Source organism: Leifsonia aquatica H1aii (assembly GCF_000633535.1).
Taxonomy (GTDB): Bacteria; Actinomycetota; Actinomycetes; order Actinomycetales; family Microbacteriaceae; genus Leifsonia; species Leifsonia aquatica_A.
Window position 1 is genome coordinate 1 of the sequence record NZ_AYMR01000001.1, and the last position, 230686, is coordinate 230686.

Consider the following 230686-nt stretch of genomic DNA (forward strand, 5'->3'; position numbering starts at 1 on the left):
CCCCCTACACCGAGACGCTCCCTCCTCGTCAACACGGTCTCCCCCTCGCTCGAAGCAACACCTCCAACGACGCGTGGAATGTCCTGGCATCATCTCATACCAGGCACGTGGACCGGATGCATGTCCCACCCGGCACGTTCACGTTCACCGACTCACCCCCGCGGCACCGAAGCGGGTCCGGTGGAGGACGCAGTTGAAGGCGAGGTCGGCCGACCTCCCCCGCCCGCGGGGCGTCTCACGACGGCTGCCAGCAGGCCGCCGTCGACGATGGCGACGGCCACGACTCTCATGCCGGCGGCCAGGCTGCCCGAGTTGCCGGTGATGGTGGTGTACGCCCACATAGCAATGTCGGGCCAGCCCGCTTTCTTCTCCTGGGCCGCCACCGCGGTGCGCAGGGCGGACAGGCGGACCTTGCTCGGGTTGTACACGACGGCCGCACGCGGCTCGACGAGGTCACGGCTCGCGGGCCTCGTCGCCACCGCGGCGGGACGGGGATGTCGCCCCATCCCGCCGCAGCGGTGTCGTCCCAGCGGGCCTCAGCCGCGGCGCGGGCGGCGGCGCAGGCGCGTCGCCACGAGTCCGGCGGCGCCGGCGACCAGGAGCCCGATGCCCCACAGGACTCCGGCACCCTGGGTCGAGCCGGTGCTGGCGAGGCCGCCCGCTGCATGCGAGTCGCGCACGACGGCGCAGGCCTCCCCCGCGTCACCGCATCTGCCCTCGCCGGTCGACGGGGTCCACGGTCCGGGCGGGGTGGTGACCGTCGCGCGGTTGGTGGTGTCGATCGGCTCGTCGAGAACGGTGGTCACCGTGAACGAGGTGGAGGCTCCGACGGCGAGGGCCGGGATCTTCCAGGTGAGCTTGCCGGCGGTCAGTGTCGCCGCCGGGCTCGTGCTGATGACCCGGAGGCCACGCGGCAGGAGGTCGCTCACGGTGGCGTCCACCGCGTCGATCTGCCCGTCGTTGGTGACGACGATCGTGTAGACGATCGTGTCGCCCACGGAGGCCGTCGGCCGGTCGGCGGACTTCGCGACCGCGAGGTGGCCGATGTCGAAGCGGTTGGTCACCGTGACCGTGGCGGCCGAGCCGCTCGGGATGGCGACCACGCCGTCCGCGGGGTCGAGGGTCGTGGACGTCGCGAGGCCGGCGTCCGTCTCCTCGACGGCGCAGGAGGCGCCGGCGATCAGGTCGTCGACGGTGGCCGTGTAGCCGTTCTCCTTGGAGAGCTCCAGGGTGCCCTTCGCTCCGAGGTCGATGAGCGTGGTCACGCCGTCGACGTCGTAGGTGCAGGTGACCTGGACGGTGAACGGTCCGGCGCCGAAGAGGGCGACGCCCGAGCCGACGCGCTTCTTGTCGATCGTCAGCGAGCCGGTGTCGAAGGTGTTGGTGATCGTCACCGTCGCCGGGGTTCCCGCGGGCACGGTGACGCCGGAGGCCGGGGCGATCGCGACGGAGGTCGCGCCTCCCGTCGCCGTCTCGGCCGTGTCGCAGTGCGCACCCTGGATCAGACCGGTGACAGTCGCCGTGTAGCCGTTCGACTTGTCGAGGACGACCAGGCCCGCGTCGGGCAGCGGGATGGTGAGGGTCACGCCGTCCGTGACCCAGGTGCAGGTCAGCTGCGCGGTGAACGGACCGGCGCCGTAGGTGGCCGCGCCGTCGCCGTCGCGCACCTTCTCGAGGGTGACCGACCCGGCCGAGAACGTGTTGGTCACGTCGACCGTCACGTTCTGCACGGTGCCGTCGAGAGCGCCCGGGATGGTGACGGAGGGCTGGTCGACGGTGCTGTCCGTCGCCCCTCCGGTCGCCGTCTCGGTCACGGCGCAGACGGTGCCGGCCGGGTAGACGCCCGGGACGGTGACCGTCTCGCCGCCGCGGATCGTCACGTCGCCGTCGAACAGGGTCTGGTCGCCCGCGTAGACGCAGGTGGCATGGACCGTGAACGGACCGTCGCCGTAGTCGCCCGCGGCGTCGCCGTCGACGGTCTTGGTGATCGTGAGGGTGCCGGCCGCGTAGTGGTTGTTCACCACGGCGGTGTCGCCGCCGTCCGCACCGGTGAGGGTCACGGTCGTCGAGTCCCCGGCCGTCTCGGCCGCCCCGTCGAACGCGATGCCGACGTGGTTCGGGGCGGTCGCGGCGCCGTCGGCGTCGGTCTCGCTGATCACGCACTTCGCGCCGACCGGCAGGCCGGTGATGGTGCGGGAAGCGCCGTCGGCGAGCGTGAAGGCCGCGTCCGCCGCCGCGAGCGGGATGGAGGCGCCGAGCGCGCTGGTGCAGACCAGGGTCAGGTCGAACGGCCCGAAGGATCCGGCCGTCGCCGCGGTCTCGACGTGCTTCGTGACGGTGAGCTGCGTCATCGCGTAGTCGTTGGCGATGGCGACCGTCTGGGCGGCCGGGACCGGCGCCGAGACGTCGGCCGCGGTCGCGATGACCACGCTGGACGGCGTCACGGTGCGGCTCGACTCGCCGTAGGACCCGTCATCGCCGTGCTCGGTGACGGCGCACGAGGCGCCGACCGGGATGCCGTCGATGCGCGCGGTGTAGCCGCCGGCCTTGCTCAGCGTGACCGAGGAGGCGCTGCCGAGGTCGACCTTCACGCCCTCGACGGTGCAGGCCACGTCGGCGACGAAGCTGGTCGGCGCGTACTCCGCGGCGTCTCCGGTGATCGTCTTGGTGATCTGCAGCGGACCGCCGGTGAGGATGACGCCGGCCTTGATCGGCTCCTGCGGTCCCGCCGGCTGCGAGCCCGACACGTACGTCGGGTAGAAGCCGAACGAGTTCCAGGCGCGCACGCCGGTCACGGGGGCGGTGACCGGGGCCCGGTCGTCGCCCGCCGCGGTGGTCGGGACGTTGGTGGTCGAGTACGTGACCTTGAGCGCGCCGCCGGCCGGCAGCACCGCACCGGGCGCGCCGCTGAAGTCGAAGACCAGCTTGATCGCGGTGACCGCGCCGGCGTCGACGGTGGTGCCGACCGCGCTGGAGGGCAACCACGAACCGGCGGGGCAGGATCCCGCACCGGGGGTGATCTCCTTGGTGCACGGGGTCTTGGAGGTGGTGACGTACCAGTCCATACGGGTGCCGTCCACGCCGCCCGAGCTCTGGAACGCGACGTCGCCGTTGAAGCGCGGCGTGTAGACCGAGCCGCGCTGCGACGGGTCGACCACGCCGACATCCCCGGGGTACGGGAAGACGTCGACCGCCGTGAGGTTCTTGGCGGCGACGTTCCCGCCGTTCACCATCTCCAGCTTCCAGTGGTCGGTGTCGCCGATGGCGCTGACCGCCGCGCAGGGGTAGCGGTAGTAGCCGTCGGCGTCCGAGGTGCAGGGCAGCGACGGGTTGTTGATGTTCTGCGCGTCTCCGCTGTCGGAGCGGACGCCCTTCGAGGCGGTGAACGAGCCCTGCGAGAGGGTGGTCACGACGTTGCTCGTCGAGCAGGTGTTGTTCGCGAAGCTCACGCCGCGTCCGTTGCCCGGGTTGAGCGCGGTGCAGACGCCGGCGGTGAGCGCGCGGTCGGTGCTCACGCCGAAGCGGTTGGTCGCGACCGTCGCCGGCGCGAGTCCCGGCTTGATCTGCAGGGAGATCGTGATGCTGTAGGTCTCACCGGGGGCGAGCTGGGAACCGGCAGGCCAGGAGAAGCGGATCGCTCCGGTCGCCTGGTCGTAGGTGCGGGTCACCTTCGCCGCGTCGGTCGGCAGGGTGCCGCCCGTCGATGTGCTGTAGATCGGCACGTTGGTCGGCACGTAGAGCAGCGAGCCGTCGGCCGGGAGGGTGTCCGTCACGACCGGGTTGGGCAGGTATCCCGTTCCGGTGTTCTTGAACCGCAGGGTCCAGTTGACCTCCTTGCCGGAGGCCGCCTGACCGGGGCTCGTCTTCTCGACGGCGATGGCCGCAGTGCCCGGGTTGACGGTGAAGGTCGCCGTCGCGGTCGCCCGCGTGGCCTTCACCTCGTTGTAGGAGGCGTCGGCGAACACCGTGTCGGTGATGGTGCCCGCCGCGGTCTCGCCGGGCATCGGGGTGCTGACCGCCGTGGAGGCGACCGGGCCGGACCCGTCCCGCAGCTGCGAGCGCAGGCTCACGCTGAGGCGCACGTTGTCCGCGTTGTTGGAGGCGGCGAAGCTCGAGCCGTCCGCCTTCGTGAACGTGAAGCGCAGGCCTGTCACATCGGCGGCGGCGGTGCCGGAGGGCAGCGAGGCCGTCGCGATCGTGGTCGCGGTGCCGGGGTGCCAGATCGCGCCGGCGCCCTGGCCGGTCTGGGCGTCGATCGTCACCCGGTCGGCGCCGGTGGGCACGTTCGGGATGGCGAAGCCGGTGAGCGTGAACGCGTTCCAGAAGGTGGGGGTCGAGTCCTCGATGACGAGAGCCTTCGGGGCGAGCGTGCCGGTCGAACGGGCGCGCAGGTTCACCTGGATGGGGTTCGTCGGGTTGGCCTGCAGCGTGCTCGTCGGAGTGAAGGCCTTCGACGTGGCCACCGCGAGATTGCCGTTCGCGAGGGTCACGGACGCGCTCTGCGTGTCCGCGGCCTGCACGGTCGGGTAGACGTCGTCGTGCAGGGCGCCGTAGACGGTGTTGACGAAGGCGCCGGCGGTGGGCGCCGTGCCGGCGGCCCGGCTGGTCGGGCGCAGCTGCGTCGTCAGGGTGACGGCGGCCTTCTGCCCCGGCGCGATGGTGGCGCCGGTGCCGTCGGCCCCCTGCGCGTTGGTGCCGCGCAGCAGCACGCTGACACCGACCACGTCGGAGAGCTGGGCCGCCGTGAGGGCCGTCGCCTGCGCGATCGTGTGCGTCGTCGTCGTGAGGGTCCCGTCGTCGGCGCGGTGCAGGAGCGAGACGACGCTGAGCGAGGTCTGCACCCCGGCCGCCGAGCTCAGGTCCACGGCGATCTTGGTGAGGTTCAGCTTGTCCAGCGGGTTCGCGGCCGGGTCGTAGGCGCCGAAGACGCACGGGGCCGTCGAGGTTGCGTTGGTGCAGTCGATCGGGTCGCTGAGCCGGAGCTGCCAGGTGCTGCTGGTGGAGGTGTTCGCGATCGTCGTCGTGTAGACGGTGGTCGGGTACGAGGCGGCCGGCACATCCGGCTGCGGGATGACGAGCGTCGTCGGGTTCGCGGTCTTCGTCGTCTTCGTGGTGAAGGTCGGGTCGATGATCGTGACGTGGTCCGACGCGGTCCGCTCGAACGGGGCGCCGGTGGCCGGGATGCCGCGCACGAGGACGGTGTTGTCGACCGCGCCCGCCGATCCGGCGATGTTGTACTCCCGGGTTCCGGTCACCCAGTCGGTGGCGGCGCCGCCGCGCACGGAGTTGCGCAGCTTGAGGTCGAGGTGCAGGGTGCGCGCGTTCGCGTCGGCGCCCGGGAACGCCCCGGCGGAGGCGCTCGCCACACCGCTGCCCACGGTCGGGGCCATCGGGTCGCCCGTTGCGGCGATGGCCGCGGCGCGGTTCGGGCTCTCGATGAACGTCAGGCGCACGCCCTGGGTCGAGGCGCGCTCGGCGGTGCTCAGGGTGTAGCCGGGGAAGGTGCCGTCACAGGCGTTCGCGCTGGTGCAGGCCTTCGACGTGACGTCGTTCCACGTGGTGCCGTCGAACAGCTCGACCTTGGAGACCTTGTCCCAGCGGATCAGCGGGTCGTAGGTCGCGCCCGCCGTGGAGGTCGGGGTGATCGCGTCGATGCGCACCAGGTCGAACGCCTGGAACACGCTGGCCGACACGGGCGACGGGCTCGCCGGGTCCTGCACGGCCATCGAGGTGACGCCGGTGGTCTGGGTGCCCCAGCCGAGCGTGACGCCGGTGGTCGTGCCGGACTGGGCCTGCAGCACCTTGGTGCCGTCCCAGGCCTTGCTCGCGATCAGCGGCCCGGGGCCGCCGTCGGTGGCCTGGACGTTCGCGGTGGCGCAGTCCACGGCCGGGCGGCTCGTGATGGTCGCGCCGCCGTTGACGGTGCCGCTCGCGCTGCTGACCGCGCAGTTCTCGTAGGCGGTGAGCGCCGGGTAGGTGCCCGGGTTGGTCGGCCCGGTGCCGTCGCGGAGCGTGCCGCGCGCGACGAACACGATGCCCGGCTTCACGTTGGTCGCCTGGCCGAAGCCCGCCGTGTCGGTGAAGGTGAAGCGCAGACCGCGCACGTCGGAGCGGCCGGTGCCGCTCGGCAGCGCGTCGTCCAACACGGCCGAGTAGGTCTTCGCCCCGGAGGTCGCGTCGACGGTGGTCAGCGTCTTCCAGGTCGTGCCGTCGGTCGTGTACTCGATGGTGAGCTTCGATCCGGCCGGCACCGAGGTCGGCGCGATGGCGGTGGCGTCGAACGCGTTCCAGTACGGCGCGGCGGTGGGGTCCTGGGGCTCGCTCACGACGATAGTGTTCGGGCGCACGGAGCTCGTGCCGGACGGCGTCTGGGCCGACAGCTGCACGAGGCTCGCGCCGCCCGGGATCACGGTCTGGGGCGTGATGGTCTTGTCGAGCGCCAGGAGCACCTCGGGGAAGTACACCTCGAGGTTCGCGGTCGCCGTGTCCTCGGCCGTCCCGGCCGCGTTGGTGCCGGTGACGGTCGCCGCGTTCGGGTAGGTGACGAAGCCGGAGCCGGCGGGGCCCGCGTCCGTCGTCGTGCCGACGCGGAACGGCAGCTTCGCCGTCGCGCCGGTGGCGATCGTGCCGGTGTAGGTCACCTGGAAGGCGGTGATGTACTGCCCGGGTGCGAGCGTCGGCGTGGTGGGCAGACCCGACGAGGTGAAGGCCGAGTCGGCGGGGGCCGCTCCGGTGTTCACCGACCAGGAGACGGTGGCGCCGGTCGCGCCGTCCGGCCAGGCCGCGCCGGAGGAGAACCCGCCGAAGGAGATCTTGTCGGAGAAGAACGTGCCACTGCCCGGCTCCCGCACCGACAGGCTGGTCAGCGGGCCGGTGGAGGTGTTGGTCGCGGTGAGGGTGGCCGTGGTGGACTGCCCGGCCGGGAGCTGCTGAACGCTGAAGCTCTTGTCGGCGGAGACGGTCACGGTGAGCGGGGCGATCTCCTGCGAGGCCGTGGCGGGAGCCGAGGTGGCGTCGCCCTTCGGCGTGCTGACGATGGAGGCGATCGTGTTGACGCGGGTTCCCCCGGCGACGAGCGAGGCGCCCGTCCGACGGTTCGTCGCGCGCTGCGCGAAGACGACGTCGACGGATCCGTTGGCGCTCGGGGTGATGGTCGCCCCGCCCTGCGACGAGCTGAAGACGATCTTCAGGCCGAGAACGTCACCCGCGGCGACCGTGGACGGCAGCGCCGGGGTCGCACCGACCGGACCCGGGACGTCGCCGCCCGCGGTCACGGCCACGACCTGCACCTGGTCGGCGCCGGCCGGCATGGTCACGGCGCCGAAGCCCGCGAAGTCGTAGAAGTCGTACACGCCGCCCGCAGCCGACGGATCGGAGGGCTCGGCGATGGTCAGGCTGGTCGCGTCGATGTTCGACGTGCTCGACGCCTTGAGCGTGGCGGTCGAGTGCTCGCCGGCGGCGAACTGCGTCGACGCGGGCGTCCAGGTCTTCGAGGCCGTCGCGCCGAGCACGTCCGGGACGTGAACGGTCACCGGCGCGGACGCCTGCACGGTGGCCGCGTTGCTCGCCGTGAAGGTCGCCGTGTTCGTGAGCGTCTTGGTGTCGTACGACTTCGCGACGTCGTCCGGCACCTTGACGATGACCTGGACGGTGCCGGTCGCGCCCGCGGCGAGGCCCGTGCTCGCCGGGGTGGTGTTGGGGACGGGGTCGCCGAACACGACCTTCACCGTGCTGCCGTCGACCGTGACGGCGCCACTGCCGCCGACGACCGTGGGCGTGCCGACGATCATCAGCGGCGCCGGGACGGGATCGGTGATCGTCGCGTCCACGCACCCGGTCGTCGTCGACGAGCAGCCGAAGTTGAGGGTGTACACGAACTGCTGCCCGGGCTGCACATCGGTGACCGTCGTCGTCTTCGACAGGTTCAGGACGCCGGATCCGAGGTCGTCGGCGTTGGCCGCCTGGACGCCGATCGCGGACGAGCCGAGCAGCACCAGCGCGAGCGCCGCGGCGACGCTGACCGGAGTCCGGAGAGTGAGTCGGGCGGCCGAGTGACGGCCGCGCGGGCGCACGAAGAGAGCGCGGATACGGGTAAGCAAGACGATCCCCCATGCGGGACGAGGCATCCGGGTCCGCTCGGCGGGCGTCGTGACGGGTGTTCGACGAGCGTCGGTTCGGGTAGCGGCTCGCGGGTCGGGTCCGGCGAGAGATGCTTCCCCTCTTTCCTATCGAAATTCTCATCACGCCTGTAGAGGTTCTGCCACCCCAAAATAGGGGTGGCGATGGGCTGGCAAGAAAGGAATTCCAGGCTGTGGATCTTCCGTTGGAAATGCGGCTTAGGGGGCCCGGCTGGCTTGCTCGCGTAGAAGGCTGTTGAGCGGCTGCCGTGACGTTGCTGGTAATCGTGCCAGGTCATCGACCTTGGGGACGCTTTCGATCTCAGGACATGCGGCTCGAAGATTCGAATGTCGGACGTCCTTATACCCGCCAGTCCCAGACCAACCAGTCTCATTAGAACCCTTTTTTGCCGTCCGGCGGAGAGATCGAGAGCAAGTGGGAGGGGCGCAGTGCCGAACCCGTGAAATACCGGACCGAGCTTGCGAGCGAACATGTGCTGCTGTGAGTCTGGACTCGGCTGGTCTGGGACTGGCTGGCAGGGTTGGTGTTGTCGTCTTCGCCCGGTCGTGGGCCGATATGCCGGTGGCCTCGTGCGGGCCTTGCTTTCGACGTGTCCTCCGGGCGAGCGCGGCCGACGCTACCCGGCCCACCTCGATGACCTGCTTAGAAGCCTGCCCGACCCCTCTCGAGACCGTGGCCCGTCACAGTGCTGCCTCGAAGTGTCTTCCTCCCGGGGCGGCGCCGGCCGCGGGGCGGCCGATCCCGTGTTGCATCGAAGGAAGGATCTGATCCGCTATGACTATCGTCGAAAGCCCGGAACGGAGAACCGGGAATGAGCTAGGACCGGCAGTCGGAAGGACAAGTAGGGCGCTATCCACTGTCGACAATTCCCTCAGTGCCGTCGCAAGGCGCTACCGGGTCTCGATCGCCTCCACATCTGGCGCATCGACCGAATCTTCACGCGACGCACGGTTCAGAAATCGTCGATACCGGGAGGTGGACCGGCGCAGGTTGCGCGAGACGTTCACGACGCTGACTAGTAGCCACGGGATCACAGATCCATTCATCAATGTGACCGAATGGCGTTTGTGCCAGAGCTCGAAGAAGACCGTCGCGGTGACATCCTCAGCCGCGTGTCGGTGCTCGACTAGCCCGAGTGCCCGCTGGTAGACGCGAACGCGGTGAAGGTCGAACAGCTGTCCGAACGCTTCGCCATCATTCTGACGTGCGCGCTCCCATAGCTGGGGCTCGACCGAATCATTCATCAGATCCAGCAATGTCCGGAAACGCGCGGTTCGTAACATCTGACGCACCATCCCAGCGGGGAGAGGGGCCGTTGGTCTCCGACATCACCAGTCAATCTGGGAACATGACGGTCCTAATGACCGATTGCCGCGTTGTCGACGTGACGGACATAGAAGTATCGGCTGGGCCGATGAAGACACAACCGTCATCCGTGACACCGCATCCCGGGTCTTGCGCACCACTCACGGCCTCGCCGAAATAACTCCCTCTGGGAAGGAGTCTACTCTGGAGGAGCCCCGGCTCAGCATCGACTGGACCCGGGGGCCGCTGAGGCGATGCAGAACTGGTCGAACCGCAACTATGTCGCGTCGCTGCCGTCCTATACCGGCCGCAATCTGGGGACGATCGCAGAGATCGGCGGATACACGATCAACACCCGCGCCCAGTACAGCATCCTCTGGCCGTAGATCGTCGCCGAAGTCTCGGAAGCGCCTGCCGCGGCAATCGCTGTCGCCGTGAATCCTTCATCAAGGGAATGGCTGGCATGGTCATCCGACTGGAGAACCTCGCTAACTCGCCCCCGCGCATGCTACGACGTCTGGTAGTCCGTCATCATCTTCTCTCCGGCTCCGGCGTCTCTTCCGCCTCGCCTCTGTTGATGCCGGGCTAGGTGCTTTGCGCAGCACGAGCCTTTTGTGTGGGACCGGATTTCGGCGGCCTTCGTCGTGCTGGCCATGAGGTCTCCGCCTTCATCGGCTACCCTCGCCGTTGACCGTCAAGAGAGACCGCTGTCCACGACACAGGCGGCAAGGTGATCGTCACGACACCGTCCGAGAGCAGGACGTTCGCGTTGGTTGATGGTGTAACGCGGGTGGGGTGGTCTTGCGTGTTGGTGGCGTAGACGTCGTCGTCGGCGAGCGTGAGTGCCTCGACGATTTTCGCTGCCGCGAGCTCGTGAACATCGATCGTGACGGTGAGTGCGTCGGTGAGGTGACGGTTGACCAGGAAGATGGCGGCGCGGGCGGTCTCCTCGTTAAAGGTTGCGACAGCGTCCACGAGCGGAACGGAGCCGTAGGCCGCGGTGTCGTAGGTTCCCACGGTGATCTCCGGGGACACGACCTTCCCGTCAGCGAGGCGGGCTGTCGTTGAGAAGGGGTGGAACGTTGTCTGTTTCCATGCCGGACCGTCTGGGGCGGTCATGATCGGGGCGATGACGTTGACCAGCTGAGCGAGCGATGCGGAACCGACCCGGTCGATGTTCTTGAGCAGAGTGATGAGCAAGCTTCCGAGCACGACGGCGTCGGCGACCGTGTAAACGTCTTCCAGAAGCCGGGGGGCGTAGGGCCAGGGGCCATCGGTGCGGGCTCGATCGGCGCTCGCTTCCGCCTCGGCATCGAGGTACCAGATGTTCCATTCGTCGAAGGAGAGGTTGATCGTTTTCGTCTTGCGGAGTTTGTGCTTCACATGGTCAGCAGTTGTCACTACCGTCGTGATGAAGTGTTGCATGTCGAGCGAGGAGGCCAGGAACGTTGCAAGATCTCCACCGCGTTCCTGGTAGTAGGCGTGGCAGGAGATGTAGTCGACGTAGTCGTAGGCCTGCTCGAGACTCACGCGTTCCCATTCGCCGAACGTGGGCATGCTCGAGGCTGAGGAGCCACACAGCACCAGCTCGAGGTCAGGGTCCGCCATCTTCATCGCCGCTGCAGTGCGAGAAGCCAGAGATCCGTAGTCTTCGGCGCTCATGTGTCCGACTTGCCACGGTCCGTCCATCTCGTTTCCTAGACACCACATCCTGATGTTGTGTGGCTGGGTGGAGCCGTTTGCTGCCCGTTGGTCGGAGAGGCTCGTACCTCCTGCGTCGTTGCAGTATTCGAGTAGGTCGAGCGCTGCTTCGATTCCGCGCGTCCCAAGGTTCACGGCCATCATGACTTCACTGTTGCTGAGAGCGGCCCAGCGGACGAACTCATCGACTCCGACCTGGTTAGTCTCCAGCGAATGCCAGGCAAGGTCTCGGCGGCGCGGCCGGGATTCCCGTGGTCCGACGCCGTCTTCCCACCGGTAGCCGGAGACGAAGTTTCCACCCGGGTAGCGGAACGTGCTCGCGCCTAGTTCTTTGACGAGGTCGACGACGTCCATCCTGAAGCCGTCTTCGTTGGCGGTGGGATGAGTGGGTTCGTAGATGCCGCCGTATACGCATCGCCCGAGGTGTTCGACGAAGGATCCGAACAGGCGGCGATTGACGGGCGCGATCACATTGTTCGGACTGACAACGATGTTGGCGTCGGGCATGTGTTCTCTTTCTGAGGTCGGGTGCGCGCACCTATGAAAACCTCGACACCGTCAGCGGCGCACGTGACGGGGAGGCGGCGAGACGGGCTGGATGTTACCGCGGGGAGCCGGTCGACTCCCGGACGATCACTTTGTAAGGAGCGGTGATCTCTTCGTGGACCTGCGTGGGGTCGTTCGCCTCGATCCTTCGCACGAGTAATTCGACGGCCTTTCGGGCCATCAAGGTGTGGTCGGGATCGACGGTGGAAAGCCGCGGGACGGTGAACTCGCCTTCTCGGATGTTGTCGAATCCGATGACCTTGACGTGCGTGGGAACCGGGATGTCCTCGTCTCGAAGGCCGCGGAGCACGCCGATGGCGACGGTGTCGGTGACGCAGAACACGCCGTCGACCTGCTGCCCGGAACGCACCAGTTCTCGGATGGCATCGCGTCCGGCTTCCATGGTGAAGCTGTCGAGGGTCATGACGAGCTGTGGGATGAACGGCAGGCCGGCGTCCTGGAGGGCCTGCCGGTATCCGAGCATCCGAAGCCCTGACATAGAGACTTCATCTTCACTGCTGCCGTCGACCAATGCGATCCTTCGGCACCCCGAGTCGATGAGGTGGGCCACCGCTGCTCTCGCGCCGTCTACGTTGGGCATGCCGATATGCGACACCGGCCCCCCGAAGATCCGCTCCCCCAGGATGACGACGGGGTAGTCCGCGGGCAGCAGTTCCACGTCGGAGGCGCCGAGCCCGACGGTGCTCAGGATAAGGCCGTCGTACTGTCGGTTGCGGGAGAGGGTCAGTGACTCCAGCTCCTGCTGTCGGGACGCTCCGGTCTGCTCGATAGCGACCTGCAGGTGATGCTCCGACGCGGCGACGATGATCGCGGCCGCGAGCTGACCGAAGTAGGGTCGGTCGACCTCGGGGATCGCGAGCCCGACAGTTCCCGTGCGACCGGTACGGAGGTTACGCGCAGCGACGTTGACGCGATAGTCCAGGTCCCGCACAGCTGCCATTACTCGTTCCCGTGTCGCGGGTTTGACGTGCGGATATCCGTTCAGCACGTTCGACACGGTCATCGGCGACACACGGGCAGCCCGGGCAACATCGTGAACGGTGACCATCATCGACCTCCTCGTGGCGAGCCGGTGGACGAGGCGATCGCCTCGCGCCTGTTCGCCTCGATCAGTCTTGCCTTCTCCATGAGGGTGATGGGAAGCAGCGATCCGTGACGCGCGCCGGCTGGAAGAACGGCGGTGGACAGGTGATCCCACTTTCCGGTGGCCAAGTCTGTGGTTTCGAAGAGCTGATATCCGCGATGCCCGAACTCATCGATGAGGAGATACCACCTGTCGCCATTGACGCTGCGGACGACGGCAGGCCCCTCTCCGCGAACCAAGACTCCCTTGCCGACGTCGACGGCAAGTGGGCGGAAGTCGGCCGACAGCATCGAGGGTCCCTGCTCAATGAAGATGTGGTTGCCGAGGTCCGGGCTGTATTCGCCGTGTGCGGTCGCCGAGAAGCGGTACCAAGTGCCCTCGTTCTCCAGGAACGTCACGTCGATGACGTTGAATCCGAGGTCGAGGTAGACGACGGGGGCGGTAAACTCGCGAAAGTCCGCCGTCGTCGCCATCAGGATCCGCTGGTAGGTCGCGCTAGTGCGGTCATCGTTGTCATAGAGTGCCGACGCCCACAGCACGACCCAGTGCTGTTCGCTGGCTGACCAGAATGCTTTCGGCGCCCACGTGTTTGCCGCAGTTGGCGGCGAGACCTCGCACAGCCACGGTTCGGACCATGTCACTAGGTCTTCAGACTCCCACACGACGATACTTCGACTGCCAGCGCGCGTGGCGCGGTCCCAGTCTTGATCGGGGAACACGCGAAGGTCGGTCGCGATGATGTTGAACACACCACGCCGCGTGTCGCGGATGAGGAACGGGTCCCGCGCACCTCTCTCACCAACCGTCGATCGCAGCATCGGCCGACCGTCGTCGAGGGGAACCCACGTCGTCGGTTCGGGCCCGGCCGTCACAGCCAGGCGGATCTGTTCACCGTCCGTGAGAAGCTCGCTCTCGAAGTACGCCATCAGGAGCGCGTCGAATGAGTTATTCATCAGGGAACCTCCTGCCTGTTCCTCGAGCTCTGCAGCGACCCTGGACGGTCTGTGAAGACCTGAACAAGGGGCAATCTATAACGATACACGAATGCGATTGCGCTCACTCGGTGTCCAACGGATGCGATGATTCGGCAGTGGCGGGGAGGTCCTTGTTGTTGCCGGTGTGAAAGGAGGCTTGAGATAGGCGTTGCCACTCGCTGCGCATGAGGGGCAGGACGGCCCCGTGTTTGGTGTTGAAGGGGATGTTGCTACGGGTAGGTTCGACCACCCGCCAATCGTCGGTGTCGAGGGTGTGGGCCTCGAAGGGGACGTAGCCTTGGAAGTCGAGCCCGAAGTGGTCCGCGAAGAGGTACCACTGGTCAGGGCCAGCGGGGAAGACCAGCGGTCCCTCGTAGGGTTCGTGGCCTGTTGCGCGGTGGGTGATACCGTTCGCGACGGTTCTCCACTCCTTGGATGGAGTGTCTATCGAAGGAGCACGCTGGGCGAAGATGTCGGCTACTTGAGTACCGTCGGAGGCGAGAACTGCGTGAGCGGTGCCTTTGATGAACCGGTAGTAGTGCGCATGATCGCGCACCAGCGTCGAGTCGAGGAGGTCGCCGGAGAATCCTTCGAGGTCGGCAGCATCGACCCATACCTGGGGGGGCGTGAAGTGCGTGAAGTCCCTGGTCCATGCGCTCATGATCTTGGAGCGTTGGTCGTCTGAATGGTCTGCGGTCTCGTAGAGCGTCGACGTCCAGTGCACGAAGTAGGCGCGGTGTTCCGGGCTGTAGACGGCCTCTGGCGCCCAGGTCATCCCTGCGGCGGCCTCGGAGATCTGCACGTGGCGTTGTGGGCCCCAGTGAACGAGGTCGTCGCTGCGCCATATCTCGATGCTGCGACTTCCGTGGCGAGGCGAGTCTTGCCATCCCATGACGTGTGCGTTCAGATCGGTTGCGACTATCCAGAACCGATCTCCTGCTGGTGCACGCACTATGTGGGGGTCACGGACCGCGTGGGTCCCGTGACCGCTCGTGAGGACAGGGCGTCCTCCGTTCAAACGGTTCCAGCGTAGCGGGTCGTCTCCCTCGCTGAGGGAGAAGTAGATCTGTTCCCCTCCGTCGTCGTGCTCGCTCTCGACGAAATGCACGAGCAGGTAGCCGTACGACGGCTCGTCTTCAGGCAAGGGTGGGACCAGCACCGATACCGACTCGGTCGTCCCAGCCTGGCGTGCCGCTGTCAGGGTCACGGCGATATCTGCTGCTCCTGGGTCGGGTCGAGAAACCTCGCCCGTCGCGGTGATCACTGCAGGATTGCTCGATGTCCAGCGCACCGCATTGCCATTGACTTCTGTCGGCAGAAAGAGGTCTCCCATCACCATCATGCCTGGGGACAGCTGTTCAGACACCAGCGCGGTCGCCGAGTGGGTGCGGTCGCTGAGGCCGCTGACGTTGGTCTTGTCGGTCACCCCTTCACACTCCCGCTGACCAAGCCACTAACGATGTACTTCTGAGCGAAGATGAAAAAGACCAGCATTGGGATGAGGACGATCACGGCGACGGCCATGAAGCTGGGCCAGTCGGTGGTGAATTGGGAGACCGCCTGCGAGGCCAGAAGGACCAGAGTGTTGTTCTCTGGGGAGCTAAGGAAGATGGTCGGGGAGATGTAGTCGTTCCACACAGCCATTACCTGGAACGTCCCGACCGTGATCAGCACAGGCCGGATCAGCGGGAGCACGATCTGCCAGTAGATGCGGAACGGTCCCGCCCCATCGATCCGTGCCGCCTCGAGGATTTCCATCGGCACGGTGCGCATGTATCCGATGATCAGGAAGTAGCAGAACACGGCGCCGGCGAGATAGATCGCGATGAGGCCGGTGAGGTTGTCGACCAGCCCGACTCCGACGATCATCTGGTAGAGCGGGATGATCGTGGTCTGATACGGGACCAGGAACGACACCAGCAGGATCGCGCCGATGACCGTGTTCAGCTTGCTGCGGCGGTAGATCATCGCGAAAGCGGCCATCGATCCGATCAACAGCATGAGTGCGACAGATGCCGCCGTGACGTAAAGGGTATTGAAGAACGCCTGAGGTACCGAAGATGTCTCGAACACTTTGATGTAGTTCTCTAGCGTGAACGAATGTGGGAGGCCGAGCGGATTGGTGGACATCTCAGCCTGCGACTTGAAGGTGTTGACCACTATGTAGTAAAACGGTGCGCCCACCAGGCAGGCGAGGATGATCATCACCACGCTCAGGAGGACTTTGTTGCGTTTCAGGGTGCGGTTCATGATGTCCTCTTCTCAAATCCGCGGGTGAGTCGGAGTTGCACGATCACCACGATCCCGACGGCGATCATGAACACGACACCGAGCGCTGAGGCTTGCCCGTACTTCGCTTGTCCGATTCCGCTGGTGATGATCGTCTTGGTGATCGTGTACGTCGCGTCTCCGGGGCCACCACCGGTGAGGGTTTCTGGGAGGGCGTACACGTTGAGTCCCCCGATCATGAGCAAGACGGTGCTGATGGTGATCGCAGGGGTCAGCAGTGGAAGAGTGATGTTCATGAAGCTCTGCCGGGCGTTGGCGCCGTCGATGCGGGCAACCTCGTAGTAGTCGGTGGGGATCGACTGGAGGTAAGCGAGGTAAAGGATCGCATGCCATCCGGTGCTGGTCCACACGCCCACTAGGATCACCGAGATCTGCGCAAGTGTCGCGTTTGCCAGCCACGGTATGGGTGCCACACCAAAAAGGCTGTTCAGGACCGCATTGAGCGCCCCGGATCCGAGGGGGTTGAGAATGAAGTTCCAGACCAGCCCCAGGATTGCGACGCTGGGGATGGCCGGAAAAAAGTACATGGCGCGAACAAACCGCTTGCCAAAGAAGCTCTGGTTCAAAACCACGGCGAGCGGGATGGCGAGAGCAGTGATCAGGATTGTCGTCGCCAGAGCGAACACGATGGTGAAGCTCAGGCCGGACAGGAGGCTCGGGTCGGTGAAGACCCGCACGTAGTTATCGAAGCCGACGAACTTGATGATCGGATTCAGACCGGACCAGTCCGTGAAGCTGTAGTACACGGATCTCGCGAAAGGCACCCCGATCAGGATGACGAATACCAGAACAATGGGGATGAGGAATGCCTGCGACGCGAGCGCCTCTCGTAGTCTCCCCGTGGGTCGCCGTCCCATGCGGAGCAGACGAGGGCGGTCGATCGTGCTTTCCAGATTGGTCGCGGTTCCTGAAGTCATCGGATTCTCGCCTTCGAGGTGGTGTGCGGTGCCGGCCCGGTGATGAGCCGGCACCGCGCACATCTTGGGTGGTTCAAGGTTGCCTGGTTGTCAGCAGGCGGAAGTGAGCGCTAGGGGAAAGCCAATCACTTCAGCGTCGCCCACTGCTCGTCGAGCGCCTTCGTCGTGCCCTCGGGGGTCTGCTGGCCGAGAATGATCTTCTGGAGGTTGGACAGCAGAGTGGCATCCAGGGCGGAGCTTGAGGTTCCCGGCCAGGGTGTCCACGTGAGCCACACCTTGCCGGCAATGACATCGGGGTACATCGTCTTGATCGCGGGATCGAGCTTCGGGGTGAAACCCTTCGTAGTAGTGATCGCACCAGACGATTCGTTGAACAGCTTCGCTCCGGTAGGGCTGGCCAGGAAATCGACCCACTTCTGCGCAGCGACCAGGTTCTTCGCCTTCGCGTTGATTGCGTACGGCGGTGAGGGAGCCCCGGTCCAGCTGTACACGCCCGCCTTGTCGCCTGGCATCGGCCAGAACTCGAGGTTCGTGTTCGGCATCGCCTTGCGGATGTTGGCGATGGCGTAGGAACCATCCGCGATCATCGCGACGCGCCCGGAAGTGAACTCACTCTCCACCTGCGGGCCCTTCAGCGCCGCCGTGTCCTTGGACACCAGTCCCTCGTCGTACATCTTCGCCCACGTCGAGATCGGTCCCGTGAATGCCTTCGCGAATGTGGTCGCCCCGCTCGCCAGCCGCTCGTTCAGGGTGTGGTCGGGGTCGGTGATGCCGATCAGGCCGTGCAGGGGGGCTGGGACGCCGTCTGTGCCTTCGAGGTACGGATTGATGCCTGCGGCCTTTAGGGTGCGCATGTCACCGAGGAGCTCGTCCCACGTCTGCGGGGTCTTGCTGATCCCCACTTTGGCGAGGATGTCCTTGTTAACCAAGATCCCGGCACCGAACGCCGCGGTGGAGATACCGTAGACCTTGCCCTTGTAGCTGTTCAGCCTGGTGCCGAGGGCGGACTGTGCCTTGGCAGCCGCTGTGCCAGAGAGATCCTTCACGTACCCGTTGCCGGCTTGTTCGACGATGTTGCCGAGGATGAACACGTCGGCGGCGTTGCCTGCAAGCAGGCGCTTCGTCAGGGTGTCGGTGTACTGCTGAACCGGCGGCGCGTACGAGAACTTGATGGTGATCTTTGGGTTCTCCTTTTCGAACTCGTTGATCAGTGGCGTCATCACCTCCTTCGTGTCCCAGGAGAAGAAGGTGAGCTCTCCAGCTCCGTCGCCACCTCCTCCGCCTCCGTTGGAGGATCCCGGGCTGCAGCCAGCGAGGGAAACTGCCACCACCGCCGCCGAGGCAAGGGTGACGATCACGCGCATTCGGCGCGTCGACCGCGCGGAGCGGGCGGCGGGCGCGAGTTGATTTCGAGGCATCATTGCTTCCTTTTCTGTGATGTGATGCGGTCCTGCAGGGTGAGTCGAAGAGGTTCGATTCCCGCGACGACTGGTCCCAGCAGTCCGTCGGGGGTATGGCGTAGACGGTCAAAGACGATCTCGCGATGGGTTCCGTCCCCATCCGGCACCGCGAAGCGGTGATAGGCGATCACCCAGTCGTCTGAAACGGGAATGCGAAGGATCGAGTGATGACCTGTCGCAAGAACGCCGCGTGTCGGGTCACCCTCAAGGAGCACGCCCCGGTCCTCCCAGGGACCCATCGGTGAGGGCCCGGTTGCATACCGGACGTGGTATTCCGCGTGGCGAGTATCATTTACCGACCAAGACAGATAGTAGACACCATTCCTGACGTGCACCCACCCTGCTTCTCGGAACTGCTCAGGCACCCACGACTTCACCTGGTGCGGGTCGAAGGAGACCATATCCTCGTTCAGCGGGACCCCGTGCAGCACACCGTTTCCCCAATACAGGTAAGCCGTTCCGCAACTGTCTACGAAGACGGACGGATCAATGGCACGGCCACTGAAGTCCCCCACGTCGACCAACGGGCGCCCGGAGTCGATAAACGGCCCGCACGGGTCATCGGCCACCGCGACACCGATCTGACCCTCGTTCGCCGTGAAGTAGAGGAAATGTTCGCCCTCGCGGTGCACAACAGCCGGCGCCCAGGCAAACCCCGACGCCCAACTCACGTCCTCCATGCGAAGCACCGTCCCGTGATCCACCCAGTCGACCAAATCGCTCGACGAAAACACGCGAAAGCCGTTGGATGCCCATCCGGCGAAGCCATCAGTCGTGGGATAGAGGAAGTAGCGGTCCCCCACCACCGTAAGATCTGGATCCGCGAAGAATCCAGCAAGCGGTGAAGCCGCCGCGCCCGACAGACCGGCAGGTCCCGGCGTTGCTGGGGAAGTCTCCACCGAAATCACTCCGCTCCGAGTTCGTTGACGGTTCGTGGCCGCGCTGCGACCAAGAGTTCACAATAGGTTTATCGTTACAGAGTTATCGTTACAGAGTTATCGTTACAGATTTTCGGGGACTTCGCAATACCAGAATTGGACTCGTGCACGTCGGTCCTGCTACTAGCCCTTCAGGCCTCGATCGCCGACCAGGTGCAGCAGCTCACCGAGAGCGACCAGTGCGGAAGCTCTTGGGCTTGTCCAGGTCCTTCCCCACGTACTGCCTGAACAACCTCCTCCTGATTTTCTCCCCGCGTCCCGAAGTATCCACATCCGTGGGATTCCGCCAGTGGTGGGCGAGGGGTGCCGAGTCCGAAGTGGCGAGAAGGCGATTCAAGATTTCTGGGTAGCCGGTCAAGAAGATCACTGAGGACTCCCGAGACCGGCGACGGGGCGGGGAAGCGTCTCGCCAGGTTCGCTGTCTGTCCATGTTTGACATCGGCCAGACCGACCCGATCGACGGCGTCGATATCGCAAACCCCATGGTGCAGCTGACCGGCACCGACGACGACGCCGTGTTCTTCCCATTCACCGCCCTTCCGGAGTCGATCGGCTGGACGGTCACGACCCAGTACCTCCATGGGTCGAACGGGTAGAGCGACCCGGAACCTAACGCCATCGTCCTGCATGACGAGCTCGCGCCCAGGCAGGCTGCCCAACCCTCGTCCGCGAGGGCGCGCACGTCACCCTCGGCCACGTCGATTGGAAGCTCGATCGTTTAGCTGTATGTGCGAGGAGCCGCTGCGTTATCGGTCATGGTGTTGATCCGGACATGCCCGCCATCGCCAGTCACCGGGCATGGAGGATCCGTTTCGGCTGTCATGGACGACGAGGCCGTCCATGTGCGATGTCGTCGCGGTGCTGGCCTGCTCCGAATACGGGAGCCCAATTCGTCCTGGCGCTTCCAATCGTCACACTATCGCTGGCATTGCCAGGAACGGCAGTAGCCGCTCTGTCTGCGCGGGGCCTCGTTGCTACGCCTTGCGCCGTCGAGGCTAGGGGCTCCTCTGTTTGCGCAAGAGCCTGAGGTGCGACTTCGTGAATAGCCTCGACCGCAGCGCGGTGAAATGCTGTCAAGCATCCTCGATAACACACGGCTGTCAGGTTCGGATACTCATCAGGTGACCAAGACCATCAGCGTCGCCCGCTGCTTGGTCTCCTCCCGAATCTTCTTCGGCATGTTCTCTTTCTTGCTTCCGCGCTCGAAAGGAAACGGCACCAAACCGGAGATGGTTCACCTTACGCATTGGCGGGGAGTCGGGCCCGCTGCGGCAAGCGCGCCACCACCTACCGAGCCGCCGTCGTTCTGAGCGCCGTCATGGCTTGGACGCGGCACTTACAAGACATGCTCTAGGCGGTTTCTGATGGCACCGAGGTGTGCGATGTCGTCCGAGAGCGCATCATCAGGGGATCTCGCTCCTATCTGGTGGGAGAAAACGTCATGGCTGTTTCAATCAGTAGTCGCGCTCCGTAGCCGGTGGCACCCTTGGACCGCCAGCCGTCATCCGCTTCGGACTGCATGGTTCCTGCGATATCGAGGTGCGCCCAGGGCAGACCGTCGACGAACTCGCTGAGGAACAGTGCCGCGGTGGTGGCCCCTGCATAGGGGCCACCAAGGTTGGCGATGTCGGCGATGTCGGAGTCCAGTGTTTTGCGGTACTTCTTCTCGAGTGGGAGCTGCCAGAGCTGCTCGTCCGTGGGGCTGGAGGCGCTCCGGACTTGATCGACCAGGGCCTGGTCGTTGCCGAACAGGGCGGCCGTCGCCGGGCCGAGCGCCATGAGGGCTGCGCCAGTCAGGGTCGCGATATCGATGATGGCGTCCGGCTTCTGTTCGGCCGCGAGCACGAGGCCGTCCATCATGACGAGGCGGCCCTCGGCGTCCGTGTTCTTGACCTCGACGGTCGTCCCTCCGCGTGCGGTGAGCACGTCGCCGAGCTTGTAGGCCGAACCCGACGGCATATTGTCCGTGCACATCAGGAATGCCGACACCGTCGTGGTGCAGCCCAGGTCGCGCAGCGCCGTCATCGCGCCGAATACGGCTGCGGCCCCGCCCATGTCCATCTTCATCAGCAGGTGCATTGGGTCGGACGGCTTCAAGCTGATGCCGCCGGAGTCGTACATGATGCCCTTGCCGACGAGGGCGAGGTGACCCGTCGACGGGTCGTTCGGCGTGTAGCGGATTGTGATCATCCGCGGCTCCTCGGCGCTGCCTGCGTTGACGCCGAGCAGACCGCCGCAGCCCAGCTCGATCAGTTTCGCCTTGTCCGCGATCTCTACCTCGAGACCGAAGCTCTCTGCGAGGGAGACCGCCACGTTGCCGAAGTCGGTGGCGGTGAGGTGTCCGGGCGGGGTGTTCGCAAGATCTCGCGCGACGGCGGCGGCGCGTGCGGCCACCACACCATGCGCGATCCCGGCCGTCGCACCGGCTACGTCGGCGGCGTCGACCAGCAGCTCGACGGCCTCGAGCGTGACTGTCTTCGGCTCGGTCTTGAGTTCGCTGTACCTGTAGCGGCCCAGGAGAATACCCTCGGCCGCTACCCGGCCGATCGTCTCTGCGTCGACTCGATCGGTATCCGGGAGCCGCATGCCGATCCTGGCCGAGGACGTTGCGGCACGGGCGAAGGTCGCCGCGAGGTCGCGGACGGTCGCGGCGGTGACGTCGGCGGCTGCTCCTGCGCCGACCAGGATGGTCGTCGGCGCGGGCCCCGGGACCACTAGAGTCTGCCCCAGCTTGCCGTCGAAGCCGACGCGCGCGAGAGCCTCGCGGTCGAGACCGACGCCGTCCGGCACGTCGGCGTCGCTGGTCACCGCGACCCCGACCGCACCGACTTCTCCCGAGAATGCGGTCACGGGGCGGAGGTTGACGACCCGCTCGGGGGCGAGCGAGGGTATGGGCGTGAAATCGCCCGGGATGAGTTTGTACGCGCTGGATGCCATGGTTCAGTCCTTCTCTGCTGCCGCAATTGTCGTGATGGTGTCCCCGGCGGCGACGGCCGGGTCCTCCGGGTCGTATACGTCCTCGGGGTCCGACGGTTCAAGCCGTTCCGGCAGACCGCCGGTGCGTCGGCCCGGCATCCGACCGGCGGGCACTATAGCCAGCAAGGAGATGCCGGCTAGTGAGAGCAGCGAGATTTTGAGGGCTGTGAGCCGGGCATCGGCGTTGACCGCGACGGCGGCGGCGATCTGCGCGTCCGTCGCGTCCGTCTGCTGTGACAGTACGTCGGTGAGCTGACCGTTGGTGATGAAGTTGGTGTTGTCTAGGTTCACCTGCGAGACCAGGGAGGCCGGGAGGCCCGGATGATCGGTAACGGCCGCCGAGACGAGGCCGCCCAGCACGCCGACGGCAAAGACGCTCGCCACGGCGATGCCGACGCTGCCCGACAAGTTGTGCACGAGACCGCGCCAGGCTCCGACGTCGCCCGCCAGTTTCTTCGGGGCGGCCGAAAGCAGTGTGTTGAACACTAGGGCGACGATCGATCCCTGACCGAGGCCGAGCACGATCAGGCCGATGATCACGACGAACTGCTCCCACTCGTTGTGCACCGCGAACGCGAGGATGGTCAGCCCGAGCGCTACCACTACGAAGCCGAAGCGGGCGAGCAGGCGCGGCGTGAAGCGCTGGTACAGGCCCGCAACGAACGTGCTCGCCAGGAAGATCGACAGCGTGTAGGGGATGACCGCGATCGACGTCTCGAAGCTCGTTCGGCCCTGGACCACCTGGATGTAGAGCGGGATCAGGAAGTTGGCCGCCGTGCCGACGAACAGCATCGTTGCCATGCAGATCGTCACGGCGCGCTCGCTGCCGGTGGCGAGCACCCGAAGGTCGAAGATCCGCGGCTTCTTCTCGGCCTGGCGTCGACGGATCCAGACGAAGAACAGCTGGCCGGCGATGAGGCCTAGCACTACGAGCACTGGCGCCGGTGACAGCCCGAGGATGCTGAAGGGGGCACCGTCGGTTGCGAGCACCAAGCCCCACGGCTCGAGCCCGGAGAAGCCGAAGCTGAGCAGGATGATCGCGACGGCGGCGATGGCCGCGCCTGTCCAGTCGATCTTTAGGTCTCGCTGCTGGGCGATGGGCTTGAACCGGAAGCTCAGCAGCAGGTTGGTCGCGGCCAGTGCCACGATAAGCCAGAACGACCAGCGCCACCCGATAGTCGACGCGAACGTGCCGGCGATGAGCAGCGCGAGGACCCCGGCTGCGGGAATGGCGGCGGCCAGGAGGCCGATCGCCTGCGCCTGCTGCTTACCGTGGTAGTTGGTGGCGATGAAGACGGTAAGGGCGGGTGCGATCAGTGCGATCACGGCGCCGGAGGCTGCCTGAGCGATGAACAGCATCGCGGGCGAGACGCTGAGCGCGACGCCCGCCATCGCCACGCCATGGATGACGACTGCGATTTGGAACACCCGGCGCGTGCCGAATCGGGCGCCGAGCTTGGCGCCGAGGAGGATGAACGCGGCCATGGCGAACGTCCCCGCCGTGATCGCCGTTCCGACCGAGGTCGCCGGCGTGCGAAGGTCAGTAGTTATCCCGGCCATCGAGACGGTAAGGGCGTTCACGGCGAATGACGCCTGGATCTGTGTGAGCACGACTACGATCAGGGGCAGCCAGGAGGCCTTTGCTGCGGCTTGCTGCGGGACGGAAGCGGTTGGTGAACTCACTGGCGGGTCTCCCTCTGCGCGGCGGCTGCTCAGTAGCGTCGTCCGCTGTTCTGTTTTCGTCCGGATGGACCTGGGTCTCATTCTGGCCTCACCGGAACCGGTTTGTCACAACCGGTAGGGCCGCGCGGGCTCCGCGACGGGCCGCTGGGCCGCCGCCGGTCTCGTCACAGCCACTAGATTCAGGGTATGAGCGACATCTCGGTGACCATGGTGACCCTCGGCCTCGCCGTCGTCGCGTTTGTCAGCGGCAGGGTTCCGACCGGGCTGGTCGCCGTCGGAGCCTCACTCGCGCTGCTGGCCACTGGGGTGCTCGATCTCCAGCAGGCGTTCGCGGGTTTCGCCGATCCCGCGGTCGTGCTGATCGCATCCCTTTTCGTGGTCGCGGAGGGGCTCGACGCGTCCGGGCTCACCGGGTGGGCGGGTCAGCAGCTTATACGACGCGGCGGCACGAAGGCGGTGATCCTCACGGTCCTGGTGATGCTGCTCGTAGCAGTGCTGTCCGCCCTGATCAGCGTGAACGGCGCCGTCGCAGCGCTCCTGCCCGTGGTCGTCGTCGTTGCCTCCCGCATCTCGGTCGCGCCGGCGCGGCTGCTGCTGCCGCTCGCGTTCGGCGCGCACGCCGGCTCTCTGCTTACACTCACGGGCAGCCCGGTCAACGTGATCATCTCCGAGCTGGCGGCCGAGACTGGTGCGGGCGCGTTCGGCTTCTTCGAGTTCACTACCGTTGGCGCCGTGCTCGTGGTCGGCACGGTGCTGATCACCGTGCTCTGCGGCCGTTGGCTGATCCCCGAGCGCACGCCCGCGGCTATGCCGCGTGACCTCAGCGATCACGCGCGCACGCTGCTCGCCGCCTATGGGACGCCGCAGCCGTTCGCCCGCGTCCGAGTGCGCGCGAACTCGCCGCTGGTCGGCCGCACGCCCGCGGAGGCGCGGCTGGAGGAAGTCGCGCCTGTGCAGCTCATCGCCGTGCAGGGCAGTGTGCGACGGCCCGCCAGCGAGACCATCCGGCCCGGCGACTGGCTACTCGTGCGTGGTGCGACATCGAGCATCAAGGTCCTGGAAAAGGAGGCCAAGCTCACCGGTCTAGGGCACAACACTGGCTCCCGCCGGACGGACGCGCTGATCGACGCGACGTACGGTGTCGCCGAGATCGTGGTGGCGCCGCGTTCAAGCATGATCGGGGAGACGGTCTTCCCCGGCATGGTCACCGACAGCGGAGACCTCGTAGTACTCGCGGTGCAGCGCGCCGGCGAGGCAATCGAAGCCCAGACGATCATGCTCGAGTCGGGCGATGTCCTGCTGGTGCAGGGGCGTTGGGAGGCCTTGGACCTCAACCTCGCTGATCCGTCGGTGCTGGTCGTGGACAAACCCGATCAGCTCCGACGCCAGGCGGCTCCGCTGAGTGCACGGTCGTGGATCGCGCTAGGGATCCTCGTCGCGATGGTCGTCCTGCTAGCGACTGGCGTGATGCAGGCCGCCGTCACTGGCCTGCTGGCAGCCGCGGCAATGGTCCTCACCCGCGTGGTGACGGTGGAGCGCGCGCACCGGTCGATCTCGTGGACGACGCTGCTCCTGGTGGGCGGGATGATCCCCATGTCGACCGCGATCACCCAGACTGGGGCGGCCGCCCTCATCGCCGACGGTCTGGTAGGCGCTGTCGGTCACGCGGGCCCGCTCGTCGTGCTGCTCGCCCTCTGCGTTGTCGCGTTGGTCTTCGGGCAGCTGATCAGCAACACGGCGACGGCCCTCATCATCTCCCCGATCGCAGTATCCGTCGCGGCCGAGCTGCAGGTCTCGCCCCTGCCGTTCCTTATGGCCGTCGCCGTCGTTTCCGCCGCTGCCTTCCTCACGCCGGTTGCCACCCCGGCGAACTTCATGATCATGGGACCAGCCGGTCTGCGCTTTGGCGACTACTGGCGTCTCGGCATCGTGTTGATCGCGCTCTTCCTGTCCGTCGCGGTGCTGCTTGTGCCGATGCTCTGGCCTTTCTAGACCGAATGAGTCGGGGGTTCTCATAGCCGATCGAGGCGCTGGCCCAGCGGGCAGGACGGCCGTTCTCCGCTATCCTGAAACTCAGAACCCGTGTGAAAGGACACTACCGGTGAGCACCTCTTCCCTCCCCACCCCCGACCTCACGGCGCGCGCCTCGGCCGCCGCAGCCTCCAGCCCCGCGAAGGGCGCCAGGATCGCCCTGGTGGTCGGCGGCGTCGTCGCGGTTCTCTTCGGCATCGTGATCCTCGCCTGGCCGACCAAAGCTGCCGTTGCGGTCACGGCGATCATCGCCGTGTACGCCGTGATCGCTGGGCTCATCTACGCGCTGATCGGCGTGTTCTCGAAGAGCCTCGGCGCGGGCGGGCGGATCGGGCACATTCTGCTGGGCGTCCTTTACGTCGTCGCCGGCAGCTTCGCGTTCGCCGAGCTGCAGGCCTCCGCCGCGTTCCTGGCGATCTTCCTCACGGTTCTCGTCGGTTTCCTCTGGATCATCGAGGGCTTTGTGTCCCTCTTCTCCCTCGGCGATAGTGGCTCAAAGGTCATCACGATTGTCTTCGCGATCGTCTCGATCCTCGCTGGCTTCACCCTGGTGAGTAGCCCGCTCTGGGGCGCCGTTTTCCTCTGGTGGTTCCTGGCCATCTCGCTCATCGTCCTCGGCACTCTCAACACGATCCGAGCGCTCTTCGGTCACAAGCGCTAACCCTGGCGACCGACGAATCGGCCGGATCTGTCCACGTCATCGTCTTACGGCTCCCGCGGGCACGCGATCGGCGGCAGTCTCGCCGCTGTACTCGACCATTTAGAAAGGGCAAGCACGATAAGGCGCAGTTGTCCTGCGGCATTGACATCGCCGGCCACGAACACTCGCTGGAGACCGGAGGGGACCGACCGATGGGGCTCCTGCACCTGGCTGCCTACCGCTCTGTTAGGGCCTATCTAAGGTCACCTACAGCCCAATGTTGGCGCGGGCGCTGATTCTGGTAATCCCCTGCGGGCCGCAAGATAATCCCCTAGCGGGGATGATCGCCTTTCGGCAGCTCCAGGTTCGCATTCTCCATCGTGATTCGGATCCCAGATCGCCGCAGCGCGAACACAAGCACTGCCGTTACGAACACCGCGAACACAGCGGCTGCACCCCAGCTCGCTGCGCCGGCGGGGTTGTCACGGATCGTCGCAAGATACCAGCCGGCAAGCCAGGGCGTCGCTGCGAGTGCGAACACCGCCACCGCGGCAGGCCGACGCAGCAGGAGGAGGACGACCGCGACGACGATCACCAGCGCGACCATGACCGAGGGCGGGACTCGCGCCGCGAAGATGTACCGGAACTGGCGATCCGACGGCAGGTCGGGTACCAGCATCGCGTTCCACGCGTAGACGCCGACGAAGAGCGCGATCCAGAGCGGGAGCCCGATGATGAGTTCGCGCCGTTTCGGCGACGCAGAGGCGGCCAGGAAAGCAGCGAGCGCGAAGAACACCAGGTTCGTCGCGCTGGGGCCGTCCCATCCGGGCACGAGCGCATTCACGGACGGCAGCAGGATGGCCACGATTCCGCTCGCGGCGATGACGACCCGGGAGGCGCGGCCCGCGCCGACGAGGACAAGGACGAACGCCGCCACCCAGAGCGCAGTTACCGGCACGCCAGGGCTGAGGAAGGGCCCGAAGGTGCTCACGTCAGGCGCAGCCAGCCGAAGCGACGACCGATAGCGCGAGAGCGGCGCCCACCAACTGCTCCAGAACGAGACGAGCGAGAACACGAGGCCGTACCCGAAGGCCAGAGTTGCAGCGCCCGAGCGTAACCCCGCGGGGAGCACCACGGCGATCCGCGCAGTCAGGCCCCGAAACGCCAAGTCGATCAGCTCGCCGGCCGCGGGCTCACTGCGACCGTCGTGATCCGCTCCCTCCAACAGCATCCCAACGACGACGTCTGCGTTGCGCATCCGCCACGACTGCGGATACCAACGCAGCACCGCCCTGTACCGCGCTTCCAGATCCCGCGTCATCGCGTCGCCCCCGCGATCGTCGTCCCCGTCGGTCGCCGCAACCGCTCCCGCGCACGTTTCGCGTTCTCCTCGAGCCGTGACACTTCCTCGGCGAGCCGCTCCCTCCCCGAGGTCGACAGGGCGAAGTAGCGCCGCAGCCTCCCACTGACGACCTCGTCGCGCACATGCTGGACGAGCCCTGCCCCTTCAGCGCGCTCGATGATCGCGTAGAGCGATCCCACCTTCAGCGTCACCCGCCCGTCGGAGAGGTCAGCCACTTCGGACAGCAGGGCATAGCCATGCTTCGGGCCGTCGGCGAGTGCCGCGAGGAGCAGGTTTGTCCGATGAACGGTGTTTCTGGGCCGGCGGTCATTAGTTGATTCGGCCTTCGAAGGCGATTGCGAACGCGTTCAGCGCTGGCTTCCACCTTGTGGCCCAGCGTGCCCTGCCCCGACCCGTCGGGTCAAGCGAGCGGGTCACGAGATAGAGACACTTCAGCGCTGCAGCATCGTTGGGGAAGTGCCCACGAGCTCTGACCGCGCGGCGGTAGCGGGCGTTGAGGGACTCGATTGCGTTCGTGGAGCAGATGATCCGGCGGATCTCGACGTCCCAGTCCAGGAACGGCACGAACTCGGACCAGGCGTTCTGCCAGAGCTTCGAGATCGCTGGATACTGCCCACCCCACTTCGCGTCGAACTCCTCGAACCGCTCCCGAGCGGCCGCTTCAGTCGGAGCCGTATAGACCGGTCGGAGGTCCTTGCCCATCTCTTCCCAGTAGTGCCGCGACGCGAACCGGAACGTGTTGCGGATCAGATGAATGATGCAGGTCTGCACCGTCGCCAGCGGCCACGCGGTGTTGATCGACTCCGGCAGCCCTTTGAGCCCGTCGCAGACGACGATGCAGACATCCTCGGCGCCACGGTTCTTGATCTCGGTGAGTACACCGAGCCAGAATTTCGCGCCCTCGCCGCCGTCGCCGGCCCAGATTCCGAGGATGTCCCTCTCCCCGTTCACCGTGACACCCACGGCGATATAGAACGGCTTGTCCCGCACTTGGCCGTCGCGGACTTTCACCACCAGGGCATCGATGAACACGACCGGATAGACGCGATCCAATGGTCGGTTCTGCCATTCGGTCATCTCCTCGATGACCTTGTCGGTGATCCGGCTGATCGTGTCCTTCGACACGGACGCGCCATAGACGTCGTCGAAGTGCGCGGCGACCTCTCCGGTCGTCAACCCACGCGCGGTGAGGGAGAGCACGATCTCGTCAACCCCGGTGAGCCGTCGTTGCCGTTTCTTGACGATCTTCGGCTCGAACGACCCCGCCCGGTCCCGCGGCACCTCGATCTCGACGGGACCGACCTCGGTCAGCACGGTCTTCGAGCGGCTGCCGTTGCGGATGTTGCCGCTCTCGGCCGGCGCGTGCTTCTCGTGACCGAGGTGCTCGGTCATCTCCGCCTCAAGCGCTGTCTCCAAGACTCGCTTGGTGAGTCCGTTCAGCAACCCGTCGGGGCCGACGAGGTCGACGCCCTGCCCCTTCGCTTGCCTCAGCAGCTGCTCCGCGAGCTGCTGCTCATCGATGATCTCTCCCATCACAGGATCGATCATCTCGGTCGTGTCCATCACGGCCTGTTCCTCTCCGTCAGGCCGACCCAGAAACACCGAAAATCAGACAGTCCCTTTTCTTTTGACGGCCAACCTTAGATCGATTTTCGGCGAACTTTAGATAGGCACTCTGTTATTGCGCGAGTCGTCGGCCGATCGCACCGCCGCCAGTTTGGGATCCTAATGGAGATCGCTTGTGTCGCCCAGGCTCATCGCAAGGACAGCAACTCGCTGGATCTGCGTACGATCTAGGACTGTTGTGACGGCTCGATTTAGGACCACTCCTGGTTGTGACAGTCGGATTCAGGATCACCTCTATCGGGTGCAGGGCGCTCTGATTCGCCCCGGGTTAGTGGAGGGCTGGTTCTCCCAGCGGCGGCTAGTGCTGGAGATCGATCTCGCGGTAGTTCTCGTTCTCCTTGTCGATTGGTGTGAGGTGTGCGATCGATGGGTGCAGCCGGTTCTCGTTGACCAGTGCGCCCAGGAGAGTCTCGCGGGTTCGAGCTCGTCGACGGTGCGGAACGGGCCATCGATCTTCATGCGCTCAAGGCCCGAGTTGAGCTCGGATAGGCTGAGCAAAACCGAGAGACGTTGCAACGACCGTCAGAATTCGCCATGGAATCGTTCTGGTCGACCATATACCGCGAGCTCCTGGACCGCCTTACCTGGGACGCTCCGGCGGAGCTCGGGCTGCGATCTTCGAATGGATCGAAGCGTTCTACACGCCCGCCGCCGGCAGACCGTCCTCGGCTACCTCTGCCCGATCAAGTTCGAAGCCCTTCACACCAGCACCGAGATCGCGGCATGATCAACGCAACAACCGTGTCCGGAAAACCGGGTCAGGCTCCGCCTGATCCTCGTTCGAATCCTGTTCTACGAAGTTCATACTGGTTGGGTTGGCGCTCGATTCGCGAAATGGCGGATCGGCCGCATGGGGATAGAGCGGTGCGCGCCAGATGCGGGAAACCCTCGAGCCGAACCCGAACAGCCTTTGACGGGCGACAGCGCGCCAGCCGCCTCGGTTGGGTTCGGTGTCCATGCTTCAAAGCTCGCCCGGGAGGAATTGCAGGGCTTTCCTCGTGTCTAGGCCCAGCTTCTTCAGAATGTTGTGCAGGTGGCTCTCGACAGTGCGCACACTGATAACGAGAGAGTTCGAGATCTCCCCATTCGAATAACCAGCGGCTGCGAGGCGAGCGACTTCGCGTTCCCGTTCACTCAATCGACGCTTCGGCGAAACGAAACGAGAGGTCGAGATCTTGCGAGGAGAATGACCGCTGATCAGGCGATTGGTTAGATCACGAGCCCGTTTTAGGGACTCATCGTCTCGCCTGTCTGTGGCGAGCAAAGCTGCATATCTGACCGAATCGAGTGCGAGACCGTATCTGCCGTTGTCGTGGAGCACCTGCGCGGCTCTCAGGAGAGCGTCTATGTTCCGATCGTAACTCGCGCGCAGGTAAGCAGCCCATGATGCAAAGAAGTTACCCTCCATTGTGTCGACTACGGCTTCCGCGAGCTCCAGCCGTGCGGGATCCATCCAGATTTCCAAGGAGGTCAAGTACTCGTAGCAGGCAGCGTATCTATTCCCGCGCTCCCGAGACCTCTCCGCTGCATCCCACAAGCTGTCAGCCGTCTTCTGCGGGTCCGAGAGGTTTTCGATGTCGGCAAGAGCGAGAGCCTGGGCCTGGATGGGAAGTGCTCCCCCGGAGCTACCGGCTTCCCGGAGTTCGTGAATGTAGCGCTGCGCAGTCGTCATTTTCCCGAGGTGGAAAGCGACGACGGCAGCGCAACTGAGCAGTATGGTCTTGATGCTCGGAGGTATTGGAGCGGGATCGCCTGCTGCAAAGACTGAGTCCAGGATTTCCTCGGTTGCCTCGTATTCCCCCGTCCCGACCAGGATGTAGGCGATCCCGGCGCTGTAGGCGCGCACGGCTTCGATTTCGAGGAGTCCGCGGGCTTCGTCGAGACCGCGATGGAGCAGCCGCAAGCCACGATCCGCGTTTCCGGAAGACGCGTGCGCGAATGCGCCCCATACGCGGGAGTAGATCGAGGTCCAGGTCGGATCGATTCGTTCGACTTCGTTGAGGTCGGTGAGCGCCAATTGGAAGTCTCCCCGAGCGAGCGAAACCAGAATGCGGACTTCGTACACTCCGAGCGAAACCGCTGTCGGTGCTGGAGCGCGCGGGAGCTCCAATTCGAGGCACCGAAGGCCCTCATTCGACACGTCCAATGTGTCGTCATTGAGGAGGATAGAGACTTTCTCTGCTCTCAGCGCAGGCGCGTATTCCCCAGCACTGGGGATCTGTTCATCGAGGTCGGCAATGGCAGCAGCGGGTTCACCACGTGTATAGGCCTGCCAGCGGGCCCGTGTGATCGCAAAGTCCGCGCGGTCGCCCATTTCGCCGATCTGGATATCAGTGTTGAGAACGATGTGTCCTAGCCGGTCCGGCTCCGAATTGTCGTTGATCAACACATTCATGTAACGGACGGCCGACGCCGGAGATGGAATGGCATCCCATTCCGCACCGGAGATGATGTGGCGCGCTCGAGCCCTTTCCCGCAGCAGGCGGACGAAGACGGCGTCGTTTTCGTGGCTACTTCTTGGGACGGTTGCTTCTACGCCCAACAGGGTTCCCATCGGGCTTTCGGAGCCCAATTTCCGTGCGATGGCGTCGATGAGTCTGACTCGCCGAGCTGCAATCGGCAAGTGGCGAATGTACTCGACCAGCAATGGAGGCGTCACCGTGACCAGTTGGCGGCTCCCGGAAGAAACGAGCGAGATGAGCGATCGTTCCTCCAGCGATTCAAGCGATTCCCAATCGACAAGCAAGCGAACTGTGTCGAGATCTGCTACTCCGACAAGAGCGATAGTCTCCAAGGTGTCCCGTTCGATTGGGTCGACCCCACCGAGATATGCCTCCATCTGACCGGAGAGCGCGGGGCTCCAAAACTCACCGACCGATGTCCACAAACCGTCGTCACCTCGCTCGATCCGAGCTTCACGGAGAGCGGTCTCCACCAGGCTGACGACGAGACCGATGTTTCCGCCAGACTTAGCGTAGATTCTGCTCGTCATCCCTGCTTCAGCGGGCCCCTCTAGCTTGTTTGAGACAACCGTGAAGATTTCTTCGAAGCGCATGGGTGAGATCTCGACGACGAGGGCCGAGTCGAGTGTTGAAGTGGCGGGCCCGCTTGGGGTGTGACGAGCGGAGAGCCCCCTCAGCCGCGAACGAACCACGGGGAGGCCGGTGCCAAGCTGTACCGCCTGAACGACTCCCCATGACATTTTGTCGAGGTCCTCCCAGTCATCAATCAGGAGCACTGACTTCTCACGCTCCACGAGTGCCTGGAGCGCAGCAACCGCGTTTTGCAGCGGCGAGTGGCCGCGTGTCTGGTCGACCCCTTCGACACCTGCGATATATAAAGCGGCCAATGGTTGTTCCTTGAGCGAAGCCACCCCCCGGAGGAACACCACGAACCATCCCGCGGTTTTCAGTCGCTGTTCGAGCGCAACGAGAAATGCCGATCGGCCGCTGGTGCGCTCACCGATTACGTCGACACTGTTTCCCGATTGTATGAAGGAAACCGCGATGTCCAACTCTTCGATTCGCCCAACGAAAACGGATGCTTGCTTCCGCATCAGAACTCATTTCGTGTGGTTGGTGATAGGCGCAACAACCGCGCAGTCCATCCCCCTCAATCAGGTGAGTCGGTCCTCTAGTTGGCAAGTTATTCAAAGCGTGAATCAAGAGGGGCGATAAGGGAAGTTGAGTTAACCTTCGGTATCTCGCGCTGGCGCTTGGGGAGCGCATAGCATCCGCGTCGAGGAAGTCTCGTCAGGAGTGCTGAGGTCGTGGTCCTTCGGGCAAGTTCTCAAGAGCTGCCTCTTCCGAAGGGTCCGTCAAGGATCCAAGAAGAAGACGAAACGCACGGATTGAGAATTCCTCGCAAAGCATTTGGAAAACCAGGTCATCAAGCCTGCTGTTTGTAGGATCTTCGCAGGCGGGGCTTCCGTTCGCCTTTTGGGATTCGAAGGAGCGTACGGCATCGATGGCACGCTCAAAGCTCTCAGCAAGTGAACGACTTTGGCTCGCAGTCAGCATGACACTCCCATCCTCGGCCGAATAGACGGCGGCACACGATTTCTGATCAGCTCTACCCTGAATGAGGAGAGGTGCCTCGGAACCCGAATTGCGAGGCACCTCTCTTCGTCCGCTGTCTGCGATACCCGTTCGCGCAGGCGGAACTTGCGTCGTTAGCAGGAATCGCGTCGCGATTCTCACTGCCTTTGTGCAAGTAATCCAATTCTCTAAGGTCGTGGGGGCGAGGGGCGCAATCGATCAGGTTTAAGTAGCCCATACGCGACAAGATCAGTGCTTACTGATCCGTCATGTGCGCTGTCGCCCCTCTTTCTTTGCGTACTATTGGGGTTTTTCTTTGCTATCTCAGTACCTATCTGCTGGGTGATCCGTGTCCGGAGACCGCTGCGGCTCCCCGGCGCCGCCCGGCCGCCGAGCGTCGAGGAAGCGTGCATCGTCGTCTACGGGGACCCAAAGCGGCTGCCGGACTCGGTGACCACCAAGGTGGGAGGTCGCGACCGTGAAGACACACTTCATCCGACTGATGCGAATCGCCCTGGGTTTGGTTCGCTTCTTTTGGGAGGATGAACCATGCCCCGTCGGTTCCCGCCGGTGTTGTGGCAGCGAGCGTTCCGCGTGCTCGAGGAGGCGTTGCTTGACCACGAGACCGAGTACGCGGCGATCACTCATGTCAGCAGCAAGCTCGGCTTCGCGACCGGGACACTGCGGAAGTGGAAGCGCCGCTCCGAGGTCGATTTGGGCGCCCGTCTGGGCACGACCAGTAACGAGCTCGCGGAGATCAAACGCCTCAAGCGGGAGTACGTCGAGTTGAGGTGTGCTGACGAGATATTGAAGGCCGCACCGGCGTTTTTCGCGGCGGAACTCGACCGCCGCGCGACGAGATGATCTGGTTCGTCGACGTGTTCCGGGATCGTTTCGGGGTCGAGGCCATCTGCCGCACGATCGGTGGGACAGCGTGTGGGTTCCTCACCGCTCGCGGTTGTCGGGCCGCGAAGACCAGAGCAGCCTCCCGCCCGGGCGGCTCTGCACGACGAACTCCTGATCCCCGAGGTGGTGCGGGTGCACGCGGACAGCTACGGCGTCTACGGGATCCGGACGATGGACGCCCTGGTGTGCCGGCAAGGGTGGGAGATCGGCCGCGATCAGACTGGCAGGCTCATGCGTGCCGTCGGGATCTGCGGCGTGAATCGGTCGAAGAAGGTGTTCACCAGGAAACACGACCTGGCCTTGCAACGCCCGGCGGACGGGGTGAAGCGTCGGTTCATCGCGGACGCGCCCCGCAGGCTCTGGGTCGCCGACATCACCTTTGTCGCGTTCGTGATCGACGTGTACTCGCGACGCTTCGTGGGCTGGAACTATGAAGGCCGACATCCTGCCCCTCCAAGCCCTCGATATGGCTGCCTGGGGCGACGGGGGAGCCTGGAGGGGCTGGTCCATCACGCCGATCACTGGTCGAACTACATGTCCCTGGTATTCACGGACCGAATCGTCGAACTCGGCGCGACACCGTCGACCGGCGCCGTCGGCGACTCCTACGACAACGCCCCGCCGAGGCCGTGAACGGGCTCTACAAGACCGAGCTGATCCGCCGCCAAGGCCCGTGGCGCACCGTCGAGCAGGTTGAGCTCGCGACCCTGGAATACGTATGGTGGTGGAACAACCGCCGGCTGGACGGTGACCTCGACCTCCGCGCCCCGCCGAAGTCGAGGCCGGGTACTACGCTGACCGCGAATCACCGGTGCCGGCCACCGCCAGCCACGGAGAACCCCAGGAACGAAACTCAGGGCGATTCACTCACCCAGCTCGCCGGACTCGCCGACACCGATGGCTCCCTCCTAGTCAAGATGCAACGGCGCGTCTGTGCGCCATACTGACCCCATGAGTCAGGCCGGGTCGCACAGCGAAAAGAACCCCTTCATCACCTTCTTGAAGCGGCGATGGCTCGCCATCGTGCTCGTCGTACTGCTCGTCATCGTCGCGATCCAGAACGCGGTCGGCAGCGACACCGCGACGATCTTCCTGCTCTGGGGCCAGCTGGCGATGCCCACCTGGGCGCTCGTCCTCATCATCTTCGTCATCGGGGCGATCGCCGGCTGGATGATGTCGCGCAACCGGGCGGCCCGCCAGCGACGCTGACCCGATCAACAGAAGCGGCTGCGCGCCCGAGCACACGCTGCCACTACGGTGAGAGGCATGAACAACCTGCACTCCCCCCGTCCCTTCCGGACTGCCCGCGCCGCCCTCACTCTCACCGCAGTGGCCGCGGTGATCGCCCTGTCCGGATGCTCCTCCTCGGCTTCCGCCTTCACGGGGACGTGGGGCTCGACCGGCGTCGGCCAGCCGAACCTGACGATCAAGAACGACGGCACCTTCAGCGGCAACGACGGATGCAACAACCTCTCCGGCAAAGGATCCGCGAACGGCGACACATTCACCTTCGGCACCTTCGCCTCGACGAAGATGGCCTGCGAAGGCGTCACGACCTGGCTCAACGACGCTGCCACCGCCACAATCTCCGACGGACAACTCACGGTCTTCGACAAGGGAGACACCAAGATCGGCACCCTCCCCCGCGGCTAACCCAGGCGACTGCCTCTCACAGCAGCACGGACCACTGCTTAGGCCGGCGCTGCTGATTTCGGTCACCATGGCGCGGGCCTCGCGATCCAGAAGGAGGCGCCGCCGGCCCCGGGATGAGGGACCCGGGAGCCGGCGGCATGAGCCTCATCCCATCGCAAGGCCAACGTGAGACGCACACCCGACAGCGCGGTCCCACCCCTACCAGCCGCCTGAGCGCTGCGACAATCATGCGCTACCGCGGGTCCGCCAGGCGCGGGGGCTGGCTGTCGCCCGTGGCGAACGGTCTGGCCCAGTTCTCGGGCAGGTAGTTGTCGCCGGCGGCCTGGGAGAGGACCTGATTGCCGATGTCCTCCGGGTCATCGAAGAGGACCTGCACGTCATCGTCCTCGAACAGGAGGCCGGCGAGTTCATTCCGCCATCCCGGGTCCAGGCGGACCCGGTTGTCGTCGACGACGAGCTGAGCCCGGCCGATCAGTAGCTAAAGCGCGACCTCCTCCAGCGCCGAGGAGGCCCTCTAGACGAACTGTGACGCCCGCTGCGGCCACGATCAGTTGACGGAGGAAGTGCGGCGTGTAGTGGGCGGCGAAACGGCGCGGAAGGCCACCACTGACCGGCTCCCGTTCCCACACTCAGTCCACCCCTAACGCCATGGCTTCGGTGGCACGACCGTGTTCCTTGAATAGTTCCTCGGTCAGCTGCACCGCGGCGACCCAGAGAGCGCCCTTAAGCAGAGCGAATTGCTTCAACTCCCGTCGACGGGTCAGCTCGTCGAGCTCGCCATACGAAGCAGCCTCCTCGTGGAGTTCCGCCAGCCGGTCGACATCTGGCACCCCTCCCCTAGCCTTCGCGGCTCGGCCTCGGTCAGCCTGCGTACACCTCCAGCGACGAAGGCTACCGCTCGCCGCCTCAACAATTGAGATCGGTGCGTGTCCGAGTCTGCCCCGAGTCTTGTTGACAGTCGGGTTTTGGGGCGGCCAGGCCGCGTCTGCGTCCTTGTCGATCGTCTCAAACTCGATGGGCGTGAGTCTTCCGAGGACGCGTTGACGGGGCGTGCGGTTGTACTTCGTCTCGATCCAGATGACCATGGCGAGGCGGATCTCCTCGCGACTATCCCAGCGTCGGGTGTTGAGGACGTTCTTCCGGGGGAGACTGAAAAAGCTCTCCATGCTCGCGTTGTCACCGGCCCGTAAAACCTCCCTATGGAGCCGACGAGGCCGTTTTTGCGCAGCAGGTTCCGAGTGCGTTTCGCGCGGAACTGATCGGATTCAACCGGTCGTTGCAACACCGGCTTGTTGGAGCAACGGTAGCTGCTCGTTGAACGCGCCGGCGGGAGTCTTCCAGCCGATCGCGTTGCGCATCGCCGTCGTCGCGAGCGACGATTCATCCGGGTGTCGATAAACAAAAGGCGAGGCGCGTCGCAAGGCCGGCCGTCCGGCCGAACATCCAATCTCTAGACGAGCAGACTGTCAATGTTCGCGGGCAAGTCTTGGCGCTTAGGTAAGTTGAGTTTACGAAGAATTCTGTACATGTGACTTTCCACAGTTCGCACGCTTACGACTAGCCGTGTTGCAATCTCTTGGTTTGTGCAACCTCTTGCAGCCAGTATCGCTACTTGTTTCTCTCTTTCAGTAAGAAGCACCGCGTTCGTGCCGAACCGCTCAGAATCAAACACCGCCGCACCGTAGTTTGAACGCAGCTCGGACTCGAGGCGTCGCGCATTCTCCCCCAGCTCTGCGGCATGATGATCCGATGCGAGTACGGCAGCCTTCTTAAAGGCCGCAAACGCCAACCCGACTCGACCAACCGATTCCAGTCCTATTCCCGCGCGCATAACGTTCTCGGGGTCATTTGAGAGCTCAGCACAAATGAGCTTGAAATGGGCGCTAGCTACTACAGCTTCGGGAACCACAGAAAGGCACTCCGTCAGGTATTCGAGCCTCTGCACTGCTGGGTCGATCTCCGCGGCGGCGAGGAGCCCGACAATTCCCGCGAACCGAGCTCCGCGTTCCCATAGAGCCAGCGAAGAGTCCCAAAGGCGCGAAGAAGCCTCCTTAGAGTCGCCGTTGAAGGTAAGAAGCTGGACGTCAGCCCATGCGTTCGCCTGGCCCGGAAGAGGTCCGTCCACCGTCTTCAGACGCGCCACCTCCTCAGCAAGTCTCTCGCTAGTGGAAGTGCGCCCTCTTCTCGCGGCCAGAAGAGCGGACATCGCGAGGAGGGTTAGTTGTATCCCGGCGGGTATTGGCGCTGGATCCCCGGTGGCAAACACTTTCTCGAAGAGGTCATCCATTATCGAGTAGTCGCCAGAGTGGATACAGCAGACAGCGATCCCTGCCCCGAACGTCCTCAAGCCGTCTATGTCAAGGTAGCCCTGGGCCTCATCGAACCTTTGCAGCAGAAGCTCCATAGCTTCAGTGTGGCGCCCTTGACCCAGGAGCGAGAAAGCTCTTAGGACTTGCGTCATTTGGGACGTTGGGGGCATTCCGCAGTCAACGATTTCGTCATAAACGCGCTGCGCGTCGGCGAAGCGCGCCTCCGAAACGAGTATCAAGAGCTGGGTTTCAAGCAGAGCGGACTTTACTACCGAGGGCAAGTCGTCGGTCACCTCAAGCCGCTCTTCAAAGCCTTGAGGAGTGCCGATGAGGTTCACCAAAATCTCAACTTCCGCAGCATCAAGGAGTCGGGAGTACACGCCTAGATCCAGCTCGCGGCCTGCGCGAAGCATATCGGCCGATCTTCCGATATCGTTCTCCCCATATGCCAGCCAGCGAGCCTGAAGACAGAAAAAACTCGCAACCTCTGAAGGTTCGGCCTTGTGGATGGTCGTATTGGCAAATACTCTCTTTATCGTCGCAGCAATCTCAGGTGTGTAGGTTTGAATGAGAGCCTGAACATACCTGACCGCAACCGCAGGAGCCGGGGACGCTTCCCACTCGCTTCCAGCGAGAATTCTTCGAGTTCGCGCTCGTTCATGCAGCACGCGCACGAACATCGCCTCACGCTCTGGGGGAAGGACCTTACGCAACCCGGAGTTCGATACGGCAACTGAGAACGAGTCGACAGTACCAACGCGTTCGAGGATGAGTTCAGTTAAGCGAACCCTGCGGGCGGAGTACGGCTCATGTCGAAAAAACTCTACAAGGAGAGGCGGAACTACTGTCACTAGCTCGTCTGGAGCACCGGGTATAAACGCAATGAGGGAACGTTCCTCCAGAATCTCTAGGGTGCTCCAATCAACCAGTTTACGGACCGTGTCTACGCCGGCCACTCCTACAATGGCGATGATTTCCAACGCGTCTCTAGCCTCAGGACTGAGGTCCTCCAGATATCCCTCGAGTACTGTCCGGAGACCTGTGCTCCAGAGATCCCCGGAGGCGACCCACTGTTGCCGATCGGTGCGGTATGCGAGAGAACCCTCGCGCTTAGTTGCATCCACCAAGCTCAACGCCAATCCAACGTTTCCACCAGACTTGGCGAATATTCTGCTCGCTGTGCTCACCTCAACGGGACCCTCAAGATAGCTGATCAGCACCTGCTCCATGTCATCGAAGCGCAATGGAGTCATCGCAATCAAGTAAGAACGATCAAGGGTCGACGCTTGCATGCCTGTTGGGGTATGCCTGGCGCGGAGTCCGTGTAGCCGGGATAGAACGATCGGCACGCCCGAGCCCCGCCGCACTGACTCGACCAATCCCCATGATGCCTCGTCGAGGTCGTGCCAGTCATCCACGAAGAGAACCGAGGAGTCAAACATTACCGCAGAACGAAGTGTTTCTGCTGTCTCGTTAAGACTTGTCCCCGGTCTTGCGGCAGCTGCGCCAATGCCAGAAAGATGCAACGCAGCAAGCGGGTATTGGCGCAGGGATGCAACGCCGCGTATGGATGTCACTGACCAGTCAAGCTCTTCCATACGTTTCTTGAGGGCTTGGAGAAATGTTGTTCTCCCGCTCCCCCGTCCGCCGACAACGTCCACGCTGATGCCAGCTTGTAGTAACTCGACTGCCCGCCCAAGGCTGTGCTCTCTGCCGGTTACCATCGGGGCCCGCTTTCTCATACTCCTGGCTCCAGCCTAAGAGACGAGGGCCAAATGCGGTTCACCCGTGAAGAAATAGATCGGGAGACAGGGCTCCCAGAAGCGGGTCGCGACGAGACAGATGAACAGAACATCTTGGCACAATCAGCTCTGGGGGTTGACCGAAGCGAGACAGAAACACTCACGAATTCGGGTCTCCTCTTCTATCTCTTTGCTGCCCATGCGGACTCGCGCCTCTATCGCCGCGCATCACTGTCGACCTAACAAGCCGGTCTTGTCCAGACCTGTCGACCTCGACAGCGTCGATCATAGAAGCTCGGCGTCAACGCCCACGAAGGGCATCTGCATGTTGCGTAAGGAGAGGGCAGCGTTTGTGTGGTTGAACCAAGGGTTAAGTGAGCTGAAGAACATCAGTAAGTAGCCTCAGAGCTAACCGTCCATGGTTGCTGAGTCTGAATCGGCCTGGCTTTTGCTCCGTTCTTCAAACAAGGAAGGAAATCGAGGCTTCACGGCGCGCGCATTGTCGGGTGGAACGTCGCGTCAACGCTACGGTCCCAATGCAGGCCCTCGACATGGCCGCGTGGAACGTCGGCGGGCGCCTCGACGGGCTAATCCACCATGCGGACCACAGGCCGAACGACACCGCGATGGTCTACACCGAGCCGATCGTCGAACTCGGCGCAGCCCCTTCCACGGGAACCGTCGGCGAAAGCTTCGATAACGCGATGGCAGAGGCCGTGATCAACCTCTACAAGACCGAACTGATCCGACGGCGAGGCGCCTGGCTGACCGTCGAGCAGGTCGAGCCCGCCAGACTCGAATGGGTGTGGTGATGGAACAACCAACGGCTCCACAGCGAGCTCGACATGCGCACCCCTACCAGGGCCGAGGACGCGTAAGACGCTGACCAAGAATCAGCCAACCCAGCACCCGTGGGACAAGCCTCCCGATAGGAACGAAAGACAGGCCGATTCAAGCCGATTCAGTGCGCGTCTATCTCCCAGGGGACAGACGCGCACTCACAAACCCCAGACAAAAGGTACTGCGTTGGTTGTTGGAACGATCCTTGGAATCTAAGGGCAACGGCTTCGAGGGGCACAACTGCGGCCTGGTCGGTCACGCTCAACGACCCGCAGGCAGTCCCCCTTGTCCTAGTGGTTCTGACGCCTCTTCAGAACACGGTTCGTCACCACGAGACCGCCACCCAAAACCAGAGCAGCAAGACTCAGGCCAAGCAAACCCTGCTCGGAACCACCACCAGTCAGCGCGAGGCTGCCATCGGTTTTCGTGCCCCCGGGCGTGCCCGGCTTCGGCGTCCCGCCGCCACCCTCTTGCGTCACCGCGAGCTTCGCAGCCTCACTGGTCGCACTGCCCGCACTATTGGACGCCGTCGCCCGGTACAGGAAACCATCGTTGGCTTCACTTCCCGCGACAGTCAGCGTCAGGCCGCCGTTCGAGAGCTTCGCAGTAGGGTCAGCGCTCACCGCTTGCCAGGTCTTTCCACCGTCACGAGATAGCTGCCACTTTACCGTCGGTTCGGGAGTACCAGTCACTTCGACAGAGAACTCTGCCACGGCCCCGTCCTTGACGGCCTGATCCTTCGGATTCGTGATCTTCGGAGCAACCGGGATCGGCGGCGTCTTGCTAACAGTCAACCTTGCTGCGGCGCTGGTCGCACTGCCAGCACTATTGGACGCCGTCGCCCGGTACAAGAAGCCACCGTTAGCTTCACTTCCCTTGACGGTGACCGTCAGTCCGTCACTCGAGACCGTCGCATCAGGGTCCACGGTGACCGCTTCCCAAGTCGCCCCGCTATCCCGGGAAACCTGCCACACAACTGCGGGCGCCGGAGTACCCGTCACACTGACCTCGAACGACGCGTTCGCACCATCAACCACAGTCTGATCCGAAGGATCAGTAACCGTCGGCGCAACAGCGACGGGCTCAAAAGTAAAGCCATCGGTGTACGTGATCGGGGCTTGCGCGACACCGTTCCATGTCCACGACACCACCACATCAACAGCACCTGCCCCGTGAGCAGGAGTAGTCACCGACCACGTCCTATCCGGGTTCTGCACCAGCCCGGTCCCCACCGTGCCACCAAACGCCACCGACGTAACCGTCACCGAATTCGTCACCACGACCGGGACACTACTATTCGTGTTGGTACCTATACCTAACTGGCCATAGTTGTTGAGCCCCCACGCGTAGGCCTTCCCATCCGAGCCCAGCGCCAATGAATGGGTGGAGCCTGCATCGATATTGGTGAACGTGACTCCCGGAGGCATCGTCACCGCGACAGGGACACTGCTATTCGTGGTGGTTCCGTTACCCAGCTGGCCGTTAGCGTTGAGCCCCCACGCGTAGGCCTTCCCATCCGAGCCCAGTGCCAACGAATAGTAGTCGCCTGCGTGGATGCTGGTGAACGTGGCCTCTGCGGGCATCGTCACCGCGACAGGCACACTGCTATTCGTGGTGGTTCCGTTACCCAACCGGCCGTAGGCGTTGTACCCCCACGCGTAGGCATTCCCGTCCGTATCCAGCGCCAACGTATGGGAACCGCCTGCGCTGATGCTGGTGAACGTGGGCCCTGCAGGCATCGCCACCGCCAACGGGACACTGCTATTGGTGGTGGTGCCGTTACCCAATTGGCCGTTAGCGTTGTACCCCCACGCGTAGGCCTTGCCGTCCGAACCCAGCGCCACCGAGTAGGAAAAGCCTAGGTTGACGCTGGTGAACGTGACCCCTACGGGCATCGTCACCGGCACCGGAATAGTGCTATTCGTGGTAGTGCCGATACCTAACTGGCCATAGTTGTTGGCCCCCCACGCGTAGGTCTTCCCATCTGACCCCAAAGCCAACGAATGAGAGCCGCCAGCAGCTAGGTTGACGCTGGTGAACGTCACCCCCGCGGGCAGCGTCACCGCCACCGGGACACTGCTACTGGTAATAGTACCGTTACCCAACTGGCCATAGTTGTTGTACCCCCACGCGTAGGCCTTCCCATCCGACCCCAAAGCCGTGGAATACAAACTACCTGCCTTGACGCTGGTGAACGTCACTCCCGGAGGCATCGTAACCGCCAGCGGGACACTGCTACTCGTAGTAGTACCGTTACCCAACTGGCCATAGTTGTTGTACCCCCACGCGTAGGCCTTCCCATCCGACCCCAACGCCAACGAATGGGAGCTGCTGGCGCTCACCGCCGTGAACTTCGCTCCTCCTGTGGGGTCGGGGAGGGTTACCTGAGTGCCGCCAGCAGCGGATCCTGTCCCGGGATCAATTCCAGTCGCCGCGGACGCACCCACCCCGGAACCCAAAGCAACCAGAACCGCGAGCACCGCGCCGACACCCCAACGCCACCCATGCACGCGATCCCGCATCCGTTCTCTCCGAAACAGAAACACCCTCACCGCACCTCACATCAAGATCGAATGAAAACACAAGCACGATAGAACAGGGCGCACAGCGCCCAAGGAGCCTGACCAACACTAAGTACCAACCCGACCGAGAATTCAGTAGCTTGTCGACAGAAACACCGAACCGCGACGCCCCACTAGGTACTGCGAGGTCGAGGCTGCCCGCCGGTGGGCGCCGAACCGGCGCGATTCAGGACCCGACATCCATCCACGAACCAGCAGCCAGCCCTCGACTGCGCCCGGAACCGCAAAGGGCTTGTCAGCGCTCGTCAGGAATTGAGCACTTTGGCTCGTGAGGATTTGAGCACTTCGTTGTGTGGTTAGTCTGCCGCGTTTCCGGCGCCGACGGAGGGTAGTGTCTCCATCTCGGTGTTCCGGAGTCGATAGGAGGAGCCCTTCAGGGTGACGACCTCGGCGTGGTGGACGATGCGGTCGATCATGGCTGCGGCGACGACTTGGTCGGAGAAGACGTCGCCCCAGCGGGCGAAGGGCATGTTGCTGGTCAGGATCAGCGATGCGTGCTCGTAACGGGATGAGACGAGCTGGAAGAAGAGGTTCGCGGCGTCCTGCTCAATCGGGATGTAGCCGACCTCGTCGACGATGATCAGCCCGTAACGGCGCAGCTTGGCAAGCTCGGCGCCGAGCTTGCCGACTGCGTGGGCGGCTTGCAGGCGGGTGACCCATTCGGTTGCCGTGCCGAAGAGGACGCGGTGGCCGAGGTGGGCGGCCTGATTCCGAGCGCGATCGCCGGGTGTGTCTTCCCGGTCCCGGGGGACCGATCAACACGACGTTTTCTGGCCGCCTGCGAGGAAGGCCCTGCCGACCAGGTGCAGGATGGTGTCGCGTTTGAGCGCGGGCTGGTGGTCGAACACGTAGTCCTCGATCGTTTTGCGGGCGGGGAACCCGACCGCCCGGATCCGCAGCTCTTAACCAGAGGAGTCCCGGGCGGAGACCTCCCGGTCCAGGACGGCAGCTAGCTATTCTTCGTAGGACCAACCGGCATCGCGGGCCTGCTCGGCCAGCCGGGCGGCGTGTTCCTGGATGCGCGGCGCTTTCAGCGCTCGGGCGAGGTGATCGATCTGCTTGATCGCGGCGGCAGTCATGCGGTGTGCTCTTCCTAGTCGAGGGTGATGCCGAAGAAGGCGTCGTAGTCGGCCAGATCCCGCAGGATCCCGCCGTCGTCGATGGTGTTGGGTCGCGGCTGCTGGAACGCGGACCGCAGCCGGCCGGCGCTGGTGACGTGTCCGGGTTGTGATCCGTCCGGCGCGTCCCCAGCTGCGAGGATGGTCGGTGACCAGCCGGCCGGCGAGGCGGGCTTGGACCCGTTCGAGGTCGGCGCTGACATCGACCATCCGGTCGATCGCGGCCGGGTCGACGGAGTAGTCGTTGCCGAGGACGGCCGTGTAATAGTCCCGGCGGACGCGGTTGCGGAACCCGGCCTGCGGATCGAAGGGTTTAAGCTGAACGAGCCGGGTCGCCAGAGTGCCACAGAACCCGTTGACGCCCTCCGCGAGATGGTTGCTGCGTCCGATGCCAGCCTCGTTATCCCAGATCAACCGCCTGGGAACGGCGCCTAGCTGCCCAATCAGCAGCCACCACATGCCCGCCAGCAGGTCCGGTGTCTTCCGGGTGGGCAGCATCCGGGCGGTGATGAACCGTGGATACGAGGCGACCATCACCAACACCGGGAACGGCGCCCACTGCCCGGTCCCGGTCGGAATCCGCGCCGGCGGGAACCAGAGATCGCATTGGGCCTGATCGCCCGGGGAATAGTCCAACCGGTCCGCGGGGTCCTTCGGCGAATACTCCGGTCGCAGCAGCGCGACCCGTTTCCGGAACCACGACCGCGACCCTGCCCAGCCGACCCGCTCCGCGATCACCGTCGCCGGCATCGTCGGGAACTCGGCCAGCAGCACCCGAACCCTCGGCTCGAGCTCATCGAACGCCGACGGTCTCGGCGGCTGCCGATAGGTCGGCGGCTCCGGCGATGCCAACGCACTCGCCACAGTGTTCCGCGACAGCCCTAGCTGGCTGGCGATCTGCGCCTTCGGCACTCCCTCCGCCAAGTGCAGCCGCCGAATCAAGGCCCAATGCTCCAAGGTGATCACCCGTCCAATCTGGATCAGGTGCTCAATTCCTCACGAGCGTTTCTGCTCAATTCCTAACGAGCGCCGACAGGGCTACGAGGACCGGTTCGATTCAGACCCTCAAGATCCGCCCGCGTCTGATGGTAGGTACGTTGACCGAGCCGGATACATTCCAGCCCGGTCAACGTACCAGCGTCAGGAGTGACGGCGTTTACTCGTCCTTCGCCGGGCCCACACGACGAGCGCGACGCCCAGAACCAGCACGGCGAGAATCACCGCGACCAAGGACCAGGCAATCGTGCTGCCGGTCAGGGCAAGCCTGCCCGACCCGGCATTAGTCGACGGCGTCACTGCACTAGGCAGCGCCACAGTAGCCGTCGCGTCTGCCGTGTGGACTACCACGTCTTGCGGGGTTTTCGCGCTCACAACCTCGGTGCGAACAAGGTTCCGTGCCGCGGAGACGTCACTGCCGGTGACGCCGTATGTCCCGATACAGGTCATGCTCGCGCCCGGAGCCATGGTGTTCGTCGGGCAGGTCACGGGCGGCAAGGTCCCAGAACCTGTGAACGACGACGTCGCGAAAGCCAACGATGAGAGGGTCGTGTTACCCGGGTTGCTCACAAGGTAGCGGTAGGTAACGCTTTCCCCCGCCTGAGTGACCTGGTCCGGCGTCGCCGAAACCGAAACATCCAGGGCCGGTCGCTGTTCCACAGCGACGGTGACCGCGGTCTGCGGAGCCGCCACGCCGTCACCCCAGGGCGTGGTCGCGGAAGCGTCCGCGGCGTAGACGAGGTTCGCACCTGCGTCGATGTCCTCCTGCGTGACGGGAACCGATGAGGTACACGTGAGACTTTGCCCTGGTTCGAGAGTTGTGTTGCCGCTGCACACGAGAGAGGTCGGTTCTGCCGCGCCCGTATAGGGTTCGGGGTTCGCCGCAAGGCCGAACAGCGACACGTTGCCTGTGTTCGTCGCCTGCAGCGAGAAGGCGAGGCTCTGCCCAGCCCCGGTGGCTGCGGCCAGATCGGACGAGCCCGTCAGAGCGAGGGCAGGGGTTTGGGTGATCTGCGCGCTGAGGGTGGCACTGTCAGCGGACAGGACAGATCCGGACGGAGTCTGCCCCGAAAAACCCACCACGAGTGGCAAGTCCGCCCCCTGATCGAGATCCGACTGCGTCACGGTGTACTGCCGCTGGCAGGTCGTTGTCGCCCCCGGGGCGAGGACGGTGGCGGAACAAGTGACGTCACTGGGGAGGGTCTCGCTCGGCAACGAGCTCGCTAGTGCGGCCAGATTGGAGAGGGTAACGTTGCCGGGGTTTGACACGTGAAACGCGTAGGTGATCGTCTGCCCCGCGGCGGTGACCGGGCTGATCGCGACCGCTTCCACTGCAGGAGCACTCGGGGTCTGCACAGCGGTGATGGTCGCAGGTATCTCTGGCGACGAGACGGTGGCTCCCCCCGCTAGCGCTGCGCTCGCGGTCACACTGAAGGGTACCGCGCCCGAATCGATATCGGCCTGGGTCACCGTGTATTGTGCCGCGCAGGTCACCGAAGTCCCCGGAGTGAAAGGGGTTGCGGGGCAGGAGATCGTCGGTGCAGTCCCCGAACCGGTAAATGAGTTCTGCGCGATCGAGAGCGACGACAGAGTCGAATTGCCCGTATTGGCGGCTTCGAACGCAAAGTCCACCCGCTGCCCGGCGGCGGTCACTGTCTCCGGGGCGACCAAGACACTCAGCCCCAGGGACGGCGCGTGGGATATCGTCACGGTCACGCTCTCCGTACCTGACGACACAACTGTTCCGGCGGTTGTTGCCGCACTTGCAGTAGCAGCCACAACCAGGTCACGACCGGCATCGATGTCGGCCTGTGTCACCGTGTACGACACCGTGCAGGTCATCGAACCGCCCTCGGGTAGCAGTTCCGATGCGGGGCAGGACACGGAGGGCAGTGTTCCATTTCCGGTGAAAGAGTCGACGGCAATGGTCAGGCTGTTCAACGGTGCACCGCCGGGGTTGGTAGCGGTTAACGACCACGTGATTGTACTTCCGTCGGAAGAAACCGATCCGGTCGACGCGGAGACAGCGAGCGGGAGTGACAGCGCGAACGTAGAGAACGTGAACGAGGATGAGGCACTGCTCGTATCGCGCTCGAAGTTTGTGGCGGTCGCCGTGGCCGTGCTAGCAACCTTTCCCGCTGCAACGTCCGCCTGCGTCACGGTATACGACCCGGCGCACTGCTCCGAGTCTCCCGGACTTATAGCGGTGGCGGGACACGCAATCGCACCTAGTGCGGTGCCCCCGATCGCTAGCCCGGACTGCACCGACCCGCTCATGTTCGTCACCGTGTACGAGATCGGTACTACGTCGCCGGTGGTGAAGCGCGTGTAGGGAGTGCCAGTCGTAGTCGAATGGTCCACCTGAGAGGTGAGCGCGAGTCCAGTGAGCGGCAGCACCGTCGACAGCGAGCGCATCCGAATCAGCTGTGTTAATACAGCGGCACCGGTGCTTCCCGCGAAACCGAATTTCAGGCTCGCCGGAGCCTCGCTGAGCTGGCTGGAAAGGACCTGCCGATAGTCGTTCCCCGTGCCCGTAAAATCCACCGAGACCGTCAGTGTGGGGTTCGGGGTCGACTGTGTCACGGGAGACAGCACAACGTGCACAAGCTGGTGCGAGTCATCCAGCGATGAGCCCGACAGGTTTAGCTTATATTTTGTTGCGGTCTGCCTCGTCGCGACCAGGCAGTACCCGTCGCCTCCGTCACCAGCACCCCGAATCCCGACCGACTGAAAGAACTGCCCTTCATGCGAATTGGAGCACCCGCGGGAAGAGTCAGTATCCGTCCTCACGTTGGTATTGACAAAGTTCCCATAGGCGTCGAAACCAACGCCAAAATAGCCGTGCGGAATCCTTATATAGCCAAGGCCGCCACCGGCTGAACCCATCTTTGTGAGATCGTATGAGCCGTCCACAGCAAAAAAGCTGAGGCCGTCACCCGGTCTACCCGCATCGAGGTACTGCCATTTGTCGAACACCACGTCGATTCCGGCAAACGTTGGAATCGCGCGGTCGTAGAGTGCTGCACTGGACGTGTAGGTGGTCTGGTTGGTGAGTTGCAAGTAGCCCGGTGTCTCCCCCAACGCCGGAGAACCATTCGGCGTCGGGCACACTCCGAGGTTGGAAGCTCCAGCAGGGGGAGCCGTCGTCGCCGCGGTGAGACACGCAGAGCCGAGACCTGACCAGCGCGAGTCGGAAACACTCGAACCTGTAAAACTCTCACTCGATAGAGAGCCTCCCCCGCCCGGCTCTGCAATCGCCAAGCTCCCCTGTCCGCCTCCGGCAGCTAGCGCGACCGCAATGGCCATCGATACGGCCACCGCACAGCCAGAAAGCTTGAAAAACTTTGAACGGTAAGGAGCCCTCACCGCGTGACCTCAATCAGACAGCGGCATTTTCCTACCGTTTTGCTGTTCTTCATTGTTTCGATGACACCCCTAAGATTGTGGTCGACGCACAGCCCCGAAGCGAGCCCGGTTGTAGTGCGGTTGCCAAGTTGTCAATTGCTGGGTCCAAGAACGTTGACAGCGGCAAAGCCAGTTGCCCTGACGTTAGCGCCGCAGTCGAACAAAACACCGTGTCCGCGATAGCACCTCAAGTCGCCTTCGGGACCATACGCACAAGAAAGCGCGACCTGAGCGGTATTGTTTTCAGTCTTATCCATGGGCGCGCGAAAGGGACCGAGTCGGGCAGAATTGAGTCGCCAGTATTGAACAATTGAGTGGCCGACCTCGATCAACTAAGTGGCCGATCCCGATCAATTAAGTGGCTGATCTGAACCGTCTCCGGTTCGGTGCCTTTCCCCTTCGCGTGTGTAAGGAAAATAGAGATCATGCCCAAGAAGATTCGGGAGGAGACCAAACAGCGGGCGACACGGCCGGTTCTGGATCATTTGCGATGCCTATCCGAACTTGACGGCCGGCTGCGAGGCGGTCTCGCGCCGTTGTGCATCGGCGCTGAGTTGCTGCCTCGGTGGGTGCGCCAGGCGCAAGTCGACGCGGGCGACCGGGCCGGGGTGACCTCGTTCGAGTCCGAGCGGATCCGCCGTCTCGAGCGGGGGAACCGTGAGCTGTGTGAGGCGAACGAGATGGCGGATTGAACCGGTGGTCGCAACGAGTTCCGTGAATTTCTCCGATGGTGTCAGATATCGAAGCGTCTTGCGTGGCCGGCCTTTGAGTGAATCAGGCTGACTTTCGTTCCGTTCCTTCAAGCACGTCCTCTGCGCTCGGATGGAACACGCTGAACAGGAAGTATTGGCCGCAGATGCGTGACCGGGCGCTGCGGATGCTCGCGCAGACGCGGCCGGCACATCCGAACATGATGAGTGTTTCTCGCGAAGGAGCTCTACCGCCTCTGACCGAGATGATCCGGTTCATCAACGCACATCGGGATCGTTTTGGGGTCGAACTCATCTGGCGCGTCCTCCGACCGGCAGTGCAGGGCTTCTTCACCTCCCGCAGCTACCACGACACCGCTGGCCGTGCGCCCTCAGCCCGGCAGCTGAAAGACGAACTCCTCGCCCCGGAGGTCGCCACGCTGCATGCGGAGAACTACGGCGTCTACGGACACCGGAAGATGCATGCGCTGATGCGTCAGCAGGGGTGGGAGATCGGCCGTGGCCAGACCGGACGTCTTATGCTTCTGGCCGGGGTCCGTGGCGTGAAGACGTCGAAGACGGTGCTTACGATCTGCTCGGACAAGACGACCGCACTGCCCAACAATCTGGTTAAGCGTTGCTTCACCGCGCCAGCGACGCGGCGGCTCTGGGTCTGCGACGTGACCGATGTCGCCGCCTGGTCTGGGTTCGACTGCGTCCCGTTCGTCGACGACGTCTACTCCCGCCGCATCATCGGGTGGAACGTCGCGTCGACACTGCGATCCGAGATAGTGCCAATGCAGGCGCTCGACATGGCCGGATGGGAGGCCGGCGGCCGGCTCGACGGACTCATCCATCACGCGGATCACGGATCGAACTACACAGGCATGGTCTACACCGACCAGATCCTCGAACTCGGCGTGGTCCCGTCGACAGTAATGGTGGGCGATTCGTTGGATAACGCGATGGCCGAGGCCGTGAACAACCTCTATAAGACCGAGTTGAACTTTAAGCAAGGGCCGATCGGACAGCCGAACAGATCGAGCTCGCGGCCCTCGTGCGGGTGTAGTAGTGGAACAACTCCCGCCTCTACGGCGAGGTCGACCTGCGAACCCCCGCCGAGGTCGAGGACGCGTATTACGTTGACCTCGAACCAGTCAATCCGGCTCCTGCAGGACAAGGCTCCCGATAAGCACGAAAGTCAGGCCGATTCAGTACACTGATGCGCGCATGAGGATCTCGTTCCCTATCTCCAACACGCGTATCCGGCGACGCGCCCCGACCAGTTTTTTGTGTTCGTCTGTCGTCAAACCGGGTTTGCGGCCTCTGCCGACTGTGTCACGGTTCATTCAGTTCCGGAGGCGGGACTCGCTAATCCCAAAATCCCCAGCGGTTCACGCGACCGGATTCCCCTGCGCGACCAGATGCACGGCACGACTCCGGAACTCCGGCGAGTGAGCAGCAGGCATTCCATGGACTCGTCTGAGACGATCATTACCTCAACTCAGGTTTCCGGAAAACCGAGTCAGGCTCCTCCCCTACTCCGATGGTTGGGCACTGAGCTCTCGGCGTAGGTTTGAGGAGGAATCTCATGGTGGAGACCTCGCGGCGTCGAAGAACGAGCGTGTCGGGGAGCCCTCACAAACCCCACCGATAACCTCCTCGCGGCCGCGAGTAGCTCTCTAGTGGGCCGGATGACGAAGCAACGAGTGCAGGTGTTCTCGAAGTGCTGGTGCCGCACGTGACGCAGGTGTTATCTCGCGTCGATCGTGCACACGGCCCGCAGACGCGCTCTACGAAACGAAACCAAGGGCGATTCAGTTCGAGACTCCGTATTACATACCGCCGTGCCCGCCAGCAATAAACCTGCTCACGGAGCGTATCGGAACACCGATTTTCATGCCTCCGCTACGCAAGTACTCAGCCTTAGATACTGAATCTCTGTCGAACGACTTCGCGATGGACGGATTCTGTGGGAGCGTTTCTACGTCTGCCTGGCCTCCCTCCCGACGAAATGGGAGCACGAGCTCGGGAGTTGATGCACCCATCCGATCCCGTCTCCCTCACTCGGCGGGTTGCGGTCCCTGCGGATCTGGGCCGATAGTGCGGTGACCGTTCTGTACGTTAAAGGGGTAGCGGGATGAGGCTTGCGGCCATGAAAGGCTCGATGCTACGTCGTATGCGGAGGTGCTGGCAGAGACTGCCAAGCAGGCGATGCACTCGCCCGGCTGCCTCCATCAGCCGGGATCGCGGCGACTCTCGTGCGCGCAAGCGCGCCGGTGTTGTGTCACCTCGAGTTCCGCTCGCTGATAGGCGCTCGATGACTTCGTTCAGCGCTTTGCGGTCGGTCAACCTCGTTACGGTCTTCAACCGCAAACAGCGTGGCCCCGCGCTGACCGCTTGGCGTCCGATGATTGCGTTTGACTCCGCACCCTTACCGCGTCTTCACGCGTTGGCTGACGGTGACCGTGTCGATCACCGGGATGCGGTCGGCCGTCCGGTGGCAGGTACGGCTACGGCGAGGTTCGCCATTCGGATGTCGGCTCGCCGCATCTGCTGCTAGAGAGATGAAGGTGGTGCTTATCGGATTGCGAGACAAACGATGTGCACCTCTCTTCGCGCGTACGCGGTGCTTTCACCGAGCCGTGCGACCGAAAGCGTATGACTGCGTGAAACTCGTGACGGTCCGTGACGGGTCTGCACTCGTGTTCAGCGAGTTTGGTGAGGGACTCGCACGCGGTGGCGATGTAATACTGATCAGCGCAAACGCGCGATGCGGCGCGCAGCCCGAAGGTCATTTCACGGTCACCGTAGTCGACATCGACTTGGACTTTGTTCTGGATCAGTTCTTTTGGCGGCACGTTGACCTCGTCCAGGATCGTTCAGCGTCACAGAGTGTCGCAGAGATGATCTACACCGAGCCTGCGCAGTTGATGCGGCTTGGAGAGGACCGGGTTGGGATGCTGATGCCTTGGCTCGACGAGCTGGTCACCCTTAGTGTTGACGGGCAGTACCGGGAGCGGTTTCACCGGATGCAGGCGCTGTGGCACGCTGTGATCGATCAGGTGTCCCCGTTCATCCGGGTTTCGCCGACTCGCACTCTTCCGATCCAGCGGTCGCGGCCGACGGTCTCGCGAGGGCGTCGGCTCGTGCCGCTGCGCGCTGAGGCATGCGCGGCGCGCGAACTGCTGCATTCGGATATCCGGCATTCTTGGTCGATCTCCGAGCTGGCGAGTGCCGCTCATTTGTCTTCGTCCCAACTCGTCCGGGTGTTCTCGGACGCTTACGGGAAGACGCCGTTGGCGTATCTGACGATGCTGCGGGTCGAGGAGATGGCGCGGCTGCTGCGGGAGTCGAATGCGTCGATCGCGGAAGCTGGAAGCGCGGTGGGGTGGGCGTCTAGGAATCGGGCTGCGGCCGCGTTCCGGGAGTGCACGGGCCTCACGCCGGGTCGGTACCGGGCGATGCAGCACGCGGCGGTCGTGCCCAGCATTTCGCCATCTTGAGCGCAGGAAATCGCCGCAGTCGACCAGTTCCGTACCTGAACGGCCGGTGCGGCTGTTATCCGTTGTGCTACGTCGGGTGACGCTATGGGGTTCCTGACGGCCAACTTACCGCTCTGACTGTTCGCTGTCCGTCTCGATTCGCCGCCGGCATCTCCGGCGTACCTCGCTTGCACGGGCGCCCCGTTTTCGGGCCGCCACGGTGACGAGAGGAGGCGGTCATGGCTGCGAGGAGAATCCCCGAGGAAGCGCGCGCCGCGCGGGAGGCGAAGCTCGATGAGGTGCGCGAGCAGCTGAACGCGGAGGTCGAGAAGCTGGTTACCGGCGAGGACTGGAAGCAGGCGCTGACGTTCGCGGCGAAGTTCCGCTCCCGTAGCGTGAACAACTCGTGGCTGATCTTTGCCCAGCACCAGGCCGCCTGGGAGACCGGCCTGGTGCCGGAGCCGATGCCGACGTACATTGCCGGCTTCCGGCAGTGGGAGCAGCTGGGCCGCCATGTTCTGAAGGGGCAGAGGGGGTACGCGATCCTGGCCCCGGTGACCGGGAAGTTCGCGTCGAAGACGCCCGCTGATCCGTTGTCGTGGCGCAAGCTCGCCCCGAAAGAGGCGCCGAAGCCGGGCGAGGTCGTCAGGTCGAGGATGATCGGCGCGAAAGTCGCCTACGTCTTCGATATCTCCCAAACCGATGGCCCGGACGTGCCGGTCCCACCGTCGCCGCAGCTTCTCGAAGGTGAAGCCCCGGCGGGGCTTCGTGATGGCCTGATCCGGGAGGTGATCGAGTCTGGGTTCCAGTTCTTGCCGGTGCCGCACGAAGGCATCATCCACGGCGCGAACGGGCTCACGAACTTCGAAACAAAGCAGGTGGCGGTGCGGACGAACATGGACGATGCCGCACGGGTGAAGACCCTCGTGCACGAGCTCGCGCACGTGAAGATGCATGGCCCCGACAAACGGGAAGCTCGCCAGCATCGCGGGATCGGCGAAGTCGAAGCCGAATCCGTTGCGCTCATGGTCGCCGCCGCGCACGGGATGGACACCAGCGCGTACACGATCCCATACGTGTCGGGCTGGGCGATGGCTGCCGACGGGAAGAGACCCGTCCAGATCGTACAGGCAACCGCGGAGCGGGTGCGGAAGGTCGCCCTCGAGATACTGGACCAGCTCGACACCGAGCAGGTCGGTGACGGCACCCCGCCGGGCCTCCTCCGTGAGGGCCCCGAAGCTGAGGTCGCGAAGCAGTCCGACCGAAAGCCGCTGGCCCCGTCGTCGGCGCGGAGGCAGCCGACGGCGCGGTCTGCTCGTTCCTCGTCTCTAGTGCGGGGGCTGTGATGGACGCCAAACAGCTTCTCGCTCCGGTCGCCCGCATGAGCCTCGCAGACGCCGCCCGTCACTACGTGCTGCTGGGTGTGCCGGTGTTTCCGTGCGTGCCGGGTGAGAAACGGCCGCTCGTCGCGCACGGCTTCAAGGACGCCAGCACCGAGCCCGCACATGTTGAAACGTGGTGGATGCGGTGGCCGGATGCGAACATCGGCATCCCGACCGGCCCGGTATCCGGGATCGAGGTCGTCGATGTCGACGTCAAGGGCGACCTGCCGCGCGGCCCCGCTTCCTGGCAGCGCGCACACCGGGCGGGGCTCCTTGAAGGGTGGGCGGCGCAGATCGTCACCCCTTCGGGCGGGCTGCATGCCTACTATCCGGCAGCCGAGTACGAGCAGCGGTCGTGGGCGTCCGGTGCGGCGCAACTCGACTTCCGCGGCACCGCCGGCTATGTCGTCGCACCGCCCTCCCGGGTCATGATCGACGGACTGCCGACGGCATATGAGCTCCTGGTTCTCTCGACTTGCGAGGCCTGGCCAGTGGATGCTGTGGCGTTGCGGGAGTTCCTGGACCCGCGACCAGCACCGGCGACGCGGGCGGCAGACCTGTTCCGGCGCACACTCGAAGAACGCACCCAGCGGATCGCGGCATGGCTGGAAGGACAGGGCGAGGGCGAACGAAACCAGGGCCTGTACTGGGCGTCCTGCCGTCTCGCGGAGAACGGTGCCTCTCTGTCGGCGGCGTTCGAAACACTCGGACCGGTCGCTGAGGGCATCGGGCTTCCGCCGCGGGAGATCGAACGCACCATCCGCTCCGCCTACCGTACCCCTGCGCCAGCATCCACGCCCGGAAGTCCCGCCCGCCGCCCGCCCGCAGCGATGCGGCGCGGACCTGCCGCGCAGGAACAGATGCTCGCGTGAGCGGCGCACGGAGAGTCGAGGGCAGGCGGGCCGCGGCGGGGACCGCGGTCGCGGGAACGGTGCTGATTGCGGCGGGGGCGTTCTGGCTGTCGTTCACGGCGCTCACGGATCTCGCCCGCCGGTCCGGGATCGCCGCGGGCCAGGCGTGGGCGTGGCCGTTGATCGTGGACGGAATCATTGTCGTCGCGACCGTCGCGGTGGTCGCGCTCGCCGGCACCCGTCGCGCCTGGTACCCCTGGATGCTCCTGATCGTCGGGGCGGGTCTGTCGGTGACGGCGAACTCGATCCATGCGATCGTTGCGGCCGACGCCGATGTGCCGGCACTGCTGGCCGCAGCGGCCGCGGCTGTGCCTCCGTTGGTACTACTCGCGATCACCCATCTCACCGTCATCCTCACCCGCCACCAAGTCGAGGCATCCTCACACTTCGCGGCGAGCGTTGACGATGCAGGCGAGCTGCAGGCCGAAGCGCTACCAACGTCCGTGCAGCTCGAACCGTCTGGGGCGGCGCTCGCACCTGACGGCCCGGCTCACGCGGAAGTGGATGCTGCGTCCCGCCCGTCCGGTTCGGGGCGCGCGAGGGCCGCAGCACTGCGAGCAGACGGCTGGTCGAACAAGAAGATCGCCCGCCACCTCGGCGTGCATCCCTCGACCGTCGGCCGTTGGTTCACGGATCATGCCACACCCGAGCCGGAGACCATAAAGCCGGACCAACCGGAAAGAGAACTCGAGGATGAGAGGCCCACCAATGGATACTGAGCATAATTCCGCCGAGGACCGGGGCGGCCCGCGGTCGCGGTTGCACCCGGCGCTCGCCGCGGCGATGGCAGCTGAACGCGCCGGCGCGCTCGATCAGCGTGAGCCTGGTTCAGTGGTGGAGGCGGAGCGGTCGACGCTCCTAGTGCACGGCGACCCGACCGTGACCACCACTGAAGTCATCGCATTTGAGCCCGAAGCGGATGCGGAGGCGCGACGGCGGACGCAGGTGCGGTGGGTGCGGCCAACGGATTTCGCGATGCAGGCCAGCGCACGCGCAACCGGGTGGGGGCTCGATCTACGGGCCGAGCTCGACCAACGACTCCAGGACGCCCGCACCGCACGCAAGGACCAGCACCCCCGCGGGCGGAGTGATCGGGTGGGACGGCTTCCGGATCTGTCGATCGCGGGGCGGTACCGGCCGACACGCCGGGAGTCGGCGCGTTCGGGGATGGGTCTGAGGTGATCCGTCATGAGTGCTCTGAGCCGCCTGTTTGCGCGGGACCTGCCCGGCCCGTGGGACCCCTTGCGCACCTTCCCCGTAGGAGGTGCCATCACCATGACGAGAACCAACAAGAGAACCCCCGACGCGAAGCCCCAGACATCCGGGCCGCGGCGGGGGTTCGAGCATCCCGAGGGCCTGCGAACTCTGCTCATCCGGTTGCACGAGGAAGGCCGGTGGGCGTGGCGGCAAGACCCCGAGGTCGCTGCCCTCATGCGGCATGCCGCGGAGAAGTATGGGGCGCTCGCCCGCCGGCACGGGCTTGACCCGTGGGAGGCGGCCGCGGCGGCGTTCGATGCGATGCGCACCGGCTCCGTACGAGGCGCCGAGGATCCGTGGGCGGTCATCACCCGGGCGGTGCAGGTCACTTGCATCGCCGAACAACGCGCGAACGGGATGCTCTGCTCCGTCCACCAGGCACGTCGCCCGAAATTCTCAGCCCACCATGACGCGGAACGCTTCTCCGACCGGGAGAACCCGCTCATCGACTACCATCCCGCGTTCCGTGTCGCCGACCCCTTTGTCGGCGACACGGACGAGGAGAGCGAGATCGCCAGTCGGGTCGAGGCCGCGGTCTTGGAGTGCGTGAACTTGTTCGAGTGTCTCGGGTGGCCGCCGGAGGCGGCGCGTTCCGGGGTCGAGTACATCGTGACGCGCCTGGCGGGGTCGCCGTCGCGGGCATCGGCGTTCGAGTCGCTGCGGCGGGACTATCACGGCCGCGCGTTCCTCGACCTGCCGTCTGCGTCTTGGCTGGCGATGCTGCGGACCGTGCTGGGAAGCCCGGACCCGAACCTCGCCCACACTCGCGCATGCCGCGGAGCGCTACACCGGCTTGTGAGCGGCGAACCCGTCGAAGCTCTGCTGCTCGATGAGGCGCTGGTGGCTGAGGTGTTGCGGGCGGTGCCGGTAGGTGGTGAGTGTCGTGGCTACCAGTAGTCCCGGACACATCGAGCTGGAACGCTCCCTTGATTCCATCCAGATTGGCAAGCGGCACCGCACCGACCTCGGCGACCTCGATGCCCTGATGGAGTCCATCGATCGTGAGGGCCTGTTGCAGCCCATCACCCTCACCCCGGACGGGGCGCTCGTCTGCGGGCGCCGCCGGTTGGAAGCACTGCGCAGGCTCGGCCGGCGCACCACGAACGTGTGGGTACGGTCGGGGATCACGGACCGGCTGAGTCAGCTTCTCGCGGAGCAGAACGACAACGCGCTGCACAAGCCGCTCAGCCTGATCGAGGCGGAGTCGCTGTACAGGGAGTTGAAGGTCGTGATGGCCGAAGACGCCGCGCGCAGGCAGGAGGCCTCACGGTTCGGCAACGCGATGCGGGAGGGCACGGTTTCTGCGGCAGTCTCCGGTGCCGTCGATTCGACGGCACCGCGTTCGGCCGGTGAAGCCCGTGTGCAGGCGGCACGGATGGTGACGGGGCGCGGCTCTCAGACGATGCTGGAGCAGGTCGGCCGGCTGAAGGATCTCGCGAACGACGACTCCCGCCCCGATCACATTCGCGCGCAGGCCGCCGAGGAGTTGACCCGGATCGAGGCGGGTGGGAAGGTGCACGGCGCGCACCTGCGCATGAACGCCGTGCTGTCCCTCGACGAGCTCGACCGGATCGCCGCCGACCCCGCCCAATCGGAACTCGTGCGGACCCAGGCCGCCGCGTCCGCTGCGCAGGTGCGCGACGCGGGCGCAGCCGATACGAGGGCAGCGGAACTCGCGACTCTCGCCGCGGATGCGATCGCTCGCGTCACCGCAGGGAACCGCGCCAAGACCAAGCGTTCTGCCCAAAAGCAGCCGGCTCATCCGGCGTTGGCGTTGGTGGTGTTGCCGCCGCGGGCGTTCGTCGCCTTATGGGCGGACATGCAGGGCTGGACGACCAGGTACGACGCCGAAAACCTCGCCACGTCCCTGACCGCGGCCGAGTGGGAACAGGCCGAAACGGTGCTGGCGGAGACGATCGCGTTCTTCACGCGCATCCGCGACGCACGCAATCAGGCCGACGCCCCACCGAGATCCGCCGCCGGTGACGTGCATACGGCCTGACCGGCGGGAACCGCGGGCGCACCTGCCGAGTATCGATCCGCTTGTTCTCGGGAGGACTTCATGCGTCGCATCTCTGGTCCCGGCGAGAAGTCGCGCCGTCTCCCCGTCGTTCTCATGGCGACGGGTGTCGTGCTGCTCCTGCTCGTCGGTGCTGGCATCTACGGCCTGCTCCGCGGCCCCGGCACGGCGGAGCCTGCCTCATCGTATGAGAGCTCAACACCGGTCGCACCGGACCGCACGCACGCCCTTGCTCCCATCGAAGCCGAGTCCGATGCGGAGCAATTCGCACGCACGGTCGCGACGCGTCTGTTCGCCTGGGACACGACCATCGGACGGGACGTGGCCGAGTTCATGCGGCCGCTGATCGATGTCGCCGACCCCGAGGAGGCGCCGGGGCTCGTTTCGGATCTGCGCGGCTACTACCCGGATCAGGAGAGCTGGGCGAAGCTCCGCGACGTTCGCACGCGGCAATGGCTGACCGTCGATACCCTCTCTGCCCCGCCCACGTGGTCGGCCGTTACCGAGCAGGCGGCGCCAGGCCTGATTCCGCCTGGGGCAGGGGCGTTCACGGTCACCGGGACCCGGCATCGGGCCGGCATCTGGGAGGGGCAATCGGTCACGGACGTGCGTCCGGTGTCGTTCACGGTCTTCATCGCCTGCCCGGCCGGTGACGCCTGCCGGCTGCTGCGGCTCTCGGCCGTTGACCAGCCGATGCAGTGACCGGGGTGTGCTGATGGTGAAGAAGCTGCTCATCCTCGTTCTGGTGCTGTTCTGTGTTGGGCCGTCGGCCGCGGTCGTGACGGTCGCGGCGTTCGCTGGCCCGCTCGGGTTCTGCACCACCGGGTCCCTGACTGTGGGCGAGGTCCCCGACGAGCTGACCGCGACCACGGCGGACGGGGTGTCGGTGACGCTCGAGAAGCGGCAGCTTACCCACGCGGCCACGATCATCACCACGGGGGCGGGTATCCCGGGGGTCGGGCAGGCTGGCGTCCGGGTCGCGCTCATCGCCGCCCTCACCGAGTCTCGGCTGCGGATGCTCGCGAACACGGGCACGTACCCTGAGTCCGGGTCGTTCCCGAATGACGGGAACGGGTCCGATCACGACTCGCTGGGACTGTTTCAGATGCGACCCGCGTCCGGGTGGGGCACCGTCGCAGAGCTCATGGACCCGACCTATCAGGCGCGCGCGTTCTTCGGCGGGAAAGACGGCCCGAACTACCCTTCCCCGCGCGGGCTGCTCGACATCCCCGGCTGGCAGCAACTCGACCCGGGATCGGCGGCGCAGGCGGTCGAGGTGTCGGCGTTCCCTGATCGGTACCGGAACTGGCAGCCCGTCGCCGACGCCATCCTCGCAGCACTCATCAAACCAGCCCCCACCAGCGGCACAGGCACTGGGGGGCCGGGCCCGGTTCCTGAGACCTCGCGAATCGTGTTCCCGCTCCCGGCCGGCTCTTACACGAGCACCGACAGTTTCGGGTGGCGCACCGACCCCTTCACCGGCGAGCACACGTTCCACTCCGGCAGCGATCTCGCCGCCCCGGCCGGCACTCCGATCTCCGCGATCGCCGATGGCCGTGTTACGGTCGCGGAGTACACCGGCGGGTGGGGCGGACTCATCGTGATCGAGCACACCGTCGATGGTGTGCGGGTCGCGTCCTACTACGCCCACATGTGGCAGGACGGCATCTTCGTCACGAACGGGGAGACCGTCACTGCGGGGCAGCACATCGGCGATGTCGGCTCGTCCGGTCGCTCCACCGGCCCGCACCTGCACGTCGAGATCCGCCCCGGCGGGCAAGGACAACCGCCTGTGAACGCCGTCGATTGGCTTACCGCGCACGGCGCCAAGCCCGGCGAGGGCACCGGCGCCCCGACGGGATGCCGCGCCCGGGTCGGGGGCGAATCGTGAACGTGTTCCCGGACTTCGGGGCGGTCGGCGCGTCCGGTGAGCTCGCGAGCGTGATTGGGGCACTGCTCATGCTCATCCTCATCTCCGCCGTGCTCACGGTGATCGTCTCCGCAATCGTCTGGGCGATCGCATCTTCGATCGGGAACCCCTACGGGGCGCAGAAAGCCCGCGTCGGGCTGTTCGTCGCGATCGGCACCGCGGCCCTCGCCGGCGCCGGCATCGCCTGGGCGAACTTCCTCCTCACCGTCGGCGACCGTATCTGACCCGGCTCACGACCCCGGCCTCTGCTTCGGCATGGTGGGTGCACCTGTCTGGTGGACGAGCCGCGTCCGCTTCCAGGCAGGAGGACAGTCGTGATCGATATCGACCCGAACAGCAACGGGCTTCCCGGGATCGCTCAACTGCGCGACATCGTCGGGGCGGTGATGACCGTCGGCCTCATCCTCTCCGTGCTCGCGCTCATCGTCTCCGCGATCGTCTGGGGCTTCGGCGCTAACAGCAGCAACCCGCACCTCGCGTCCCGGGGCAAAACCGGCGTGCTGGTGTCCTGCGGGGCCGCGATCCTCTGCGGTGCGGCAGTCACGCTCATCAACTTCTTCTGGACCGTCGGCCAGGCCGTCAACTAGCTGGGACGCTGGTTCAGGGTGAGTATCTGCGACGTCCCCGGCATCTCAACCGTCTGCACCGCAATCGGAGACGGCCCCGCCGGCGCGTTCTTCGGGTGGATCGCGTCCGCGATGGGCCTCGCCGTATCGACGCTGTTCCAGGGCATGTGGGACGTGTTCTCCACCACGACCGCCGTCGATGTCACCTCCGACGGGTACGTGAAGGTCTACAACATCCTCTTCGGGATAGCCGTGTTCATCACACTGCTGTTCTTCTGCTTCCAACTCATCGCCGGCCTCGCCCGCCGCGACCCGACCGCCCTGACCCGCGCCGCCCTCGGACTGGCGAAGTCGATGCTGGGCTCGTTCGTCCTCATCACCATAACCGCACTGCTGCTGGAGATCACCGACCAACTCTGTGTCGGGATCATCCAGGCCACCGGGCAGACCATCGAGAGCGTCGGCGACCGACTCGCCCTCCTGATCGCCGCGGTCACCGTCACCACAGTGGCCGGCGGCGCCGGCGCATTGCTGACGATCTTCCTCGCCGGACTCATGATCGCCGCGATCTTCATCCTCTGGTTCTCCCTCCTCATCCGCAAAGCCCTGCTGCTGGTCGCGATCGTGTTCGGGCCGATCGCGCTCGCCGGGCTCACCTGGGAATCCGCGCGCGGTTGGTTCGGGAAATGGGCGACGTTCGTGGTCGCCCTGATCGCGTCGAAGCTCGTCGTGGTCGTGATCTTCCTCATCGCCACCGCCCAGGTCTCCGCCCCGATCAGTATCGATTTGAAGTCGCTGTCGGAACCGATCGCGGGCATCGTGCTGCTGTTCATCGCCGCATTCGCCCCGTACATGGCGTACAAGTTCCTGTCGTTCGTGGGGTTCGACATGTATCAGGCGACGTCGATGGAGCAGGAAGCGAAGAACGCCCTCAACCGTCCCATCCCGCTCCCATCCAGGCCGATTGGCCCGGCTCCGAAGCAGGTGCTCGACAGCCCTGAGTCCGGCTCCGGCGGTACGCCCCCAGCACCGACACCGGCGGCTCCTGCCGCGACCGAGGGCGCTGCTGCGACGGGTGCGGGTACGGGCGGAAGCGCTGCGGCGGGATCGGGTCCGGCCGGCAGCACCGCCGCTGCGGGACCCGCGGCCGCGGTTGTCGCAGGTGCACTGGTCGTAAAGGAGGCTGCGACGGCCGGGCCGAAGCTCGGCGGCGCAATCGGGAACTCCGCCGACAGCCAAGCAGGCACCGCATCCGAACAGGCCGTTCCGCCGCCCGGTGCGGCACCGGTGCAGCAGCCTCCCACCGTGCTCCCGGCGCCATCTCGGCCGTCCAGCAGTGCCCCGCCCACGCCGCCTTCGAAGGAGTGACCCATGACCGCCACCAGTACGGGTGATCCGTCGTTTGAGCTTCGGCCGGTGCAGTTCTCCCGCCTTACCCGCCCGGGCATCCTCCTCGGCCTTTCGCTCCCACAGCTCATAGTCCTCGCCATCGCGCTCGTCATCGTCGTGGTCGGCCTGTACACGAACGGCGGTGCCGGGCTCGCCTGGTCATCCCCGGCCTGGGCCGTGCTCGCCGCGATCGCCTGGGTGCCCATCGGTGGGCGGAAGATCATCGAATGGGTGCCCATCACCATCCGGTGGATGCTGCGCACCCGGGCGAAGCAGACGACGTATCGGCGCAGGGTCGTGAAGCCCCGCCCCGCTGGCACCCTCGCCCTCCCCGGGGATCTCGCCGCGTTGCGGGAGTGGGAGGACCCGGAGACGGGGGCGGCGATGATCCATGACCCGCACGCACAGACCCTCACCGCGATCTGCGGGGTATCACATCCCGCGTTCGTGCTCCTCGACCCGGGCGAGCAGCAGCGCCGCGTCACCGGCTGGGGCAGAGTCCTCGCCGCCGCCTGCCGCTCCGGCAGGATCGCCCGCATCCAAGTACAAGAACGCACCCTCCCCGACTCCGGCAGCGGGCTTGCGGAATGGTGGCGCGAACACGGCCGCGACGACGGCTCCTGGGCTGCCACCACGTATCGCGAGCTCATCGAACGCGCTGGCCCCGCCGGGGAACGGCACGCGACCACGATCGCTCTCTCCCTCGACATGCGTGCCGCCGTCCGGCAGATCCGCTCCGCCGGCGGCGGCATGACAGGCGCGGCGGCAGTGCTCAGGCAGGAGATGCAGTCGTTCCAGACTGCGCTGCGCTCCGCCGAACTTTATCTGACCGGATGGCTCACCCCTGGTGATGTCGCCCTGATCCTCCGCACCGCCTACGACCCCGCCGCAGGCCCCGCGCTCGAACGCCACGGCGCCCTCGGCCGGGAGCTTGCCGCCGCGGGCCCGGTCGCGGTCAACGAGACCTGGGACCGGCTCCGTTCGGATAGCGCGCATCATGCCGTGTTGTGGATCAGCGAATGGCCGCGGGCGCAGACGTTTCCCGGGTTCCTCGCTCCGGTCATCCTCACCGGCGGCGTGCTCCGTTCGCTGTCGTTGCACTATCTGCCTGTGCGGGCGGATCAGGCGGCGCGGGATCTGCGGAAGAAGAAGACCGAGATGATCGCCGACGCCGCCCAGCGCCGCAAGATCGGCCAAGTCGAAGACACCCAAGCCTCAGCCGAATACCAAGACGTGTTGCAGCAGGAATCCGAACTCACCGCCGGCCACAGCGTACTCCGCGTCGTCGGACTCGTCTCGGTCTCCGCACCCACGATCGGCGAGCTGGATGCGGCGGTGTCTCAGGTGGAGCAGGCCGCGATCCAGGCATCCTGCGAGACCCGCCGCCTCGTAGGCCAGCAAGCGCAAGCATTCACGGCCGCCGCACTGCCCCTATGCCGCACTATCTGACCTCGGCGACCGCGGTGCACCTGGCTCGTACCCCGTAGTCCTGATTGTGAAGGAGCCCCGTCATGCCGACTTTCGATGATGCCCCCGCTGATGCCGCCGAGATGTCGGAGGCCAAGCGCGCGCTCGCGCACGCGACCCGTCGCGTCGACCAGCCTGAGCAGATGTATCAGGTGCTCTGTGATCTGCTCGGCTCCGTGCGGTCGCTCGAACAGCTCCTCGGCCAGCTCGCGACCGGGCACGACACCCTCATCGACCGGACGACCAACGATGCCGGGGACGGTCCTGCGGGCCGCAGTGATGCCGCCGCCACCGCGACCGAGCTTCGTGCCGCGGCCGCGCTGATCAGTCAGGCCGAACGTCACCTCGACGCGGGCATGGGCGCGGCCGAACGAATCGCCTGGCATTCGGAACCCCTGCCGGAGGTGCGGCGGGAGTTCATCAGCGTTGTGTTCCTGCAAGGCAAGGAGGCCGACCAGATTATCGAAACCATCACCCTCCACGGCGCTGATCAGGTAATCGAGCTCCTGGCTGGGCATGACTTCGGGGACGAGACCATGAAGGCCGCGCTCGAGAACGGGTACGTCTACGACCAGCCGCCGGTCGGGCAGCTCGACAAGACCGCGATCTGTGACATGTACACGCTCGTCTACAACCCGTTCATGGGCCACGTCGGCCTCTACCGGCAGCACGACGCCCTGCCCGATCCTGTGCTCATTGGCCTCGAAGATCCGCCCCGGCACGCCGCCCCCAGCACTGCGGCGGAGCCGGCTGCAACGCGGGGTGCTGAGCGTTCCCGGCGGGAACGGCTCGGCACCCCGACGGTGAACCGACCACCCGCCGTGAGCCATTCGGTCGAGCGCGGTCTCGGCCGATGACCAGCGACCAGGAAAGCGCAGAGACGGGTGAGCTGCACACCTCGGTGCTCGTCGGCCCACAGGGCGAACGCCGCACGCAGCGGCGAGCCCGTGAGCAGGCCGCTGCACGCATCCGTTCTGACGCTCGTGCGACAGCACGGCGAGCGTCGAAGGCAGCGGCCGACGCGGAACGGGAATCGCGTCGTGCAACCGACTACCTGCCTCGTGCCGGCGACGCAGGCGCAGCAGCGTTACGGACACCCGGACGGTTCCGGCTACCCAGGCATCAGGACACCAGCGCGACCCTCTCGGGGCACTATCCGTTCCTTGCCGAAGGCGGCCTCGGCTCCGCCGGCACCTTCATCGGCCAAGACCTCTACTCCGGCGGCAGCTTCGTCTACGACCCGTGGGAGCTCTACCGACAAGGGATCATCACCGCCCCGAATCTGATTCTCGCCGGAATCGTCGGGTCCGGGAAGTCTTCCCTCGCGAAGGCGCTCTACATGCGGGCCCTCCCGTTCGGGCGCCGCGTCTACGTGCCCGGTGATCCGAAAGGCGAACACACCGCCGTCGCCCGCGCGGTCGGCGGCCGCGCCATCGTGCTCGGACCGTCGCTCCCGACCCGGCTCAATCCGCTCGACGAGGGCTACCGTGCCGCCGGAGTCCCCGACGCCGACTGGGCCGCGCAAGTAGCCGCGCGACGGCGTGACCTCATCGGCGCGCTCACCGAAACGGTGCTCGACCGCCGCCTCACCCCGGTCGAGCACACCGCCATCGACCTCGCCCTCGCCGATGCCGTCCGATCCTCCGAGGTACCGATCCTTCCGATGGTCGTCGACCGCATCCTCTCACCCTCCGCCGAGGACGATCCCGACGGGCGGCTCACCGAGGACGGCCGCATGGTCGGGCACGCGCTGCGTCGCCTCGTTGCAGGAGACCTCTCCGGCCTGTTCGATGGTCCCTCGACCGAGAAGTTCGACCCGACCCTGCCGATGCTGTCCCTTGACCTGTCCAGGGTTGCGGAGAACTCGGCGCTGCTCGCGGTGCTGATGACGTGCTCGGCGGCGTGGATGGAAGCTGCGCTCCAGGACCCGTCAGGCGGGCAACGGTTCGTGGTCTATGACGAGGCCTGGCGGCTCATGTCCTACCCGGCGCTCCTCGCCCGAATGGACGCACAATGGCGACTCGCCCGCCACTACGGGCTGGCGAACCTCCTCATCTTCCACAAACTCTCCGACCTCGAAAACGTCGGCGACCACGGCTCACGAATGCGAGCGCTCGCATCGTCACTGCTCGCGAACGCGGAAACGCGGATCGTGTACCGGCAGGAATCCGATCAGCTCGGCGTCACCGCTCAAACCCTCGGCCTCACCGGCTTCGAACGCTCACTCCTACCCGGCCTCGGGATCGGGCAGGGGCTGTGGAAGATCAAGAACCGCTCGTTCGTGGTGCAGCACCAACTTCACCCCGCGGAACTCCAACTGTTCGATACGCGGGCCCGCATGCTGTGAGACGAGACGCCTTGTCGGTAGACGGTGCAATTCTAGTGCAGTGATCGAAAGACCAGTTGATTTCGCTCGACGCCGTCGGATTAGGTGCGGGGCCTGTGGCCATGAATGGAATGCAGACGCGGATTGGCTCTCACGGTTCGACCAAGGCCGTGAGAGCTGCATGTCGTGCGGCACCGGTTGTCAGAGCGAGCAACCCCCGGAGTTCGCTGAAGCGCCGGACGATCTCGCACTCGACGAAAACGTCACGCGCGACCTGTTCTGGTATCACTCCTCGACGCACCCCGACTGGCCGGACCGCGACTTCGATCCCATGGCCGAGTTGGATCCAGTGGCCCGTCATTTGCTCGCCGCAGCCGGGCCCGGATCCGCTTCCCTCCAGACCATGGTCGACAGGGAGCAAACCAAAGCCCTTCATGTGGGGACGTATGAGGCTGCTATCGAGAACGTATTCCGACGCATCGCCGACGAAGGCGATTCAGACGCTCAGTTCTTCCGCTATCGTGTCCGCCTACGTCAGGACTGCGTGATCGAGCCCGGCGTCCAGACCGAGCCCACAGATTTCGCGGGCAACGCCTACCTTGCGGACACGTGCGGCGATGACGTTAACGTTCTCCGCTACGTGAACGTCCACGAAGACGCGTCGCGGATCTCACTCGCCATCTACATTGACGCCATCGATGCTGTACAAAGAATCCCGATTCCACGACCGATCGATCCCGGGGACGCGTGGATCATCGACACGACTGCACGCCTTGTCGAAGCGAACTCACGACCTGCCGAGCCTGTGCCACCCAAGTTCCAACGCTACCGCCCGCAAGCAACCCCAGCACTCGTGATCGAAGCCCGTGACATCATTGCCGAGGCAAGCAAGGGGCTGCCTGCGAACCTCCGAGATCGATTCGGCCTAAACATCGACCCCAAGACTTTTCCCACTGCACCGGAGAGGATTCCCACGCGAGCCCGCGGACTCGTTGATCTCGTGACGGACTCAGGTCCAGTCTTCTGCGCCCTCGATGCCCAGGGTTGGCGCACCGTGTAACGCGCCCACCGACACCGCGGGTGCACCTGGCTGGTGCCGTCGTCGTCTTGGCGATGGTTTCCGTTCATCGTCAGGAAGGCCTCGCGAATGTCCAGCACGTCTCTCATTCCACCGGATACCTCGCCACCCCCTGCCCGCGCCACAGCTCAAGTTGTGGCAGTTGGCACTGCGCTGCTTCTGCTACTCGGCAGCTTGTTCTTTCCGTCGTCGGCTCAAGCTGCAGATCATGGGCCTGGGTTCGGTGAGGGTCCGGCGTTCATTGGTGCGTATGTTTCGCATGGGCGGCAGGCGTATTGCATGGATCTCGATGCGGCCCCGCCCGGTGACGGCACGCAAGCGCCGGAGCTGACGACAGCGTTGGATGGTCTTTCTCGGCAGCAGCTTGCGGAGCTGAATTACGTGATGGGGCGTTGGGGTGATTCCGCGGATCCGACGGTGACCGCAGCGGTGCAGCTGTACGTCTGGTGGGTCGCGGACGCACCGACATACTCGAGTCGGGGTGGCGATCCTCACTTCTTTGCTCTCGTCCCGGGCGGGTCCCGCGACCAGGTGATCACGAATCTCGCACTGATGCGCCACGCGGCTCCCCCCAACGCCCTCATCGCCCCATCGCTCAACATCGATGTGGCGGTGACGGATCAGTATCGCGGCGTGCTGACCGTGCACAGCACGCCAGCTTCTCTGACGGGGAAGGTAACGCTGACGGGCGGGACCTTCGAGGACGGCGGTGCTGCGAAGATCGTCGGCGTTGGGAACTATCCAGTGATTGGGACTCCCCCGATGGGAGCGCCCGAGTACCGCATCGCTGCATCGATCACGACGGACGCCGTCGGGTACGGGGCCGGAGTGGACCTGTTCTACACGCCGGGCGCGCAGCGCATCCTCGGCGCCGCGACGTTCGCACCGCTGACAGCGACCGCCGAGTCGTCGGTGATCCCGTTGGACTTCCAGCCGGTCATCGAAACACAGGTGTCGTCGAAGTTCGTGCAAGCCGGCACTCCGTTCACCGATCAGATCGCGGTGACGGTCACGAAGCACTCCTGGATCAAGGTGAACGGCAGCCCGGTGCCCGTGCTCGCCGAAGGCACCCTGTACGGCCCGTTCGACGCGCAGCCGGCCGAAGCGAACGCACCCTCTGCCGGCGCACCCGTGCTCGGCACCGAGTCGCTGACGCTCACGCATCCCGGCACCTACGTGTCGCCGGGGGCGCTCGTGGCCCCGGCCTCGGGGTTCTACACGTGGGTGTGGAGCATCGACAAGCAGAAACAGGGTGAGAACGCGAAGTATCTCACCGACTCATTCACCGACCGATTCGGCAGGGTCACGGAAACTTCCGTGGCGCCGTTCCAGCCCGAGGCGGTGTCGACGGCGAACGGGCGTCTCGTGAAGCCCGGAGACGCGGTCACGGATACGATCACGGTGTCCTCGACGAACGGGGCGTGGCTGAAGCACAACGGGGCCCCGATCCCGGTCGTGTTCGAGGGCACGGGCTACCGAGTGCCCGGCAGCCTCCCTCCCGCCCAGGGCGCAGATATCCCCGACGACGCGATTCCTGTGGGGACGGTGCAGGTCGTCGCGGAAGGCCCCGGCACGTACACGTCCCCCGCGGTGACGTCGCCGGATGCGGGGTTCGTGACGTGGGTATGGGAGGTGAAGAAGAGCTCGCAGCCGGAATGGGTGCGCCCGTTCCTCGCCGCCGACTGGCGCGACGACTACGGCATCAACGTCGAGACTCACTCCGTACGGTGGCCGGTGAGTATTACGTCGGAGGTGCGCGAGTACAACGTGCACAAGGGCGGGCGGGCGTTCGACCGCATCACCGTCACCGGGTTCCCCGACAACCATCCCGACTTCACCGGGGACGGCTACTGGGGTCCGGACGCGAAGGAGTTGACGCACACCGTGTACGGCCCCTTCGCCAGCGACACGGAACTGACCGAGGACATGCCGCTCGAGGATGCCCCGGTGCTGACGACGGTCACGACGCCCGCGAAGAACGGGGTCTTCGACATCGGCTACACCGATGAGGATGTAATCCGGCCTGCGAAGCCCGGCTTCTACGTGATCGTCACCGCCTTCGAGGGCGATGATCGGGTGCAGCCGTTCGTGAGTTCACCGGCGGATATCTGGGAGCGCTTCTTCGTCCCCGGTGTCGAGCAGCCGGTGTCCGTGGTGACGCAAGCGCAGGAGTCCGCGTTCGTCGGCGACCCATTCTCAGACACCGCGCTTGTGCAGGGCACGGACATCCCGAAGGGCGCCTACCTGGTGTTCCGCGCCTACGGGCCCCAGCCCGCAGGCGAAGATCCGGTGTGCGAGGCGCCATTCTTCTCCTCGGCGAAGGTTCCGGTCACGCAGGCCGGCCACTACCGCTCCGGGACGACGACAGTGGACAAGCCGGGAAACGTGTACTGGGTCGAGACCCTGTACGACCAGGGCGGGAAGGTGCTCGCCGCTGGGACGTGCGGTGCGCCGGGTGAGACGACCGTGGTCACCGAGCGCCCGCCAGGCACCCCGACCACCCCGCCGACCCCGCAGCCTCCGCTGCCGAAACCGCCGACAAGCCTCGCACAGACGGGCAGTGACGGGTGGATGAGCCTCGTCTGGGGTGGGATCGCGGCCGCGCTCCTCGCGACAGGCGGCACGATCTGGATCGGGCGCAAGCTTGCGCTCTACCGGGAACGCAACGGCTAAATCAGCGAGGAGGACGCCAGCATCGATGACCTGATCAAGGAATAGCGCACCCCAATACGACGGGCGGAACCGCAGCCCCCTTCCCCCAGAGGGGCCGCGCGGTTCCGTCCGTTCTCGCATGCCCGCCCTGCGCACCTGCCCCCCGAGCAACAACTTCAGGGAGGGCAGAGATCATGCAGGACAACGACGACGCGCGGGCGCGGATGGAGATCGCCTCGCTCACCGAACCCGGGCACCCCGTCACTGGGCAACTGCTCCGGATCATCGGCCCGTCCGAGACGCTCGCACTGCTCCGAAACCCCCGCATCCCGTTACCTGCACAGGTCGATCCGGTGCTGGGAACGCAGTGGCGAAAGGCGACCGCGGCTCGGCTGATCGATGGGCTCGGCGACCAGGTAGCCCGCCTCACCGACCGGCACGAGCTCCGCGTCCTCACGCCCGGCCGAGCGGGGTGGCCCGCATCGTTCGCGGATCTCGGCGACCGCGCCCCGGTGATGCTGTGGGCAAAGGGGAACCCCGAGCTGCTCACCTCCTCACTGTCGTCACGGGCGACGTTCACCGGGGCACGAGCTTCCTCCTCGTATGGGGAACACGTCACGCGGGAGCTCGTCGCAGATCTCTTGCGGGAGCCGAGAATCGTTGTCGCAGGCGGCGCATACGGCATCGATGCCACCGCGCACCGTGCCGCCCTCGCGATCCGCCCCGCATCCACAATCGCCGTCCTCGCCGGCAGCCTGGACCGCCCCTACCCATCCGGGCACGCGGAACTGTTCGGAGACATCATCAGTGCCGGCGGCGTCCAGATCAGCGAGACGCCACCGGAAACGGCGCCGACCAAGTGGCGCTTCATCGCCCGCGCCCGCCTCCTCGCAGCCCTCGGCGGCGCGAGCATCATCCCCGAGGCCGGATACCGGTCCGGGTCGCTGCTCGTCGCCGCCCGGGCGATCGAGCTCGGACGCCCCGTCGGCACTATCCCTGGTCCCATAACCTCCGCCGCATCATCCGGCTGCCACCGGCTGCTGCGAGAAGGCCTCGCCGATGTCATCACCCACGCCCGCGACATCGCCGGACTCCTCGACCCCGCCCCGCCGTCATTCCTCAGCACCGCCATCCAGGAAGTCGCCCGCCGTGCGGCACCGGATACCGGCAAGACCGCTCACCGCGCCGCCCTCTGAACCACCCCTGCCACCTCGCCCGTGACCGTGCGGCGGGAGACCCACCGTGAGCTCGAAGGAGAACCGTATGTCCAAGCGCGCCCGCGCGGAAACCACTGCCCCCATGGTGGTGATGGTACGAGTGGTCGTCCAGGACGACGGAACCTTGCACGTCACCGTCGATGGCGCCCCGTATCTTCCGGCGGAGTTCGCACCACCGTGGCAGCGCGCTTCCTTCCCACACATCGTCGACGCGATCAGCGATGGGCGGCCCGGGCAGATACTCCGCATCGACGTGGTCGAAACCGACGGCAGGGTCATCACCGACTACCGCGTCCCGCCCAGACCGCGCCGCACTGCACCCGCCCCAGCGCCAACTCCCGTGCCGGCGATGCAACACGTCAATCAGACCGTCGAGATATCCCACCCCCAGCCTGAGCCGGTGCGGCCGAGACTGGCGGAGTTCGCCGGTTCCGGATTCGTTCCTGGTGAGGACGTGGCCGTGGCGATCGTGATCGCACACACCGAGACCAGTCCGGACGGGATCTCCCGCGCGCTGATCGATGCCCGCTACCTCGATCACGCGCCGACACGAGAAGTGATCCTGCTCGGCCGGATCTCCGGCACCATCTGCATCGGTCAACCGCGATGAGCAGTCCGATCCGTCCGACCGGGACGCTTGGCGACGAACTCACCAACGCCGCCCTCGTGCTCCTCGCCTGCCTTGGCGTGATCGCCGTGCTCCTCCGTGCCGCGGGAAGCATCGCCGCGCTGGTCACCGGTATTCCACAACCGACAGCCGGGCTCGGCGCCGGCGCCGGAGTGTTATTGCGGCCGGGCGATCCCGCTGGTGCGCTCAACGCTCCCGGCCTCAACCCAGTCGTGTACTGGCTGATCGCCGGGATGATGATCCTCGGCGCCGCGGCCGCTGCCTGGCGGGTCTGGATCCTGCTCCCCTATCACTCGCGGCGGCAGGCGATGGACCCATACCGGATCGCCGGGATCGCGACCCGCACCGAAGTCGCACATGCCGGCTCGGCGCGGGCACTCCTCGCCCGGGCAGGAAACCTGCGCCCCTCCCTCAACCATCCGGAGCCGGCAGATGTCGGCTATCGCATCGGGATCTCTCGCGGGGTTGAGGTATGGGCGTCGGTCGAGGACTCGATCCTGCTGATCGGGCCGCCTCGCTCAGGGAAAGGCGTCCACATTGTCATCAACACGATCCTCAACGCCCCCGGTGCGGTCATCACCACCAGCACCCGACCCGACAATGTCACCGCGACGATCCGTGCCCGTCAAAAGGTCGGGCCGGTCGCGGTGTTCGACCCGCAGCACCTCGCCGACGGCATCCCGGCAGGGCTACGCTGGTCGCCCGTCCGCGGCTGCGCGGACCCGCTGACCGCGATGATCCGCGCGTCCGGACTCGCGTCCGCGACCGGGCTCGGGAAAGGCGGCGTCGAAGGCGGCGACTTCTGGGAAGCGAAAACCCGAGTTGCCCTCCAATGCCTCCTCCACGCCGCCGCCCTCGACCATCGACAGCCAGCCGACCTGTTACGCTGGACGCTCGACCCCGCTGCCGCGGGAGACGCCGTATCGATCCTCACCGCGCACCCGATGGCGGCCGGAGGATGGGCCGAAGCGCTCCAGGCGATGATCGACGCCGACCCGCGTACCCGGGACTCGATCTGGCAAGGCGTCTCCCTCGCCCTCGCCGCTCTCGCAGACCCGCGAGTCCTCGACGCCGTGACACCCACCCCGGGCGAGGTGTTCGACCCGCAGAGGTTTCTGGAGCAGCGCGGCACGCTGTACCTCCTCGCGACCGCTGCGGGGGCGAACAACAGTGCGCCCCTGGTGGCGGCGCTCATCGAAGACGTCGTCGAGGCTGCGCGCCGGCTCGCAGCGCGCAGTCCAGGCGCTCGGCTCGACCCGCCGTTGCTGCTCGCGCTCGACGAGGTCGCGAACCTGTCCCCACTGCCGTCGTTGCCGACGCTCATGGCTGAAGGCGGCGGCACCGGGATCACGACCATGCCCGTCCTACAATCTCTCGCCCAAGCCCGCGAACAATGGTCCGAGAATGCGGCGCATGCGATCTGGGACGCCGCGATCGTGAAGATCATCCTCGGCGGCGCCTCCAACAGCCGCGACCTCCAAGACCTCTCCACCCTCATCGGTGAACGAGACGAGATCACCGACTCCACGACCGTCGGCGACCATGGCTCACGCTCCGTGCAGCGCTCCATCCGCCGAGTGCCGATCATGCCGCCCGACACGATCCGCCGACTCGCTTTCGGCACCGGCCTCGTGCTGCTCCGTGCAGCGCCCCCGATCGTGACGCGGCTTCGCCGCTGGACCGAGCGGCTAGACAGCGCACAACTCGTCGCGGACCGCGCCGAGGTCGAATCGCAGCTGCACTACCACCTCCCCACAGGTGACAGCGGCGCACCTACGGAGTAAGGCCGCGACCGGCGCGGTGCAGGCAGGAGAAATGCGATGGATATGCGATCCAAGACCTCAGTGGCCGGGTATCTCGCCCGCACCCCGCAGCTGAAGAGGCTGCAGAACTGGCTACTGCTATTCATAACCCAACTCGGGCAGAAGCAATTTCAGCGTCAGGACGATGGCACGTTCACACTCACGGGCACCGCCTACGTCGGACTTACCGTCGTGGGCGCCCGAGCCGAGACCACCTTCGAGCTGTTCACCGAGGGCGACGATGTGATCGCGATCGGCGAGTTCCACTCTCGGACGTTCGAGCGTCGTGGAGAGAGCGTCGAACAGCTTCAGTTCCGCGCCGACAAGCTTCTCTTCGACACCTCGCATCCGCGCTACACGGTCACGCGGAGCCCTCGCCCCGTCGACGCTGCACCATCGCTGCCCGCATCGTCCCCGTCGGCGGCGGTCGAGGTCCGTGCCCCGACTGCGATGGCGCTGGGACGGTGACCCGCATGAGCGACACCGCGCCGCCTCCGGTGCCCAGCGATAAGCCCGAGGCCGAGTTCGAGCCCGAGATCGAAGAAGACGACCTGTACGACCAGCTCATGGCCGGCACCGCGCTCCCGGAGCCGCCGCGCCCGATCAACTGGAATCTCCTCTCCTCGGGCGACGCCGAGGCGGAATGGCTGGCGCTGAACCAATGGGTTGACTGGCTCCGCCGCACCTACGGCCTACCGGCGTCGGTCGTGCCGCCGTTCTGGCATCGGCACCCAGAGCTGGTGTGGGAGCTCTCGGCTCTGCATCTGCACTGGATCGCGAGCTACGACCCCGACCAATCAGCATCCGGGCCGATCGCCTGGCACACCGACTTCGCGGCCGCCCGCGATCGACTCCGCGAATGGGTCGCAACCTGCGGCACCCGGATCGACCGCGACCGTCCGACACGCCAGACCATTTGGCCGGGGGAAGACCCGCAGGGGCCGATCGAGGACGAGACGATCTCGGATCGCGCGGAGGACTTCATCAGCTTCGTGGCCGCGGATGTACAGGCGCGTCAGGAGATCGAGGACGAATTCCTCCACGCACGATGGTCAGCCGATCATGTCCGTGACGACTGATGCCGTCGAACCACTCTGGAACTCGCGCGAAGCCGCCGAGTTCCTGAACGTCTCCCCGGCCACACTTTCCCGCTGGCGCAGCCAGCGGGAGGGGCCCCCATTCGTGCAGATCGGTGCGGTCGCCCGCTACAACCCGCCGACGGTGCGCGCCTGGGTGCTTGAACGCGAGGCGGAGCATGGCTGACCCTCGCAAGCATCAAATGCCGCCGCTCGGCGTGAAGCTCACCGAGAGCACCGAGAGTCGCGGGAGTGGACTACTCGCCCGGGTGCGGTGGACCGATCCGCACACGAAGAAGCGCCCCAGCCGGTCCGAGTTCGTCACCACCCAGGAGGAGGCGGAGGCGTTCTTCGAGAAGATGCGCCAGTCCACCGAGACCGGCGCGGACATGCTCATCACGCTCAAGGAGTACGTCGATTCCATCGGCGACCGTTGGCAGCGCGGGCTCGATCCAACCTCCACCGTCGACGGCTACGACGCCGGCCTCCGGCTCCGCGTCCTGCCCGCGCTCGGGCACCTGAAGGTCAGCAGGATCAGCACCGGCCTCATCGACCGCACCATCGACCGGTGGGAGGCCGAGTACGGACCATCGACCGTGAAGAACAGCATCGCGCCCTTGGTGCGAGTTCTCGATGTCGCCGTGCGCGATGAAGTGATCCCGTCCAATCCCGCGAGAACCCGAGCGCGTCGCACCTATGGCAAGGACGACAAACGCCAGACAGGCGGATTCCGGGCCTTCGCGATCCCGGACCTCGACACCCTGAACCAGCTTGCAGACGCGTGCGCGGAAGTGCATCAGAGCTATTCCGATCACGTCATGCTCTGCGCGTTGCTTTCCGCTCGCGGGTCAGAGGTCGCCGGCCTCCAAGTCGGAGACATCGACTGGAGCAACCGGATCGTGACGATCGCACGGCAGACCTACCCCGGCAAAGGAGGACTGGTCACGAAGGAAACGAAAGGTCGCACCACCCGTTACGTGCCAATCCTCGACGCGCTCGAACCGATCCTCGTCCGCCTCACCGCCAGCAGGCTTCCCGAGGCCCCACTGCTCCGGGGCCCGCGGGGAGGAGTGCTCACGACCGCGACGGTGCGGGACGCGACCAAGTGGGATGAGCTCGTCACGGCTCTCGGGCTCGAGAACCTCAAACGGCACGGGCTCCGGCACACGGGCGCGACCTGGCTCGCCGATTCAGGTGTCCCGTTGCACGTCCTGCAACGCATCCTCGGGCATGCCTCGATCGAGGCGACCAAGGGATATCTACATCCGGACCATCGGCATCTGAGTGAGGCCGCGAGACTCGCGAACCAGTTCCTCGCTAGCCCGGCTCAGCAGCACAGGAAGGAGACTCCTCGACGACCCGCGCCACAGCTCTGACCCGTCGTGCTCACCCGGCTCCGCGAGGAGGCGGGGCATGGCACTGCCCGGAAATTGGTCCACTAGATTTCCACTTTTTGGCCCACCAACTTCCTTCGCGCCGATGTCAACCCGCTGCCAGACGAGGGCCCTTGGACCCGACCCAGGCCCCGTGACGAGCTCAAGCGGAAGTCATCGAAAACGAAAAAAGCCCTGACGAGAAATCGATTCTCATCAGGGCTTTTCTGTCGGGATGACAGGATTTGAACCTGCGACCCCCTGACCCCCAGTCAGGTGCGCTACCAAGCTGCGCCACATCCCGTTGTTAAGTTGTTTCGGACTGAGCCAAGGGCTATCGAACTTATCCCCCAGTCAAGTGCGCTACCAAGCTGCGCCACAGCCCGTTGCTCCCCCACCCGGGCACAAGGCGCCGAGCGAGGCAACTCCACTATCTTAGCGTGTCGGCGGGGGTGCGTCGTGCACCAACCCGAAGGAGCCTCGACGGCCCCGCCGACACGGCGTCGGACGCGCGCTGGTGGCTTCCCGACGAAGCCGGCGCGTCATGACGCCTGGAACCTCCGCCCCGCAGCGGATGTGTCCAGTCTGGGTCGGCGACGGGATGCGAGCAGGGGGTCTGCATCCCGCCGCCGAGTCTCAACCGGCGGACGAACCGCCGATGATCTGATCGATCTCGTCCTGGGTGAGCGGGGTCCAGGGGGACGAGTCGGGATCGGAGCTGGCGGCCTCGGGGCTGTCGCCCTGGGTCCACCACTTGGCCTCGAAGGGGACGCCGTCGAAGAGGACGCGCTGGCCCTTGTCATACGCCGTGGTGCCCGCCCACTCGGGGTAGGTGCCGGCCGGGAGGGTCGGCTGCGGGATGGGCGTCTCACCGGGGAGCACGGGGCCGACGAGCTCCCACGGGGTCTCCCACTGGTTCAGCACGGGGTTGTCGGGCACGTCACCCTTGGTCCACCACTTGGCGACGTACACGTTGCGGTGCCAGACGACCTTGGTGCCCTTCAGGTACGAGCTGGTCTGGCTCCAGATGGCGTAGGGGGAGGTGGCGGGGTCGTCGGTGACGGCAGTGCTGGTGGGCTCGGCGGTCGTGACAGACGACTCCCCCAGAGAGATGTGGCCGTCGAAGCCCTTCGAGAGGATGCCGGCGAAGGTCTGCTTGCCCTGGTTCACACCGGAGCAGGCGTCCGAGACGACCGAGGTGTCGACGTAGTTCGAGCCGCAGGTCTTGTCACGGTTGGCGGACCACATGGACATGCGGCCGAGGCCCTCCGAGACGGCCCAGGTGTTGAACGCGGTGGCGTCCTTGAGGGTGAACACCTCGTCCTCGGCGTCGTTCTGGCCGATCATCGGGGTGGCGCCGAGCTTCGCCCACAGGCTCGGGTCGCTCTGGTGCAGATCGGCCCGGTCGTAGAGCACGCCGAGCTGGCGCTGGGTGGCGGTCACGGCGGCCTGGGCGTTCTGCGCCATCGACTTCTTGGCGTCCTTCGACTGACCGAAGTCCATGGTCATGACGTTCACGCCGGCGATGTCGACCTTGGCCTTGAGCATGGCGGCGATGGCGTTCGTGCCGTCCGTGGTGAGACCGCTGGGGGCGACCGGGAGGGTCAGCCACACGGCGAGGCTCTTGCCGGCGGCGCGACGCTCCTTCTGCAGGTCGGCGATGGCGGACGCCCGGCGATCGGCGGCGGCGGCGTTCGTCAGGCCGTTGCCCTCGAGGTCCAGATCGATGGTGCCGACCTTGTAGCGGTCGACGACGGAGGCGTACGCGTTCTTCAGCGCGGACTCATCCGTGCAGTTCACGGCGAGCTCGTCGTTGTTCAGGCCGCCGAACGAGACGGCGACCGTGCCGCCCTGCTGCTGGAGGCGCGCGATGCGGCGGTCCAGGTCGAGGGAGGAACGGGCCTGGTCGAGCGTGTAGGCGCCGCCCCACGAGGGGGTGCACGCCTGCTCCTTCGACGAGACGATGAACGAGAGCACGGCGTCCTTCGAATCCGTGGCGCCCATGTTCTCGAACGCGAACCGCGGCGTGGCGGTCACATCGACATAGGAGGCGAACCACGGCTTCGAGTCGACGGCGGCGCGAGCGCTCCACCACTGGAAGCCGACGACGCCGCCGGTGACGAGCAGGGCGAGGACGAGCGTCGCACCGACGACCCGCCAGAAGCCGAGACGGCGGCCGGAGGTCGACTCCGGAGCCTGGGCGCGGTCGATCGCGGCCGCGTCGGCGGCCTTCGTGTCGCGAGCCATCAGGCGGCCTGCTTCTCGGAATCGGCGCTATCGGTGGACGCGGCGCTCGCGGCGACCGTGCTGGGGGCGCCGGCGGCGCGCTCCAGGTGCGGCACCTGACCACCGGAGTGGCCGTGGTAGAGCACCGAACGCCAGTCGATCGACTCGGTCGCAGGAGCGGGAGCCTCCGCCGCGCGCTTCTTGCCCTTCTCGACATACAGCGGCTTGGTCAGGCCGAGCCAGATGTCGACGATGGTGTTGCCGATGCCGATGTAGGAGACGATCGCCCAGATGGCGAGGATGGCGTTGAACGCGGCGAACGCGGCGTTGCCCCAGTTCTGCGCGTTCCAGTCGCGCCACAGGGTGAACAGCGAGAAGGCGACCATCGCCAGCGGCGCGACCACGTAGAGCAGCGGCGACGCGGTGCGGTTCTTGACCTTCGGCGTGCGGGCGAACGGGATCTTCTTGCCGCTGAGCGACTGCTGGATCGACTTGAGCACACCGGCCAGGTTCACCGGCAGCAGGATCAGGTTGAAGCCGTAGATCCGGAAGATGTCGGTGGCCTTGTAGCCGGAGTAGCGGAGGTCGCTGGCCTGGCTGATGAAGTACGGCAGCGCGGCGAGCAGCACCATCGGGCTAAGCAGACGGCCGTCGTACGGGTAGGCCAGCAGGAAGACGAGACCGAAGCTCGCCCAGCAGATCGAGGCCATGTAGTTCACGCGCAGCAGCAGCTCCAGACGCGAGACGTTCTCCCCGCGACGCTTGCGCTCCTTCACCTGACGCCACAGCTTCGGGAGGATGAGCAGACCGCCGTTCGCCCAGCGGCGACGCTGCACGATCAGGGAGCCGAAGTCCGGCGGGGTGGCCGAGTAGCTCAGGCGCTCCGGGTAGTTCTGCAGGGTCCAGCCGTGGGTGCCGAGGTCGATGCTCGACTCGGTGTCCTCGATGACGGTGCGGTCCTGGATGTACCGACGCACCTCGAAGCCGCCGACGAACTCGGTCTCGACGATGTCCTCCAGCGCACGCTTGCGGATGACCGCGTTCGCGCCCACCCAGAAGGTCGCGCCGTAGTACGACTTGCCCTGGTGCAGGATGTGCTGGATGTCCGTGGTCGCACCGGCGAGGCGCTCGATGCGGGTGCCGGCGCCGCGGAACGACGAGTACGGGGTCTGGGTGACCGCGACCCGGGCGTTGTCCGGCTGCTGCAGGAAGTAGGTCAGGCGCAGGCAGTACTCGCGCAGCAGGATCGAGTCGGCGTCGAGCGTGAGCAGGAAGTCGCTGTCCGGGATCTCGATGTCGCCCGGTCGGCGCTGGCCGGCCGGGACGGGGTTCAGGATGGGACCGTCCGGGGTCTCCTCGGCGCGGTAGACGCCGCCCATCAGGCCGATGTAGGCGTTCAGGTTCATCGCCTTGTTGGCCTCGTGCGAGAGGGAGGCCCACTGCTTGCGCTCGAACACGGCGAGCTCGGCGTCGAACGTCCAGGTGAGCCGGCGGTACAGCTGGGCCACACGGTCGGTGGAGAGCGAGGCGCCTTCGTCGATCGCGGCGAGCACGGCCTCCCCCGTCAGGGCGAGGTCGTCGCCGAGGGCGCGCAGCACCTGGTCGGCGAAGAACACGTCCACGTGGTCGTCGATGCTGTGGGCGTCGGCCTGGGCGTACAGCCACTGGGCGGCCCACGCGTAGTGGCCGGCCAGTTCGCGGGCGTCGTCCCCGGAGGCGAACGCGCTGCCGTCGGCGAGTTCGAAGCGCAGCAGCGCGTCGGTGAAGCGGAAGCGCGGCTCCGACAGCTGGTCGCTGATGCTGCGGGCGAGGTCGCGGGTGGCCTCGAGGCGCTCCAGCACGGTCGGGTCGGTCGGGTTGGGGTTGTCGTCCAGCAGCAGCACGACCCGCTTCGACGGGAACTCCTGCAGCGCGGCGGAGAGGAGGGTCATGCGCACGACCTCCGGCTCCTCCGCATAGGAGGGGACGAGCACGGTGATGGTCGGCTGGTTCTCCGAGAAGTGGCGGTCGAGCTCGGCGCGGGGAACGCGCACGTGCTTCTGGAACCGCTGGAGGGCTCCCTGTCGGGCGACCAGGTACATCAGCGCCGAGAAGGTGAGGAAGGTGACGACGACCGTGTAGCCGATCGCCTCCATCGTGAAGCGGAAGTCCTGCGTGCCGAGCACCAGGAACTGGCGGATGATCGTGGTCACCACGTAGATCGCCCAGAAGACGATCGTCAGGACGATGGCCACGCGGCTCCAGGTGACCTTGCGGTCGGACGGCCGCGGGTGGACCGTCGGGAGCGGTGTCGTGCGCTTCTCGGAGCCGAGCTGGCGCTTTCGGGCAGGGGAGTATGACGTTGCAGAACTCATGGTCGGGTATGCGTCCTTATAAGTGAGAGCCCGCACCTTCGGGTCGGCGCGGTCGGGTAGCTCTCGGGTGTCCACATTAGTGAGGACACCGTGGGGGACAAATACCCCCAACATGGTCGCCCCCGATCTGGGGGTGACTCGTCATCCTTTCTCTCAGGATGCGGTACCGCGTGTCTGCTTGACGCGCCCGGCCGCGAGGGCATCGTGATCGTGCACGCGACCGGCCCGGCGCGGTGTGCGGCCGCCACCGTCGCGACGGGATGCGGCGGCTAAGATGGCGGCATGGCCCGCTCGATCACCGCGTCCGCGCGTCGCCTCCCGCTGTACGGGAGCGACGAGTCGCGCCGTGAGATGCATCCCTAGCCGACTCCGTTCCCGCATCCCCTTTTTCCGCGCCGCACGCGTCCCCGCGTTGCGCGCGCGATCCTCATGAACGGAGTCCCCATGTCCACTACGCCATCCGCCACCACGCCGTCCGCCGCCACACCGATCGACGCCACGCCGATCACCGGCCGCCCGCGGCTCGCCCACCCCGAGATCGCCTGGGCCGCCCGCCGCATGCCGCTGCTGGCCGACACCTTCGACGCCGTCGGGTCGGCCTTCGCCGGACTGCGGCTCGGTGTCACCATCCACGTCGAGCCGAAGACGGCCGTGCTCTGCCAGTACCTGGTGCACGCGGGAGCCGAAGTCGTCATCACCGGCAACGTCGGGACGACGCAGCAGCCGACCGTCGACGCCCTCCGTGCCGCCGGGGTGGAGGTGCTCGGCTCGCGCGCCGACACCGCCGTCGAGCGCGACGCCCACCTCGACGAGATCCTCCGCCGCGAACCGCAGCTGGTGCTCGACAACGGCGGCGATCTGATCCTGAAGCTGACGGCGGGCGCGCCCCGCTCCCCCGGCTTCCGCGGCGCGACGGAGGAGACGACGACCGGCGGTCTGCGCATACGCTCCGCCGAGGAGCAGCCAGACTTCCCGGTGATCGTCATCAACGACAGCCGGCTGAAGCTCCTGGTCGAGAACGAGTTCGGCGTCGGCCAGAGCATCGTGCAGGGCTTCATGAACGCCACCAACCTGATGCTGCCGGGCGCCCGCGCCGGTGTCGTCGGCTACGGCCCGTGCGGCAAGGGCGTTGCGGACACCCTGCGGCAGCTCGGCGCGACCGTCACGGTCGCCGACCTCGACCCGTTCCGGCAGCTGGACGCGCTGATGCGCGGGCACCAGGTGCGTCCGCTGAACGAGCTCCTGGCGGAGAACGACCTCGTGTTCTTGGCGACCGGGGCCCGGGGCGTCGTGGACGAGCGCGGGATCGCCGCGCTGCGCGACGGCGCCATCGTCGCGGGTGTGGGCCACGAAGGCCTCGAACTCGACCACGAGGCGTTCGCGCGGGCGACCCGCGAGACCGTCGCGCTCTCCCCCGCCGCGGGCGATGCGGACGCGCGCGTGCTGCACCGCCTGCACGACGGGCGGGAGATCGTCGTGCTGCACACGACCCGGATGATCAACCTGACCGCGGCCGGCGGCAACCCGATCCAGGCGATGGATCTCGGTCTGGCTCTGCAGGCGCGCAGCCTGGCGGCGATCGCCGCGGGCGAGACGGCGTTCACCGGGGCAGAGCCGGTCCCGGACGCGGTCGACCGCGTCCTCGCCGAGAGCCTGGTGCGCCTCCTCGCCTGACCGCGCCCAAACGCCGCCGAGGTTCACGTCGTCGCGGCCATTCCGGCGGAATGGCGACGACGACGTGAACCTCGGCGGGTGCCTCTCGGCGGTGGTTCGGGTGCGCGCCTAGCGCTGACGCTTCTCGCGCACGCGCATGTTGAGCACGATGGGCGTGCCCTCGAACCCGTAGACCTCGCGCAGCCGTCGGATGATGTAGCGCCGGTAGCCCGGGTCGAGGAACCCGGTGGTGAACACCACGAATGTCGGCGGGCGGCTGGTCGCCTGCGTTCCGAACAGGATGCGCGGCTGCTTGCCTCCGCGCACCGGGTGCGGGTGGGCCGCGGTGAGCTCGGCCAGGAAGGCGTTGAACTTGCCGGTCGGGATGCGGGTGTCCCACGACTCGAGCGCCAGCTCCAGGGCGGGGACCAGCTTCTCCAGGTGCCGGCCGGTGCGGGCGGAGATGTTGACGCGCGGCGCCCAGGAGACGTGGGCGAGATCCTGCTCGATCTCGCGCTCCAGGTAGCGGCGGCGCTCGTCGTCGAGCAGGTCCCACTTGTTGAAGGCCAGCACGAGGGCGCGCCCCGACTCGAGCACGAGGTCGATGATGCGCACGTCCTGCTCGCTGATGGGCTGGCTGACGTCGAGCACGACGACGGCGACCTCCGCCTTCTCCACGGCGGTGGAGGTGCGCAGCGAGGCGTAGAAGTCGGCGCCCTGCTGCAGGTGCACACGACGGCGGATACCGGCGGTGTCGACGAAGCGCCACACCTTGCCGCCCAGCTCGACCTGCTCGTCGACCGGGTCGCGGGTCGTGCCCGCGAGCTCGTTGACGACCACGCGCTCCTCGCCCGCCGCCTTGTTCAGCAGGGACGACTTGCCCACGTTCGGACGACCGACGATCGCGACGCGACGCGGCCCGCCGACCTCCTGCTTGGCGACGGCCGAGACCTCGGGCAGCGCCTTCAGAACGTCGTCGAGCAGGTCGGCGACGCCGCGTCCGTGCAGCGCGGAGACCGGGCGGGGCTCGCCGAGGCCCAGCGACCACAGCTCGGTCGCGTAGGGCTCCTGGCGTGCATCGTCCACCTTGTTGGCGGCGAGGAAGACGGGCTTGTCGGTCTTGCGCAGCATCCGCACGACGTGCTCGTCGGTCGCCGTCGCTCCGACCACGGCGTCCACGACGAACAGCACGGCGTCGGCGAGATCGATCGCGACCTCCGCCTGCGCGGCCACCGAGGCGTCGATCCCACGGGCGTCGGGCTCCCAGCCGCCGGTGTCGACGAGGGTGAAGCGGCGGCCGTTCCACTCCGCCTGGTACGACACCCGGTCGCGGGTGACGCCGGGGGTGTCCTCCACGACCGCCTCACGACGGCCGAGGATGCGGTTGACGAGCGCGGACTTGCCCACGTTCGGGCGGCCCACGATCGCGAGCACCGGCAGGGCCGGGAGATAGGTGATCGCGTCCGGGTCCTCGGTGATGGTCTCGAGGATGTCGAGGTCGCTCTCGTCGAGCTCGTAGTCGTCGAGTCCGCTGCGCAGCGCGGCGGCCCGCTTGACGGCGAGGCCGTCGTCGAGCTCGGCCAGGCGCTCGACGAGGTCGTCGTCGCCGTTGGGCTCGTTTTCGATGTCAGACATGGGTCTCTTTCTGTACGACCTGGATGACCGCATCCACGGTCTGGTCGAAGTCGAGGTCGGTGGAGTCGACGGTGGTCACACCGTCCGCGGCGTTCATGAAGTCGACGACCCGGGAGTCGGCCGCGTCCCTTCGGAGCAGCGCTTCGCCGACGTGAGCGGCGGAATGGCCGGTCAGCTCAGCAGAACGTCTGGCAATTCTAACGGATTCGTCGGCGGTGAGCAGGATGCGCACGGGGGCGTCCGGGCAGACCACCGTCGTGATGTCCCTGCCCTCGACGACGATGCCCGGCTTGGCGGTGCGGCGCACGATGTCGCGGAACAGCGCGGTGAGGAACGCGCGCACCTCGGGCACCCGGGCGATCGCGCTCACGACCGCGGTCACGTCCGGCTCGCGGATCGCGTCGGTCACGTCGTGGTCGCCGACGAAGACGCCCGTCTCCGCCGGATCCGTGCCGCTCGGGTCGGTGCCGATCCGGTAGTCGAAGTCCGGGAGGGTGTCGATCACGGCCTCCGCGTCGGTGGGGTCGACCTCCCGCTGCACCACGTACCAGCTGAGCGCGCGGTACGCGGCCCCGGTGTCGAGGTAGGCCCAGCCGAGCCGGCGTGCGGTCGCCTTCGAGATGGACGACTTCCCGCTGCCGGCGGGGCCGTCGACGGCCACCACGATCGGGGTCTGTGCGTGCTCTGTCATCCGGCGATCCTCCAGCCGCGGTCGGTCAGGTCGTTCACGGTGCGCGTCAGCACCTCGGGCAGCACGGCGATCTCGGCGAGGCCGAACGCGGCGCCCGGCGAGTGCTCCAGCCGCAGATCCTCCAGGTTGACGTCGAGGTCGCCCAGCTCGTTCAGCAGGCGTGCGAGCTCGCCGGGGCGGTCCTCCACCATCACCACGACGGAGCTGTAGCGCTTGTCCTGCCCGTGCTTGCCGGGCAGCCGCGAGACGCCGAGGTTGCCGCCGGCGATCTCCTCCGCGAGGGCGCGCCGCGAGCCCGACGCGTCGACGTCGCCGAGAGCGGCGAGCACCCGGTCGAGGTCGTCGCGGTACGCGTGCAGGATCTCGACGATCGCCGGAGCGTTCGCGCCGAGGATCTGCACCCACAGTTCGGGCTCGCTGGCGGCGATCCGCGTGACGTCGCGCACCCCCTGGCCGGCCAGCCCGAGGGCGGCGTCCGTGGAGTTCGCGAGCCGCTTCGCCATCAGGCTGGACACGATCTGCGGGGCGTGGGAGACGAGCGCGACGGCCGCGTCGTGGTCGGCGGCGGCCATCTCCACGGGAGTCGCGCCGAGGTCGAGGATGAGCGCCTCCACCAGGTTCACCGCGTCGCGCGGGTTCTCCGGCCGCGCGGCCACCACCCAGGGGCGACCGATGAAGAGGTCGGCGCGAGCCGCACTGGGCCCTCCGCGCTCGCGACCGGCGAGGGGATGCGAGCCGACGTACCGCGACAGGTCGGAGCCCGACTCCTCCAGCTCGGCCAGCGGCGCCACCTTCACGCTGGCGACGTCGGTGACGACGGCCGCGGGATGCGCGGCGAGCTCGTCCGCGACGACCCGCGCCACGAGGTCCGGGGGCACCGCCACGACGATCAGCGCGGGCTGAACTCCCCCGTCGTCCGCACGCCCGGCCCCATAGTCCGCGGCCAGCCGCAGGTGGGCGGGCGAGGCGTCGGCGAGCAGCACGTCGACGCCGCGGGCACGCAGCCCGAGACCGACGGAGGCGCCGAGCAGCCCCGCACCGACGACGCGGACGGGACCGGCGAGGCGGGAGGCGGGTTCGTTCACGAATCCACCTTAGTCAGCCACGGCACCGCGCACGCGCCCGCACATTCGGCACGAATGTGGAGTGTGGGCGCGCCACAGGCGGCATTCGGCACGAATGTCGGGGAACTACAGCTAGCCCTCGCGGGAGATGGTGAGCAGCTTGCCGAGCTCCTCCTTGGTGAGGTCGCGCATCGCGCCCACCTTCAGCGTCCCGAGGTGCAGGGGCCCGAACTGGCGGCGCACGAGCTCGACGACGGGATGGCCGACCTCGGCCATCATCCGGCGCACGATGCGGTTGCGCCCGGAGTGCAGGGTCAGCTCCACGAGGCTGTCGTTGCCGCCGCCGCTGGACTGGAGCAGCCGGGCGCGGTCGGCGGAGATCGGGCCGTCCTCGAGCTCGACGCCCCGGGTCAGCCGGCCGATCGTCTGCGGCGTGACCTGGCCGCGCACGCGGGCGATGTACGTCTTGGTGACGCCGAAGCTGGGATGCGCGAGCACGTGCGCCAGCTCGCCGTCGTTGGTCAGGATGAGCAGTCCCGACGTCTCCGCGTCCAGGCGTCCGACGTTGAACAGCCGTTCCTCGAACTCGGCCGTGAACCGGGAGAGGTCGGGCCGGCCCTGCTCGTCGCGCATCGAGCTGACGACGCCGACCGGCTTGTTGAGCATGATGTAGCGGCGGCTGGTGTCGAGCTGCACCGCGGTGCCGTCGACGGCGACGCGGTCGTTCTCCGGGTCGATGCGTCGCCCCAGCTCGGTGACGACCTGGCCGTTGACGGTCACCCGGCCCTCCACGATCAGCTGCTCGGAGACGCGGCGGGAGGCGACTCCCGCGGCGGCCATGACCTTCTGCAGGCGTTCGCCCTGCGGTGCGTCCACGCGCTCGTCCTCATCGGACATCGGCATCGAATCCTTCCGCTCCGTCCGCCAGCAGCGGGGAGATCTTGGGCAGCTCGTCCACGGAGTTGATGCCGAGTTGGGTCAGGAGCAGGTCGGTGGTCCCGTAGTTGATGGCACCGGTCTCGCTGTCGGTGAAGAGCTCGGTGATGAGCCCGCGGCCGAGGAGCGTGCGCACGACGGAGTCCACGTTGACGGCACGGATGGACGCGATGGCGCCCCGGCTGATCGGCTGCTTGTACGCGATGACGGCGAGGGTCTCCAGCGCCGCCTGCGAGAGCTTGGTGGGGTTCTGCTGGAGCACGTAGCCCGAGACGACCTGGTCGTATTCGGCGCGCACATAGACCCGCCATCCGCCGCCGACCTCGCGCAGCTCGAAGCCGCGGCGCACGCTGCCGCCGGGCGCCACACCGTCGAAGTCCTCCACCAGCACGTCGATCGCCTGTCGCACGCGCTTCACCGGCGCCCCCACCGCGGTCGCGAGGGTGACCACGCTCATCGGCTCGTCGGCGACCATGAGGATCGCCTCGAGCGCGCGCTCGATCTCGGTGTCGTCGACCGGCGCCGGCACCTCCGTCGTGTCCGTGGCCTCGGTCACATCCTCAACCGTCATAATCCGCTCCCAGGTTGGTCAGGTTCTCCTCGGACCAGTGCTCCGCGGTCCAGCGCAGGGTCAGCTCCCCCAGCGGTTCCAGCTGCTCGAAGGCGATGGCCGCATGCCGGTACAGCTCCAGCACGGCCAGGAAGCGCGCGATGACGACGCCCTTCTGGTCGGCACCGGCGACGAGCTGCCGGAACGACAGCTGCTCTCCCCCGCGCAGCAGGCCGACGACGATCGCCGCCTGCTCGCGGATGCTCACCAGCGGTGCGTGCAGGTGGTCCAGGCCGACGACGGGGATCTCGCGCGGGGTCATCGCCAGGGTGGCGAGCGCCGCGAAGTCGTCGAGGCCGAGGGTCCAGACCAGCTCCGGGTCACGCTGCCGGAACTTGTCCTCCAGCCGCACCGTCCGGGTGTGCCGGGCGCTCTCGGTCTCCATCGTCCGGCCGAACCACGCCGACGCCTCCTTGAACGCACGGTACTGCAGCAGCCGCGCGAACAGCAGGTCGCGCGCCTCCAGCAGGGCGACGTCCTCCGCGTCGACGAGCTCTCCCTGCGGCAGCAGCCCGGCGACCTTGAGGTCGAGGAGGGTCGCCGCGACGAGCAGGAACTCGCTCGCCTCGTCGAGGCTGTCCTCGGTGTCGAGCGCGCGCAGGTAGGCGATGAACTCGTCCGTCACCCGGCTCAGCGAGATCTCGGTGATGTCGAGTTCGTGTTTCGTGATCAGCGACAGCAGGAGGTCGAAGGGCCCCTCGAACGTGCCGACCGCGACGCGGAAACCGGGCTCCGGCGCCTCCCCGACGACCGCGGCGTCACCCTGCGGCGCGTCGTCAGGCGACGGCGCCACGGAAGATCAGTTCCCGCGCGAGCTGGCGGTACGCCTCGGCGGCGGCGTGCTCGGGCGCGAACTGCGTGATCGGGGTGCCGGCGACCGACGCGTCCGGGAACTTCACCGTGCGTGAGATGACGGTCTCCAGCACCCGGTCGCCGAAGGCGTCGACGACGCGCTCCAGCACCTCGCGCGAGTGCAGGGTGCGCGAGTCGTACATGGTCGCGAGGATCCCGTCGAGCTCGATCGCCGGGTTGAGCCGCTCACGCACCTTGTCGATCGTCTCGATCAGCAGGGCGACCCCGCGCAGCGCGAAGTACTCGCACTCGAGCGGGATCAGCACGCCGTGGCTCGCGGTCAGGGCATTGACCGTCAGGATGCCGAGCGACGGCTGGCAGTCGATGAGGATGACGTCGTAGTCGGCGCTGACCTTGCGCAGCACCGAGGCGAGGATCTGCTCGCGGGCCACCTCGTTGACGAGATGCACCTCGGCGGCGGACAGGTCGATGTTGGCCGGGATGATGTCGAGCCCGGGCACGCTCGTGGTCTGGATGGCACCCCGCACGTCGGCGTTGCGGTTCAGCAGCAGGTCGTAGATGGTCGTGACGTCGTGCGTCTGCGCCCCGAGACCGGCCGAGAGTGCGCCCTGCGGGTCGAAGTCGACGGCCAGCACGCGCCGGCCGTAGTCGGCGAGCGTGGCGCCGAGGTTGATGGAGGTCGTCGTCTTGCCGACCCCGCCCTTCTGGTTGCACAGGGCCACGATGCGCGCCGGGCCGTGCTGGCTCAGCGGGGACGGCTGGGGGAACGCGCGCAGGGGTCGCCCGGTCGGTCCGAGCTTGGTGGTGAGGGAAGCTTCGTCCATACCGGGAAGCTCGGTCCTGACCTCGTCGTTGCGCGTCACCGGGGTGTTCCTCGTCCCTCTCCTAGGCGGTCTGTTCAAGGGGACAGTCTATCCGCGGCGAACCCGGCCCGGCGGCCGGGAGGACGGCGGTTCGCGGGGCCGGGGATCAGCGCGCGCGGAAGTCGAAGCTCACGTGACCACTATGGCGTCGAGAGCAGATCGAATCCGCTGATCCTCGCCGCTGCCGGTGGTGGCGAGCCGAAGCAGAGGCATTCGAAAGGACGCGAAGATCGAGTCTTTGAGCATGTCTCTGGCGCGCTGCGGAGGATTGTTCTCGTGATACGCGAACCCATCGACTTCGATCGCCAAGACCGGTTCGTTCGTGATGCGGTTGTAGACGACAAAGTCGACGGACGCGCGATGGCGAATGTAGGCGCGCTCCTCATCTCGAAGCTTCGCCACCTCGAAGAAAAGGTTGCGCAGCAGCACCTGAGGAGCGACCGTCAGGGCATCGTAGGCGGGTTCAGCCATCATCTCCTTCAGCATCGTCCAGACGATGTCCTCCGACCGGTACTTCATCTCTCCACGCAATCTTCTCGACAGGGGCTCGAGACGCTCAGAGAAGCTGCGGTACAGCAGATCGAAGACGGAAGTGACCTCGGATCGAATGACCGGGACGTCGGGGTTGTGGTATGACATGTAGCCGATGAGATCTCTCAGGTGGCGACTCGTCGGGAGCAGGTCGCTGTTGGTGACAAGGATGAATCGCTTCGCTGCCCGGGAAACGGCGACGTTGACAAGCTTTGGGTCGTCGACGAACGATATGCCCCTCCTTCCGATCCATGTCTCGTCTAGCACCGTCGTCATGACGATCGCGTCCTTCTCTCGGCCTTGGTACCCGTGAACGGTGTCAGCCTGGATCTCCGCAACGAGGAGCGCTGACGCCTTATCAGCCTGCCGTCGATACGGAGTGGCGACGCCCACGTTGCCTGCTCCGAACTCAGCCTCGAGTGCGGGGATGATTTCGTCGTTGATGACTTCGAGCTCTCGCTGGTTCGACCGCGCCCCGTCACGATGCTGTCTCATGTGATTGCCCTCGGCGGTCGAAACGACCTGGAGTGGGCGGTCGCCGTCCAGATGCGATGTGAAAGGGATCAGCTCGTCGTTATAGAACTTCTTGTTGCTGAATCCGATGATGGCCGGGTGGCATCGGTAGTGCTCTCGCAACAATGTCCGAGGGAGGTCACGCCCATAGAGCGAGATCATCGAGGACAGCACGCTGTGCTCGTAGTAGTCGTACGGCCCGTCCAGCGGCGAAATATGGTGCTTGAGCTCGTCACTCACTCGGTGGGGCAGCTGGTTGAGGTCTCCGACGACCACGAGATTTCTCGCAGATGCCATGGCGGGCGCGGCCGCCAGAAGGTCGACCTGCGAGGCCTCGTCGATAATCAGGTAATCGAGCATCGCTTCATCCCCAATGCTCGCTCGCAAAGAATGACACGTGCTGAGAATCACCGGGTGCCGCTGTAAGAACGGTTCCATCTTCCGCGTGTACGACTTTGATTCGAATGGTTTCAGCGAGTCATGGTCATAGCGTTCGACCAGGGCAGCGTTGAGAACAGCGGTTGACAGGCGTCTGTGTTCTCGCTGGAGGTCGCTGAAAGTCTCGCGCTCCAGTCGTAGCTGAAGTGCGGTCGCCTTCGCGTCAAGCTCGCTGATCGTGCCGACGTAGTAGGCGCGCTGAAGCTCAAGAACGGTGGCCGTGTCACTCGAGTCGAGCGATCGCGTCGAGCCGTAGCGAAAGTACCCTGAGATCCGTGACATGAGAGCACGAAGCGCTGACTGGTCGGTCTCGAGTAACGCAGCGCTCTCCGCAAGATAGTCGAGGATACGTTCCGGCGACTTCTTGAGCAGAGGCAGCGCGGACAGATCCGGCAGATCCTCGCCTGCGACTGATCGCGAGAAATGGTCGAACTCTAGTCGATGCGCTGAGAGCGATCGTTGGACATCCGCGAGCTCGCGTTCGGTCGACTGGAGACCGCTGATCCTCGTGTCGAGCGCAGTCAGTTCAGCTGGATCGATCGCTCCGCCGCGGGGTCGTTCTCTGAAGTCCCGGATGGTCCGGGACACGTCGGCTTGCTGTTCGAAGAATGCAGCGCGCTTCTCGGCACGTCCGAGTTCTGCACAGACGAAGCCAATTCCGAGCTTGGCGAGCTTCTCTCCGACGTTATCCACCGCCGAGTTGTTGAACGATGCTATTCCGACCGTCTTGCCCGCAAGGATGATGTTGGCGACGATGTTCAGAATCGTCTGCGTCTTCCCGGTTCCGGGCGGCCCCTCAATGACCGAGATCCGGTTCTCAAGCACCCGGGCGACCGCATCGCGCTGACTGAGGTTGGACCCGAACGGAAGCACCAATCCCGTCCCGGGCCGGTCGCGGCGAGCGAGCGTCCCGCTCAAGTAGAGGGAAAGCACGCTGTCCGGATGAACGAAATCTAGCGACCCGAACGGACGTCGGATGGGATCGTCCTCCTTCGTCTTCTCTACGATCGATCGCCACGCGTCGAGGACGCGCCTGGGCCGCTCCTGAGCAACGGCCGAGTAGACGAATTGGACCTCAGAGGCATGCGCCACGGTGAACTTACCGGCGTCGCCCGTGCCGTAGAACAGATGAAACCACGGGCCACCGGTTCCTTCAAAAGCAATGATTTCCGGACGAGAAGACCAGAGACGCCCGCCGACCGTGATCCGAGCGTCCGGGTCCACGGTCACGTTTGCCGGATTTCGCAGAATCCGCACTCGATCGGCGCTGTATCCGTACGTCTTGCCCGATCTGCCGAACACAACCTCGTAGCCGGTACCCGCCTGCGTGTACGAGCGGATCTCCGACGACTTGTCCGTCCACAGTGTCCGGTCAGCTGAGCCGATGATGATCGCCTCTTCGCGGCCTCGAATCATTCAAATCCCCCGATATTCCTATGCTTCGTTGATCATTCTAGAGTCTGGTAGCGGCTACCCGGCGAAGCCTCCCCTCAGAGCAGGAGCGGTTGGGCGGACGATGGAGACGCTCACCGCCCGACGACGAAGGGAGGCGCGGGAGAGTTTCGTGGAGTGCACTCCTGGCGGGGCAGCCGGCCGGATGACAAGGTCGACGCGCGCTCAGGCAGACCGCTGACTTCGCGTAGGAGGCGACAACCCACCGAGAGGTCTACGCCACGGTCGTGGAGACCTCCAAGACCTGAGGCCTCATTCCGAAAAGACCGCCCGCGACGCGGATCAGCGCGCCCGCGGGTGCGCCGACGTGTAGACGTCGCGCAGGGTGTCGGCAGTGACCAGCGTGTAGATCTGGGTCGTCGCGACGGACGAATGGCCGAGCAGCTCCTGCACGACCCGCACGTCCGCACCGCCCGCCAGCAGGTGCGTGGCGAAGGAGTGCCGCAGAGTGTGCGGGGAGATCTCGACCGGCAGCTGGGCGCGCTCGGCGGCCGCGCGGATGATCAGCCAGGCGTTCTGGCGCGAGAGGCGGGCCCCGCGCATCCCGAGGAAGAGGGCGGGCGTCGCCCTTCCCTTGGTCGACAGCAGCGGCCGGGCGCGCACGAGGTAGGCGTCGACCGCGGTCCGGGCGTAGCTGCCGAGCGGGACGATGCGCTGCTTGCTGCCCTTGCCGGTGAGCCGGACGATGTCGGCGTCGATGACGTCGTCCACGTTCAGCCCGACGGCCTCGCTCACGCGGGCGCCGGTGGCGTACATCAGCTCCAGCAGGGCCTTGTCGCGCAGATCGGCGATCTCCTCGCCGTCGGTCGCCGCCAGGAGCGCGGCCACCTGGTCGATGGTGATCGCCTTGGGGAGCCGACTCGGCAGCTTCGGCGGGCGCACCTCGTGGGCGACGTCCTCCTCGACCCGCCCCTCCTCCAGCAGGAACCGGTGGAAGCCGCGGACCGTGGAGAGCACGCGGGCGAGGGAGGACGCCGTGAGCGGGGACTCCGCCCTCGTGCCGAGGTGCGCGACGAACTCGGAGACCATCGGCGAGGTGACCTCCCGCAGGTCGGTCACCTCGCGCTCCTCGAGCCACGCGGTGTAACCGGCCAGGTCGCGCCGGTAAGCGGCGACGGTGTTCGCGGCCAGGCCGCGCTCGATCGTCACATGCCTCAGGAAGGCGTCGACCTCGGCCGCACCGGTCATTCCCCGCCGAGCTTCGGGTGGGTCGGCCACGGCGCGTCCGCGGCGCCGAGCGTGGCCCATCCCTTCTCGCGGGCCGCACGCGCCGTGAGCAGCGCGATGATCAGCGGTGCGTTGTGCACCGTCCGGGCGAGCACCGCGTCGACCGCCTCGTCGAGGGGCAGCCACACCGTCTCGATGTCGGCTTCCTCCTCCTCACGCTCGAAGACCTGCTCGGCCGGGCGCACACCGCGCGCCAGGTAGATGCGGATGGCCTCGTCGTTGCCGCCGGGGCTGGTGAAGATGTCGGCCAGCACGTTCCACTGATCGGCGACGAGGTCCGTCTCCTCCGCGAGCTCGCGCTGCACCGCGACGAGGGGGTCTTCGCCGTTGATGTCGAGGAGCCCGGCCGGGATCTCCCAGTCGCGGTGCCGCACGGGGTGCCGGTACTGCTTGATCAGCAGCACGCGGTCCTGCTCGTCCAGCGGGAGCACCGCGACGGCGCCCGTGTGCTCGACGTACTCGCGGGTGATGTCCTCGCCGTTGTAGCGGAACACGTCGCGGCGCACGTCCCAGATCTTGCCGTCGAAGGCCGTCTCGGTCGAGACGATCTCCGGGCGGAACGGCTCGTCCGCCAGCAGTCGGTCGCCCATCAGGCGTCCGCGGCGACTTCGAAGAGCAGGCTGGCCTTCTGCCGCTCGAGCGCGGCGCCGACCAGTCCGGCGAAGAGCGGGTGCGCGTTGTTCGGTCGCGACCGCAGCTCCGGGTGGGCCTGCGTGCCGATGTAGAACGGGTGCACGTCGCGCGGCAGCTCCACGTACTCGACCAGGTGGCCGTCGGGCGAGGTGCCCGAGAACCACAGGCCGGCGTCGGCGATCTGCTCACGGTAGTTGTTGTTCACCTCGTAGCGGTGCCGGTGGCGCTCGCTGGCCTCGTTCGCGCCGTACAGCTCGGCGGCGAGCGAGCCCTCGGCGAGGGCGGCCGGGTAGAGGCCCAGGCGCATGGTGCCGCCCAGGTCGCCGCCGGCGATGATCTCCACCTGCTCCGCCATCGTGGCGATGACGGGGAACTCGGTCTCGGGGTCGAACTCCGACGACGACGCACCGGCCAGGCCGGCCTCGTGGCGGGCGTACTCGATGACCATGCACTGCAGGCCCAGGCACAGGCCGAGCGCGGGGATGCCGTTCTCGCGGGCGAAGCGCAGCGCCCCGACCTTGCCCTCGATGCCGCGAACGCCGAAGCCGCCGGGCACGCAGATCCCGTCCACATCGCTGAGCTGCGCGGCCGCCCCCTCGGGCGTCTGGCACTCGTCGGACGGGATCCACTTGAGCTTCACCTTGGTCTGGTGCGCGAAGCCGCCGGCCCGCAGCGCCTCGGTGACCGAGAGGTACGCGTCCGGGAGGTCGATGTACTTGCCGACGAGCCCGATGACGACCTCGTGCTTGGGGTCGTGCACCGCCTCGAGCAGGCGCGCCCAGCCGTTCCAGTCGACGTCGTTCGCCTTGTCGAGGCCGAGCTGGTCGATGATGTAGGCGTCGAGGCCCTGGTCGTGCAGCATGGTCGGGATGTCGTAGATGCTCGGCACGTCGATGGCGTTGACCACGGCGGCCTCGTCGACGTCGCACATCAGCGCGATCTTGCGCTTGTTGCTCTCGGAGACCGGGCGGTCGCTGCGGAGGACGAGCGCGTCGGGCTGGATGCCGATCGAGCGGAGTGCGGCGACGGAGTGCTGGGTCGGCTTGGTCTTCTGCTCGCCGGAGGCGTTCATGAACGGGACGAGCGAGACGTGCACGAAGAAGCAGTTCTTGCGGCCGAGCTCGTGGCGCACCTGGCGGGCGGACTCGATGAACGGCTGGGACTCGATGTCGCCGACCGTGCCGCCGATCTCGGTGATGATGACGTCCGGTGCCGCTTCACCGTCCGGTCCGGGCTGCGCCTGCAGCCGCATCCGGCGCTTGATCTCGTCGGTGATGTGCGGGATGACCTGGACGGTGTCGCCGAGGTACTCGCCGCGGCGCTCCTTGGCGATCACGTTCGAGTAGATCTGGCCGGTGGTCACGTTGGCCGACTGGCCGAGGTTGATGTCCAGGAACCGCTCGTAGTGCCCGATGTCGAGGTCCGTCTCGGCGCCGTCGTCGGTCACGAAGACCTCGCCGTGCTGGAACGGGTTCATCGTGCCCGGATCCACGTTCAGATAGGGGTCGAGCTTCTGCATCACGACGCGCAGTCCGCGCGCCGTCAGAAGGTTGCCCAGGGAGGCCGCCGTGAGGCCCTTGCCCAACGAAGAAACGACACCACCGGTCACAAAAATGTGCTTGGTAATGCCGTTCGAGATGCCCGCTTCAGATTTATCCACCACGGGCTTGCAGCTTATCACCATCGGCTCGGTGTGGTTCGCGCATCGCCCGGCCAGACCACTCCGGATCAGCGCGCGGCGGCCGCCATGTCGACGAGTTCCCTGGCGTGCGCGAGACCGCTCTCGGAATCCGGCAAGCCCGACAGCAGGCGCGCCATCTCGGCGATCCGCTCGTCGCCGTCGAGGCGGCGCACGCTGGAGGCTGTGACCGACCCGTCGTTGCCCTTCACGACCGTGAGGTGGTTGGTCGCGAACGCGGCCACTTGGGCGAGGTGGGTCACGACGATGACCTGCGCGCTCTCGGCGAGGCGGGCGAGCCGCCGGCCGATCTCGATCGCCGAGGCGCCGCCGACGCCCGCGTCGATCTCGTCGAAGATGAAGGTCGGGACGGGGTCCGCTCCGGCGATCACCACCTCGATCGCGAGCATGACGCGGGAGAGTTCGCCGCCCGAGGCTCCCTTGCCGAGCGGCCGGGGCTCCGCGCCCGGGTGCGGCTGCAGCAGGATGGAGACCTGGTCGCGGCCGGTGGCCGAGTACTCCTCGCGGTCGACGACGTCGACCACGACGCGCGCGTCGGGCATGGCGAGGGCCGACAGCTCGTCCGAGACGGCGGCGGCGAGGCGTTCCGCCGCCTCGCGGCGGCGGGCACCGAGCCCGCCGGCCAGCTCGGCCACGAGCGTCTCGTCGGCCTCGACCTCGCGGGCGAGCTCGTCGATGCGGTCGGCGTCGCCGTCGAGCTCCAGCAATCGGAGGCTGCCGGTCTCGAGCGTGCGGATGACGTCGTCGAGTCCTGGGCCGTATTTGCGCACGAGGGTCGCGAGCTCGGACCGCCGCTCCTGCACCAGGCCCAGCTCGTGCGCCCCGTCGGTGTCGAGCCCGTCGAGGTAGGTGGAGAGCTGGGCGGCGATGTCCGAGACGAGATAGTTGGCATTGGCGACGGCCTCGGCGAGCGGGCCGAGCGCGGTGTCGTGCGGCGCCATCCGCTCCAGTTGCCGGCGGGCGTTGTCGAGCAGGCCAACGGCGTCCGCACCCTCGGACTCCTCGGCCGACAGCAGCTCGCGCGCTCCCGCCGCCGCGAGTCGCAGTTCCTCGAGGTTCGTGAGTCGTTCGGCGCGCTCCGCCAGTTCGTCGTCCTCGCCCGGCTGCGGTGCGAGCGTCTCGATCTCGGACATCGCGAGCCGGAGGTCCTCGGCCTCCCTGGCCCGGCGGTCGCGGTCGGAGACGAGCTCGTCCAGCTCGGCCCGGTTGTCCCGCCAGCGGTGGAAGACCTGCGCGTACGCGTCGACGGCGACGGCGAAGTCGGGTCCGGCGAACCGGTCGAGCGCCTCGCGCTGCGCCACGGCCGACCGCAGCCGGATCTGGTCGGACTGCCCGTGCACCACGACCAGCTGCTCGCCGAGCTCGGTCAGCACGCTCACCGGGGCGCTGCGCCCGCCGACCACGGCGCGGGAGCGGCCCTCGGCCGACACGGACCGGCTCAGCACCAGCTCCGCGAGGCCTCCGCCCAGGGCGTCCACGTCGCCACCGGCATCATGCACGCGTTCGACGACGTCGCCCGTCCCGGCGACGCGCCACCGACCCTCGACCCAGGCCTGGCTGCTGCCGAGGCGCACGGCGCCGGTATCGGCGCGAGAGCCGAGCAGCAGCCCGAGGGCGGAGACGACCATCGTCTTGCCCGCGCCCGTCTCGCCGGTGATCGCCGTGAAGCCCGTGCCCAGGGGCAGCGAGGCGTCGGCGATGACACCCAGATCCTTGATCGAGATCTCCTCGATCGCTCCACGCGTGTCAGTCACGGCCGGCCGGCCCCCTCCATCCCGTGACGGGAAGATCGAACTTGTGCACCAGCCGGTCGGTGAACGGCCCCGGGTGCAATCGCGCCAGGCGCACCGGGATGGGCGAGCGCCGCACCACGACGCGTGCCCGGCTCGGCAGGTCGAAGGCGCGACGGCCGTCGCACCACAGGATGCCCGCGCCGCCGGTGCGGTCGAGCAGTTCGACCGCGAGCGAGGACTCGGCGTCCACCACCAGCGGCCGGGAGAACAGGGCGTGGGCGCTGAGCGGCACCAGCAGGAGCGCGGCGACACCGGGCCAGACGACCGGGCCGCCGGCCGAGAAGGAGTACGCGGTCGAGCCGGTCGGGGTCGACATCACGACGCCGTCGCAGCCGAAGCTCGACATCGGGCGGCCGTCGACCTCGATCACGACCTCCAGCATCCGCTCCCGGCTGGCCTTCTCGACCGTCGCTTCGTTGAGCGCCCAGCTCTCGTAGACGACCTCGTCGCCCACCTTCACGCGGGCCGAGAGGGTCATGCGCTCCTCGACCTCGTAGTCTTTGGCGAGGCCGCGGGCGACGGCGGTCTCGAGGTCGTCGCGCTCGCTCTCGGCGAGGAAGCCGACATGACCCAGGTTCACCCCCAGCAGCGGGGCGGCGCAGCCGTGCACCAGCTCCGCCGCGCGCAGGATGGTGCCGTCGCCGCCGAGCACGATGACCAGCTCGAGGTCGTGCGGCGCCACCTCGTCGCCGAGCAGGGCGATCCGGTCGAGACCGGGTTCCGCCGCCAGCAGATCGCGACGCTCGTCCGCGCTGAGCACCGGCACGACGCCCGCGTCCAGCAGCTGCCTGCAGACGCGCACGCCGGCATCGAGGGAGTCCTGACGACCGGTGTGCGCGACGACGAGGATGTACCGCGTCGCTGCTCCCATACCCGAGACTCTCCCTCCGGTCGTGCTCTTCTTCTCATTCTGTCGGAGAATCGACGCCTGCTGGGCCGTTGGCGCCCACCTGTGGAGAATTCACGGGATGTTCCCGCGACGCGGCTCCACGGGCCGCCCCCGCGCTAGCCGGCGAGCTCCTGCGCCCGGTCGAGCCACTCGGTCGGGTTGGTGCCGCGCTGCGTCAGGTGCACCAGGAACTCGCGGTTGCCGTGCGATCCGGCGATCGGCGAGGCGATCGCGCCCGCTGTGCCGAGGCCCAGATCGAAGCCGGCCCAGAGCACGCCCGTCAGCGCATCCGCCCGGAGCCCGGCGTCGTGCACGATCCCCTCGCGGACGCCGGTGCGTCCCACCTCGAACTGCGGTTTGACGAGCAGGACGAAGTCGGCCTCCGGCACGGCCGTCGCGCGCAAGGCGGGCAGCACCTGGGGCAGGGAGATGAACGACAGGTCGGCGACGACCAGGTCGGGTCGCGCGGCATCCCCCGTCAGCCCCGCCACCTGGTCGGCGGTGAGGGAGCGCACGTTGACGCCCTCGAACGATTCCAGCCGCTCCTCGCGCGCGAGCTCGGGGGCGAGCTGTCCGTGCCCGACGTCGACCGCGATCACGCGGGCGGCGCCGCGCTCCAGGAGCACCTGGCTGAACCCGCCGGTGGAGGCGCCCGCGTCGAGCGCGAGCCGCCCCGCCACCGGCACCTCGAAGGCGTCGAGGGCGGCGATGAGCTTGTGCGCGCCCCTGCTCACATAGTGATCGGCGCCGGCGACCTCGACGCTCTGCTCGTCCCCGACCTTGACCGACGCCCGGACGGCCGATCGGCCGTCCACGGTCACCAGCCCCTGGGCGATCAGCGTCGCAGCGTGCGTGCGCGACCGGGCCAGTCCGCGCGCGGCGAGGGCGACGTCGAGCCGCTCAGCCATGCCGCGGCGCGTCGGCTCCCTCGAGCCGGTCGGACAGCTCGGCGTGGAGCTGGGCGTAGGCGTCGGCGCGGGCGGCCAGCGGCTGCTCCTCGATCACCTCGAGGCGCTCCACCAGCGCGCCCTCGCCGTCAGCGCGGTCGTGGTCGGACATGCGTTCAGACTACTCGCCGACTACTCGACGAACACGCCGGCGAGCGTCTTCTTGCCGCGACGCAGCACGACCATCCCGCCCGCGAGGGTCGCATCGCCGATCGGCGCGTCCGCGTCCTCCGCCTTCGTGTTGTTCGTGTAGACGCCGCCCTGTGCGACCGCGCGGCGCGCCTCGCCGAGGCTCTTCGTCAGCCCGGTGTCCACGAGCGCCTGCGCGATCGTGGAGCCCGGCGCGGTCGTCGTGTTGGGCAGCTCGCGCAGCGCCGACTCGAGCGTGGCGGCGTCGAGGGAGGCCAGGTCGCCCTGGCCGAACAGGGCCTCGGCCGCGGCGATCGCGGCGTCGGTCTGCTCGACGCCGTGGACGAGCGTCGTGACATCGCGGGCGAGCCGCAGCTGCGCCGCGCGCCGGAACGGCTCGTCGGCGACGGCCTTCTCGTACTCGGCGATCTCGGCCCGGGTGAGGAAGGTGAAGACCTTGAGCCGGCTGATCACGTCGGCGTCGTCGGTGTTGACCCAGAACTGGTAGAACGCGTACGGGCTGGTGAGCGCCGCGTCGATCCAGATGGCGTTGCCCTCGCTCTTGCCGAACTTGGTGCCGTCGCTGTTGGTGATCAGCGGCGTGCCGATCGCGTGGACGTGCACACCTTCGACCTTGCGGATGAGCTCGGTGCCGCTGGTGAGGTTTCCCCACTGGTCGCTGCCGCCGGTCTGCAGCACGCAGCCGTACTGGCGGTAGAGCTCGAGGAAGTCGATCCCCTGCAGGATCTGGTAGCTGAACTCGGTGTACGAGATGCCCTCGTCCGAGTTCAGCCGCGCCGCGACCGCGTCCTTCTTGAGCATGGTGCCCACGCGGAAGTGCTTGCCGATCTCACGCAGGAAATCGATCGCCGACAGCGGCGCGGTCCAGTCGAGGTTGTTGACCAGCCGGGCGGCGTTGTCCCCCTCGAAGCTCAGGTACGTCGACACCTGGCCCTGCAACGAGCGCACCCACTCCGCGACCGTCTCGCGCGTGTTCAGCGTGCGCTCCGCGGTCGGCCGCGGATCGCCGATCAGGCCGGTCGAGCCGCCGACCAGGCCGAGCGGCTTGTGACCGGCGAGCTGCAGCCGGCGCATCGTGAGCAGCTGCACGAGATGTCCGAGGTGGAGGCTCGCCGCGGTCGGGTCGAACCCGCAGTAATACGTGACCGGACCGCCCGCCAGGAGCTCTTTGAGGGTGGCTTCGTCGGTGGAGACGTGGACGAGGCCACGCCAGACGAGCTCGTCCCAGACATCGTCGAAGGACGAGTCGATGGCCTGTGTGTCGAGGGTCGCGGATTCGGACATCTGCCCAGATTATCAGCGGGAGGGGGGCCTCCTTCGCCCGAAGAGATCAGGCCCTGTGCCCTGATCCAGTAGATATCAGGTCTATACCCCTGATAGACTCCGGATCAGGCCACCAGACCTGAACCTTGGGAGGACCGATGTTCGTGATCACCGCGGACCAGGTCGGAAGCCGCACCGGCCCCGACCTCGCCACCACAGCGATGCGCGCCGTGCAGGAACGCCACGGCCACGCCCTCGCGCTCCCGGTCGACCGGAACGCCGGCGACGAGATCCAGGCGCTGACGGCCGACCCCGCGACCGCCCTCGCCCTGGTACTCGAGCTCACCAGGGACGGGCTCTGGAGCGTCGGGGTCGGCATCGGTGCCGTCCGCCTTCCTCTGCCGTCGCAGACCCGCGCCGCGAGCGGGGACGCCTTCGTCGCGGCACGCACGGCGGTCGCCCGTGCGAAGAAGTCCCCGACCCGGCTGGCCGCGGAGGCGCTCGTCGCCCCCGAGACCGCTCACGACGTCGAAGCGCTCGCCGACCTGCTCCTCACCCTGCGCGACGGGCGCTCCCCCGCCGGCTGGGAGCTCTACGACCTCCTCGCCGCCGGCCTGACCCAGACCGAGGCCGGCGCGCGCCTCGGCATCACCCCGCAGTCGGTGAGCGACCGTGCCCGTGCCGCGAACCTCCGGGTCGAGCTGGCGGCCGTGCCCGCGCTGACTAGGCTGTTGGCGAGCGCCGACGCAGCCCAGCTCGCCGCACGCCCCGCCACCGCCCACGATCCGGAGGACGCATGACGATCCTGCCCCCGTCAGCCTTCCTCGCCCTCCTCTTCCCGCACGCGGTGTGGGTGCTCGTCCTGCTGCTGACGATCGCCGCCCTCGGCTGCATGGCCGCGACCCTGCGCACGCCGCGGCGTCCCCTCGTCTACACGGCGACCGGACTCCTCGCGCTGGCCTTCGTGCTCGCGGTGCTGCCTCCGGAGCAGGCGCCGCTCGAGTTCCGCGTCTTCATCGGCATCGCCGCGCTCGCGCTCAGCATCGCGGGAGGCGGCCCCGCCGCCCAACTCGTGCTCGCACTCGCCACGCGCAGCGCCACCATCGCGGGCGATCACGACGGCATCGTGGTGCGCGACCGCTCCACCGGCTCGGCCGCCGACGCCACCCGCGAGGTGCTGCGCGGCGGCACCACGATCGGCTTCCTCGAGCGGTTCGCGACCACGGGCGCGATCATGGCCGGCTTCCCGGAGGCCCTCGGCGTGCTCATCGCCATCAAGGGCGTCGGCCGGTTCACCGAGCTCGACACCGCCGAGGCCCGCGAGCGGTTCATCATCGGCACCCTCGTCAGCATCATCTGGGCCTGCGTGTGCGCGGGCCTGTTCCGCTTCGTGGCGGCCTGAACTCAGTCGTCCGCCTTCGGGTGCCGCTTGTACGGCGACACAGTGGGGTCGCCCGCCAGCCAGTAGCGCCACGGGAAGGCCGCCCCGCCTCCCGCACCCGAGACCCCGGTGCGCGGCCCCGTCGCGTATTCCGCCGGGGCGTCCGGGAGCAGCAGCTCGAAACGGCCGCCGAACAGGTCGGCGCCGTCGTCGGCGAGCGCGATGCCCGCCGCCACCACCAGCCGCGCCGGTCCGCGGGCGAGGTCGCGGTGCGGGATGCTGCGACCGCTCGCTCCGACCCGGCGCACCTCCGCGAGGCCCTCGCCCTCGATCACCTCGGCCGCGCGCAGGAGCACGGCCGTCGCCTCGCCTTCCGGGGAGCAGACCACGTTGGCGCAGACGTGCATGCCGTAGGTGAAGTACGCGTACAGGTGGCCGGGCGGCCCGTACATCACGGCGTTGCGCTTGGTGCGGCCGCGGAAGGCGTGGGAACCCGGGTCGAGCCCGTCGCCGATGTACGCCTCCACCTCGGTGATCCGGAGACCGACCGTGCCCTGCGCGGTCGTGTGCCGGAGCACGGCGCCGAGCAGCCGCGGCGCGACCTCGAGCGACGACGCCTCGAAGGCGTCGCGACGGGGCCGGTGCAACGGCATCTCGGGTCCGGGGCCGGGGCCGGTCAGAAGATGCGACCGCCGGCGGCGACCGCGACCACCAGGCCGACCACGATGACCACGACGGCCACCACCACGATGAGCGGGATCAGCCACGGCCGCTTCGACGGCGTCTGCTCCGGGCGGGCCATCAGACCAGGTCCCGTCGGGCGGCGGCGAAGGCGCCCGTGAGGCCGCGCACCCGCTCGGTCAGGGCGGAGAGCTGCTCCGCGACGCGATCGGGCGCGGTCCCGCCTGCGCCCGTGCGGCTGGCCACGGAGCCGTCGACGGTCAGCACCGTCCGCACCTCCGGCGCCAGCAGCGGCGAGATCGCGGCGAGCTGGTCGTCGCTCACCTCGTGCAGCTCCAGCCCGTTCTCCTCGGCGAACTTCACCAGGCTGCCGGTGATCTCGTGCGCGCTGCGGAACGGGACGTGCTGCTTGACCAGCCACTCGGCGACATCGGTCGCGAGCGAGAAGCCCTGCGGGGCCAGCTCCGCCATGCGGTCGGTGTGGAAGCGCAGGGTGGCGACCATGCCCGCGAACGCGGGCAGCACGACCTCGAGCGTCTGCACCGAGTCGAAGACCGGCTCCTTGTCCTCCTGCAGGTCGCGGTTGTACGCGAGCGGGAGGCCCTTGAGCGTCGTCAGCAGCCCGGTCAGGTTGCCGATCAGGCGCCCGGCCTTGCCGCGGGCGAGCTCCGCGATGTCGGGGTTCTTCTTCTGGGGCATGATCGACGAACCGGTCGAGTACGCGTCGTCGAGGGTGACGAAACCGAACTCGCGCGTGTTCCAGAGGATGATCTCCTCGGCGAAGCGGGAGAGGTCCACGCCGATCTGCGCGGCGACGAACGCGAACTCGGCCACGACATCGCGGGCGGCCGTGCCGTCGATCGAGTTCTCGGAGCTGGCGGCGAAGCCGAGCTCGCGCGCCACCAGCAGCGGGTCGAGTCCCAGCGTCGAGCCGGCCAGCGCGCCCGCGCCGTAGGGCGACACGTCGGCCCGCTTGTCCCAGTCGGCCAGTCGCTCCAGGTCGCGCACCAGCGGCCAGGTGTGTGCGAGCAGGTGGTGTGCCAGCAGCACCGGCTGGGCGTGCTGGAGGTGGGTGCGACCCGGCAGGATGGCCGTCGGGTGCGCGTCCGCCTGGGCGGCGATCGCGTCGATCAGGCCGATCAGCCGCTCGGCGATGACACCGGCGTGGTCGCGCAGGTAGAGGCGCACCAGGGTGGCGATCTGGTCGTTGCGGCTGCGGCCGGCCCGCAGCTTGCCGCCCAGGTCGGCGCCGGCGCGCTCGATCAGTCCGCGCTCCAGCGCGCCGTGCACGTCCTCGTCCGACTCGGCGGCGGCGAACGCGCCCGAGGCGACGTCGGCATCCAGGCGGTCGAGCGCGTCCAGCATGCCGGCGAGCTCGGCGTCGTCGAGATAGCCTGCGGCGGCGAGCGCCCGGGCGTGGGCGCGGGAGCCGGCGATGTCGTAGGCCGCGAGCACCCAGTCGAACTGGGTCGACTTGCTCAGCGCGGCCAGCTCGGGCGACGGACCGCCCGCGAACCGTGCGCCCCAGAGCGAGCCCTCCCCGGTCTTGCCGACCCCGGTGCCGTCCGTCTCCGCGCTCATGCGGCCTCCTCCTCGTTCTTCGCGAGCAGCCAGGCCAGCAGGGCCTTCTGCGCGTGCAGCCGGTTCTCGGCCTCGTCCCAGATCACGGACTGGGGGCCGTCGATGACCTCCGCCGCCACTTCGTAACCGCGGTAGGCGGGCAGGCAGTGCAGGAAGACCGCGTCGGGCGCGGCCTGCGCCATGATCGCCGCGTCGACCTGGTAGTCGCCGAAGGTGGCGAGCCGCTCGGCCTTCTCGGCCTCCTGTCCCATCGACACCCAGGTGTCGGTCACGACGACGTCCGCGCCGGCCGCCGCCGCAGCGGCGTCGGTGAAGACGGCGACAGAGCCGCCGGTGCCCTCGGCGATCCGGCGGGCGTCGGCGAGGACCGCCTCGTCGGGTGCGTACGCCGCGGGCGCCGCGATGCGCACGTGCATGCCGGCCGTGGCACCGCCGAGCAGGTACGAGTGCGCCATGTTGTTCGCGCCGTCGCCGAAGTAGCTCATCGTCAGCCCGGCCAGGGCGCCCTTGTGCTCCTGGACGGTCTGCAGGTCGGCCAGGATCTGGCAGGGGTGGAAGTCGTCGGAGAGCGCGTTGATCACGGGCACACGGGTGCCGGCCGCCATCTCCTCCAACCCGGACTGGGCGAAGGTGCGCCAGACGATCGCGGACACCATGCGCTCGAGCACGCGCGCGGTGTCGGCGATGGACTCCTTGCCGCCCAGCTGGCTGTCCGCGCTCGAGACGACGAGCGGGCTGCCGCCGAGATCGGCGATCCCGACGGCGAACGAGACGCGGGTGCGGGTCGAGGTCTTGTCGAAGAAGACGGCGACGGTCTGCGGGCCCGCGAGCGGCTTCTGCGCGTACGGGTCGCGCTTGAGCTCGGCCGCCAGCGCCAGGACCTCGGCCTGCTCGGCAGGAGAGAGGTCGTCGTCGCGGAGGAAGTGCCTGGTCATGGGAGCCTTTCGTCCCGGGGAGGGATGGTCGTCGGGGTCAGAGGGCGGCGAGGGCGCGGCCGAAGCGCTCGCGGAACTCCGCCAGCTCGGCGTCGCCGACGATCAGCGGCGGAGCGAGCCGGATGCTGGACTCGTTCGGCGCATTGATGATGAGCCCCTCGGCGAGGGTGGCGTCCGACAGGCGGTGCGCCTCCCCCTCGGTCAGCCCGATGCCGATCAGCAGGCCGGCGCCGCGCACGTCGCCGATGAGCGGCGAGTCGTAGGAGCGGATGATCGCGCGCAGCTCCTCCCCGCGCCGGGCCGCGTTCTCCACCAGGCCGGCGCGCTCGATCTCGCCCAGCACGGCGTTGCCGGCCGCGGTCGCGAGCGGATTGCCGCCGAACGTGGAGCCGTGCTGTCCCTGGGTGAACAGCTCCGACGCCCAGCCGAACGTGACCAGCGCGCCGATCGGCACGCCGCCGGCGATGCCCTTGGCGACGGTCACCGCGTCCGGCAGGATTCCTTCGTGCTGGTAGGCGAACCAGCGGCCGGTGCGACCGACTCCGGTCTGGATCTCGTCCAGGATGAGCAGCACGCCGTGCTGCTCGGTGAGCTCGCGGGCGCGGGTCAGGAACCCGGCGGGCAGTTCGAGCACGCCCGCCTCGCCCTTGATCGGCTCGATGAAGAGGGCCGCGACACGGTCGTCGATCGCCGCTTCGAGGGCCTCGACTGTGGAGTCGATGTGCTCCACCCCGCCCGGGAGCGGCTCGAACGCCTCGCGCATCGGCGGCTTGCCGGTCAGAGCGAGGGAGCCCATCGTGCGGCCGTGGAAAGCGTTGTTCAGGGCGAGCACCCGGGTGCGCTTGCCGTGCGGTCCGCGGTTCAGCCGGGCGAGCTTGAAGGCGGCCTCGTTCGCCTCTGCCCCGGAGTTGCCGAAGAGGACGCGCCCCTGGTCGCCTGCTCCGGTGATGGTGCGCAGGCGCTCCGCGAGCTCCAGCTGCGGCGGCGTCGAGAAGTAGTTGGAGACATGGGCGAGCGTGCCGATCTGGCTGCTCACCGCCTCCACGAGCGCGGGATGCGCGTGGCCGAGGGAGTTGACCGCGATCCCGGCGAGGAAGTCGAGGTACTCGGTGCCGTCCGCGTCCCAGACGCGGCAGCCCTCGCCGCGGGTGAGCATGAGCTTCGGCGTCGCCAGCGTGCGCATCATGGCGTCGCCGAAGCGTCCCTTCCACTGTCCCTGTGTCAGCTCGTGTCCCTGTGTCAGCTCGTGTGCTTGTGTCGGCTCGCTCACGCGGGCACCACCTCCGTTCCGATTCCGGACTGCGTGAAGACCTCGAGGAGGATCGAGTGCGGCACGCGTCCGTCGATGATCGCCGCCTTGGACACGCCGCCGTCGACCGCGTCGAGGCACGCCGCCATCTTCGGGATCATGCCCGACTCCAGCGAGGGCAGCAGGGCGCGCAGGTCGGCGGAATCGATCTTCGACAGCAGCGAGTCCCGGTCGGGCCAGTCGCTGTAGAGTCCGGCGACGTCCGTCAGGATGACCAGCTTGGCCGCGCCCAGAGCCACCGCGAGGGCGGCGGCCGCGGCATCGGCGTTCACGTTGAGCGCCTGGCCCGGGTCGTCGATGTCCGGAGCGATGGAGGAGACGACCGGGATGCGGCCGGCCGCGATCTGCGCGTGCACCGCCTCCGGGTTCACCCCGACCACGTCGCCGACGAGGCCGAGGTCGACCTCCTCGCCGTCCACGACGGCGCCGCGGCGACGCCCCTGGAACAGGCCGGCGTCCTCGCCCGACAGTCCCGCGGCGAGCGGACCGTGCTTGTTGATGTTGCTCACGATGTCGCGGCTGATCTGCCCGGTGAGGACCATCCGGACGACATCCATCGCTTCGGGGGTCGTGACGCGGTAGCCGCCGCGGAACTCCGAGTGGATGCCGAGCCGGTCGAGCATCGCGGAGATCTGCGGGCCGCCGCCGTGCACCACGACCGGGCGGATGCCTGCGTAGCGCAGATAGACCATGTCCTCGGCGAACGTGCGCTGCAAGTCCTCGTTGACCATGGCGTTGCCGCCGAACTTGATCACGATGATCTGGTCGTGGAACCGTTTGAGCCACGGGAGCGACTCGATCAGGGTGGCGGCTTTCGCCGCGGCGTCGTCCTGCTCCTGGGCGTCGTCGACGGCCTCGGTGTCGGTGGTGTTCGCAGGTGTCGTCATGTCAGCTGGCGTACGCACTGTTCTCGTGCACGTAGTCGTGCGTGAGGTCGTTGGTCAGGATGGTCGCGGTCGCGTCCGCCACGTGCAGGTCGATCAGGATGTGCACGGCGCGCGGGGTGAGGTCGACCAGGTCGCGCGGCTGATCGGGCTCCCCGGCGGTGCAGATCTGGACGCCGTTGATGGCGACGTCGATCCCGTAGGGGTCGAACTCCGCGTCCGTGGTCCCGACGGCGGCGAGCACCCGGCCCCAGTTGGGGTCGTTGCCGAAGATCGCGGCCTTGAACAGGTTGCTGCGCGAGACCGCGCGCCCCACGGTCACGGCGTCGTCCTCCGACCGGGCGTTCACGACCTCGATCGCGATGTCGTGGGAGGCGCCCTCGGCGTCGGCCTGCAGCTGCTCGGCCAGGCTGCGGCACACGCCGGTGAGCGCCAGGGCGAAGTCGGCCTCGTCCGGCGTCACTCCGCTCGCCCCAGAGCCGAGCAGGGCGACGGTGTCGTTGGTGGACATGCAGCCGTCCGAGTCGAGGCGGTCGAAGGTGACGCGCGTGGCGGAGCGCAGGGCGCGATCCAGCTGCTCGGAGTCGAGCACCGCATCGGTCGTGAGCACGACCAGCATGGTCGCCAACCCCGGCGCCAGCATCCCGGCGCCCTTCGCCATGCCGCCGACGGTCCAGCCCTCGGGGGCGCGGTGCTCGGCCTCCTTGGGCCGGGTGTCCGTGGTCATGATCGCCTCGGCGGCGCCCAGCCCCGCGTCGGTCGCCAGTGCTCCGGCGGCCGTCTCGACTCCGGCGAGGAGCTTGGCGCGGTCGAGCTGGTCGCCGATCAGGCCGGTGGAGCAGACCAGCACGTCGCCGGCGGAGACACCCAGCCGATCGGCCACGGCCTCGGCGGTCGCGTGGGTGGTCTGGAACCCCTGCGCGCCGGTGTAGCAGTTGGCACCGCCAGAGTTGAGCACGATCGCCGACACGACGCCGTCGGCCATGACCTGCTCGCTCCACAGCACGGGGTTCGCCTTGCAGCGGTTGGTGGTGAAGACGGCGGCGGCGGCGGACAACGGCCCGAGGTTGCGCACCAGGGCGAGGTCGCGCTTGCCGCTGGTCTTGAGCCCGGCGACGACGCCGGCCGCGGAGAATCCGGAAGCTGCGGTGACGCTCATGCCCGGGCTCCGTTCGCGAGGGGGCTGACGGGGGCGCTGGCACTCATCACGGGGCGACTCCATTCACTGCGAGGCCCGTCGTCTCGTCGAGGCCGAGGGCGATGTTGGCGGACTGGATGGCGGCGCCCGCTGTTCCTTTGTAGAGGTTGTCGATCGCGAGCACGGTCACGACCCGGCCGGCGGCCTCGTCGAGCGCGACGCCGATCAGCACGGTGTTCGAGCCGAGCACGTCGGCCGTGCGCGGCACCGTGCCGGCGGGGAGCACGTGCACGAACGGCTCGTCCGCGTACGTCTGCTCCCAGACGGCCTGCACCTGCGCGGCGGTGACGCCCGGCTTCACGCGGGCGGTCGAGGTCGCGAGGATGCCGCGCGACATGGGCACCAGCACCGGGGTGAAGGAGACGGTCGGCGCCGTGGCGCCCGCCTTGCGCAGGTTCTGCTGGATCTCCGGGATGTGCCGGTGCGTGCCGCCGACCGCGTACGGGTTGGCCGAGCCGAGGATCTCGCTCGCGAGGTACATCGTCTTGAGGCTCTTGCCCGCACCGGACGGACCGACGGCGAGCACGGCGACCAGGTCCTGGTCCTCGATGAGGCCCGAGTGGAGGCCGGGGGCCAGCGCGAGGGAGACCGCGCTGGCGTTGCAGCCGGGGGCGGCGATCCGTGTCGCCCCGACGATGCCCGCGCGCTGGCGGCCATCGCCGACCGGCAGCTCCGGGACGCCGTAGGCCCAGGCACCGAAGTGCTCGCCGCCGTAGAACGCGGCCCAGTCGGCCGGGTCCTCCAGGCGGTGGTCGGCACCGCAGTCGACGACGAGCGTCTCGGCCGGCAGCTGCGCGGCGATCTCGCCGGACTTGCCGTGCGGCAGCGCCAGGAAGACCACGTCGTGGCCCGAGAGGTTCTCGGCCGTGGACTCCACGAGGGTGAGGTGCGCCAGCGAGCGCAGGTGCGGCTGGTGCGCGATGAGAGGGTGTCCGGCGTTCTGATGCGCGGTCACGGTGCGGACCTCGAAGTCCGGGTGATCGGCGAGGATGCGGAGGAGCTCCCCACCCGCGTATCCGGATGCGCCGGCGACGGCGACCGAGAAGGTCATGCTACTTCCTTAGTGAGTGGACGACAGGGGCCTCGGCGACGGCGACGCCCACGTCGACCCACGAAGGGTCGCCCGAACGCCGCCTAGATTCGGCGGTCGCGCAGGCGTCGGCGCAGGGCACGGGCGGCAAGGGCCGCACGCGAGCTCGCGGTGCACCGGACGGAAAGCATGGATCCACCCTAGCGGCCCCGCGACGCCCGCCGCCACTCGGCGGGCGTCGCGGCGGTCATTCGCGGATCGCGGCTCCGAAACGCTCCGCCGCGATCGCCGCGCCGGCCAGCTTCGCCTCACTGGCCTCGGCAGCGGTCAGCGTCCGGTCCTCGGCGCGGAAGCGCAACGCGAACGTCAGGCTCTTGCGCGCATCGGGCAGTCCGGCGCCGCGGTAGTCGTCCACGAGGCGGATGTCCTCGAGCAGCGCACCGGCACCCTGCTGCACCGCGTCCAGCACCTCGCCGGCGGGCACCTCGAGGGGCACCACCAGCGAGAGGTCCTGCGTCGCGGCCGGGAAGCCGGCGATCACACGGGCGACGATGTCGTCCGATGAGACGGCGATGAGCGCGTCCAGGTCGAGCTCGAACACGGCGACCACGCGCGGCAGGTCGAGGTCGGCGGCCAGGGCCGGGAGCAGCTCGCCCGCGTAGCCGATGACCGTGTCGACGCCGTCGCGACCGCGGGCGATGAGGCGCGCGGTGCGTCCGGGGTGCAGGGCCTGGTGGCCGCTCTGCTCCGGGCGGACCCGCACGCCGACCGCCGCAGTGGCCTGTGCGACCATCGCGAGGGCGTCGGCGAGGCCGGCGGCGACCGCCTCCAGCCCGGGCTGCTTCTCGACCGTGTTGCCGACGACCAGCCCCGCGAGATGACGCGGCTGGGCGGGGATTCCCGCGTTCAGCCCGGCGAGGGTCTCGTCCGCCGGCAGGGCGGCGCCGGGCGGGAGCGTCTCGCTGCCGAGCGGCGCGGCGCCGGGGAGGAAGACCGTCCCGATCTCGTAGATCGACAGATCGACGAGGCCGCGCGCGATGTTGCGCTTGGCGACGTCCACCAGGCCCGGCAGGAGCGAGGTGCGCAGGAACGGTGCGGTCGCGTCGAGCGCGTTCGCCAGCTTGACGGCGGGCACACCGCCCGCCTCGGGCGAGCCGAAGAGGTCGTTCTGCTGCGCGCTCACGAACGGGAAGGCGAGCACCTCCGTGGCTCCGTTGTCCGCGAGGGTCTGCGCGACGCCGCGGCGGAGCTTCTGCTCGCGGCTGAGCCCGCGCCCCGGGGGCGCGACCGGCAGCACCGAGGGGATGCGGTCGTACCCGACGATGCGGGCGACCTCCTCGGCGAGGTCCGACTTGTCGAGGAGGTCGGGCCGCCAGCTCGGCGGCACGACGAGGAGCGCGCCGGCGGTCTCGGAGACCGCGCCGCCGATCTCGGCGAGGGCGCCGCGTACCTCGTCCGCCGTGAACTCGACGCCGATGAGTCCCGCGATGTAGCCGTCGGGGAGGCGGATCGCCTCCGCCTCGGTCGCGGCGTCGTGCAGCGAGCCGAGCTCGTCCGCGTGACCGCCGGCGAGCTGCTCCAGCAGCTGGACGACCCGCGCCGCGGCCGCCACGGCGACGCGCGGGTCGACCCCGCGCTCGAACCGCTTGGAGGCCTCGCTCGGCAGCTTGTGGCGGCGGGCCGTGCGGGCGATCGAGACCGGGTCGAAGTTCGCCGCCTCGATCAGCACGTTGGTGGTGCCCGTGCCGATCTCGGTGGAGGCGCCGCCCATGACGCCGGCGAGGCCGATCGCACCGGAGTCGTCGGTGATCAGCAGGTCTTCGACGTGCAGCGCACGCGCCTGCTCGTCGAGCGTGACCAGGGTCTCCCCCGGGTGAGCGCGACGCACGACCAGGCCGCCGGTCACCTTGTCGAGGTCGTAGCCGTGGATCGGCTGGCCGAGCTCCAGCATCACGTAGTTCGTGATGTCGACGACGAGCGAGATCGAGCGGATACCGGCGAGCTTCAGCCGGGAGACCATCCAGGGCGGCGTCGGCCGGCTGCCGTCCACATCGCGCACGACGCGGGTGACGAACACGCTGGAGCCGATGCGCCCGCGGATCGGCGCGCGGTCGTCGATCGCGACCGAGAAGCCGCGCGCGTGCTCGCCGGCCGGGGCGATCGCGACGGCGTCGGCCGGGTCGCGGAACGCGGCGCCGGTGGCGTGCGAGTACTCGCGGGCGATGCCGCGGATCGAGAACGCGTAGCCGCGGTCGGGGGTGACGTTGACCTCGACGGCCGTGTCGTCCAGGCCGAGCAGCGAGATCGCGTCGGTCCCGACCTCCGGGTCGAGACCCATCGTGACCAGGCGCAGGATGCCGGCGTGGTCGTCGCCGAGACCGAGCTCGCGGGTGGAGGCGATCATGCCGTCCGACACGTGGCCGTAGGTCTTGCGGGCCGCGATCGGGAACGGGCCGGGCAGCACCGAGCCGGGCAGGGTCACGACGACCTTGTCGCCGCGGAGGAAGTTGCTCGCGCCGCAGACGATGCCGCGCACGTCCTCGCCGCCGTCGGCCGCGCTCCGGCCCTCGGGGGCGACGCGCACCTGGCACCAGCGGATGGTCTTGCCGTTGCTCTGCGGCTCCTCCACGAAGTCGAGCACCTCGCCGACCACGACCGGTCCGGAGATCTCGAAGGTGTGGACGTCCTCCTCCTCCAGGCCGACGGCGACGAGGGCGGCGTGCACCTCCGCCGCGGTCGTGCCGGGCTCGAGGTCGACGAATTCGCCGAGCCAACTCAGGGGGACGCGCATCAGACCACCATTCCGAACTGCTGGGAGAACCGGACATCGCCCTCGGCCATGTCGCGCATGTCTTTCACGTCGTTGCGGAACATCAGCGCCCGCTCGACGCCCACGCCGAACGCGAAGCCCGAGTAGACGTCGGGGTCGATGCCCGCGGAACGGAGGACGTTCGGGTTGACCATGCCGCAGCCGCCCCACTCGATCCAGCGCGCGCCGCCCGTGAAGGTCGGGTGCCACAGGTCGAGTTCGGCGCTCGGCTCGGTGAACGGGAAGTAGTTCGGGCGCAGACGCACCTTCGCCTCGTCGCCGAACAGCGTCTTCACGAAGTGGTCGAGGGTGCCGCGCAGGTGCGCCATCGTCAGACCCTTGTCGACGGCGATGCCCTCGGTCTGGGTGAAGACCGGCAGGTGCGTCGCATCGAACTCGTCGGTGCGGAACACGCGCCCGGGGGCGATCCGGTAGACGGGCGGCTCGTTGCCGAGCAGCGCGCGCAGCTGGACCGGGGACGTGTGGGTGCGCAGCACGAGGTGCGAGTCGGTGGGCTCGGCGAAGAAGGTGTCCTGCATCGCGCGCGCCGGGTGATCGGCGTCGAAGTTGAGCGCGTCGAAGTTGTACCACTCGCTCTCGAGCTCGGGGCCTTCGGCGACCTCCCAGCCCATGCCGACGAAGCTGTCGGCGATGCGCTCCTGCAGGAGCGACAGCGGGTGCCGCGCACCCGGCGTCCAGCGGGAGGCGAGCGCGGTGACGTCGACCGTCTCGGCGGCCAGGGCCGCGGCCTCCTCCTGGGCGGCGATCGTCTGCTCCCGGGCGGCGAACGCCTGTCCGACGCGGGCGCGGGCGCCGCCGACGAGCTTGCCGGCCGCGGCCTTCTGGTCGCCCGGGAGGGAGCGGATGCTCGCGTTCAGGCGCGCGAGCGGCGAGCCCTCCGCGGTGTGCTCATGCCGCACGGCCTTGAGCGCGGCGGAGTCGCCCGCGGCGTCGATCGCGGCGAGCGCCGCCCCGACCGCCGCCTCGACCGCGCCTTCGGTGATTTCGGTGGTTTCAGACACGGTTCCTCAGTCTAGTCGTCGGCGTACACCTGGTAAGCGGCCTCCCAGAGGCGTCCCGGATCCGGGACGGTGAGCCCCGCCAGCAGCAGGGTCAGCTGGTCGACGAGCGTGTGCCAGCCCGCCGCGAAGTCCGGCGCCGAGCGCAGCCGCCCGGCGCCGAAGATCTCCTCGATCGGGTCCTGCACCAGCGTCAGAACGGTCGTCCCGTCGTCGTCCCCGTCGTCGAGGCGGAAGGCGACGCTGGCCGTCCCCCAGGTGAGACGGAGGAGGCGGCCGGGCTCGGCCTCCAGCACCTCCAGCTCCTGCACTCCGCCTTCCACGTTCTCGTCGCCGAGCCGGAGCAGGTCGCCGGGGCGCAGGGCACGAGCGCGGGCCGGGTCGTCAGGCCAGGCGAGCACCGGCCAGAGCCAGCGCCCGACGCGGTCCGGCAGGGTGAGGGCGTCCCACACGTCCGCCCGCGCGGCGTCGAGCACGCGGCGCAAGCGCACACCGGAGAGCCCGTCGATGCGCTCCGCCTCCCCCGCGACGAGCGTGGCCTCCGCGGTGCGGTACTCCGCCAGGGCCGCATCGAACGCCGCAGGGTCGGCCGCGCGGCCGAGGTATCCGTCGTGCTCCTCGGGCGACGTGGAGGCGCCCAATTCGCGCGAGAGGTGGGTGAGCACGTCCTGCCAGCCGGCACCGTAGACGGAGGCGGTGACGGCCTGCACCCGGCGGTGGGTCAGCCGGAGGACGGTGTGCGCGTCCCCTCGCGGCTCGATCACGACCTCCAGTTCGGTGTCGGCCTCGCGCTGCCCGGCCCCCTCGAACCGCCAGGACACCACCAGCCGGCGCTTGGGGTCGCACGCGAGCACGCGTCCGGTGACCGTCGCGTCCTGATCGCGGCCGCCCAGTTCGAGCCGGAAGGAATCGCGTGTGCCGTTGACCACGCCCACCCAGCGGGCGAGGCGATCGGGCTCGGTGAGGGCGCTCCACAGCTCGCCGGGGGTCGCTGGATACGCGCGCTCGACGATCACGGAGCGGCGGGCGCCGTCGAGGGCGATCTCCCCCCACAGGCTCACGACGCCACCGCCCGTCCGCTGTTGCGCGCACCGGAGCGGGCCTGCCGGGCACCGCGGGCGAGCTCGGTGCCGAGCGCCTCGAGCCGCTGGTCCCAGAACGTGCCCAGGCCGTCGAACCAGGCGAGCGCGTCCGCCAGGCCGGCCCGATCGAGCGCGTAGACCCGCTGCTGCCCGCTCACACGTGAATCGGCGACGCCGGCCTCGCGCAGCACGCGCAGGTGCCGGGAGGCGGCGGGCTGGCTGATGCCGAACTCGTCGGCGGCCAGTGCGGCCAGCTCGCCGGCCGTGCGCTCCCCCGCCGCCAGCAGCTCCACGAATCGCCGGCGGACCGGGTCCCCGACGGCTTCCAGTGCGTCCATGACCGCGAAGCTATCACATTGGGGTTATATAACGCCAGCGTTAAACAGTGCGCGCCGCGACGAGTGCCTCACGCCCGGTCGTGCAGGGTGATCCGGTAGCCGTCGGGGTCGGCGAAAGTGAAGGTGCGTCCGAACGGTCCGTCGATCGGTGCGGCGACGATGGCGTGGCCGTCCGCCAGCAGGGCGTCGTGGATGGCCTGGACATCGGTGGCGTGCAGCCAGATCGCGGCGCCGATCCCCGGCTGCGGCACCGCGGAGAGGTCGGTGTCCGGAGCGAGGTCGCGCAGCGCGAACGCGATGGGCGTGGTCTCGAAGACGACCGCGTGCGGCGGCCCTGCCTGCGAGCGGACGAGGCCGAGGTAGTGCTCGTAGAACGCCTGGGAGGCGGCGAGGTCGCGGGTCTGCAGCGAGACGAAATCGGGTCCGGTGACCGGCATGGTGCATCTCCTTCGTAGTGTCAGTTTTCTGACATAGCTCACTCTATGTCAGAATACTGACATGAGTCAAGACGGAGACGGCGTCGACCTGCAGACGTCGGTGGGTTACCTGCTGAAGGAGGCCTCCAGCGCCCTGCGCGCGGCGATGGAGTCGGTACTGCGCCCTCTCGGCCTGACGGTCACGCAGTACTCGTGCCTCGAACTCCTGGCACAGCGGCCGGGGTTGTCGAACTCCGAGCTCGCGCGCGGCGCGTTCATCACCCGGCAGTCGATGAACGTGCTGCTGCAGGCCTTCGAACGCGAGGGATACGTCACCCGCGCGACCGAGGCTCCCGTCGGCCGCGCACTCCCCACTCTTCTCACGCCGCAGGGCAGGAGCGTGCTCCAGCAGGCGAGCACGGCCGTGCGGTCCGTCGAGACCCGGATGCTGGGCGGCCTGACGCCGGACCAGCGGGCGGGCGCGTTCGCCGTCCTGCAGGGCATGGTCCGCGCGTTGCGCGGAGACGGGGACAGCGACGCCGGCACCGCCCGCGGCACCGAGCGAGCCTGAGGGGCCCGGGTCAGTCTGAAGGGCTCGCGTCAGGAGCGCTGCGCGAACGCCGATTCGTAGAGGCAGACCGAGGCAGCGGTCGCGAGGTTCATCGACTCCGCCTTGCCGTAGATCGGCACGGTGACCGCACGATCGACCAGCTCCAGCTGCTCGTCGTCGAGTCCGCGCGCCTCGTTGCCGAAGACCCAGGCGGTCGGGCGGGCGAGGTGGCCGTCCGTACGGGCGGCGAGCAGGTCCTCCCCCTTGATGTCGGCGGCGAGGACGGTCAGGCCCGCCGAACGGGCCCGGCCGATCACGTCGGCGAGGTCCGCGCCCACCGCGACGGGCACGTGGAAGAGCGAGCCGGTGGTCGAGCGCACCACCTTGGGGTTGTAGAGGTCGACGGTGCGCCCGGTGAGCACGACCGCGTCGGCCCCGGCCGAGTCGGCGGCGCGGATGATCGTCCCCGCGTTCCCCGGGTCCCGCACCTCTTCCAGCACGGCCACGAGCTTCGGGGAGTCGGCGAAGATGTCCCGGATCGAGGTCGGGAACTGCCGGCACACGGCCACGAAGCCCTGCGGCGTCACCGTGTCGGCCATCGTCTCGAGCACCTGCTCGGTGACGAACTCCACATCGACGCCCGCCTCGACCGCCGTCTGGGCGATGTCGTTGTACCGCTCCAGGGCGGTGGGGGTCGCGTACAGCTCCACCACGAGTTCGGGGCGGAAGCCGAGCGCCTCGGCGACGGCCTGGGGTCCCTCCAGGAGGAAGAGACCGGTCTCCTGCCGCGCCGTCCGCTTCGCCAGTTTCGCAACGGCCCGGACGCGCGGAGAGCGCGGATTGTCAAGCATGCGACCAGCTTAGGGGCAGGCCGCGGCCCCGGCCGGGAGCGGATCGAACCCATTCCGGCCGCGTCTCGTGTCCAGAGGAAGAGCCGAAGGAGGCCGGAGGATGCGAACCAGAACCAGAACCGCCGTGATCGTGGGTGCCATCGCCCTCGCCCTGAGCGCGGGCACGGCGGGTGCCGTCGCCGCCACAACCGCCCGCGGAGGTGCGGACGATCCGCCCGGTGTGGTCGAGGACCACGTCGGCACGCCGGTCCCCACGCCGTCGACCCCGGCGCCGCGTCCGACACCCGACGCCGTCCCGGCGCCCGCGTCGGCGCCCGTCCCGCCGCCCGCGGTCGACGACCACGGAGCCGACGACCACGGAGCCGACGACCCCGCCACGCACGACACCGGCGACGACCACGGCGGCCACGGCGCGGACGACACCGCCGCCCACGGCTGACCTCGCGATGGCACCGTCACGACCGCTTCCCAGCAATTCGCGGAGCGGGCGAGGCAGGGGCCGGGCCAGGCCCCAGCCGGGCCGGAGCGGGGCGGAGACGCCGAACGGCCCGGTCGACGTGCGTCGACCGGGCCATTCGGGAGTGCTGCTGCTTACGCGGCGGCCTTCGGCGCCGACGTGTCGGCGGGGAGGGCGTTCTTCGCGGTCTGCACGAGGGCGGCGAAGGTCGCGGGCTCCGTCACGGCCAGGTCGGCCAGGATGCGACGGTCCACCTCGACGCCCGCCAGGCCGAGGCCCTGGATGAAGCGGTTGTAGGTGAGGCCGTTGGCACGGCTCGCGGCGTTGATGCGCTGGATCCAGAGACGACGGAAGTCGCCCTTGCGCTGGCGGCGGTCACGGTACGAGTAGACGAGCGAGTGGGTGACCTGCTCCTTGGCCTTGCGGTAGAGGCGCGACCGCTGCCCGCGGTAGCCCTCGGCGCGCTCGAGGATGACCCGACGCTTCTTGTGGGCGTTGACAGCCCTCTTCACTCTTGCCATTAGTCAAACTTCCTTAAAACGTACGGGTGGGGTTACTTGCCGAGCATCCGGCGGACGACCTTGGCGTCCACCTCGGGCACGACCTGGTCGGCGTTCAGGCGACGCTTGCGGTCGCTGGACTTGACCTCAAGGTTGTGGCGCATGCCGGCCTGCTGCTTCATGACCTTGCCGGTACCGGTGATCTTGAAGCGCTTCTTGGCGCCGGAGTGGGTCTTCTGCTTGGGCATTACTTCTCCTCGTTGGTCGCCTGGGCGGGCGAACTCTCGTCGGACTGCGCAGTGTCGTCTGCGGCAGCAACCTCATCGGTGTCGCGGCCTTGGGCGCGCGCCTTCGATGCGGCACGTTGTGCGTTGGCCTCGGCCTTGGCCTCGGACTTGTTCTTGAGCGGGCTGATGATCATCACCATGTTGCGGCCGTCGATGGTCGGGTTCGACTCGACCTGGCCGAGCTCGGCGACGTCCTCCGCGAAGCGCTGCAGCAGGCGGACGCCCTGCTCGGGGCGCGACTGCTCGCGGCCGCGGAACAGGATCATGGCCTTGACCTTGTCGCCGGCCTTCAGGAAGCCTTCGGCGCGCTTGCGCTTGGTCTCGTAGTCGTGCTTGTCGATCTTGAGGCGGAAACGCACCTCTTTGAGGATGGTGTTCGCCTGGTTGCGCCGGGCCTCTTTGGCCTTCTGCGCAGCCTCGTACTTGAACTTGCCGTAGTCCATGATCTTCGCGACCGGCGGCTTCGAGTTCGGTGCGACCTCGACGAGGTCGAGGTCCGCCTCCTGAGCGAGCCGGATGGCGACCTCGATCTTGACGACACCGACCTGCTCACCGCTGGGGCCGACGAGTCGAACTTCGGGGACGCGGATACGGTCATTCGTACGGGGATCGCTGATGTTTGTCTCCTCTGATCGAGCGATGCTTCACAAGCCGCGGATCGTCGGGAGACGATCCGGCGAAAGAGGAGGTTCCACGCACCAGCACGGCCTGCGATGTGAATCGCAGGCCTGGTACAGCACCCTGACTACCTCCGCGCCGGAGCGCATCGGCGGAGTGCAACAACCCGGTAACCTGTAAGCGGTCAAGCGCGGGTGGGAGGAATCTCCACTTTCGTACCGGGACAGAAGTCCCGGAGCCCGAACGATTCTAACAGAGGAATGCAGTGAGCGACACATCCGGGGTCTTCTCCTACCAGGAGGCCGACAGCCAGCACCATGACGACTCGATCGCGGAGGCCACGCGCGACATCGCGGACGTCCCCGCCGTGGAGGTCATCACCACCACCACCGTGCACCTGATGAGCGCGGCGGCGGTCAAGTGCGGGCTCGCCGACGACCCCGACGCGCAGACCGACCTCGATGAGGCCCGCAAGCTCATCGACGCCCTCGCCGGCCTGGTGACGGCCAGCGCGGCCCACCTCGGCGACCAGCACGCGCGCAGCCTGCGCGACGGGCTGCGGTCCCTGCAGCTGGCCTTCCGCGAGGCCTCCCCCATCCCGGACGAGATCGGCAAGGGCCCCGGGGAGAAGTACACGGGGCCCGTCAACTGACCCCATGGACGCCGCCGCCGTGCGCGCCGTCGCCCTCGGACTGCCCGAGGTCGAACAGTACGAGCACGGCGGCCTCCCGGCGTTCCGGGTGCGCGGCTCCCGCTTCGCCACGATGCTCGACGCCGAGTCGTCGACGATCAACCTGATGCTCGGCGAGGCGGGGATCCGGGAAGCCGCCGCCGCCTGGCCGGAGCACTGCTCGGAGCGCTGGTTCGCCGGCAGGCTCGCCGCCGCACGCGTGGAGTTCGCCACGATCGAGCCCGCCCTGCTGCGCGAGCTCGTCACCGACGCGTGGCGCAATCGAGCGCCCGCTGCGCTGCGCCGCACCCTCGACTGACCCGTCGCGTGGATCGCCCGCCTGCCCGCCTACCAGCGCGCCGGGCGCCGGTCCGCCCAGCGCACCGTCCGTTCCAGCTGCGCCGCGAGCGAGAGCAGGGTGCGCTCCCCTCCGGGCCGGCCGATCAGCTGCACGCCCATCGGGAGGCCGGTGCCGGTCTGCGCGATCGGCAGCACGATGGCGGGGAGGCCGGTGACGTTCACCATCGAGGTGAACGGCGTGTACTGCACCTGTTGAGCGAAATTGTGCTCGCCGTCCTCGGCGTCGTACCAGCCGACGGGGCGCGGAGTCATCGCGAGCGCCGGGGTGAGCACGGCGTCGTACGACGACAGCTGGGCGATGAAGGAACGCTCGTACGCGGTCAGTGCCGACAGTGCCTCGCTCAGCTCGCGCGCGCCCAGCGCGCGTCCGCGCCGGACGAGCCACGAGGTCAGCGGCTCCAGGAGGTCGAGCGCCTCGCCCTCGAGCGGCACGCCCGCGGCGCCCGCCTGCCAGATCGTGCGGAAGGCCGGTGCGTACGTCGGGTCGGGCCGCAGCGCGGTCTCTTCCATGCCGTGCCCCATCGCTGTGAACGCCTCCACGGCAGCGTCGAGGGCGGCGCGCGCCTCCGGCGCGATGACGATCTCGTAGGCGTCGTCCCAGGCGGAGGTGGTCATGACACCGAGCTGGAAGCGGCCCTCGCCGCGGATCGCCGCGCCCAGGAAGGGGCCGTCGTCGTCGTACGGCGCGCGGAGTGTGTAGTGGTGGTCGATGCGATCGCCGACTCTGGCGATCATCCCGTCGAGGAGGAGGGCGGCGTCGGCCGTGGTGCGTGCCAGCGGCCCATCGACCACCAGGCCGCCGAGGGAGGCGATCCCGCTGCCCGCCGGCACGAGACCGCGCGTCGGCTTGAGTCCGACGAGTCCGCATGCCGCCGCGGGGATGCGGATGGATCCGCCGCCGTCCGAACCGGGCGCGAAGGGCAGCATCCCGCTCGCGACCGCGACGGCCGCGCCGCCACTGGACCCGCCGGCCCCGAGGGAGGGCTCCCACGGATTGCGCGCGGGTGGGGCGGCGAGTGACTCCGTGTAGGCCGGGAGTCCGAATTCCGGGGCGTTGGTCTTGCCGAGGCTGACGGCGCCCGCGGCGTCCAGGGTCTCGACGATCTCGTCGTCCTCGTCGGGCACGTAGCCGGCGAAGGCGCGGGAGCCGAAGCCCGCCGGCACACCGGCCCGGCGCCAGAGGTCCTTGTCTCCGGAGGGCAGCCCCCAGAGCGGCACCGTCTTCGGCACGCGCTCCGCCACCTCGTCCGCGCGGGCCAGCGCGGCGTCGCGCGTGACCGTGACGAACGCACCGAGCTCGGGGTTCAGTCGTTCGATGCGGTCGAGGTAGTGCGAGGCCAGCTCGCGGGGGGAGACGCGCCCGCTCTGCAGTTCCTGCCAGAGGGCGAGCGCCGTGAGCTCATGGAGGTCCGCCATACCGCCAGGCTATCCCGCTCTTGACAAACCCCGGTCAGGCTGGTTGGTTAGTTACATGAGTAATGAACCAAAGAGGTTCGAGTGATCGAAGAAGGCAAGCCGATCTTCCAGCAGATCGCCGAGCAGATCGAGGACGACATCATCGACGAGGTCTACCCCGCCGAGAGCCAGGTGCCGTCCACGAACGAGTTCGCCGCGTTCTACCGCATCAACCCGGCGACGGCCGGAAAAGGCGTCAACCTCCTCGTCGACGAGGGGATCCTCTACAAGAAACGAGGCATCGGAATGTTCGTCTCCGCGGGGGCTCGGGAGAGCCTGATCGCCAAACGCCGCGAAGCGTTCCGCGACGAATACCTCCGACCTCTCCTGGCCGAGGCCGCCAAGCTCGGCATCGACCCCTCCCAGCTCGCCCAGATGATCCACACGGAAGGAGTGCGCGCATGAGCGCCGCCCCCGCCCCGACCTCCATCGCCCCGGCGGTGCAGATCTCGGGACTCACGAAGAGATTCGGGTCGTTCACCGCGATCGACGATGTCTCCGTCACCATCAAGCCCGGCCGCATCCACGGCCTCCTCGGCCGCAACGGCGCCGGCAAGACCACATTGATGCAGCTCATCACCGGCCAGGACTTCCCCTCCTCCGGCGAGATCCGCGTCTTCGGGGAGCAGCCGGCCGAGAACGCGAGTGTGCTCTCGCACGTCTGCTTCATCAAGGAGAGCCAACGCTACCCCGAGGACTTCCAGCCGAAGCACGTGTTCCGCAGCGCACCGTGGTTCTTCGAGAACTGGGATGCGGAGCTGGCCGAGCGCCTCATCGACGACTTCCGCCTGCCGCTGAACCGCCGGATCAAGAAGCTCTCCCGCGGCCAGCTCTCGGCGGTCGGCGTGATCGTCGGGCTCGCCTCCCGCGCGCCGCTGACGTTCTTCGACGAGCCCTACCTCGGCCTCGACGCCGTCGCGCGCCAGATCTTCTACGACCGCCTGCTCGAGGACTTCGCCGAGCATCCCCGCACCGTCGTCCTCTCGACGCACCTGATCGACGAGGTCGCGAACCTGCTCGAGCACGTGATCGTGATCGACCAGGGCCGCATCCTGATGGACGAGGACGCCGAGGCCCTGCGCAGCTCCGCGACCACCGTGGTCGGCCCGCGTACCGCCGTGGACGCGTTCGTCGCACCGCACGAGGTGCTGCATCGCGACGGGATCGGCGGCCTCGCCTCCGTGACCGTCTCGGGCCTCAGCCCCTCCGACCGGGCCGCAGCCACCTCCGCCGGGCTGGAGCTGGCCCCGGTCTCCCTCCAGCAGCTCATCGTCCGCAAGACCAACGTCCGAGAGACAGAATTCGAGCAGAGCGCATGACCGCCATCGATCCCGGAGCCCTCGGGCTCCCCTCCTCCCCCGCCCGGCAGCACCGGGTGTGGCGCATCGTGCGCCTGAACCTCGTCAATAAATGGACCGTCATCTGGCTGCCCATCATGATCATGGGCTTCATCTGGCTGGTGAACTGGCTGATCTGGTGGATCATCTGGGCGGCGAGCGCCGGACCGGACCGCGCCACGGCCCTGGAAGGGACGCAGTGGAGCGGCGGCGCCTTCTACGTCTTCGTCTACATGCTCGTGATCGGCATCCAGGTCATCTCGGCGACGTTCCCCTTCGCACTCGGCTACGGCACGACCCGGCGCGACTTCTCGCTCGGCTCCGGCCTGACCTTCCTGCTGCTGTCGGTCGGCTACGCGCTGGGCTTCGCGACGCTCTCGGCCATCGAGGAGTGGACGAACGGCTGGGGGCTCGGCGGCCACCTCTACACGTCGGTGTACTTCGCCGGTCAGAGCTTCCCCGGTCGGTTCTTCATCGTCCTGTGCGGGATGCTGTTCTTCTTCGCCGTCGGCGCCTTCTCGGCCACGCTCTTCATGCGCTGGCGGATGAACGGCATCCTCGCGGCGGGCGCGGTGCTCGTCCTCCTCCTCGTCGGCGGGATCGCCCTCGTGACGCTGACGAGCACCTGGCCGGCGGTCGGCGACTGGTTCGCGACCACCGGATCGCTCGGCCTCGCGGCCTGGCTGCTCGTCCCGACGGTGCTCGCCGCGCTGGCCGGGCACGTGGTCCTCAGCCGGGCCACGCCCAAGAGCTGAGCCGCGGCCCCGCCCGGTTCCTCGCTGCTCCGCGGCATGGACGTGGCCCGGTCATCCCTCCTCGCACAGGGGGATGACCGGGCCACGATTGTTCATCGGCCTCACTCGGCCGGCCCCCGATCGGGTTCCGGTCGACGATGTCGTCTCTGGGAGACTACGGCGATCCATGCCGCCCGGACCGGTCGTGCGGGAGGTGCGTAGCCAGTTCATAGCCGGCTCCGAGGTTCCGCGGCCGCCGACCGGTCGACGCTGCGAACGCTCACGCAGAGCCGACGAACGCCTCCAGCGCTTCGTCGATCGTCCGCGCCGGCGGGATGTACGCGAACACCGCTCCGACTCCGGAGGGTTCGTATGTGCCGTCTGCGGCGACCGTGATCGTGCCGAGCAGCCTCCCGCGCCCGATCTGGCCTTCTTCGGGGAACGAGTGGTCGTAGACGGTGTAGACGTCGCCGTCCTCGTAGACGGTCAGGTCTTCCAGCAGGGGCATCTCAGAACCTCCTCGTGAACGGCAGGGGCTTCCGCATCCGGATGAGCAGAAGGAGCGGGACGAGCACGTACGGCCCGTTGTACAGCAGGAAGACGACGGGGTTCGGGGTCCGCTCCCCCACTGGCCCGAAGAATTCCACGCCGAAGATCGGGATCGCGGTGAGGCTGATGATCATCGTCGCGTAGATGACGGCGAACAGCTGGATCCAGTTGTAGCCCTTGACCAGGCAGACGATCAGCAGCACGTAGAACGGCAGGTAGACGAACGCGCTGGTCCCGGTGATGAACCGCAGCCAGAGCGGCTCGGCTTGATAGAGCGGGTCGTACTGCGACGAGTATGTGTAGTTCCACTGCGCCAGGATGTTGGTCGTCGTGGCGGTCTGCGGGATCCCGAGCGTCGGGATGGCGTCGCTGATGATGCACGTCACCACGAACAGCGAGAACATCACCAGGAAGAAGATGTCGATCGGGCGCCTGCGCAGCGGAAGATTCACCGGCGTCGCGAGAGCGGCGGAGGCGACCTGGCCGGTTCCGGGAGTCACTGTGCTCACAGCGCGAGCCTAGACCTGCCGGTCTGATCAGCCGCGGTATCCGACGTTGGCGAGTTCCTGCTTCGCGAGCGCGACCAGGACGTCCGGGTTCGCCGCGCTCCCCGTGTATGCGACCTGCACCCAGCCTCCGGCGGCGATCACGTCGAGCGTGTCGCCCGAGCGGAAGGCGGAGTCGCCGAGGCCGCTGACGTCGACCGCATCGGCCGGTCGGGTCGACAGTGCATAACCGGCGCCGCCCGGGAGGACCGACGCGCCGATCCCGGCCTGCTGGTCGGCTGACCAGGTGCACGAGTAGGAGTCGACCCGCGAATTCGTGCCCAGGGTCGAGAAGGCGTACTCGCCGTCGTCGGCTTTGACGACGTGGAGACCGGTCAGCCCCGAGGCGCTCTGGATCTGATCATGGGTCAGCATCGCATCGCAGTCGCCGGCGCCACTCAGCCCGGCCCCCGGAGGCTGCCACAGGGGTGCGGGTGCGGCGAGCGCGCGCACGACCGGGACGGACGCGGTGGCCAGCGCGGCGATCGTCTTCGATTGGGATTCGTAGGTCGGGTCCCCGTAGTCCCACACTCCTCCGATCACCGCGTAGTTCCCGGGGTAGGAGACGAAGCCGCACCACTGGTAGCCGGACGCGCTGCAGGACTCGACCGTATCGAGAACGCCTGCCACCGGAACGCTGCCACCGAACATGCTCCCGGCGAGTTGAGCGTCGACATCGGCGCGCGTCGCGTCGGGAACGACGGTGACCCACCCGTACAGAGCCTTCTCTGAAGCGATCCGGTCGGCAGGAACGCTCGACCAGACGCACGTGAGCACGCCCGCCCTGTCATCTGCATACCCAGCGGGGACACGGGGCGCCTCGACGGTGACGGGCTGCACGGCCGTGCGGAAGGCACCCGCGACGACGTCGGCCGGCACCAGTCGGTCGCACGTGGTGGGGACGCGGACGGTGGGCGCCGCCGCCACGGCCGGCGACGCTGTCGGCGACGCAGCGACCGCCGTCCGCGTCGGCGTGCCGGCCGGTGCCGGCGCCGAACAGCCGCTCAGCAGCACAAGACCGCCCAGCGCGGCGACGGCGAAGACGACGATGCGGGCACGACGAGCAGACATGTATTCCCCCTGAGGCATGCAGCACGAACGGTGCTGGTCATCGGACAATATCGCACGCCGAGGCCTCGTCACCGCGCGGATGCGGAACCGTTACTTGAGCGACTTCTGCAGCAGTACGGTGCCGAGCCAGCGGTCGAACTTGTAGCCGACCCGTCCCATCCGGCCGATCTCCTCGAACCCGAAGTTCTCGTGCATCTTGATCGACGCCTCGGCGCCCTTGTCGGCGATGACGGCGATCATCTCCTTGAGCCCGGCCGCCTTCGACCGGTCGATGAGTTCCTGCATCAGCACCGGACCGAGCCCCTTGCCGGTCGACGCGGCGCCGAGGTAGATCGAGTTCTCGACCGTGAACCGGTAGGCGCGCTTCTGCTTCCACGGCGACACGAGGGCGTAGCCGAGGATCTGCCCGCTCGGCGACTCCGCGACGATGAACGGCATGCCGAGCTTCTGCAGGTAGGCGAACTTGCTGCGCCACTCGCGCAGCGTCATGGCGTCCTCGTCGAAGGTCACCGTGCTGTTGGCGACGTAGTGGTTGTAGATCTCGCGCACGTGCGGGAGGTCCTCCGGGCGTGCTTCACGCAGCGTGTACTCGAAGGGGGCCTCGGCCTCCGCCGGCTTGCGCAGATGACGCGGCAGCTGACGGCGCGTCTCGTATTCCTCTTCCAGCACGACGACAAGCCTACGTCGCCCAGGTTGCGGGCGCGTTACGGCGCGAGCGACCAGTCGACCGGCTGCTGCCCGCGCTCCTGGAGCAGAGCGTTCGCCCGTGAGAACGGCCGCGAGCCGAAGAACCCGCGCGATGCGGAGAGCGGGCTCGGGTGCGGTGACTCGATCACCGGGTTGTCGCCGAGCAGGGGCTTCAGGGTCGAGGCGTCCCGGCCCCAGAGGATGGCGACGAACGGCCGGTCCCGCTCGACGAGGCTGCGGATCGCGTGCTCGGTCACGGCCTCCCACCCCGCGCCGCGATGGGAGGCGGGAGCACCGGGGCGCACCGTGAGGACCCGGTTGAGCAGCATCACGCCGGAGTCGGACCAGGCGCTCAGATCACCGTGTGCGGGAGGTGTGACGCCGAGGTCGTCGTGCAGCTCGCGATAGATGTTCTGCAGGCTGCGCGGCACCGGGCGCACGTGGCGCTCGACGGCGAAGGAGAGGCCGATCGGATGTCCGGGCGTGGGATACGGATCCTGCCCCACGATGAGCACGCGCACGTCGGCGAGCGGTGCCCGGAACGCGCGGAGCACGTCGGGACCGGCCGGGAGATAGGGGCGCCCGGCGGCCACCTCGGCGCGGAGGAACTCCCCCATCGCCGCGATACGGTCGGACACGGGTTCGAGGGCGCGCGCCCACCCCGGGTCCATCGACCCGTCGGCGGCCAGCTCGGCGAGCGTCTTCGCCACGGGATCGCTCAGTGCGCCGCGGTGACCGGCGGCAGCGCCGACCAGGGGAAGGTGATCCAGCGGTCGGTGCGCCGCCAGACGAAATCGGGGTCCAGCACGGTGCGCGGCTTGGAGTACAGGCACACCGTGCGCACCTCGGCTCCGGAGGCGGCGATCAGGTCAACGACCATCGCCAGCGTGCGACCGGAGTCGGAGACGTCGTCGACCAGCAGGACGCGCTTGGCGTCGAGGGCAGCGGAGTCGAGCAGGGGCGGCAGCACGACCGGCTCCGGCAGGCGCTCGTCCACGCCGGTGTAGAACTCGACGTTCAGCGCGCCGCAGGCCTTGATGCCCAGCGCGTAGGAGATCGCTCCGGCGAGCAGGAGGCCGCCGCGGGCGATCGCGATGACCATGTCCGGCTCGAACCCGGATTCGAGCACCTCGCCCGCGAGGTGGCGGGCGGCGTCGCCGAACTCCAACCAGCCCAGCACTTCCCGTTCGGTCTCTGCGAGAACACCTGCACCTGAGTCGTCGAGTTCGCTGGCCACCCCCCTACGTTACCCGCCCGTGAGCGGTGCTAGCATCCAGCATGACCTCAGAGAAGACCGTCGCCTCCCGCCGGGCCACCGTCGCGATCGGCGTCACGGCCGGCCTGATCGGGTGGCTCGCCCTCGTCGAGCTCACCAGCGGGATCCTGCAGGGGTACTACGTGCCGCTGATCTCCGACACGGTCAAGCATCTGGGCATCCACGACGCCGACTACAACTGGTTCGAGGCCGCGCAGCTGCTGCTCTCCGCCCTGGTCGTGCCGCCGCTCGCCAAGCTCGGCGACATGTTCGGGCACAAGCGCATCCTGCTCATCGCGACCGTGATCACCGCGCTGTCCACGTGGGCCCTCGCGTTCTCCGGCAACTTCGTCACCTTCCTGATCGCGTTCGCGTTGCAGGGCTTCTACGTCGTCTGGCTGCCCCTGGAGGTGGCCCTCATCTTCGACCGCGGGCGCCGTTCCGGCACGGGCGCGTCGCAGACCCGGCGCGCGGCGGGCCTGCTCGTGGTCGCCCTCGAGCTCGGGGCGATCATCGGCGCGGTCGGCGCCGGACTGCTCTTCGAGGCGGTCGGCCAGAACCTCAGCATCACCCTGATGGTGCCCGCGATCGCCGTCACCCTCGTCTTCTTCGCCATCCTCTTCGGTGTGCCGGAATCGGAGCCGACGCCCGACCGCAAGCTCGACGGGGTGGGGTTCATCCTGCTCACCCTCGCCCTGCTGCTCATCACCTCGGGGCTCACGTTCCTCCGCATCAACGGCGTCGGCACCTGGTGGGTGTGGGCGCTCATCGTCGTCGGGGTGCTGGCCTTCCTCCCGTTCGGCAGGTGGGAGCTCAAGCAGTCCGACCCGGCCATCGACCTCCGGGTGCTGCGCCGCCCGAACATGTGGCCCATCCAGCTCACCGCCGGCCTCGTCGGCATCAGCCTCCTGGGCGCGCAGGCTCCGCTCAGCACGTACGCGGGCACCGATCCGGTGAACGGCTACGGGCTCGGCCTCTCGGCCGGGCAGCGCAGTATCCTGATCGGCGCCTACCTGATCTCCATGATCGTCGGCGCCGTGCTGTTCCCGCTCGTGTCGTCGTGGCTGAGCCCGCGGATCACGCTGATCATCGCCGCGTTCCTCGTCGGGATCGGGTACCTGCTGTTCCTGCCGTTCCACCTGGAGACGTGGCAGGTGTTCACCAACATGGCCATCGCGGGCATCGGCTCCGGTGCCCTCGTCGGCGCCCTCCCCGCCGCCGCGGCCGCCGCCGCCCCGCGCGGCCAGACCGGCGTCGCCACGGCCATGACCAACACCACCAAGACCATCGGCGGATCGTTCGCGTCCGCCGTCTTCGGTGTCGTCCTGCTCGCGGGCGCGGCGACCGTCACCGCGACGGCGGCGAGCCTGTTCGGCTACATGCTCGTCTGGACCATCTGCGGACTCGGCGCCGTCGCCGCCGCCGTGCTCCTGTTCTTCGTGCCCAAGCTGGCCTTCGCCGACGCCGAGCCCGTTCCCGCCGCCCCCATCGTTTAACGAGCGAGACGTGAGTCGTTGCGGGTCCAGGAGGTTCCGGACCCGCAACGACTCACGTCTCGCGGGTGGTGCGGAGGTCAGGCGCGCGCGGCCTCGGCGACCGAGCGTGCGGCGGCGAGGCCGACCGACAGGTCCGCCTTCAGGTCGTCGATGTTCTCGAGGCCGACCGAGAGGCGCACCAGGCCGGGCGTGACGCCCGCGGTGAGCTGCTGCTCCGGGGTCAGCTGGGAGTGCGTGGTCGACGCCGGGTGGATGACGAGGCTGCGCACGTCGCCGATGTTGGCGAGGTGGCTGAACAGGGCCAGGTTGTCGACGAGCGCACGGCCCGCGTCCACGCCACCCTTGAGCTCGAACGACAGCACCGCGCCGACACCCTTGGGGGCGTACTTGTTGGCCGCGGCGTACCACGGGCTGGTCGGCAGGCCGGAGTAGTTGACCGTGGCGACGTCGGGGTGGCTCTCGAGGAACTCCGCGATCTCCTGCGCGTTCTGCACGTGGCGCTCGACGCGCAACGAGAGGGTCTCGATGCCCTGGATGAGCTGCCAGGCGCTGGCCGGGGCGATGGCCGAACCGAGGTCGCGGAGCAGCTGCACGCGCGCCTTGATGATGTAGGCGAGGCCGTCGCCGACCGCGGCGGTGTAGCTGGCGCCGTGGTACGACGGGTCCGGCTCGGTGAGGCCCGGGAACTTCTCGACGTTCTTCGACCACTCGAACTTTCCGCCGTCGACGACGACGCCGCCGATCACCGTGCCGTGACCGCCGAGGAACTTGGTGGCCGAGTGCACGACGATGTCGGCGCCGTGCTCGAACGGGCGGATGAGGTACGGGGTGGCGATCGTGTTGTCGACGATCAGCGGCACTCCGGCCTCGTGCGCGACGTCGGCGACGAGGGCGATGTCGAGGATGTTGATCTTCGGGTTGCCGATGGTCTCGGCGAAGAAGAGCTTGGTGTTCGGGCGGACCGCGCGGCGCCACTCGTCGGCGTCGTCCTGGTTCTCGACGAAGGTGGTCTCGATGCCGAGCTTGGCGAGGGTGTACTTGAAGAGGTTGTACGTGCCGCCGTAGATCGAGCTCGACGAGACGATGTGGTCGCCGGCCTGGGCGATGTTCAGGACCGCAAAGGTCTCGGCGGCCTGGCCCGACGCGACGAGGAGGGCGCCGGTGCCCCCTTCGAGCGCGGCGACGCGCTCCTCGACCACGGCCTGGGTCGGGTTCTGGATGCGGGTGTAGATGTTGCCGAACTCCGCCAGGGCGAAGAGATTCTTGGCGTGCTCGGCGTTGTTGAAGACGTAGGAGGTGGTCTGGTAGATCGGCGTGGCGCGCGCGTTGGTGACGGGGTCCGGCGCGGCACCGGTGTGGATCTGCTTGGTCTCGAACTGCCAGTCGGCGGCGTCGGTCATGGCGTAGCTCCTTCGGGTGGAAATCGATGAGCGGCCCTGCCACCGCCTCCAGACCAGGCTAGAGGTGCGCCTCGCGTACCGGCAACGCACCCGAAACACGCCGTAACCCGTGAGAATAGGGTCCATGAGCAGACGCGTGGTCGTGACGGGAGCGAGTTCGGGCATCGGGGCGGCGACAGTGCGCCTCTTCCGCGAGCGCGGGTGGGAGGTGGTCGGCGTCGCCCGCCGCGCGGACCGCCTGCGCGAGCTGGCCGACGAGACCGGAGCCGACGTGTTCGCCGCCGACCTCACGAGGCAGGACGACGTCGACGCGCTCCGCGACCATCTCGCGGCCACCGGCGGCGTGCACGCCCTCGTCAACAACGCCGGCGGGGCCAAGGGCCTCGACTCGGTGGAGGACTCCAGCGTCGACGATTGGGCGTGGATGTACGAGATCAACGTCCTCGGCACGAAGCGGGTCATCAGCGCACTGCTCCCGCTGCTCCGCGCCGGCGCGGAGGAGACCGGCCACGCCGACATCCTGAACCTCACCTCGATCGCCGGCCACCAGGCGTACGTGGGCGGAGGCGGGTACAACGCGGCGAAGTTCGCGCAGCACGCGCTGACCGAGGTACTGCGGCTGGAGCTGAACGGCGAACCCATCCGGGTGGTGGAGGTCGCGCCGGGCATGGTCGCCACGGAGGAGTTCTCCCTGGTCCGTTTCGGCGGCGATCGGCAGAAGCGCGACGCCGTCTACGAGGACGTCCCCGAGCCCCTCACGGCGGAGGACATCGCCGAGACGATCGTGCACGCCCTCGAGCTCCCCCGCCACGTCGACCTCGACCTGATCGTCGTGAAGCCGGTGGCGCAGGCGGCACCGTACCGCTTCCACAAAGGTCCCCTGCGGGTGACGCCTCCGCGAGCGGAGGCCTAGGCGCCGTGGCCGACGACGCCGCACGGGAGCGGTGGGAACGGGCGACCGCCTTGCCCGCCGTGATCGCCAGCGTCGCCTTCCTGATCGCCTACACGTGGGACATCCTGGACGAGCACCCGCCGCTGGGTTTCCACGTCCTGCTGGTGGTGGTGCTCGGGGCGGTCTGGCTGTTCTTCCTCGTCGACTACGTCGTGCGACTCGCCCTGGCGCGCGACAAGGTGCGCTTCGTGCGCCGCAACAAGGTGGACCTGCTCTCGGTCTTCCTGCCGATGGCGCGGCCGTTCCGTCTGCTCACCGGGATCAGCCGGATCCGCGCCTTCCGCGGCGACACCGCCGCCCACCTGCGCCGACGGGTGATCATCATCGCGGCCGCCTTCGTGGTCATGTTCATCTACACGATCTCGCTCGCCGTGTACCGCCAGGAGCGGTACGCGCCCGGCGGCAACATCCATTCCTTCGGCGATGCGGTCTGGTGGGCCTGCGTGACGATGGCCACGGTCGGCTACGGGGACTACTACCCGGTCACGGTGCCCGGCCGGATCCTCGCGGTGGTCCTCATGATGGGCGGCATCGCGATCGTCGGCACCGCGAGCGCGACCATCGTGTCGTACCTCAACGAGCGCACCCAGCACCTGCGCCGGCACCCGGACGACGACGGCCACCGAGACGACGTCCCGCGCTCCGGCACCGGCCGCGAACTGCGCCTCCCTCCGGACGAGCCGCCATCGGCGTCGCCCACGACGTCGCCGACGACATCGACGCCGGAAACGCCGAAGGACGGCGAGTAGCCTCGCCGCCCTCCGGATACCGCTGCCGGGCTACTCGGCGGGGGTCGCCGCCGTCCGGGCGCCGCGGTCGACCCGCGTTCCCGTGCCCGGCGCTGCCGCGCTGAGCGCGCTCGCGCCGAGCGCTCCGCCCGCGAGCGAGCCGAGGATCCCGCCGAGGTCGAGGCCGGTCAGGTCCTTGACGACCTTCGGGACCTCGCTGGCGACCTGGCCGATGGTCTTGGTGACGGCCGAGGCGCCCTCGGTGCTGATCACCGTGAGGTTGTCGATGTTGCCGAGCGGCTCCGCAATGGCGCGCGTGATCTCGGGCAGCCGGTCGATGATCTCGGAGGCGAGCCCCGCCTCGCCGAACTTGCGCAGCGCCTCCGCCTTGGCGTCGGTCGCCCGCGCCTCGGCGAGGCCCTCGGCCTCGATCGCGGCCGCCCGGGCCTCACCGTCGGCGCGCACACCGGCGGCGAGCGCGATCTGACGGTCACGCTCCGCCTCACCGGCGAGCCGGACGGACTCGGCGGCGGCCTGGGCGTCCTGCACCGCAGCGATCTTGTTCGCCTCGGCGATGGTGCGGCGCTTGTAGGCGTCGGCCTCAGTCGCCGCGTTCGTGGCGTCGCGTTCGGCCTGCGCACGCTGGACGGTCGCGTAGGCGTCGGCCTCGGCCGGCTTGCGGACCTCGATGTCGAGGCGCTCCTGCTCGACCTTCGCCTTCTCGGCGAGCGCGTCGCGCTCCTGCGTGGCGACGAGCTTCTCCTGCTCGGCCTGCGCGAGCTGACCGGACGCCTCGGCCTCGGCGTTGGCCCGGTCGGTCTCCGCCTTGATGCCTGCCTGCTTGAGGCTGAGGGCCTTCTGACGCTCCGCGATCTGCTCGGCGGCGTCGATCCGCGCGAACTCGCTGGCGCGCGCCGTCTCGACCTCGCGGATCTCGGCGTTCTGCTTGGCGAGCGCTGCCTCCGCGCGACCGAGGTCGGCGAGGTAGTTGGTGCCCGGGGTGGAGATGTCGGAGATGTTGAGCAGGTCCACCTGCAGTCCCTGCTCGGCCAGGTCGACCTTGGTCGCCTCGACGACGCCCTCGGAGAGCGCGTTGCGGTTGGAGATGATGTCCTTCACCGGCATGTTGCCGATGATCGAGCGGAGCGAGCCCTCGAGCGACTGCTGGATGATCTCCGTCAGGGAGTTTTGCTGGGAGAGGAAGCGCTGGGCGGCGCGACGCACGCCCTCGGGGGTGCCGGAGACCTTGAAGTTCACGCTCGCTTGGATCGCCAGCTTGATGAAGTTGGCGTCCACGCCCTCGACCACGATGCCGATCTGACGCTGCTCCAGCGAGATCGCGAAGCCCTGCTGGAGGATCGGCCAGATGAAGACGCGGCCGCCGATGACGACGCGCTGCCCGCCCTCGTTCTCACCGGAGGCGGTGGCCGCGGCGGACGGGCGCCCGGCCCCGCGTCCCACGATGACGAGCGCCTCGTTCGGCGCCACCCGGCGGATGCGGCTGGCGATGAAGAGGAACACCGCGAGGACGGCGACGATGATGCCGACGACCGCGATGACGCCGGCGATGGAGGAGGGAGTGTCCATTTCTCAGTCCTTCTCAGGGTCGGTGTGTGCGGGAGGAGTGTGTTCAGGAGAGTTGTGTTCAGGAGAGCGGTGTTCGGGAGCGGTCTGCTCCGGGAGGGACGCACCGGAGGCGGCCGGCGCGAGCCGGGCCACTTTGACGCGGGAGCCATGGGTCTCGACCACGCGGATCGTGGCGCCCGCCGGGATCTCCTCGTCGGCGTACGCGAGCCGGGCCTCCAGCTCGTGCGAGCCGTCGAGGCTGACCTCACCGCCGTTGGGGCTGACGCGCGTGCGCGTGACGCCGGTGAGGCCGGACGGGTTCGAGGGGGCCCCGTCCTCGCTGTTCTGGAACCGCCGGGTCAGCAGCTGCACGCCCACCACGGTCACCAGGCCGGCCGCGGCCGCGATCACGTAGGCGAAGCCGACGGGCCAGTCGTTGGCCAGCACGAGCAGGCCGGAGGCGCCGAAGATCGTGAGCCCCGCGCCGAGGCCGGTCCCGGAGAGGGCGCCGTCGAGCAGGTCCAGCAGCTCGCCGAAGAGCATCGAGATCAGGAGGAGCGCCAGCCCCACGCCGCCGATGATCAGAAAGACGATCACGCTTACTCCCCCGCCCCGCAAGGTTGAAGGGCTTTCATCGTTTTGAAAGCCGAGTCCCAGGAAGCCTATAGCACCGGTGTCGTCGTAACAGTGCGGCGATCGTCGCCCGGCTTGGAGAGAATGGGGCCATGGAGTGGCAGACATCCGCCGATACGGCCCCGTCGAGTTTCATCACGGAGGCCCAGGCGCGCTCGCTGCTCGGCCGGCCGCCGGCGAGTGGCGCGTGGAAGGAGACCGACGCGCCCGCCGGGCGACGGTTCGCCGGCATCGGGGCGTTCTCGTTCGAGAGCGGCGAATCGCTGCCCTACGTCCGCATCGCCTACGAGACCTGGGGCGAGCTGTCCCCGGCCGGCGACAACGCCGTGCTCGTCCTGCACGCGCTCACCGGCGACGCCCACGCCGTCGGCCCGTCCGGTCCCGGTCAGCCCACCCCGGGCTGGTGGTCCGGGATCATCGGCCCGGGCAAGGCGATCGACACCGACCGCTGGTTCGTGGTGGTGCCGAACATGCTCGGCGGCTGCCAGGGGACCACCGGGCCGGCCTCCATCGCGCCGGACGGCATCGAGTGGGGCGCGCGCTTCCCGTTCACCACGATCCGCGACCAGGTGAACGCGCAGGCGGCGTTCGCCGACGAGCTCGGCATCGGGCGCTGGGCGGCCGTCGTCGGCGGCTCGATGGGCGGGATGCAGGCCCTGGAGTGGGCGGTCTCGTTCCCCGACCGGGTCGAACGGCTCGCGGTGCTCGCCGCCCCGCCGTTCTCGACCGCCGACCAGGTCGCGCTCAACTCCGTCCAGATCGAGGCGGTGCGCACCGATCCGCTCTTCCAGGGCGGTGCCTACTACGACGCCGGGGACGGCGACGGCCCGCATCGGGGCCTCGCGCTCGCCCGGCGGATGGCGCTGCTGAACTATCGCAGCCCCTCCGAGCTCAACGCCCGCTTCGAGCGCACCTGGCAGAGCGGGATCAGCCCCCTCGGCGGCGGAGGACGCTTCGCGGTCGAGTCCTACCTCGACTTCCACGGGAACAAGTTCACCCGCCGCTTCGACGCCAACAGCTACATCACGCTGGTGCAGGCGATGAACTCGCACGACATCGGCCGCGACCGTGGGGGCGCCGCCGCCGCACTCTCCCGGGTCACGGCGCGCACGCTCGTGCTCGGGATCGACAGCGACCGCCTCTTCCCTGTGGAGGGGCAGGAGGTCATCGCCGCGCACCTGCCCGACACGATCGACGGTAGAGTTCCTGTGGTGATCCGCTCGGACTTCGGTCATGACGGGTTCCTGATCGAAGACGATGCCGTCAGCGAGCACCTGAGGCGTCTGTTCGCGGCCTGAGCGGAACGGAGGAGGATGTCGCGCATCCAGAAGGAGCGTGATCGGCTCCTCGCAGCGACCGCCCGCACCGTCGGGCTCACCGCGAGCGCGACCGCCCTCGTCTGCCTAAGCATCCCGGGAACGCTCCCGCTGCCGCTCTACCTGGCCTCGCTCGTGCTGCTGGCGTGCCTCGCGTACGCCCAGTTCCAGCTTGCCGGACTCTTGCGCTCCGCCCTGTGGATGGGCGTCATCGTCGTGGCCGGGGTGTGCATGATCCTGTTGAACCTCCTGCCGATGGAGCCGCTCGGGCCGTCTGCGCTCAGCGCCGTCGGCGTCATCGGCGCGGTCGGCATCGCCAGCCTGTCCGTGCTCTCGGTGACCTCGCGGCCGCGGCTCCTGCTGCTGATCGTCGCCGCCGTGGTCACCCTGGGCGCCGCGGTGACGACCCTGGCCGTGACGCACTCCCGGCTCGCCGAGCCCCTTCTGCTCATCGTCGCGGGTTGGGTCGCCCTCACCGCGACGGGCGTCTGGCTCTCCCGCACCGTCCCGCGCACCCTCAAACGCATCTCCACGATGAGCCGTGCCTACCGGGTCGAACGGCAGGCGAGTGAGACCGAGGCCCGCCGGCGCCAGGGAGCGCGGCTGCTGCACGACACGGTCCTGGCGACGCTCACCCTCCTCGCCCACTCCGGCGTCGGGGTGGGCGTCGGCGCGCTCCGCGAGCAGGCGGCGGAGGATGCCGCCCTGCTGCGCCAGCTGCGTCTCGGCTTCACACCGGACCCGACCCGCTCGGGCGACTACCGGCTCAAGCCCGTCGAGGAGTCCACGCTCGGCAACACGCTCGAATCGGTCAAACAGCGCTTCCGGCGCATGGGCCTCGAAGTGAACTGGCACGGCTCGGGCCAGGTGCTGCTGCCGAGCGATGTGCTGGACTCGTTCCTGCTGGCGCTCGGCGAGTGTCTGGAGAACGTGCGCCGGCACTCCGGGGTGAACGAGGCGCACGTCACGATCACCGACGACGAGACCACGGTCCGCGCCATGGTCACCGACGCCGGCAAGGGGTTCGACGTCGCGACCATCGAAGAGGGCAGGCTCGGCTACACCGAGTCGATCGTCGCCCGGCTGCGCGATGTCGGCGGGAACGCCCGGCTGTTCTCCTCCCCCGGCAGCGGGACCACCGTGGTGCTCGAGGTGCCGAAATGAAGCGGGCGGACGAAGCGACCATCCCGCACTCCCCGATCGGCCGCCCGGCCGGCGAGGAGCGCGACGCCCTCGGCCGCGCCCGACTCGATCTGGGCTTCAACATCGCCTCGCTCGCCCTCATCGCGTTCCTGCTGGTGCTGTTCCTGCTCAACCTCGGCGCCTACCCGGTGCTCCCCCTCGGGATCGCCGCCTGGACACTGCTGGCCGCCACCCTCGCGGCCGCCCTCGTTCTCCGCTTCCGGCTGCCCGAGGAGCTGCCGCTCTGGCTGTTCGCCGGCGCGCTGGTGCTCTGGGCCGGCGCCGTGGCTCTCGACATCGTCGGCACGACGTCCGACCAGTGGGTGCCGCTGACCGCCGCCGCGGCCGTCGGGCCCGCGCTGCTGCTCTGCGTCCCGGTGCGCCCGCCTCGGGACATCATCGCCGCCTCCGCCGCCCTCGGCCTGGTGCTCGCCGTCGTGCTCGTGCTGCGCTCCGAAGGCGACGTGCGGATGCTCGGCCCCGGCGCGGTGACGATCGCGATCGCCGTCGGGCCTCCCCTGATCAGCATGCAGATCATCCGTTCGCTGCGCACGCTCGTGCAGCTGGAGCTCGACCTCGTCCAGGTGCAGAGCACGGTCTCCTCCCCCGGCTACGCCGTCGGCATGATGGCGTCGGAGGAGCTGGCACGGCTCGACCTCGCGGCCGAACGTCTCCTCGACGGCGTCGCCACCGGCCGTACCGCCCTCCCGCTCGACGAGGCCACCGCGGGCGCCGCGGGAAGCATTGCGACGGAGCTGCGCCTGCATCTCATCCAGGGCCGCAAGGAGACGTGGCTCTACCACGCCGTGACCGAGTCCGCGCTGCTCGGCCCTGCCGTGACGCTCAGCGACCCGGAGGGGTTGGCCGCGGGGCTGAAGCGCGACCAGCGCGACGGTCTGCTCACCGCCGTGTGGCTGCTGATCAGCGACCCCGTCCGCGCCGGGGTCGGTCAACCGCGCGGGCTGACGCTCGACATCTCCCGGCCTGCCTCCCTTCCCGGCTCTCCCGGGGCCGGAACCACCATGGCGATCGCGATCTCGACTACCGGTGTGCCGCGAAACGGGGTAGACCCCGCGGCATGGCAAGCTATCCGTAAAGTGGGACGATTCGTCGAGTCGTTCTCGGGCTCGACGCTCCGGATCGACATCACCACTGTCAGCGACACCTCGGCCGACCCGACCTGACGGCCGACCGCACCAGAACCGAAGAGAGGCTGCTCGTGAGCGAGGCTCCCCCCATCCGCATCGCCATCGTCGACGATCACAAGATGCTGCTCGGTGCACTGACCGAATGGATCCGCAACGCAGCGGACGACATCAACATGGTCGCCGCGGTCGCCAGCTGGCCCGAACTGCTCACGCATCCCGAATTCCCGGTCGACGTCGTGCTCCTCGACCTCGACCTCAAGGACAACATCCCCGTCTCCCTGAAGCTCTCGACGCTGAAGACGACCGGCGTCCGCACCGTGCTGATGAGCACGTATTCGGAGCCCGCCGTGGTGCGCGAGGCCCTCGCCGCCGGCGCGCTCGGCTACCTCGTCAAGAGCGAGGACGCCGAGATGATCGTCGAGGCGATCCGCGCCGCGAGCAAGGGCGAGTCGTTCATCTCGGCCGAGCTCGACCTGGCGCTCAACGCCGGCGAGGTCGGCGGAGCCCCGAAGCTCAGCGCCCAGGAGCGCCGCGTGATGGCGCTCTACGGCGCCGGCGAGCCGGTCAAGGCGGTCGCCTTCCAGCTCGGCATCTCGGACGAGACCGCCAAGAGCTACCTCAAGCGCATCCGCGAGAAGTACCGGGTGGCCGGCTACGACGTCGGCACGAAGGTCGCCCTGCGCAAGCGCGCCATCCAGGACGGCATCCTGCTGCAGAACGACTGACCGTCGTTGCGGGCCCTCAGTCGATCGGGACCTGAGGGCGCTGCGCGTGCACCACACCGGTGTCCACACCGCGGTGGATGCGCGAGCGGTCGATGCCGAACGACACGAGGGCCAGCACGATGCCCGCGACGCACAGCACCGCGCCAACGGCGACCGGTGACACGTAGCCGAAGCCGGCCGCGATCGTGAGGCCGCCGAGGAACGCGCCCATGGCGTTGGCGATGTTGAGGGCCGAGTGGTTCAGCGCGGCCGCGATGGACTGGCTGTCGTGCGCGACGTCCATCAACCGGGTCTGGATGGTGGGCGAGAGGGCGGAGGCCGCTCCCGCGATCACGAACACCGAGATCAGCAGCCCGACCAGCGACGCCGCCGTGAAGAACAGCACGGCCAGTCCCACCAGGAGCACGGCGAAGAACAGCATCATGCTGCGCTCCACGCTGCGGTCGGCCATCCGGCCGCCGAGGATGTTGCCGACGGTCATGCCGATGCCGATCAGGATGAGCACGAACGGCACCGCCGCCTCCGGCAGTCCGGTGACCGTGGTCACCATCGGCGAGATGTAGGTGTACACGGCGAAGAACCCGCCGAAGCCGATGGCGCCGATGAGCAGCGCCAGCCAGACCTGCAGCCGGCCGAAGGCGCGCAGCTCGTTGCGGAGCGTCGCCTTCGGGTCGCCGGCCTGCCACGGCACCAGGAAGGCGACCGCGGCGAAGGTGAGGGCGAAGATCGCCGCCACGACCAGGTACGCGATGCGCCAGTTCGTGGTCTGTCCGACCCAGGTGATGAACGGCACCCCGATGACGTTCGCGATGGTGAGCCCCGAGAGCACGAACGCCACGCCCTGCCCGCGCTTGCCCGGGCCCATCAGGGAGGCGGCGACCAGCGACGCGATGCCGAAGTACGCGCCGTGCGGCAGCGCCGAGACGAATCGCGCGACCAGCACCAGCCCGAACGTGGGCGCGAGCGCGGAGGCGATGGTGCCGATCGTGAACGCGACGAGGAGCCAGAGCAGCAGCTTCTTGCGCGGCAGCCGTGCGGCGACCGCCGCGATGGTCGGCGCCCCGACGACGACCCCGAGGGCGTAGGCCGAGATGAGCCACCCCGCCTGCGCGATCGCGTCGGTCGACGACGCCGCGTAGACCTGCGGCAGGAGGTCGTGCGCGATGTTGGGCAGGAGCCCCATCGCGACGAACTCGGTGGAGCCGATGCCGAACCCGCCGAGGGCGAGGGCGAGCAGCGCAAGACGAGTACGGGCCGACGACAGCTGCGTCGGCCCGTCGATTCCGGGTTTCACTCGGCAAGCCTATATCGAATCGTTTCGATGCGAGCCCTCCGAGCGCCTCCCCACGTAACGATCACATGAAATCCCCCGCGAGGTTCACGTCGTTGCGCTCATTCGGCCGAAATGAGCGCAACGACGTGAACCTCGGCGGAGGGAGGGAGGGAGGGAGGGCGCGGTTAGGGGCGGGTGTCGAGGGCGGCCTCGAGGCGCTGCAGCTTGCCGTCGATCTCGCCGGTGTGCCCGGGGCGGATGTCCGCCTTGAGCACGAGGGAGACGCGGGTGCCGTAGGCGCCGACGGCCTCGGTGGCGCGCTTGACGACGTCCATCACCTCGTCCCACTCCCCCTCGATCTCGGTGAACATCGACGAGGTGCGGTTCGGCAGGCCGGACTCGCGGACGATGCGGACGGCGGCGGCGACGGCGTCGTGGACGGAGTCGGTGCCGTCGGGGCCGCCGCTCGGGGCGACGGAGAAGGCGACGATCATGGGGTTTCCTCTCGGAGGGCGGCGCTCGGCGCCGCGGCGACGGGCGTGCGGAACGGCCAGACCCGGGCGGGGACGGTGTCGAAGACGGCGTCGTCCGCGTGCCGGTGACGCCAGAGGGCGCCGATGGCCCAGCCGAGGATCACGAAGTACATCAGGTTGCGGACGGTCAGCACCGCGACCATCCCGGGGTCCGGGATCAGCAGGTAGTCGTACAGGAACGGGTAGAACACCTGGGTGAGTCCCGCGGTGACGAGGACCAGGATCGCGGGGGTGCGGAAGCCGCGTCCCTGGTAGACGAGCCCGATCACGACCGGAGCCGCGAGCCAGGTGATGTACTGCGGCGAGCCCACCTTGTTGAAGGCGATGAGCGCCGTCACGATGGCCAGGGACAGCTCCGGGAGGATGCGCGTGTACGGGGTGCCCCGATGCACCGAACGGATGCCGAGGAGCGCCACGACGACGCAGGTGACCGCGAGCAGCGGGTTCATCAGCGACCCGGCCAGCTCCGTCCCGCTGCCGCTCACCTGGAAGGTGATCAGCTGGGAATCGTAGTAGACCGCGGCACCGGGCGTGTGGAACGCGGCCTGCCACATCCAGAACGTGCTGACCGGCGCTTCGATCTGGATGCCGCGGCCGGTCTGCATCGTGATGAAGCTCAGGAGGTGCATCCCGGCCCCGAAGATCAACGGGACGGCCACGATGACCGCCGAGGTGACGGCGGCGACGAGCACGATGCGCCAGCGGGAGCGCAGCGCGACGACGGCCGCGACGAGGACCGCGGCCGGCCACACCTTGATCCACGTGGCGACGGTGAGCAGCACGACGGCCGCGCGCTCGTGGACGGCCAGCCAGAGCAGGCCGACGATCGCGAGCGCCGCCGCGACGGAGTCGAGCCGGCCGACGGCGACCGGTCCGAGCAGCAGCAGGAAGCCGAGCCACCACCACGCGGCGACGATCCGGCGCGGGTCGCGCCCGACGATGAGGGTCGCGAAGGCGGCCGCGTCCAGCAGCAGCACCAGGGTGAGCCAGCCGCCCACGTAGTTGTCCGCGCCGAAGAGCAGCGGCAGCATCACCGGCACGAGGGCTCCGAACGGGTACACCCAATCGGAGTTCACCCCGACGATCTCCGTGCCCTGCGCCGCCAGCTGCGCCCACGGCTTGTAGACGAAGTAGACGTCGCCGAGGCCCTTGCCCTGGTGCAGGGCGAGGCCGCCGATGATCAGGTGGACCAGCAGGAACCCGATCCACAGGGCGAGCGGATGCACGAGCGCCCGGCGGAGCGCGCCGGGGGCCGTCGCCGGAGTGGCCGACGCCGGAATCGGCGCTGCGTCCATCCCCATGCGCCTCATCCTAGGGGATGCCTCAGTCCCCGCTCCTGAGAGCGCGGCGCTGCTCCCTGAGAAGATCGCGGACCACGCCGGGCACGGCCTCCGCGATGTCGAGGGCGACGATCGGCCCGCCGTCGGAGGCCTGCTCCCCCGCGCGGCCGTGCACCCATGCGGCGGTCGCGGCGAGCGCCGCCAGCGTCTCGTGGCCGCCCGAGACGATCTCGTCGGCGTGCGTCGCCAGCAGGGCGCCCAGGATGCCGCCGAGGACGTCCCCGCTGCCCGCGGTCGCGAGCCAGGCCGGACCGGCCGTGACGGTGTAGCGCGCGCCCGAGGGGACCGCGACGTGCGTGGTGTGCCCCTTCAGCAGCACGGTGACGCCGAAGGTGCGCGCCGCCCGCGCCGCCCAGGCGCCCGGATCGGCCGCGATCTCCGCCGCGGTGACGGCGTCGGAGTCGTCGTCGGCCCGCGCCGCGAGCATCCCGGCGAGTTCGCGATAGTGCGGGGTGACGACGACGAGCCCGGTCGCCGATCCCACCAGGTCGAGCGCCCCCGCGTCCACCACGAGCGGTGTCCCGTCGGCGAGCGCCGCGCGCAGGCGCAGGAGGTCGTCGGAGGGGCGGGCGCCGGCGTCCATGCCTGACCCGATCAGCCAGGCCTGCACCCGTCCGCCGGCCGAGACCGCCTCCGGTCGGCGGCGCAGCACCTCCTCGGCGGGCCGTGGGGCGCCGAGATAGCGGATCATCCCCACGCCGGTCCGCGCGGCGGCCTCCACCCCGAGCACGGCGGCGCCCGGATAGCGGTCGGATCCGGTGACGACGCCCAGCACCCCGCGGGAGTACTTGTCGCTCGCCTCGCCGGGCTCCGCGATCCACCCCGTCGCATCGCCCTCTCCCCATTCGCGGACCTGGGTCCCGTGCACCTCGTTCATCGCACCTCCTCCCTCCACGATAGGTTCTCCGGCCGCGAGGGACGCGCCCGCCCGCGATAAGTTGGGGTCATGGTCATCAGCATCCCCGGGACCGTGGTCGTCTTCGACTACGGAGAGGTCATCTCCGTCACCCCGTCCGAGACGGATCGCACCGCGCTGGTGGAGCTGGCCGGCGGCGATCACGACGTCTTCTGGCCGGCCTACTGGAGGCACCGGCTCGATCTGGATCAGGGGACGCTCGGCATCCAGCAGTACTGGCGCGGGATCGAGCGCGAGCTGGGCGAGCAGTGGGACGACGCCCGGATCCACCGGCTGTGGCTGGCCGACTTCCGCAGCTGGCTCACCATCGATCCCGGAACGCTCGACGTGCTCCTCGCGCTGAAAGAGGGCGGAACGCGCCTCGCCCTGCTCTCGAACGCCGGCCGCGACTTCGGCTCCTACTTCCGGCACGGGACGCTCGGCGACCTGTTCGAGGAGGTGTTCGTCAGCGGCGAGCTCGGCACCGTCAAACCGGACGCGGCGATCTTCCGGCATGTGCTCGACACCCTCGGCGTTGCGCCGGAGCGGATGGTGTTCATCGACAACAAGGAGGAGAACGTGCGCGGCGCCGAAGCGGTCGGCATCGCGGGGCACGTCTTCACCACCGCGGCGGACCTGCGGGCATATCTCGAGGGCCTCGCCGCTTAGTACTGACGATGACTACTCTCTTCGATCCCCTCACCATCCGCGGCGTGACCGCACGCAACCGTCTCTGGACGTCGCCGATGTGCCAGTACTCGGTGCTCGACCGTTCGGGCGTCCCGCAGCCGTGGCAGCTGGTCCACCTCGGGTCGATCGCCGCCGGCGGCAGCGGGATCGTCTTCACCGAGGCCACCTCGGTCAGCCCGGAAGGCCGGATCTCTCCGCAGGACACCGGCATCTGGACCGATGAGCAGGCGGAGGCATGGCGGCCGATCGTCGCGTTCATCGCCGCGCAGGGCGCCGTCCCCGGCATCCAGCTCGCGCACGCCGGGCGCAAGGCGTCCAGCTGGCCCGCGTGGGGCTACGAGGACCGCACCGGCTCGGTGCCGGCGGACGAGGGAGGCTGGACGACGGTCGCCCCGTCCGCCGAGGCGTTCGGTGACCTGGAGGCGCCGCTCGCCCTCGACGCCGCGGGCATCGACACGGTCGTCGCCGACTTCCGCGCCGGGGCCCGTCGCGCGGTGGACGCGGGCTTCCGCATCCTGGAGCTGCACGGCGCCCACGGGTATCTGCTGCACCAGTTCCTCTCCCCGCTCGCGAATCACCGCGAGGACGAGTACGGCGGCTCCCTCGAGAACCGCGCACGTCTGCTCCTGCGGATCGTGGGAGAGATCCGCGCGGAGGTCGGCGAGGGAGTACCCCTGTTCGTCCGCTTCTCCGGCAGCGACTGGGCTCCGGGAGGCTGGGACGAGCAGCAGACCGCCACCGTCGCGGGCTGGGCGCAGGAGGCCGGAGCCGACTTCTTCGACGTGTCGAGCGGCGGCATCCAGGCGGGCATCCGCATCCCGATCGGGCCGGGCTACCAGGTCCCCTTCGCCGAGCACGTGCGCGCCGCGGCCGAGGTGCCGGTGAGCGCCGTCGGCCTGATCACGACGCCCCGGCAGGCCGCGGACATCGTGGAGAGCGGGGCCGCCGACGCGGTGATGCTCGCCCGGGAGATCCTGCGCGACCCGCATTTCCCGCTCCGCGCCGCGCACGAGCTGGGCGTGACCGTCGACTACTGGCCGCCGCAGTATCTGCGCGCCCAATGGCGGTGACGGCGCAGCCGCGCTGACACGGGACTGACCCGCTGACGCGGCCCGGCGCTCAGGAGCGCCGGGTCGCGTCCTGCACTTCGCCCACCAGCTCCTCGATGATGTCCTCCAGGAACAGCACCCCGGCCGTCTCGCCCTCGGCGTCGACGACGCGGGCCAGGTGGCTGCCCGAGCGGCGCATGGTCGCCAGGGCGTCCTCCAGGTCGCTGTCGACGAAGACCGTCACCAGCCGGCGAACCCGCTTGCCGGGGACGGGGAGCTCGAAGCCGGTCTCCTCCAGGTCGAGCACGTCCTTGAGGTGCAGGTAGCCGGTCGGCTCGCCCTCCGAGTCGGGCACGACGTAGCGCGAGAAGCCGTGCTTGGCCACCGCCCGCTCGACGTCTGCCGGCGTCGGCGATGCCGGCAGCGAGACGAGCGTCTCGGGGCGCACCATCACGTCGCGCACCTTCTTCTCGGTGAACTCGAACGCGGCGGTCAGCGCGCCCGTGCGGTCCATCAGGACGCCCTCGCGCGTCGACTGGTTCACGATGGTCACGACCTCGTCGAGGGTGAACGTGCTGGCGGCCTCGTCCTTCGGCTCGACGCCGAACAGGCGCAGCACGCCGTTCGCCGTCGCATTGAGGGCGACGATGATCGGACGCACCGCGCGGCCCACCGCGACGAGCGGGGGCGCGAGCAGCAGGGCGGCACGGTCGGGCATCGAGAACGAGATATTCTTCGGCACCATCTCGCCGAACACCACGTGCAGGAACGACACCAGCACCAGGGTCACGATGAACGCGACCGTTCCGATGACCTCCTCCGGCCAGCCGGTCCCGTGGAGGGGGATCTCCAGCAGGTGGTGGATGGCGGGCTCGGACACGTTCAGGATGAGCAGCGAGCACACCGTGATGCCGAGCTGGGTGGTCGCCAGCATGAGCGTCGCGTGCTCCATCGCGTAGAGCGCCGTCTTGGCGCTGCGCTTCCCGCGCTCGGCCAGCGGCTCGATCTGCGAGCGACGTGCGGAGATGACGGCGAACTCGGCGCCGACGAAGAAGGCGTTGATGACCAGGAGGATCACCAGCCAGAGGATCCCGATCCAATCACTCATGGCGGTCCCCCTCTCCGGTCGGGGCCGGCACCGGGTCCGGGGTGTACCGGATCCGGTCGACACGACGGCCGTCCAGGCGCTCCACGCGCAGCGTGCCGCCTTCGATCGCGACCTCGTCCCCCACCTTCGGCAGACGACCCAGCTCGTTCATCACGAAGCCGGCGACCGTCTCGTACGGGCCGTCCTCTGGCACCGTCACTCCGGCGCGCTCGAGCAGCTCGTCCGGTCGGAGGATGCCGGGGAAGGTGATGGAGTCGCGACCGCGCACCACACCCGCGCGGGTGCGGTCGTGCTCGTCAGCGACTTCGCCCACGATCTCCTCGACCAGGTCCTCGAGGGTCGCGATGCCGGACGTTCCGCCGTACTCGTCGACGACGACGGCCATCTGGTAGCCGCGACCGCGCAACTCGCCGAGCAGCGTCTCGAGGTTCATGGTCTCGGGGACCCGCAGCGCGTCCGTCTGCAGGGCGGAGACCGGCACCTTGGCCCGGCGCTCGCGCGGCACGGCGACGGCCTGTTTGACGTGCACGAAGCCGACGACGTCGTCCACATCCTCGTCCACGACGGGGAAGCGGGAGAACCCGGACGTCCGGGCGAGCCGGATCACGGCCTCGGCCGGGTCGGTGCGGCGCACGGTCTCGATCCGCGGGCGCGGCGTCATCACGTCGGACGCGGTCCGGGCGGAGAAGGCCAGGGTGCGGCTGAGCAGCGTTGCCGTGTCCGCCTCCAGCACGCCGGCGCTGGCGGAACGGCGGACCAGGGAGGAGAGCTCCTCCGCCGTGCGGGCGCCGGAGAGCTCCTCCTTCGGCTCGATGCCGAGTGCGCGCAGGACGCCGTTCGCTGTGCCGTTGAGCAGCACGATGAACGGCCGGAACACGGTCGTGAACACGGTCTGGAACGGGATGACGAGCTTGGCCGTCGCCAGCGGGAGCGCCAGAGCGAAGTTCTTCGGCACCAGCTCGCCGAGGATCATCGACAGCAGCGTCGCGACCAGGATGGCCACGATCGTCGCGATCGGCGACACGGCGCCGTCGGGCAGCCCGGTCGAGAGCAACGGACCGCGCAGGAGGGTGCTGATCGCCGGTTCCATGGTGTAACCGGTGAGCAGCGTCGTGAGCGTGATGCCCAGCTGCGCGCTGGAGAGGTGGGTCGAGGTGATCTTCAGCGCCGCGATCGTCATCCCGAGCCGCGACTCGCCGCGGGCGCGCCGCGCCTCGAGGTCACCGCGGTCGAGGTTCACGAGCGCGAACTCGCTCGCGACGAAGAGGCCGGTGCCGATGGTCAGCAGCAATCCGACGCCGAGCAGGAGCCACTCAGTGAGCACGGTGGTCACCCCGCTCGCGCCGCGATGGCGGATTCGGGAACTGGAATGGGCTACAAGAAGGAGGGTCGTCCATTTCCCGGCCAGTATACCGAGACGGTCTGCGTGGACCGCCGCGGATCCGGGGCGGATTCCCAGCGTTCCCATCGGCCGGCCACAGACCTCCCGCAGTGCGGCCTCCCACAGTGGCGACAGCATCCACGGAGAGGAACCCGCCATGACCACCGCAGACCCGAACGCCGGCGTCCCCGCAGCGGGCTGGCCGCAGCAGCCGGTCGCGCCGCAGCAGCCCACAGCGCATCAGCAGCCCCAGCCCCCGTACGCCGGTCAGCCGCACCCGCAGTGGCAGCAGCCGGCCGCACCGGCTCCCGCAACGAGAGGGAGCATCCTGCGCCGCTGGCCGGTCTGGGCGCAGAACACCGCCATCGTGGTCGGCGCCGTCGCGGTGCTCGCGATCGTCTTCTTCGCCGGCTTCTTCACCGGCCACGCCACCGGTGGCGGGGCGCGCGGCGGTTTCGGAACAACCCAGAACGTCGAGCCGCGCCCGTTCGGCGGCCAGAACGGCGACAGCAGCGGGAGCGGCACCGGCGGGATGGGCGGCTTCGGCGGCGGCTCGGGCTCGGCGACGAACCCCGGAGGCGGCTCCTAGTCCCGCGCCGCCAGCATCGACTCCATCAGAGCGATCTCGGAGGTCTGGCTCGCGACCACGCCTTCGGCGAACGTGCGCACGGTGCGGTTCTCGCTGCGCGCCAGCACCGCATCCGCCATCTCCACGGCCCCGGTGTGGTGCGCGATCATCAGGGTGAGGAATGTCCGCTCTGCGGCCACGCCCGAGGCCGTCCGCAGCTGAGCGATCTGTTCGGGCGTCGCGAGCCCTGGCATCGGCTCGCCGGGCGTGTGGGCGCCGCCGCCGTGGTCGTGCGCGCCGGCCGTCCCACCGACCGTCGCGGGCCGGGTCATCCACGTCATCGACGGCTCGGCGGCCGCCTGCGACAGGCCCCACCCCGTCAGCCAGCCGTACAGCTGGCCGGACTGCTGACTCTGCGTGGTGGCGATGTCGTAGGCGAGCAGACGCGTCTCCGGGTCGTCGGTGCGGTCGCGCACGATCATCGCGAGCTCGACACCCTGCTGGTGGTGCTCCTGCATGTCGCGGGCGAACCCGGCCTCGGCACTCGTCGTCCCCGGTGTCTGCGGGGCGCCGACGCTCAGCCGGCCCGCCGAGAAGGCGAGGACCCCGGTGACCGCGACGACCACGAGCCCGGCGATGACGAGCGGCCACGCCCGTCCCGGCGCGCGGCCCATCGGCTAGGAGACCTTGCCGGGAGCGTCGAGCGCGCCCGTGCAGGACGCCCCCGGCTCCGGCACCGACGAGCTCTGCCAGTACGCCTCGAAGAACTTCGCGATGCGCGGATCGTCGGCCTTCTGCACCTGCAGCTGCACGTTCCAGCCGCTGAGCACGATCGGGGCAGGCAGGCCGTCGTACGGTGACAGGACGGCGTAGGTGCGCGGGATCTTCGTCTTCAGCAGGTCGAGCTGCTCGGCGGACAGGTCGGGCGAGTACGTCACCCAGATCGCGCCGTGCTCCAGCGAGTGCACGGCGTTCTCCTTGGGCACCGGCTGGTCGTACACGCCGCAGTTGAGCCACATCGGGTTGTGCTCGCCGCCGGCGGGCGGGTTCTGCTTGTAGTCGACCGGGCCGGTCACGTGGCCCGCCGTGTTGTCGAACGTCTTCACGCCCTCGATCGAGAGGGTCTTGCCGCCGGCCTCGTAGGTGGCCGCCTTGGGTGCGGTCACGATGATCGTGGCGACGAGCGCGGCGACGGCGACGACACCGGCGATGGCCGACCCGATCCCGATCCGGCGGTTGCGCGTGCGGCGCGCCTGCTCCTTCTTGAACTGCTCCAACTTGGCCGCGCGGGCCTCGGCCTGACGTTGCTTGCGATTCGGAGCGGACGGGGATGGGGTCACGGGTGGGCCTCATTTCGACGTGGGGGTATCGGGATGAGCCAACCGAACGACGGGCGCGCCGCATTCCCCGCCGGACCCGCTCCCAGTCTCTTGCCAGGTGCGGCGCCTCCCGCCGCCCACCCGCCCCCGGGCCGGGCGCCCGCTAGACTCCGGGTCAGATCGATCCGAGGGGGACCGTGCTCATCACCATCGCCTACGCGGGGGCGCCCGCGACGGATCTCGGCTTCCTGCTGCACAAGCACCCCGACCGCGTGCACACGTTCGACCTCCCCGTGGGTGCCGCGCACGTCTTCTACCCGGAGGCCACGCCCGAGCGCTGCACGGCCGCCCTGCTGCTCGAGATCGACCCGGTCGAGCTCGTGCGCAGCAAGCGGTTCCGCGGGGACAGCGGGACCCTCGCGCACTATGTCAACGATCGCCCCTACGTCTCGGGATCGATGCTCGCCGTCGCCCTGCAGGCCGTCTTCCGGACGGCGATGACCGGCCGCTGCGACGCACGTCCCGACCTCGCCGCTGCAGAGCTCGACCTCGAGATCTCGATCGGCACGGTCCCGGTCCGCGGCGACGACGACCTGGCGGCACGACTGTTCGTCCCCCTGGGATGGGCGATCGACGAGGAGGTCTCCCCGCTCGATCCCGACTACCCGGAGTGGGGTCCGTCGCCGTATCGCACGCTCACCCTGCGCGGGAGTTCCCGCCTCGCGGACGCCCTCCGACAGCTCTACGTGCTGCTGCCGGTGCTGGACGACGCCAAGCACTATTGGGTCGCCGACGCGGAGGTCGACAAACTGCTGCGGGCCGGCGAGGGCTGGCTCGCCGCCCACCCGGAGCGCGAGCTCATCAGCCGCCGCTACCTCGCCCACCAGCGCTCCTACGTGGAGGATGCGGCGGTGCGGCTCGACGCCCTCGACGAATCCGGCGCCCGCGACTCCGGCACCCGCGACGACGCCGCCTCCTCCGACGCCGACACGGACGCCCGGCCGCGCCCGCTCAACCAGCAGCGCGCAGAGGCAGTGCTCACCGCCCTCCGCGACGTGGGCGCGACGTCGGTGGGCGACATCGGCTGCGGACCGGGCGCGCTGCTCGCCCGCCTCGCCGTCGACCCCACGATCCGCCGCATCGTCGGGACGGACGTGTCGGGCGCCGCGCTGGTCCGCGCGGCCGATCGACTGGGCCTCGCGGAGCGCAGCGACGCCGAGCGATCGCGCATCCAGCTCCTGACGTCGTCCGTCACCTACCAGGACGACCGCATCGCGGGGCTCGATGCCCTGGTGCTGATGGAGGTCGTCGAGCACGTCGAGCCCGACCGGCTCGACGCCCTCGAACGGTCGGTGTTCGCGTTCGCCCGCCCCGGTGCCGTCGTCGTGACCACGCCCAACGCCGAGTACAACGTGCGCTACCCCGGGCTGCGGCCTGACGGGTTCCGCCATCCCGACCACCGGTTCGAGTGGACGCGTGCCGAGTTCGCGGCCTGGGCGGAGGAGGCCGCGCGCCGCCACGGCTACACCGCCGAGTTCCGCACCGTCGGCGACGTCGACCCCGCGCACGGCTCCCCCACCCAGCTCGCCCTGTTCCGCCGGGAGGCGCCATGACGACCCACGAGTCGAACGCCACCGCCGCCGTGGAGCTCGCTGTCCCGACGCCCTCCCTCGTCGTGCTCGTCGGAGTGAGCGGCTCCGGGAAGTCGACCTTCGCCCGCGAGAAGTTCCGGCCCTACGAGACGCTCTCGAGCGACACGTTCCGCGGCATGGTGTCGAACGACGAGAACGACCAGAGCGCGACCGAGGCGGCGTTCGAGGCGCTGCGGCACGTCGCCGCGGCACGGCTGCGCGCGGGCCTCCTCACCGTGATCGACGCGACGAACGTGCAGGCCTCCGCGCGCCGCAGCCTCGTCCAGCTGGCGAAGGACCACGACGTGCTCCCGACGGCGATCGTGCTCGACCTGCCGACGGCGCTCTGCATCCAGCGCACCGAGGCGCGCCCCGACCGCGCGTTCGGGGCGGACGTGGTGCGCCGGCAGTCCAAGCAGCTGCGCTCGGGGCTCGCGGGGTTGAAGCGCGAGGGCTTCCGCACGGTGCACGTGCTCCGCGACGAGGAGAGCGTCGCCCAGGCGTCGATCGTCCGCACCCGGCTCCTCAACGACCGGACCGACGAGCACGGGCCGTTCGACGCGATCGGCGACGTGCACGGCTGCCGTTCCGAGCTGGAGTCACTGCTCGGCGCGCTCGGCTACCTCATCGAACGGGACGACCGGGGCCGTCCGATCGACGCGGCCCATCCCGAGGGCCGCCGGGTGCTCTTCCTCGGCGATCTGGTGGACCGTGGCCCGGATTCGCCCGGCGTCCTGCGCCTGGCCATGGGCATGGTGGCCGCCGGCCACGCCATCGCGGTGCCGGGCAACCACGAGGACAAGCTCGCGCGCGCTCTCCGGGGCGACAAGGTCACCGTCTCGCACGGCCTCGAGCTCACGCTCGCGCAGCTGGCGGAGGAGCCGCCGGAGTTCGTCGCCGACGTCGAGCGGTTCTGCCGGGAGCTGGTCGCGCACCTCGTGCTCGACGACGGCGCGCTGGTCATCGCGCACGCCGGTCTGAAGGAGGCGTATCACGGCCGCGCGTCGGGGCGGGTGCGTGCGTTCGCGCTCTACGGCGACGTGACCGGGGAGACCGACGAGTACGGCCTGCCCGTGCGCCTGCCCTGGGCCGATGACTACCGCGGCCGCGCCGTCGTCCTCTACGGGCACACGCCGGTCCCGCGCGCCGAATGGGTCAACAACACGATGTGCCTCGACACCGGCTGCGTCTTCGGGGGCGCCCTGAGCGCGCTGCGCTACCCCGAGCGCGAGGTCGTCTCGGTCGCTGCGGAGCAGAGGTGGGCCGAACCGGGTCGCCCGTTCCAGGCGGCGCCGGCCACCACGGAGCCGCGACCGGCCGGCGTCCTCCGCATCGACGACGTGATGTCCGCCCCGACCGTCGAGACGGGCACGCTCGGCCGCCTCCGGGTGCGCGAGGAGAGCAGGGCCGGTGCGCTGGAGGTCATGAGCCGCTGGGCCGTCGACCCGCGCTGGCTGCTCCACCTGCCGCCGACGATGTCGCCGCCGGCGGCATCCGCGCGTCCCGGCTTCCTCGAGCATCCCGACGAGGCGTTCGCCGCGTACCGTTCGGCGGGCGTGACGGATCTGATCGCCGAGGAGAAGCACATGGGCTCCCGCGCGATCGCCCTCGTGGCGAAGGACCCGGCCCGTTTCGACGCACCGGCCGACTGGATCGGGACGGTGCACACGCGCACCGGCCGGCGCTTCTTCGAGCCCGCCCTGGAGCGGGCCTTCCTGGAGCGGCTCACCGCCGCCGCGGAATCGGCCGGCCTCTTCGACGAGCTCGGGACGGACTGGCTCCTCCTCGACGGCGAGCTGCTGCCCTGGTCGCTGAAGGCCGGAGCCCTGATCCGCGAGCAGTACGCCGCCGTCGGCGCTGCGGCGCTCTCAGCCCTCCCCTCGGCCGTCGCCGCGCTGGAGCACGCCGCCGCGTCCGGGCTCGACGTCGCCGCCCTGCTCGAACGGACCAGCGGACGGGAACGGAACGCGCGCCGCTACGTCGACGCCTACCGCCGGTACGTGACCCGCACCGATGGACTCGAGGGCGTGCAGTTCGCCCCGTTCCAGCTGCTCGCCGCCGAGGGTCGGATCTTCGCCGACCAGGACCACGGCTGGCACCTCGCCCGCGCCGACCGGCTGGTCGCCGTCGACCCCGTGCTCGTCCGCGCCACGCGGCGGATCACGATCGAACTCGACGACGCCGACTCCGTGTCCGCCGCCGTCGCGTGGTGGTCGGAGCTGACGGAGGCCGGCGGCGAGGGGATGGTGGTCAAGCCGCGCCGCAACCTGGTGCGCAGCGGCCGTGCTCTCGCTCAGCCCGGCATCAAGGTGCGCGGACGGGAGTACCTGCGCATCATCTACGGCCCGGACTACACCGACGACGGACGTCTCGAGCGCCTCCGCGAGCGCGCGGTCGGCCACAAGCGCTCACTGGCCCAGCGGGAATACGCCCTCGGACTCGAATCGCTGCAGCGGTTCGTCGACCGCGAGCCGCTCTGGCGCGTGCACGAGGCCGTGTTCGCCGTGCTGGCGATGGAGACCGAGTCGATCGATCCGCGGCTCTGACGCCCTGCGCTACCAGCTGACCGGCAGCGCCTTGCCCTCCTCGTAGCCCGCGGCCGACTGGATGCCGACGAGGGCGCGCTCGTGGAACTCGGCGACGCTGCGGGCCCCGGCGTAGGTGAAGGAGCTGCGGACACCGGTGGTGATCATGTCGAGCAGGTCCTCCACCGAGGGGCGGAGCGGGTCCAGGTAGATGCGGGAGCTGGAGATGCCCTCGGCGAACAAGGTCTTGCGGGCGAGTTCGTAGGCGTCGAGCCGCTCGAAGCGCCCGGTGACCGCCTTCGTGCTCGCCATGCCCCAGCTCTCCTTGTAGAGCGCGCCGTCCGCGTCGCGGTCGAGGGTGCCGGGCGCCTCGATCGTGCCGGCGAACCAGGAGCCGATCATCACCGAGGCACCGCCGGCCGCGAGCGCCAGCGCGACGTCGCGCGGATAGCGCACCCCGCCGTCCGCCCAGACGTGCGCGCCGAGCTCGCGCGCGGTCTCGCTGGTCTCCAGCACCGCCGAGAACTGCGGGCGCCCGACCGCGGTCATCATGCGCGTCGTGCACATCGCGCCCGGGCCGACGCCGACCTTCAGGATGTCCGCACCGGCGGCGACGAGGTCGCGCACCGCCTGTTCGGTGACGACGTTGCCCGCGACGATCGGCAGGCCGAGCCCGAGGCCTTTCACAGTGTGCAGGGCGCGGCGCATGCCGTCCTGGTCGCCGTGGGCGGTGTCGATCACGAGCACGTCCACGCCGGCCGCGGCGAGCGCGGTGGCCTTGCCCGCGACGTCGCCGTTGATGCCGACGGCCGCGCCGACGCGCAGACGGCCCGAGGCGTCCACCGCGGGCGTGTAGATGGTGGAGCGCAGCGCGCTCTTCTTGCTCAGGGTGCCGACGAGGCGGCCGTGATCGAGCACCGGGGCGAACTCCAACCCGGCCGCGTCCATCACCTCGAACGCCGAGCGCCCGTCTGCCAGGTCCTCCGCATCGAGGGAGGTCAGGGTGCCGTGCAGGAGGTCGCCGATGCGCGCATCCGGCAGCGCGGAGCCGAGCTGGACGGCGGCGAGGCAGCCGAGGAACGCGCCGGACTGGTCGTGGACGACGATCCCGTGACCCTCGACGGCCGGGATGCGGCGGAGCACGTCGGCCACCGTCTCCTCCGGGGCAGCGGGGTACGGGGTGTCGAACGCCACCGGCTGGGCCTTCACCCAGCGGATCGCTTCGGCGAGATCCTGGAGGTGCATGTCCTGCGGCAGCACCCCCAGCCCGCCCCGGCGCGCCAGCGTCGCGGCGAGTCGCTTGCCGGTCACCGAGTTCATGTTGGCCGAGACGATCGGAATGGTCGCACCCGTGCCGTCGCCCGGCGCCAGTGAGACGTCGAGACGGCTCGTCACGTCCGAGCGGGACGGGACGAGGAAGACGTCCGAGTAGGTCAGGTCGTGGCGAGGCGTCGTTCCATAGAACTGCATGGGAATAACGGTATCGCCCCCGGCTGGGCGCCTGCACGGATGCGCCGATGGGATTAGGCTAGATGCTCGGATGGATGCGGGTGGTCACGAGCCGCCCGCTCGACGAAATCAACGGAGAGAGTGGGCGATCGGCTGTGTCGAGCCAATTGACCGGAGTGGGAACCGACGACGGTTCGTCGGGCGAGTTCGGAGCCAACGAATGGCTCGTCGACGAGCTGTACGAGCAGTTCGTCAAGGACAGGAACTCGGTCGACAAGTCCTGGTGGCCGATCCTCGAGAGCTACCGCCCCACGGTCAAGGAGGGGGACGCTGACGCCTCCCTCCCCTCGCCCGACGAGACACCGGCTCCGACCCCGGCCGAGCCTGTCGTGCCGGCCCCCGCCGAGCCGACCGTGCCGACGCCGGCCGAACCGACCGCGCCGACCCCCGGAGAGCCGACGGCTCCGTCCGACGCCCATCCCGTCACCACCCCGATCCCGGTGATCGGAAGCCAGCCGATCGCACGCACCACGTCGGTCGCACCGAAGCCCGCACCGGTCCCGGCCGACGCCCCGGTGACCTCCCCCAACGCCGTCGTCGGCGACGGCGAGGAGGTCGAGGACAAGGTCACCCCGCTGCGCGGCATGGCCAAGTCCCTCGCCACCAACATGGACGCCTCGCTCACGGTCCCGACCGCGACCAGCGTGCGCACCATCCCGGCGAAGCTGATGATCGACAACCGCATCGTCATCAACAACCACCTCAAGCGCGCCCGTGGCGGCAAGGTCTCCTTCACCCACCTCATCGGCTGGGCCCTGATCAAGGCGCTCAAGGAGTTCCCGAGCCAGAACGTCTTCTACGACGAGGTCGACGGCAAGCCGTCGGTCGTCGCTCCCGCGCACATCAACCTGGGCATCGCGATCGACATCCCGAAGCCGGACGGCAGCCGCGCCCTCCTCGTCCCGAGCATCAAGCGCGCGGACACCATGCGCTTCGGCGACTACCTCGCCGCGTACGAGGAGCTGGTGCAGAAGGCGCGCGCGAACAAGCTGACCGCGGGCGACTTCGCCGGCACGACGATCTCGCTGACGAACCCCGGCGGCATCGGCACGGTGCACTCGGTCCCCCGCCTGATGAAGGGCCAGGGCGCCATCATCGGCGCCGGCGCCCTCGAGTACCCGGCCGAGTTCCAGGGGTCGAGCGAGAAGACCCTCGCCGGCCTCGCGATCGGCAAGACCATCACGCTCACGAGCACGTACGACCACCGCGTCATCCAGGGCGCCGGATCGGGCGAGTTCCTGAAGATCGTGCACGAGCTGCTGATCGGCAAGCGCACCTTCTACGAGGACATCTTCGCCGAGCTGCGCATCCCGTACGCGCCGATCCGCTGGAACCCGGACATCAGCGTCGACCTCGCGAGCGCCGTCGACAAGACGGCCCGCGTGCAGGAGCTGATCAACTCCTTCCGCGTGCGCGGCCACCTCATGGCGGACATCGACCCGCTGGAGTACCAGCAGCGCTCGCACCCCGACCTCGAGATCGAGACCCACGGCCTGACGTTCTGGGATCTCGACCGCGAGTTCGTCACCGGCCACTTCGGCGACAAGCGCACCATGAAGCTGCGCGACATCCTCGGCGTGCTGCGCGACTCCTACTGCCGCACCGTCGGCATCGAGTACATGCACATCCAGGACCCGGCCCAGCGCAAGTGGTTCCAGGACAAGCTGGAGCGCGCGTACGAGAAGCCCACCCACGACGAGCAGCTGCGCATCCTCGGCAAGCTCAACGAGGCGGAGGCGTTCGAGACCTTCCTGCAGACGAAGTACGTCGGCCAGAAGCGGTTCAGCCTCGAGGGCGGCGAGTCGACCATCGCGCTGCTCGACACCATCCTGCAGGGTGCGGCGGAGGCTCAGCTCGACGAAGCCGCCATCGGCATGGCGCACCGCGGCCGCCTCAACGTCCTCACCAACATCGCGGGCAAGACGTACGGCCAGATCTTCCGCGAGTTCGAGGGCACGCAGGACCCGCGCACCGTCCAGGGATCGGGCGACGTGAAGTACCACCTCGGAACCGAGGGCACCTTCAAGGGCGCCGCCGGCGAGGAGATCCCGGTCTACCTGGCGGCGAACCCGTCGCACCTGGAGGCCGTGGACGGCGTGCTCGAGGGCATCGTGCGCGCCAAGCAGGACCGCCGCCCCGCCGGGACGTTCCTCACCCTGCCGATCCTCATCCACGGCGACGCCGCTATGGCGGGGCAGGGAATCGTGGTCGAGCAGATGCAGATGTCGCAGCTGCGCGCCTACCGCACCGGCGGCACGATCCACGTCAACATCAACAACCAGGTCGGTTTCACGACGCCTCCCGGCGAGGGCCGCACCTCGGTCTACTCGACCGACGTCGCCAAGACCATCCAGGCGCCGATCTTCCACGTGAACGGCGACGACCCGGAGGCCGTGGTGCGCGTCGCGCAGGTCGCCTTCGAGTACCGCCAGGAGTTCAAGCGCGACGTCGTCATCGACCTCATCTGCTACCGCCGCCGCGGTCACAACGAGGGCGACGACCCGTCGATGACGCAGCCGCTCATGTACAACCTCATCGAGGCGAAGCGCTCCGTGCGGCGCCTCTACACCGAGGCCCTCGTCGGCCGCGGCGACATCACCGAGGAGGAGTACGAGCAGGCGCACCGCGACTTCCAGGAGCGCCTCGAGCGTGCCTTCATGGAGACGCACGCCGCGCAGACCAACTCGACCCCGATCGTGACCGCCGACGGCGTCGCAGCGGGTCTCGAGTCGCCGAACGCACAGCAGAACGACGACAACGTCGGCGAGCCGGAGACCACGGCCGTCACGGAGCAGGTCATCCAGCTCATCGGCGATGCGTTCAACAACCCGCCGGCCGGCTTCACGGTGCACCCCAAGCTGCAGCAGCTGCTGAACAAGCGCAGCGACATGAGCCGCAACGGCGGGGTCGACTGGGGCTTCGGCGAGCTGCTCGCCCTCGGAACGGTCCTGCTGGAGGGCACCCCGGTGCGTCTCGCCGGCCAGGATGCACGCCGCGGCACCTTCGTGCAGCGCCACGCCGTCCTCCACGACCGTGTGAACGGCCAGGAGTGGCTGCCGCTGGCGAACCTCAGCGACAACCAGGCCCGGTTCTGGATCTACGACTCGCTCCTGAGCGAGTACGCCGCGATGGGATTCGAGTACGGCTACTCGGTCGAGCGCCCGGACGCCCTCGTGCTCTGGGAGGCCCAGTTCGGCGACTTCGCCAACGGCGCGCAGATCGTCATCGACGAGTTCATCTCGTCGGCCGAGCAGAAGTGGGGTCAGCGGTCGTCGCTCGTCCTGCTCCTCCCGCACGGCTACGAGGGGCAGGGGCCTGACCACTCCAGCGCCCGCATCGAGCGCTACCTGCAGATGTGCGCCGAGAACAACATGACCGTCGCGCGTCCGTCGACCCCGGCGTCGTACTTCCACCTGCTGCGCCGTCAGGCGTACGCCCGCCCCCGTCGTCCGCTGGTCGTCTTCACCCCGAAGGCGATGCTCCGGCTGCGCGGTGCGACGAGCAGCGTCGCCGACTTCACGTCGGGCAAGTTCGAGCCGGTCATCGACGACGCGCGCGTCACCGACAAGGCCGCGGTGAAGCGGGTCCTGCTGCTGGCGGGCAAGCTGTACTACGACCTCCTCAACGAGCTCGACAAGAACCCCAACCCGGAGATCGCCCTCGTGCGGGTGGAGCAGTACTACCCGCTCCCGGCCGCCGAGTTGAAGGCCGTCGTCGACTCGTACCCGAACGCCGAGCTGGTGTGGGTGCAGGACGAGCCCGAGAACCAGGGCGCCTGGCCGTACATGATCCTGGAGACCTCCAAGCTGGGCCCGCGCCCGCTCGGCGTCGTCTCCCGCCCGCCGTCGGCCTCCCCGGCCGCCGGTTCGGCGAAGCGCCACGCGCAGGAGCAGTCGGTGCTCATCCAGCGGGCGCTGACGCTGTAGCGACAGGCGGTCGACGCCATCCGGCCGGTCGGGCTCTCGAGCCCGGCCGGCCGTCGTCGTTCCGCACCCCGCGACCCCTGTCGCGGAACGCGCACTCAGGCGTACGTTGTGGCCATGACCGTGCTGACCACCCACCGCCTCGGCGAACCCTGCTGGGTCGATCTCGCCTCCTCCGACGTGACACGTGCGCGCGACTTCTACACCGCCCTGTTCGGCTGGACCGTCGACGAGGCGGGCGAGGAGTACGGCGGGTACGTGACGATGCGCAAGGACGGCCGGATGGTGGCCGGCATCGGCCCGGCGATGTCAGAGGGACAGCAGGACGCCTGGCTGACGCACCTGCTCGTCGAGGACGCCGAGACCGCGGAGCGGGACGCCGTCACGGCCGGCGCCCAGACGCTCGCGACGACGATGGAGGTCGGCGTCGAGGGCAGGCTCGCCGTGATCGCGGATCCCGGCGGTGCGGTCGTCGGGCTGTGGGAGCCGCGGGAGCACCGCGGCTTCGAGCTCGTCAACGAGGTCGGCGCCCCCGCCTGGCACGAGCTCTACGCCCGCGCGTACGCCGCGCAGCTCGACTTCTACACGCGCGTCTTCGGCTGGAAGACGAATGTCCTCGGTGACACGGCCGACTTCCGTTACGCGACGTTCGGAGACCCCGATGCCCCGGGCGGCGGCGTGTACGACGCCGACGGGATGCTCCCGCCGGGCGTCCCCTCGCACTGGGTGGTCTACTTCGGTGTCGCCGACGCCGACGCCGCCTCGCAACGCGTGGTCGCGCTGGGCGGGACGATCGTGCGCGATCCCTGGGACAGCGAGTTCGGCCGGTTCGCGCAGGCCACCGATCCGCTCGGCGCGCTGTTCTTCCTGCACCAGGTGCGCTGACGACACCAGGTGCGCTGACCCCCGGCCCCTGCGGCTGTTGCGCCGCGCGGGGTCACGAGCGGTGTCGGAGCCCGTCCACGAGCAGATCGAGCAGGCGCGCGATCTGCCCGGAGTCCGCCGTGCTCCGTGTGGCCAGGAAGACGCCCACGAGCGTCGTCGTGACGTCGTCGGGCTCCAGATCGTCGCGCAGCGAGCCGTCGGCCGCCCCCGCCTCCAGGAATCCGCGGATCGCCCCGTTCACCCGTTCGCGGGTATGGAGGGTGTTGGCCGCGTCGGCGAGCGCTCCGGCCCGCAGCGACTCCGCCATCCCGCGCTTCGTCGTCACGAACTCGGCGTACCGGTCCATCCAGGTGCGCAGCGCGGCATCCGCCGTCCGCCCGTCGGGGAGCTCCGCCGCCGCGATGACGGCGTCGAGCTCCTGCGCGTAGACCGCGGCGATGAGATCCTCCCGCGTCGGGAAGTTGCGGTAGAGCGTCCCGATGCCGACGCCGGCCGCCCGGGCGATGGTCTCCAGGGAGACCTGCTCCCCGCCGGCGGCGAAGGCGGAACGCGCGGCGTCGACGAGCGCGGCACGATTGCGCGCGGCGTCGGAGCGCGGCGAACGGGATCGCGGCTGGACGGTCTCGGGGGATGACAAAGCGGAGGGTCCTCCGTATAGTGGTTACGAAGCGGAGGCTCCTCCGCTCTCTGACGAGTATAGGGATGCACCCACCATGAGCGACACCTCCATCCACCCCGGCGGCAGCTTCGACCTGGCCGGGCGACCCGTCGCGCGCATCGGCTACGGGGCCATGGCGCTCGAGCGGTTCGCCGCGGATCCGACCGCGGGCGAGCGATTGCTGCGCCGCGCGATCGAGCTGGGGATCGACCACATCGACACCGCAGACTTCTACGGCGACAGCGTGTCGAACGACCTGATCCGTCGCGCCGTCCGCCCCGAGGACGACGTCCTGGTGGTCACCAAGGTCGGGGCGCTCAAGAACCCCGGTGGCCCGATCCCCCTCCGTCCCGGCCAGAAGCCGGACGAGCTGCGCCGTGCGGTCGAGGACAACCTGCGCACGCTGGGACGCGAACGGCTCGACGTGGTGAACCTGCGCCGGCTCGACGTCGGACCGGGCATCACCGCCGAAGGCGATCAGGTCGTCGACCTCGACGACCAGCTCGCCGAGCTCACGGCGCTGCGCGATGCCGGCCTCATCGGCGCGATCGGTCTGAGCGCGATCGACATCGACACGCTCCGCCGCGCCCTCCCGGCCGGGGTCGCCTGCGTGCAGAACGCCTACGGCGTCGTCGCGCGCCGGTTCGAGCCGATGCTCGAGCTCTGCACGGAGAACCGCATCGCCTGGGTGCCGTTCTTCCCGCTCGGCTCCGGCTTCCCCGGTATCCCGAAGGCGACCGAGCAGCCCGAGGTCATCGCGGCGGCACAGCGCTTGGAGGCGACGCCGGCACAAATCGGCCTCGCCTGGCTCCTCGGCCACGCACCGAACACGCTGCTCATCGCGGGAACGTCGAGCGCGGAGCACCTCGCCGAGAACGTCGCCGTCGGCGGCATCGTTCTGGACGACGCCACCGTGGCCGAGCTCGACGCGATCTGGGATGCCCGCTTCTCCGGGGCAGGCGAACCCGCCCCTCAGTGGACCGACTGACCGCCGGCCGTGCTCAGTGGGCGGTCGCCTGGAACGACCGGATGCGCAGCAGCACCTCGGTGCGCAGCGTCTCCGGCGCGGTCTCCTTGCACGCCCGCTGCACGACCTCGGTCAGCACCACGTTGAGGTGCGCCTCGTTCGTGCACCCGTCACAGTTCGCGAGGTGCTCCCGGATGTCCGCCGCATCCTCGCGGCAGAGCTCGTTGCGCAGGTATTCCTCGAGGTCGTTCTTGGCCTTCTCGCAGCCGCAGTCCGTCATTTCGTGCTCCTGGTGGTCTGCACGGCGGCGGGCTGGACAGCAGAGAGCCCGCGCTCGTGCGCGTAGTCGGTGAGGAGTTCCCGCAGCATCTTGCGACCGCGGTGCAGCCGGCTCATCACCGTGCCGATGGGGGTCTTCATGATGTCGGCGATCTCCTGGTAGGAGAATCCCTCCACATCGGCGAGGTAGACGGCCAGCCGGAAGTCCTCCGGGATGGCCTGCAGCGCGTCCTTGACGGCACTGTCGGGCAGGTGGTCGATCGCCTCGGCCTCGGCCGACCGGCTGGACGACGCAGAGATGGACTCCGCCCCGCCGAGCTGCCAGTCCTCGAGTTCGTCGATCGTCCCCTGATACGGCTCGCGCTGCTTCTTGCGATAGGTGTTGATGAACGTGTTGGTGAGGATGCGGTACAACCACGCCTTCAGGTTCGTGCCCTGCTGGAACTGGTTGAACGCGGCATACGCCTTGACGTAGGTCTCCTGCACCAGGTCCTGTGCGTCGGACGGGTTCCTGGTCATGCGGAGGGCCGCTGCGTACAGCTGGTCCATGAACGGCAGGGCCTGCTCCTCGAAGAGGCGACCGCTGTCCTCGGTTTCGGTGCTCATCAGGGGCCAGTCTAGTTGCGTGGCCGCCCTCGCGTCCCGGAGGGGACGGACCGCACCCGTGGAACGGTTCCCGACGGCCGGGCGATGGATCGTCGCCGGGCGTGGAGCGTCGAGAACAGAGGTCCTGGATGCCACGGGATGTCCTTCCTTCGGTCGGGAACACGGATACCCTTGACAACAATGCTGATCTCGAAATATTCCGCGCCAGACTTTGACCCGTACGGCGACGCCCGCACGGAGGAGCCGAACACGCTCTGGCCCGCCCCGGTCGCCTCCGGCCCGGTCTCGGCATCCGTGTCGCTCCCGGGATCGAAGTCGCTCACCGCCCGCGAGCTCGTGCTCTCCGCCCTCGCCGACGGCCCCTCGCTGCTGCGCGCCCCGCTGCACTCGCGCGACACCGCGAACATGGTCGAAGCGCTCCGCTCGCTCGGCGTCCGCATCGAGGAGAAGGGCGGCGACAGCGAGTTCGGCGCCGATCTGCTCGTGACCCCTGCCGAGGAGCTGCTCGGCAGCACGACGATCGAGTGCGGCCAGGCCGGAACCGTCATGCGTTTCGTCCCCCCGATCGCGGGGCTGGCACTCGGGCCGACCTCCTTCGACGCGGACGACTCCGCGCGCGGTCGGCCGATGGGTGCGATCATCGCCGCCCTGCGCGCGCTCGGTGTCGACGTGAACGACGACGGTCGCGGCTCGCTCCCGTTCACCGTGCACGGCACGGGCTCCGTCGCCGGTGGCGCGATCAGCGTGGACGCCTCCAGCTCGAGCCAGTTCGTGAGCGCCCTGCTGCTCTCGGCCAGCCGGTTCGAGGAGGGGCTCGACCTGACCCACTCCGGCGAGCGTCTGCCGAGCCTGCCCCACATCGAGATGACCATCGCGGCGCTGTCGGCGCGCGGCGTCGAGGTCGACTCCCCCGCGGTCGGCCGGTGGATCGTCCGCCCGGGCGCCATCGCGGCGCGCGACATCGACATCGAACCGGATCTCTCCAACGCGGCGCCGTTCCTGGCTGCGGCGGTGGTGACCGGCGGATCGGTCACCGTCACCGGCTGGCCCGACGCGACCACCCAGGTCGGTGCCGACCTCGCCGACCTGCTTCCGCTGTTCGGGGCGACGGTGACCCGAGACGGCGACCGTCTGACCGTCACCGGCCCCGAGCGCATCCGGGCCGTCGAGCTCGACCTGACGACCGGGGGCGAGCTCGCGCCGGCGTTGGTCGCGATCGCGGCGCTGGCCGACGGCCCGAGCGAGATCACCGGCATCGGCCACATCCGTCATCACGAGACCGACCGGCTCGCCGCGCTGGCCGCCGAGATCAACGGCCTCGGCGGCGCGGTCAGCGAGCTCGAGGACGGCCTGCGCATCGAGCCCCGACCGCTGCACGGCGGCGTGTGGCGCAGCTATGAGGACCACCGGATGGCCACCGCCGGCGCGATCGTCGGCCTCGTGGTCCCCGGCGTGGAGATCGAGAACGTCGCGACGACGGCGAAGACCCTCCCGCAGTTCACCCAGCTGTGGACGCGGATGCTCGCGGAAGGCACCGCTTCGCAGTGACGGAGAACACGGGGGCCTGGTGGGACGACGGGGACGACGACGACGAGTACGACGCCTACGACGAGTCGAACATCCGCGCGCGGCCGAACCCGAAGGGCAACCGTCCGCGCACCAAGACCCGCCCGGAACATGCCGACGCGCAGATCGCCCGGGTGCTCGGGGTCGACCGAGGGCGCTACACGGTGCTGCTGGACGAGGACACCGACGACGAGCACCAGCTGACCGCCGCGCGGGCGAGCGAGTTGCGACGCCAGCCGATCGTGACCGGCGATCGGGTCGCCGTGGTCGGCGACACGACCGGCGAAGACGGCACGCTCGCGCGGATCGTCCGGATCGAGGAGCGCACCACGCTGCTGAGGCGCAGCGCGGACGACACCGACGAGGTGGAGCGGGTGGTCGTGGCGAACGCGGACCAGATGCTGATCGTGGTCGCCGCCGCGAACCCCGAGCCGCGCACCCGGCTGGTCGACCGCTACCTGGTGGCCGCGTACGACGCCGGGATCGAGCCGATGCTCTGCGTCACGAAGATCGACCTGGCCGACCCCGGTCCCTTCCTCGAGAACTTCGCCGGGCTGGACCTGCCCGTCTTCACCAGCCGCGAGGACCGGATCCCGGTCGACGAGATCACGGCCGCCCTCGTCGGCCACGACACCGTCGTCGTCGGGCACTCGGGCGTCGGCAAGTCCACCCTCGTCAACGAGATCGTTCCCGGAGCCCGTCGGGCCACCGGGCACGTCAACGTCGTGACCGGGCGCGGGCGGCACACGTCGTCGTCGACGGTGTCCCTCCGCGTCGAGAACGGCGAGGGACGCGGCTGGGTGATCGACACGCCGGGCGTCCGGTCGTTCGGCCTGGGCCATGTGAACACGGACAGCATCCTGAAATCGTTCACCGACCTCGCCGAGCTCGCGGAGGACTGCCCACGCGGGTGCACCCACCTGCCCGACGCCCCGGACTGCGCGATCGTGGAGGCCGTCGAGTCCGGAGCCCTGGGCGACGCCGGCCGCGCCCGGCTCGACTCCCTGCAGCGATTGCTCACCACGTTCGCGCGCTGAGCGAGAATGGGTGCATGACTGACGTGCGACTCGAAGCCGGCCAGAAGGCCCCCGCGTTCACCCTGACCGATCAGGACGGCGCCCCCGTCTCCCTCGGCGACTACGCCGGAGAGAACGTGATCGTGTATTTCTACCCGGCCGCGATGACCCCGGGCTGCACCACGGAGGCCTGCGACTTCCGTGACAACCTCAACTCGCTGAAGTCGGCCGGCTACCAGGTGATCGGCATCTCGAAGGACGCGCCGGCACGGAACAAGACCTTCCAGGAGCAGGAGGGCCTCAACTTCCCGCTCCTCTCGGACGAGGACCTCGCGGTGCACGAGGCCTACGGCGCCTACGGCGAGAAGAAGCTCTACGGAAAGGTCGTGACCGGTGTGATCCGCTCCACCTTCGTCGTCGACCCGGACGGCTCCATCCGCCTGCCGCTCTACAACGTGAAGGCGACGGGGCACGTCGCCTCGCTCCGCAAGAAGCTGGGCCTCGACTGATCCGTCGACGCGTGCTGCGCGGTCGCTAGGCCGGCAGCCGCGGGACCGACGCGAGCAGCCGCTGCGTGTAGGGGTCGGCCGGGGAGCGCAGCACGTCCCGGGTCGGCCCCTGCTCCACGACCCGGCCGCCGCGCAGCACGACCGTCTCCGCGCAGAGCGACGCGACCACGCTGAGGTCGTGCGACACCATCACCACGGTCAAGCCCTCCTGCGCCGAGAGCCGTCCGAGCAGCTCGACGATCTGGATGCGCGTCGTGACATCGAGCGCGCTCACCGGCTCGTCCGCGAGCAGCACACGGGGACGGGAGACGAGGGCGCGGGCGATCGCGATGCGCTGGCGCTGGCCGCCGGAGAACTCGTGCGGGTACCGGCCGGCAGCGTCCGCGGGGAGCGAGACCGCCTCCAGCGCGGCGGCCACCCGGTCACGGGCATCCGCTCCGGAGGCGATGCGGAGCGACGCGAGCGGCTCCCCCACGATACGCCCGACGCTCTGTCGCGGGTCCAGCGACGAGTACGGGTCCTGGAAGACGGTCTGCACGCTCCGGCGGAACGCGCGCATGACGTCGCGGTCGCGGCGGTCGAGAGGCGCCCCATCGAAGAGCACGGCCCCGCTGCTCGGGCTGGACAATCCGAGCAGCAGCGAGAGCACGGTGGTCTTGCCCGCGCCGGACTCACCGACCAGACCGACGCTGCGGCCGGTCTGCACGCTCAGCGAGATGCCCTCCAGAGCGGGCCCGGTGGCACGGCGGTAGCGGAAGCCGGCGTCGCGGAGTTCCAGGATGGCGGTCATTCCACCTCCAGGGCGGCATCGAGCTCACGGGCGCTGCGCACGAGCTCGACGGTGTAGGGGTCGACGGGAGCGTCGAGGAGGCGTCGGATGCCGCCCTCCTCGACCACACGGCCGCCGCGCAGCACCAGCGCGCGCTCGGTCATGCGCGAGACGACGGCGAGGTCGTGGCTGACGAACAGCAGCGCCATGTCACGGTCGGCGACGAGCGCGTCGAGCAGCCCGAGCACCTCGGCCTGGACCGTGACGTCGAGCGCGGTCGTCGGCTCGTCGGCGATCAGCAGCCGCGGCCGGCAGGCCAGCGCCGCCGCGATCGCGACACGCTGCCGCTGGCCGCCCGAGATCTCGTGCGGGTAGGCGCGCGCGATCCGATCCGAGTCGGGCAGCCGGACCTCGTCGAGGGCGTCGCGCACGGCCGAGCGCAGGGCTCCGCCGCGCAGTCCGAGGTGTCGACGCAACGGCTCGGCGACCTGCTGCCCGAGGCGCATCAGCGGGTCGAGGGCCGTCAACGGCTCCTGGAAGACGAACGAGACGGTCCGGCCGCGGAGCGGCACGAGGTCTCGCTCCTTCGCCCCCACGACCTGCACCCCGTCGAGCTCCACCGAGCCGGACGCGGTGAGCCCGTCCGGCAGGAGCCCCGCGATGGCGAACGACGTGAGCGACTTGCCCGAACCGGACTCGCCGATCAGGCTCAGCCGCTCCCCCGCGTCGAGGGAGAACGAGACGTCGTCCACCAGCGGTGAGCCGTCGCGCGCGGCGACGGACAGCGAACGCACATCCAGGATCATCGGGACCGCCTCCGTGTCGGGTCGGCCACGTCACGGAGCCCGTCCGCGACCAGGTTGACGCCGATCACGAGCACCACCAACGCGATACCCGGGGCGATGGCCCCGACCGGGGCGACGGCCACCGTGCCCTGCGCCTCCTGCAGCAGGCGGCCCCAGGACGCGTTCGGCGGCGGCGCGCCCAGGCCCAGATACGACAGGCTCGCCTCGGCGAGCACGGCGATGCCGAACTGCAGCGCCAGGTTGACCAGCAGGGTCGGCCAGATGTTGGGCAGCACATGGCGGGCGACCACGCCGGGCCAGCTGGTCCCGGACGTGCGGGCCGCCGTGACGTACTGCTGTGAGAGGACCCGCTTGGCGAGCACCCGGGTGAGCCGGGCGATGACGGCGGACATGGCGAGACCGATCGCCAGGATCGCGGTACCGAGCGACGCGCCCTGCGCCGCGACGATGAGCATGGCGAGGAGCAGCGTCGGGAAGGCGATCAGGATGTCCAGCAGCGCCGAGATGGTGTCGTCCAGCCAGGTCGACGCGAAGGCCGCCAGCAGGCCGATCGTGACGCCGATGATCGCCCCGATGGCGACGGAGCCGAGGCCGACGGCCAACGCGATCCGCGCGCCCACCATCAGCTGCGACAGCAGGTCGCGCCCCAGCTTGTCCGTGCCCAGCCAGTGCTCCGGTCCCGGCGGCTCGAGTCGCCCGCCACCCGTGTCGCTGGGGGCGTACGGCAGCCAGACGAAGGACACCAGTGCGACGATCGCGATCAGCCCGACGAGTGTCAGGCCGATCCCGAGCGTGACCGACCGACGGGTGCGACGGCGCGGCCCCTGCTGCGGTGCGGCGCCCTGCGCCGCGGCCTGGTCGACGACGGCGCTCATCGGTTCCCCGAGATGCTGTGCCGCAGCCGCGGATCCACGAGCCGCTGCACCACATCGGCGGCGAAGCCGATGATCAGCACGGCGAACGTGGAGACGAAGAGGATGCCCTGGATGCTCTGGAAGTCGTGCTGCTCGATCGCCCGCAGCAGCATGCTCCCCAACCCGGGCAAGGTGAACACGCTCTCGACCACGACGGCGCCGAGGAAGGTCGTGGCGAGCTCGATGCCGAGGATCGAGATCACGGGGACGGCCCCGTTGCGCAGGCCGTGCCGCCACATCGCGCCGCCGAACGTCGAGCCGAGCGCCCGGGAGTTGCGCAGGTAGTCGCTCCCGATCACGTCGAGCGTCGCGCTGCGCACGTAGCGCGAGATGGACGCGCTCATCACGATCGCGATGGTGATGATCGGCAGCGCCAGCGACTCCAGCGCCGCCGCCGGATCGGCCCAGTCGTCGCGCGGGAAGCCCCCGGAGGGGAACCAGCGCAGGTTGATCGAGAAGACGCTGACCAGCAGGATTCCGACCCAGAACACCGGCACCGCGATGCCGAGCTGCGAGAACGCGGAGAGGAGGATGCCGTACCAGCGGTCGGCCTTCCACGCCGCCACGAAGCCGATCGGCAGGGCGAGGAGCAGTGCGAGCAGGAACGACAGGATCGTCAGCGGGATCGTGACCGCCAGTCGCGAGACGATCTCGGGCCCGACGGGCAGCGAGCTGATGAACGAGGTGCCGAGGTCGAGGCGCAGGATGCTGCCGAACCAGGCGAAGAACTGGTCGATCAGCGGCTTGTCGCTGCCCACCTGCTTCTGAGCAGCCGCGATCTGCTCCGGGGTCGCGTTGACCGACAGCAGCGCATTCGCCGGGTCGCCGGGAAGGACGCGGAGCAGGAAGAAGAGCACCACCATGGCGAGCAGCAGCGACACCACGAGGAACGCGGTACGACGCAACAGATACGGGGCCATGGTGTTTTCAGCGTAGACGCCCGGGGAGTCCGCGACGGACTCCCCGGGCGGGGAGGGAGGGAGCTCTCGGTGCTACTTCTTGACGATGTCGTACGTGTAGAACGTCGAGTTCAGCCCGTTGACGGTGTAGCCGGAGAGGTCGCTCGAGGCGACGACGATCTGCGGCGTGAGGTACAGCCACACGCTGGCGGCGTCCTTCGCGATCTGCTCGTTGACCAGCTTCAGCTTCGCGGTCTGCTCTGCCGTGGTCGACGACTGCTCGGCCTCGTTCACCCACTGGGTCACCTGCGGGTTGTTGTAACCCCAGTAGAAGTCGGGGTTGCCGTACCAGACCACGTCGCGGTCGTTGACGTGCTCCTGCAGGGTCGCCTCGAAGTTCTTCTCCTTGAAGACCTTCGAGTACCACTCGTCGGCCGAGATGGTGTTGATGTTCACGGTGATGCCCACCTTGGCGAGCTCGCTCTTCACGAACTCGGCGACGGCCGGGTGCGGGTCGTAGCTCGGGGTGTCGAGCGTGAAGGTGAAGCCGTTCGCGTAGCCGGCGTCCGCCAGTTCCTTCTTGGCCAGAGCGGTGTCGTACGGGTTGACCTTGGTCAGGTCCTCGTACCAGGGGTCGCTCGGGGGCACCATCGAGCCGATCAGCGTGCCGTAGTTCCCCCAGATGGAGTTCAGCAGCTTCTTCGTGTCGATCGCGGAGTACACGGCCTTGCGGACCTCGGCCTTGTCGAACGGCGCGACGCGGTCGTTGAAGGCCAGGAGTTCCTTCACCGTCGACTTGCCGTCGTTGATCGTGTAGTCCTTGTTGTCCTTGAGCTGCGCGAGGGCGTCCGGGCTCTGGACGTTGGTGACGATGTCGACCTGGTTGGTCAGCAGCGCGTTGGAGAGGGCGGAGGCGTCGGTGAAGTAGTCGAAGACGACCTCCTTGTTCTTCGCCTTCTGACCCCAGTAGCCGCTCCAGCGCTCGATGCTGAGCGAGCTGCCGCGCTTCCAGGTGCCGAGGGTGTACGGGCCGGTGCCGTCCTCCGCGGTCTTGTAGTCCTTGACGCCCGGGCCGTAGATCCACACGTAGCTGAGGTTGTACGGCAGCGAGATCGAGCGGCTCTTCAGGGTGATGACGACCGTGTGGGCGTCCGGGGTCTCGATCCCCGAGATCACGGCGAGCTGGGACTTGCGGGCCGACTGCGAGTCGGCGGCGGTCACGCGCTCGATGCTGCGCTTGACGTCGGCGCTGGTGAACTCCGAGCCGCCGTGGAACTTCACGCCGTCGCGGAGGGTGAAGGTGTAGGTCAGCCCGTCCTCGCTCGTCGTGTACTTGGTGGCGAGCAGGGGCTCGACCTTGCCGTCGTCGGTGAGCTTGAACAGGCCCTCGTAGACGTTGCCGTTGAACGCCTCGGTGACGCCGCTGCCGCTTCCGGCGGTGTTGTCGAGGTGGACGGGCTCGTTCTGGGAGCCGACGGCGATCGACGCGTCCGTTCCGGACGCCGACGACGAAGACGACGCGCCCGAGCATCCGGCGAGCGCCAGCGCAGCGGCGAGTCCGATCGCGAGGGTGGCGAGCAGGGGGGTCTTTCTCAAGGGAGTTCTCCTGTGCTGTGGGGAGGGAGGTGCGGGGTGAACGGGGGAAAGGGTGGAGCCGAATGCGCTACTGCGCGCCGCCGGAGCGGAGCACCACGCGCTTCTCGCCCGCGGTGACGGACACTGCGAAGCGGTTGTTCCGCGGCGGCAGCGGACAGTTGTACTGGTCCGAGAATCCGCAGGGCGGGACGAACGCACGGTTGAAGTCGAGGACGACGCGGTCGCCGTCGCGCTGCACGAAGAGGAAGCGTCCGGACGCGTACGTCCCGTCCTCCCCCTCGGCGCCGTTGGTCGCGTCGGCGAAGACCAGCAGCAGAGTGCCGTCGTCGTCGAAGGCGCTGAGCGTGTAGTCGACGCCGTCGCGGGTGAAGGTGATGTCGCCGGGCACGACCAGCTCGCGGGTCAGCCCGTTGTCACGCAGGTGCTCGAACGGCACGGTGCGGTCGGCGGCGACGGCATGGAACTCGGCCTCCACCACCCACGACGGGTCGAACGGGAACGTGTCGATCGTCTCGAACGCGCGGATTGCCGCCGAGGCCGCATCCCAGAGGCGGATGCCGCGCTCGGGTTCGCCCGTCTCCAGGTTCCGGCGGGTGAGGTCGGTGGCGGTGACGGTGCTCGCCTGACCGGCGAGAGCCTCCTCGGCGGTCGTCGTGTCGCCGGACGGGAGCCAGCGCGTCTCGATGAGGGCGAGATTGCCGGTCGAGGCGACCACGGACGAGAGCCGCTCCCGGCGCCACGCGTCGTATCCGGTACGGGCGGCGTCGATCGAGGCGGGGGACGCCGAGGGGTGGACGGAGGTCTGCGGGGCGGAGGGAACAGTCACGATGTCGGGCATAACGCACTCAGTCTGCGTCTTGTTCCCGCCGGATGCTCATTCGTGTTGCTCTGTGTTGCGCACAGTGGCACGCACGACCGAGGGCGTCAGGGCGAGGACGCCGGCCACCAGGGCCGGGACGAGCAGCGCCCAGCCGAGATCGGGACGCGCGACGAGTCCTTGGAAGCAGCCCACCGCCACCGCGATCTGGAGGATCTGGATGGTGACGGTCGATGCCCGCGCCCACGCGCGCCGACGCAGGATGCCCGCGGCGGTGACGATGACCCAGACGGCCGCCAGCGCCGTCAGGACGAAGATCGCGATCGCGGTGGTGAGGTATTCCGGCGTCAGCGTGAGCAGATCGATCAGCAGCCAGACAGCCAGCACGGTGACCAGGGCGGCCTCCAGGAACAGGATCACCGCGAGCGCCAGCAGCGCCGGCGGACGCGTGGCCGAACTGGGCACTATACCACCCCACCATTTCCGTCTTGTGTTCTCAGCGTTATCCCATACAAAACTATTGATTCGAGTTAAGCGCTATGGGAGCATATTGGAGGTCGAGTTAGTGCTCACAGGGTGGTGGGCAGGTCTTTTCCCAACGGATCTGAAGAACCCTGTAACCCGACTGCTTACCTGCATTCTAGGCCGCTCAGGCCAGAAAACATTCAGCAAACAAGGAGCATATCTTCATGGATTGGCGCGACAAAGCCGCCTGCCTGACCGCGGACCCCGAGCTTTTCTTCCCCGTCGGAAACACGGGTCCCGCTGTCGACCAGATCGACAAGGCGAAGGCGGTCTGCGCGCGCTGCACCGTCACCGAGATCTGCCTGCAGTACGCCCTGGAGACCGGCCAGGACTCGGGCGTCTGGGGCGGCCTCTCCGAGGATGAGCGCCGCGCGCTCAAGCGCCGCGCCGCGCGCGCCCGTCGCGCGTCCTGACGGCGCCCGCTCCTCGAACGACTTCTCACCGCACCACAGCACCGCCGAGGCGGCGCTCCGCATCAGCTGGACGGACACCTAGCACCCCGAACAGCACGACCTCAGCGGAGCGCCCCTCGGCATTTCTGTGTCCTGGGGTATCGGCGTCCTGAGGTGTCGGCGTCCTGAGATTCCGGTGTCCTGAGGCGGACCGCCGCGCGGCCCGCCTGTCGCATCAGACCGTGGTCAGGTAGCGCAGTGGGACCTCGATCGTGACCTCGGTCCCCTGCCCCATCAGCGTGTGCCAGTCGATCGCCCCGCCGAGTTCGCCCTGGATGAGCGTGCGAACGATCTGCGTCCCGAGCCCGGAGCCGACCTTGCCCTCCGGCAGGCCAGACCCGTTGTCGACCACCTTGACCGTCAGCGACTCGGCCGAGCGGTTCGCGATGATCTCGACCTGACCCTCGCGTCCGGCCAGACCGTGTTCCACCGCGTTCGTGACGAGCTCGGTCAGCGCGAGAGCCAGCGGCGTGGCGTACTCGCTGGGCAGGCTGCCGAAGGACCCGGACTTCTTCGGGTGCACGGTCGTCGTGTGACTCGCGGCGACCTCCGCGACGAGCAGGAGCACCCGGTCGAAGACGTCGTCGAAGTCCACGATCTGGGCCAGCCCGGTCGAGAGCGTGTCGTGCACGACCGCGATCGCGGCCACGCGCCGCATCGCCTGGCTGAGCGCCTCGCGCGCCTCCTCGGAGTGGGTACGCCGGGCCTGGATGCGCAGCAGGGATGCCACCGTCTGCAGGTTGTTCTTGACCCGATGGTGGATCTCGCGGATCGTGGCGTCCTTGGTGATCAGTTCGCGCTCCTGGTGCCGCTGCTCGGACACGTCGCGGCAGAGCACGATCGCCCCCACCCGCTCCCCGCGGTTGCGGATGGGGATGGCACGGAGCGAGACCGTGACGCCACGCGCCTCGATGTCCGTCCGCCACGGCGCACGACCGGTGACGACCAGCGGGAGCGACTCGTCGACCGTCAGCGTGCCGGCTACCAACCCCGTCGTGACGGTGGCCAGCGATTGCCCCTCGAGCTCGCCGGTGAAACCCATCCGGTTGAACGCGCTGAGGGCGTTGGGGCTCGCGAACGTCGTCGTGCCGTCGACGTCGAGGCGGATGAGGCCGTCGGCAGCGCGGGGCGCACCGCGGCGCGGGGCAGCAGGAGCACCGAGGTCGGGGAAGTCTCCCGTCGCGATCATGCTGAACAGGTCGTTGGCGCACTCGTTGAACGTCAGCTCCTGCCGACTCGGGGTGCGCGCCTCGCTGAGGTTCGTGTGCCGGGTGATGACCGCGATGGGTTCGTCCGCGGTGTCCGGCGAGTGCACCGTCAGGCGGCGGATGACGGGGACCGCGCGCACCCGGGTGGGCGTCTCCTCGTACCAATCGGGAGCCGACGTGTCGATGATCGCCTTCGTCCGGAAGGCGTCGGTCACCTGTTGCTTCCACTCCGGCTTGATCCGCTGCCCGACGAAGTCGCGGTAGAAGAGGGTCGCGGCGCTCGACGGACGTGCGTGGGCGACGGCGACGAAGTCGTCGTCCGCGGTCGGCACCCAGAGCACGATGTCCGCGAACGCCAGGTCGGCCAGGAGCTGCCAGTCGCCGACCAGTCCGTGGAGCCAATCCACCTCGACCTCCGACGAACGGCCTTGGGCATGGATGAGATCACTGAGCGTCGACACCCCCCTAGTGTAGGCGGCCGACCAGGACCGACCGCCGGTTATCCACACCCGCGTCGGCACCCTGGACTCCCCCGGGCCCCGCTGCTTGAGTGAGGTCGTTCGGACGACGGTCGGGGGCGGCCGGGGACAGGGGGACGGGTGAGCGCAGGGAGAGCGGGACGCACCGCCGGCGACGCAGACGCGCGTGCCGACCACGAGAGGTCACCGCCGTGAGCGGCAGCCGCCGACGACGGCGGACAGCACCCCGCCACCACATCACAAGGAGACCTCATGTCGATGACAGCGACGACCAGAGAACGATCCATCCCGCACGACCAGAGCCTCGCGGCAGAGCAGGGCACGGGGTGGATCGGCCACCAGCGGCGTCCTCGCCCCTCCGACGCGGGGATGGGCCCGTCGCCGTCCGCCGTGCCCGGGGACGGGCGCCCGCCTCCCCCGGTCGGGCCGGCCCCGGTCGCGGAGCTGACGGCCCTGGAGCAGGACCCCGCCTTGCTCTGCGCGAATCTGGCCCTGTGCATCGTGGAGATCCTGGCCGGCGCCCGGTCGCTCGATCAGATCGGACGCTGGGTGACCGATTCGGTGTTCGTGAACCTGCTCCGTCGAACGGCGATCGCCTCGCGGTCGCGCGCCGTCTCTGCACAGGAGGCGATGCGTCCACGATTCCGGATCGGGACGCCCCTGCTGTCGCAGCTCGCCGACGGCTCCATCGAGGCCGTTGTGGTCGTGCACCAGCCGTCGCGCTCCCGAGCCATCGCGATCCGGCTAGAACGCCATCGCGATCGGTGGCGGGCGACCGTGCTCAGCGTGCTCTGAGCCGGGCCGCCGCGCCGAGAAGGACGGGCCGGACGACGAGACGCCGGAGGGCGGCCGCTCGGGGCCGCCCTCCGGCGTCGTCGTGACCGGTCAGCGCTTCTTGGACTGCGCCCGGCGCTCGGCGCGGTTCGCGGGGGCCTCCTCGGCGTCGGCCTCCACACGCTGGCCGAACGCGCCACGCTGGGTGGCCGCCTGCGCGGGCGGAGCGGCCTGCGGAGCGGCCGCCTGCTGAGCGCGCTGCGCGCGGGCGGTGGCGGCCTGCTCGATCTGGCCGCGCTGGTTGCGGACCTCGACGCCGCCTCCCTCGCCCGGAGCCGAGTAGCTGAGACGCGCCTCGCCCTCGCCGCGGGCCAGGCCCTTGGCGGCGACGGACGGCGACTCGACCTCGCCAGGAGCCTGGTTGACCTCGACCTCCAGGTTGAACAGGAAGCCGACGGTCTCCTCCCGGATCGCGCCCATCATCTGCTGGAACATGGCGTAGCCCTCGCGCTGGTACTCCACCAGCGGGTCGCGCTGGGCCATCGCGCGCAGCCCGATGCCGTCCTTGAGGTAGTCCATCTCGTAGAGGTGCTCGCGCCAGCGGCGGTCGATGACCGACAGGACTACACGTCGCTCGAGCTCGCGCATGGCGGGCTCGCCGAGCGACTCCTCGCGGTGCTGGTACGCGATGCGGGCGTCGGAGAGGATCTCGCGGCGCATGAAGTCGCGGTTGATGCGCCCCTTGTTGCCGGCCTCGGCGATGACCTCGTCGATGCTGACACCGATCGGGTAGAGCGTCTTGAGCTCGACCCACAGCGCGTCGAAGTCCCAGTCATCGCCGTTGCCCTCGCCTGTGTGCTGGTCGAGGATGTCGTCGATCACGTCGGTGAGGAATTTCTGCACCCGTTCGTGCAGGTCGTCGCCCTCGAGGATCTGTCGGCGGTCGCCGTAGATGGCCTCGCGCTGCCGGTTGAGGACGTCGTCGTACTTGAGCACGTTCTTGCGGATCTCGGCGTTGCGCGCCTCGACCTGCGACTGCGCGCTGCGGATCGCGCGGCTCACGACCTTGGACTCGATCGCCATGTCGTCCGGCACGCTCGTGCGGCCCATCAGGCTCTCGGCGGCACCTGCGTTGAACAGGCGCATCAGGTCGTCGGTGAGCGACAGGTAGAAGCGGCTCTCCCCTGGGTCGCCCTGACGACCGGACCGACCGCGCAACTGGTTGTCGATGCGGCGGGACTCGTGGCGCTCGGTGCCGAGCACGTAGAGACCGCCCGCATCGATGACCTTGTCGGCCTCCTCCTGGACCGTGTCCTTGACGTCGGAGAAGACGGCGTCCCACTGCTCCTCGTACTCGTCCGGCGTCTCCACCGGCGACAGCCCACGGGAGTTCATCTCCGCCACCGCGATGAACTCCGCGTTGCCGCCGAGCATGATGTCGGTACCGCGGCCGGCCATGTTGGTCGCGACGGTGACCGCGCCGAGGCGCCCGGCCTGGGCGACGATCGCCGCCTCGCGTGCGTGGTTCTTCGCGTTCAGGACCTCATGGCGCACACCCTTCTTGGCGAGCGAGCGCGAGAGGTACTCGCTCTTCTCGACGCTGGTCGTGCCGACCAGCACGGGCTGGCCCTTCTCGTGCCGTTTGACGATGTCCTCGACGACCTGCTCGAACTTCGCCTGCTCGTTCTTGTAGACAAGGTCGGGCTGGTCGATGCGCTGCATCGGCTTGTTGGTCGGGATCGGGACGACGCCGAGCTTGTAGGTGCTCATGAACTCGGCGGCCTCGGTCTCGGCCGTACCGGTCATGCCGGAGAGCTTCTTGTAGAGGCGGAAGTAGTTCTGGAGGGTGACGGTGGCGAGGGTCTGGTTCTCGGCCTTGACCTCGACACCCTCCTTCGCCTCGATCGCCTGGTGGATGCCCTCGTTGTAGCGGCGCCCGACCAGGATGCGGCCGGTGTGCTCGTCGACGATCAGCACTTCGCCGTTCATCACGACATAGTCCTTGTCGCGCTTGAACAGCGCGTTCGCCTTGATCGCGTTGTTGAGGAACGAGATCAGCGGGGTGTTGGCCGACTCGTAGAGGTTGTCGATGCCGAGGTAGTCCTCGACCTTCTCGATACCGGGCTCGAGCACGCCGATGGTGCGCTTCTTCTCGTCGACCTCGAAGTCCTCGCCGGCGGTGAGACGCTTGGCGAGGTTCGCGAACTCGACGAACCAGCGGTTGGCCTCGCCGGAGGACGGGCCCGAGATGATCAGCGGCGTGCGCGCCTCGTCGATGAGGATGGAGTCCACCTCGTCGACGATGGCGAAGTAGTGACCGCGCTGCACCATGTCCTGGGCCTGCCAGGCCATGTTGTCGCGCAGATAGTCGAACCCGAACTCGTTGTTCGTGCCGTAGGTGATGTCGGCGGCGTACTGCTCCCGGCGCTCCTCGGGAGTCTGGCCGGCGAGGATCACGCCGGTCGTCATGCCCAGCGCGCGGAAGACGCGTCCCATGAGCTCGGACTGGTAGCTCGCGAGGTAGTCGTTGACCGTGATGACGTGCACGCCGCGGCTGGCGATCGCGTTGAGGTACGCGGCCGTGGTCGCGACGAGCGTCTTGCCCTCGCCGGTCTTCATCTCGGCGATGTTGCCGAGATGGAGCGCCGCGCCGCCCATGAGCTGCACGTCGAAGTGCCGCATGCCGAGCGTGCGCTTCGCCGCCTCGCGGACCGCCGCGAACGCCTCCGGGAGGAGGTCGTCGAGCGATTCGCCGTTGCTGTACCGCTCGCGGAGCTCCACGGTCTCGTGCATGAGCTCTTCGTCGGTAAGTGCCGAGAAGTCGTCTTCGAGGGCGTTGACCGCTTTCGCGTACGCCTCGAGGCGACGGAGGGTGCGCCCTTCGCCGAGACGGAGAACCTTTTCCAGAACTGAGGCCACTGATGCACTCCACTTGTGTTCGGTCGGGCCGATCGTGCCCGCGCCCTGTCGGACGCACGCCGAACGGCTGGCACCGCCGACGTTAGACACATCGTACGGGATCAGCCACCGGGTTCCTCCTGCGGTTGCTGAAAGGCAGCCGAATGGAGGGTGAATCCCTGACAGAGGTGCGCCGATGGCGGCCGCCGCCCGGGCGGACGCCATCGGCGCGCGCGGTCAGCCGAGCTTGCGGTTGGCCGTCGCCACCTCCTGCAGCTCCTCCGCCTCGTCATCGAGCGAGATCACGCCGTAGTCCCAGCCCTTGCGCCGGTAGACGACGCTCGGGCGCTGGGTCTCCTGATCCACGAACAGGTAGAAGTCGTGACCCACGAGCTCCATGTAGTAGAGCGCATCGTCGACAGTCATCGGAAGGGATGCGAAGACCTTCTTGCGGATCACGACCGGGCAGTACTCCTCGTCGGCCGCATCCTCCGCCGGCTCCGCGTCCGGCACCACCGGGACGCTCCCAGTCCTCACCTGATCGAGAACCGCCACCGGGGCCGCCGCGAGGCCGACGGCGCTGAAGCCGTCCGTGCTCGCCTCGCGCAGCGAGGTGGGGCGGTGCTGTCCGCGATGGACCTTGCGGCGGTCCTTGGCCCGGCGCACCCGTTCGAGAAGCTTCCCCAGAGCGAGGTCGAACGCCGCGTATTTGTCGGTCCCGGTCGCCTCGGACCGGACCACCGCCCGCGGTCCGACGAGCGTCAGCTCCACCCGGTCGTTCCCGTTCTGGCCACCGAGCTTCTCGTTGTGGCGGCTGACCTTGATCTCGAAGGAGATGGCCCGCTCTGCCAGATGCGCGACCTTGTCCGACTTCTCGGTCGCGTATTCACGGAAGCGATCAGTGATGTCCAGGTTGCGTCCGATGATGTTGATGTCCATGGAGACCTCCCTGATCCGACGCGGTGTCGTCCTGATCAGGGCGACCCTCGCGCCTTTTCGACTACCGTAGTGCTCCCTCCTGGGGAACGGAACCGGAAACCGCATGTTATTCGCTGGGAGCCGCCCGGACGCCCGCCGAAAGCACGGACCCACCCCGGCGTGCCGTCCGCGCAACGGCTGCTGCTCCCACGACGATCCCACCCGCGCGCTCGATCGCACGGGCTGCTTCGGCGATCGTGGCCCCCGACGTGACGATGTCGTCGACGAGCAGACACCGACGTCCCCGCACGCGGCGGGACGCGACGAGGCTCCCCTCGCGGTTCGCCGCGCGGCCCACCGACGAGAGCCCCGCCTGATCCGCGGTCTGCCGGGTGAGCCGCAGCGCACCGCGCATGGGCGGGACGAGGATCGAGGCGCGAGCGAGCACCACCCCCGTCGGGTGGAATCCACGGCGGCGGCGCGCGGCGGCCGTCGAGGGGATCAGCACAGGCAGGAGCGCGGCGGCGGGGCGATCGGGTGGCGCCGGGCTCGCCCGCTGCGCCCCGACGACCGCCGCCCGCAGCGCCCGGCCGAGCGCAGGCGCCGCATCGACCCGGCCCGATTCCTTGAACGCCAGGAGGACGCGACGCGGCACGCCCGAGTAGTCCAGGGCGGCCCACACGCGCAGTGGGCCGACCGTCGTCACGGACACGTGCGGAGCCAGTTCGCGCCGGCACGCGAGGCAGAGACTGCGGTCGGGTTCACCGCAGCCGGCGCAACGCACCGGGAGCAGAACGGCCGCCGCGTCGCGGAACGCTTCGGTGAGCAGAGTGATCGAGGTCATGGATCCAGCCTCGCCCCGGAGGACGGCCCGCGGACCGGCACCGACTCATCTGTGGAAGGGCCGGCCGTTGCGGGACCCTGTGGAGAAGAGCGTCAGGGTTGGCCGAGCTGCGCGGCCACGGCACCGACCTTGTCGGTCTGCGCCTGCCACCCGGTCCCGGTCGGCGCCTGGAGGCTGCCGTCGGCGGTGAGCACCAGGTAGCGCGCGAGCCCGGCCGCGCCGACGATGGTCCGACCCCCGCCCGGCCCGGTCGTGGTGGTCTGCTCGCCGCCGATCGTCTGCTCGACGATGCTCGTGGCGTCGCCGTTGGTGGAGTTCAGCAGCGCGACGGTCAGCTCCCCCGTCCAGGCGACCGACAGCGGCGTCCCCGCTCCGACCGCCAGCTCGACGGGTGCCGTCAACGCGGTGGGGACGCCTCCCGACCCGCGCACGATGCCCGCGGCGACGAGCGAGTACCCCGAGGCGGTGCGCAGCAGCGCCGCCACACGGGTGCCGTCCCGCGAGATCGCCAGGGACTGGATCCCGATCGCGCCCGGCCAATCGGTGGCGACCGCGTGGGCCTCCCCGTTCGAGCCCGTCGCCTGCAGCGCCGTCGGCGATCCGCCCGGCACAGAGAGCACCCAGCCGCTGTTGTCGATGACCGGGGCGATCAGCCCCGGGCGCGCATCCACGCGCACCGGGTCGCCGGAGCGACGGACCAGGGTGGCGCCGACCTCGGACAGGACGGCGGCCTGATCGCGCGCGGCGTCCAGTGCGACCGCCGACGGCTGCAGCGCCACGATCTTGTCGCTGAGCCCGCTCAGCGACGTCACGCTCGATCCCGAGAGCAACCCGAACGACTCCCCGCGCAGGACGATCGGGTGCGTGTCGACCGCCGGGTCCTGCAGCGGCGCAGCACCGGAGCCGAGCGGCGCGATCTGCTCCGCATTGCCCTCGATGGAGATCTGCACCGATTGGGCGAGGTTCCCCAGGCTCTGCTCGAGCTGCAGCTGCATCCGCTGCAGCTGCACCGAGTCGGCGCGACCTGCCTCGGAGCTCAAGTCGACCTGCGCGACCCCGCCGACCGTCGTGACCGACGGCACGGCCAGCTGCGTGCCCTCCGGGAACGCGCTGGTCACGGCCCCGCTCAGCCACTTCACCGGGCCGGCCAGGACGGCGCTCGCCACGCGGGTCGCCGACGCCGCGACGCGGGCGGGGAACCAGCGGGCGTCCGGGACGAGGTACCCGAAGTCGGGACTGTAGAAATAGAGCGTCTGCTGCGTGTAGACGGCCCGGAAGGTCGGATCGTCGATGACGACGCCGTTCGGTGCCACAGCGATGCGCCACTCACCGTCCTGCTTGACCAGTTCGTAACGCAGGCCGATCGGGGCGCGGGTCGTGACGGGATGGAAGGCGCCGACCGCATCGACGCTCGCCACCGGGTTGACCTCGACGCTCCATTGGTCGCCGTCGTGGTCGTAGCTGCGGTTGCGGCCGTCGTCGACGGTGACCGAATCGTCCGGATTCCAGGTCGCCGCCATCGCCGTGGTCAAGTACTCGCGGGCGATCTGGAAATTGTTCTTCGGGCTGGAGGCGGCATCGATGAACCCCTGCACGATCCTCTGCTGCGAGGCGCCCTTCTCAGGTTTGGAGGGGTTGAAGTCGAGGTCGAGCGGATCGTCCACCTGGGCGACCGGGCCGCCCTGACGGACGGGACCGGCGTCGGGGATGCTCGCGCAGGCGGAGACCACGAGGGCGACCGCGACGACGAGGGCGGCAGCCAGTGCGCGCACGGTCCGGCGGCTCATGCGCGGGCCTCCCGTCCCGTGGCGGGGTGCAGGTCGCTCTCGGCGGCGATCCCGGGCGGAAGCTCACCCGCGTCCCTCGGCGGAAGGGGGAGGGGCGACGCGACGATCTCGCGTCCCGGCACCCGCGGCAGCGTCAACCGGAAGCACGACCCCTGCCCCGGCAGGGACCAGACCTGCAGCCATCCCGAATGCAGCGTGGCGTCCTCCAGCGAGATGGCGAGGCCGAGTCCGGTACCGCCGAGGGTGCGCTTGCGCGACGGATCGGCCCGCCAGAAGCGGTCGAAAACGTGGTTGACATCCTGGTGGCTCATCCCGATCCCGTAGTCGCGCACGGTCAGCGCCACGGCGCTCTCATTGCTGTCGACGGTGACGATCACGGGACGCCCCTCACCGTGCTCGATCGCGTTCCCGATCAGGTTCCGCACGATCCGGCGGATACGCCGAGGGTCCATCCCCACGTCGAAGTGACCGCCAGGGGCGTCGAGGAGCAGGGGCGAGCCGTTCTGCTCGGACAGCGTGCGCAGCTCGTCGACCACGTCTTCGCCGAGCCGCACCAGGTTCGTCGGCTCCGGGTCGAGGACGACGGATCCCGCGTCGTAGCGACTGATCTCCAGCAGATCGGAGAGGAGCCGATCGAACCGCTGGATCTGCGTGTGCAGCAGCTCGGCCGTGCGCTCGGTCGCCGGAGGGAACGTCGCTCGCTGGTCGAAGATGACATCGCCCGCGAGCCGGATCGTGGTGAGCGGCGTCCGCAGTTCGTGCGAGACGTCGGAGACGAAGCGCTGCTGGAGCTGGGAGAGGGTCGCGAGCTGGTTGATCTGGCTCTGCAGACTGTCCGCCATCCCGTTGAACGAGCGCGCCAACGTCGCGAACACGTCCTCGCCGCGTTCCGGGATGCGCACTGCGAGATCCCCGGCCGCGAGCCGTTCACTGGTCCGGGCCGCCACGCGGATCGGTTCCACCACGAACCGCACGATCACCCAGGTGATGGCCCCGATCAGCACGATGAGGGCGAGGCCCGCGAGGAGCAGGGTGTTCTGGACGAAGAGCAGCGTGTTCTCGGAGTCGCGCAGGTTGTAGCCGATGTAGAGCTCGTAGTGGCCGTACGAGGGCAGGGTCAGCTGCGTGCCGACGACGATGCCCGGGTCGGTCGAATCGGTGCCGGCCGGCAGGGCGACGGACTGGTAGAACTGCTCGGTGCCGCCGTGCTGCACCTTGGTGCGCAACTGGTCGGAGATGACCGAGTTGAGCGCGGGACTCCCCCGGTCCGGGGGCGCCAGCACACTGGTGTCCTGGCCCGGCACCCGGTAGGCCGCGACGAGTCGGCTCGATGTGGAGGTCTGCACCGATTGCAGCGCGGCGTTCAGCAGATTGCGGCCGCCGTCGGCCGTCGACACGTCGGACGCGTTCATCGTCGACTGCGCCGCCGTCGCCGCCCGGCTGGAATCGCGCAGCGCCTGGTCGAGCCGCGACTGGTAGAGGTCGTTGGAGATGCTGAGCGCCATGTAGACGCCCGTCACCAGGATCGCGATGCCGGTCAGCGCGAGCGTGATCGCGACGGTGCGCAACTGGAGCGATCGGCGCCATTGCCGGGACAGGCGCGAGGGCGCTCGCCGCCACCATTCCCTGTCCGGCCATCGGAACCGCATCGGGACAGCCCCGTGCTACGTCGCCGCGCCGGCGCGGTAGCCGACGCCACGCACGGTCATGACGATCTTCGGGTTGTCCGGGTCCTGCTCCACCTTGGCGCGCAGGCGCTGCACGTGCACGTTCACGAGGCGCGTGTCGGCCTTGTAGTGGTAGCCCCACACCTGTTCGAGCAGCATCTCCCTGGTGAACACCTGCTGAGGCTTGGAAGCCAGAGCGAGGAGCAGATCGAACTCCAGCGGGGTGAGCGCGATCCGCTGCTCTCCGCGGCGTACCTCGTGGCCCGCGACATCGACGACGAGATCACCGATCCGCAACTGCTCGGCGGGCGGCGTCGAGGCTGCGGGACGCAGACGGGTGCGGATGCGTGCGACGAGCTCCTTCGGGTTGAAGGGCTTCACCATGTAGTCGTCTGCGCCCGATTCCAGGCCCTTGACCACGTCGGCGGTATCCGACTTGGCGGTCAACATGATGATCGGCGTGCCGGACTCGGCCCGGATGCGGCTGCACACCTCGATGCCGTCGAGTCCGGGGAGCATCAGGTCGAGCAGCACCAGGTCGGGCTTGGCCGCGTGGAACGTGTCGACGGCCTGTGCACCGTCCTCGCAGAACACCGGGTCGAACCCTTCCGTGCGGAGCACGATGCCGATCATCTCGGCGAGTGCGGTGTCGTCGTCGACCACCAGGATGCGACTTGTCATGTGCGAAGTTCCCCTGAACCCCTCTCGGGCGGCCGGCGGCCGCGGATGCAACGGCACAACCTTAGTCGAGTCCCCTGGTGGAGCCGTGGAAGCCGGCCGCGGATGCGCTGTGCGATGGTCGGGAGTGCGCTCACCCCCTGTGGGCGGGACAGTGCGGAAGCGGCGGATGTGCCAGCATGGGAGCAACGCACGACGGGCGGGGATGAGAGGGCACGGCGTGAGCGACGAGCAGATCGGTCAGACACCGCAGGGAACCGGGGGGACGGCTCCCCAGAGCGGCGCGTCCGCGGGCGACGAGCGGGCGCAGCAGGCGCCCCGCTACGGCGAGTATGCGCCCGGCCACGGCCAGCACGCCGCCGTCCCGCCGAAGCCTTCCGTCTACGGACAGCAGCAGCCTCCCGTGCACGGACAGCAGCAGCCTCCCATGTACGGACAGCAGCAGCCTGCATGGCAGCAGCAGCCCCCTGCGTGGCAGCAGCAGCCCGGTTGGCAGCAGCAGCCCGGTTGGCAGCAGCAGCCCGGCGGGCAGCAGCAGTACGGCCAGGGCGGTGCGCAGCCCGGGTGGGCGCCCCCGCCGAAGCCGGGATTGGTCCCCCTGCGGCCGTTGTCGTTCGGCACCCTCCTGGGAGCGCCGTTCCAGGCGCTGCGCCGCAACCCGCGGATCACGGTCGGCGCGGCGCTGCTCCTGCAGGGCATCCCCACCATCCTCGTGACCGTGGTGCTCTCCGGGGCGATGTACTTCCTCGTCGAGCGCGCGTTCACCGCCGACGCGTCCGATCGGGGCACGCTGCTCGCCGGAGCGTTCGGAGGGATCCTCGTTCTCGGGGTACTCTCCCTCGTCGTCTCCGCGATCACCGCGGCGCTGCTCCAGGGGGTCGTGGTGGGCGAGGTCGCTCGCGAGACCCTGGGCGAGAAGTTGACGTTCCGGTCGCTGTGGCAGCTGGTCCGCGGCCGGGTCGGCGCGCTCATCGGCTGGACGTTCCTGGTGTCGTTCGCGTGGTTCGTCGCGATCGCACTGGTGGCCGCCGTCGTCGTGGTGCTGGCCGCCCTCGGCGGGCCGGCCGGGGCGGTCGGCGCCGTGCTCGTCGGCATCGTCGGCGGACTGGGGCTGCTCGCCCTCGCGATCTGGGTGAACACCAAGATCTCGCTCGTGCCGAGCGCCATCGTGCTCGAACGGCTCCGGATCGGAGAGGCGCTCTCCCGCTCCTGGCGGCTCACGACCGGCTACTTCTGGAAGACATTCGGCCTGATCGCTCTCATCGCGGTCATCATCTACATGGTCTCCCAGATCGTCTCGATCCCGTTCGGCGTGATCGGGGCGATGGTGGGCGGCGTCTTCGCCCCCACCTCCATCAGCTCGGCGGATCCCTCGTCGTTCTCGCAGGTCCTCGTCGGGCAGCTCGGCGTCAGCGTCCTCTCCAGCATCGTCGGCGCCGTGATCGGCGCGATCGGGAGCGTCGTGCAGACGGCCGCCGTCTCGTTGCTCTACATCGATCTGCGGATGCGGAAAGAAGGGCTGGATCTGCAGCTCGTGCGCTTCGTGGAAGCCAGGCAGACCGGCCAGCAGCTCCCGGATCCCTACCTGGTGCCCGCTCCCACCGCCCCGACGGCGGCACCGGCTGCTCCCCCGACCGCTCCCCCCTCGGCGACGCCGCCCTGGCCGGGCAGCTGAGGCCCGTGCGCTTCGACATCCCGGTCGACCCGACCGGACCGCAGGCGCAGGAGTGGATCAGGGAGGAGCTCGCCAAACCCGAGTACCAGGCCGCGAAACCGACCTGGTTCGACATCGCCTCCAAGGCGGTGCAGGACTGGATCGGCTCGCTGCTGAACGGTCCGACCGGCTCCGCGGGCCCGGTGCTGCTCCTGGTCGTGGTGCTCGTGGTGGTGGCACTCATCGTCGTGGCCTTCGTCATCTTCGGCCGCCCACGGGTCAACCGGCGCTCCACACTCGACCGGCGACCGTTATTCGGAACGGACGACGCCCGCTCCGCCCAGGAGCTGCGCCGCTCCGCGCAGGAGGCCGCGAACCGCGAGGACTGGGTCGTCGCGATCGAGGAGCAGTTCCGCGCCATCGCGGTCGGGCTCGACGAGCGCACCCTCGTGGCCGTGACGCCGGGGACCACCGCCACCCACTTCGCTGCGACGGCGGCGGCCGTGCTGCCGAGCGAGCGGGAGCAGCTCGCCGACGCCGCCCGCGCCTTCGACGCCGTGCGCTATCTGGACCGGCCCGGCACCGCTGCGGTCTACCAGCGGCTCGTCGCCCTCGACCAGCGCCTGCAGCAGGCGCGTCCGGCACTCCCGGTGGTGACGCCATGACCGCCGCACCGCAGACCGCCCGCGACACCGACGCCGTCAGCACGACCGACGCACCCGCGGTGTCACTGACGCTGCGTCAGACCGGCCGCCGCGCCGTGGGCTGGGTCGCGCTCGGAGCGATCGCCGTTCTGGTCGCCGTGTCCGGCCTCCTCCTCACCGGCGGCCGGAACCCCTCGGGGGCGGCGCTCGATCCCGGCAGCGCCGCACCGACGGGTGCGAAGGCCCTGGCCCAGGTGCTCGGATCGCACGGTGTCGACGTCCGGAGCGCGACCGCGCTCGACCAGGTCCGCACCGCCACCGCGGGCGGAGGGACGTCGACGGTCCTCGTCTTCGACGACGCGAACAATCTCGAGCCGTCCGCCTACGCCGAGCTCGCGAAGGCCGCCTCCACGCTGGTGATCGTCGAACCGTCGTTCCAGACACTGCGCGAGGTCGCCCCCGGCGCGCGCGCCGGCGGCGTGCCCGGCGGGCCGCACGATGCCGGCTGCGGGGTGCCGGCCGCCGAGCGCGCCGGGCGGATCGACCCCCGCCCGACCGACAACACGTCCGGGTCCACGATCCCCGGGACCTTCCGCGTGCAGGACGACGGCGCGGCCTGCTTCGCGGACGTGTCCGGAGCAGCCTCCCTCGTCCGCACCACGTTCGACGGCGCGACCGTGTACCTGGTCGGCTCCGCTCCGCTGTTCATGAACGACGGCATCGATCGGGCGGGGAACGCGGCACTCGGCCTCAACCTGCTCGGCAGTGACCGCACACTCGTCTGGTACCTGCCCGGGGTCGACGACCGCCCCGTGACCGGGCCGCCCGACATCGCCGCGCTCACTCCGGGCTGGGTGACACCCGTGCTCCTGCTCCTCGTGCTGGTGTTCGTGGCTGCAGCCGTCTGGCGCGGGCGCCGGTTCGGGCCGCTCGTCGTCGAGAACCTCCCCGTCGTGGTCCGCGCGGGCGAGACCCGCGAGGGCCGGGCCCGGCTCTACCAGCGGTCCTCCGCCCGCGTGCGCGCGGTCGACGCCCTGCGGGTCGGCGCCATCGGTCGTCTCGCCACCCTCGTCGGCCTCCCGCGCACGGCGAGCACGATCGAGGTCGCCGACGCGGTCGCCGCGCTCGTGCGTCGGGATCGCCTGCGGGTGCGCGCGATCCTCCTCGACGACCTCCCCCGCACCGACGGCGACCTCATCGCCCTCTCCGACCACCTCGCGGAGCTCGAACGAGCCACCGCCGCCGCCGTCTCCCCCGCCGCAGCGGGCCCGACCGGAAGAATGGAGCCATGACCGACGTCACGACCGGAGTCCCCGCACATCCCTCGCCCCCGACGGACGCCGCCGCCCTGAGGCAGACGCTCGCGCGGGTGCGCACCGAGGTCGGCAAGGCGGTCGTCGGACAGGACGGCGCCGTCACCGGCCTGATCATCGCGCTGCTCGCACGCGGACACGTGCTGCTGGAGGGGGTGCCCGGTGTCGCGAAGACGCTGCTGGTGCGCTCGCTCAGCCATGCGCTCAGCCTCGACACCAAGCGCGTGCAGTTCACCCCCGACCTGATGCCCGGCGACGTGACCGGCTCCCTCGTCTACGACGCGCAGACCGGAGGTTTCGTCTTCCGCGAAGGACCGGTGTTCACCAACATCCTCCTGGCGGACGAGATCAACCGCACTCCCCCGAAGACCCAGTCGGCGCTGCTGGAGGCGATGGAGGAGCGCCAGGTGAGCGTCGACGGCGTGAGCCGCCGCCTGCCGGACCCGTTCATCGTCGCCGCCACCCAGAACCCGATCGAGTACGAGGGCACCTACACCCTCCCCGAGGCCCAGCTCGACCGGTTCCTGCTCAAGCTCACGCTCGACGTGCCGGAGCGGGAGACCGAGGTGGAGGTCCTGCGCCGCCACGCCGCGGGCTTCAACCCGCGCGACCTCGCCGGGGCCGGGGTGACACCGGTGCTGTCGGCCGCGGAGCTCGCGGCCGCACGCGACTCCGCCGCCGCCGTCGGAGCGAACGCCGACGTCCTCGCCTACATCGTCGACCTCGCCCGCGCCACGCGGCAGAGCCCGTCGGTGCGCCTCGGCGTGAGCCCCCGCGGCACCACCGCACTCCTCGCCGCGGCCAAGGCCTGGGCCTGGCTGTCGGGATACGAGTCGATCACGCCGGACCACGTCCAGGCGATGCTCGTCCCGGTCTGGCGGCACCGTATCCAGCTGCGCCCGGAGGCCGAGCTCGAGGGCGTGGGCGCCGATGCGATCCTGCGCTCGATCGTGCAGCAGGTCCAGGTCCCGATCTAGCCCGCCATGACCGTATCCGGACGTTTCGTCGCCCTGCTCGCGCTCGGGGTCGTCCCCGTCGTCCTGCTGGGCGGCGCGGCCGAAGCCGCCTACGCGGCCCTCGGCGGCTGGGTCGCGCTCTGCCTCGGCCTGGGGTTCGTCGACCTGTCGATCGCGGCCTCACCGCGGCGGGTGGTGCTCTCGCGGTCCGTTCCCGGCCGGGTCCGGCTCGGAGCGGAGGCGGTCGCGGAGCTGACCGTCACCAACACCGGGCGCCGGACGCTCCGGGGCACGGTCCGCGACGCCTGGGAGCCCTCCGCCGGAGCCGCACCGTCCCGGCAGCCGCTCGTCCTTCCGGCCGGCGAGCGACGGCGCCTGAACGTCACGCTGCGGCCCTGGCGCCGCGGGGAGCGCCGGGTCGCTCAGGTCACGGTGCGCGCATGGGGCCCGCTCCATCTCTGGGCACGCCAGGCGACCCTCGCCGCTCCCGGGCGCATCCGGGTGCTTCCGCCGTTCTCGTCCCGCAAGCATCTGCCGTCTCGCCTGGCCCGGCTGCGCGAGCTCGACGGGACCACGAGCGTGCTCCTGCGCGGACAGGGCACCGAGTTCGACTCGCTGCGCGAGTACGTCCGCGGCGACGACGTGCGCTCGATCGACTGGCGCGCGACGGCGCGTCGGCACGATCCGACCGGTGGCAGTGGAGCGCGCGTCATGGTGCGCACCTGGCGCCCCGAGCGCGACCGCCGCGTGGTGCTCGTCGTCGACACGGCGCGCACCTCGGCGGCGCGGATCGGAGACGAGCCGCGGATCGACACCGCATTCGAGGCGTCCCTGCTCCTCGCCGCCCTCGCGACGCGCGCGGGGGACCGCGTCGACTTCCTCGCCTACGACCGCGTCGTGCGCGGCCGGGTGCACGGCGCGAACGGCCCCGAACTCCTCTCGCGGATGGTCGACGCCATGGCGACCGTCGATCCCGCGCTGATCGAGATGGACTGGTCGGCCGTGCCCGCCCAGGTCTCCGCGATGACCAGCCAGCGCTCGCTCGTCGTCCTTCTGACCTCCCTCGACGCCGCCGGCGCCTCCCGCGGCCTGCTGTCCGTGCTCCCCCAACTCACCCGCAAGCATCTCGTCGTCGTGGCGAGCGTCACCGACCCGGAGACGCTGGTCGCCGCCGGGGAACGGACCGATCGCACGGAGGTCTACCGCGCCGCGGCGGCCGAGCGCTCGCTCCTCGACCTCAGCCGGGTCAGCGCCGCGGTGCACCGGCTGGGCGGCGACGTCGTGACCGGTTCGCCCGAGGACCTGCCGCCCGCGCTCGCCGACCGGTACCTCGCCCTGAAGGCGGCCGGACGCCTCTGAACCGTGGGTCCGCCCGCGCGGTTCCCCCGCGCTCAGCCGGCGACGATGCGGCGGGCGCCCGCGTCGAACTCGGCGAGGTCGCCCGTCTCCCCCAGCCGCACGGCGCGCCGTCCGACGACGAGCATGTAGAACAGGAACGCGGCGAGCGCGAGCGCGCCGATCGTGATCTTCGCCCAGACCGGCAGCGCGGACGGCGTCACGAAACCTTCGATCAGACCGGAGACGAAGAGGCTGATCGCGCAGCCGACCGCGACGGTGAAGAGGGCGCGGCCGTCTTCGGCGAGCGCCTGAGCGCGCGTGCGCGCCCCCGGGGCGATCCACGCCCAGAAGATGCGCAGGCCGGCCGCGGCGGCCACGAAGACGCTGGTGAGCTCCAGGAGGCCGTGCGGCAGGATGTAGGCGAACATCACGTCGCCGCGCCCGTACGCGAACATCACCCCGGCGGCGGTCCCCACCCCGACCGCATTCTGGATGACGACGTACGGGACCCAGAGCCCGGTGATGCCGAAGGCGATGCACTGGGCGGCGATCCAGGCGTTGTTGGTCCACACCTGGCCGGCGAACGAGGCCGCCGGGTTGTTCGAGTAGTAGTCGATGAACGTGTGGTCGACGTACTGCCGCAGGTTCGCGTCGCTGCCCAGGTTGCGCAGGACGTCCGGATTCCCGGAGATCCAGAGGGCGTACAGGGTCGCGATGACGATCGTCGCCAGGGCGACCGCGAGCACGATCCAGCGGATGCGGTAGAGCGCGGCGGGTAGCTCGAGGGCGAAGAAGCGCGGGATCTGCGCGAACAGGTTCGCTCCCGCCCCGGTGAAACGGAGACGTGCGGCGGAGAGCGTGAGCGACAGCCGGTCGCCCACCGCGGTCGAGCCGGCGCTCGTCTGGATCGCCGAGAGATCGGCCGCGCCCGCCTGGTACAGGTCGATCAGCTCGTCGGCGTCGCTGCCGTCCAGGCGCCCCTTCTTCGCCAGCTGGGCCAGCCGGTCCCAGTCGGCGCTGCGCGCTGCGGTGTATGCGTCGAGATCCATCTGCTTGAATGATAGCCATGACGGCAGCGACGGACGCGTTCCCGCAGCCGGTCGAGCGCGAACTGGTGACCGGCGAGGCCGTCACCCTCGACGTCAAACCGGCCAGCTACATCCTGCGCGCGGCGGGGACGTTCATCGACTGGGTCGTCTACATGCTGGTCATGCTCGGCTGCGTGCTGCTGCTCGTCTCGACCGGTGGCGGCCTCGACGAGGCCCTGGTGCGTGCGCTGGTCATCCTGATCCTGGTGCTGGGGATGGTCGTCCTGCCGATGACCGTCGAGCTGGCCTCCCGCGGTCGATCGCTCGGCAAGCTCGCCGTGGGCGCCCGCATCGTGCGCGACGACGGCGGCGCGATCGGCTTCCGCCACGCGTTCATCCGGGCCCTGGTCGGCGTGCTGGAGATCTTCATGACCGTCGGCGGGATCGCGGCGCTCACCGGGCTGCTGAACGCCCGCTCCAAGCGGTTGGGCGACCTGCTGGCCGGCACGTACAGCCAGCTGGTGCGCGTGCCCGCACCCCGCCCGCTCGACCTCTACCTGTCCCCGCTGCTCGTCGGCTGGGCCGAGACGGCCGACGTCGGTCGCCTCCCGGACCGGCTCTCGCGCCGGATCGCGCAATTCGTCCGCCAGGCCCCGCAGCTCACGCCCGCCGCCCGCTTCGGGCTCAGCACCGAGCTGGCGCGCGAGGCCAGCGCCTTCGTGTCGCCACTCCCCTCGGTGGACGCCGAGACCTTCCTCGTGGGAGTGGCGCTCCTGCGCCGGCGGCGCGACGCCCAGGGGCTCGCCCTCGAGCAGCAGCGACTGGATCGTCTGTCGCCGGTGCTCGACGGGCTCCCGCACGACTTCCCCGATCGCTAGGAGCACCCGTGGCCGAGAGCACCCCCGTCGACTACCGCGCCCATTTCGACGCGACCGTGTCGTTCGTGAACGGCGGCGGGCTCAGCACCGAAGGATTCCGCCTGGATCTTCCCGCGGCCGATGTCGCGGAGGATGAGATCGCGCGCCTGTTCGTCCAGCACCTGGGGCTGGCCCTGGTGAGCGACGTCCGTCTCGAGCAGCTGAGCATCGTCGAGGAGCAGCATCGCGGCAGTCGCGGCGTCCACACCGCCGGCGACGGCACGGAGGACCGGGAGCGGCGGATCGTGGATCTCAGCCATCGCATCCGTGCCGGGCTCATCACGTATCCCGGACTGCCGGCACCGGTCATCACCCCGCACCTCACCCGGGAGGACTCCCGCCTGCGCTACGCGCCGGGCACGGAGTTCGCGATGGATGTGATCACCATGATCGGGAACACCGGCACCTACCTCGACAGCCCCTTCCACCGGTACGCGGACGGCGGCGATCTGGCCTCGCTGGACCTGTCGACCCTGGTGGGACTGCGTGCGGAGGTCGTGCACGTGGCCGACGCCGAGAGCCGCGGGGTCCCCGCCGCGGTCTTCTTCGACCGCGACGTCGCCGGTGCGGCCGTGCTCGTCCACACCGGCTGGGACGTCCATTTCGGGACGCCCGCCTACGCGACAGGCGCGCCCCATCTGACCGCGGAGGCGGCGGCCTACCTGGCCGAGCAGGGGGCCGTGCTGGTCGGGATCGACTCGCTCAACATCGACGACACCGAGACCGACGGCGCGCGCCCGGTCCACTCGCTGCTCCTCGCCGCCGGTGTGCACGTGGTCGAGCACCTCACCGCGCTCGGGGAGCTCCCCGCCCGCGGGGCCCGCTTCACCGCCGCCCCGCCCGCCGTCGAGGGGTTCGGCACGTTCCCCGTCAGGGCGTTCGCCGAGTTCTGATCGCCCTCAGTCGTGCAGGATGCGCTGGAACAGCACGTGGTCCTGCCAGCGCCCGGCGATCTGCAGGTAATGCGGTGCGACGCCGATCCGTTCGAACCCCGCGCGGGTCAGCACCGACTGCGATGCGTGGTTGGCCAGCAGGGTTGCGGCCTGGACCCGGTGCAGGCCGAGGCCCCGTGCGGCATCCAGCACCGCTGTGAGAGCCGCTGACGCCAGCCCCTTGCCGGTGTGGGCCCGGTCGAGCCAGTATCCGACCATCGCACTCTGAAATGCTCCGCGGACGATGTCGCTGAGGTCGATCCCGCCGGCGATCTCGTCGCCGTCGACCAGCACGAGCGGCAGCCCGGCATCCCGTTCCCGGAGTGCGAGCAGCTCACGCGTACGCGCGAGCTGCCCCTCCGGCGTGAAGAAGTCCTCCGTGCGGGTGGGGTCCCACGGGGCGAGGTGGCCGCGGTTGCGGACGTAGGCCGCGGCGAGCTCCGCGGAGTCCTCCTCCCGGCGCACGCGCAAGTTGAGGCCGCCGGGAAGCTCGTGGTCGCTGAATTCGATCGTCATCAGTAGCGGTAGTGGTCGACCTTGTAGGGGCCGTCCACGGGGACGCCGATGTAGGCGGCCTGCTCCTCGGTCAGGACGGTCAGCTCGACGCCCAGGGAGTCCAGGTGCAGCCGGGCGACCTTCTCGTCGAGGTGCTTCGGGAGCACATAGACGCCGACCGGGTAGTTCTCGCTCGAGACGTACAGTTCGAGCTGTGCGAGCACCTGGTTGGCGAACGAGTTGCTCATCACGAAGCTCGGGTGGCCGGTCGCGTTGCCGAGGTTCATCAGGCGACCCTCCGAGAGCACGAGGATGCTGCGCCCGGTGGGCAGCCGCCACTCGTGCACCTGCGGTTTGATCTCGATCTTCTCGGCGCCGGCGAGCGCCTCCAGCGACGCCATGTCGATCTCGTTGTCGAAGTGCCCGACGTTCGCCACCACGGCCAGGTGCTTGAGGCCGAGCAGGTGGTCGAGGGTCACGACGTTCAGGTTGCCGGTGCCGGTGATGAGGATGTCGACCTGGTCGATCACCGACTCCAGTCGCGCCACCTGGAAGCCGTCCATGGCGGCTTGCAGCGCATTGATCGGGTCGACCTCGCTGACGATCACGCGCGCACCCTGACCGCGCAGCGCCTCGGCGGCACCCTTGCCGACGTCGCCGTAGCCGGCGACGAACGCGACCTTCCCGCCCATCAGGACGTCGGTCGCCCGGTTGAGGCCGTCGGGCAGGGAGTGGCGGATGCCGTACTTGTTGTCGAACTTGCTCTTCGTGACGGAGTCGTTGACGTTGATCGCCGGGAAGAGCAGCTCACCGGCCTTCGCCAGCTCGTAGAGGCGGTGGACGCCGGTGGTGGTCTCCTCGGTCACACCGATGATGTCCTCGGCGATGCGGGTCCAGCGGTCGGCGGATCCGGCCAGGGACTCGCGCAGCACCGAGAGGATGACACGGTATTCGTGGCTGTCGCCCTCCGCATCGGCGGGCACCGCGCCGGCGGCTTCGAACTCACGCCCCTTGTGCACGAGGAGCGTGGCGTCGCCGCCGTCGTCGAGGATCAGGTTCGGCCCGGTCCAGTCGGCGCCGGCGGCCGCGGCCTCCGCGCTCCAATCGAAGATCTGCTGGGTGCACCACCAGTACTCCTCCAGGGTCTCGCCCTTCCAGGCGAAGACGGGGACGCCGGCGGGTGCCGCCAGGGTGCCCGTCGGCCCCACGGCGACCGCGGCGGCGGCGTCGTCCTGGGTCGAGAAGATGTTGCAGCTCGCCCAGCGCACCTGGGCGCCCAGCGCGACCAGGGTCTCGATCAGGACGGCGGTCTGCACGGTCATGTGCAGCGAGCCCGCGATGCGCGCCCCGGCGAGCGGCTGCGCGGCGCCGAACTCCTCACGGAGCGCCATCAGTCCGGGCATCTCGTTCTCGGCCAGCCGCAGCTGGTGGCGGCCCGCTTGCGCGAGCGAGAGGTCGGCGACCTTGAAGGGCAGGGCGGTATCGGACACGGTCGAAGCTGGCATGGGACCATTCTCGCATTGCCCGCCTGCAACCGGGCGCTCGATGACGTCGGATCGATCCGGACGGACGTCAGGTGCCGTGGCCGACTTCGCCGAACACCTCGTGCCGCACGATGCTCCAGCCCTGGGGAGCGGACAACCGCTCGGCGTGGATGGCGCACAGGTCGTAGGTGTGCGGCTCGTGCGAGAGGCTCAGCGGTCCGAGGACGGCCATCGAGTCCGCATAGACGTAGGTGAGCGTCGAGACGGCGTCGCGCGGGCACGCGACACGGGAACACGGACGGCTCAACATCGGGCTCAGACTACCCGAGCCCGTCCGACGTAGGATGGCGACATGCCCCGCAATCGCCGCACCAGCAGCCAGCCCCCGGCCACCAGCCGCTGGCGCAGCCGGCACGGCCGCGGGGCGCGGGGCCCGGTCACCGGACCGCACCTGCCGATGCTGCAGAACCGCATCGACTTCTTCGACATGACCATCGCCTCCACCGCCGACTACCTCAAGGGCGTCTGGCCGGAAGAACTGGCCGACGTGCACATCGAGGTCGCTGCGACGCCGATCGGCAACACCGGGACCGACGGGGTGGACCGTTGGCGGGTCGACCACTCCCGCCGTCGCATCGTCTTCTACCGCGTGCCGATCCAGCGGCTGACCAAGCTGCACCGCGAGGACGACGCGCACCGGCGGATGTACATCGAGGGGTGCGTGTTCCGCGCTGTCGCCGAACTGCTGGGCAAGGACCCGTGGGATCTGGCTCCCGACCGGTTCCGTCACTTCTGAGGCCGGACGCCGCCTAGCGCGGGTAGACCTCGATCGCCGAGGCGAGGGGTCCGGGCGGCTCGAGCGCGAATGAGCTGGTCGCGCCGTCCGCGGCGAAGCTGATGCTGCCGCGCAACCCGTCCGTGCCCGAGACCGTGTACCGGCCCGCGTGCAGGTTGACGTTCGCCGCCCCCTCGGCGGGTACGACGAGCTTCGTGGGCGACCCGCCCGACGCCTGCACGGTGACCGTGCGGTCCTGCTCCGCGGCGTTCGCGAGGTGCAGGGTGGCCCCCGGACCGTTGGGGACGGCCGCGAGGAGGGTACGGCCGAGCGGCGGTGACGAGACGAACCACGCGAAGTCGCGCGTCTTCGAGCCGATCACGGACGTTCGCGCGGCGGCGACCACCGGCACGGACGAATTGACCGTGACCGTGTAGCTGCCGTCCTTGAGACCGTCGAGCGGGATCTCGGCGACGTGGCCCGCCTTCACGGTCTGCGCGTGGGAGGTGCCGGCGGACGTGCCCTCCTCCCCCACGACGCCGACGGTGATGTCGGCATCGGTCTCGCCGGGGACGAAGACGCGCAGCGCGGGATACTCCACCCCCACGTTCTCGCCGGACTCGCCCGCCGTCACGGCGGCGAGGCTGGCGATCGTCATGCCCGAGATGATCTGCTGGCGGGCGGGGGCACCGGTGCCGCCGGTGAGTTCGACGCCCTGCGGTTGGATCCCCTGCTCGAAGCTCTGCTGCATCGTGGCGACGACCTCCCCACCGGAGGTCTGCACGCGCACGACCGGCGCGGCGGCCGCGGGGGCGAGCCCGGCGAGCGGGACCACCTTCTGCCCCCCGGCCGGCACGGTGATCCCGCTCGCCCCTGGCGCGCTCACGGTCCCGGTCTCGGTGTAGAGGGAGAGGGAGACGGTCGCGTCCACTGCGGTCGGATTGGCGAGCAGGATCAGGCTCGTCTGGCCCAGCGAGGTCGACCCCGCCACGAGCCAGGTGTCGGCGGAGGGCTCGGCGCAGTCCACCGCCGCGAGGCCGGCGAGGTCGTCCGAGGTCACCATCTGGAGCTGGGCGCCGGCGAACAGCGGGGGCGTCTTCGCTCCCTGCGGGGTGGCGACCGTCAATGTCTGCGGGGCCTGGCCGGAGGAATCGGCGCTCGAGTCGGCCTTCAGGTCCGTGACGGTGACGTCGGGGCCGTCGGTACCGTAGCTGACGGAGGGCCGACCGAGGGGGCTCGCCTGGGTGGCAGCGCCGGAATCCGCCGCGAGGGCGAGGACGGGACCGGGGCAGACCCGTTGCTGGTCGGCGGCGACGGGGTGCACCGTCTTCACCGGCGCGCTGATCGCGAACTGGGGGAGCGGGAGCAGCGTCGCGCCGCCGATCGCCACGACCGCGACGCCTGCGCCGATGAGGCCGCCGAGCGCGCGAGCGCCGATCCGGGCGATTCCACGTCGGTCAGCCACGGTCGCCTCCGTCGTCGGTCATACGTCCGTCGGTGCGGTGTCCGTCGGTCGCGCGTCGGGGTCGGATGATCGTCTCCTCCAGTCCGTCTTCGAGCGTCGTCGGCTGCTCGTCCACGATGGGCACGGGGCGCGTGGCAAGGCGCGGCTCGTTCGGCGACGCCCCCGGTGGAGCGTCCGCCGTCGTCGCGACCGGCGCTGCTTCGGCCGGCGGCAATGCGATGGGAGCGGGAGAGATGTCGAGGGCCGGCTCGGCCGAATCCTCGGGCGCCGTGTCCGGCTGCGTCTGCATCTCCGGCTCCGGCTCCGGCTCCGGCTCCGGCTCCGGCTCCGTCGAACGGGCGTCGTCCTCATCGGCCGATTCGACCGCGGCCTCCTCATCGGGTTCCGCGTCGTACTCGTCCAGGCTCTCGTCTGCGATGGTCTCCTCGCCCGGGACGATCTTCTGCGGACGGTCGTCCGGCTGCACGGCGAGCGGGTCGTTCTTCCGGCCCTGCGCACGGCGGGCGTTGAGCTCCGCGACCCGGTCGGCCGATCGCGTGGTGGGGATGGCCAGGAGGAGGGTGACGCCCACGACGAGTCCCTGCGCGAGCAGCACCAGGATCCGCCAGATCCCTCCCGCATCCGCGGGGATGGCGGCGGCGGTCGGCACCTGGGTCGTCGCGCGGTCGAACGCCCACAGCCGGCCCGTCGATGTCGAGCCGACACTCGCCAGGACGGGGTTCGCGTCGAGTGCGACCGTGGCGCGGGTCGCCGTCGCCTCCGCAGCGCCGGAATCCCCGCCCGCGAGCGGGGACGCCGACGGCGCGAGCAGCACGAAGTCGACGCCCAGCGCGGTCAGCTCCTCGGTGGCGTCGTACCCGCTGCGAGAGGCGAGATTGCCCGCCAACGTCGCCAGATCGCCCTGCGCGGGGGTCACGACGCGCTGGGTGCTGCTGAGGGTGGACTGATCGTCGAGCGTCTGCCCCGCGCCGCGGACGATCTCGGCGGCCACACCCCCACCCGGCTGCGGTGTGAGCCGGAGTGTCCCGGTCCGCGGCTGCGTCGAGGCCTTGGCCGCGACGACGGCCGGCATCGTCCGCCCGTCACTCTCGACGACCGCCGCGGTGCCCTGGTGGGTCATCAGCGCCGCCGGCGTCGCCGCGACCCCGATCGCGACGATCGCGACCCAGGCCGGGTACACCGCAGCGCGGCCGAGGGCGGAGAGGGCGAGGACGGCGGCCCCGGTCATCCCGAGCCAATAGAGGCTGACGGCGGTCCCCGGCCAGATCGGCACGACCGTGCCGCCGGCGACGGCGACCTGAAGGTGGAGGGCGCCCACGGCGGTCACGAATCCGGCCAACGCGACGACGAGCGCGACGATGGCGCGCACGGTCCCGCGAAGGAAGAGAGCGAGCAGCGCCAGGATGCCGAGGGGGGCGAGCAGCACGGCGACCGTCACCGTCGGTGCGTGGGCGAAACCCGGCACCGTGAACAGGTCGTGCCAGCCGCCGAGGAGACCGTCGGGGAAGCCGAGGGCGAGCTGCCAGGCCGGCGACTGCCGGGTGTCCAGCGGCACTCCGGGATCCGCGAGGATCGACAGCCACGCACCGCGTGCGCCCTGTTGCCAGACGAGTGGGGCGAACAGCACGATCGTCGGCAGCGGGATGAACACGATCCGTGCCACCCGCCGCCCGGCGAACACGATCGCCACGATCCAGGCGACCACGAAGGCCGGCAACAGGATCGGCGCGCACGCGGCGGTCGCCGCCGCCAGCAGCGCGGTCGTCGCGCTGGCGGACCAGGAGCGCCGAGCGGCGAGCCCGGCGAAGAACAACCAGGGGAGCAGAAGGTGGGCGAGGACGGCGGAGGGCCGACCGTCCTGCATGGCCAGCAGCAGGGTCGGGGCGAAGGTGTAGACGAGGGCGCCGAAGACGCGGAGCATCGTGCGCGCGGTCAGCCGCGCTGCCGCCAACCAGGCGCCGAGCGCGGTGAGCGGGAGCGCCACGATGTAGAGGACGACCAAGGACTGCGACGGCTGCCAGAAGGTCAACGAGCCCAGCACGGCCAGGACGGCCGAGAACGGGTCCGCCGCCCCGGTGAATCCCAGGCTGACATCACGCCAGCCGTAGCCCAGGTCGGCCCAGAGCTGGCCGACCGATGCGTCGAGAGGAAGGAGTCCGCCGCCAGCGAGGGACCCGGAGCCGATCAGCGGGAAGAAGAGAAGGGCACCGGCCAGCAACGCGACGAGGACGGTCCAGCCGCCTCCGGTTCCGAAGAAGTCGAGGTCCTCCCTCGCACCCTGTTGGGACACGAGCGCTGCCTCGCGCTTGAGCGCACGGGCACGGCGGACCTCGGCGAACGGGATGCGCAGCGGTGCTACCGCCGCCCAGGTGACGGTGCGGCTCTTCGCCAGCCGACGCCGTGCACTGCCGACGGCCAGACCGGAGAATGCGACCCGGAAGCCCGCGGCGAGCTCACCGCCGATCGATCCCGGCTCTTTGCGCAGCAGGCGCAGCAGCGAGCGCACGATAGCGAGTGGGACGAGGCTCAGCCAGTGGAACGGCACGGCCCAGCCGGGCGCGTACACCATGCGCCGGTGCAGCTGCGCGGCGCGGCGCTCCTTCACCAGACGGCGGCGCACACGCCACTTCGGGGAGAGGTTCGGGCCGGCCAGCCCGTCGCCGCCGAGCGCGACGCGTGCCTGGGCGACCAGGGTGACCCGGTAGCCGGCGAGGCGGGCCCTGGTGCAGAAGTCGAGGCCGTCGTCCGCGGTGGGCAGCGCCGGGTCGAAACCGTCGAGCGCCTCCCAGAGGGTCTGGCGCACCAGCATCCCGGCCGAGGAGACGGCGAGCACGTCGCTCAGGCCGTCGTGCTGCGCCTGATCGAGCTCGTTCTCGACCAGGGGCACCGCGGCGCCGAACGGGGTCATCGCCTCGCCGAACTCACGGATGAACGCGGCGTCCTCCCCGTCGACGAGCTTCGGCCCGACCACGGCGACCGACGGAGAGACCTCGAGCGCCGCCAACAGAGCGGCGAGCGCCTCCGGCTCCGGCGCGGTGTCGTGGGCGAGCAGCCAGAGCAGTTCGTCGGAGGACGACGTGGGGGGCAGCACCCGGACGGCGGTCGCGATCGCCGCACCGAAGGGGAGCTTCTCGGGGATGCTGAGCAGCTGGGTGGGGCCGGCCTCGGACAGCAGGCGGGCGGCGTCGTCGGTCGTCGCACAGTCGACGGCGATCACGGCGTCGGGTTTCCTGGTCTGAGCCGCGAGGGCGTCGAGAGTGCGCTGGAGACGGGGGCCGCCGCTGTGGGCGACGACGATGGCGGTGACTCTCGGATACATCGGGAGTCAGCCTAGGTCGGGGTCACGCCGATCCCGGTAGTGTCTCGGGCGCGGCGCGCATTCGACGGGAGGTTCAGCCTGCGCGCTTGCGGAGCTTGCGCCGCTCGCGCTCGGAGAGACCGCCCCAGATCCCGAACCGCTCGTCGTTGGCGAGAGCGTATTCGAGGCACTGCGACCGCACCTCGCACGACGTGCAGATCCGCTTCGCATCGCGAGTCGAGCCGCCCTTCTCGGGGAAGAACGCCTCGGGGTCGGTCTGCGCGCACAGCGCGTCGGTCTGCCACGCGAGCGGATTGTCCTCGGTCTCGTCGACGTGCGTCCGCACGCCCGGGACTCCGAGACGGACCGGATCGATGAACCAGTCGTCGGGTACCCCAGAACGATATTCAGGAACTGTCATATCGGTCTCCCCACCCATCAACTGCTGGGACACGCATTATGACGTGTCCCAGTAATTACACCGTTGTCATTCGCGTCCGTCAAGTCGCGAATCGTAAAGCCTGAATCCCAGGTCGAGACTTCACGACGCGCCGACGGTCGACAACAATCGCGACACGCCCGGCCGTTCTACCCCCACGGAGGCGGTGTCAGACCGCCGCTTGGCGCGCTTCCCAGGCGCTGCGGACCATCTGGTCGAGCGTGTGCCGCATCGTCCAGTCGAGATCGCGCGCGGCGAGTTCGCCGGAAGCCACGATCCTCGCCGGGTCGCCGGCACGTCGAGGCCCCACTTCTGGGGTGAAGGCGATGCCCGTCACGGCGGCCACCGTGGACATGATCTCGCCGACGCTCACGCCGTCGCCGCTACCGAGGTTGTAGACCGGCTCGATCGGCTGTCCCGCATCGAGTCGCTTGGCCGCGGCCACGTGCGAGACGGCCAAGTCGGAGACATGGATGTAGTCGCGCACGCAGGTGCCGTCCGGCGTCGGGTAGTCCATGCCGTTGATCCGAGGCGTGCGTCCCGCGGCGAGCGCGTCGAAGACGAGAGGGAAGAGGTTGTGCGGACTCGTGTCGCGCAGCGCGAGGTCGCCCGATCCCACGACGTTGAAGTAGCGGAGGGAGGCGTGCCGCAGACCCGCGGCGACGCCCTGATCGCGCAGCAGCCACTCCCCGATCAGCTTCGTCTCGCCGTACGGCGACTCCGGGTTCTTCGCGGTCGCCTCGGTCACGAGGTCACCGTCGGGGGTTCCGTACACGGCCGCCGAGGAGGAGAAGACGATCGCGTCGACGCCGGCCTCCTGCATCGCGGCGAGCAGCACCGCGGTCGCCGTCACGTTCTGCTCGTAGGTGTGCAGCGGCCGCTGCACCGAGACCCCGGCGTACTTGAAACCGGCGACGTGCACGACGCCGCTGATCGCGTTCTCGGCGAAGATCGTCTCGAGGAGCGCCCCGTCGAGGATGGTCCCCCGGTAGAAGGGGATCCCGGCCGGGACGAAGTCCTCATGGCCGCTGGAGAGATCGTCCACCACCACGACGTCGATGCCCTCGTCGCGGAACGCCCGCACCACATGCGAGCCGATGTAGCCAGCTCCTCCGGTCACCAACCACGCCACGGGGTCCTCCTGCTCTGCTCGCCGATCGAGTGCAGGAGAACCCTATCGCGGGCCGGTCAGACGAATGCCGCCTCGCCGGTGATGGCGCGGCCGACGATGAGCGTGTTCATCTCACGGGTGCCTTCGTACGAGTAGAGCGCCTCCGCGTCGGCGAAGAACCGGGCGACGTCGTACTCGATCACGATGCCGTTGCCGCCCAGGATCTCGCGGCACCAGGCGACGGTCTCCCGCATCCGCGCGGTGGCGAACGCCTTGGCGAGGGCCGAGTGCTCGTCGCGCTGCTGGTCGTCGTCGAGCATCTGCGAGACGCGCGTGCACAGCGCGATGGAGGCGGTGATGTTGCCGATGGACTTCACGAGCAGGTCCTGGATGAGCTGGTGCTTGGCGATCGGCTTGCCGAACTGGACGCGCTCCTGCGCGTACGTCAGAGCCGCCTCGTACGCGCCGATGGCGACCCCGACCGCCGCCCAGGCGACCTCCGCCCTGGTGAGCCGGAGCACGGCGGCGGTGTCCTTGAAGCTGTTCGCGTTCTGGAGGCGGAGCGATTCCGGCACCACGACGTTCTCGAGGGTGATGTCGGCGTTCTGCACCATGCGCAGCGACTGCTTGCCCTCGATCTTCGTCGCGGTGTAGCCCGGGGTGGAAGTCGGGACGATGAAGCCCTTGACCTGGCCGTCCTCGGCACTCTTCGCCCAGATGACGGTGATGTCGCTGAACGTGGCGTTCCCGATCCAGCGCTTCGACCCGTTCAGGATCCAGTTGTCGCCGTCGCGCGTGGCGACCGTCCGCAGGCCTTGGGCCGAGTCGGAGCCGGACTCGGGCTCGGTCAGACCGAAGGCGCCGATGACCTCGCCGCTGGCGAGCTTCGGCAGCCACTCGGCGCGCTGCTCGTCCGAACCGCAGACTCCCACGGCGCCGAGGGCCAGGCCGTTCTGCACGCCGACGTAGGTGCTGACCGACGCGTCGACGCGGGCCAGCTCGAGCGCCACCCAGCCGCGGAAGACGGCCGAGTTCTCGAAGGCGGCGGTCTCGGGGAAGCCGAGGCCGATGGTGCCGGTGCCGTGCAGCACCTCCACGATCTGGTGCGGGAACTCGCCGCGCTCCCAGTACTCGTTGACGATCGGCTTGATCTTCGTCGCGACCTCCGAGCGGAGGTTCACGAGGAACTCCTTCTCGCGCTCGCCGAGGAGGTCCTCGAAACCGTAGAAGTCGCTCGCAAGTGTCTCGAAGGCCATGTCTGCTCCAGTGCGTCCAGGGGGTCGGCGGGGCCGCCGTGCGGCCAGCGCCAGCCTAGGGACCGTCAGCACCGGACACAAAGCCCTTGGTAGTTTGATCTAACCGGACCGAAGGGATGACGACGCATGTTTGTGCGCATCGGCAACACGCCGCGGGACTACGCCTGGGGATCGCTGACCGCGATCCCGGAACTGCTGGGCACTGCCCCCAGCGGTGCGCCGGAGGCGGAGCTGTGGCTCGGCGCGCATCCCGGATCACCGTCCCGCATCCTCGACCCTTCCGCCGCCGGAGGCGCCGCCGACCTGGCCGCGTGGCCGGAGACGGCCCGCCTGCCCTACCTGCTCAAGGTGCTCGCCGCGGCAGGCCCGCTGTCGCTCCAGGCGCACCCGTCGTCCGCACAGGCCCGGGCCGGCTTCGAGCGCGAGAACGCGGAGGGCCTCGCCCCCGACTCCCCCGAGCGCAACTACAAGGACCCGTTCCACAAGCCCGAGCTGATCTTCGCCCTCTCCGATCCGTTCGAGGCGCTCTGCGGCTTCCGCGACCCGGTGGAGAGCCGTGCGGTGTTCGACGCGCTCGCGGACGCGTCGGGCGACGAGCGCATCCGGTCCTTCGCGGCGACGCTCCAGGGCGAGCCCGGTGCCGTGCTGCGCCGGGCCACCGAGTGGCTCCTGGGCGGCGATCCGGCCGTCGCCGGCCTCGTCTCGGCGGTCGTGGCCGCCGCTGCAGGCCGGGACGACCGCGACGCCGGCACCGTGCGGATGCTCTCGGCGGCGTTCCCAGGCGACCCGGGCATCGTCCTGGCGCTCCTGCTCAATCGCGCGAGCCTGCGGCCGGGCGACGTGCTCTACCTTCCGGCGGGCAACATCCACGCCTACCTCGACGGGCTCGGCATCGAGCTGATGGCGGCCTCCGACAACGTGCTGCGCGGCGGCCTCACCCCCAAGCGGGTCGACGTCCCCGAGCTGGTGAGCGTGCTGGACTTCTCCCCGATCGAAGCGACGCCGCTCGCTCCGGAGCACCCCGCGCCCGGCGTGGAGGTCTTCCGGCCCGATGTGTCCGACTTCGCCCTCGACCACGTGGTGGTCGGTGCAGGGACGCCATCGGCGCCGGTCGAGCTGCCCGGCACGGCGATCGCCCTCTGCACCGCCGGTGCGGTGGAGCTCGTCGGGGCGACGGGCTCCCTCCGCCTGGCCCGGGGCGAGGCCGCGGTCGTCACGGCGGACGAGGGCACGCTGACGGTCTCCGGCGACGGGACGCTCTTCGTGGCGACGCCCAACCCGTGAACGCCCGCGCGCGCGTCGGCTATCCTGCCCGGGTGACCACCGCTTCCTCGCCGCTCGACGCGCGCGCACGCGCCGCCCGGGCGACCACCGGGACCGCTGCCTCCGTCTTCGCCTCGCTGCTGCTCTTCACCCTGTTCGCCGGCGACTTCTGGCGCAACCTGATCAGCTGGCCGGGATACTTCGTGCTCGCCGCGCTGCTGGCGGCCGGCAGCGTCGTCTTCGTGATCCGGCTGCGCCCCGCCTTCCGCTGGCGCAAGGCGCCGAAGACCCTGCTGCTCTTCCTCGTGCTCGCGATCGTCTCGATCGCGTGGTCGGCCTACCCCGGCGCCAGCGCCCTCGGCGTGCTCGCCCAGCTCGCGACCACCGCCGGAGCCGTCTTCCTCGCCCTGTGCCTCAGCTGGCAGGGGCTCGTCGCCGCGCTGAGCAACGCATTCAAATGGGTCCTCGGGCTCTCTCTCGTCTTCGAGCTGATCGTGGCTCTGTTCGTCCGCCACCCCGTGCTGCCGCTGACCCCGATTCAGCCCGTACCCGCGGGGAAGCTGCCGTCGGCGTTCTACTGGAGCCGCGACCTGCTGTTCCACGGCGGCCCGATCCAGGGCATCCTCGGCAACAGCAACCTGCTCGCCATGGTCGCGCTGCTCGCGCTGATCGTCTTCGGCATCCAGCTGGCCGACCGGGCGCCGCGACGCGGAGTCGTGATCGCCTGGCTCGTCGTGGCGGCCCTCACGCTCGCCCTGACGCGGTCGTCGACGGTCATCGTCGCGACCCTGGCGACCGCCGTGGTGCTCGGCTTCGCCCTCTGGGCGCGCCGGGCCGGACCCGACCGCCGTCGGCCGGTCTACATCACCGCCGTCGCCGCGCTGGTCGCGGTCGTCGTGCTGGTCTCCGTCTTCTCTTCCCGGCTCCCCGCCCTCCTCGGCAAGAGCGAGGACCTCACGGGGCGCCTGGACATCTGGGACAAGGTGATCGGGCTGGCGCAGCAGCGTCCCGTTTTCGGATGGGGCTGGGTGAGCTACTGGGCGCCGTGGGTCTCCCCGTTCCACGACCTCGCGGAGCGCAACGGCGTGGTGTATCTGCAGGCCCACAACGCCTGGTTGGACGTCTGGCTGCAGCTCGGGATCGTCGGCCTCGCCCTGTTCGGTCTGCTGGTGATCAGCACCCTCTGGCGATCCTGGTTCTCGGCCGTCGACCGGCCGCGCGTCGACGTGGCGGATCGCCTCCCGTACACCGCCTACACCCTCCTGCCACTGCTGCTGCTGGCCGCCCTGCTCGCGCAGTCCTTGGCCGAGAGCCGCATCCTCATCGAGGCGGGCTGGACCCTGCTTGTCGTGCTGGCCGTGAAGACCAAACAAGCCGCCCCGTAGGATTCCAGGTATGGCCGAACCGCGCACCCCCCGGGTCCCCGCCGCGGTGACCGAGTTCCTGGGGTCGGCCCGCTTCACCTCGGCGCTGGCCCTGGTGGCCGTCGGCACGGCGTTCTCGACCCATGCGATCCGCGCCCTGATCGGATGGCCCGGACTCATCGGCGCCCTCGCTATGCTCGCGGTGCTTGCCGCCTTGTCGTTCGCAGCACAGTGGCGCCTGATCGAGTGGCACGGCCTGCTCCCGATCTCGGCCCTGCTCTTCGTCGGCTGGTGCGCGCTCTCCGTGCTGTGGAGCCAGTACCAGTGGGCGACGCTCGCAGGCGTCTTCTACCAACTGCTCTTCGCCTTCCTCGCCGTCTACATCGCGCTGGTCCGCGATGCGATCCAGATCGTGCGGGTGGTCGGCGATGCGCTCCGGTTCCTGCTGACCGTCTCGCTCGCCCTCGAGGTCCTGAGCGGGCTGCTCCTCGATCTGCCGATCACCTTCCTCGGCATCCAGGGCAACCTCGCCTCCGGCGGGCCGATCCAGGGCCTCTTCGGCACCCGCAACCAGCTCAGCATCGTCGCGCTCATCGCCTTCGTCACGTTCCTCGTCGAGCTGAGGACCCGCTCCGTCCGGCCCCCGCGCGCCGCGTTCTCGATCACGCTCGCCGTGCTCTGCATCCTGCTCGCCCACTCCCCCGTGATCGCCGCCGTCTCATTGGTCGTCGGCCTTGCGACCGTCGCCCTGTACCTGATCCGCAAGGTCCCCGTCCACCTGCGCACCTTCGCGCAGTGGGGGCTCGCGATCCTCACGCTCGCCGCGCTCGTGGTCGCCTACCTCTACCGCACGCGCGTGATCGACCTCCTCAACGCACGGGCCGACTTCCAGGTGCGCTACCGGCTCTGGATCCAGATCTGGGAGCTCATCCCCGTGCAGCAGGGAGTCGGCTGGGGCTGGGTCGGCTCATGGCCCACCGACCTGTACCCGTTCACCGCCATCCAGGACGCGACCGGCGTCTACCACTCGGACGGCTTGAACGCGTACCTGGACGTCTATCTGCAGGTCGGCATCATCGGCCTGCTGCTGTTCGTCGCGCTGATCGGGCTCGCGTTCGTGCGCTCGTGGCTGCTCGCATCCAACCGGCGCAGCGTGGTCTACGCGTGGGCGCCGCTCGTGCTCGTCGCCCTGCTCGTGACCAGCGTCTTCGAGAGCTCGATGCTGGTGGAGGCGGGCTGGCTGCTGCTCATCGTCTGCACCGTCAAAGCCTCGCAGGGCATGAGCTGGCGGCTGCGGTTGCCGCGGCGAGACGGGGTCTGAGCCTCACGGATCCCGTCAGTCCGGCTGAATGAGGTCGCGGAGGATGTCAGCCTGGCCGCGACTGGCGTAGCGGCGATAATCACCGGTGGCGGCCAGGCGCAGGACCGAGGGGAACCGGCGGAGGCGTCCTTTCGCGAACGCGGCCCGTCGGTACTCGAATCCAGCCTTCGCCCGGGCGAGAGCCAGGTAGTCCGCGGGGACACGATCTCCCAATTGGTCCAGCCGTTCGACAAGCACGGCGAATCGTCGCGCGAGCGTGCGGTTACGGTCTCCGCGCGGCTCGAGCACTCGTGCGACCTTTCGACCGATCGTCGGGGCTGCGACACCGATCTCATTCGAGCCGTGCTGGCGATAATCGATCGTCGCCTCGCGCACCACATCGACACGTCCGAGCGCGGCGGCGATCACCGAAAGCCATTCGTCGTGCACCCACTCTGCCGGAAATGGCCGGGCCGCGGCGAGGAGTGAGCGGCGGAAGACCACGGTCGCGCCGGTCGCCAGGTTGCGACGGAGGAAAGCCTCGAATGCTCGGCCTTCCTCCTCTTCCGCGAACTCATGAGGCCGCACCTCGAGGGACTCGAACAGGGTGCGTCCGAGAGGGTCTCCGTCAGCGTCGACGAGGTCCGCATCCGTGTGGATGAGGATGAGTTCCGAGTCGTCGGAGAACCGCTTCCGGAGTGATTCGATCCGCCCGGGATGCCATCGATCGTCCTGGTCGCTCAAGGCGATCAGGTCCTGGTCGACTGCGGCCACCGCTCGCTCGAAGTTCGCCGTCACGCCGAGCGGCTGCGAACCTTCGAGGACGACGAACGGCGTGGGGGCGACCGCTGCGATCCGGCGTGCGATCGCGACGCTGTCGTCTCGCGACGCATCATCGGCGATCACGATCGCGTCGACCGGCGCCGATTGATCGAGGATGCTCGTGAGCTGCACCTCGAGGAACCGCGCTCCGTTGTATGTGCAGAGCGCGACCCCGACCGTCGGAAGCTCGATCATCGCCGTTTCAAGACCACCGACAGCACGCCGAGGAACATTCCCGCCATGATCGTCTGGGCACCGAGGATCATCAGCAGGGCCGCTGGAATCGCGACGCGCAGCGTGGCATCCGCGTCGAGGGCGCCGAAGCCGCGTCCCGCCCACATCGAGAACTGGACGATCGCGATGATCAGCCCGAGGAGGAACACGATGACGCCGACGACCGCGGCCGACTCCAAACTGATCCGCCGTTCGAGCCGGTCGAAGTTGCGGCTCCGCGGAATCCGGAAGCCTTCGTGCTGCGCGTAGATCTTGCTCAGGATCGCGAACAGCACGGCTTGGTACCCGACGACCGAGAGCGCCGCGAGGTACACCTGACTGGAGATATCGAAGCCGATGTCGCCGACGACCAGGGGTCCGAGGCTCAGGAAGAAGGTGCCGATGATGCCGATCGCGAACGCGACGGTCCCGGGCACCAGGAACAGCCAACGAGGGCTGAAGATGAGCAGGAATCGAAGATGACGCCACCCGTCCCGCCAACTGCGCAGATGCGGTGGCCGCGAGCGCCCATCCTTCTTGAGCGTGGTGGGTACTTCGCTCACTCGGCTCCCGCCGAGCGAGGCCTTCACGACCATCTCGCTCGCGAACTCCATGCCCGTGGTCTGCAGCTTCAGGTCGAGGATTGACTGTCGGTTGAAACCGCGCAGACCGCAGTGGAAGTCCTTGATGGGCGAGCGGAAGAAGACACGCCCGACCGCGGAGAGAACGGGGTTGCCCAGATACTTGTGGAGCGGCGGCATCGCGCCCGGTTCGATCCCTCCGCGGAACCGGTTTCCCATCACCAGTTCGTCGCCGGCCCGCAGTCGCTCCATGAAGGCGTCCAGATCGGAGAAGTCGTAGCTGTCGTCGGCATCGCCCATGATGACGTAGGTTCCTCGCGCGGCGTTGATCCCGCCGAGCAACGCCGCCCCGTAGCCCTTCTCCGGGACGTCGACGACACGTGCGCCCAGCTCCCGGGCGATCTCCTGCGAGCCGTCCGTGCTTCCGTTGTCCGCAATCACGATCTCGCCGGAAACCCCGCTTTTCTCCAGGTAGCCGGATGCTTTGCGGATGCACGTCGCGAGCGTCTCCGCTTCGTTGAGACAAGGCATGACGATCGTCAGTTCGATCGTGTCGGTTTCAAGCATGGCGCTGGGAGCTTCTCTCGGATGCGGACAGGGCTGTTAGATCCTAACCTCTGGCGCCGTCTGAACCTGCCGACTTCCCGGGGATGCGATAGTGGACAGGTGCGTACGAATGGAATGATGTGACGACATCGGTCGATGTGATCGTGCCTGTCCACGGGAACTGGGCTGTCACAGAGGCCTGCCTCCGTTCTCTTGCTGCCCAGACGGCGGCCCTTCGTGTGATCGTCGTGGACGACGCGAGCCCGGACGACACCCTCATCCGTTTGCGGGAGCATCCCGAGGTCGACGTCGTCGCCCTCGCGACGAACTCCGGCTTCGCGGCCGCCTGCAACGCCGGGATCCGACACGGCGACGGCGATGTCGTGGTGCTCGTGAACAACGATGTCGAGGCTGACGCGACAATGATCGCCGAGCTGACGGCCTCCCTCGATGCCTCTCCCCGGGCCGGGTCCGCAGTCCCGATACTCATCAAGCCCGACGGCCGCGTGGATGCCTACGGCCTGTGCGTCGACCCGACCATGGCCGGATTCACCCGCTTCAACGGGGCGACAGTCGCCGAAGCGGAACGGGCGCCCGGCTGGCGCCTCCTCGGACCCTACGGCGCGGTGGCCGCTTTTCGTCGGACCGCGCTCGACGAGGTCGGCCTCCTCGACGAGGGGATATTCATGTACGGCGAGGAGCTGGACCTGGCGATGCGGCTCGATGCGGCCGGCTGGCCCGCCACGCCGTCGCCCCGGGCCAGGGGAATGCACCTGGGCGGGGCGACCTCCGGTCGTGCATCCGCGACACAACGGCGACGGTCCGGTTTCGGACGCGGCTATCTCCTGCGCGCGTACGGAGTCCTCCGCGGCCGTCACGCGATCCGTGCCGTCATGACCGAAGCGATCGTCTGCGCGGGCGACCTGATGCTGTCACGGGACCTCGCGTCGACCGCCGGACGTATCGCCGGCTGGCGGGCAGGGCGGACGGCCGCACGTCGCTCCCGCAGGGTCTCGGCTGTCGACCCGCGAATAGGCTTCGCCGAGTCTCTGCGTCTGCGCGTCGGCGACAGGCAGGCCTGATGAGCTCCGAACTCCCCCCCGAGATAGATCTCCGCCGTGCCGCGCTCTCGTTGGTCACGCTCGTCGGAGGGGTCTCGCTCGCTGTCATCCCGGCCGCAACGATCGCGATCGCGTCGCACATCTTCAGTCTCCCGGAACAGGGCTCTGTCGCCGTCGCCAGCATGGTCGCCACCTTCGCCGGGCAAGTGACGTTCGCCGTCGTCGTCGAGTCGCGGCTCAGTTCCGCCGCGACCGAGCGCCGGGTCGTATTTCCCCTCTGGCTCGCCGGGTTGTCTTTGCTGGCAGCGGCGGCGGTCGCTCTCAACTATCACAACCCGTGGGTCCTCTGCGTGGCGCTGCCCGTTCTCGTGGCGTCCCTCGAGGTCGGCCGTGGTGTCTCGGTCGCGGAGCACCTCGACATCCGTGAGATGTGGTCCGCACTTGTTGTCGGCTGCGGCGCCCTGGGCGGTGTCCTCGCCGCATTCGCCGGCCTCGACTGGGCACTCATCCCGCTCGTGGCCGGAATTCTGATCGCCACCGTCATCCGTTCGATCCCCGTCGCACACCGGGCCTCCCGGCCGGAGCCGCGCGTAATGGGCTGGGTGGTAACCGACGTCACTGTGACCGGCGGCGTCTACCCGCTGATCAATGCGATGATCCTGGGCCTGCTGGGGCCTGTGCAAGCCGTTCTCTTCACCTCGATCTCCACCGTTTCCGGACTGCTCGCCATCCCGCTCAACTACATGCGGCTGCGCCTCCTGAAGAGTCACTCACGGCTCGACATCGTCCTCGCCGCGGGGAGCGTCGCCGCGGCGATCGTCGTGATCTTCGTGTGCGAGTGGCTCGGTGTGTTCGGTTTCGTGTTCTCCCATGCGTGGTCGACGAGTGCGACGGCACTCCCGCTCCTCGTGGCTTGTCTTTGGCGCGCCGCCTCCCTAGCGACCACAATCCCCTTTGCGAGCCTGCGGCGAATGGGCGAGGCGAAGAGGTTGACCCTTCTGCGCGCGCTCGTAGCGGGGATCACGTTCGTCGCCGCGTTCGCCGCCGTCGCCACCGACGATCTGGTGTGGGTCTTCGCCGTTCTCCTGGCCGGCGAACTCCTTCAGGCTCTTGTCTACGAGATTGCGCGACGCCGGGTCCTGGCACGCGCGACGAACCCGGTCCGTTAGGCTATCCCGATGCACCGCGTGCTCGTCGACCTGCTCTTCTTCACCGGCACGAAGGGTGGCATGGAGTCCTATGTGAAGCGCACGTACTCCGCAATGCCCCCCGATCCCGGTTTCGAGTTCACAGCTCTGGTGTCACGCGAAGCCGAGGATCTGGACCTTGATTGGTTCCCCGGTGAGATCGTCCGTTCGGGCATCAGTGGCGAGAACCGTGTGGCGTGGGCGCTCGGGGAGGTCGGCTCGGTCTCCCGGGCGGCGGCGCGCGCCGGAGTCGATCTCGTCCATTCGCCCGCGAACATCGGCCCTGTCCGGTCCGCGATCCCGAGCGTGCTCACGCTGCACGATGTTCTTCCTTTCATCCACCCCGAGTGGGTCCCCGGACGCCACGGCGCCATGCTTCGGCAACTCGTCCGCCGAGCCGCCCGGGCTGCCACTCGTGTCATCACGATCAGCGAGGCTTCGGCCGCCGACATCACCCGCGAGCTCCGCATCCCGGGCGAGCGGATCGACGTCGTTCCGTTGAGCGGCGATGACCTCGCTCCCTTCGACTCCGCGCCGACGACATCGCGTCCCCTCGTGCTGAGCATCGGCAACCGGATGCCGCACAAGAACACCGAGATGCTCATCCGGGCAGTCGCGGCTATCGCGTCGGAACGACGCCCACGTCTCGCGATCACCGGCCAGGTCGACGGTCCGGATCCTTTGCGCCGCCTGGCCGCCGACCTCGGCGTGGAAGCAGATGTCGACCTCGTCGGGTGGGTGAGCCCCGACCAGCTCCAGCACCTGTTCCGAAGCGCCGCAATCCTCGCCTTCCCCACCCGCTTCGAAGGTTTCGGCCTCCCCCTGCTCGAGGCGATGTCACGCGGCCGCGCCGTCGTCTGCTCGGATCTTCCCGTGCTCCACGAAGTCGCCGGCGACGCCGCGGTCTATCTGCCGCCCACGGACACGTCCGCATGGGCAGACACACTCGCCAGCCTCTCTCGGGATCCTGCTCGCCTGCGCATCCTGGAGAGTGCAGGTCTGCAACGAGCTCAGGCCTTCTCGGCCCGTCGCACGGCGGACGGCACGCTCGACGCTTTTCGGCGAGCGGTGAACGCGTCGTAGCGAGCCAGAAGTTCGTCGATCGATGCGTCCAGACTCCGGGACGATCGGGACCGCTCGTACCACGTTCGGGACGATTCTCGCATCGCAGGGCCACCCTCCAGCGCAGCGATGATCGCCCGGCCCAGTATGTCAGGGTCGGTGGAGCCGGCCACGAACCCGTTCACGCCGTCTTCGACGAGCTCAGCGGCCGCATTGTCCTCACCGGCGACCACAACACTCGGCGTCCCATGGGACGCCGCTTCGGCGATCACCAGGCCGAAACCTTCACGGCGGGAAGGATTGACGAGCACCGCCGCGTCATCCATCAAGCGCTCGAGCTCATCGTCCGAGACGCGCCCGCGGACCTCCACGTCCACCCCCGCGATCGAGGCGGCCTCCTGCAGGCGCTGAGTCTCCGAGCCGCTGCCCGTCACGACAAGCCTGACGTCGGGGTACGCCTCCCGCGCCACGGCGACGGCGGCCGGGAGGACGTCGAGCTGCTTGTCCGGAATGTGACGGCCGGCGAAGAGCACGGTCCGCCGCACCGTCGTCGGGTCAGAGACCCCTGGATCTTTGACGAGGTCGACCAGACCGAGTACCAGGCCGCCACCCGAGCGGAGGCGGTAGCGAGCGCGTTCCAGCGTGAATTCGCTGTTGACGGTCACCTCATCGCTACGTCGGAGCCCTGATCGCTGCAGAAGCGAGGCGACCGTTCCCACGACAGGCCCGGAGTACTGCCGCCACTTGCGGAACGTCCAGATCTCGAGCCAATCCCCCACCAGCCACGTCCCCGTGCGGCGCAACGCGGCACGGGCCGCGAAGACATTGAGGGGAGGAAGAGCACTCACGATGACGATGTCGTACTCGCCCCGCCGCTGCCGCAGTGCGCGATGCACCGCTCGCGCGAACGCTGCGGCGGAGGCCGGAAGCCGGTCCCCGCTCTCGTTCGAAATCTCACCCTTCCAGATGGGCACCACCCCGAACGGGGCGTCCGGAGTATCGCCGTCCCACTGAGTGCGCGTGAGATAGTCGACTCTGTGTCCGCGCGCAGCCAACCGAGCCGCGATCTCGGTGTAGACGCGCTCGCCGCCTCCGGTCGTGTAGGGATACAGGCAGTCGTAGACGATGGCGACGCTGGGAAGCCCCCCACGGTTCATCCCCGAACGCTCCGAATATCCTCGGCACGTGCGAGGCGTTGCGCCGAATGACCGAGCAGGGCGAAGAAGGCCGCCGACGTGACGAGGAACAGCACGAACAGGAGCGGCCAGCCCAACGGCGGTTGCCATTGAGGATCTTTGAACATCCCACCGATCGGAGCTGCGTTCCCGATGACGTAGCGTCGCAGGGTGAGCAGGAATGCGAGCGCACCGAACGTCCAGAGCAGCGCACCGATCGCCCAGGTCAGACGCACAGAGAGGAAGCCGATGCGTTCGCCACCCGCCCGGGAAAGCACCCAGGCGAACAGGACGATCACGGAAAGATACAGGAAGAGTCCGTACCGCCCCTGCCAGATGATCCCCGTCTGGTGCACGCTGTAGGCCTGAACGAGGACAGGTAGAAGCGCCGCCACACCGGTCGCGATCACGAGCACGACGAACTCACGACGGCGGGCCGTGGCCAGCGCCAGCGAGGCAAGCACCGCGAGTGCGGCGATCGCGAACCAGAAGGTGTACCCCGGCAGCGGCGCGTCGAACCAGCCGAAATAGCCCAACGCTTCTACTGCGAATCGAGGAGTCGCGCGCACCATGTACGTCGCCCCCTGGAGGAAGCTCGCATCCACGAGCGGCGCGTCCGCCTTCTCCGCTTGACCCGACAGGCTGCCCCCGGACAACGTCCAGCCCACGGAGAACAGGCCGCTCAGTGCGATCACGACGAGCCAGAAATAGCTGCGGGCGGTGACAAACATCCCGCGGACGGCCGACCACCCGCAGGCGAGTGCACAGAGCGCGACGATCACGATCACCCAGAGCGGGCCGAGCGCTCGCGCATTGGCCAGAAGCAGAGCCGAAAACGTCACGATGGCCCAGAGATGCCCGCGCCGAAGCCCCGAAGGTTCGAATCGCGCCGGATCGAATGATTCGAACAGACGGAGCAGGGCGACCGTCAACGCAACGGCGGAGACGATCTCCACACCATTCGGGTTCACGGCGCCATTCAGATAGCCGACCATCGGCAGGGCGGCGAAAGCCAATCCGGCAGGAAGCCAACGGCCGCGTCGCGACACGACCGCAGCCTGGAACGCGCCCGCGAACAGGAGCCCGCCGAGGATCGCGCTCGCGATCCGCATCGCATAGATGCCGGAGGGGCCGCCGATGAAGAGGCTCGGCCAGCCGATCAGGTAGTAGTAGATCGGGTTGTAGGTGCTCACCCAAGTGGCGGCTTGCGTGGCACCGCGGGCGTCACCGATCTCGATGCCGCAGGATGCCGGTGTCTCCGAGTGGTAGACGAAACACATCGTCTGCGGGCTGAAAGCGAACTGGGGTGGCAGGTCGACGACGAGGTGGCGCACCCCGGCTTCACGATGACCGACGACCTCGCCGTGCACCTGGCCGATCGCCTTGATGGCGTGCGCACTCTCATCCGGAACCGAGAAGATCGGCGAAGCCAGCGCCCAGGTCGTCGCGATCGCCGTGAAGGCGAGGAACGCCAGCCAGAAAGAGCGCCATGGCCGTGGGTATGCCGACCTGGTCGCCCCTGACGAGACCTCACGCGAACTCACAGTCGAATCATTTCATAGTCGTTGCTGATGCCCGGCGGGCTCGCCGCCGGAGCGACGCGCCCGCCCGGTCGTGCAGTCGACGTCGTCAGATGGTGCCCTCGGCGACGGCGTTCTCGATCCACGGGATGACCTCGTCGAGCATGTCCTCGAGCTTGGTGGTCGCCTCGAATCCGAGGACCTCCTTCGCCTTGTTCACGTCAGGCACGCGACGCTGCACGTCGTGCTCGAAGCCGGGGTCGTTGACCAGCCGCAGGGGGACGTCCGGCCCCTTGATCTTGCGCCAGATGATCTCCGCGAGTTCGACAACCGTGTGACCATCGGCCGTCGAGATGTTGAAGTCGTTGTTCAGTGCCTCAGGGTGGTCGAGGCTCAGCACGATCCCGCGGGCGAGGTCGCCGCCGTAGGTGTAGTGGCGAACCTGGTTGCCCTCCCCCAGGATGTGCAGAGGATCCTGGCCCTTGAGCACCTTCTGGACGAGGTCCGGAACGACGTGGCTCATGGCCAGCTTCACATTGCCCGAATCGATCTCGACATCCCCGCGCGCCCGGGACTCTCCGATCCCGACGCAGTTGAAGGGGCGGAGGATCGTAAACGGCAGACGGTACTGATCCCACGCGGCGCGGGCGAAGTACTCGACGGCGAGCTTCTGGAACCCGTACGACGACAGCGGCGGCGCGACTTCGCGCTCGTCGCCTTCCTTGCTCGGCCAGCGGTCGGTGGATTCGAACACCATGGAAGAGGACATGTAGGTCACCTTCTTGAGGCGACCCTTCTTGTGCGCCTCGATCGCCGCGTCCACGGACGAGGCGATGATCCGCTCGTTCTGTGCGAGCAGATCATAGGCATAGGTGTGGAAGTAGGAGATGCCGCCGATGAGCGCAGCGCCGGCGATGAAGTGGTCCACATCCGACAGCAGCTCGGTCATCAGCGCGGTGTCCTGGACATCACCGACCACCAAAGTGTAGTTGGGGTCGTCATCGTAGGACTTCGTGACCGGACCGTACTTGGAGTAGTTATCCACGCCGACGACTTCGTGTCCCTGGCGGAGGAGCTCCTCGACGATGTACCCGCCGATGAAGCCCGACGAACCTGTGACCAATACTTTGCTCAACGCTTTTCCTATCCTCTGTGGTTCCGATGCGTGACGTGTGTGAAATCGCGCAAGTCTATCCGCTGGACGCGATCTCCAGCGACTTGGCCTTGAGTTCATCCAGGGTGAGCTGTGGACCGTACGCGAAGCGATACCAGCGAAGATACTTCGGGATCCACTTCTTGAGTTGGAAGTTCGATTCTCCGAACGTGCGATCGAGCCAGATCGTCGGAATCTCGGCGACCGGCAGACGCAGGCGCCTGGCCTTCGCCGTGAGCTCGAGACCGATCTCGAAACCGTCACGGCTGTCGATCCCGACGTCGCGGACGAAGTCCGTCTTGTACGCCTTGAACGAGTTGGTTGCATCGCGTGTCCCGACGCTCGTCATCGCGTGCAAGGATTTGCCCGCCGACCGCGACAAGAAGGACTTGAGACGCGGCCCTCCGACCTGCTGTCCCCCGGCCATGTAACGCGACGCCGCCGCCACCACTACCCCACGTTCGACCAGCCGAACCAGGTCGTCGATCTGACGCGGGTCGTCGCAGCCGTCCGCCATCGTCACCACGGTCGTCGGCGCGGCCGCCTGATCGATGCCGAATCGGATGGCCTGGGCAGGGCCCCGACCGTAGGTGTTCAATTCGATACGAAGTCGGGGGTGCCCCTGGGCGAGACGCTCGACCGGCGCGATGGTCGTATCGTCACCGCTGTCGACGACCACCAGAATCTCGGCGTCCATTGTGACGGTCTCGAAGATGCGTTCCAGACCGGGGACGATGGACTCGCCTTCGTTGTAGGCGGGGATGACGATCGAAGCGCGTGGCGTCGATGTCACACCGTCACCCCATTCCCCAGGAGGTTCCAGACGTCGGCGACCGGCTTCTCCGTGACGATGGTGCGGTACTCCGGGTGAGGCGTGGCGACGATCAGGATGTCCGCCTTCTCGAGGACGCTCTCCAGCGGCAGCAGCGTGTCGTCGGTCTCTTCGGAAACATAGGGGTCGGTGCAGATCACGGCTTTCGCCTTGAACTTGAGCACTCGCCGCAGCTTGTACGAAAGGCTGGAGCGGATGTCGTCCGACCCGCCCTTGAACGACATGCCGAGGATTCCGACAGTCAGGTTCTCAAGGTCGAAGCGTTTCTCCAGCTGTGTGACGACATAGAGAGGGAGACCTTCGTTCACCAGCATCGCTGAGTGACCGAGCGCGAACTTGTTGTCGCTGAACGCCGCAAGCTGCATGGTGTCTTTGAAGAGGCACGGTCCTGCGGCGAACCCCGCGCCGGGGATGTCCTTCGCGCGCGGGTAGTTGTGACTGAGTGCGGCGCGGATCCGTTCGAAGTCGAGGCCGCGATCGTTCGCCATCATGTAGAACTGGTTCGCCGCGGCGAACTTGATGTAACGCCAGGTGTTGGTGAAGAGCTTGGCGAGTTCCGCCTCCTCCGGCTCGAGATCGACGATCTCGTCCGTGAGGGTCGAGAACAGCCGGCTCGCGCGCTCGCGGCCGCGAAGGGTCCGCGACGACACGATCTGCGGCAGAGAGAAGAGCTCCTCCATCGCTTTGTGCTCAGCGATGCGCTCGGGGCAGAAGGCGACATCCATGTCGATGGCAAGTCCCGCGACGGTCCGTTCGACCAGCGCGGTGACACCAGGATAGACGGTGGACCGGAGGATGAGGATCTGGCCATCACGGAAGAATCCGCTGGTGGACTCCAAGGCCTTCGGAATCGCGTTCGGGTCGGGGTTGAGGTGCTCGTCGACGGGGGTGCCGATCACGACGACCACATTCTCCGCGGTCGCGACCGAAGCCGGATCGGTCGTGGCCGTCAGACGGCCATCGGCGAGAACACGCTTGAGCACGGGCTCGGCGCCCGGCTCGGTGAACGGCAGCGTTCCGCCGTTGACGGTCGCGACGGTCTTCTCGTCGATGTCGAACACGACGACGCGCGAGCCACGGTCTGCGAGTGCGATCGCGAGCGGCAGCCCGACATGCCCCCCTCCACCGATGACGACGACGTCTTTCTCGAAGCTCTGTGCCAATGGACTTCCAAATCTTGGGATGTGCGCGGTTGCCGCGGCGGTCCCGGGCCGGACCGAAGACGAGTCTATAAGATGACGTGGGCGGCAGCTGAAGCCTCTGCCGTCTCGGCCTCGGACGCTGAACGCCGTCGTCGATCATTGCAGAGACCGGGATACCCGTGAGAGAAGCCACCGACCTTCCGCCGTCCGATCCCGCCTCCGTCGCGTCAGAGGGCACCGACGACCGCACGCGATCCCTGGCTCGGTGGCTGGGCCAGTTCGTGGAGTGGTGCCTCGGCCCGGTCGGAACCTCGCGGATGGGTCGCACGTGGTGGTGGACCATAGGCCTCTTTCTGATCGGCGCCTCGATCTGCTTCGCCCGTATCCCGGTCGCCGCGCGGAACGTTCTCTGGGCGGAGGACGCGAGCGTGTTCGTGACCGATGCCGCCAAGGGCGATTTCGTCGGTGCACTGTTGACCCCGTACAACGGATACCTTCACTTCGTTCCTCGAGTGATCGCCGGTGTTCTGACACCGACCGTCCCGCTGAGCATCCTGCCGGTCGCGATCACGGCGGCGGCATGTGCGATCACGGCCGCGTGCGCGACGCTGATCTTCGTCGCCCTCCGTAACCGGATCCCGTCGACGCTCGTCCGCATCAGCATCTGGCTCGCCGTCGTGGCGATGCCGATCGGATCCGTGGAGACAAACGGGAACATCGCGAACGCCCACTGGTATCTGCTCGGCGCGCTGTTCGCCCTGCTGGCCACCCGATGGACCTCCGCCGGATGGAGCGTCCTCGCGGCTATCGTCGCCTTCTTCGCGGTGACCAGCGACCCCCTTGCGCTCGTCTTCGTCCCGCTCGTCCTGCTCCAGATCATCGACAGGCGAACCGGACTTCGCCGGTTCATCATCCCGGCCGCGTATCTTCTCGGCGCGGTGATCCAGGTCACGGTGATCGCATCCGGTGCGAGCCTCGGGATCAAGGCGGAGTCGCCATCGCTCGTCGGGCTGACCCGCGCACTCTTCTGGCGGGTGTACGTGACCCAGTACGCGGGGGAACCCGGCTCGATCTGGGCCTTCGAGTCCTTCGGGACCGTCGCACTGATCGTTGGTGCGATCCTTGCGGTCCTGGTCGTCGTCGCCGCGATCGTGTGGGGGAGACAGCTCGGCGGACTCTCGGTCATCTCGTTCGGCGCCGCGACAGCATTCTTCCTCGCCGCCGTGAGCATTCGCTGGAGCCCGGCGTACGACCCGGCCATCTGGCTTCGCTGGGACGCGGCGCGCTACTCCGTCGTGCCGCTCACGCTTATGGCTATTTCCCTAGGCGCCGCGCTCCAGACCCTGATGGATCGAACGAGGATCACCGGTGTCGTCGTCAGCTCCCTCGTCGTCCTCGGCGTCGTCGCCCTCGTGTTGCCGAGCTGGTCGATGGAAGCACGGATCCCCTCCCCCCAGGCCGGGCCCTGGCGGGTCTCCCTCGATCGCGCGGTCGACCGCTGCGACGCTCCCGATACGAGCGCGACGTCCGTCACGATCGGCGGAGTGCCGAGTGCAGGATTCTCCGTTCGGATCACGTGCCACGAGCTTCTCTCGCGAGTCCACTGAACCCCTGCTCTCGAGAGGAGTCGCTGTGTCCCCCGCTGTTCGTTCCGTCACTGAAGCCGATACGGCTCCGCGTGTCGAGGCTCCGGTCGGCCCGGTGCGCGCATTCATCGCATGGTGCCTCGGGCCCATCGGCAGAACGAGCATGGGGTCGACGTGGTGGTGGGCGCTAGCCCTCTTCATCGTGGGCACCGCTGTCTGCGTGTTCCGGATACCGCCAGGGGGCCTCAACGCACTTTGGGCCGAGGACGGCAACGTCTTCGTGACCGATGCGCTCCGTAGCGATGTCGGCTCCGCCCTTCTGACGCCGTTCAACGGCTATCTGCACGCCGTTCCGCGGATTGTCGTCGGCGTCCTTGCCGCGGTCGTGCCGTTGAGCGTACTCCCGGCTGCCGTCTCGATCGCGGCATGCGCCATCACGGCCGCGTCCGCGACCCTCGTGTTCGTCGCTTTGCGAGAACGCCTCCCGTCTCGCATCGTTCGTTTGTCCGTCTGGGCCGCCGTGGTGGCGATGCCCATCGGAGACGTGGAGACGAACGGAAGCATTGCGAACTCCCATTGGTACCTGCTGTGCGCGATGTTCGCAGTCCTCGTCACGCGTTGGGCATCTGCCGGTTGGACTGCTGTCACCGCGACGGTGGTCTTCTTGACGATCGCGAGCGACCCCCTTGCGCTTGTATTCACCCCGCTCGTCGTGCTCCAGGCATTCGATACGCGAACCGGACCGCGCAGATTCGTCGCCCCGATCGCGTTCCTCGCAGGAGCAGTGCTGCAGGCGGTTGCTATCGTGTCGGGCGCCAGCCTCGGTATCAAGACCGACCCCGTCTCGTTCGGCGGCCTTCTCCGTGCCCTGCTGTGGCGTGTGTACCTGGCCCAATTCGCCGGGGAAGCCGGCTCTATCGGTCTTTACCAGTTCGCCCACCTCGGAGCGCTCGTCGTGGCAGGGGTGCTCGCGATCCTCGTCGTTCTGGTGAGCGTGCTCTGGGGACGCCAGCTCGGCGGTCTCGCAACCATCGCATTCGTGGCAGGGACGGCGTTCTTCCTCATCGCTGTGGTCGTCCGCTGGAAAGACCAGTACGACCCGGCGCTGTGGCTGATGTGGGGCGCAGCCCGCTACTCCGTCGTCCCTCTGGCGCTCGCGGCGATCTCGCTCGCCGCCGCCGTCCAGACGTTCCGTGACCGCGTCGACTCGGTCATAGCCGGAAGGCTCGTCTCATGCGCAGTCCTCGTCGCGACGATCCTCCTGGTGCTGCCCAACTGGTCGATGTCCTCGCGGCTCGCCACCGACGAATCGGGAGCGCCGTGGCGCGCATCGATCGCGACGGCCATGGCAGCATGCCACTCACCAGGCACACCCGCCGGCCAGGTCGTGTTGCTCGGCGGTCTGCCGATTCCCAAGTTCGCCGTGTCTGTCACCTGTCAGGAGCTGCTCGACCGCTCACGCTGAGCGGACGAGCAGCTGCCGACTACTTCGTCACCGTACGGCACCCCAGAAGAGTGGCGGCGCCAGGAAACGGCGTTGCACCGATCGAGTAGGCACAGGCCCTGTACGTGCCGGCCTGTGTGATCGGGATGCTCCCACTCGCCCCGTGCTGAGAGCCGGCAGAGGGATACACACGCCCGACGTCAGGACGGCTTTGATCGGCGACCAAGTGGGTCGCGGACTGCGAACCGTTGGGCAGCGTCACCCAGACATCGATCGCCGTCGTTGCAGACGGGATCGCCGCGTCGAACGCCCACCCGGAGACGGAGATGGACGTCTGGCCGTTGACGGTCTGGAGCACCGCGCTGTCGAGCGACCCCATCGGACGGGACGGGCCGTTGGAAATGCTCTTGCAGCCCAGCAACGACGCAGTGCTTCCGAAGAATGGATTCCCGATCGAGTAGGCGCAAACCTGATAAGTGCCGATCTGCGTGATCGGGATGTTTCCGCTCGCCCCGTGGTTGGGCCCGGCCGCAGGGAACACCCGCCCGATGTCGGAGCGAGCCGCGTTCGCGACCAGATGCGTGGCCGACCTGGCACCGTTCGGTGCCGTCACCCACACATCGATGGCCGTCGTGGTCGTCGGGAGACCGGCGTCGAATGCCCAACCCCCGACCGCGATCGAGGCGTTCGTTCCGTCATAGACGATACCCGCCGAGTCGAACGAACCGATGGGTGCGCTCGGACCGAAGGCGATGCTCCGACAGCTCAGAAGCGTTGCGGACGAGGGGAACAGTGTGGACCCGATCGAATACGCACACAGTTGGTACGTTCCGTAGCCGCTGTTCAACGGTATCGAGCCCGTGACCCCGTGAGCCGCGCCGGCGGCGGGGTAGACCGCTCCGACGTCCGGCCTGGGCTGATTCGCAACGAGGTGCGTCGCCGACTTGAAGCCATTGGGTGCCGTCATCCACACATCGATAGCCGTCGTCTGCGATGGAGCAGCGGAGTCGAACGCCCATCCGGTGACGGCGACCGAGCCCGAGGACCCGGAGAGCTGGACCGTGGCCGTGTCCAGGCTCCCGATCGCCTGGGCGGGGCCGAACTGAATCGTGGCGCAGCGCAGGAGAGTGTTGTTGTCGCCGAGATACGGGGTGCCTATCGCATAGACGCAGACCTGATAGGTCCCGACCTGAGTGAGCGGAATGCTGGTTTGGAATCCGTGGTTCGGTCCGGCAGCGGGATAGAACGCCGTCAAATCCGGTCGAGGCTGATCGGCGGTAGCGGAATAGGCGGCCTGCTTCCCGTTCGGCAACGTCACCCAGGTATCGGCCCGACGCGTCGAGGTCGGGGTGATGCCATCGATCACCCATCCGCGCACGAACACGGAGGCCTTGTTGCCATCGATCTGTAGCGTGATATCGTCCGCGCTGCCTTTCGGCGGAGTCTGCACGACGTCGATGTTCTTGCAGTCGAGAAGGACCGGGCCGGCCGAACGCATCGCATACGAGCACGCCCGATACGTGCCGGCTTGTGTGATGTTCACCGATCCCGTGTACCCGTGGTTGGGTCCTGCCTGCGGGAAAACGGTCCCGATGTCGGAGCGCGCCTGGGAGGCCGCCCAGTTCTGGACCGAATAGAAGTTGTTCGGTCCCCAGATGTGGACGTTCACGTAGATCGTGCTCTTGGGCGCTGCCGGATCGAACGCCCAGCCACGGAAGTTGAGAGTGGCGTTGCTGGCGTTGTACGCGACCGACGCCTCGTCGAGACTTCCGTATGTCGGGTCGCTTCCCGTGCTACCGAACCATTGGTTGTAGTACACCCAGAAGTTGCGGTTGCCGTAGCTCGAGCACCCATCTCCGGTTCCGTAGAGGTTGGCGAGCGCCGCAGCATTGGGCTGATACGGCGTGTAGTAGTACAGGGCAGCGGTTGCCTTGTTCTGGATGGTGATGGTCGGCGCAGCGCAGGTCGGCGGCGGAGTCGGGTTGTACTGGACGGCCGACGGGGCACCCACGGGAAACCACGTGAAGAAGTTGGAGGTCCCTGGCGGGTTGCCGTAGCGCTGGAACTGGTGCGCTGCACTGTAGACCTGGTTGAAGAAGCCGTAGTACTGCGAATCACACGCCGCCGTGTCAGGGCAGGCATATCCCATCGATATGTTGATCTTTCCCGTCGATGGAGCCGGGTCCGTGATGAGCCCCTGCTCCTTCTGGAGAGTCACGAGAATCACCTTGGCGCTGATGTTGCAGGCCACCTGCACCTTGTAGATGATGGCGGCAGCAGACTCGTTGCCACCCCCGGAGTAGGCGCTGCACATCGCATCGGCGCCCCGGCTGTTCGAAGGGAACTGCGCGACGGCGAGGCAGTTGCTGTTCGCGCACGACACGCGGGAGGCGAGGAACGACTGGATGTCGTTCTGCGACATCGCGTTGCCGTCATAGAACAGCCCATCGGAGATGATCATCGCCGGGTTGAATTGTGAGCCGTCGAGCGCCTGGGCCTTCTGCTGCGGCGCTACGGCCCCGAACGCGAACACCCCCACGACGAGCAACAGCGTCGCAAGGACACCGGAGAGCAGTCTGGAGCGGGTCATGATGAGGTGGCCCTCGAATTCTCGTCTAGCCCGGTCGGGAGTCTGGGCGAAAGGTGGGGGTTTTCATCCAGAGTACGTCCACCGTCCAGCCGAGCGAAGCCCCTGCCGCTCGTGTCGCGGTATCCATCGCCCCCCGTTCGGATGTCACCGCCGTGCCAGGCGCGCTCTCACCTTCTCCGCAACCACGGAGGGGCCGCCGTTTGCCAGGTAGTAGCGGACACGCTGGAGGTCACGCCGCCAACCGGTGGCACGTGTACGTCGAGCGTGCTGCTGTCCGACCGCTTCGCGGCTGACGGGCTCCCTATCCGCAGCCTTTCGAGGAGCAGACACGAAGCGCACCAGGGGCTCGAGAGTCCGACTCCACCGGAATTCCTCGCGGACGACGGCGACGGCGGCTCGCGCGGCCGATACGGCCACCGCGTCGTAGAGGTATCGCTCGATCGCGTCGGCGAGCGCGTCGACGTCGCGTTCGCTCACTGCTGCTCCCAACCCGCGCGCCGCCACGAGCTCTCCGAACGAGTCGCCGTCGGTTGTCACGATCGGCAAGCCGGCCCAGAGATAGTCGAGTATGCGGGTGCGGAAGGAGAACGTCGTCTCGACGTGCTGGAAATGCGTCGAGACACCGAGATCGGCGTCCAGCAGATAGTTCTGCCGATCGGCGTAGTCCACCCATTCTTCATTGAAGAACACGTGTTTACCGGTCAGGCCGAGTTCGGCGGACAACTGCCGCGTTCGAGCGACCGCCGTCATCTCCGGAACGTCTGGGTTGGGATGGCGCACCCCGAGAAAGAAGAGCCGGACGTCATCGTGGCGCTCCGCCACCGATGCGATCGCGCGCACCAGTGTCTGCGGGTCGAACCAGTCGTAGATCCCCCCGCCCCACACCACCACTTTGTCGGTCTCGTTGATCCCGGGGACGCTCCCGCGGATAGCGTGCCGCGTGAGGTGCGGGTCGTGCTCCTCCATTCCGAACGGAACGACGTCGATGAGGCTGCGCAGGTCCTCGTCGCGCGAGTAGGTGTACGCGTTGATCCTGCCCGAGCCTGCGAGCTGGCCGAGCCAGAAGCTGCGCTGGCGTTCGCTCGCGGCGAGGAAGAAGTCGCCGAGACCGATCTGATGGTTGAGCAGATCCGTCGTCTCGAGGACCTGCTCGTTCCAACGTTCGAGGCTCTGATTGCGTCCCTGTTCGAGCTGCTCGAGATGCATCGGATCGTAAAGATCGACGACGACGACCTTGGCTGTCGATTGGAGCGACGGGAACAACGCCAGAGCGTGTCCTTGCAAGACGATCACGTCCGCCCACTCTTCATGCGCATTCATCGACGAGGGCCGGTGATAGGAGACGGAGGCGACTGCGAATCCGTCACCGTCGATTGCGACGCGGCCGAGACTCAGCAAACGCACGTCACTCGCGACCGAGAGCGCTTTCGCGATATTCCATGCACGGATCGCCGGCCCGGCCATCTTCTCGCCGAGGGGATCGCCGGTGATGACGATCACGCGGTTTCTGCGGCCGGCCGGAAGCACGCGCAGGGCCTTCACGATGGTCTCGTACCCGCTTTGGTACTCCGCCATCGGGTACGCCGGTTCGTCCAGCTCGCCGAACAGTCCGAGGAGGTCAGAATCAGAGCGTCGACGCGAGGACTGGACAGCGGCGCGCTTGATGTCCAGGTCCTCGAGGCCCTCCACGAAGCGGTCGATGGCGAAGAGCCCGGCGATGGCGCTCTTCGCCACCGGCATCGCGACCTCGCTGTCGTCCCCGACGACGCGCAGATCGAGGGCCGCCGAGTCCAGCTCGCCGCGCGCGACCGCTCGCCGCACGGCCAGTAGGATCGCTCCAGGAAGCACTCGTGCCAGAGAATCGTCGTCGAGGTTCTTGTACAGCGTCGCGAGGGCATTGCGCTCGAGGAGGTATTCCTCACGATACGCGCCGAAGGATTTCATCGAGGCATGGTGCTTGTGAAAAGCGAGTGACCGGGGCTGGAAACGGAATCGATAGCCGGCCAGATTGAGTCGCCAGCCGAAGTCGACGTCTTCGTAGAACATGAAATAGCTCTCGTCGAAGCCGCCGAGCCGCTCGAACACATCCCGTCGGACGAACATCGCCGCCCCTGTGCCGAAGAGGACGTCGCGCTCCACGCTCCATTCGTCCCGGTCGACTTCACCCGTGTGCGGCTTGTACCCCATTCCGTACCACGTGACCGCGGCGTCGACGAAGTCGACCCGCTCGCCTTCCCAATCGAGGACTTTGCTCGCCACCGCTCCGACATCGGGGCGCGACTCGAAGGTCGCGATCGCCTCCGCGATCCATCGGCCGTCGGGCCGCGCGTCGTTATTGAGGAATGCCACGAACTCGCCATGCGCTTCGGCGACGCCGAGGTTGCATCCACCGGCGAAGCCGCTGTTTCGAGGGGACTCCACCACACGCACCCGCGGATCGTCCACCGTGCGCAGCCGAGCGACGCTGTCATCGCCTGAGGCGTTGTCGACCACCACGATCTCGAGCAGATCGCGCGGCCACTCGGCCTGGAGGAGCTCGCGCACACACGTCAACGTGTCATCGGCCCCCCGGAAGTTGACGAGGATGACGGAGACCAGGCCGGGCTTCGATGTGCTCATGCGGATGGGATACCTCAATCTTCGTACACGCGGCCGTCCACGCGTCGCCGGAAGTCTAGCAACGCCAGGTCGGTGCGGACTCAGACCGCGCGACGGGCGATCGACGAGAGAGCGTCGGCGAGATCCGCGGCCGCCTGACGATGATGGTGCTCGCCCGATGCCCAACCGTTCGAGGCGAGTTCTTCGCGCACGCGTGGGTCCTCCACGATGTCGCGGAGGGCTCGTGCGACCGCCTCATCCGAAGCCGTGTCGACGACAAGCGCGTTGTAACCGTCGAGTACTTCCCACGCCGTCCGGGGGTTGGGTCGGCCGACATATGCCGCACCGAGCCCCATCAGCGCCAACGGTGCCGCGCTGTTCGCGTACTCCTCGTTCGAGATCACGGCAGTGGGACGCTGTTCGGCGATCCGCTCGATCGCCCCCACGTCGAGGGCGGTGTCGACGTGACGGATGCTGGCTTCCAACTCGTGGGCGATCCGTTCGAGACGCGCACGATCCCGCTCGGAGAATCCGACGCTCAGAAGCTGAGCGACCGCGTGTTCGGGCGTGGTCGCCTCGGCCGCCGCCCTCGGAGCCAGAGCCGGCACGACACGAGCGTCGGTCTCCCATGCCGCCTCGGCACGCAGCTGATCCGCGCCCCAGCGGTTAGCCGCGATATAAGCGAACTCGGGCCGGTAGTGCGCGACGATCCGACTCTGCAGCTCGGGATCCTCCGGAAAGAGCCCGCTCTCCACCGTGGGGAGGAGGTAGACAGGCTTGCCGCGCTGCAGCGTGGCGAGCCACACCGTCTCCTCCGAGCCCCAGTCTGCGCAGACGACGATGCTCGTCCGGGGCTCGAGCTCGTCGACGAGTGCCTCGTCTGCGGCCGGGCCGTCCACGACGTGGACCTTCGTGGACGTACCACGTTCGGCCAGCGCATCTGCGATCTCGCCGACATACCGACGCCAGACGGCGTCTGCCTTCGCACTGACCACGAAGTCGACGTCGAACCCCTCCGGCACCGATCGGCGAAGGAACAGGCCCTCCCAGCGCGCCCAGAAGTGACGCATCGAAGCGAGCTCGCGCTTTCCCTGGCTATACCCACGACTGGCCGATTCGTGGTGGATCAGCAGTGACTGAGGCTCATAGAAGCATCGGATGCCTGCGTTCCACGCTTGAAGCCCATAGTCCACGTCCTCGAATCCCAACCAGTAGGTCTCGTCGAGACCTCCCAGCCGTCCGTACGCCTCCTGGGTCACGTACACGCAGGCACCCGAGATCGAGCGGTTGTACGAGGCGACATTGGCGATCGGCCTCGTCGCCGGGCTGCCGACGTACAGATGCCCGAACCACTGCGGCGCCAGAATACGGGCGTAATAGGTACCGCCGTACTGGATCCGGCCGTCCGGGTACACCAGTTTCGGACTGACCAGGCCGATCCGGGAGTCGATGGCGTACGCGGCATGCTGGAGGGCGTCGAGCCACCCGGCCTGCGCCACGATATCGCTGTTGAGAAGAACGATGTCGTGCTGCGCCTGGGCCATGCCGACGTTGACCGATACCGCGAAGCCCTGCCGCTCGTGTTTGAAAACCACACGGACGGGGCCGCCTTCCAGAGCGCGCAACCGCTCGCTGTTCGCCGGCTGGCAGTAGTCGTCGACGACGATGACCTCGTAATCGAAGTCTCCGCACGTTCGCTCGATGGAGGCCAAGCACTCCGTGAGGAGCGGCACATCGTTGTAGCTCGGGATCACGATGCTGACCGGTCTCCGGTTGAGACGGACCCAGTCCAGAGCCTGTTCGGAAACGCCGAGGCCTCCCGTATTACGCTGGAACAACCTGCTCGAGAACGTTTCGCGCATACGCTCCTTCGCTCCGGTGGGCAGCGTGCGTACGATCGACCGCGCTGCGGCCGTCACCTTTGTGCGAAGCATTCGTTCCTCGGGCGCTAGAGACAGGAAGTAAGACTCTCCATGGTACCGACCACCCCTACACCCGCTGACGCCCCCCGACTGCTCGTGGTCGCACCCGACGTCGTCGGGCGCCGGATGGCCGGACCCGGCCTCCGCTATGTGGCCATCGCGCGAGCACTCGCTCCACACATGCCGGTGACCTTGGCCGTAGGAGTCGAGGGAAGCAGCCACCTCGAACTCGACCTTCCGGGCGTGGCCGTCGCGCCGTACCGTAATCGACAGGAACTCGAGCTCCTCGTCGCCGCGCATGACGCCGTCTTCGCCCAGCTGTTCGATACGAACGTCGCCCGCGCCGCTGTCCGACGAAATGTACGGCTGATCTTCGATCTCTACAACGCGCTCCCGGTCGAGACGGTCGGGTCGGAGGTCATCAGCGGCTTCCGTGACCTGCCGTCGAAGGACCGTGAGTTCACGGAGCTGTTGAAGTACTTCCGCTTCGTCTCGCAGGCGGGGACGTACTTCGTCGCCTCCAACGAGCGGCAGCGCGACTACTGGATGGGGTACATCATGGCCAGCGGCGGCCTGATGCCGAGCACTTTCGGGAGTCGCGCGCTCGACGACATCATCGGCCTGGTGCCGTTCGGGACGGAGGAAGCGGATCCGGTCCAGCGTTCGCACGGTCTGCGCGGGTCGCATGGCATCGCCGACGATGACTTCGTCGTCCTGTGGGCGGGCGGGATCTGGGATTGGTTCGACGCAGAGACTCCGATCCGCGCCATCGCCGAACTGGCCGAACAGGACCCGCGCTACAAACTGGTGTTCTACGGCACCGTCCATCCCAACAGTGTGATCGGACGGCCACCGTCGGTCGAGAGGGCAATGGCCGTCGCTGCACAGCTCGGAGCGCTCGGACGATCGGTGATCTTCCTCGACGAGTGGGTGCCTGCCGATGAATGGGCCGACTATCTACTCGATGCGGACATCGCGATCTCCGCACACCGGGACTCGCTGGAAACGCACTACGCCTTCCGCACGCGGATCCTCGACCATTTCTGGGCGGGGCTGCCCAGCGTGGTTTCAGCAGGCGACTGGTTCGCCGACTACATCGCCCACGAATCGCTGGGCACCGTCACACACATCGGAGATGTAGAGGCCACGAAGGACGCCATCCGCGCCTATGCCACGGACGACGAACTCCGGTCGGCGACAGTCGAGCGCATCCGGACGATCCGGGAAGACTGGCGTTGGAGCCGCACGACCGCGCCTCTGCGCACGATTCTGCTGGGAGATCTGATGGAGCGCCCGCTCCCCGCTCTCGAGCGGGTCGACGCTGACGTCGCGCACCCCGCGGAGCACCTACCCGGTCGCGGAATTCGCAGCACGCGTGCGTGGCGGTTCGCCGGCCGCGTACGACGCCGGATCCTCGGGTGAATCAGCCGATGCTGCGGTAGTGCGACGCGAGTTCATCGAGGATGACTGGCCAGCGGTAGCGCTTTGCCGTCTCGACGCCGGCGCGGCTCAGCCTGTCGCGCAGTTCGGGGTCGCCGAGAACGCGACGGAACGCTTCCGCAAGCGCGGGGATGTCGTCCTGCTCGACGACGATGCAATTCTCGCCGTCGAAGCAGAAGTCGCGGTTGCCGTGCGAGTCGGTCGTGATCACTGGGCATCCTGCCGCCATTGCCTCGATCACCGGGAGACCGAACCCTTCGTGGAGCGACGTCTGCACGAAGACCGCCGCCGTGTTGTAGAGCTCGTTCGCCTCGGCATGTGACGGACGTACGGTGTACTCGACCCGTTCATCGACGAGCATGTCGGGTTCGAAGCCGAACAGCATGAGATTCGGACGCTCGTCCCCGAGTGACCGCCACGCCTTCTCGGTGAACGCGAAGTTCTTCTGGAAGAAAGTGCGTCCGAGCGCGAGCACAGTGTTGTCTCGTCGCTCGATCCGCTTCAGCGTCCGAAAATGGCGTGGATCGAAACCCACAGGGATCAGCTCGGCCGAGACACCGATCTCGGCGAGCTCCGCCTGCTGGTAGCTAGCGATGGTGACGTTGTGGAACTCCGGCCGATAGCTCGCCGCCACCGCCGCTCGAGAGAGAGAGGCTGAGTCGGGTAGAACCACGATTCGAACTCCATGATGTAGCTCACCGGGACACCTCGGACGGCGCTCCCGAGCCACACCACCTGCTGTGTCTCCCACCAGGTCGCGATCTTGATCGCGTCCTCACTGCGAAGCGCTCTCACCATGTCGAAGTAGCTGCGGAAAGTGGTGACCGGGATGGCCAACTCGGTCCAGTCCGGCTGCCCCTGCAGCGACCAGATCTGGACATCGAATCCTCGTTGGGCCAGCCCTTCCGCCTCCTCGAAGACGACCTTGATACCGCCGGAGATGGTCGTCGCGTTGAGCACGAAGATAACGCGCCGCCTACCGTCCGTTCCCGTGACGACGCGGTCGAGGAGCCATGCACGGTGGAGCTCCGTGAGCGGGGGCGGCGTGACGTCCTCCACGTCGACGACGACCGGTGTGTAAGCGAGCGTAGAGATGCCTTGGAGCCAGGCGCGGGCGATGAACCCGTGGACATCGTCGGCGAGACTGCGAGCCTTGTCCGCGTCGTCGCTCGGCCAGATGACACGATCCACGGTGTCTCGTGTCAGGAGTATTCCGTGCGGCAGAGCGGTGAAGACGAAGCGTGGGATCTGCGCCTGCCCGTGATCCTTCTCCGGCTCGGGCGCGACGAATCGCTCAGCGACCCGATCGAACCAGAAGCCCGGGATGACGGACTGCGATGAGCGGTACGCGGGCGCGACGATCCCGAGATCCGCGTCGCGATCGTACTCGTGGGCGGCGTGCTGGAGCCGCACGATGTCGTCGACGCTGGGAAGCGATTGGGCGGCGTCGATCAAGACGACGTCGCACCGACGCCAGTACTGCTGCGCGTGTCGCAGGATCGGACGCAGCCGGACTTCGTCGCCGTCGAGGAAGCCGCAGACCGTGAAGTGGACCGGGTCGATGGATTCCAACTCGGCCGAGGCCGCAGACGAGACGAGGAAGTGGGCGGGGATCGTGTGTCGCACGCCACGCATCCACTCGGCGAGCCCCGCGGCGCTCCCGATGACGACGACGACGGCAGCGGAGGCCGCCTTGTTCATGTGAGCCCACCGGTGCGCGGTCGAGAGCGCCAATTCGGTTGTGAGTCCGTTCGCGTAGCGATGAGCCGGCTCGACCACGGGGATCGACTCCGCCTCGGAGACACGTCGGATCGACGATGGCTCGATCCCCACTGTGAGGAGCGCGCGTCTCGCGCCCTTTTTTGCGAATCGGCG

The 230686-nt window shown here is 68.4% G+C and carries 195 protein-coding genes, 1 tRNA gene, 3 pseudogenes and 1 other annotated feature; of the genes and pseudogenes, 81 read left to right on the forward strand and 118 right to left on the reverse strand.

Translation table 11 applies throughout. The features are described 5' to 3' along the window. Positions 1-152: 152 nt before the first annotated feature. The 3 genes from U870_RS0100005 to U870_RS23450 form a co-directional block, all read right to left on the reverse strand. Positions 153-479 (reverse strand): hypothetical protein, encoded by a 327-nt coding sequence (locus U870_RS0100005; RefSeq protein WP_025155372.1) that lies wholly within the window; start codon positions 477-479, stop codon positions 153-155. Between the two features lie 57 nt (positions 480-536). Further along, complete coding sequence (locus U870_RS0100010; protein ID WP_240183594.1) at positions 537-8099, reverse strand: DUF5979 domain-containing protein; 7563 nt, start codon at positions 8097-8099, stop codon at positions 537-539. 930 nt (positions 8100-9029) lie between these two features. Then, positions 9030-9422 (reverse strand): RNA polymerase sigma factor, encoded by a 393-nt coding sequence (locus tag U870_RS23450; RefSeq protein WP_162819052.1) that lies wholly within the window; start codon positions 9420-9422, stop codon positions 9030-9032. A gap of 276 nt (positions 9423-9698) precedes the next feature. Here U870_RS23450 and U870_RS24995 point away from each other — a divergent pair, with 276 nt between their 5' ends. After that, positions 9699-9830, forward strand: a complete 132-nt coding sequence (locus U870_RS24995; protein ID WP_275886594.1) for a hypothetical protein — start codon at positions 9699-9701, stop codon at positions 9828-9830. A 289-nt stretch (positions 9831-10119) separates the two neighbouring features. On the opposite strand, the gene U870_RS0100020 is transcribed toward U870_RS24995, so the two are convergent. From U870_RS0100020 to U870_RS0100055, 8 genes are all read right to left on the reverse strand, one after another. Next, positions 10120-11652: an alpha-N-arabinofuranosidase gene (locus U870_RS0100020; RefSeq protein ID WP_025155374.1), complete on the reverse strand. Its 1533-nt coding sequence runs from the start codon at positions 11650-11652 to the stop codon at positions 10120-10122. Positions 11653-11746: 94 nt separating this feature from the next. Beyond that, positions 11747-12763 (reverse strand): LacI family DNA-binding transcriptional regulator, encoded by a 1017-nt coding sequence (locus U870_RS0100025; RefSeq protein ID WP_205288696.1) that lies wholly within the window; start codon positions 12761-12763, stop codon positions 11747-11749. Further along, positions 12760-13749, reverse strand: a complete 990-nt coding sequence (locus U870_RS0100030; protein ID WP_025155376.1) for a glycoside hydrolase family 43 protein — start codon at positions 13747-13749, stop codon at positions 12760-12762. The genes U870_RS0100025 and U870_RS0100030 overlap by 4 nt, the downstream gene beginning before the upstream one ends. A 103-nt stretch (positions 13750-13852) precedes the next feature. Beyond that, a complete protein-coding gene (locus U870_RS24170; protein ID WP_162819053.1) occupies positions 13853-15196 on the reverse strand; it encodes a glycoside hydrolase family 43 protein in 1344 nt (447 codons plus the stop codon). Further along, a complete protein-coding gene (locus tag U870_RS0100040) occupies positions 15193-16020 on the reverse strand; it encodes a carbohydrate ABC transporter permease (RefSeq protein WP_025155378.1) in 828 nt (275 codons plus the stop codon). Before U870_RS0100040 ends, U870_RS24170 begins: the two co-directional genes overlap by 4 nt. After that, on the reverse strand, positions 16017-16976 hold the full coding sequence (locus U870_RS0100045) for a carbohydrate ABC transporter permease (RefSeq protein ID WP_025155379.1): 960 nt from the start codon (positions 16974-16976) through the stop codon (positions 16017-16019). Before U870_RS0100045 ends, U870_RS0100040 begins: the two co-directional genes overlap by 4 nt. 125 nt (positions 16977-17101) lie before the next feature. After that, positions 17102-18394 carry an ABC transporter substrate-binding protein gene (locus U870_RS0100050; protein ID WP_205288697.1) on the reverse strand — a complete coding sequence of 431 codons (1293 nt, stop codon included), beginning with the start codon at positions 18392-18394 and terminating at the stop codon, positions 17102-17104. After that, on the reverse strand, positions 18394-19335 hold the full coding sequence (locus U870_RS0100055) for a family 43 glycosylhydrolase (protein WP_240183595.1): 942 nt from the start codon (positions 19333-19335) through the stop codon (positions 18394-18396). Before U870_RS0100055 ends, U870_RS0100050 begins: the two co-directional genes overlap by 1 nt. A gap of 467 nt (positions 19336-19802) precedes the next feature. On the opposite strand from U870_RS0100055, the gene U870_RS24175 reads away from it, so the two are divergent. Together U870_RS24175 and U870_RS24180 are read left to right on the forward strand one after the other, a co-directional pair. After that, a complete protein-coding gene (locus U870_RS24175) occupies positions 19803-19970 on the forward strand; it encodes a hypothetical protein (protein WP_162819055.1) in 168 nt (55 codons plus the stop codon). Between the two features lie 525 nt (positions 19971-20495). Further along, positions 20496-20684 (forward strand): hypothetical protein, encoded by a 189-nt coding sequence (locus U870_RS24180; RefSeq protein ID WP_162819056.1) that lies wholly within the window; start codon positions 20496-20498, stop codon positions 20682-20684. Positions 20685-20793: 109 nt separating this feature from the next. Here U870_RS24180 and U870_RS0100065 read toward each other — a convergent pair whose 3' ends face one another. Continuing rightward, positions 20794-22311, reverse strand: coding sequence for a leucyl aminopeptidase (locus U870_RS0100065; protein ID WP_025155382.1), 1518 nt, complete (start codon positions 22309-22311; stop codon positions 20794-20796). A 3-nt stretch (positions 22312-22314) separates the two neighbouring features. Further along, on the reverse strand, positions 22315-24114 hold the full coding sequence (locus U870_RS0100070; RefSeq protein WP_081815112.1) for an MFS transporter: 1800 nt from the start codon (positions 24112-24114) through the stop codon (positions 22315-22317). Positions 24115-24219: 105 nt separating this feature from the next. Here U870_RS0100070 and U870_RS0100075 point away from each other — a divergent pair, with 105 nt between their 5' ends. Beyond that, positions 24220-26025, forward strand: coding sequence for an SLC13 family permease (locus tag U870_RS0100075; protein ID WP_025155384.1), 1806 nt, complete (start codon positions 24220-24222; stop codon positions 26023-26025). A 109-nt stretch (positions 26026-26134) separates the two neighbouring features. Then, positions 26135-26725, forward strand: a complete 591-nt coding sequence (locus U870_RS0100080) for a DUF308 domain-containing protein (RefSeq protein WP_025155385.1) — start codon at positions 26135-26137, stop codon at positions 26723-26725. Between the two features lie 310 nt (positions 26726-27035). Here U870_RS0100080 and U870_RS22960 read toward each other — a convergent pair whose 3' ends face one another. The 5 genes from U870_RS22960 to U870_RS0100100 all read right to left on the reverse strand — a co-directional run bounded on the left by U870_RS22960 (position 27036) and on the right by U870_RS0100100 (position 33249). Further along, positions 27036-28025 (reverse strand): hypothetical protein, encoded by a 990-nt coding sequence (locus U870_RS22960; protein ID WP_025155386.1) that lies wholly within the window; start codon positions 28023-28025, stop codon positions 27036-27038. After that, on the reverse strand, positions 28022-28339 hold the full coding sequence (locus tag U870_RS0100090; protein WP_029947000.1) for a PadR family transcriptional regulator: 318 nt from the start codon (positions 28337-28339) through the stop codon (positions 28022-28024). Before U870_RS0100090 ends, U870_RS22960 begins: the two co-directional genes overlap by 4 nt. Before the next feature lie 37 nt (positions 28340-28376). Beyond that, positions 28377-29615 carry an IS256 family transposase gene (locus U870_RS0100095; RefSeq protein WP_430623511.1) on the reverse strand — a complete coding sequence of 413 codons (1239 nt, stop codon included), beginning with the start codon at positions 29613-29615 and terminating at the stop codon, positions 28377-28379. Between the two features lie 805 nt (positions 29616-30420). Next, entirely contained in the window at positions 30421-30651 is a 231-nt protein-coding gene (locus U870_RS24185; protein WP_162819057.1) for a hypothetical protein, read from the reverse strand. A gap of 3 nt (positions 30652-30654) precedes the next feature. Next, positions 30655-33249 carry a helix-turn-helix transcriptional regulator gene (locus tag U870_RS0100100; protein ID WP_025155389.1) on the reverse strand — a complete coding sequence of 865 codons (2595 nt, stop codon included), beginning with the start codon at positions 33247-33249 and terminating at the stop codon, positions 30655-30657. A 1030-nt stretch (positions 33250-34279) separates the two neighbouring features. Between U870_RS0100100 and U870_RS25135 the strand changes: the two are divergent. The 3 genes and pseudogenes from U870_RS25135 to U870_RS0100120 all read left to right on the forward strand — a co-directional run. Beyond that, positions 34280-35429 (forward strand): annotated as a pseudogene (locus U870_RS25135) (IS3 family transposase); the annotation flags it as partial. Beyond that, positions 34552-34676, forward strand: a sequence feature (AL1L pseudoknot). It overlaps the preceding pseudogene by 125 nt. A 158-nt stretch (positions 35430-35587) precedes the next feature. Continuing rightward, entirely contained in the window at positions 35588-35845 is a 258-nt protein-coding gene (locus tag U870_RS0100115) for a LapA family protein (RefSeq protein ID WP_025155391.1), read from the forward strand. 57 nt (positions 35846-35902) lie between these two features. Further along, a complete protein-coding gene (locus U870_RS0100120; protein WP_025155392.1) occupies positions 35903-36289 on the forward strand; it encodes an META domain-containing protein in 387 nt (128 codons plus the stop codon). 232 nt (positions 36290-36521) lie between these two features. Here the strand turns inward: U870_RS0100120 and U870_RS24190 are convergent, their stop codons facing one another. The 3 genes from U870_RS24190 to U870_RS23465 all read right to left on the reverse strand — a co-directional run bounded on the left by U870_RS24190 (position 36522) and on the right by U870_RS23465 (position 40322). After that, a complete protein-coding gene (locus U870_RS24190) occupies positions 36522-36665 on the reverse strand; it encodes a hypothetical protein (RefSeq protein ID WP_162819060.1) in 144 nt (47 codons plus the stop codon). A gap of 253 nt (positions 36666-36918) precedes the next feature. Next, positions 36919-37455 (reverse strand): hypothetical protein, encoded by a 537-nt coding sequence (locus tag U870_RS23915; RefSeq protein WP_115644374.1) that lies wholly within the window; start codon positions 37453-37455, stop codon positions 36919-36921. 284 nt (positions 37456-37739) lie between these two features. Next, complete coding sequence (locus U870_RS23465) at positions 37740-40322, reverse strand: helix-turn-helix transcriptional regulator (protein ID WP_162819061.1); 2583 nt, start codon at positions 40320-40322, stop codon at positions 37740-37742. Between the two features lie 554 nt (positions 40323-40876). Here U870_RS23465 and U870_RS22255 point away from each other — a divergent pair. Beyond that, a complete protein-coding gene (locus U870_RS22255) occupies positions 40877-41152 on the forward strand; it encodes a hypothetical protein (RefSeq protein WP_025155393.1) in 276 nt (91 codons plus the stop codon). Between the two features lie 318 nt (positions 41153-41470). Here U870_RS22255 and U870_RS23470 read toward each other — a convergent pair whose 3' ends face one another. The 4 genes and pseudogenes from U870_RS23470 to U870_RS23485 all read right to left on the reverse strand — a co-directional run bounded on the left by U870_RS23470 (position 41471) and on the right by U870_RS23485 (position 48936). Further along, positions 41471-43702 carry a hypothetical protein gene (locus tag U870_RS23470; RefSeq protein WP_081815116.1) on the reverse strand — a complete coding sequence of 744 codons (2232 nt, stop codon included), beginning with the start codon at positions 43700-43702 and terminating at the stop codon, positions 41471-41473. Between the two features lie 356 nt (positions 43703-44058). Beyond that, positions 44059-44841 (reverse strand): annotated as a pseudogene (gene istB / locus U870_RS25140) (IS21-like element helper ATPase IstB). 14 nt (positions 44842-44855) lie between these two features. Then, positions 44856-45837 (reverse strand): annotated as a pseudogene (locus U870_RS25095) (Mu transposase domain-containing protein). Positions 45838-46020: 183 nt separating this feature from the next. After that, entirely contained in the window at positions 46021-48936 is a 2916-nt protein-coding gene (locus tag U870_RS23485; protein ID WP_162819063.1) for a DUF7507 domain-containing protein, read from the reverse strand. Between the two features lie 770 nt (positions 48937-49706). Here U870_RS23485 and U870_RS25145 point away from each other — a divergent pair. The 25 genes from U870_RS25145 (at position 49707) to U870_RS0100295 (ending at position 76532) form a co-directional block, all read left to right on the forward strand. Continuing rightward, entirely contained in the window at positions 49707-49973 is a 267-nt protein-coding gene (locus U870_RS25145; RefSeq protein WP_052357476.1) for a hypothetical protein, read from the forward strand. Between the two features lie 164 nt (positions 49974-50137). After that, on the forward strand, positions 50138-51193 hold the full coding sequence (locus tag U870_RS23925; RefSeq protein ID WP_115644376.1) for an IS3 family transposase: 1056 nt from the start codon (positions 50138-50140) through the stop codon (positions 51191-51193). Between the two features lie 1446 nt (positions 51194-52639). After that, positions 52640-53476, forward strand: coding sequence for a helix-turn-helix transcriptional regulator (locus U870_RS0100180; RefSeq protein ID WP_025155399.1), 837 nt, complete (start codon positions 52640-52642; stop codon positions 53474-53476). 218 nt (positions 53477-53694) lie between these two features. Then, positions 53695-54801: an ArdC-like ssDNA-binding domain-containing protein gene (locus U870_RS0100185; RefSeq protein ID WP_025155400.1), complete on the forward strand. Its 1107-nt coding sequence runs from the start codon at positions 53695-53697 to the stop codon at positions 54799-54801. Continuing rightward, complete coding sequence (locus U870_RS0100190; RefSeq protein ID WP_052357479.1) at positions 54801-55709, forward strand: bifunctional DNA primase/polymerase; 909 nt, start codon at positions 54801-54803, stop codon at positions 55707-55709. The genes U870_RS0100185 and U870_RS0100190 overlap by 1 nt, the downstream gene beginning before the upstream one ends. Beyond that, positions 55706-56467: a DUF2637 domain-containing protein gene (locus tag U870_RS0100195; RefSeq protein WP_025155402.1), complete on the forward strand. Its 762-nt coding sequence runs from the start codon at positions 55706-55708 to the stop codon at positions 56465-56467. The genes U870_RS0100190 and U870_RS0100195 overlap by 4 nt, the downstream gene beginning before the upstream one ends. A gap of 556 nt (positions 56468-57023) precedes the next feature. Further along, positions 57024-57902, forward strand: coding sequence for a hypothetical protein (locus tag U870_RS0100205; RefSeq protein WP_043709086.1), 879 nt, complete (start codon positions 57024-57026; stop codon positions 57900-57902). After that, positions 57889-59007 (forward strand): ParB N-terminal domain-containing protein, encoded by a 1119-nt coding sequence (locus U870_RS0100210; protein ID WP_025155405.1) that lies wholly within the window; start codon positions 57889-57891, stop codon positions 59005-59007. The genes U870_RS0100205 and U870_RS0100210 overlap by 14 nt, the downstream gene beginning before the upstream one ends. A 60-nt stretch (positions 59008-59067) precedes the next feature. Next, the gene (locus U870_RS0100215; RefSeq protein ID WP_025155406.1) at positions 59068-59727 is read left to right on the forward strand and encodes a hypothetical protein; all 660 of its coding nucleotides are present in this window, start codon (positions 59068-59070) and stop codon (positions 59725-59727) included. Positions 59728-59740: 13 nt separating this feature from the next. Beyond that, positions 59741-60916: a M23 family metallopeptidase gene (locus U870_RS0100220; protein WP_025155407.1), complete on the forward strand. Its 1176-nt coding sequence runs from the start codon at positions 59741-59743 to the stop codon at positions 60914-60916. Beyond that, positions 60913-61179 carry a DUF6112 family protein gene (locus tag U870_RS0100225; protein WP_025155408.1) on the forward strand — a complete coding sequence of 89 codons (267 nt, stop codon included), beginning with the start codon at positions 60913-60915 and terminating at the stop codon, positions 61177-61179. The genes U870_RS0100220 and U870_RS0100225 overlap by 4 nt, the downstream gene beginning before the upstream one ends. 90 nt (positions 61180-61269) lie before the next feature. Next, the gene (locus U870_RS0100230; RefSeq protein ID WP_025155409.1) at positions 61270-61542 is read left to right on the forward strand and encodes a DUF6112 family protein; all 273 of its coding nucleotides are present in this window, start codon (positions 61270-61272) and stop codon (positions 61540-61542) included. Positions 61543-61560: 18 nt separating this feature from the next. After that, a complete protein-coding gene (locus U870_RS0100235) occupies positions 61561-62889 on the forward strand; it encodes a conjugal transfer protein TrbL (RefSeq protein WP_025155410.1) in 1329 nt (442 codons plus the stop codon). A 3-nt stretch (positions 62890-62892) separates the two neighbouring features. After that, positions 62893-64359, forward strand: coding sequence for an SCO6880 family protein (locus tag U870_RS0100240; RefSeq protein WP_025155411.1), 1467 nt, complete (start codon positions 62893-62895; stop codon positions 64357-64359). A gap of 62 nt (positions 64360-64421) precedes the next feature. Continuing rightward, positions 64422-65234, forward strand: a complete 813-nt coding sequence (locus tag U870_RS0100245) for a hypothetical protein (RefSeq protein WP_025155412.1) — start codon at positions 64422-64424, stop codon at positions 65232-65234. Next, positions 65231-66724 (forward strand): ATP-binding protein, encoded by a 1494-nt coding sequence (locus tag U870_RS0100250; RefSeq protein WP_025155413.1) that lies wholly within the window; start codon positions 65231-65233, stop codon positions 66722-66724. The genes U870_RS0100245 and U870_RS0100250 overlap by 4 nt, the downstream gene beginning before the upstream one ends. A 160-nt stretch (positions 66725-66884) precedes the next feature. Further along, positions 66885-67763, forward strand: a complete 879-nt coding sequence (locus U870_RS0100255; protein ID WP_052357481.1) for a hypothetical protein — start codon at positions 66885-66887, stop codon at positions 67761-67763. 33 nt (positions 67764-67796) lie between these two features. Beyond that, a complete protein-coding gene (locus tag U870_RS0100260) occupies positions 67797-70454 on the forward strand; it encodes a hypothetical protein (protein WP_240183596.1) in 2658 nt (885 codons plus the stop codon). Positions 70455-70627: 173 nt separating this feature from the next. Beyond that, positions 70628-71629 carry a DNA-processing protein DprA gene (locus U870_RS0100265; RefSeq protein WP_025155416.1) on the forward strand — a complete coding sequence of 334 codons (1002 nt, stop codon included), beginning with the start codon at positions 70628-70630 and terminating at the stop codon, positions 71627-71629. A 67-nt stretch (positions 71630-71696) separates the two neighbouring features. After that, complete coding sequence (locus U870_RS0100270) at positions 71697-72260, forward strand: hypothetical protein (protein WP_025155417.1); 564 nt, start codon at positions 71697-71699, stop codon at positions 72258-72260. After that, complete coding sequence (locus U870_RS0100275; protein ID WP_025155418.1) at positions 72257-74062, forward strand: TraM recognition domain-containing protein; 1806 nt, start codon at positions 72257-72259, stop codon at positions 74060-74062. The genes U870_RS0100270 and U870_RS0100275 overlap by 4 nt, the downstream gene beginning before the upstream one ends. 42 nt (positions 74063-74104) lie before the next feature. After that, positions 74105-74548 (forward strand): single-stranded DNA-binding protein, encoded by a 444-nt coding sequence (locus U870_RS0100280; RefSeq protein ID WP_205288699.1) that lies wholly within the window; start codon positions 74105-74107, stop codon positions 74546-74548. A gap of 5 nt (positions 74549-74553) precedes the next feature. After that, a complete protein-coding gene (locus U870_RS0100285; RefSeq protein ID WP_025155420.1) occupies positions 74554-75159 on the forward strand; it encodes a hypothetical protein in 606 nt (201 codons plus the stop codon). Continuing rightward, positions 75143-75343 carry a helix-turn-helix domain-containing protein gene (locus U870_RS0100290; protein ID WP_025155622.1) on the forward strand — a complete coding sequence of 67 codons (201 nt, stop codon included), beginning with the start codon at positions 75143-75145 and terminating at the stop codon, positions 75341-75343. Before U870_RS0100285 ends, U870_RS0100290 begins: the two co-directional genes overlap by 17 nt. Next, a complete protein-coding gene (locus U870_RS0100295; RefSeq protein ID WP_345816903.1) occupies positions 75318-76532 on the forward strand; it encodes a site-specific integrase in 1215 nt (404 codons plus the stop codon). The genes U870_RS0100290 and U870_RS0100295 overlap by 26 nt, the downstream gene beginning before the upstream one ends. A 227-nt stretch (positions 76533-76759) precedes the next feature. Here U870_RS0100295 and U870_RS0100300 read toward each other — a convergent pair. From U870_RS0100300 to U870_RS0100310, 3 genes are all read right to left on the reverse strand, one after another. Further along, positions 76760-76833 (reverse strand) — tRNA-Pro (locus U870_RS0100300). A gap of 332 nt (positions 76834-77165) precedes the next feature. Beyond that, positions 77166-78776: a chitinase gene (locus U870_RS0100305; protein ID WP_025155422.1), complete on the reverse strand. Its 1611-nt coding sequence runs from the start codon at positions 78774-78776 to the stop codon at positions 77166-77168. Continuing rightward, positions 78776-81109 (reverse strand): glycosyltransferase family 2 protein, encoded by a 2334-nt coding sequence (locus U870_RS0100310; protein WP_025155423.1) that lies wholly within the window; start codon positions 81107-81109, stop codon positions 78776-78778. The genes U870_RS0100305 and U870_RS0100310 overlap by 1 nt, the downstream gene beginning before the upstream one ends. Before the next feature lie 444 nt (positions 81110-81553). Here U870_RS0100310 and U870_RS0100320 point away from each other — a divergent pair, with 444 nt between their 5' ends. Beyond that, positions 81554-82783 carry an adenosylhomocysteinase gene (locus U870_RS0100320; protein WP_025155424.1) on the forward strand — a complete coding sequence of 410 codons (1230 nt, stop codon included), beginning with the start codon at positions 81554-81556 and terminating at the stop codon, positions 82781-82783. A 108-nt stretch (positions 82784-82891) separates the two neighbouring features. Here the strand turns inward: U870_RS0100320 and der are convergent, their stop codons facing one another. From der to tyrS, 16 genes are all read right to left on the reverse strand, one after another. Beyond that, the gene (gene der, locus U870_RS0100325; RefSeq protein ID WP_025155425.1) at positions 82892-84397 is read right to left on the reverse strand and encodes a ribosome biogenesis GTPase Der; all 1506 of its coding nucleotides are present in this window, start codon (positions 84395-84397) and stop codon (positions 82892-82894) included. Beyond that, on the reverse strand, positions 84390-85088 hold the full coding sequence (gene cmk, locus U870_RS0100330; protein ID WP_025155426.1) for a (d)CMP kinase: 699 nt from the start codon (positions 85086-85088) through the stop codon (positions 84390-84392). Before cmk ends, der begins: the two co-directional genes overlap by 8 nt. Next, complete coding sequence (locus tag U870_RS0100335; protein WP_025155427.1) at positions 85085-86173, reverse strand: prephenate dehydrogenase; 1089 nt, start codon at positions 86171-86173, stop codon at positions 85085-85087. Before U870_RS0100335 ends, cmk begins: the two co-directional genes overlap by 4 nt. Before the next feature lie 111 nt (positions 86174-86284). Continuing rightward, positions 86285-87049, reverse strand: coding sequence for a pseudouridine synthase (locus U870_RS0100340; RefSeq protein WP_025155428.1), 765 nt, complete (start codon positions 87047-87049; stop codon positions 86285-86287). Next, positions 87039-87659, reverse strand: coding sequence for an SMC-Scp complex subunit ScpB (gene scpB / locus U870_RS0100345; RefSeq protein ID WP_025155429.1), 621 nt, complete (start codon positions 87657-87659; stop codon positions 87039-87041). The genes U870_RS0100340 and scpB overlap by 11 nt, the downstream gene beginning before the upstream one ends. Further along, a complete protein-coding gene (locus tag U870_RS0100350) occupies positions 87649-88491 on the reverse strand; it encodes a segregation and condensation protein A (protein WP_025155430.1) in 843 nt (280 codons plus the stop codon). The genes scpB and U870_RS0100350 overlap by 11 nt, the downstream gene beginning before the upstream one ends. After that, positions 88475-89374, reverse strand: a complete 900-nt coding sequence (locus tag U870_RS0100355) for a ParA family protein (RefSeq protein WP_025155431.1) — start codon at positions 89372-89374, stop codon at positions 88475-88477. The genes U870_RS0100350 and U870_RS0100355 overlap by 17 nt, the downstream gene beginning before the upstream one ends. A gap of 129 nt (positions 89375-89503) precedes the next feature. Further along, a complete protein-coding gene (locus tag U870_RS0100360) occupies positions 89504-92272 on the reverse strand; it encodes an AAA domain-containing protein (protein ID WP_025155432.1) in 2769 nt (922 codons plus the stop codon). A 318-nt stretch (positions 92273-92590) separates the two neighbouring features. Further along, the gene (gene xerD / locus U870_RS0100365; RefSeq protein ID WP_025155433.1) at positions 92591-93496 is read right to left on the reverse strand and encodes a site-specific tyrosine recombinase XerD; all 906 of its coding nucleotides are present in this window, start codon (positions 93494-93496) and stop codon (positions 92591-92593) included. Continuing rightward, a complete protein-coding gene (locus U870_RS0100370; protein WP_025155434.1) occupies positions 93493-94125 on the reverse strand; it encodes an NUDIX domain-containing protein in 633 nt (210 codons plus the stop codon). The genes xerD and U870_RS0100370 overlap by 4 nt, the downstream gene beginning before the upstream one ends. Next, positions 94125-95852: a CTP synthase gene (locus tag U870_RS0100375; protein ID WP_081815120.1), complete on the reverse strand. Its 1728-nt coding sequence runs from the start codon at positions 95850-95852 to the stop codon at positions 94125-94127. The genes U870_RS0100370 and U870_RS0100375 overlap by 1 nt, the downstream gene beginning before the upstream one ends. Before the next feature lie 44 nt (positions 95853-95896). Next, a complete protein-coding gene (recN, locus tag U870_RS0100380; RefSeq protein WP_029947013.1) occupies positions 95897-97621 on the reverse strand; it encodes a DNA repair protein RecN in 1725 nt (574 codons plus the stop codon). Next, on the reverse strand, positions 97614-98531 hold the full coding sequence (locus U870_RS0100385; protein WP_025155437.1) for an NAD kinase: 918 nt from the start codon (positions 98529-98531) through the stop codon (positions 97614-97616). Before U870_RS0100385 ends, recN begins: the two co-directional genes overlap by 8 nt. 134 nt (positions 98532-98665) lie before the next feature. Beyond that, positions 98666-99457: a TlyA family RNA methyltransferase gene (locus U870_RS0100390; protein WP_025155438.1), complete on the reverse strand. Its 792-nt coding sequence runs from the start codon at positions 99455-99457 to the stop codon at positions 98666-98668. Then, positions 99450-99608, reverse strand: a complete 159-nt coding sequence (locus U870_RS24585; protein ID WP_205288700.1) for a hypothetical protein — start codon at positions 99606-99608, stop codon at positions 99450-99452. The genes U870_RS0100390 and U870_RS24585 overlap by 8 nt, the downstream gene beginning before the upstream one ends. A gap of 20 nt (positions 99609-99628) precedes the next feature. Next, complete coding sequence (gene tyrS / locus U870_RS0100400) at positions 99629-100930, reverse strand: tyrosine--tRNA ligase (RefSeq protein WP_025155439.1); 1302 nt, start codon at positions 100928-100930, stop codon at positions 99629-99631. Positions 100931-101067: 137 nt separating this feature from the next. Here tyrS and U870_RS0100405 point away from each other — a divergent pair, with 137 nt between their 5' ends. Next, positions 101068-101709: a hypothetical protein gene (locus U870_RS0100405; protein ID WP_025155440.1), complete on the forward strand. Its 642-nt coding sequence runs from the start codon at positions 101068-101070 to the stop codon at positions 101707-101709. Then, the gene (locus tag U870_RS0100410; RefSeq protein ID WP_025155441.1) at positions 101706-102311 is read left to right on the forward strand and encodes a hypothetical protein; all 606 of its coding nucleotides are present in this window, start codon (positions 101706-101708) and stop codon (positions 102309-102311) included. Before U870_RS0100405 ends, U870_RS0100410 begins: the two co-directional genes overlap by 4 nt. A gap of 2 nt (positions 102312-102313) precedes the next feature. On the opposite strand, the gene U870_RS0100415 is transcribed toward U870_RS0100410, so the two are convergent. The 13 genes from U870_RS0100415 to U870_RS0100475 all read right to left on the reverse strand — a co-directional run bounded on the left by U870_RS0100415 (position 102314) and on the right by U870_RS0100475 (position 115593). After that, positions 102314-102943, reverse strand: coding sequence for a DNA-3-methyladenine glycosylase (locus U870_RS0100415; RefSeq protein WP_025155442.1), 630 nt, complete (start codon positions 102941-102943; stop codon positions 102314-102316). Between the two features lie 23 nt (positions 102944-102966). Then, on the reverse strand, positions 102967-103092 hold the full coding sequence (locus U870_RS25000) for a hypothetical protein (protein WP_275886596.1): 126 nt from the start codon (positions 103090-103092) through the stop codon (positions 102967-102969). After that, entirely contained in the window at positions 103092-104552 is a 1461-nt protein-coding gene (gene argH, locus U870_RS0100425) for an argininosuccinate lyase (protein ID WP_025155443.1), read from the reverse strand. Before argH ends, U870_RS25000 begins: the two co-directional genes overlap by 1 nt. Next, entirely contained in the window at positions 104549-105487 is a 939-nt protein-coding gene (gene argF / locus U870_RS0100430) for an ornithine carbamoyltransferase (protein WP_025155444.1), read from the reverse strand. Before argF ends, argH begins: the two co-directional genes overlap by 4 nt. Before the next feature lie 37 nt (positions 105488-105524). Further along, entirely contained in the window at positions 105525-106730 is a 1206-nt protein-coding gene (locus tag U870_RS0100435; RefSeq protein ID WP_029947014.1) for an acetylornithine transaminase, read from the reverse strand. A gap of 23 nt (positions 106731-106753) precedes the next feature. Further along, positions 106754-107683 (reverse strand): acetylglutamate kinase, encoded by a 930-nt coding sequence (argB, locus tag U870_RS0100440; protein ID WP_025155446.1) that lies wholly within the window; start codon positions 107681-107683, stop codon positions 106754-106756. A 1-nt stretch (position 107684) separates the two neighbouring features. Beyond that, the gene (gene argJ, locus U870_RS0100445) at positions 107685-108839 is read right to left on the reverse strand and encodes a bifunctional glutamate N-acetyltransferase/amino-acid acetyltransferase ArgJ (protein WP_025155447.1); all 1155 of its coding nucleotides are present in this window, start codon (positions 108837-108839) and stop codon (positions 107685-107687) included. Between the two features lie 46 nt (positions 108840-108885). Then, entirely contained in the window at positions 108886-109929 is a 1044-nt protein-coding gene (argC, locus tag U870_RS0100450; protein ID WP_025155448.1) for an N-acetyl-gamma-glutamyl-phosphate reductase, read from the reverse strand. Between the two features lie 226 nt (positions 109930-110155). Next, the gene (gene pheT / locus U870_RS0100455) at positions 110156-112699 is read right to left on the reverse strand and encodes a phenylalanine--tRNA ligase subunit beta (RefSeq protein WP_025155449.1); all 2544 of its coding nucleotides are present in this window, start codon (positions 112697-112699) and stop codon (positions 110156-110158) included. Continuing rightward, a complete protein-coding gene (gene pheS / locus U870_RS0100460) occupies positions 112699-113739 on the reverse strand; it encodes a phenylalanine--tRNA ligase subunit alpha (RefSeq protein WP_025155450.1) in 1041 nt (346 codons plus the stop codon). Before pheS ends, pheT begins: the two co-directional genes overlap by 1 nt. A gap of 11 nt (positions 113740-113750) precedes the next feature. Next, positions 113751-114797 (reverse strand): SRPBCC family protein, encoded by a 1047-nt coding sequence (locus tag U870_RS0100465; RefSeq protein ID WP_025155451.1) that lies wholly within the window; start codon positions 114795-114797, stop codon positions 113751-113753. Next, positions 114794-115156, reverse strand: a complete 363-nt coding sequence (locus U870_RS0100470; RefSeq protein ID WP_025155452.1) for an ArsR/SmtB family transcription factor — start codon at positions 115154-115156, stop codon at positions 114794-114796. Before U870_RS0100470 ends, U870_RS0100465 begins: the two co-directional genes overlap by 4 nt. 68 nt (positions 115157-115224) lie before the next feature. Further along, entirely contained in the window at positions 115225-115593 is a 369-nt protein-coding gene (locus U870_RS0100475; RefSeq protein ID WP_025155453.1) for a VOC family protein, read from the reverse strand. Between the two features lie 61 nt (positions 115594-115654). Here U870_RS0100475 and U870_RS0100480 point away from each other — a divergent pair, with 61 nt between their 5' ends. After that, positions 115655-116143, forward strand: a complete 489-nt coding sequence (locus U870_RS0100480) for a MarR family winged helix-turn-helix transcriptional regulator (protein ID WP_025155454.1) — start codon at positions 115655-115657, stop codon at positions 116141-116143. A gap of 29 nt (positions 116144-116172) precedes the next feature. Here U870_RS0100480 and U870_RS0100485 read toward each other — a convergent pair whose 3' ends face one another. After that, positions 116173-116973: a TrmH family RNA methyltransferase gene (locus U870_RS0100485; RefSeq protein ID WP_025155455.1), complete on the reverse strand. Its 801-nt coding sequence runs from the start codon at positions 116971-116973 to the stop codon at positions 116173-116175. Between the two features lie 100 nt (positions 116974-117073). Here U870_RS0100485 and U870_RS0100490 point away from each other — a divergent pair, with 100 nt between their 5' ends. Next, complete coding sequence (locus tag U870_RS0100490; protein ID WP_162819065.1) at positions 117074-117412, forward strand: hypothetical protein; 339 nt, start codon at positions 117074-117076, stop codon at positions 117410-117412. A 152-nt stretch (positions 117413-117564) separates the two neighbouring features. Here U870_RS0100490 and rplT read toward each other — a convergent pair whose 3' ends face one another. Genes rplT through infC form a run of 3 tightly spaced genes read right to left on the reverse strand, consistent with a single transcriptional unit; the run spans position 117565 to position 118834 of the window. Next, complete coding sequence (rplT, locus tag U870_RS0100495; protein WP_025155457.1) at positions 117565-117951, reverse strand: 50S ribosomal protein L20; 387 nt, start codon at positions 117949-117951, stop codon at positions 117565-117567. 32 nt (positions 117952-117983) lie between these two features. Further along, positions 117984-118178: a 50S ribosomal protein L35 gene (gene rpmI / locus U870_RS0100500; protein WP_021765188.1), complete on the reverse strand. Its 195-nt coding sequence runs from the start codon at positions 118176-118178 to the stop codon at positions 117984-117986. Then, positions 118178-118834 carry a translation initiation factor IF-3 gene (infC, locus tag U870_RS0100505; protein WP_081815121.1) on the reverse strand — a complete coding sequence of 219 codons (657 nt, stop codon included), beginning with the start codon at positions 118832-118834 and terminating at the stop codon, positions 118178-118180. The genes rpmI and infC overlap by 1 nt, the downstream gene beginning before the upstream one ends. A 266-nt stretch (positions 118835-119100) precedes the next feature. On the opposite strand from infC, the gene U870_RS0100510 reads away from it, so the two are divergent. Next, a complete protein-coding gene (locus tag U870_RS0100510; protein ID WP_025155459.1) occupies positions 119101-119487 on the forward strand; it encodes a DUF1844 domain-containing protein in 387 nt (128 codons plus the stop codon). 4 nt (positions 119488-119491) lie between these two features. Then, entirely contained in the window at positions 119492-119824 is a 333-nt protein-coding gene (locus tag U870_RS0100515; RefSeq protein WP_025155460.1) for an MmcQ/YjbR family DNA-binding protein, read from the forward strand. A 29-nt stretch (positions 119825-119853) separates the two neighbouring features. On the opposite strand, the gene U870_RS0100520 is transcribed toward U870_RS0100515, so the two are convergent. Next, the gene (locus U870_RS0100520) at positions 119854-121281 is read right to left on the reverse strand and encodes an amidase (protein ID WP_025155461.1); all 1428 of its coding nucleotides are present in this window, start codon (positions 121279-121281) and stop codon (positions 119854-119856) included. 81 nt (positions 121282-121362) lie between these two features. Between U870_RS0100520 and U870_RS0100525 the strand changes: the two genes are divergently transcribed. Genes U870_RS0100525 through U870_RS0100535 form a run of 3 tightly spaced genes read left to right on the forward strand, consistent with a single transcriptional unit; the run spans position 121363 to position 123412 of the window. Further along, positions 121363-121725, forward strand: a complete 363-nt coding sequence (locus U870_RS0100525; protein ID WP_025155462.1) for a GntR family transcriptional regulator — start codon at positions 121363-121365, stop codon at positions 121723-121725. After that, positions 121722-122639, forward strand: a complete 918-nt coding sequence (locus U870_RS0100530) for an ABC transporter ATP-binding protein (protein WP_029947015.1) — start codon at positions 121722-121724, stop codon at positions 122637-122639. Before U870_RS0100525 ends, U870_RS0100530 begins: the two co-directional genes overlap by 4 nt. Continuing rightward, positions 122636-123412, forward strand: coding sequence for a hypothetical protein (locus tag U870_RS0100535; protein WP_025155464.1), 777 nt, complete (start codon positions 122636-122638; stop codon positions 123410-123412). Before U870_RS0100530 ends, U870_RS0100535 begins: the two co-directional genes overlap by 4 nt. Before the next feature lie 259 nt (positions 123413-123671). On the opposite strand, the gene U870_RS0100540 is transcribed toward U870_RS0100535, so the two are convergent. The 6 genes from U870_RS0100540 to U870_RS0100565 form a co-directional block, all read right to left on the reverse strand. Further along, entirely contained in the window at positions 123672-123899 is a 228-nt protein-coding gene (locus U870_RS0100540) for a hypothetical protein (RefSeq protein ID WP_025155465.1), read from the reverse strand. Position 123900: 1 nt separating this feature from the next. Beyond that, complete coding sequence (locus U870_RS0100545; protein WP_025155466.1) at positions 123901-124449, reverse strand: DUF2781 domain-containing protein; 549 nt, start codon at positions 124447-124449, stop codon at positions 123901-123903. Positions 124450-124476: 27 nt separating this feature from the next. Next, the gene (locus U870_RS0100550; protein WP_025155467.1) at positions 124477-125556 is read right to left on the reverse strand and encodes a hypothetical protein; all 1080 of its coding nucleotides are present in this window, start codon (positions 125554-125556) and stop codon (positions 124477-124479) included. Between the two features lie 90 nt (positions 125557-125646). After that, the gene (locus U870_RS0100555; protein ID WP_025155468.1) at positions 125647-126225 is read right to left on the reverse strand and encodes a GNAT family N-acetyltransferase; all 579 of its coding nucleotides are present in this window, start codon (positions 126223-126225) and stop codon (positions 125647-125649) included. A 35-nt stretch (positions 126226-126260) separates the two neighbouring features. Next, a complete protein-coding gene (locus U870_RS0100560; RefSeq protein WP_025155469.1) occupies positions 126261-126953 on the reverse strand; it encodes a uracil-DNA glycosylase in 693 nt (230 codons plus the stop codon). 8 nt (positions 126954-126961) lie between these two features. Next, the gene (locus U870_RS0100565) at positions 126962-127480 is read right to left on the reverse strand and encodes a phosphoribosyltransferase (RefSeq protein WP_025155470.1); all 519 of its coding nucleotides are present in this window, start codon (positions 127478-127480) and stop codon (positions 126962-126964) included. A 41-nt stretch (positions 127481-127521) separates the two neighbouring features. Between U870_RS0100565 and U870_RS0100570 the strand changes: the two genes are divergently transcribed. Next, positions 127522-128994: an MFS transporter gene (locus U870_RS0100570; RefSeq protein ID WP_025155471.1), complete on the forward strand. Its 1473-nt coding sequence runs from the start codon at positions 127522-127524 to the stop codon at positions 128992-128994. Between the two features lie 77 nt (positions 128995-129071). On the opposite strand, the gene U870_RS0100575 is transcribed toward U870_RS0100570, so the two are convergent. Then, on the reverse strand, positions 129072-130394 hold the full coding sequence (locus tag U870_RS0100575) for a bifunctional o-acetylhomoserine/o-acetylserine sulfhydrylase (protein WP_025155472.1): 1323 nt from the start codon (positions 130392-130394) through the stop codon (positions 129072-129074). Between the two features lie 124 nt (positions 130395-130518). On the opposite strand from U870_RS0100575, the gene U870_RS0100580 reads away from it, so the two are divergent. Together U870_RS0100580 and U870_RS0100585 are read left to right on the forward strand one after the other, a co-directional pair. After that, a complete protein-coding gene (locus U870_RS0100580) occupies positions 130519-131307 on the forward strand; it encodes an SDR family oxidoreductase (RefSeq protein WP_029947016.1) in 789 nt (262 codons plus the stop codon). A gap of 5 nt (positions 131308-131312) precedes the next feature. Then, positions 131313-132095 (forward strand): potassium channel family protein, encoded by a 783-nt coding sequence (locus U870_RS0100585; protein ID WP_025155474.1) that lies wholly within the window; start codon positions 131313-131315, stop codon positions 132093-132095. A 30-nt stretch (positions 132096-132125) separates the two neighbouring features. Here the strand turns inward: U870_RS0100585 and U870_RS0100590 are convergent, their stop codons facing one another. Together U870_RS0100590 and U870_RS0100595 are read right to left on the reverse strand one after the other, a co-directional pair. Beyond that, positions 132126-133661: a flotillin family protein gene (locus U870_RS0100590; RefSeq protein ID WP_025155475.1), complete on the reverse strand. Its 1536-nt coding sequence runs from the start codon at positions 133659-133661 to the stop codon at positions 132126-132128. Between the two features lie 3 nt (positions 133662-133664). Further along, entirely contained in the window at positions 133665-134237 is a 573-nt protein-coding gene (locus U870_RS0100595) for an NfeD family protein (RefSeq protein ID WP_025155476.1), read from the reverse strand. Between the two features lie 128 nt (positions 134238-134365). Here U870_RS0100595 and metX point away from each other — a divergent pair, with 128 nt between their 5' ends. Genes metX through U870_RS0100615 form a run of 4 tightly spaced genes read left to right on the forward strand, consistent with a single transcriptional unit; the run spans position 134366 to position 138644 of the window. Next, a complete protein-coding gene (gene metX, locus U870_RS0100600; RefSeq protein ID WP_025155477.1) occupies positions 134366-135571 on the forward strand; it encodes a homoserine O-acetyltransferase MetX in 1206 nt (401 codons plus the stop codon). Between the two features lie 15 nt (positions 135572-135586). After that, complete coding sequence (locus U870_RS0100605) at positions 135587-136753, forward strand: sensor histidine kinase (protein WP_025155478.1); 1167 nt, start codon at positions 135587-135589, stop codon at positions 136751-136753. Next, the gene (locus U870_RS0100610) at positions 136750-137955 is read left to right on the forward strand and encodes a hypothetical protein (RefSeq protein ID WP_025155479.1); all 1206 of its coding nucleotides are present in this window, start codon (positions 136750-136752) and stop codon (positions 137953-137955) included. The genes U870_RS0100605 and U870_RS0100610 overlap by 4 nt, the downstream gene beginning before the upstream one ends. A gap of 35 nt (positions 137956-137990) precedes the next feature. After that, entirely contained in the window at positions 137991-138644 is a 654-nt protein-coding gene (locus U870_RS0100615) for a response regulator (protein ID WP_025155480.1), read from the forward strand. A gap of 16 nt (positions 138645-138660) precedes the next feature. On the opposite strand, the gene U870_RS0100620 is transcribed toward U870_RS0100615, so the two are convergent. The 4 genes from U870_RS0100620 to U870_RS0100635 all read right to left on the reverse strand — a co-directional run bounded on the left by U870_RS0100620 (position 138661) and on the right by U870_RS0100635 (position 142667). Then, the gene (locus tag U870_RS0100620; RefSeq protein ID WP_025155481.1) at positions 138661-139938 is read right to left on the reverse strand and encodes an MFS transporter; all 1278 of its coding nucleotides are present in this window, start codon (positions 139936-139938) and stop codon (positions 138661-138663) included. 164 nt (positions 139939-140102) lie between these two features. Next, positions 140103-140411, reverse strand: a complete 309-nt coding sequence (locus U870_RS0100625) for a thiamine-binding protein (RefSeq protein ID WP_025155482.1) — start codon at positions 140409-140411, stop codon at positions 140103-140105. Next, a complete protein-coding gene (locus U870_RS0100630; RefSeq protein WP_025155483.1) occupies positions 140408-141751 on the reverse strand; it encodes a glycosyltransferase 87 family protein in 1344 nt (447 codons plus the stop codon). Before U870_RS0100630 ends, U870_RS0100625 begins: the two co-directional genes overlap by 4 nt. Positions 141752-141773: 22 nt before the next feature. Further along, positions 141774-142667 (reverse strand): ADP-dependent NAD(P)H-hydrate dehydratase, encoded by an 894-nt coding sequence (locus U870_RS0100635; protein ID WP_025155484.1) that lies wholly within the window; start codon positions 142665-142667, stop codon positions 141774-141776. Positions 142668-142736: 69 nt separating this feature from the next. Between U870_RS0100635 and U870_RS0100640 the strand changes: the two genes are divergently transcribed. Both U870_RS0100640 and U870_RS0100645 read left to right on the forward strand, forming a co-directional pair. Beyond that, a complete protein-coding gene (locus tag U870_RS0100640) occupies positions 142737-143354 on the forward strand; it encodes an HAD family hydrolase (protein WP_025155485.1) in 618 nt (205 codons plus the stop codon). An 8-nt stretch (positions 143355-143362) separates the two neighbouring features. Next, positions 143363-144445: an NADH:flavin oxidoreductase/NADH oxidase gene (locus U870_RS0100645; protein WP_025155486.1), complete on the forward strand. Its 1083-nt coding sequence runs from the start codon at positions 143363-143365 to the stop codon at positions 144443-144445. A 49-nt stretch (positions 144446-144494) separates the two neighbouring features. On the opposite strand, the gene U870_RS0100650 is transcribed toward U870_RS0100645, so the two are convergent. Next, positions 144495-145532, reverse strand: coding sequence for a hemolysin family protein (locus tag U870_RS0100650; RefSeq protein ID WP_025155487.1), 1038 nt, complete (start codon positions 145530-145532; stop codon positions 144495-144497). Continuing rightward, positions 145525-146865, reverse strand: coding sequence for a hemolysin family protein (locus tag U870_RS0100655; RefSeq protein ID WP_025155488.1), 1341 nt, complete (start codon positions 146863-146865; stop codon positions 145525-145527). Before U870_RS0100655 ends, U870_RS0100650 begins: the two co-directional genes overlap by 8 nt. 205 nt (positions 146866-147070) lie before the next feature. Between U870_RS0100655 and U870_RS25005 the strand changes: the two genes are divergently transcribed. Next, the gene (locus U870_RS25005) at positions 147071-147502 is read left to right on the forward strand and encodes a hypothetical protein (RefSeq protein ID WP_025155489.1); all 432 of its coding nucleotides are present in this window, start codon (positions 147071-147073) and stop codon (positions 147500-147502) included. On the opposite strand, the gene U870_RS0100665 is transcribed toward U870_RS25005, so the two are convergent. Continuing rightward, positions 147499-148155 (reverse strand): DUF305 domain-containing protein, encoded by a 657-nt coding sequence (locus U870_RS0100665; protein WP_025155490.1) that lies wholly within the window; start codon positions 148153-148155, stop codon positions 147499-147501. The genes U870_RS25005 and U870_RS0100665 overlap by 4 nt on opposite strands. A gap of 3 nt (positions 148156-148158) precedes the next feature. After that, a complete protein-coding gene (locus U870_RS0100670) occupies positions 148159-148821 on the reverse strand; it encodes a DUF3105 domain-containing protein (RefSeq protein WP_025155491.1) in 663 nt (220 codons plus the stop codon). Between the two features lie 176 nt (positions 148822-148997). On the opposite strand from U870_RS0100670, the gene U870_RS0100675 reads away from it, so the two are divergent. Both U870_RS0100675 and U870_RS0100680 read left to right on the forward strand, forming a co-directional pair. Further along, entirely contained in the window at positions 148998-150413 is a 1416-nt protein-coding gene (locus U870_RS0100675; RefSeq protein WP_025155492.1) for a 3' terminal RNA ribose 2'-O-methyltransferase Hen1, read from the forward strand. Next, positions 150410-152977: a polynucleotide kinase-phosphatase gene (locus U870_RS0100680; RefSeq protein WP_025155493.1), complete on the forward strand. Its 2568-nt coding sequence runs from the start codon at positions 150410-150412 to the stop codon at positions 152975-152977. The genes U870_RS0100675 and U870_RS0100680 overlap by 4 nt, the downstream gene beginning before the upstream one ends. 9 nt (positions 152978-152986) lie before the next feature. Here the strand turns inward: U870_RS0100680 and U870_RS0100685 are convergent, their stop codons facing one another. After that, positions 152987-154426: a GuaB1 family IMP dehydrogenase-related protein gene (locus tag U870_RS0100685; protein ID WP_025155494.1), complete on the reverse strand. Its 1440-nt coding sequence runs from the start codon at positions 154424-154426 to the stop codon at positions 152987-152989. A gap of 134 nt (positions 154427-154560) precedes the next feature. On the opposite strand from U870_RS0100685, the gene U870_RS0100690 reads away from it, so the two are divergent. Then, positions 154561-158391, forward strand: a complete 3831-nt coding sequence (locus tag U870_RS0100690; RefSeq protein ID WP_025155495.1) for a multifunctional oxoglutarate decarboxylase/oxoglutarate dehydrogenase thiamine pyrophosphate-binding subunit/dihydrolipoyllysine-residue succinyltransferase subunit — start codon at positions 154561-154563, stop codon at positions 158389-158391. Between the two features lie 114 nt (positions 158392-158505). Further along, the gene (locus U870_RS0100695) at positions 158506-159273 is read left to right on the forward strand and encodes a VOC family protein (RefSeq protein WP_025155496.1); all 768 of its coding nucleotides are present in this window, start codon (positions 158506-158508) and stop codon (positions 159271-159273) included. A 52-nt stretch (positions 159274-159325) separates the two neighbouring features. On the opposite strand, the gene U870_RS0100700 is transcribed toward U870_RS0100695, so the two are convergent. Beyond that, positions 159326-159910 carry a TetR/AcrR family transcriptional regulator gene (locus U870_RS0100700; RefSeq protein ID WP_025155497.1) on the reverse strand — a complete coding sequence of 195 codons (585 nt, stop codon included), beginning with the start codon at positions 159908-159910 and terminating at the stop codon, positions 159326-159328. 76 nt (positions 159911-159986) lie between these two features. Here U870_RS0100700 and U870_RS0100705 point away from each other — a divergent pair, with 76 nt between their 5' ends. Continuing rightward, on the forward strand, positions 159987-160919 hold the full coding sequence (locus tag U870_RS0100705) for an aldo/keto reductase (RefSeq protein WP_025155498.1): 933 nt from the start codon (positions 159987-159989) through the stop codon (positions 160917-160919). Between the two features lie 13 nt (positions 160920-160932). Here the strand turns inward: U870_RS0100705 and U870_RS0100710 are convergent, their stop codons facing one another. Further along, on the reverse strand, positions 160933-161178 hold the full coding sequence (locus U870_RS0100710) for a zf-HC2 domain-containing protein (protein WP_025155499.1): 246 nt from the start codon (positions 161176-161178) through the stop codon (positions 160933-160935). Further along, positions 161175-161783: a sigma-70 family RNA polymerase sigma factor gene (locus U870_RS0100715; RefSeq protein WP_025155500.1), complete on the reverse strand. Its 609-nt coding sequence runs from the start codon at positions 161781-161783 to the stop codon at positions 161175-161177. The genes U870_RS0100710 and U870_RS0100715 overlap by 4 nt, the downstream gene beginning before the upstream one ends. 180 nt (positions 161784-161963) lie before the next feature. Between U870_RS0100715 and aroA the strand changes: the two genes are divergently transcribed. The 3 genes from aroA to bcp are packed head-to-tail and all read left to right on the forward strand — an operon-like array spanning position 161964 to position 164874. After that, positions 161964-163331 carry a 3-phosphoshikimate 1-carboxyvinyltransferase gene (gene aroA, locus U870_RS0100720; RefSeq protein ID WP_025155501.1) on the forward strand — a complete coding sequence of 456 codons (1368 nt, stop codon included), beginning with the start codon at positions 161964-161966 and terminating at the stop codon, positions 163329-163331. Then, entirely contained in the window at positions 163328-164386 is a 1059-nt protein-coding gene (gene rsgA, locus U870_RS0100725) for a ribosome small subunit-dependent GTPase A (RefSeq protein ID WP_025155502.1), read from the forward strand. The genes aroA and rsgA overlap by 4 nt, the downstream gene beginning before the upstream one ends. Positions 164387-164400: 14 nt before the next feature. Further along, on the forward strand, positions 164401-164874 hold the full coding sequence (gene bcp / locus U870_RS0100730) for a thioredoxin-dependent thiol peroxidase (RefSeq protein ID WP_025155503.1): 474 nt from the start codon (positions 164401-164403) through the stop codon (positions 164872-164874). Between the two features lie 25 nt (positions 164875-164899). Here the strand turns inward: bcp and U870_RS0100735 are convergent, their stop codons facing one another. The 7 genes from U870_RS0100735 to U870_RS0100765 form a co-directional block, all read right to left on the reverse strand. Continuing rightward, entirely contained in the window at positions 164900-165664 is a 765-nt protein-coding gene (locus U870_RS0100735) for an ABC transporter ATP-binding protein (protein ID WP_025155504.1), read from the reverse strand. Then, positions 165661-166449 (reverse strand): ABC transporter ATP-binding protein, encoded by a 789-nt coding sequence (locus tag U870_RS0100740; protein WP_029947022.1) that lies wholly within the window; start codon positions 166447-166449, stop codon positions 165661-165663. Before U870_RS0100740 ends, U870_RS0100735 begins: the two co-directional genes overlap by 4 nt. Continuing rightward, positions 166446-167324, reverse strand: a complete 879-nt coding sequence (locus tag U870_RS0100745) for an ABC transporter permease (protein ID WP_025155506.1) — start codon at positions 167322-167324, stop codon at positions 166446-166448. The genes U870_RS0100740 and U870_RS0100745 overlap by 4 nt, the downstream gene beginning before the upstream one ends. Then, positions 167321-168283, reverse strand: coding sequence for an ABC transporter permease (locus tag U870_RS0100750; protein ID WP_025155507.1), 963 nt, complete (start codon positions 168281-168283; stop codon positions 167321-167323). Before U870_RS0100750 ends, U870_RS0100745 begins: the two co-directional genes overlap by 4 nt. A 72-nt stretch (positions 168284-168355) precedes the next feature. Next, the gene (locus U870_RS0100755) at positions 168356-169858 is read right to left on the reverse strand and encodes an ABC transporter substrate-binding protein (RefSeq protein ID WP_025155508.1); all 1503 of its coding nucleotides are present in this window, start codon (positions 169856-169858) and stop codon (positions 168356-168358) included. A 67-nt stretch (positions 169859-169925) separates the two neighbouring features. Further along, the gene (locus tag U870_RS0100760; protein ID WP_025155509.1) at positions 169926-170696 is read right to left on the reverse strand and encodes a DUF1684 domain-containing protein; all 771 of its coding nucleotides are present in this window, start codon (positions 170694-170696) and stop codon (positions 169926-169928) included. A gap of 36 nt (positions 170697-170732) precedes the next feature. Beyond that, positions 170733-171140 carry a hypothetical protein gene (locus U870_RS0100765; protein WP_025155510.1) on the reverse strand — a complete coding sequence of 136 codons (408 nt, stop codon included), beginning with the start codon at positions 171138-171140 and terminating at the stop codon, positions 170733-170735. Between the two features lie 224 nt (positions 171141-171364). Between U870_RS0100765 and U870_RS0100770 the strand changes: the two genes are divergently transcribed. Next, positions 171365-171613 (forward strand): WhiB family transcriptional regulator, encoded by a 249-nt coding sequence (locus U870_RS0100770; RefSeq protein ID WP_018190103.1) that lies wholly within the window; start codon positions 171365-171367, stop codon positions 171611-171613. A gap of 214 nt (positions 171614-171827) precedes the next feature. Here the strand turns inward: U870_RS0100770 and U870_RS0100775 are convergent, their stop codons facing one another. Then, the gene (locus U870_RS0100775; RefSeq protein ID WP_025155511.1) at positions 171828-173321 is read right to left on the reverse strand and encodes a sensor histidine kinase; all 1494 of its coding nucleotides are present in this window, start codon (positions 173319-173321) and stop codon (positions 171828-171830) included. A 270-nt stretch (positions 173322-173591) separates the two neighbouring features. On the opposite strand from U870_RS0100775, the gene U870_RS22970 reads away from it, so the two are divergent. Further along, positions 173592-174134 (forward strand): Rv3235 family protein, encoded by a 543-nt coding sequence (locus U870_RS22970; protein WP_025155512.1) that lies wholly within the window; start codon positions 173592-173594, stop codon positions 174132-174134. Between the two features lie 90 nt (positions 174135-174224). Here the strand turns inward: U870_RS22970 and secA are convergent, their stop codons facing one another. The 6 genes from secA to mtrA all read right to left on the reverse strand — a co-directional run bounded on the left by secA (position 174225) and on the right by mtrA (position 182908). Further along, complete coding sequence (gene secA, locus U870_RS0100785; RefSeq protein ID WP_025155513.1) at positions 174225-177032, reverse strand: preprotein translocase subunit SecA; 2808 nt, start codon at positions 177030-177032, stop codon at positions 174225-174227. A gap of 216 nt (positions 177033-177248) precedes the next feature. Further along, positions 177249-177950 carry a ribosome hibernation-promoting factor, HPF/YfiA family gene (gene hpf / locus U870_RS0100790; RefSeq protein WP_025155514.1) on the reverse strand — a complete coding sequence of 234 codons (702 nt, stop codon included), beginning with the start codon at positions 177948-177950 and terminating at the stop codon, positions 177249-177251. A gap of 106 nt (positions 177951-178056) precedes the next feature. Further along, positions 178057-178773, reverse strand: coding sequence for a ComF family protein (locus U870_RS0100795; RefSeq protein ID WP_025155515.1), 717 nt, complete (start codon positions 178771-178773; stop codon positions 178057-178059). Positions 178774-178865: 92 nt separating this feature from the next. Continuing rightward, the gene (locus tag U870_RS0100800; RefSeq protein ID WP_029947028.1) at positions 178866-180560 is read right to left on the reverse strand and encodes a GerMN domain-containing protein; all 1695 of its coding nucleotides are present in this window, start codon (positions 180558-180560) and stop codon (positions 178866-178868) included. Beyond that, entirely contained in the window at positions 180557-182209 is a 1653-nt protein-coding gene (mtrB, locus tag U870_RS0100805) for an MtrAB system histidine kinase MtrB (protein WP_025155517.1), read from the reverse strand. Before mtrB ends, U870_RS0100800 begins: the two co-directional genes overlap by 4 nt. Before the next feature lie 15 nt (positions 182210-182224). Continuing rightward, positions 182225-182908: an MtrAB system response regulator MtrA gene (gene mtrA, locus U870_RS0100810; protein WP_025155518.1), complete on the reverse strand. Its 684-nt coding sequence runs from the start codon at positions 182906-182908 to the stop codon at positions 182225-182227. 217 nt (positions 182909-183125) lie between these two features. Here mtrA and U870_RS22265 point away from each other — a divergent pair, with 217 nt between their 5' ends. The 5 genes from U870_RS22265 to U870_RS0100835 are packed head-to-tail and all read left to right on the forward strand — an operon-like array spanning position 183126 to position 188831. Continuing rightward, complete coding sequence (locus U870_RS22265) at positions 183126-184580, forward strand: hypothetical protein (protein WP_025155519.1); 1455 nt, start codon at positions 183126-183128, stop codon at positions 184578-184580. A gap of 5 nt (positions 184581-184585) precedes the next feature. Beyond that, complete coding sequence (locus U870_RS0100820) at positions 184586-185224, forward strand: DUF4129 domain-containing protein (protein ID WP_240183597.1); 639 nt, start codon at positions 184586-184588, stop codon at positions 185222-185224. Next, complete coding sequence (locus U870_RS0100825) at positions 185221-186495, forward strand: DUF4350 domain-containing protein (RefSeq protein WP_025155520.1); 1275 nt, start codon at positions 185221-185223, stop codon at positions 186493-186495. Before U870_RS0100820 ends, U870_RS0100825 begins: the two co-directional genes overlap by 4 nt. Then, positions 186492-187493 carry an AAA family ATPase gene (locus tag U870_RS0100830; protein ID WP_025155521.1) on the forward strand — a complete coding sequence of 334 codons (1002 nt, stop codon included), beginning with the start codon at positions 186492-186494 and terminating at the stop codon, positions 187491-187493. The genes U870_RS0100825 and U870_RS0100830 overlap by 4 nt, the downstream gene beginning before the upstream one ends. Before the next feature lie 6 nt (positions 187494-187499). Further along, on the forward strand, positions 187500-188831 hold the full coding sequence (locus U870_RS0100835) for a DUF58 domain-containing protein (protein ID WP_025155522.1): 1332 nt from the start codon (positions 187500-187502) through the stop codon (positions 188829-188831). Between the two features lie 32 nt (positions 188832-188863). Here U870_RS0100835 and U870_RS0100840 read toward each other — a convergent pair whose 3' ends face one another. Then, a complete protein-coding gene (locus tag U870_RS0100840) occupies positions 188864-189859 on the reverse strand; it encodes a stage II sporulation protein M (RefSeq protein ID WP_025155523.1) in 996 nt (331 codons plus the stop codon). A gap of 17 nt (positions 189860-189876) precedes the next feature. Here U870_RS0100840 and U870_RS0100845 point away from each other — a divergent pair, with 17 nt between their 5' ends. Both U870_RS0100845 and U870_RS0100850 read left to right on the forward strand, forming a co-directional pair. Continuing rightward, positions 189877-190716 (forward strand): RDD family protein, encoded by an 840-nt coding sequence (locus U870_RS0100845; protein ID WP_025155524.1) that lies wholly within the window; start codon positions 189877-189879, stop codon positions 190714-190716. Between the two features lie 8 nt (positions 190717-190724). Beyond that, positions 190725-191648 carry a cyclase family protein gene (locus U870_RS0100850; protein WP_025155525.1) on the forward strand — a complete coding sequence of 308 codons (924 nt, stop codon included), beginning with the start codon at positions 190725-190727 and terminating at the stop codon, positions 191646-191648. 6 nt (positions 191649-191654) lie between these two features. Here the strand turns inward: U870_RS0100850 and U870_RS0100855 are convergent, their stop codons facing one another. The 3 genes from U870_RS0100855 to U870_RS0100865 form a co-directional block, all read right to left on the reverse strand. Next, a complete protein-coding gene (locus U870_RS0100855; protein WP_025155526.1) occupies positions 191655-192203 on the reverse strand; it encodes a GNAT family N-acetyltransferase in 549 nt (182 codons plus the stop codon). Next, positions 192203-193687, reverse strand: coding sequence for an adenosylhomocysteinase (ahcY, locus tag U870_RS0100860; RefSeq protein WP_025155527.1), 1485 nt, complete (start codon positions 193685-193687; stop codon positions 192203-192205). The genes U870_RS0100855 and ahcY overlap by 1 nt, the downstream gene beginning before the upstream one ends. A gap of 67 nt (positions 193688-193754) precedes the next feature. Next, positions 193755-193976 (reverse strand): DUF3499 family protein, encoded by a 222-nt coding sequence (locus tag U870_RS0100865; protein WP_025155528.1) that lies wholly within the window; start codon positions 193974-193976, stop codon positions 193755-193757. A gap of 42 nt (positions 193977-194018) precedes the next feature. Between U870_RS0100865 and U870_RS0100870 the strand changes: the two genes are divergently transcribed. Further along, positions 194019-194462 (forward strand): metallopeptidase family protein, encoded by a 444-nt coding sequence (locus U870_RS0100870; protein ID WP_025155529.1) that lies wholly within the window; start codon positions 194019-194021, stop codon positions 194460-194462. 13 nt (positions 194463-194475) lie between these two features. On the opposite strand, the gene U870_RS0100875 is transcribed toward U870_RS0100870, so the two are convergent. From U870_RS0100875 to U870_RS0100895, 5 genes are all read right to left on the reverse strand, one after another. Further along, a complete protein-coding gene (locus U870_RS0100875; protein WP_025155530.1) occupies positions 194476-195906 on the reverse strand; it encodes a DUF5719 family protein in 1431 nt (476 codons plus the stop codon). Then, complete coding sequence (locus tag U870_RS0100880) at positions 195899-199225, reverse strand: glycosyltransferase (protein WP_025155531.1); 3327 nt, start codon at positions 199223-199225, stop codon at positions 195899-195901. Before U870_RS0100880 ends, U870_RS0100875 begins: the two co-directional genes overlap by 8 nt. Positions 199226-199298: 73 nt before the next feature. Then, positions 199299-199625 carry a WhiB family transcriptional regulator gene (locus U870_RS0100885; RefSeq protein WP_081815123.1) on the reverse strand — a complete coding sequence of 109 codons (327 nt, stop codon included), beginning with the start codon at positions 199623-199625 and terminating at the stop codon, positions 199299-199301. 187 nt (positions 199626-199812) lie between these two features. Beyond that, positions 199813-200775 (reverse strand): UDP-glucose 4-epimerase GalE, encoded by a 963-nt coding sequence (galE, locus tag U870_RS0100890; protein ID WP_025155533.1) that lies wholly within the window; start codon positions 200773-200775, stop codon positions 199813-199815. A gap of 56 nt (positions 200776-200831) precedes the next feature. Beyond that, positions 200832-202010, reverse strand: coding sequence for an acyl-CoA dehydrogenase family protein (locus U870_RS0100895; protein WP_025155534.1), 1179 nt, complete (start codon positions 202008-202010; stop codon positions 200832-200834). A 126-nt stretch (positions 202011-202136) separates the two neighbouring features. On the opposite strand from U870_RS0100895, the gene manA reads away from it, so the two are divergent. The 3 genes from manA to U870_RS0100910 are packed head-to-tail and all read left to right on the forward strand — an operon-like array spanning position 202137 to position 205958. Beyond that, positions 202137-203294 (forward strand): mannose-6-phosphate isomerase, class I, encoded by a 1158-nt coding sequence (manA, locus tag U870_RS0100900; RefSeq protein ID WP_025155535.1) that lies wholly within the window; start codon positions 202137-202139, stop codon positions 203292-203294. 32 nt (positions 203295-203326) lie between these two features. Further along, the gene (locus tag U870_RS0100905) at positions 203327-204658 is read left to right on the forward strand and encodes an O-antigen ligase family protein (protein WP_025155536.1); all 1332 of its coding nucleotides are present in this window, start codon (positions 203327-203329) and stop codon (positions 204656-204658) included. Between the two features lie 10 nt (positions 204659-204668). Further along, the gene (locus tag U870_RS0100910; RefSeq protein WP_025155537.1) at positions 204669-205958 is read left to right on the forward strand and encodes an O-antigen ligase family protein; all 1290 of its coding nucleotides are present in this window, start codon (positions 204669-204671) and stop codon (positions 205956-205958) included. Between the two features lie 15 nt (positions 205959-205973). Here the strand turns inward: U870_RS0100910 and U870_RS0100915 are convergent, their stop codons facing one another. Then, a complete protein-coding gene (locus U870_RS0100915; protein WP_025155538.1) occupies positions 205974-206954 on the reverse strand; it encodes a glycosyltransferase family 2 protein in 981 nt (326 codons plus the stop codon). Further along, complete coding sequence (locus tag U870_RS0100920) at positions 206951-208120, reverse strand: glycosyltransferase family 2 protein (RefSeq protein ID WP_029947033.1); 1170 nt, start codon at positions 208118-208120, stop codon at positions 206951-206953. Before U870_RS0100920 ends, U870_RS0100915 begins: the two co-directional genes overlap by 4 nt. 143 nt (positions 208121-208263) lie before the next feature. Here U870_RS0100920 and U870_RS0100925 point away from each other — a divergent pair, with 143 nt between their 5' ends. From U870_RS0100925 to U870_RS0100935, 3 genes are read left to right on the forward strand one after another with little or no spacing between them, the layout of a single operon-like run. Next, entirely contained in the window at positions 208264-209181 is a 918-nt protein-coding gene (locus tag U870_RS0100925; protein WP_240183606.1) for a glycosyltransferase family 2 protein, read from the forward strand. Further along, positions 209181-210329, forward strand: coding sequence for a hypothetical protein (locus tag U870_RS0100930; protein WP_025155541.1), 1149 nt, complete (start codon positions 209181-209183; stop codon positions 210327-210329). Before U870_RS0100925 ends, U870_RS0100930 begins: the two co-directional genes overlap by 1 nt. A 9-nt stretch (positions 210330-210338) precedes the next feature. Next, on the forward strand, positions 210339-211430 hold the full coding sequence (locus U870_RS0100935) for a glycosyltransferase family 4 protein (protein ID WP_025155542.1): 1092 nt from the start codon (positions 210339-210341) through the stop codon (positions 211428-211430). On the opposite strand, the gene U870_RS25010 is transcribed toward U870_RS0100935, so the two are convergent. The 5 genes from U870_RS25010 to U870_RS0100960 form a co-directional block, all read right to left on the reverse strand. Continuing rightward, entirely contained in the window at positions 211358-212566 is a 1209-nt protein-coding gene (locus tag U870_RS25010) for a glycosyltransferase family 4 protein (RefSeq protein WP_025155543.1), read from the reverse strand. The two genes, U870_RS0100935 and U870_RS25010, sit on opposite strands and share 73 nt — an antisense overlap. Next, a complete protein-coding gene (locus U870_RS0100945) occupies positions 212563-214128 on the reverse strand; it encodes a DUF2142 domain-containing protein (protein WP_025155544.1) in 1566 nt (521 codons plus the stop codon). Before U870_RS0100945 ends, U870_RS25010 begins: the two co-directional genes overlap by 4 nt. Positions 214129-214213: 85 nt before the next feature. Further along, positions 214214-215239: an NAD-dependent epimerase/dehydratase family protein gene (locus U870_RS0100950; RefSeq protein ID WP_025155545.1), complete on the reverse strand. Its 1026-nt coding sequence runs from the start codon at positions 215237-215239 to the stop codon at positions 214214-214216. A gap of 55 nt (positions 215240-215294) precedes the next feature. Beyond that, positions 215295-216050: a glycosyltransferase gene (locus tag U870_RS0100955; protein WP_025155546.1), complete on the reverse strand. Its 756-nt coding sequence runs from the start codon at positions 216048-216050 to the stop codon at positions 215295-215297. Then, positions 216047-217252: a nucleotide sugar dehydrogenase gene (locus U870_RS0100960; protein ID WP_025155547.1), complete on the reverse strand. Its 1206-nt coding sequence runs from the start codon at positions 217250-217252 to the stop codon at positions 216047-216049. The genes U870_RS0100955 and U870_RS0100960 overlap by 4 nt, the downstream gene beginning before the upstream one ends. A gap of 158 nt (positions 217253-217410) precedes the next feature. Between U870_RS0100960 and U870_RS0100965 the strand changes: the two genes are divergently transcribed. Further along, positions 217411-218838, forward strand: a complete 1428-nt coding sequence (locus tag U870_RS0100965) for a hypothetical protein (RefSeq protein WP_025155548.1) — start codon at positions 217411-217413, stop codon at positions 218836-218838. 25 nt (positions 218839-218863) lie between these two features. Beyond that, entirely contained in the window at positions 218864-220282 is a 1419-nt protein-coding gene (locus U870_RS0100970; protein ID WP_162819066.1) for a hypothetical protein, read from the forward strand. A 19-nt stretch (positions 220283-220301) separates the two neighbouring features. Here the strand turns inward: U870_RS0100970 and U870_RS22975 are convergent, their stop codons facing one another. From U870_RS22975 to U870_RS0100985, 3 genes are all read right to left on the reverse strand, one after another. Next, on the reverse strand, positions 220302-222851 hold the full coding sequence (locus tag U870_RS22975; RefSeq protein WP_025155550.1) for a hypothetical protein: 2550 nt from the start codon (positions 222849-222851) through the stop codon (positions 220302-220304). Between the two features lie 144 nt (positions 222852-222995). Continuing rightward, complete coding sequence (locus U870_RS0100980) at positions 222996-225470, reverse strand: glycosyltransferase (protein WP_025155551.1); 2475 nt, start codon at positions 225468-225470, stop codon at positions 222996-222998. An 80-nt stretch (positions 225471-225550) separates the two neighbouring features. Next, positions 225551-227311: a glycosyltransferase gene (locus tag U870_RS0100985; RefSeq protein ID WP_162819067.1), complete on the reverse strand. Its 1761-nt coding sequence runs from the start codon at positions 227309-227311 to the stop codon at positions 225551-225553. Between the two features lie 111 nt (positions 227312-227422). On the opposite strand from U870_RS0100985, the gene U870_RS23930 reads away from it, so the two are divergent. Further along, positions 227423-228793, forward strand: coding sequence for a glycosyltransferase (locus U870_RS23930; RefSeq protein WP_115644381.1), 1371 nt, complete (start codon positions 227423-227425; stop codon positions 228791-228793). Between the two features lies 1 nt (position 228794). On the opposite strand, the gene U870_RS22980 is transcribed toward U870_RS23930, so the two are convergent. Continuing rightward, entirely contained in the window at positions 228795-229445 is a 651-nt protein-coding gene (locus U870_RS22980; protein WP_025155554.1) for a glycosyltransferase family 4 protein, read from the reverse strand. Continuing rightward, complete coding sequence (locus U870_RS24200; RefSeq protein WP_162819068.1) at positions 229352-230266, reverse strand: hypothetical protein; 915 nt, start codon at positions 230264-230266, stop codon at positions 229352-229354. The genes U870_RS22980 and U870_RS24200 overlap by 94 nt, the downstream gene beginning before the upstream one ends. Positions 230267-230686: the final 420 nt, after the last annotated feature.

Bases quoted from the DNA above. Each gene is read 5' to 3' on its own strand.
- U870_RS23450 (WP_162819052.1), bottom strand. From the start codon at position 9,422: ATGTTACGAACCGCGCGTTTCCGGACATTGCTGGATCTGATGAATGAT.
- U870_RS24995 (WP_275886594.1), top strand. From the start codon at position 9,699: ATGCAGAACTGGTCGAACCGCAACTATGTCGCGTCGCTGCCGTCCTAT.
- U870_RS0100020 (WP_025155374.1), bottom strand. From the start codon at position 11,652: ATGCCCGACGCCAACATCGTTGTCAGTCCGAACAATGTGATCGCGCCC.
- U870_RS0100025 (WP_205288696.1), bottom strand. From the start codon at position 12,763: ATGATGGTCACCGTTCACGATGTTGCCCGGGCTGCCCGTGTGTCGCCG.
- U870_RS0100030 (WP_025155376.1), bottom strand. From the start codon at position 13,749: ATGAATAACTCATTCGACGCGCTCCTGATGGCGTACTTCGAGAGCGAG.
- U870_RS0100040 (WP_025155378.1), bottom strand. From the start codon at position 16,020: ATGAACCGCACCCTGAAACGCAACAAAGTCCTCCTGAGCGTGGTGATG.
- U870_RS0100045 (WP_025155379.1), bottom strand. From the start codon at position 16,976: ATGACTTCAGGAACCGCGACCAATCTGGAAAGCACGATCGACCGCCCT.
- U870_RS0100050 (WP_205288697.1), bottom strand. From the start codon at position 18,394: ATGCCTCGAAATCAACTCGCGCCCGCCGCCCGCTCCGCGCGGTCGACG.
- U870_RS24175 (WP_162819055.1), top strand. From the start codon at position 19,803: ATGTTTGACATCGGCCAGACCGACCCGATCGACGGCGTCGATATCGCA.
- U870_RS0100065 (WP_025155382.1), bottom strand. From the start codon at position 22,311: ATGGCATCCAGCGCGTACAAACTCATCCCGGGCGATTTCACGCCCATA.
- U870_RS0100070 (WP_081815112.1), bottom strand. From the start codon at position 24,114: ATGAGACCCAGGTCCATCCGGACGAAAACAGAACAGCGGACGACGCTA.
- U870_RS0100075 (WP_025155384.1), top strand. From the start codon at position 24,220: ATGAGCGACATCTCGGTGACCATGGTGACCCTCGGCCTCGCCGTCGTC.
- U870_RS22960 (WP_025155386.1), bottom strand. From the start codon at position 28,025: ATGACGCGGGATCTGGAAGCGCGGTACAGGGCGGTGCTGCGTTGGTAT.
- U870_RS0100095 (WP_430623511.1), bottom strand. From the start codon at position 29,615: ATGATCGATCCTGTGATGGGAGAGATCATCGATGAGCAGCAGCTCGCG.
- U870_RS24185 (WP_162819057.1), bottom strand. From the start codon at position 30,651: ATGGACACCGAACCCAACCGAGGCGGCTGGCGCGCTGTCGCCCGTCAA.
- U870_RS0100100 (WP_025155389.1), bottom strand. From the start codon at position 33,249: ATGCGGAAGCAAGCATCCGTTTTCGTTGGGCGAATCGAAGAGTTGGAC.
- U870_RS0100115 (WP_025155391.1), top strand. From the start codon at position 35,588: ATGAGTCAGGCCGGGTCGCACAGCGAAAAGAACCCCTTCATCACCTTC.
- U870_RS0100120 (WP_025155392.1), top strand. From the start codon at position 35,903: ATGAACAACCTGCACTCCCCCCGTCCCTTCCGGACTGCCCGCGCCGCC.
- U870_RS23915 (WP_115644374.1), bottom strand. From the start codon at position 37,455: ATGGAGAGCTTTTTCAGTCTCCCCCGGAAGAACGTCCTCAACACCCGA.
- U870_RS23465 (WP_162819061.1), bottom strand. From the start codon at position 40,322: ATGGTAACCGGCAGAGAGCACAGCCTTGGGCGGGCAGTCGAGTTACTA.
- U870_RS22255 (WP_025155393.1), top strand. From the start codon at position 40,877: ATGCAGGCCCTCGACATGGCCGCGTGGAACGTCGGCGGGCGCCTCGAC.
- U870_RS23470 (WP_081815116.1), bottom strand. From the start codon at position 43,702: ATGCGGGATCGCGTGCATGGGTGGCGTTGGGGTGTCGGCGCGGTGCTC.
- U870_RS25145 (WP_052357476.1), top strand. From the start codon at position 49,707: ATGCCCAAGAAGATTCGGGAGGAGACCAAACAGCGGGCGACACGGCCG.
- U870_RS23925 (WP_115644376.1), top strand. From the start codon at position 50,138: ATGCGTGACCGGGCGCTGCGGATGCTCGCGCAGACGCGGCCGGCACAT.
- U870_RS0100185 (WP_025155400.1), top strand. From the start codon at position 53,695: ATGGCTGCGAGGAGAATCCCCGAGGAAGCGCGCGCCGCGCGGGAGGCG.
- U870_RS0100190 (WP_052357479.1), top strand. From the start codon at position 54,801: ATGGACGCCAAACAGCTTCTCGCTCCGGTCGCCCGCATGAGCCTCGCA.
- U870_RS0100205 (WP_043709086.1), top strand. From the start codon at position 57,024: ATGACGAGAACCAACAAGAGAACCCCCGACGCGAAGCCCCAGACATCC.
- U870_RS0100215 (WP_025155406.1), top strand. From the start codon at position 59,068: ATGCGTCGCATCTCTGGTCCCGGCGAGAAGTCGCGCCGTCTCCCCGTC.
- U870_RS0100220 (WP_025155407.1), top strand. From the start codon at position 59,741: ATGGTGAAGAAGCTGCTCATCCTCGTTCTGGTGCTGTTCTGTGTTGGG.
- U870_RS0100240 (WP_025155411.1), top strand. From the start codon at position 62,893: ATGACCGCCACCAGTACGGGTGATCCGTCGTTTGAGCTTCGGCCGGTG.
- U870_RS0100245 (WP_025155412.1), top strand. From the start codon at position 64,422: ATGCCGACTTTCGATGATGCCCCCGCTGATGCCGCCGAGATGTCGGAG.
- U870_RS0100250 (WP_025155413.1), top strand. From the start codon at position 65,231: ATGACCAGCGACCAGGAAAGCGCAGAGACGGGTGAGCTGCACACCTCG.
- U870_RS0100255 (WP_052357481.1), top strand. From the start codon at position 66,885: ATGTCGTGCGGCACCGGTTGTCAGAGCGAGCAACCCCCGGAGTTCGCT.
- U870_RS0100265 (WP_025155416.1), top strand. From the start codon at position 70,628: ATGCAGGACAACGACGACGCGCGGGCGCGGATGGAGATCGCCTCGCTC.
- U870_RS0100270 (WP_025155417.1), top strand. From the start codon at position 71,697: ATGTCCAAGCGCGCCCGCGCGGAAACCACTGCCCCCATGGTGGTGATG.
- U870_RS0100275 (WP_025155418.1), top strand. From the start codon at position 72,257: ATGAGCAGTCCGATCCGTCCGACCGGGACGCTTGGCGACGAACTCACC.
- U870_RS0100280 (WP_205288699.1), top strand. From the start codon at position 74,105: ATGCGATCCAAGACCTCAGTGGCCGGGTATCTCGCCCGCACCCCGCAG.
- U870_RS0100285 (WP_025155420.1), top strand. From the start codon at position 74,554: ATGAGCGACACCGCGCCGCCTCCGGTGCCCAGCGATAAGCCCGAGGCC.
- U870_RS0100290 (WP_025155622.1), top strand. From the start codon at position 75,143: ATGTCCGTGACGACTGATGCCGTCGAACCACTCTGGAACTCGCGCGAA.
- U870_RS0100305 (WP_025155422.1), bottom strand. From the start codon at position 78,776: ATGGCTCGCGACACGAAGGCCGCCGACGCGGCCGCGATCGACCGCGCC.
- U870_RS0100310 (WP_025155423.1), bottom strand. From the start codon at position 81,109: ATGAGTTCTGCAACGTCATACTCCCCTGCCCGAAAGCGCCAGCTCGGC.
- U870_RS0100320 (WP_025155424.1), top strand. From the start codon at position 81,554: ATGTCCACTACGCCATCCGCCACCACGCCGTCCGCCGCCACACCGATC.
- der (WP_025155425.1), bottom strand. From the start codon at position 84,397: ATGTCTGACATCGAAAACGAGCCCAACGGCGACGACGACCTCGTCGAG.
- cmk (WP_025155426.1), bottom strand. From the start codon at position 85,088: ATGACAGAGCACGCACAGACCCCGATCGTGGTGGCCGTCGACGGCCCC.
- U870_RS0100340 (WP_025155428.1), bottom strand. From the start codon at position 87,049: ATGTCCGATGAGGACGAGCGCGTGGACGCACCGCAGGGCGAACGCCTG.
- scpB (WP_025155429.1), bottom strand. From the start codon at position 87,659: ATGACGGTTGAGGATGTGACCGAGGCCACGGACACGACGGAGGTGCCG.
- U870_RS0100360 (WP_025155432.1), bottom strand. From the start codon at position 92,272: ATGATTCGAGGCCGCGAAGAGGCGATCATCATCGGCTCAGCTGACCGG.
- xerD (WP_025155433.1), bottom strand. From the start codon at position 93,496: ATGACCGGTGCGGCCGAGGTCGACGCCTTCCTGAGGCATGTGACGATC.
- U870_RS0100370 (WP_025155434.1), bottom strand. From the start codon at position 94,125: ATGGGCGACCGACTGCTGGCGGACGAGCCGTTCCGCCCGGAGATCGTC.
- U870_RS0100375 (WP_081815120.1), bottom strand. From the start codon at position 95,852: ATGGTGATAAGCTGCAAGCCCGTGGTGGATAAATCTGAAGCGGGCATC.
- U870_RS0100385 (WP_025155437.1), bottom strand. From the start codon at position 98,531: ATGGGAGCAGCGACGCGGTACATCCTCGTCGTCGCGCACACCGGTCGT.
- U870_RS0100390 (WP_025155438.1), bottom strand. From the start codon at position 99,457: ATGGCTGAGCGGCTCGACGTCGCCCTCGCCGCGCGCGGACTGGCCCGG.
- U870_RS24585 (WP_205288700.1), bottom strand. From the start codon at position 99,608: ATGTCCGACCACGACCGCGCTGACGGCGAGGGCGCGCTGGTGGAGCGC.
- tyrS (WP_025155439.1), bottom strand. From the start codon at position 100,930: ATGTCCGAATCCGCGACCCTCGACACACAGGCCATCGACTCGTCCTTC.
- U870_RS0100405 (WP_025155440.1), top strand. From the start codon at position 101,068: ATGTTCGTGATCACCGCGGACCAGGTCGGAAGCCGCACCGGCCCCGAC.
- U870_RS0100410 (WP_025155441.1), top strand. From the start codon at position 101,706: ATGACGATCCTGCCCCCGTCAGCCTTCCTCGCCCTCCTCTTCCCGCAC.
- U870_RS0100415 (WP_025155442.1), bottom strand. From the start codon at position 102,943: ATGCCGTTGCACCGGCCCCGTCGCGACGCCTTCGAGGCGTCGTCGCTC.
- U870_RS25000 (WP_275886596.1), bottom strand. From the start codon at position 103,092: ATGGCCCGCCCGGAGCAGACGCCGTCGAAGCGGCCGTGGCTGATCCCG.
- argH (WP_025155443.1), bottom strand. From the start codon at position 104,552: ATGAGCGCGGAGACGGACGGCACCGGGGTCGGCAAGACCGGGGAGGGC.
- argF (WP_025155444.1), bottom strand. From the start codon at position 105,487: ATGACCAGGCACTTCCTCCGCGACGACGACCTCTCTCCTGCCGAGCAG.
- argB (WP_025155446.1), bottom strand. From the start codon at position 107,683: ATGACGACACCTGCGAACACCACCGACACCGAGGCCGTCGACGACGCC.
- argJ (WP_025155447.1), bottom strand. From the start codon at position 108,839: ATGAGCGTCACCGCAGCTTCCGGATTCTCCGCGGCCGGCGTCGTCGCC.
- argC (WP_025155448.1), bottom strand. From the start codon at position 109,929: ATGACCTTCTCGGTCGCCGTCGCCGGCGCATCCGGATACGCGGGTGGG.
- pheT (WP_025155449.1), bottom strand. From the start codon at position 112,699: ATGCGCGTCCCCCTGAGTTGGCTCGGCGAATTCGTCGACCTCGAGCCC.
- U870_RS0100470 (WP_025155452.1), bottom strand. From the start codon at position 115,156: ATGGACGCACTGGAAGCCGTCGGGGACCCGGTCCGCCGGCGATTCGTG.
- U870_RS0100475 (WP_025155453.1), bottom strand. From the start codon at position 115,593: ATGCCGGTCACCGGACCCGATTTCGTCTCGCTGCAGACCCGCGACCTC.
- U870_RS0100480 (WP_025155454.1), top strand. From the start codon at position 115,655: ATGAGTCAAGACGGAGACGGCGTCGACCTGCAGACGTCGGTGGGTTAC.
- U870_RS0100485 (WP_025155455.1), bottom strand. From the start codon at position 116,973: ATGCTTGACAATCCGCGCTCTCCGCGCGTCCGGGCCGTTGCGAAACTG.
- U870_RS0100490 (WP_162819065.1), top strand. From the start codon at position 117,074: ATGCGAACCAGAACCAGAACCGCCGTGATCGTGGGTGCCATCGCCCTC.
- rplT (WP_025155457.1), bottom strand. From the start codon at position 117,951: ATGGCAAGAGTGAAGAGGGCTGTCAACGCCCACAAGAAGCGTCGGGTC.
- rpmI (WP_021765188.1), bottom strand. From the start codon at position 118,178: ATGCCCAAGCAGAAGACCCACTCCGGCGCCAAGAAGCGCTTCAAGATC.
- U870_RS0100515 (WP_025155460.1), top strand. From the start codon at position 119,492: ATGGACGCCGCCGCCGTGCGCGCCGTCGCCCTCGGACTGCCCGAGGTC.
- U870_RS0100520 (WP_025155461.1), bottom strand. From the start codon at position 121,281: ATGGCGGACCTCCATGAGCTCACGGCGCTCGCCCTCTGGCAGGAACTG.
- U870_RS0100530 (WP_029947015.1), top strand. From the start codon at position 121,722: ATGAGCGCCGCCCCCGCCCCGACCTCCATCGCCCCGGCGGTGCAGATC.
- U870_RS0100535 (WP_025155464.1), top strand. From the start codon at position 122,636: ATGACCGCCATCGATCCCGGAGCCCTCGGGCTCCCCTCCTCCCCCGCC.
- U870_RS0100540 (WP_025155465.1), bottom strand. From the start codon at position 123,899: ATGCCCCTGCTGGAAGACCTGACCGTCTACGAGGACGGCGACGTCTAC.
- U870_RS0100550 (WP_025155467.1), bottom strand. From the start codon at position 125,556: ATGTCTGCTCGTCGTGCCCGCATCGTCGTCTTCGCCGTCGCCGCGCTG.
- U870_RS0100570 (WP_025155471.1), top strand. From the start codon at position 127,522: ATGACCTCAGAGAAGACCGTCGCCTCCCGCCGGGCCACCGTCGCGATC.
- U870_RS0100575 (WP_025155472.1), bottom strand. From the start codon at position 130,394: ATGACCGACGCCGCCGACTGGCAGTTCGAGACCAAGCAGATCCACACC.
- U870_RS0100580 (WP_029947016.1), top strand. From the start codon at position 130,519: ATGAGCAGACGCGTGGTCGTGACGGGAGCGAGTTCGGGCATCGGGGCG.
- U870_RS0100590 (WP_025155475.1), bottom strand. From the start codon at position 133,661: ATGGACACTCCCTCCTCCATCGCCGGCGTCATCGCGGTCGTCGGCATC.
- metX (WP_025155477.1), top strand. From the start codon at position 134,366: ATGGAGTGGCAGACATCCGCCGATACGGCCCCGTCGAGTTTCATCACG.
- U870_RS0100605 (WP_025155478.1), top strand. From the start codon at position 135,587: ATGTCGCGCATCCAGAAGGAGCGTGATCGGCTCCTCGCAGCGACCGCC.
- U870_RS0100610 (WP_025155479.1), top strand. From the start codon at position 136,750: ATGAAGCGGGCGGACGAAGCGACCATCCCGCACTCCCCGATCGGCCGC.
- U870_RS0100625 (WP_025155482.1), bottom strand. From the start codon at position 140,411: ATGATCGTCGCCTTCTCCGTCGCCCCGAGCGGCGGCCCCGACGGCACC.
- U870_RS0100630 (WP_025155483.1), bottom strand. From the start codon at position 141,751: ATGGGGATGGACGCAGCGCCGATTCCGGCGTCGGCCACTCCGGCGACG.
- U870_RS0100635 (WP_025155484.1), bottom strand. From the start codon at position 142,667: ATGAACGAGGTGCACGGGACCCAGGTCCGCGAATGGGGAGAGGGCGAT.
- U870_RS0100640 (WP_025155485.1), top strand. From the start codon at position 142,737: ATGGTCATCAGCATCCCCGGGACCGTGGTCGTCTTCGACTACGGAGAG.
- U870_RS0100645 (WP_025155486.1), top strand. From the start codon at position 143,363: ATGACTACTCTCTTCGATCCCCTCACCATCCGCGGCGTGACCGCACGC.
- U870_RS0100650 (WP_025155487.1), bottom strand. From the start codon at position 145,532: ATGAGTGATTGGATCGGGATCCTCTGGCTGGTGATCCTCCTGGTCATC.
- U870_RS25005 (WP_025155489.1), top strand. From the start codon at position 147,071: ATGACCACCGCAGACCCGAACGCCGGCGTCCCCGCAGCGGGCTGGCCG.
- U870_RS0100665 (WP_025155490.1), bottom strand. From the start codon at position 148,155: ATGGGCCGCGCGCCGGGACGGGCGTGGCCGCTCGTCATCGCCGGGCTC.
- U870_RS0100680 (WP_025155493.1), top strand. From the start codon at position 150,410: ATGACGACCCACGAGTCGAACGCCACCGCCGCCGTGGAGCTCGCTGTC.
- U870_RS0100685 (WP_025155494.1), bottom strand. From the start codon at position 154,426: ATGCAGTTCTATGGAACGACGCCTCGCCACGACCTGACCTACTCGGAC.
- U870_RS0100695 (WP_025155496.1), top strand. From the start codon at position 158,506: ATGACCGTGCTGACCACCCACCGCCTCGGCGAACCCTGCTGGGTCGAT.
- U870_RS0100705 (WP_025155498.1), top strand. From the start codon at position 159,987: ATGAGCGACACCTCCATCCACCCCGGCGGCAGCTTCGACCTGGCCGGG.
- U870_RS0100710 (WP_025155499.1), bottom strand. From the start codon at position 161,178: ATGACGGACTGCGGCTGCGAGAAGGCCAAGAACGACCTCGAGGAATAC.
- U870_RS0100715 (WP_025155500.1), bottom strand. From the start codon at position 161,783: ATGAGCACCGAAACCGAGGACAGCGGTCGCCTCTTCGAGGAGCAGGCC.
- aroA (WP_025155501.1), top strand. From the start codon at position 161,964: ATGCTGATCTCGAAATATTCCGCGCCAGACTTTGACCCGTACGGCGAC.
- bcp (WP_025155503.1), top strand. From the start codon at position 164,401: ATGACTGACGTGCGACTCGAAGCCGGCCAGAAGGCCCCCGCGTTCACC.
- U870_RS0100735 (WP_025155504.1), bottom strand. From the start codon at position 165,664: ATGACCGCCATCCTGGAACTCCGCGACGCCGGCTTCCGCTACCGCCGT.
- U870_RS0100740 (WP_029947022.1), bottom strand. From the start codon at position 166,449: ATGATCCTGGATGTGCGTTCGCTGTCCGTCGCCGCGCGCGACGGCTCA.
- U870_RS0100745 (WP_025155506.1), bottom strand. From the start codon at position 167,324: ATGAGCGCCGTCGTCGACCAGGCCGCGGCGCAGGGCGCCGCACCGCAG.
- U870_RS0100750 (WP_025155507.1), bottom strand. From the start codon at position 168,283: ATGGCCCCGTATCTGTTGCGTCGTACCGCGTTCCTCGTGGTGTCGCTG.
- U870_RS0100760 (WP_025155509.1), bottom strand. From the start codon at position 170,696: ATGCCCGACATCGTGACTGTTCCCTCCGCCCCGCAGACCTCCGTCCAC.
- U870_RS0100770 (WP_018190103.1), top strand. From the start codon at position 171,365: ATGGATTGGCGCGACAAAGCCGCCTGCCTGACCGCGGACCCCGAGCTT.
- U870_RS22970 (WP_025155512.1), top strand. From the start codon at position 173,592: ATGTCGATGACAGCGACGACCAGAGAACGATCCATCCCGCACGACCAG.
- hpf (WP_025155514.1), bottom strand. From the start codon at position 177,950: ATGGACATCAACATCATCGGACGCAACCTGGACATCACTGATCGCTTC.
- U870_RS0100795 (WP_025155515.1), bottom strand. From the start codon at position 178,773: ATGACCTCGATCACTCTGCTCACCGAAGCGTTCCGCGACGCGGCGGCC.
- U870_RS0100800 (WP_029947028.1), bottom strand. From the start codon at position 180,560: ATGAGCCGCCGGACCGTGCGCGCACTGGCTGCCGCCCTCGTCGTCGCG.
- mtrB (WP_025155517.1), bottom strand. From the start codon at position 182,209: ATGCGGTTCCGATGGCCGGACAGGGAATGGTGGCGGCGAGCGCCCTCG.
- mtrA (WP_025155518.1), bottom strand. From the start codon at position 182,908: ATGACAAGTCGCATCCTGGTGGTCGACGACGACACCGCACTCGCCGAG.
- U870_RS0100825 (WP_025155520.1), top strand. From the start codon at position 185,221: ATGACCGCCGCACCGCAGACCGCCCGCGACACCGACGCCGTCAGCACG.
- U870_RS0100830 (WP_025155521.1), top strand. From the start codon at position 186,492: ATGACCGACGTCACGACCGGAGTCCCCGCACATCCCTCGCCCCCGACG.
- U870_RS0100835 (WP_025155522.1), top strand. From the start codon at position 187,500: ATGACCGTATCCGGACGTTTCGTCGCCCTGCTCGCGCTCGGGGTCGTC.
- U870_RS0100840 (WP_025155523.1), bottom strand. From the start codon at position 189,859: ATGGATCTCGACGCATACACCGCAGCGCGCAGCGCCGACTGGGACCGG.
- U870_RS0100845 (WP_025155524.1), top strand. From the start codon at position 189,877: ATGACGGCAGCGACGGACGCGTTCCCGCAGCCGGTCGAGCGCGAACTG.
- U870_RS0100855 (WP_025155526.1), bottom strand. From the start codon at position 192,203: ATGACGATCGAATTCAGCGACCACGAGCTTCCCGGCGGCCTCAACTTG.
- ahcY (WP_025155527.1), bottom strand. From the start codon at position 193,687: ATGCCAGCTTCGACCGTGTCCGATACCGCCCTGCCCTTCAAGGTCGCC.
- U870_RS0100865 (WP_025155528.1), bottom strand. From the start codon at position 193,976: ATGTTGAGCCGTCCGTGTTCCCGTGTCGCGTGCCCGCGCGACGCCGTC.
- U870_RS0100870 (WP_025155529.1), top strand. From the start codon at position 194,019: ATGCCCCGCAATCGCCGCACCAGCAGCCAGCCCCCGGCCACCAGCCGC.
- U870_RS0100880 (WP_025155531.1), bottom strand. From the start codon at position 199,225: ATGTATCCGAGAGTCACCGCCATCGTCGTCGCCCACAGCGGCGGCCCC.
- U870_RS0100885 (WP_081815123.1), bottom strand. From the start codon at position 199,625: ATGACAGTTCCTGAATATCGTTCTGGGGTACCCGACGACTGGTTCATC.
- U870_RS0100895 (WP_025155534.1), bottom strand. From the start codon at position 202,010: ATGGCCTTCGAGACACTTGCGAGCGACTTCTACGGTTTCGAGGACCTC.
- manA (WP_025155535.1), top strand. From the start codon at position 202,137: ATGTTTGTGCGCATCGGCAACACGCCGCGGGACTACGCCTGGGGATCG.
- U870_RS0100910 (WP_025155537.1), top strand. From the start codon at position 204,669: ATGGCCGAACCGCGCACCCCCCGGGTCCCCGCCGCGGTGACCGAGTTC.
- U870_RS0100915 (WP_025155538.1), bottom strand. From the start codon at position 206,954: ATGATCGAGCTTCCGACGGTCGGGGTCGCGCTCTGCACATACAACGGA.
- U870_RS0100920 (WP_029947033.1), bottom strand. From the start codon at position 208,120: ATGCTTGAAACCGACACGATCGAACTGACGATCGTCATGCCTTGTCTC.
- U870_RS0100930 (WP_025155541.1), top strand. From the start codon at position 209,181: ATGAGCTCCGAACTCCCCCCCGAGATAGATCTCCGCCGTGCCGCGCTC.
- U870_RS0100935 (WP_025155542.1), top strand. From the start codon at position 210,339: ATGCACCGCGTGCTCGTCGACCTGCTCTTCTTCACCGGCACGAAGGGT.
- U870_RS25010 (WP_025155543.1), bottom strand. From the start codon at position 212,566: ATGAACCGTGGGGGGCTTCCCAGCGTCGCCATCGTCTACGACTGCCTG.
- U870_RS22975 (WP_025155550.1), bottom strand. From the start codon at position 222,851: ATGACCCGCTCCAGACTGCTCTCCGGTGTCCTTGCGACGCTGTTGCTC.
- U870_RS0100980 (WP_025155551.1), bottom strand. From the start codon at position 225,470: ATGAGCACATCGAAGCCCGGCCTGGTCTCCGTCATCCTCGTCAACTTC.
- U870_RS0100985 (WP_162819067.1), bottom strand. From the start codon at position 227,311: ATGCGCGAAACGTTCTCGAGCAGGTTGTTCCAGCGTAATACGGGAGGC.
- U870_RS23930 (WP_115644381.1), top strand. From the start codon at position 227,423: ATGGTACCGACCACCCCTACACCCGCTGACGCCCCCCGACTGCTCGTG.